The sequence below is a fragment of the Shewanella sp. 492 genome (assembly GCF_059338445.1).
Genome location: NZ_CM181702.1, coordinates 3,171,934 through 3,402,619, shown reverse-complemented (window position 1 = coordinate 3,402,619; position 230,686 = coordinate 3,171,934). Strand labels below are relative to the sequence as shown.

At 48.4% G+C, this 230,686-nt stretch carries 193 protein-coding genes, 3 pseudogenes and 2 riboswitches (1 of these 198 cut by a window edge); of the genes and pseudogenes, 109 read left to right on the top strand and 87 right to left on the bottom strand.

Annotated features, from left to right (window positions below):
- Positions 1-169 precede the first annotated feature (169 nt).
- Positions 170-1,618, top strand: a complete 1,449-nt coding sequence (katB, locus tag AC5YBX_RS14965) for a catalase KatB (RefSeq protein WP_494521577.1) — start codon at positions 170-172, stop codon at positions 1,616-1,618.
- Between the two features lie 72 nt (positions 1,619-1,690).
- Here katB and AC5YBX_RS14960 read toward each other — a convergent pair whose 3' ends face one another.
- Complete coding sequence (locus tag AC5YBX_RS14960) at positions 1,691-2,245, bottom strand: TMEM165/GDT1 family protein (protein WP_494520852.1); 555 nt, start codon at positions 2,243-2,245, stop codon at positions 1,691-1,693.
- Positions 2,246-2,907: 662 nt separating this feature from the next.
- Between AC5YBX_RS14960 and AC5YBX_RS14955 the strand changes: the two genes are divergently transcribed.
- Positions 2,908-4,110 (top strand): aromatic amino acid transport family protein, encoded by a 1,203-nt coding sequence (locus tag AC5YBX_RS14955; protein ID WP_475514922.1) that lies wholly within the window; start codon positions 2,908-2,910, stop codon positions 4,108-4,110.
- Between the two features lie 249 nt (positions 4,111-4,359).
- A complete protein-coding gene (locus tag AC5YBX_RS14950; RefSeq protein WP_494520853.1) occupies positions 4,360-6,516 on the top strand; it encodes a S46 family peptidase in 2,157 nt (718 codons plus the stop codon).
- Between the two features lie 121 nt (positions 6,517-6,637).
- Here the strand turns inward: AC5YBX_RS14950 and AC5YBX_RS14945 are convergent, their stop codons facing one another.
- The 6 genes from AC5YBX_RS14945 to AC5YBX_RS14920 form a co-directional block, all read right to left on the bottom strand.
- Positions 6,638-7,309, bottom strand: coding sequence for a hypothetical protein (locus AC5YBX_RS14945; protein WP_494523951.1), 672 nt, complete (start codon positions 7,307-7,309; stop codon positions 6,638-6,640).
- 9 nt (positions 7,310-7,318) lie between these two features.
- Positions 7,319-8,332: a plasmid segregation protein ParM domain-containing protein gene (parM, locus tag AC5YBX_RS14940; protein ID WP_494523950.1), complete on the bottom strand. Its 1,014-nt coding sequence runs from the start codon at positions 8,330-8,332 to the stop codon at positions 7,319-7,321.
- Positions 8,333-8,694: 362 nt separating this feature from the next.
- Positions 8,695-9,252, bottom strand: coding sequence for a cyclase family protein (locus AC5YBX_RS14935; protein WP_494520856.1), 558 nt, complete (start codon positions 9,250-9,252; stop codon positions 8,695-8,697).
- A gap of 225 nt (positions 9,253-9,477) precedes the next feature.
- Entirely contained in the window at positions 9,478-10,194 is a 717-nt protein-coding gene (locus AC5YBX_RS14930) for an RNA pseudouridine synthase (protein ID WP_494523949.1), read from the bottom strand.
- A 110-nt stretch (positions 10,195-10,304) separates the two neighbouring features.
- Positions 10,305-11,006 carry a DUF998 domain-containing protein gene (locus AC5YBX_RS14925; RefSeq protein ID WP_494523948.1) on the bottom strand — a complete coding sequence of 234 codons (702 nt, stop codon included), beginning with the start codon at positions 11,004-11,006 and terminating at the stop codon, positions 10,305-10,307.
- A gap of 234 nt (positions 11,007-11,240) precedes the next feature.
- Complete coding sequence (locus tag AC5YBX_RS14920; RefSeq protein ID WP_494524833.1) at positions 11,241-12,650, bottom strand: Na+/H+ antiporter NhaC family protein; 1,410 nt, start codon at positions 12,648-12,650, stop codon at positions 11,241-11,243.
- Positions 12,651-12,989: 339 nt separating this feature from the next.
- Between AC5YBX_RS14920 and AC5YBX_RS14915 the strand changes: the two genes are divergently transcribed.
- A complete protein-coding gene (locus AC5YBX_RS14915; RefSeq protein WP_494520859.1) occupies positions 12,990-13,514 on the top strand; it encodes a DUF3087 domain-containing protein in 525 nt (174 codons plus the stop codon).
- A gap of 88 nt (positions 13,515-13,602) precedes the next feature.
- Here AC5YBX_RS14915 and AC5YBX_RS14910 read toward each other — a convergent pair whose 3' ends face one another.
- Positions 13,603-14,316: a FadR/GntR family transcriptional regulator gene (locus AC5YBX_RS14910; protein ID WP_494520860.1), complete on the bottom strand. Its 714-nt coding sequence runs from the start codon at positions 14,314-14,316 to the stop codon at positions 13,603-13,605.
- 637 nt (positions 14,317-14,953) lie between these two features.
- Here AC5YBX_RS14910 and AC5YBX_RS14905 point away from each other — a divergent pair.
- On the top strand, positions 14,954-16,189 hold the full coding sequence (locus tag AC5YBX_RS14905) for an OprD family outer membrane porin (protein ID WP_494520861.1): 1,236 nt from the start codon (positions 14,954-14,956) through the stop codon (positions 16,187-16,189).
- Positions 16,190-16,327: 138 nt separating this feature from the next.
- Here the strand turns inward: AC5YBX_RS14905 and AC5YBX_RS14900 are convergent, their stop codons facing one another.
- Positions 16,328-17,263 carry a LysR family transcriptional regulator gene (locus AC5YBX_RS14900; RefSeq protein ID WP_494523947.1) on the bottom strand — a complete coding sequence of 312 codons (936 nt, stop codon included), beginning with the start codon at positions 17,261-17,263 and terminating at the stop codon, positions 16,328-16,330.
- Positions 17,264-17,379: 116 nt separating this feature from the next.
- Here AC5YBX_RS14900 and AC5YBX_RS14895 point away from each other — a divergent pair, with 116 nt between their 5' ends.
- The 4 genes from AC5YBX_RS14895 to AC5YBX_RS14880 all read left to right on the top strand — a co-directional run bounded on the left by AC5YBX_RS14895 (position 17,380) and on the right by AC5YBX_RS14880 (position 22,573).
- Complete coding sequence (locus tag AC5YBX_RS14895) at positions 17,380-18,837, top strand: NAD-dependent succinate-semialdehyde dehydrogenase (RefSeq protein ID WP_494523946.1); 1,458 nt, start codon at positions 17,380-17,382, stop codon at positions 18,835-18,837.
- Between the two features lie 25 nt (positions 18,838-18,862).
- Positions 18,863-20,143, top strand: a complete 1,281-nt coding sequence (gene gabT, locus AC5YBX_RS14890; protein ID WP_494520864.1) for a 4-aminobutyrate--2-oxoglutarate transaminase — start codon at positions 18,863-18,865, stop codon at positions 20,141-20,143.
- A gap of 320 nt (positions 20,144-20,463) precedes the next feature.
- Positions 20,464-21,249, top strand: a complete 786-nt coding sequence (lgt, locus tag AC5YBX_RS14885; protein ID WP_494523945.1) for a prolipoprotein diacylglyceryl transferase — start codon at positions 20,464-20,466, stop codon at positions 21,247-21,249.
- 133 nt (positions 21,250-21,382) lie between these two features.
- Positions 21,383-22,573 carry a potassium/proton antiporter gene (locus AC5YBX_RS14880; protein WP_494520866.1) on the top strand — a complete coding sequence of 397 codons (1,191 nt, stop codon included), beginning with the start codon at positions 21,383-21,385 and terminating at the stop codon, positions 22,571-22,573.
- A gap of 114 nt (positions 22,574-22,687) precedes the next feature.
- Here the strand turns inward: AC5YBX_RS14880 and AC5YBX_RS14875 are convergent, their stop codons facing one another.
- Together AC5YBX_RS14875 and rluF are read right to left on the bottom strand one after the other, a co-directional pair.
- Complete coding sequence (locus AC5YBX_RS14875) at positions 22,688-23,407, bottom strand: oxidative stress defense protein (protein WP_494520867.1); 720 nt, start codon at positions 23,405-23,407, stop codon at positions 22,688-22,690.
- 231 nt (positions 23,408-23,638) lie between these two features.
- Positions 23,639-24,532, bottom strand: coding sequence for a 23S rRNA pseudouridine(2604) synthase RluF (rluF, locus tag AC5YBX_RS14870; RefSeq protein WP_494520868.1), 894 nt, complete (start codon positions 24,530-24,532; stop codon positions 23,639-23,641).
- A 279-nt stretch (positions 24,533-24,811) separates the two neighbouring features.
- Between rluF and AC5YBX_RS14865 the strand changes: the two genes are divergently transcribed.
- The 3 genes from AC5YBX_RS14865 to AC5YBX_RS14855 are packed head-to-tail and all read left to right on the top strand — an operon-like array spanning position 24,812 to position 26,952.
- Positions 24,812-25,546, top strand: a complete 735-nt coding sequence (locus AC5YBX_RS14865; protein ID WP_494523944.1) for a basic amino acid ABC transporter substrate-binding protein — start codon at positions 24,812-24,814, stop codon at positions 25,544-25,546.
- Between the two features lie 7 nt (positions 25,547-25,553).
- Complete coding sequence (locus AC5YBX_RS14860) at positions 25,554-26,234, top strand: amino acid ABC transporter permease (RefSeq protein WP_494520870.1); 681 nt, start codon at positions 25,554-25,556, stop codon at positions 26,232-26,234.
- Positions 26,227-26,952, top strand: a complete 726-nt coding sequence (locus AC5YBX_RS14855) for an amino acid ABC transporter ATP-binding protein (RefSeq protein ID WP_494520871.1) — start codon at positions 26,227-26,229, stop codon at positions 26,950-26,952. The genes AC5YBX_RS14860 and AC5YBX_RS14855 overlap by 8 nt, the downstream gene beginning before the upstream one ends.
- Positions 26,953-27,102: 150 nt before the next feature.
- On the opposite strand, the gene AC5YBX_RS14850 is transcribed toward AC5YBX_RS14855, so the two are convergent.
- The 6 genes from AC5YBX_RS14850 to AC5YBX_RS14825 all read right to left on the bottom strand — a co-directional run bounded on the left by AC5YBX_RS14850 (position 27,103) and on the right by AC5YBX_RS14825 (position 32,289).
- On the bottom strand, positions 27,103-28,185 hold the full coding sequence (locus AC5YBX_RS14850; protein WP_494520872.1) for a LysR substrate-binding domain-containing protein: 1,083 nt from the start codon (positions 28,183-28,185) through the stop codon (positions 27,103-27,105).
- Between the two features lie 186 nt (positions 28,186-28,371).
- Positions 28,372-29,388, bottom strand: a complete 1,017-nt coding sequence (locus AC5YBX_RS14845; protein ID WP_494523943.1) for a murein transglycosylase domain-containing protein — start codon at positions 29,386-29,388, stop codon at positions 28,372-28,374.
- Positions 29,389-29,544: 156 nt separating this feature from the next.
- Positions 29,545-30,486 (bottom strand): cytochrome c nitrite reductase subunit NrfD, encoded by a 942-nt coding sequence (gene nrfD / locus AC5YBX_RS14840; RefSeq protein WP_494520874.1) that lies wholly within the window; start codon positions 30,484-30,486, stop codon positions 29,545-29,547.
- Entirely contained in the window at positions 30,483-31,172 is a 690-nt protein-coding gene (locus tag AC5YBX_RS14835) for a 4Fe-4S dicluster domain-containing protein (RefSeq protein ID WP_494523942.1), read from the bottom strand. The genes nrfD and AC5YBX_RS14835 overlap by 4 nt, the downstream gene beginning before the upstream one ends.
- A gap of 10 nt (positions 31,173-31,182) precedes the next feature.
- Positions 31,183-31,671 carry a cytochrome c3 family protein gene (locus tag AC5YBX_RS14830; RefSeq protein WP_494520876.1) on the bottom strand — a complete coding sequence of 163 codons (489 nt, stop codon included), beginning with the start codon at positions 31,669-31,671 and terminating at the stop codon, positions 31,183-31,185.
- 108 nt (positions 31,672-31,779) lie between these two features.
- Positions 31,780-32,289: a DUF2726 domain-containing protein gene (locus AC5YBX_RS14825; RefSeq protein WP_494520877.1), complete on the bottom strand. Its 510-nt coding sequence runs from the start codon at positions 32,287-32,289 to the stop codon at positions 31,780-31,782.
- A gap of 382 nt (positions 32,290-32,671) precedes the next feature.
- Between AC5YBX_RS14825 and AC5YBX_RS14820 the strand changes: the two genes are divergently transcribed.
- From AC5YBX_RS14820 to AC5YBX_RS14795, 6 genes are all read left to right on the top strand, one after another.
- Positions 32,672-33,649 carry a LysR family transcriptional regulator gene (locus AC5YBX_RS14820; protein WP_494520878.1) on the top strand — a complete coding sequence of 326 codons (978 nt, stop codon included), beginning with the start codon at positions 32,672-32,674 and terminating at the stop codon, positions 33,647-33,649.
- Between the two features lie 487 nt (positions 33,650-34,136).
- Complete coding sequence (gene mpl / locus AC5YBX_RS14815) at positions 34,137-35,507, top strand: UDP-N-acetylmuramate:L-alanyl-gamma-D-glutamyl-meso-diaminopimelate ligase (RefSeq protein ID WP_494523941.1); 1,371 nt, start codon at positions 34,137-34,139, stop codon at positions 35,505-35,507.
- 85 nt (positions 35,508-35,592) lie between these two features.
- A complete protein-coding gene (locus AC5YBX_RS14810; RefSeq protein ID WP_475514893.1) occupies positions 35,593-36,252 on the top strand; it encodes a flavin prenyltransferase UbiX in 660 nt (219 codons plus the stop codon).
- An 18-nt stretch (positions 36,253-36,270) separates the two neighbouring features.
- On the top strand, positions 36,271-36,801 hold the full coding sequence (gene hpt / locus AC5YBX_RS14805; protein WP_475514892.1) for a hypoxanthine phosphoribosyltransferase: 531 nt from the start codon (positions 36,271-36,273) through the stop codon (positions 36,799-36,801).
- 84 nt (positions 36,802-36,885) lie between these two features.
- Positions 36,886-37,824, top strand: a complete 939-nt coding sequence (locus tag AC5YBX_RS14800) for an ABC transporter ATP-binding protein (RefSeq protein ID WP_475514891.1) — start codon at positions 36,886-36,888, stop codon at positions 37,822-37,824.
- Positions 37,825-37,838: 14 nt separating this feature from the next.
- Positions 37,839-38,609, top strand: coding sequence for an ABC transporter permease (locus AC5YBX_RS14795; protein ID WP_475517048.1), 771 nt, complete (start codon positions 37,839-37,841; stop codon positions 38,607-38,609).
- A 38-nt stretch (positions 38,610-38,647) separates the two neighbouring features.
- Here the strand turns inward: AC5YBX_RS14795 and AC5YBX_RS14790 are convergent, their stop codons facing one another.
- The 11 genes from AC5YBX_RS14790 to sfsA all read right to left on the bottom strand — a co-directional run bounded on the left by AC5YBX_RS14790 (position 38,648) and on the right by sfsA (position 51,277).
- Entirely contained in the window at positions 38,648-38,974 is a 327-nt protein-coding gene (locus AC5YBX_RS14790; protein WP_494520880.1) for a DUF4144 family protein, read from the bottom strand.
- An 83-nt stretch (positions 38,975-39,057) separates the two neighbouring features.
- Positions 39,058-39,603 (bottom strand): DUF4124 domain-containing protein, encoded by a 546-nt coding sequence (locus AC5YBX_RS14785; protein WP_494520881.1) that lies wholly within the window; start codon positions 39,601-39,603, stop codon positions 39,058-39,060.
- 322 nt (positions 39,604-39,925) lie between these two features.
- On the bottom strand, positions 39,926-42,730 hold the full coding sequence (locus tag AC5YBX_RS14780) for an FAD-binding and (Fe-S)-binding domain-containing protein (protein WP_494520882.1): 2,805 nt from the start codon (positions 42,728-42,730) through the stop codon (positions 39,926-39,928).
- Positions 42,731-42,799: 69 nt separating this feature from the next.
- Positions 42,800-44,443, bottom strand: a complete 1,644-nt coding sequence (locus tag AC5YBX_RS14775; protein WP_475514887.1) for an L-lactate permease — start codon at positions 44,441-44,443, stop codon at positions 42,800-42,802.
- A gap of 801 nt (positions 44,444-45,244) precedes the next feature.
- The gene (gene panC / locus AC5YBX_RS14770; protein ID WP_494520883.1) at positions 45,245-46,093 is read right to left on the bottom strand and encodes a pantoate--beta-alanine ligase; all 849 of its coding nucleotides are present in this window, start codon (positions 46,091-46,093) and stop codon (positions 45,245-45,247) included.
- A gap of 31 nt (positions 46,094-46,124) precedes the next feature.
- Positions 46,125-46,919 carry a 3-methyl-2-oxobutanoate hydroxymethyltransferase gene (panB, locus tag AC5YBX_RS14765; protein ID WP_475514885.1) on the bottom strand — a complete coding sequence of 265 codons (795 nt, stop codon included), beginning with the start codon at positions 46,917-46,919 and terminating at the stop codon, positions 46,125-46,127.
- Between the two features lie 79 nt (positions 46,920-46,998).
- A complete protein-coding gene (gene folK / locus AC5YBX_RS14760) occupies positions 46,999-47,487 on the bottom strand; it encodes a 2-amino-4-hydroxy-6-hydroxymethyldihydropteridine diphosphokinase (protein ID WP_475514884.1) in 489 nt (162 codons plus the stop codon).
- A complete protein-coding gene (gene pcnB / locus AC5YBX_RS14755; RefSeq protein ID WP_494523940.1) occupies positions 47,487-48,890 on the bottom strand; it encodes a polynucleotide adenylyltransferase PcnB in 1,404 nt (467 codons plus the stop codon). The genes folK and pcnB overlap by 1 nt, the downstream gene beginning before the upstream one ends.
- 111 nt (positions 48,891-49,001) lie before the next feature.
- Positions 49,002-49,889, bottom strand: coding sequence for a tRNA glutamyl-Q(34) synthetase GluQRS (gluQRS, locus tag AC5YBX_RS14750; RefSeq protein ID WP_494521579.1), 888 nt, complete (start codon positions 49,887-49,889; stop codon positions 49,002-49,004).
- 78 nt (positions 49,890-49,967) lie between these two features.
- On the bottom strand, positions 49,968-50,411 hold the full coding sequence (dksA, locus tag AC5YBX_RS14745; protein WP_110455887.1) for an RNA polymerase-binding protein DksA: 444 nt from the start codon (positions 50,409-50,411) through the stop codon (positions 49,968-49,970).
- Positions 50,412-50,572: 161 nt separating this feature from the next.
- On the bottom strand, positions 50,573-51,277 hold the full coding sequence (gene sfsA, locus AC5YBX_RS14740) for a DNA/RNA nuclease SfsA (RefSeq protein WP_494520884.1): 705 nt from the start codon (positions 51,275-51,277) through the stop codon (positions 50,573-50,575).
- A 239-nt stretch (positions 51,278-51,516) separates the two neighbouring features.
- Between sfsA and pepB the strand changes: the two genes are divergently transcribed.
- Entirely contained in the window at positions 51,517-52,794 is a 1,278-nt protein-coding gene (gene pepB / locus AC5YBX_RS14735; RefSeq protein ID WP_494520885.1) for an aminopeptidase PepB, read from the top strand.
- A gap of 68 nt (positions 52,795-52,862) precedes the next feature.
- Here pepB and thpR read toward each other — a convergent pair whose 3' ends face one another.
- Positions 52,863-53,396, bottom strand: a complete 534-nt coding sequence (thpR, locus tag AC5YBX_RS14730) for an RNA 2',3'-cyclic phosphodiesterase (protein ID WP_494523939.1) — start codon at positions 53,394-53,396, stop codon at positions 52,863-52,865.
- Between the two features lie 360 nt (positions 53,397-53,756).
- Between thpR and AC5YBX_RS14725 the strand changes: the two genes are divergently transcribed.
- Together AC5YBX_RS14725 and hrpB are read left to right on the top strand one after the other, a co-directional pair.
- A complete protein-coding gene (locus AC5YBX_RS14725) occupies positions 53,757-55,973 on the top strand; it encodes a putative bifunctional diguanylate cyclase/phosphodiesterase (RefSeq protein WP_494523938.1) in 2,217 nt (738 codons plus the stop codon).
- 76 nt (positions 55,974-56,049) lie between these two features.
- On the top strand, positions 56,050-58,554 hold the full coding sequence (gene hrpB, locus AC5YBX_RS14720) for an ATP-dependent helicase HrpB (protein WP_494523937.1): 2,505 nt from the start codon (positions 56,050-56,052) through the stop codon (positions 58,552-58,554).
- A 21-nt stretch (positions 58,555-58,575) separates the two neighbouring features.
- Here the strand turns inward: hrpB and AC5YBX_RS14715 are convergent, their stop codons facing one another.
- Positions 58,576-58,734 carry a hypothetical protein gene (locus AC5YBX_RS14715; protein ID WP_494523936.1) on the bottom strand — a complete coding sequence of 53 codons (159 nt, stop codon included), beginning with the start codon at positions 58,732-58,734 and terminating at the stop codon, positions 58,576-58,578.
- Position 58,735: 1 nt separating this feature from the next.
- Here AC5YBX_RS14715 and mrcB point away from each other — a divergent pair, with 1 nt between their 5' ends.
- Positions 58,736-60,958, top strand: a complete 2,223-nt coding sequence (gene mrcB, locus AC5YBX_RS14710; RefSeq protein ID WP_494523935.1) for a penicillin-binding protein 1B — start codon at positions 58,736-58,738, stop codon at positions 60,956-60,958.
- Between the two features lie 102 nt (positions 60,959-61,060).
- On the opposite strand, the gene AC5YBX_RS14705 is transcribed toward mrcB, so the two are convergent.
- The 4 genes from AC5YBX_RS14705 to AC5YBX_RS14690 form a co-directional block, all read right to left on the bottom strand.
- A complete protein-coding gene (locus tag AC5YBX_RS14705) occupies positions 61,061-62,242 on the bottom strand; it encodes a flavohemoglobin expression-modulating QEGLA motif protein (RefSeq protein ID WP_494523934.1) in 1,182 nt (393 codons plus the stop codon).
- Between the two features lie 128 nt (positions 62,243-62,370).
- On the bottom strand, positions 62,371-63,183 hold the full coding sequence (locus AC5YBX_RS14700) for a PepSY-associated TM helix domain-containing protein (protein ID WP_494520892.1): 813 nt from the start codon (positions 63,181-63,183) through the stop codon (positions 62,371-62,373).
- Between the two features lie 135 nt (positions 63,184-63,318).
- A complete protein-coding gene (locus tag AC5YBX_RS14695; RefSeq protein WP_494520893.1) occupies positions 63,319-63,846 on the bottom strand; it encodes an FMN-binding protein in 528 nt (175 codons plus the stop codon).
- Positions 63,847-63,970: 124 nt separating this feature from the next.
- Positions 63,971-65,146, bottom strand: a complete 1,176-nt coding sequence (locus AC5YBX_RS14690; RefSeq protein WP_494523933.1) for a porin — start codon at positions 65,144-65,146, stop codon at positions 63,971-63,973.
- Positions 65,147-65,451: 305 nt separating this feature from the next.
- Here AC5YBX_RS14690 and AC5YBX_RS14685 point away from each other — a divergent pair, with 305 nt between their 5' ends.
- From AC5YBX_RS14685 to AC5YBX_RS14665, 5 genes are all read left to right on the top strand, one after another.
- Positions 65,452-66,162 (top strand): DUF3581 domain-containing protein, encoded by a 711-nt coding sequence (locus AC5YBX_RS14685; protein ID WP_475514874.1) that lies wholly within the window; start codon positions 65,452-65,454, stop codon positions 66,160-66,162.
- A gap of 295 nt (positions 66,163-66,457) precedes the next feature.
- On the top strand, positions 66,458-70,129 hold the full coding sequence (locus AC5YBX_RS14680) for an ATP-binding protein (protein WP_494524832.1): 3,672 nt from the start codon (positions 66,458-66,460) through the stop codon (positions 70,127-70,129).
- The gene (locus AC5YBX_RS14675; protein ID WP_475514873.1) at positions 70,130-70,783 is read left to right on the top strand and encodes a hypothetical protein; all 654 of its coding nucleotides are present in this window, start codon (positions 70,130-70,132) and stop codon (positions 70,781-70,783) included.
- Position 70,784: 1 nt separating this feature from the next.
- On the top strand, positions 70,785-72,005 hold the full coding sequence (locus tag AC5YBX_RS14670) for a phosphoenolpyruvate carboxylase (protein WP_475514872.1): 1,221 nt from the start codon (positions 70,785-70,787) through the stop codon (positions 72,003-72,005).
- A 581-nt stretch (positions 72,006-72,586) separates the two neighbouring features.
- Positions 72,587-73,855 carry a dicarboxylate/amino acid:cation symporter gene (locus tag AC5YBX_RS14665; RefSeq protein WP_494520895.1) on the top strand — a complete coding sequence of 423 codons (1,269 nt, stop codon included), beginning with the start codon at positions 72,587-72,589 and terminating at the stop codon, positions 73,853-73,855.
- A 65-nt stretch (positions 73,856-73,920) separates the two neighbouring features.
- Here AC5YBX_RS14665 and AC5YBX_RS14660 read toward each other — a convergent pair whose 3' ends face one another.
- Together AC5YBX_RS14660 and AC5YBX_RS14655 are read right to left on the bottom strand one after the other, a co-directional pair.
- On the bottom strand, positions 73,921-75,300 hold the full coding sequence (locus AC5YBX_RS14660; RefSeq protein ID WP_494520896.1) for a sigma-54-dependent transcriptional regulator: 1,380 nt from the start codon (positions 75,298-75,300) through the stop codon (positions 73,921-73,923).
- 4 nt (positions 75,301-75,304) lie between these two features.
- On the bottom strand, positions 75,305-77,272 hold the full coding sequence (locus AC5YBX_RS14655) for an ATP-binding protein (RefSeq protein ID WP_494523932.1): 1,968 nt from the start codon (positions 77,270-77,272) through the stop codon (positions 75,305-75,307).
- A gap of 387 nt (positions 77,273-77,659) precedes the next feature.
- Here AC5YBX_RS14655 and AC5YBX_RS14650 point away from each other — a divergent pair, with 387 nt between their 5' ends.
- Positions 77,660-79,456 carry a flavocytochrome c gene (locus AC5YBX_RS14650; RefSeq protein ID WP_494523931.1) on the top strand — a complete coding sequence of 599 codons (1,797 nt, stop codon included), beginning with the start codon at positions 77,660-77,662 and terminating at the stop codon, positions 79,454-79,456.
- 881 nt (positions 79,457-80,337) lie between these two features.
- Complete coding sequence (locus tag AC5YBX_RS14645; RefSeq protein ID WP_494523930.1) at positions 80,338-80,628, top strand: hypothetical protein; 291 nt, start codon at positions 80,338-80,340, stop codon at positions 80,626-80,628.
- Positions 80,629-81,088: 460 nt separating this feature from the next.
- Here the strand turns inward: AC5YBX_RS14645 and AC5YBX_RS14640 are convergent, their stop codons facing one another.
- Together AC5YBX_RS14640 and AC5YBX_RS14635 are read right to left on the bottom strand one after the other, a co-directional pair.
- Entirely contained in the window at positions 81,089-81,901 is an 813-nt protein-coding gene (locus tag AC5YBX_RS14640; RefSeq protein WP_494520900.1) for a hypothetical protein, read from the bottom strand.
- A gap of 647 nt (positions 81,902-82,548) precedes the next feature.
- A pseudogene (locus tag AC5YBX_RS14635) lies at positions 82,549-83,591 on the bottom strand (IS110 family RNA-guided transposase).
- Positions 83,592-83,743: 152 nt separating this feature from the next.
- Here AC5YBX_RS14635 and AC5YBX_RS14630 point away from each other — a divergent pair.
- Positions 83,744-83,988, top strand: a pseudogene (locus AC5YBX_RS14630) (transposase); the annotation flags it as partial.
- A 121-nt stretch (positions 83,989-84,109) separates the two neighbouring features.
- Here AC5YBX_RS14630 and AC5YBX_RS14625 read toward each other — a convergent pair.
- A complete protein-coding gene (locus AC5YBX_RS14625; RefSeq protein WP_494523929.1) occupies positions 84,110-85,147 on the bottom strand; it encodes a class 1 fructose-bisphosphatase in 1,038 nt (345 codons plus the stop codon).
- Positions 85,148-85,314: 167 nt separating this feature from the next.
- On the opposite strand from AC5YBX_RS14625, the gene AC5YBX_RS14620 reads away from it, so the two are divergent.
- Together AC5YBX_RS14620 and AC5YBX_RS14615 are read left to right on the top strand one after the other, a co-directional pair.
- Complete coding sequence (locus AC5YBX_RS14620; RefSeq protein WP_494523928.1) at positions 85,315-87,567, top strand: S9 family peptidase; 2,253 nt, start codon at positions 85,315-85,317, stop codon at positions 87,565-87,567.
- Positions 87,568-87,825: 258 nt separating this feature from the next.
- Positions 87,826-88,899 carry an alpha/beta hydrolase gene (locus tag AC5YBX_RS14615; protein ID WP_494523927.1) on the top strand — a complete coding sequence of 358 codons (1,074 nt, stop codon included), beginning with the start codon at positions 87,826-87,828 and terminating at the stop codon, positions 88,897-88,899.
- Positions 88,900-89,211: 312 nt separating this feature from the next.
- Here AC5YBX_RS14615 and arcA read toward each other — a convergent pair whose 3' ends face one another.
- Positions 89,212-89,931 (bottom strand): two-component system response regulator ArcA, encoded by a 720-nt coding sequence (arcA, locus tag AC5YBX_RS14610; protein ID WP_110457217.1) that lies wholly within the window; start codon positions 89,929-89,931, stop codon positions 89,212-89,214.
- Positions 89,932-90,505: 574 nt separating this feature from the next.
- On the opposite strand from arcA, the gene AC5YBX_RS14605 reads away from it, so the two are divergent.
- The 3 genes from AC5YBX_RS14605 to AC5YBX_RS14595 all read left to right on the top strand — a co-directional run bounded on the left by AC5YBX_RS14605 (position 90,506) and on the right by AC5YBX_RS14595 (position 93,828).
- Complete coding sequence (locus AC5YBX_RS14605) at positions 90,506-90,937, top strand: DUF3293 domain-containing protein (protein WP_494523926.1); 432 nt, start codon at positions 90,506-90,508, stop codon at positions 90,935-90,937.
- 121 nt (positions 90,938-91,058) lie between these two features.
- Positions 91,059-91,235, top strand: a riboswitch (Lysine riboswitch).
- Between the two features lie 131 nt (positions 91,236-91,366).
- Complete coding sequence (gene lysC, locus AC5YBX_RS14600; protein WP_494520905.1) at positions 91,367-92,725, top strand: lysine-sensitive aspartokinase 3; 1,359 nt, start codon at positions 91,367-91,369, stop codon at positions 92,723-92,725.
- Positions 92,722-93,828: a succinylglutamate desuccinylase/aspartoacylase family protein gene (locus tag AC5YBX_RS14595; RefSeq protein WP_494520906.1), complete on the top strand. Its 1,107-nt coding sequence runs from the start codon at positions 92,722-92,724 to the stop codon at positions 93,826-93,828. Before lysC ends, AC5YBX_RS14595 begins: the two co-directional genes overlap by 4 nt.
- 126 nt (positions 93,829-93,954) lie before the next feature.
- Here AC5YBX_RS14595 and asnC read toward each other — a convergent pair whose 3' ends face one another.
- The 5 genes from asnC to AC5YBX_RS14570 form a co-directional block, all read right to left on the bottom strand.
- Positions 93,955-94,416: a transcriptional regulator AsnC gene (gene asnC, locus AC5YBX_RS14590; protein ID WP_110457221.1), complete on the bottom strand. Its 462-nt coding sequence runs from the start codon at positions 94,414-94,416 to the stop codon at positions 93,955-93,957.
- A gap of 130 nt (positions 94,417-94,546) precedes the next feature.
- Positions 94,547-95,224 (bottom strand): bifunctional tRNA pseudouridine(32) synthase/23S rRNA pseudouridine(746) synthase RluA, encoded by a 678-nt coding sequence (rluA, locus tag AC5YBX_RS14585; RefSeq protein WP_494520907.1) that lies wholly within the window; start codon positions 95,222-95,224, stop codon positions 94,547-94,549.
- A 95-nt stretch (positions 95,225-95,319) separates the two neighbouring features.
- Positions 95,320-95,607: a hypothetical protein gene (locus AC5YBX_RS14580; protein ID WP_494520908.1), complete on the bottom strand. Its 288-nt coding sequence runs from the start codon at positions 95,605-95,607 to the stop codon at positions 95,320-95,322.
- 28 nt (positions 95,608-95,635) lie between these two features.
- Positions 95,636-96,166 carry a class I SAM-dependent methyltransferase gene (locus tag AC5YBX_RS14575; protein ID WP_494520909.1) on the bottom strand — a complete coding sequence of 177 codons (531 nt, stop codon included), beginning with the start codon at positions 96,164-96,166 and terminating at the stop codon, positions 95,636-95,638.
- Complete coding sequence (locus tag AC5YBX_RS14570; protein WP_494520910.1) at positions 96,141-96,551, bottom strand: hypothetical protein; 411 nt, start codon at positions 96,549-96,551, stop codon at positions 96,141-96,143. The genes AC5YBX_RS14575 and AC5YBX_RS14570 overlap by 26 nt, the downstream gene beginning before the upstream one ends.
- 360 nt (positions 96,552-96,911) lie before the next feature.
- On the opposite strand from AC5YBX_RS14570, the gene AC5YBX_RS14565 reads away from it, so the two are divergent.
- Together AC5YBX_RS14565 and AC5YBX_RS14560 are read left to right on the top strand one after the other, a co-directional pair.
- Positions 96,912-97,901: a 2-hydroxyacid dehydrogenase gene (locus tag AC5YBX_RS14565; RefSeq protein WP_494520911.1), complete on the top strand. Its 990-nt coding sequence runs from the start codon at positions 96,912-96,914 to the stop codon at positions 97,899-97,901.
- A 132-nt stretch (positions 97,902-98,033) separates the two neighbouring features.
- Positions 98,034-98,771, top strand: a complete 738-nt coding sequence (locus AC5YBX_RS14560; RefSeq protein ID WP_494523925.1) for a dienelactone hydrolase family protein — start codon at positions 98,034-98,036, stop codon at positions 98,769-98,771.
- 141 nt (positions 98,772-98,912) lie between these two features.
- Here AC5YBX_RS14560 and corA read toward each other — a convergent pair whose 3' ends face one another.
- Genes corA through AC5YBX_RS14545 form a run of 3 tightly spaced genes read right to left on the bottom strand, consistent with a single transcriptional unit; the run spans position 98,913 to position 100,731 of the window.
- A complete protein-coding gene (corA, locus tag AC5YBX_RS14555) occupies positions 98,913-99,884 on the bottom strand; it encodes a magnesium/cobalt transporter CorA (protein ID WP_494520913.1) in 972 nt (323 codons plus the stop codon).
- A gap of 26 nt (positions 99,885-99,910) precedes the next feature.
- Positions 99,911-100,456, bottom strand: coding sequence for a mechanosensitive ion channel domain-containing protein (locus AC5YBX_RS14550; protein WP_494520914.1), 546 nt, complete (start codon positions 100,454-100,456; stop codon positions 99,911-99,913).
- Positions 100,456-100,731: a hypothetical protein gene (locus tag AC5YBX_RS14545; RefSeq protein WP_494520915.1), complete on the bottom strand. Its 276-nt coding sequence runs from the start codon at positions 100,729-100,731 to the stop codon at positions 100,456-100,458. Before AC5YBX_RS14545 ends, AC5YBX_RS14550 begins: the two co-directional genes overlap by 1 nt.
- 96 nt (positions 100,732-100,827) lie before the next feature.
- Between AC5YBX_RS14545 and AC5YBX_RS14540 the strand changes: the two genes are divergently transcribed.
- The 4 genes from AC5YBX_RS14540 (at position 100,828) to AC5YBX_RS14525 (ending at position 105,452) form a co-directional block, all read left to right on the top strand.
- Positions 100,828-101,571: a spermidine synthase gene (locus tag AC5YBX_RS14540; protein ID WP_475514847.1), complete on the top strand. Its 744-nt coding sequence runs from the start codon at positions 100,828-100,830 to the stop codon at positions 101,569-101,571.
- A gap of 248 nt (positions 101,572-101,819) precedes the next feature.
- Positions 101,820-102,389 carry an alkyl hydroperoxide reductase subunit C gene (gene ahpC / locus AC5YBX_RS14535; RefSeq protein WP_494523924.1) on the top strand — a complete coding sequence of 190 codons (570 nt, stop codon included), beginning with the start codon at positions 101,820-101,822 and terminating at the stop codon, positions 102,387-102,389.
- Between the two features lie 175 nt (positions 102,390-102,564).
- Entirely contained in the window at positions 102,565-104,130 is a 1,566-nt protein-coding gene (gene ahpF, locus AC5YBX_RS14530; RefSeq protein ID WP_494523923.1) for an alkyl hydroperoxide reductase subunit F, read from the top strand.
- Positions 104,131-104,222: 92 nt separating this feature from the next.
- Positions 104,223-105,452: a membrane-associated sensor domain-containing protein gene (locus tag AC5YBX_RS14525; protein ID WP_475514844.1), complete on the top strand. Its 1,230-nt coding sequence runs from the start codon at positions 104,223-104,225 to the stop codon at positions 105,450-105,452.
- 31 nt (positions 105,453-105,483) lie between these two features.
- Here the strand turns inward: AC5YBX_RS14525 and AC5YBX_RS14520 are convergent, their stop codons facing one another.
- The 3 genes from AC5YBX_RS14520 to AC5YBX_RS14510 all read right to left on the bottom strand — a co-directional run bounded on the left by AC5YBX_RS14520 (position 105,484) and on the right by AC5YBX_RS14510 (position 107,953).
- Positions 105,484-105,681 (bottom strand): cytoplasmic protein, encoded by a 198-nt coding sequence (locus tag AC5YBX_RS14520; RefSeq protein WP_475514843.1) that lies wholly within the window; start codon positions 105,679-105,681, stop codon positions 105,484-105,486.
- Between the two features lie 242 nt (positions 105,682-105,923).
- Complete coding sequence (locus AC5YBX_RS14515) at positions 105,924-107,336, bottom strand: cytochrome C biosynthesis protein (RefSeq protein ID WP_475514842.1); 1,413 nt, start codon at positions 107,334-107,336, stop codon at positions 105,924-105,926.
- Between the two features lie 194 nt (positions 107,337-107,530).
- Entirely contained in the window at positions 107,531-107,953 is a 423-nt protein-coding gene (locus tag AC5YBX_RS14510; protein WP_494523922.1) for a hypothetical protein, read from the bottom strand.
- Positions 107,954-108,298: 345 nt separating this feature from the next.
- Between AC5YBX_RS14510 and ohrR the strand changes: the two genes are divergently transcribed.
- The 4 genes from ohrR (at position 108,299) to AC5YBX_RS14490 (ending at position 113,442) form a co-directional block, all read left to right on the top strand.
- Entirely contained in the window at positions 108,299-108,739 is a 441-nt protein-coding gene (gene ohrR / locus AC5YBX_RS14505; RefSeq protein WP_494520919.1) for a transcriptional regulator OhrR, read from the top strand.
- 114 nt (positions 108,740-108,853) lie between these two features.
- Complete coding sequence (locus tag AC5YBX_RS14500) at positions 108,854-110,020, top strand: glycerol-3-phosphate dehydrogenase/oxidase (protein ID WP_494523921.1); 1,167 nt, start codon at positions 108,854-108,856, stop codon at positions 110,018-110,020.
- A gap of 96 nt (positions 110,021-110,116) precedes the next feature.
- A complete protein-coding gene (gene rlmC / locus AC5YBX_RS14495; RefSeq protein ID WP_494523920.1) occupies positions 110,117-111,292 on the top strand; it encodes a 23S rRNA (uracil(747)-C(5))-methyltransferase RlmC in 1,176 nt (391 codons plus the stop codon).
- Positions 111,293-111,777: 485 nt separating this feature from the next.
- Positions 111,778-113,442 carry a methyl-accepting chemotaxis protein gene (locus AC5YBX_RS14490; protein WP_494523919.1) on the top strand — a complete coding sequence of 555 codons (1,665 nt, stop codon included), beginning with the start codon at positions 111,778-111,780 and terminating at the stop codon, positions 113,440-113,442.
- A 170-nt stretch (positions 113,443-113,612) separates the two neighbouring features.
- On the opposite strand, the gene fdhF is transcribed toward AC5YBX_RS14490, so the two are convergent.
- Positions 113,613-117,839, bottom strand: a complete 4,227-nt coding sequence (gene fdhF, locus AC5YBX_RS14485) for a formate dehydrogenase subunit alpha (RefSeq protein WP_494523918.1) — start codon at positions 117,837-117,839, stop codon at positions 113,613-113,615.
- A 544-nt stretch (positions 117,840-118,383) separates the two neighbouring features.
- Between fdhF and prfB the strand changes: the two genes are divergently transcribed.
- The 4 genes from prfB (at position 118,384) to AC5YBX_RS14465 (ending at position 125,490) form a co-directional block, all read left to right on the top strand.
- Positions 118,384-119,482 (top strand): peptide chain release factor 2 gene (gene prfB / locus AC5YBX_RS14480; RefSeq protein WP_475514834.1). Its coding sequence is split into 2 segments (ribosomal slippage): positions 118,384-118,458 and positions 118,460-119,482, totalling 1,098 coding nucleotides; the frame shifts between segments, so codons are not numbered across the junction.
- 12 nt (positions 119,483-119,494) lie between these two features.
- Complete coding sequence (gene lysS, locus AC5YBX_RS14475; RefSeq protein ID WP_110457241.1) at positions 119,495-120,997, top strand: lysine--tRNA ligase; 1,503 nt, start codon at positions 119,495-119,497, stop codon at positions 120,995-120,997.
- A 123-nt stretch (positions 120,998-121,120) separates the two neighbouring features.
- Positions 121,121-122,449, top strand: a complete 1,329-nt coding sequence (locus tag AC5YBX_RS14470) for an IS4 family transposase (protein WP_494518922.1) — start codon at positions 121,121-121,123, stop codon at positions 122,447-122,449.
- Positions 122,450-122,982: 533 nt separating this feature from the next.
- A complete protein-coding gene (locus AC5YBX_RS14465) occupies positions 122,983-125,490 on the top strand; it encodes a putative bifunctional diguanylate cyclase/phosphodiesterase (protein ID WP_494523917.1) in 2,508 nt (835 codons plus the stop codon).
- Between the two features lie 54 nt (positions 125,491-125,544).
- Here the strand turns inward: AC5YBX_RS14465 and AC5YBX_RS14460 are convergent, their stop codons facing one another.
- Positions 125,545-126,180 carry a pseudouridine synthase gene (locus AC5YBX_RS14460; protein ID WP_494523916.1) on the bottom strand — a complete coding sequence of 212 codons (636 nt, stop codon included), beginning with the start codon at positions 126,178-126,180 and terminating at the stop codon, positions 125,545-125,547.
- A gap of 345 nt (positions 126,181-126,525) precedes the next feature.
- Here AC5YBX_RS14460 and nagB point away from each other — a divergent pair, with 345 nt between their 5' ends.
- The 4 genes from nagB to AC5YBX_RS14440 all read left to right on the top strand — a co-directional run bounded on the left by nagB (position 126,526) and on the right by AC5YBX_RS14440 (position 131,287).
- Positions 126,526-127,320, top strand: a complete 795-nt coding sequence (nagB, locus tag AC5YBX_RS14455; RefSeq protein WP_494523915.1) for a glucosamine-6-phosphate deaminase — start codon at positions 126,526-126,528, stop codon at positions 127,318-127,320.
- 369 nt (positions 127,321-127,689) lie between these two features.
- Entirely contained in the window at positions 127,690-129,603 is a 1,914-nt protein-coding gene (locus AC5YBX_RS14450) for a peptidase U32 family protein (protein ID WP_494523914.1), read from the top strand.
- Positions 129,604-129,644: 41 nt separating this feature from the next.
- On the top strand, positions 129,645-130,019 hold the full coding sequence (locus tag AC5YBX_RS14445; RefSeq protein ID WP_475514829.1) for a PH domain-containing protein: 375 nt from the start codon (positions 129,645-129,647) through the stop codon (positions 130,017-130,019).
- A gap of 287 nt (positions 130,020-130,306) precedes the next feature.
- A complete protein-coding gene (locus AC5YBX_RS14440) occupies positions 130,307-131,287 on the top strand; it encodes a catalase family peroxidase (RefSeq protein ID WP_494523913.1) in 981 nt (326 codons plus the stop codon).
- A 184-nt stretch (positions 131,288-131,471) separates the two neighbouring features.
- On the opposite strand, the gene rpiA is transcribed toward AC5YBX_RS14440, so the two are convergent.
- Positions 131,472-132,134, bottom strand: a complete 663-nt coding sequence (rpiA, locus tag AC5YBX_RS14435) for a ribose-5-phosphate isomerase RpiA (RefSeq protein ID WP_494520929.1) — start codon at positions 132,132-132,134, stop codon at positions 131,472-131,474.
- Positions 132,135-132,371: 237 nt separating this feature from the next.
- Between rpiA and AC5YBX_RS14430 the strand changes: the two genes are divergently transcribed.
- Complete coding sequence (locus tag AC5YBX_RS14430; RefSeq protein ID WP_494520930.1) at positions 132,372-133,292, top strand: DUF808 domain-containing protein; 921 nt, start codon at positions 132,372-132,374, stop codon at positions 133,290-133,292.
- A 125-nt stretch (positions 133,293-133,417) separates the two neighbouring features.
- Here the strand turns inward: AC5YBX_RS14430 and AC5YBX_RS14425 are convergent, their stop codons facing one another.
- Positions 133,418-133,837 carry a CBS domain-containing protein gene (locus tag AC5YBX_RS14425; RefSeq protein ID WP_494523912.1) on the bottom strand — a complete coding sequence of 140 codons (420 nt, stop codon included), beginning with the start codon at positions 133,835-133,837 and terminating at the stop codon, positions 133,418-133,420.
- A gap of 342 nt (positions 133,838-134,179) precedes the next feature.
- On the opposite strand from AC5YBX_RS14425, the gene AC5YBX_RS14420 reads away from it, so the two are divergent.
- Both AC5YBX_RS14420 and AC5YBX_RS14415 read left to right on the top strand, forming a co-directional pair.
- Positions 134,180-135,952 carry an alkaline phosphatase D family protein gene (locus AC5YBX_RS14420; RefSeq protein WP_494523911.1) on the top strand — a complete coding sequence of 591 codons (1,773 nt, stop codon included), beginning with the start codon at positions 134,180-134,182 and terminating at the stop codon, positions 135,950-135,952.
- 268 nt (positions 135,953-136,220) lie between these two features.
- Complete coding sequence (locus tag AC5YBX_RS14415) at positions 136,221-136,781, top strand: phosphoribosyltransferase (protein ID WP_494520933.1); 561 nt, start codon at positions 136,221-136,223, stop codon at positions 136,779-136,781.
- Positions 136,782-136,949: 168 nt separating this feature from the next.
- Here AC5YBX_RS14415 and pepN read toward each other — a convergent pair whose 3' ends face one another.
- The 5 genes from pepN to AC5YBX_RS14390 all read right to left on the bottom strand — a co-directional run bounded on the left by pepN (position 136,950) and on the right by AC5YBX_RS14390 (position 143,003).
- Positions 136,950-139,610 carry an aminopeptidase N gene (gene pepN / locus AC5YBX_RS14410; RefSeq protein ID WP_494523910.1) on the bottom strand — a complete coding sequence of 887 codons (2,661 nt, stop codon included), beginning with the start codon at positions 139,608-139,610 and terminating at the stop codon, positions 136,950-136,952.
- 104 nt (positions 139,611-139,714) lie between these two features.
- The gene (lpoB, locus tag AC5YBX_RS14405; protein WP_119977742.1) at positions 139,715-140,308 is read right to left on the bottom strand and encodes a penicillin-binding protein activator LpoB; all 594 of its coding nucleotides are present in this window, start codon (positions 140,306-140,308) and stop codon (positions 139,715-139,717) included.
- A gap of 25 nt (positions 140,309-140,333) precedes the next feature.
- Complete coding sequence (locus tag AC5YBX_RS14400; protein WP_494520935.1) at positions 140,334-141,701, bottom strand: COG3014 family protein; 1,368 nt, start codon at positions 141,699-141,701, stop codon at positions 140,334-140,336.
- A 123-nt stretch (positions 141,702-141,824) separates the two neighbouring features.
- A complete protein-coding gene (locus AC5YBX_RS14395) occupies positions 141,825-142,037 on the bottom strand; it encodes a SlyX family protein (RefSeq protein ID WP_110457257.1) in 213 nt (70 codons plus the stop codon).
- Positions 142,038-142,046: 9 nt separating this feature from the next.
- A complete protein-coding gene (locus AC5YBX_RS14390) occupies positions 142,047-143,003 on the bottom strand; it encodes a WD40 repeat domain-containing protein (RefSeq protein WP_494520936.1) in 957 nt (318 codons plus the stop codon).
- Positions 143,004-143,216: 213 nt separating this feature from the next.
- Between AC5YBX_RS14390 and fkpA the strand changes: the two genes are divergently transcribed.
- Entirely contained in the window at positions 143,217-143,978 is a 762-nt protein-coding gene (gene fkpA / locus AC5YBX_RS14385) for an FKBP-type peptidyl-prolyl cis-trans isomerase (RefSeq protein WP_494520937.1), read from the top strand.
- Between the two features lie 231 nt (positions 143,979-144,209).
- A complete protein-coding gene (locus AC5YBX_RS14380; RefSeq protein WP_494520938.1) occupies positions 144,210-144,584 on the top strand; it encodes a YacL family protein in 375 nt (124 codons plus the stop codon).
- Positions 144,585-144,789: 205 nt separating this feature from the next.
- On the opposite strand, the gene AC5YBX_RS14375 is transcribed toward AC5YBX_RS14380, so the two are convergent.
- Entirely contained in the window at positions 144,790-145,419 is a 630-nt protein-coding gene (locus AC5YBX_RS14375) for a response regulator (protein ID WP_494520939.1), read from the bottom strand.
- Positions 145,420-145,460: 41 nt separating this feature from the next.
- Entirely contained in the window at positions 145,461-147,161 is a 1,701-nt protein-coding gene (gene narQ / locus AC5YBX_RS14370) for a nitrate/nitrite two-component system sensor histidine kinase NarQ (protein ID WP_494523909.1), read from the bottom strand.
- Positions 147,162-147,407: 246 nt separating this feature from the next.
- Here narQ and nrfA point away from each other — a divergent pair, with 246 nt between their 5' ends.
- The gene (nrfA, locus tag AC5YBX_RS14365; RefSeq protein WP_494520941.1) at positions 147,408-148,808 is read left to right on the top strand and encodes an ammonia-forming nitrite reductase cytochrome c552 subunit; all 1,401 of its coding nucleotides are present in this window, start codon (positions 147,408-147,410) and stop codon (positions 148,806-148,808) included.
- A 165-nt stretch (positions 148,809-148,973) separates the two neighbouring features.
- Here nrfA and AC5YBX_RS14360 read toward each other — a convergent pair whose 3' ends face one another.
- Positions 148,974-149,516, bottom strand: a complete 543-nt coding sequence (locus AC5YBX_RS14360; RefSeq protein WP_494520942.1) for a hydrolase — start codon at positions 149,514-149,516, stop codon at positions 148,974-148,976.
- 251 nt (positions 149,517-149,767) lie between these two features.
- Between AC5YBX_RS14360 and AC5YBX_RS14355 the strand changes: the two genes are divergently transcribed.
- From AC5YBX_RS14355 to AC5YBX_RS14340, 4 genes are all read left to right on the top strand, one after another.
- Complete coding sequence (locus AC5YBX_RS14355) at positions 149,768-150,106, top strand: P-II family nitrogen regulator (RefSeq protein ID WP_494520943.1); 339 nt, start codon at positions 149,768-149,770, stop codon at positions 150,104-150,106.
- Positions 150,107-150,118: 12 nt separating this feature from the next.
- The gene (locus AC5YBX_RS14350; protein WP_494523908.1) at positions 150,119-151,369 is read left to right on the top strand and encodes an ammonium transporter; all 1,251 of its coding nucleotides are present in this window, start codon (positions 150,119-150,121) and stop codon (positions 151,367-151,369) included.
- Between the two features lie 142 nt (positions 151,370-151,511).
- The gene (locus AC5YBX_RS14345; protein ID WP_494523907.1) at positions 151,512-151,862 is read left to right on the top strand and encodes a hypothetical protein; all 351 of its coding nucleotides are present in this window, start codon (positions 151,512-151,514) and stop codon (positions 151,860-151,862) included.
- An 82-nt stretch (positions 151,863-151,944) separates the two neighbouring features.
- Positions 151,945-153,102 carry a tetratricopeptide repeat protein gene (locus tag AC5YBX_RS14340; protein WP_494523906.1) on the top strand — a complete coding sequence of 386 codons (1,158 nt, stop codon included), beginning with the start codon at positions 151,945-151,947 and terminating at the stop codon, positions 153,100-153,102.
- Between the two features lie 155 nt (positions 153,103-153,257).
- Here the strand turns inward: AC5YBX_RS14340 and AC5YBX_RS14335 are convergent, their stop codons facing one another.
- The 3 genes from AC5YBX_RS14335 to nfsB form a co-directional block, all read right to left on the bottom strand.
- Positions 153,258-153,920, bottom strand: coding sequence for a thiol:disulfide interchange protein DsbA/DsbL (locus AC5YBX_RS14335; RefSeq protein WP_475514808.1), 663 nt, complete (start codon positions 153,918-153,920; stop codon positions 153,258-153,260).
- Positions 153,921-154,070: 150 nt separating this feature from the next.
- Positions 154,071-154,754: a DNA-J related domain-containing protein gene (locus AC5YBX_RS14330; RefSeq protein ID WP_494523905.1), complete on the bottom strand. Its 684-nt coding sequence runs from the start codon at positions 154,752-154,754 to the stop codon at positions 154,071-154,073.
- A gap of 106 nt (positions 154,755-154,860) precedes the next feature.
- On the bottom strand, positions 154,861-155,514 hold the full coding sequence (gene nfsB / locus AC5YBX_RS14325) for an oxygen-insensitive NAD(P)H nitroreductase (protein WP_494523904.1): 654 nt from the start codon (positions 155,512-155,514) through the stop codon (positions 154,861-154,863).
- 246 nt (positions 155,515-155,760) lie between these two features.
- On the opposite strand from nfsB, the gene AC5YBX_RS14320 reads away from it, so the two are divergent.
- Both AC5YBX_RS14320 and AC5YBX_RS14315 read left to right on the top strand, forming a co-directional pair.
- Positions 155,761-156,801, top strand: a complete 1,041-nt coding sequence (locus AC5YBX_RS14320; RefSeq protein WP_494523903.1) for an endonuclease/exonuclease/phosphatase family protein — start codon at positions 155,761-155,763, stop codon at positions 156,799-156,801.
- A gap of 77 nt (positions 156,802-156,878) precedes the next feature.
- Positions 156,879-157,796 carry a hypothetical protein gene (locus AC5YBX_RS14315; RefSeq protein WP_494520950.1) on the top strand — a complete coding sequence of 306 codons (918 nt, stop codon included), beginning with the start codon at positions 156,879-156,881 and terminating at the stop codon, positions 157,794-157,796.
- Between the two features lie 48 nt (positions 157,797-157,844).
- Here the strand turns inward: AC5YBX_RS14315 and AC5YBX_RS14310 are convergent, their stop codons facing one another.
- From AC5YBX_RS14310 to AC5YBX_RS14295, 4 genes are all read right to left on the bottom strand, one after another.
- Complete coding sequence (locus AC5YBX_RS14310; RefSeq protein ID WP_494523902.1) at positions 157,845-159,206, bottom strand: MipA/OmpV family protein; 1,362 nt, start codon at positions 159,204-159,206, stop codon at positions 157,845-157,847.
- A gap of 86 nt (positions 159,207-159,292) precedes the next feature.
- Positions 159,293-162,415, bottom strand: a complete 3,123-nt coding sequence (locus AC5YBX_RS14305) for an efflux RND transporter permease subunit (protein WP_494523901.1) — start codon at positions 162,413-162,415, stop codon at positions 159,293-159,295.
- 184 nt (positions 162,416-162,599) lie between these two features.
- Positions 162,600-163,757: an efflux RND transporter periplasmic adaptor subunit gene (locus AC5YBX_RS14300; protein ID WP_494523900.1), complete on the bottom strand. Its 1,158-nt coding sequence runs from the start codon at positions 163,755-163,757 to the stop codon at positions 162,600-162,602.
- A gap of 251 nt (positions 163,758-164,008) precedes the next feature.
- Positions 164,009-164,230, bottom strand: coding sequence for a ribosome alternative rescue factor ArfA (locus AC5YBX_RS14295; RefSeq protein ID WP_494520954.1), 222 nt, complete (start codon positions 164,228-164,230; stop codon positions 164,009-164,011).
- A gap of 729 nt (positions 164,231-164,959) precedes the next feature.
- On the opposite strand from AC5YBX_RS14295, the pseudogene AC5YBX_RS14290 reads away from it, so the two are divergent.
- A pseudogene (locus tag AC5YBX_RS14290) lies at positions 164,960-165,478 on the top strand (hypothetical protein).
- Positions 165,479-165,524: 46 nt separating this feature from the next.
- On the opposite strand, the gene rbsK reads toward AC5YBX_RS14290, so the two are convergent.
- On the bottom strand, positions 165,525-166,454 hold the full coding sequence (rbsK, locus tag AC5YBX_RS14285; protein WP_494523899.1) for a ribokinase: 930 nt from the start codon (positions 166,452-166,454) through the stop codon (positions 165,525-165,527).
- A 69-nt stretch (positions 166,455-166,523) separates the two neighbouring features.
- The gene (gene rihA, locus AC5YBX_RS14280) at positions 166,524-167,528 is read right to left on the bottom strand and encodes a pyrimidine-specific ribonucleoside hydrolase RihA (protein ID WP_494520957.1); all 1,005 of its coding nucleotides are present in this window, start codon (positions 167,526-167,528) and stop codon (positions 166,524-166,526) included.
- 504 nt (positions 167,529-168,032) lie between these two features.
- Between rihA and AC5YBX_RS14275 the strand changes: the two genes are divergently transcribed.
- Positions 168,033-169,415 carry a Na+/H+ antiporter NhaC family protein gene (locus AC5YBX_RS14275; RefSeq protein WP_494520958.1) on the top strand — a complete coding sequence of 461 codons (1,383 nt, stop codon included), beginning with the start codon at positions 168,033-168,035 and terminating at the stop codon, positions 169,413-169,415.
- Between the two features lie 138 nt (positions 169,416-169,553).
- Here the strand turns inward: AC5YBX_RS14275 and AC5YBX_RS14270 are convergent, their stop codons facing one another.
- Positions 169,554-170,423: a pirin family protein gene (locus tag AC5YBX_RS14270; RefSeq protein WP_494523898.1), complete on the bottom strand. Its 870-nt coding sequence runs from the start codon at positions 170,421-170,423 to the stop codon at positions 169,554-169,556.
- Between the two features lie 675 nt (positions 170,424-171,098).
- On the opposite strand from AC5YBX_RS14270, the gene AC5YBX_RS14265 reads away from it, so the two are divergent.
- Positions 171,099-172,580 carry a protein adenylyltransferase SelO gene (locus tag AC5YBX_RS14265; protein ID WP_494520960.1) on the top strand — a complete coding sequence of 494 codons (1,482 nt, stop codon included), beginning with the start codon at positions 171,099-171,101 and terminating at the stop codon, positions 172,578-172,580.
- Between the two features lie 62 nt (positions 172,581-172,642).
- On the opposite strand, the gene AC5YBX_RS14260 is transcribed toward AC5YBX_RS14265, so the two are convergent.
- Positions 172,643-173,308: an SDR family NAD(P)-dependent oxidoreductase gene (locus AC5YBX_RS14260; protein ID WP_494520961.1), complete on the bottom strand. Its 666-nt coding sequence runs from the start codon at positions 173,306-173,308 to the stop codon at positions 172,643-172,645.
- Between the two features lie 390 nt (positions 173,309-173,698).
- On the opposite strand from AC5YBX_RS14260, the gene AC5YBX_RS14255 reads away from it, so the two are divergent.
- Positions 173,699-174,685 (top strand): cytochrome-c peroxidase, encoded by a 987-nt coding sequence (locus tag AC5YBX_RS14255; RefSeq protein WP_494520962.1) that lies wholly within the window; start codon positions 173,699-173,701, stop codon positions 174,683-174,685.
- Between the two features lie 106 nt (positions 174,686-174,791).
- On the opposite strand, the gene AC5YBX_RS14250 is transcribed toward AC5YBX_RS14255, so the two are convergent.
- Positions 174,792-180,002 (bottom strand): S8 family serine peptidase, encoded by a 5,211-nt coding sequence (locus AC5YBX_RS14250; RefSeq protein ID WP_494520963.1) that lies wholly within the window; start codon positions 180,000-180,002, stop codon positions 174,792-174,794.
- A gap of 938 nt (positions 180,003-180,940) precedes the next feature.
- On the opposite strand from AC5YBX_RS14250, the gene AC5YBX_RS14245 reads away from it, so the two are divergent.
- Together AC5YBX_RS14245 and AC5YBX_RS14240 are read left to right on the top strand one after the other, a co-directional pair.
- Entirely contained in the window at positions 180,941-181,228 is a 288-nt protein-coding gene (locus AC5YBX_RS14245) for a sll1863 family stress response protein (RefSeq protein ID WP_494520964.1), read from the top strand.
- Between the two features lie 63 nt (positions 181,229-181,291).
- Positions 181,292-181,774, top strand: coding sequence for a sll1863 family stress response protein (locus tag AC5YBX_RS14240; RefSeq protein ID WP_494520965.1), 483 nt, complete (start codon positions 181,292-181,294; stop codon positions 181,772-181,774).
- Between the two features lie 411 nt (positions 181,775-182,185).
- Here the strand turns inward: AC5YBX_RS14240 and metH are convergent, their stop codons facing one another.
- On the bottom strand, positions 182,186-185,908 hold the full coding sequence (gene metH, locus AC5YBX_RS14235) for a methionine synthase (protein WP_494523897.1): 3,723 nt from the start codon (positions 185,906-185,908) through the stop codon (positions 182,186-182,188).
- A 327-nt stretch (positions 185,909-186,235) separates the two neighbouring features.
- On the opposite strand from metH, the gene AC5YBX_RS14230 reads away from it, so the two are divergent.
- From AC5YBX_RS14230 to AC5YBX_RS14190, 9 genes are all read left to right on the top strand, one after another.
- On the top strand, positions 186,236-186,841 hold the full coding sequence (locus AC5YBX_RS14230) for a histidine phosphatase family protein (RefSeq protein WP_494523896.1): 606 nt from the start codon (positions 186,236-186,238) through the stop codon (positions 186,839-186,841).
- 149 nt (positions 186,842-186,990) lie between these two features.
- A riboswitch (cobalamin riboswitch) is annotated at positions 186,991-187,161 on the top strand.
- 153 nt (positions 187,162-187,314) lie between these two features.
- Complete coding sequence (locus AC5YBX_RS14225) at positions 187,315-188,109, top strand: ABC transporter ATP-binding protein (RefSeq protein ID WP_475517043.1); 795 nt, start codon at positions 187,315-187,317, stop codon at positions 188,107-188,109.
- Entirely contained in the window at positions 188,109-189,173 is a 1,065-nt protein-coding gene (locus AC5YBX_RS14220) for a FecCD family ABC transporter permease (protein ID WP_494524831.1), read from the top strand. The genes AC5YBX_RS14225 and AC5YBX_RS14220 overlap by 1 nt, the downstream gene beginning before the upstream one ends.
- Before the next feature lie 38 nt (positions 189,174-189,211).
- Entirely contained in the window at positions 189,212-190,240 is a 1,029-nt protein-coding gene (gene cobT, locus AC5YBX_RS14215; protein WP_494523895.1) for a nicotinate-nucleotide--dimethylbenzimidazole phosphoribosyltransferase, read from the top strand.
- A 62-nt stretch (positions 190,241-190,302) separates the two neighbouring features.
- On the top strand, positions 190,303-191,070 hold the full coding sequence (locus AC5YBX_RS14210) for an adenosylcobinamide-GDP ribazoletransferase (RefSeq protein ID WP_494523894.1): 768 nt from the start codon (positions 190,303-190,305) through the stop codon (positions 191,068-191,070).
- The gene (gene cobU / locus AC5YBX_RS14205) at positions 191,067-191,594 is read left to right on the top strand and encodes a bifunctional adenosylcobinamide kinase/adenosylcobinamide-phosphate guanylyltransferase (RefSeq protein ID WP_494523893.1); all 528 of its coding nucleotides are present in this window, start codon (positions 191,067-191,069) and stop codon (positions 191,592-191,594) included. Before AC5YBX_RS14210 ends, cobU begins: the two co-directional genes overlap by 4 nt.
- A 19-nt stretch (positions 191,595-191,613) precedes the next feature.
- Positions 191,614-193,164, top strand: a complete 1,551-nt coding sequence (locus tag AC5YBX_RS14200; RefSeq protein WP_494523892.1) for a cobyric acid synthase — start codon at positions 191,614-191,616, stop codon at positions 193,162-193,164.
- Between the two features lie 109 nt (positions 193,165-193,273).
- A complete protein-coding gene (cobO, locus tag AC5YBX_RS14195; RefSeq protein WP_373317383.1) occupies positions 193,274-193,951 on the top strand; it encodes a cob(I)yrinic acid a,c-diamide adenosyltransferase in 678 nt (225 codons plus the stop codon).
- Between the two features lie 236 nt (positions 193,952-194,187).
- Positions 194,188-194,379, top strand: a complete 192-nt coding sequence (locus AC5YBX_RS14190) for a hypothetical protein (RefSeq protein WP_494520969.1) — start codon at positions 194,188-194,190, stop codon at positions 194,377-194,379.
- A 98-nt stretch (positions 194,380-194,477) separates the two neighbouring features.
- On the opposite strand, the gene AC5YBX_RS14185 is transcribed toward AC5YBX_RS14190, so the two are convergent.
- Positions 194,478-195,437, bottom strand: coding sequence for an integron integrase (locus AC5YBX_RS14185; protein WP_494523891.1), 960 nt, complete (start codon positions 195,435-195,437; stop codon positions 194,478-194,480).
- Between the two features lie 776 nt (positions 195,438-196,213).
- On the opposite strand from AC5YBX_RS14185, the gene AC5YBX_RS14180 reads away from it, so the two are divergent.
- The 9 genes from AC5YBX_RS14180 to AC5YBX_RS14140 all read left to right on the top strand — a co-directional run bounded on the left by AC5YBX_RS14180 (position 196,214) and on the right by AC5YBX_RS14140 (position 201,328).
- A complete protein-coding gene (locus AC5YBX_RS14180; protein ID WP_494523890.1) occupies positions 196,214-196,657 on the top strand; it encodes a hypothetical protein in 444 nt (147 codons plus the stop codon).
- A gap of 450 nt (positions 196,658-197,107) precedes the next feature.
- Positions 197,108-197,632, top strand: coding sequence for a hypothetical protein (locus AC5YBX_RS14175; protein ID WP_494523889.1), 525 nt, complete (start codon positions 197,108-197,110; stop codon positions 197,630-197,632).
- A gap of 104 nt (positions 197,633-197,736) precedes the next feature.
- Positions 197,737-198,123: a hypothetical protein gene (locus tag AC5YBX_RS14170; RefSeq protein WP_494523888.1), complete on the top strand. Its 387-nt coding sequence runs from the start codon at positions 197,737-197,739 to the stop codon at positions 198,121-198,123.
- Positions 198,120-198,512 carry a hypothetical protein gene (locus AC5YBX_RS14165; protein WP_494523887.1) on the top strand — a complete coding sequence of 131 codons (393 nt, stop codon included), beginning with the start codon at positions 198,120-198,122 and terminating at the stop codon, positions 198,510-198,512. Before AC5YBX_RS14170 ends, AC5YBX_RS14165 begins: the two co-directional genes overlap by 4 nt.
- 88 nt (positions 198,513-198,600) lie before the next feature.
- Complete coding sequence (locus AC5YBX_RS14160) at positions 198,601-198,813, top strand: hypothetical protein (RefSeq protein ID WP_475514784.1); 213 nt, start codon at positions 198,601-198,603, stop codon at positions 198,811-198,813.
- Between the two features lie 399 nt (positions 198,814-199,212).
- The gene (locus tag AC5YBX_RS14155; RefSeq protein WP_110457298.1) at positions 199,213-199,419 is read left to right on the top strand and encodes a zinc ribbon domain-containing protein; all 207 of its coding nucleotides are present in this window, start codon (positions 199,213-199,215) and stop codon (positions 199,417-199,419) included.
- Positions 199,420-199,615: 196 nt separating this feature from the next.
- The gene (locus AC5YBX_RS14150) at positions 199,616-199,861 is read left to right on the top strand and encodes a Rho-binding antiterminator (RefSeq protein WP_494520975.1); all 246 of its coding nucleotides are present in this window, start codon (positions 199,616-199,618) and stop codon (positions 199,859-199,861) included.
- 214 nt (positions 199,862-200,075) lie between these two features.
- Positions 200,076-200,894 carry a cobalamin-binding protein gene (locus tag AC5YBX_RS14145; RefSeq protein ID WP_475514782.1) on the top strand — a complete coding sequence of 273 codons (819 nt, stop codon included), beginning with the start codon at positions 200,076-200,078 and terminating at the stop codon, positions 200,892-200,894.
- Between the two features lie 50 nt (positions 200,895-200,944).
- Positions 200,945-201,328, top strand: a complete 384-nt coding sequence (locus AC5YBX_RS14140) for an MAPEG family protein (RefSeq protein WP_494520977.1) — start codon at positions 200,945-200,947, stop codon at positions 201,326-201,328.
- Positions 201,329-201,569: 241 nt separating this feature from the next.
- Here the strand turns inward: AC5YBX_RS14140 and pyrC are convergent, their stop codons facing one another.
- Positions 201,570-202,598: a dihydroorotase gene (gene pyrC / locus AC5YBX_RS14135; RefSeq protein WP_494520978.1), complete on the bottom strand. Its 1,029-nt coding sequence runs from the start codon at positions 202,596-202,598 to the stop codon at positions 201,570-201,572.
- 413 nt (positions 202,599-203,011) lie between these two features.
- On the opposite strand from pyrC, the gene AC5YBX_RS14130 reads away from it, so the two are divergent.
- The 3 genes from AC5YBX_RS14130 to AC5YBX_RS14120 all read left to right on the top strand — a co-directional run bounded on the left by AC5YBX_RS14130 (position 203,012) and on the right by AC5YBX_RS14120 (position 205,663).
- Positions 203,012-204,664, top strand: a complete 1,653-nt coding sequence (locus tag AC5YBX_RS14130; protein WP_494523886.1) for an FAD-dependent oxidoreductase — start codon at positions 203,012-203,014, stop codon at positions 204,662-204,664.
- 81 nt (positions 204,665-204,745) lie between these two features.
- Positions 204,746-205,189, top strand: a complete 444-nt coding sequence (locus AC5YBX_RS14125) for a YeeE/YedE family protein (protein ID WP_494523885.1) — start codon at positions 204,746-204,748, stop codon at positions 205,187-205,189.
- 9 nt (positions 205,190-205,198) lie between these two features.
- Positions 205,199-205,663 (top strand): DUF6691 family protein, encoded by a 465-nt coding sequence (locus tag AC5YBX_RS14120; protein ID WP_494520981.1) that lies wholly within the window; start codon positions 205,199-205,201, stop codon positions 205,661-205,663.
- A gap of 77 nt (positions 205,664-205,740) precedes the next feature.
- Here the strand turns inward: AC5YBX_RS14120 and AC5YBX_RS14115 are convergent, their stop codons facing one another.
- The 5 genes from AC5YBX_RS14115 to yjjX all read right to left on the bottom strand — a co-directional run bounded on the left by AC5YBX_RS14115 (position 205,741) and on the right by yjjX (position 210,579).
- Positions 205,741-206,184 (bottom strand): SufE family protein, encoded by a 444-nt coding sequence (locus tag AC5YBX_RS14115; RefSeq protein ID WP_494523884.1) that lies wholly within the window; start codon positions 206,182-206,184, stop codon positions 205,741-205,743.
- A gap of 32 nt (positions 206,185-206,216) precedes the next feature.
- Entirely contained in the window at positions 206,217-207,428 is a 1,212-nt protein-coding gene (locus AC5YBX_RS14110; protein ID WP_494523883.1) for an aminotransferase class V-fold PLP-dependent enzyme, read from the bottom strand.
- 89 nt (positions 207,429-207,517) lie between these two features.
- Entirely contained in the window at positions 207,518-208,558 is a 1,041-nt protein-coding gene (locus AC5YBX_RS14105) for an NADP(H)-dependent aldo-keto reductase (RefSeq protein ID WP_494523882.1), read from the bottom strand.
- Positions 208,559-208,845: 287 nt separating this feature from the next.
- On the bottom strand, positions 208,846-209,814 hold the full coding sequence (locus tag AC5YBX_RS14100; protein ID WP_494520985.1) for a bifunctional helix-turn-helix transcriptional regulator/GNAT family N-acetyltransferase: 969 nt from the start codon (positions 209,812-209,814) through the stop codon (positions 208,846-208,848).
- Positions 209,815-210,009: 195 nt separating this feature from the next.
- Positions 210,010-210,579 carry an inosine/xanthosine triphosphatase gene (yjjX, locus tag AC5YBX_RS14095; RefSeq protein WP_494524830.1) on the bottom strand — a complete coding sequence of 190 codons (570 nt, stop codon included), beginning with the start codon at positions 210,577-210,579 and terminating at the stop codon, positions 210,010-210,012.
- Positions 210,580-211,094: 515 nt separating this feature from the next.
- Here yjjX and AC5YBX_RS14090 point away from each other — a divergent pair.
- Positions 211,095-212,366 (top strand): serine/threonine transporter, encoded by a 1,272-nt coding sequence (locus AC5YBX_RS14090; RefSeq protein WP_494520986.1) that lies wholly within the window; start codon positions 211,095-211,097, stop codon positions 212,364-212,366.
- A 63-nt stretch (positions 212,367-212,429) separates the two neighbouring features.
- Positions 212,430-213,797 (top strand): L-serine ammonia-lyase, encoded by a 1,368-nt coding sequence (locus tag AC5YBX_RS14085; RefSeq protein WP_494520987.1) that lies wholly within the window; start codon positions 212,430-212,432, stop codon positions 213,795-213,797.
- Positions 213,798-213,893: 96 nt separating this feature from the next.
- Here AC5YBX_RS14085 and AC5YBX_RS14080 read toward each other — a convergent pair whose 3' ends face one another.
- Entirely contained in the window at positions 213,894-214,337 is a 444-nt protein-coding gene (locus AC5YBX_RS14080) for a GNAT family N-acetyltransferase (RefSeq protein ID WP_494523881.1), read from the bottom strand.
- A gap of 144 nt (positions 214,338-214,481) precedes the next feature.
- Here AC5YBX_RS14080 and AC5YBX_RS14075 point away from each other — a divergent pair, with 144 nt between their 5' ends.
- Together AC5YBX_RS14075 and AC5YBX_RS14070 are read left to right on the top strand one after the other, a co-directional pair.
- Complete coding sequence (locus AC5YBX_RS14075) at positions 214,482-214,820, top strand: hypothetical protein (protein ID WP_494523880.1); 339 nt, start codon at positions 214,482-214,484, stop codon at positions 214,818-214,820.
- A gap of 143 nt (positions 214,821-214,963) precedes the next feature.
- Positions 214,964-216,298 (top strand): dicarboxylate/amino acid:cation symporter, encoded by a 1,335-nt coding sequence (locus AC5YBX_RS14070; protein ID WP_494523879.1) that lies wholly within the window; start codon positions 214,964-214,966, stop codon positions 216,296-216,298.
- Positions 216,299-216,409: 111 nt separating this feature from the next.
- Here the strand turns inward: AC5YBX_RS14070 and AC5YBX_RS14065 are convergent, their stop codons facing one another.
- The gene (locus AC5YBX_RS14065) at positions 216,410-216,829 is read right to left on the bottom strand and encodes an META domain-containing protein (RefSeq protein WP_494523878.1); all 420 of its coding nucleotides are present in this window, start codon (positions 216,827-216,829) and stop codon (positions 216,410-216,412) included.
- Between the two features lie 155 nt (positions 216,830-216,984).
- Here AC5YBX_RS14065 and AC5YBX_RS14060 point away from each other — a divergent pair, with 155 nt between their 5' ends.
- Positions 216,985-217,191 (top strand): hypothetical protein, encoded by a 207-nt coding sequence (locus tag AC5YBX_RS14060; protein WP_494520992.1) that lies wholly within the window; start codon positions 216,985-216,987, stop codon positions 217,189-217,191.
- Positions 217,192-217,213: 22 nt separating this feature from the next.
- Here AC5YBX_RS14060 and AC5YBX_RS14055 read toward each other — a convergent pair whose 3' ends face one another.
- The gene (locus tag AC5YBX_RS14055) at positions 217,214-218,167 is read right to left on the bottom strand and encodes a GGDEF domain-containing protein (protein WP_494520993.1); all 954 of its coding nucleotides are present in this window, start codon (positions 218,165-218,167) and stop codon (positions 217,214-217,216) included.
- 119 nt (positions 218,168-218,286) lie between these two features.
- On the opposite strand from AC5YBX_RS14055, the gene AC5YBX_RS14050 reads away from it, so the two are divergent.
- From AC5YBX_RS14050 to AC5YBX_RS14025, 6 genes are all read left to right on the top strand, one after another.
- A complete protein-coding gene (locus tag AC5YBX_RS14050; protein ID WP_494523877.1) occupies positions 218,287-218,835 on the top strand; it encodes a GNAT family N-acetyltransferase in 549 nt (182 codons plus the stop codon).
- A gap of 75 nt (positions 218,836-218,910) precedes the next feature.
- On the top strand, positions 218,911-219,276 hold the full coding sequence (locus tag AC5YBX_RS14045; RefSeq protein WP_494523876.1) for a hypothetical protein: 366 nt from the start codon (positions 218,911-218,913) through the stop codon (positions 219,274-219,276).
- Between the two features lie 159 nt (positions 219,277-219,435).
- A complete protein-coding gene (locus tag AC5YBX_RS14040) occupies positions 219,436-219,867 on the top strand; it encodes a DUF3429 domain-containing protein (protein WP_475514762.1) in 432 nt (143 codons plus the stop codon).
- Positions 219,868-220,257: a thiol-disulfide oxidoreductase DCC family protein gene (locus AC5YBX_RS14035; protein ID WP_475514761.1), complete on the top strand. Its 390-nt coding sequence runs from the start codon at positions 219,868-219,870 to the stop codon at positions 220,255-220,257.
- Positions 220,254-221,078 (top strand): SDR family NAD(P)-dependent oxidoreductase, encoded by an 825-nt coding sequence (locus AC5YBX_RS14030; protein ID WP_494523875.1) that lies wholly within the window; start codon positions 220,254-220,256, stop codon positions 221,076-221,078. The genes AC5YBX_RS14035 and AC5YBX_RS14030 overlap by 4 nt, the downstream gene beginning before the upstream one ends.
- 91 nt (positions 221,079-221,169) lie before the next feature.
- Positions 221,170-221,802: a flavin reductase family protein gene (locus tag AC5YBX_RS14025; protein WP_494523874.1), complete on the top strand. Its 633-nt coding sequence runs from the start codon at positions 221,170-221,172 to the stop codon at positions 221,800-221,802.
- Positions 221,803-221,900: 98 nt separating this feature from the next.
- Here AC5YBX_RS14025 and metK read toward each other — a convergent pair whose 3' ends face one another.
- Complete coding sequence (gene metK / locus AC5YBX_RS14020) at positions 221,901-223,055, bottom strand: methionine adenosyltransferase (protein ID WP_475514758.1); 1,155 nt, start codon at positions 223,053-223,055, stop codon at positions 221,901-221,903.
- 528 nt (positions 223,056-223,583) lie between these two features.
- Here metK and tkt point away from each other — a divergent pair.
- The 6 genes from tkt to AC5YBX_RS13990 all read left to right on the top strand — a co-directional run.
- A complete protein-coding gene (gene tkt, locus AC5YBX_RS14015) occupies positions 223,584-225,578 on the top strand; it encodes a transketolase (RefSeq protein ID WP_494523873.1) in 1,995 nt (664 codons plus the stop codon).
- A gap of 137 nt (positions 225,579-225,715) precedes the next feature.
- Positions 225,716-226,735 carry an erythrose-4-phosphate dehydrogenase gene (epd, locus tag AC5YBX_RS14010; RefSeq protein WP_494521000.1) on the top strand — a complete coding sequence of 340 codons (1,020 nt, stop codon included), beginning with the start codon at positions 225,716-225,718 and terminating at the stop codon, positions 226,733-226,735.
- Positions 226,736-226,859: 124 nt separating this feature from the next.
- Entirely contained in the window at positions 226,860-228,035 is a 1,176-nt protein-coding gene (locus AC5YBX_RS14005; RefSeq protein WP_494523872.1) for a phosphoglycerate kinase, read from the top strand.
- A gap of 182 nt (positions 228,036-228,217) precedes the next feature.
- The gene (fba, locus tag AC5YBX_RS14000) at positions 228,218-229,282 is read left to right on the top strand and encodes a class II fructose-bisphosphate aldolase (protein WP_494521002.1); all 1,065 of its coding nucleotides are present in this window, start codon (positions 228,218-228,220) and stop codon (positions 229,280-229,282) included.
- Positions 229,283-229,493: 211 nt separating this feature from the next.
- On the top strand, positions 229,494-230,234 hold the full coding sequence (locus AC5YBX_RS13995) for a DUF481 domain-containing protein (protein WP_494524829.1): 741 nt from the start codon (positions 229,494-229,496) through the stop codon (positions 230,232-230,234).
- 276 nt (positions 230,235-230,510) lie between these two features.
- Positions 230,511-230,686 carry the 5' portion of a winged helix-turn-helix domain-containing protein gene (locus tag AC5YBX_RS13990; protein ID WP_494521004.1) on the top strand. 268 nt of this gene lie beyond the right edge of the window, so only the first 176 of its 444 coding nucleotides appear in the window; the start codon lies at positions 230,511-230,513; its stop codon lies off the right edge, out of view.

The following is a 230,686-nucleotide window of genomic DNA, read 5'->3' as shown; positions in this document are numbered from 1 at the left end:
CTTATCGAACAGTGGGTTAATCACACTTCATAGTGATGGTCGCCAGCATGCAAACAATAGTACAGCAGCCACTTGTCGCGCCATAAAGCCGATAGTGATGCAAAAATAATATTAATTTTAATGGAGTAAACAGATGATAAACCAAGCGATGACAGCTCACACACCAGCCATGCTTACTAGCCAAAATGGCGCCCCGGTTACAGACGACCAAAACTCATTATCGGCAGGTGAACGTGGCCCACTGTTACTGCAAGACTGGCACTTAATCGAGAAGTTAGCTCACTTTAATCGTGAACGCATTCCTGAGCGTATCGTGCATGCTAAGGGGACGGGAGTGTATGGCACTTTTACACTGACAAAAGATTTAAGTGATTTCACCATTGCCGACCATTTTAATGGTGTGGGCAAACAAACCGAGACTTTTATGCGTTTCTCCACCGTTGGTGGTGAGATGGGATCGGCGGATGCTGAGCGTGACCCGCGTGGATTTGGGCTGCGCTTTTATACGACGCGCGGTAACCATGACATTGTGGGCAACAATACACCGACCTTCTTCTTGCGTGATGGCATTAAGTTTCCCGATTTCATTCACACGCAAAAGCGCAACCCACAAACCAATTTGAAAGATCCGCAGGCGATGTGGGACTTCTGGTCACTCAACCCTGAGGCGATGCATCAGGTAACGATATTAATGTCTGATCGTGGTATTCCTGCTAACTACCGCCAGATGCACGGTTATGGCTCGCACACCTTCTCGTTTTGGAATGCTAAAGGCGAGCGTTTTTGGGTGAAGTTCCACTTTAAATCGCAACAAGGGGTGGTCAACCTCACAACTGAGCAAGCCGATATATTAAAGGGGATCGATCCCGATTCATCTCAACGCGATATGGTGGCGGCAATCAATGATGGCAACTTCCCCCGCTGGACTGTTAATGTACAAATCATGCCTGAAGCCGATGCTAACACTTATCACATTAACCCGTTTGATTTGACTAAAGTGTGGCCACATAGTGACTACCCACTTATTGAAGTGGGCGTATTAGAGCTTAATCGTTTACCTCAAAATTACTTTGCCGAAGTAGAGCAGGTAGCACTGGCTCCAAGTAACTTAGTGCCAGGTGTGGGCGCATCGCCAGATAAGATGCTGCAAGCACGTTTGTTTGCCTATGCAGATGCACAGCGTTATCGCATTGGCGCCAACTATAACCAGTTGCCGGTTAACTGCCCCCATGCCACGCAAGCCAATCATCACCAACGTGGTGGTGCAATGGCAGGAACTCGATGTCCCTTTAGCGGCAGTCAAACTGGCGGCGATGCGAGTGTTAACTATGGGCCTAATAGCAGGGCCGCAGGCTTAGCTGAGCCTAAGATAGTCGCCGAGCCACCACTGCGACTCGAAGGAGAGGCAGCACGTTATAGTCGTTATGATCAAGACGATTATACTCAGGCCGGTAACTTATATCGCATCTTCTCCGAGGCGGAACAAGCGCGGTTAGTAGCCAATATTGCCGCTACGTTAAGTCAGGCCAGTGATGATGTGCAGCAACGTATGGTGCAGCACTTTACTCAAGCCGACAGTGGTTATGGTCAGCAAGTGCAACAGGCCTTAGGGTTATAAGTTTTAGTGCATGAAAAAGCCAGTGGCGTATACCATACCACTGGCTTTTTCATTATGTTGTTGGCTCACCGCTTAAAATAGCAAAGTGGCTAATCCCAACAGGGCAAAGAGTGCGGCGCAGCCACGGTGGATCCAGACCATAGGCAGCTTGTCGGCGCTAAAGTGGCCGGCAATCACCACTGGCACATTGGCAATCATCATGCCGAGCGTGGTGCCGACAACCACCAAGGCGAGGGCGTCATATTTAGCCGACAGTACGATGGTGGCTATCTGAGTCTTATCGCCCATCTCGGCTAAGAAAAACAGCACAAAGGTGGCAATAAAGGGACCCATCTTATAGAAGCGGCTCTCTTCGGCGTCGACTTTATCGGGCACTAATACCCACAGCGCGATGGCAAAAAAGGAGCCTGCGACAATATAGCGCGCCAGATCTGGACTGATCCAGTTGATGGCCCATTGGCCCAGCCACGCGGCAGCAAAGTGATTGGCAAGAGTCGCGAGTAAGATGCCTAAAATGATGGCGGTTTTATTTCTAAAGCGGGCGGCTAGTATTAATGCTAGCAGTTGAGTTTTATCACCAATTTCGGCAATTGCCACGGTGAAGGTTGACGCAAGTAGAGCTTCCATGAGGGTTCCTTAGGGGGCAAAAAATCCAAGCACAGTCCGCCGCCCCCTAAATTTGAGCGGTAACCGTGCTTAGGTCTTGCCGGGCAATATGCCAGCCGATATCGGCTATGCCTATTACTGTGAGCACCATGGCATAAGGCCAAGTATGTTGATACTCACCCATGACCCATTATCGAGTCACGTTAGCTACTCCCCTAAAGCAGTGGCGGCAGATTATACGGATCCAGGTTGATTAGGCAAGTCAGGCAGGCAGTTTTTTTGCCAAAAGTCGTATTGTTGTAATGGTGCTGCGTTACAGTTGTTTAAAGGATGTTGCCTAGGTGTATAAACTTGCTTTTGTTGCTGAAGTTGGCTTGTGCGCTGGGTTAGGCTCTGATATGGTCGCTAGCAGTCATATTAAAATTGTATAAAGGTAGTGATGAAAAAAGCCTATCGATATTTTTACCGATTTATACCGCCTCAGCGGCTTAGTTAAATAGATACTGGTAAAAATGATCATGTTAGCTAAGTTGTTGGGGCCCAACCATATCGCAGTAAGGTGCAGATGCACTAGACGATGGGGAGGCTTACAGTGGGTGCTACATGTTGCTAAAAATCCTCTTTCAATTGTCGTTCAAATCTGACCTTCCAACTCTTATAAAAATTAAAAACAGGACAATCTTGTGAATTCAAAAATGCTTGGTTCTATAGCCATTGTTGCAGGGACGGCAATCGGTGGGGGAATGTTGGCTTTGCCTCTGGCGACGGCGGCGTTAGGTAGCGTGGCTGCCATGGCTTTATTGGTGGTGATTTGGGGCGTATCGGCTTATACATCGCTGTTGATGTTAGAAATTAATCTTCGCTCTGGGGTGGGTGACAATGTGCATGCCATCACAGGTAAAACCTTAGGTAAAGTGGGTCAACTTGTTCAAGGGGGCTCATTTTTAAGCCTGCTTTATGCGTTGACCATGGTCTATTTGCTCGGTGGCTCCTCCTTATTAGTCTCTAAGCTCGATGGTTTGTTCGGCGTACAGCTCGACTCACACACTGCGATTATGCTGTTTACCCTGTTTTTTGGTGGTCTGATTGCGGTGGGGATCGCCTGGATCGATAAGATCTCGCGGGTACTTTTTTCTGCCATGGTGCTGTTATTAGTGCTGGTGGTGTTGTTTTTGTTGCCCGATGTGTCGTTGTCGAGCATGGCGGCAACAGCCGTTATTGAAGGCGTCGAGCAGGGCAGTTTTTCTGGTTACTTAATGGCGGCGGTGCCTGTGGTGTTTACCTCGTTTGGTTTCCACGTCTGTATTGCCACTTTAGTGGGTTACCTTGATGGCGACAGCGTTAAACTGCGTAAGGTATTGTTGATTGGCTCAACCATTCCACTGGCCTGCTATATATTTTGGCTGACGGTTACCTTAGGTACCGTGGGTGGCGATAGAATTAGTGGGTTTGATGGCTCGTTACCTCAGCTGATCAATGCGCTGCAAGCCTTGGCGCAATCATCGATTGTCAGCCAAAGCATCGCCTTCTTTGCCGACTTGGCGCTGATCACCTCGTTCCTTGGGGTCACCATGAGCCTGTTTGATTTTATTGCCGAGTTAACTCGGGCCAAAAGCAATGCGAGTGGCCGCTTACAGACTTGGTTATTAACTTTTATTCCGCCTTTGTTGTGTGCGATCTTCTACCCCGACGGCTTCGTCAAAGTACTGGGCTTTGCGGCTATCCCATTGGTGATGATGATCATTATTTTACCCATCTTGATGGCCATGCGTCAGCGTAAGCTAGCATTGGGAGGTTACCAAGTGATGGGCGGTACGCCAGCCTTATATGTGGCGGGCGCGCTAGGGGTGATGATCATTGCTTCGCAATTATGGGTGACCTTGTAGCATCACTTTAAGGCGGCATAACTTAACTCATGGTAAATGAGTCTTAGACGCCGCCCAAGTGGGTTATTTTTAAGGGTGTTATACGACCTATTTAGCGACACACCTCGTTACTTTTTTAGTCATTTTCTAAGCTATTTGTATACTAGCCATTTGTGATAAAGTCGGGTAATTGCCCGACTTTTTTATTGTCTGGGTATTGCTCAACAATTGAATCACTCGATATCTATAACGATAAAATGGACTTAAAAAATGAAAAAACTATTAATGACAGTGGCGTTTGCCGCTGCCTTTGGCGCGCAAGCCGATGAGGGCATGTGGCAGCCACATCAGCTGCCCGCGATGGCGGATGAGTTAAAAGCCAAAGGGCTTGAGATTGATGCCAAATCAATCTCTAAACTGACCGAATTTCCGATGAATGCCGTGATAAGTCTTGGTGGTTGTACGGCGTCATTTGTCTCTCCTAAAGGGCTGGTCGTGACTAACCATCACTGTGCCTATGGCTCAATTCAGTACAACTCAACCCCTGAGAACAACCTCCTCGAAGATGGCTTTTTAGCCAAAACCTTTGCCGATGAATTACCGGCCACACCCGGCTCACGCATCTATGTCACTGAAGCGGTGACCGATGTGACTGACAAGGTTAAAGCGGGCTTGGCGGAGAAAGAGGGGAACGCCTTCTATCAAGGGATTGAAGCCAAAGAAAAAGCCTTAGTGGCCGAGTGTGAGGCCGAAGGGGGCTATCGCTGTCAGGTATACAGTTTTCATGGCGGGCTAGAATATTATCTGGTTAAGCAATTGGAGATCCGCGACGTACGCTTAGTCTATAACCCAGCGGCAAGCGTGGGTAAGTATGGCGGCGATATCGACAACTGGATGTGGCCACGCCACACGGGTGATTTCTCTTTTTACCGTGGTTATGTGGCTAAAGATGGCAAGCCTGCCGATTTTAGCCAAGACAACGTGCCTTACGAGCCAAAGAGCTTCTTGAAAGTGTCGGCCAAAGGCGTCAGTGACGGTGATTTTGTGATGGTGGCCGGTTATCCGGGTCGCACCAATCGCTACCGCACTGCCAACGAAGTCCAAAATCAGTTTGAATGGGCATACCCTGAAGGCAAAATGCTGCGTGAGCGCTTTATCGAGATCATCAAAGAGACTGCGCCAGAGGGCAGCGATGAGCGCATCAAGTATGAAAGCTTGATTGCTGGATTGGCCAACTACGCGAAAAACTTCACCTCAATGATCGAGTTTTACGGTAAGTCGACCATGCTGGCCGATCGTCAAGCCGGTGAGGCCGAACTCGGGAAGTGGATTGCGCAAGATAGCGAGCGTAAGGCCAAATACGGTAAGACCCTTGCCGAGCTCGACAGCCTGATCGCCCAAAGCCAAGAGCACCAAGCGCGTAACATCATCTTGGGTTACTTAGGTTACACCACTATGTTACCCACCGCGCGCCAACTTTATCGCCTAGCCAATGAGAAGCAGCTTGACGATATGGCACGTGAGCCAGGTTACCAAGAGCGTGATATGACCCGCTTTAAGTCAGGCATGGAGCGTATCGACAGACGTTACGCTGCCAGTGTCGATAAAGCCGTGGTCTTTGACCTGCTTAAACGTTACGCCGCGCTGCCAGAAAGTGAGCATATTGCCGCACTCGATAAAGCCTTTGGTATCGATAAAAACTTTGATGCCGCCAAGCTCAGCAAGACGTTAGACAAGATGTACGCCAACACGCAACTGGACGACCAAGCCACGCGTTTGGCCTGGATGGACAAATCGGTAAGCGACTTTAAAGCCTCCAACGATCCCTTTATTCAGCTTGCGGTGGCTATGTATGACACCGATATGGCTGAAGAGCAAAAATCGAAGCAGCTGGCTGGTAAGCTGATGAAGGTGCGCCCACAATATATGGACGCCATCATCGCTTATAACAAGCAGTTAGGTAAGCCAGTTTACGCCGATGCCAACTCAAGCTTGCGTGTTACCGTGGGCCATGTGAAGGGCTATTCACCACAAGATGGTTTACAGGCGGTGCCTTTTACTCGTCTCGAAGGCATTTTGGCTAAAGACACTGGCGTGTCACCATTTGATGCCCCTAAGAAGCAGTTAGAGCTAATTAAGCAAAAGCAGTATGGTGATTTCTATATGAAGTCTATCGACTCAGTGCCGGTTAACTTCCTGTCGACCTTAGACACCACTGGCGGCAACTCTGGCTCGCCAACCTTAAATGGTCGCGCCGAGCTTGTGGGTCTGCTGTTTGATGGTGTGTATGAGAGCATCATTGGTGATTGGGGCTACGATCCTGACACCAACCGTTCTATCCAGGTCGATAGCCGTTATATGCTGTGGGTCATGAAATACTTAGATAATGCCGATAACCTGCTAGAAGAGATGGAAATTGTGCATTAATCACCGGCGATTAACCCTGCGTGGTTAATATGTGCCGCCACTAAAAAAGGGGCTTAAGTTATCACTTAAGCCCCTTTTTACGCATAGATAGTTTTACGCATAGGTGGGGTGATAAAACGGCCTACCACAGCCCTTTTGATTTCACTCGGCTGGCACGTTCAAGCTGAGTCGTGAGACTCGGTGCGTCATCGGGGGCAGCGGGTGTCGCTGGCGTTTGCGCTAATTGACTGCGCAGCGCCTTTATCTGTGCCATCAACTGCTCTTGCCCTTGCTTAAGCTGACTGAACTGAGTGGCCAACTCGGCGTGTGGCTGCGCGGTTTCTGCTACCGCGGGTAGTTGACTGAGCTGGTGACTTAACTGTTCTTGCCCCTGTTGTAACTGCTCAAGTTGCTGCTCAATAGCGCTAAAGTCCACGTTGCTTGTTGGCTGTGGCACGTTTGCGCGCTCAACCATTGCGGTTAACTTTTGCCACTGCTGCTCAGATAGCCCCTTATCTTCGCTGGCGTCTAACGCGAGGCCAGCTGAGTGAAGTTGGCAGGCTAAGGTGTGACAGTTCACCTTGTCTTGTAGCAGGGTTTGGCTCAGCATCGATGGCAGTTGTGGCGCCAATTCATGCAGGAATAATCCTGACAGATACAGGTCTCGATGAAACTGGGTGCGGCGCTGCTGCACGATATCTGGTTCATCATTACGCGCTTTTTCCTTCTGTTGCCAACGCCTTAGGGCTTTTATGGCATAGCTGTGGGCGTCGTGGATCTCAGGCTCAAGTCCTACATTGAATCGAATGCGCATAATGGTCCTTTAACCCGCTTCAGCAGGCTCAGCGGCGTGGTAGCAACAGATCTCTCTCGATAATGCTTCTTGAGGATCTTTGACCATCACAATCTTATCGCCCAGCGAAGGGTAGGCATTGCGGATCGCGCTTTCAATCAGCATAGCGCCGCCACCGACTAAATAGATCCGGTTTGGATTACGGGTAAAGGTTTTTGCCTCATAGGCAACCGCGGCGCCGAGCTCGGCAATTTTGTCCTCAATTCGCGCTAATACCCAATCGACTTTGCTGATGTCGTTAATCACCTCTTCCACAAATTCACGGTTATGGCGACGCTTAATCAATTCATTGGCGACCAAGTAGCTGGCATCGCTGTCTGCAGCTGACAGCGCTTTTCTTGCCGCGTTGGTCACCATAGAAACACCAATTTCGGCATTGCCATACACGGCCGACACATCGTCGAACTCGCCGACAATGACGCCCATATCTAAGGTAGTGCCGCCGCAATCAATCACCAAGGATTTGGCAAACTCATTGACGCCTGAGTCCATCAGAGTGGTTAGCACGGCAGGTAGGCTCTCAGGTAGCACTTCAACATCGACGATAGTGAATAACTCGCCTTTATTGAGGCTGATTTCTCGCATCAAGTTAGCTTTCTTGCGGGCGATATTCTCTTCGTTTTTCTGGCAGTCATCGGCCTTGTAGTACTCGGTGATGGGCAGTGTGACCAGAATGCTTACTGGGCCCGGTTTCACGCCAGTTTGCAGCAGCGCATGGTGGACCGATAGCAGGTTTAAGTCGTCATATTGGAAGGCAACGTGAGTAGTCGACAGCGCCTTATCTGATGTGGCGTCATAGGTGTACTTGGTCGAGGCGATTTGATAGTTAAAGACCTTGCGGTCATTCAGCAAAGCGGCACTTTTCCAGTCTTTACGAAAAGAGTTGGGGGAAGTCACGCTGCGCACTACGCCGTTTTCAATCCAGCTGATTTTCACATTAGTCGAGCCATCATCGATAGCAAATTTTGTCATGCTTGAATGCATTACCGTTCCTTAAAATAAACCCATTTTTGCATGTTAATACGACCCAATTGGCGCATAACTGAAATCGTTTGCTGATTTATTTTAAGGTGACGCTGTTGGTTACCCAGTAGCGTTAGCCTTCGAATGAAAGTATCGGCATTTTTTGGCTTGTAGGGTTTAGCTGAATGGGTTTTATTTATTGATGGTAGCGTTAACCCGCTTGGCAACCAATGGTTTGCTGCATGCCTTCGTGCAGGTACTTCTTCGGCACACTGCTTTTTTGTTAAACATGCGATTTCATCCCTGAAATAGAAGGGCTCAGCGGCACAAACACGTAGTCAACGCAAAGCAAAAAAGTGAGGTTTTGAGATGGGGACATATTTTTAGGCGCAAAGTGCTATAACTTCGCATCTTTTACCCGTTGATTGTGATGATTTATCAAACTCGATCTGTAATTTTTTAATTGTACTAACGGTGATTTTAGATAAGTTCACATTCTCTATTACGAAGCAGCCTTTTGACTCACACCTTTTATCAAACCTGATATGCTCATCACCGTGTGTGCCTATTCCGTAGCTGTCAATAACGATAAATGCTGGGGATTTTTCTAGGAGTGCATCAAGCACTTTAGCTGTGACCGAAGTATCCATAGCACCATAGTCGGGTGTTCCATAACTATTTTTTTCGATATTCCCAGTAAACAGCACTAATGCTTTACTTGAAATATCTAGATGCTCAATATCGCTAGTTGAAGGCATTCCATTCGTACAGTCTAGAATCTCTGCTTCAACCTCATATTTGGCTTCTGCTGGTTCTGATTCGTAGCAATCAATATGCGTCCCTATATGACCAAAAGCGCTAACAGAGTCCGATTGTTTTTTAGCCCATTCGTATGCAGGGTGTCCCTCTTCTATCAACAGACTTAGTGGTTCTTTGTGCATATACAACCTCGATAAAAATGGACACACGTTAAATTACTTTGTTGCTCAAAAATGTCAATTGATGCTGCACTCATCGAAGTAAAAGAGTGCTTTCACATAAGCCTGCGGCAGGCAATTAACAACCATGAAGGTACGACCCTCAAACCTAATTAATCCATTTCGGCTTGCCAAACGCGACTCACACAAAACTCAAAAATGCCACCCCTTGATTCTAAGGCCAACCGCTTATGCAATACTGGCTTGCAAGGCGGTTAATTCATCATTGGTTAGTGGGCGCAATTGCCCGGGCGGCAAGGCGCCAAGAGATAAAGACTCAATGGCCACACGCTCAAGGTCGATAACCCGATAACCGAGCGCCTGACTCATACGACGTATCTGGCGGTTTAACCCTTGGGTAAGCACTATCTCAAACTGAGTGTCATCTAAACGCCGCACTTGGCAGGGCAAGCTAGTGAGGTTTTTATAGCTGACCCCAGCTGCCATTTGGGTGATAAATTGCTCATCGAACGCTTTATTGAGTCGCACTTGATAACGTTTGCGATGGTGAAAGTCGGGGTGCATTAATCGCTGCGTCAATTCACCATCGTTGGTCAGCAGTAATAAGCCGCGCGAATCTTTATCTAGCCGCCCCACAGGATAGAGGCGTGGCTGCTTGGGTAGAAGATGCCATAGGCTAGATGGGTCGTGGGGTAGCAGGCGGCAGTCGGTACCAACCTGTTTGTTGAGCATCCAATATTGCTTGTGCTCCACCGCTGGCAAAGGCTTGCCTTGATAACAAACTTGTTGCTGCGCCGTTTGGCCTTGTGGAGTGTCGATAAGAGTGACGCTGTCGATATGGTTAGCTAAACGGCCATCGATGGTAATTTGGCCATCACGGATAAGCCGTGTTGCACCGCGGCGAGAACATAAACCGGTGAGGGCAATATATTGAGCTAAACGCATGACGGACTCTGATTAATCTAAATCGGGATTGGAGAGGGTATTATAGTCAGATACTTCAATAGATTAACGAACTATATTATTTATCCTGCAATCGACTTAATAGCCAGTGCCTAATAGGTGATCGCCAATTTGGCCGATATTGACTTGTAATAGCTTTTTTTCGCCAGCGTTTTGATGCTGAGTGCCAGTATGATGCACCAGATGAGTACCAAGTGGATTTGGCACCACAGCAAGTAGGTCAGTAAACAGGGGGCTTGTTCGCCATGGGGGCAAGGAGCAAAACTTAAGTCAGTCCAGTTGAGCATGCCCGCCAGTACGGACGCGCAACAGACCCCAAGCAGACTGACAATAACCAAGGGGGTTGGGCAGATGTTTTTATGATGAATGTGACCCAGTAGGCTAATGCAGTAGAGGCTTAGGGTACTGATTAAAAAAACGGTCGAAAATAACCTGTGTTCAAATAGGTAATTAATCGGATAGATCCCCATAAGTATGATGCTAATACCTACCGCTGACCCAGCCAGTGCGATGGCGTAACTAAATCGATTCAGCGCTAGCTGCTGTAAACCATACATCGCCAGTAACATGCAGATGCCGGTGAGGATCAGCCCCATATTAAAAATATAAGCCAGTGGCGAGCGAATATAGTTGCCGAGATTGCTGGGGAGTTGGCTAAAAATTAAATTGCCAATTTGTTGATACTGAGCGAGTAAGGTGATCGAGATACCTAGAATAGCGATAACAGTGCCAGCCAAAATAGTAAACACCACCAGGCGGTGAAAATCGTAATTAATTGGGTTGTATGTCGTCATAACATCGCCAGTTAGGAGTGCGATAAATAAAAAAGGAGCGCAGTAGCTGCACTCCTTTGATTCATTCGGCGCATGCCTAAGCATGTTTGATATCGTCAATATTAGTGGTTACTCAACGATATAGCTTGCATGTGCCTTATATTCCTATGGCGATAGTCTAAACCATAATTAACTATTAATACACGACTCTAATCAAGTTTGTAACACCTGATTCAGCTTGTATCAAGCTTATGCTTAGTGGCGTTTTCGTAAAATCACAATCGCGATAGCAACCACGGCCAGCACCATGCAGTACCATGCGTGACTCACAGCCTCAATGGGGCTGATGGTAAAGATAGAGGCGATCAATAATGCCTGTGCACCATAAGGGATCAGTCCCTGCACTATGCAGGAAAAGATATCTAAGATACTGGCCGCACGTTTAGGCGTAACTTGATGTTTCTCGGCTAAGTCTTTGGCGATATTACCCGTTACCACAATCGAAACCGTGTTATTGGCCACACAGGTGTTGGTCAGAGCAACCATGCCCGCAATACCCAGCTCAGAGGCGCGGGTCGATGCTTCACCTTTATGCTTGGAAAAACGGGCGATCAATTTTTCAATCTGTTTATTAACAAACGCTAAGCCGCCTTGTTGCTGCATTAAGGCCGCAAGCCCACCCACTAACATCGACAGAATAAAGATCTCCTGCATGTTGGTGAAACCGGCATAGATATCTTTACCAAAGATGATGAAGTCATAGTCGCTAGTGACTAAGCCCACCGCGCCTGCCAGCAGTATGCCCACGGTTAACACCACAAACACGTTAAGCCCTGAGACTGCCAAGACTAAAATGGTTAAGTAAGGGATCACATTAATAACATCAATTTCTTGTGGGGCAACATCCGCTTGGCCTTGGCCAGCTAGGGTAAATAAGATCATGGTAATGATGGCCGCCGGAATGGCAAAAATCAGGTTTTCTCTGAATTTGTCTTTCATGTGACAGCCTTGGGTGCGGGTCGAGGCGATAGTGGTGTCAGAAATAATCGACAAGTTATCACCAAATAACGCGCCGGAGATCACCGCCCCCGCCATTACCGCTAGCTCGATTTGAGCTTCATTTGCTACGCCGAGCGCAATCGGAGCCACTGCAGCGATGGTGCCCATTGAGGTGCCCATGGCGGTAGCAATAAAGGCGGCAATCACAAAAAACCCTGGTAGTAATAGGTTAGAGGGCACTAACGATAGCCCTAAAGCAACGGTGGCATCGACGCCGCCAGTGGCCTTGGCAACTGAGGCAAATGCGCCCGCCAGTAAATAGATTAAACACATGGCAATAATATTGGAGTGACCAATACCGGCGATAAAGGTCTCTATCCCTTGGTTGAGCTTCTGCTTAGAGATCAGCAGCGCCAGTATGATGGCGGGTAAAATCGCAATGACGCTGGGAACTTGATAAAAGGCAAAGTCTACCCCTTGGTTTTGAAAGTAGACGCCAGCGCCAATAAATAGCGCCAAAAATACCAGCAGGGGCAGTAGGGCAATAAAGGATGCCTGTGGCTCATTAGAGGCGGTGGCATGTTGCTCATGTGTTGGTCTAGTCAATGTGCTTCTCTCACTTCTTACGTCTCGCTCGCGAGTACGTGTCGTTAAAACAGGATGCAGACCCAAGTTCCCATGCCCTCCTTGCTGGAACCTACCGCAGTTATGCGACAGGGGTCATCTCAATTAGCAAGAGGATATGAGATTGAAAGACGTCTGTCAATTTAGACGTCTAGATGTTTTTACTGCTATTTGTTTTGTTTCTGTTAAATCTGTTAGCGCCGCTATTGCACTCGGGTGTTACTGGGTAAGTGAGTGGGCTGCATCAATGGCCTTTAAATATAGCGTCATGGTGCGATTTTGCGCCCGTGCCGTGGTAATCTTGCACTCTCATAACCTAGGGGCATTTACCCGTGGTAATCTTGCACTCTCATAACCTAGGGGCATTTACAGAGAAATCAGATGAAGCTAATCGAGATAGATAAGATCACCTACCGTGAACATTTAAACCGCGTGATCATAGTGTTTATTGCTTGTCTTGCGATCTTGTCGTTACTCATTGGTCAGGTGTTGATCAGTTTGTGGGGCCAAGTCGAAGTGGCGACAGGCGAATCGACGGGTAATTTCCACCTTAATTTTTTAGGCGTACTGTTTGGGTTTGCTGTGTGCGCTGGGGTCTTGTATCGACAGCGGCACCATGCCTATTTTAAAGAGATCTATTATGTGTCGCGTTTAAAGGCGCTACATAATCGCATCTATCGAAAACTCAAAGCCATTAAACTCGCGGCAGAGAAGGATGATGTCAATGCACTGATTATTTTAAGTTTTTATTACACCAGCTTAAAACTTGTCTATCTGTTAGATGATAATACCTTGACCTTAGGCGAGGTGGAGACTGAGCTAAACCGCATTAATCAACAGATTGAGCGTTTAGGGCTAACGGTTGGGGCGCAAGATTTTAGCGCCGAGTTATTAGCGCACTTTTAGGGGACGACTGAGCTTAACCGCTTTTGCCCCTGCTGGCGGGACTCAATAGAAGCGCAGCCGCGCGTTGAACCGACGCTATTAAGCAGGGTTATTCACTCGATCTATCCCTGTCTGATTGAGGAGCGGGTTGCCGACAGCTGAGATGAGCCTGTAGATGGGCGCGCATTGCTTGTTCGGCGCTTGACGGATCACAGCTTAGCACCGCATCGACTAAAGTGTGTATCTCATCTGCCACCCCCATGTCAGGATGGCTTGTCGAATTATTTATCGAGGTTGGATTATCGACATCGGCGATCAGCTGGATAAGCGCTTGATCAATAGCGGTTAAAAATCGGTTATTACACATCATGGCCAGTTGATGGTACACCTGGCTGACTCGGTCGCTGGGCTCGCAATGTTGGGACAATTGCTGCAGTTGCTGGCGCGCCTCATCCGTGCCATGTTGCGCTGCTAATCCTGCCACTATGGGGGCAATGGCTAAGCGGGCTTGGCAGATCTCGGCATAAGACATCTGTCCTAATAAAAACAAGTCTTTGCAGTCATTACTCAGGCGTTCATAGGTCTGCTTTTTGACAAATGCACCGCCGGTAGCGCCCTGCTTTATATCGACCAACCCGCGCGCTTCTAACCCTTTTAATGCCTCTCGTACCACGGTTCGGCTAACTTGAAAGGTTTCAATTAATTCTCGCTCCGAGGGGAGTTTGGCGCCCGCCAGATATTGGCCATCAAAAATAGCATCTCTGAGTTGCTGAAAAACTTCGTTAGACACCTTAATCTGTTTGATTGGTTTGAAAGTGTTCAAGATAAATTCCGTGTGCAGACGAGTCCAAAAATCATACCATAGCAACTCTTTAGTATCTTAGCCAACTCATTAATTTTCGGTGTGAATCTCCCTAATTTACCTTGCAGTGTGAGGCAATAGTCTATCGGCAAAAATGCGGGTTTATTGTGTAAAAGCGTGAGCCTGTCTGCAGGAAAAACAATTGTGTGACCTTTTATACAAATGTGATTAACGCAAATGTACAGCAAAAATCATATGTCATACATTTAACGTATACTTGTTGTTGTGAGGGGGAAGCCCCAATCGATAGCATGGTTAAGTGATTTCATGTGAGTTGAGCCTTTTAGCGCCATGTGGTTATGGCGCTTTTTTCTCAAATCGCATTTTCCTCAAATCTAACTGAGGCGATCCACTTAACCATCTTGCTAGTGATCTCGCATATGGGGATGGCAACAACAAGTTCGAAAAGGTCGGCTATTTCAGCCTTGATGACCGTAAAGTTGCGGCCAGTATGAAATAGCGCCACTTCGATGTTGTTACATCGTCAGTTTTGAGCAATTTAGCCTGAGGTCAATATGAAAAGAGCAACTCTCACCCTAACAGCCGTGGTGCTCACAGCTACCACGCTTACTCGCCACGGATCATGGGAAGTATAATAATGAAAAAATCCTACCTATCACTCTTAGTTCTTACTGCCATGTCGATTCCGGCGATGGCCGATAGCAGCGTCGAGCAGATGTTTAGTCAAGGTCAAATGAAAGCCGAGTTACGCTTGTTTGATTTTACGCGTGATTTTGATGACGCCACCACCACTAAGCACGATACCTCTATCGGTGGATTATTTTACTACCAAACCGCTGCCGTTAATGGCATTAGCTTTGGCACCAGTTTTGCCTCGGCGAATCCGATTTGGATCAACGATAACAATAATGTGTATGGCTTAGTGGCCCGCGATGCCAATGGCGATCATGCTGATGTTAACCGTCTACAGGAATACTTTGTGCAGGGCCAGTGGTGGAATACCCGCTTTAAACTAGGCGCGCAAGAGATGGATACCCCTTGGTTGAATCGTCATGATATTCGCGCTATCCCGCGCACTTACCGCGGTTTTTCAGCCATTAATAACAGTATCGATAATCTGACTTTGTCGGCTTTTTATGTGACCGATTCGATGAACTGGTCTGATAATGGATTTGTCTCACTCGATGATGTGCTGCAGGCTAAGCGCGCTGGTGAGGGGATCACCTCTGATGTGGCCGATAATCCTATGTACATCATAGGCGCTAAATATCAGCTACCGTTTGAACAAGTTAATGCCGTGGCCGATGTGTGGCATTACAACATGGAGGATGTGTTTAATCAGACTTACGCAAGGTTGTACCTGTCTACGCCTGTTGGCGAGGGAAAGTTGTACCTTAAACCTACCTATTTAACCCAAGCGTCATCGGGCGATGAAACCGCTGGTGCACTAGATACCTATCAATATGGTTTGCACGCTGGGGCAAAATATGCCGGGCTTGATGTCACCCTGATGTACGCCAAAACCGGTGATGATGCCTTACTCGCCCCTTGGGGTGATGAAAAGGCGGTGATCCAGCAGGTGTATCAGGCGGGTCGAGCCAATGAAGAGGTATATGCCCTTAAGGTGGGTTACGATTTTTCTAAGATGGTGACTGGCTTATCTGCCTATGTCCATTATGGTGAATATGATGTACCAGAAGGCGCTGGTAGTGACTTTAACCAGACCGATTTTTCGGTGAGCTATGGTTTAGATAAGTGGCTACCGGGTTTAAGTTGCCGTGCGCGCTATGCCTTAGTCGATATGGATAACGGCGAAGATCTCAATGATTTACGCCTCTATCTTAAGTACAGCTTTGTACTGGGCAATAGTTAATCTGCACCTATACTCCCCATCTCATTAAAGAGCCTGTTTAATGTGATGGGGATGCATCATACCGATTAAGAGACCGATTAAGCGCAACCCAGTGGCGATCGCCTCACGCTCGTCACTGGGTTTGCCACTTGATAGGCTCTAACTGGACATATCTAGGCCAAACACTTCATTAAACGCCGCCATCAACAGCTCGACCTTGGCCGTTTCTCGCGCCGAGTGCTTATACACCATCGACAAATTAAACGGATAACTGGCGGCATCGCCGTGAATTATCTTCATCTGCCCCGTCTCTAGCTCTTGCTGGATATAGCTTAGCGGCAGGTATCCAATATAGCAGCCCGATAGAATTAAGGTTTTACGAGTATCAAACTGATACGCTTTTGCCGACAAGTTTAAGCGCTTTAATTGTTCGCGCCCATCGGGGTCAATATCGACGCCAGGGTGGATAGAGGCGGTCTTTGACAGCATTTCGGCGCTGATCTCGCTATCGCTGAGTTCAAAGTAGGGGTGCTGAGCGCTGCAGCACAGATAGATGGGCTCGCTAAACAGTGTGCGGTAGTGTAATCCTTCAATCTGCTGATAGCTGGGCAGTAAGCCCACATGGGCCTTATCTTGCAGTAACGACTTCTCGATATGATGCAGCGCTTCGCCGTCTAAAATCAGGTGTAGCTGGGGTTGGCGCGCATGGATGTAAGCCACCACCTGCGCCAGTTTCTGTTGCATGGTGTGATCTAACTGATCGGCACATAAGATCACCAGTTCGCCGATCAACTCCTCGCCTAGATTATTGACAAACATAGAGAAATCATTGAGTGAGTCAAACAGTTCGATGCAGGCGTGATACACGGCTTGTCCCGCCTCGGTCAGGGCAAATCCGCCACGCCCTCGGCTGCACAATTTCAGTTTCATGCGGCTTTCAAGGTTGGCCATATGCACGCTAATGGTCGAGCGGGTGACACCCAGTTCGGCTTCGGCTGCGGCAAAGCCGCCATTCTCCACTACGGTGCGAAAAATGCGCAGCAAGCGTAGGTCATATTCGGTGACAGCCTTAGGGATGATCGATTGCTTGCTCATAAGTTTTGCCGCCATAAAACATTGTGTTGATTATTTTGTATTTAACCTGAGTTGCTTTTGCTATTCAATAGACAAATTAGTGACTAAAAGCTCAGCCCTTTTGATTTGGAGTATTTATGCAGGGAATTAAAGATAGCCAGTTAATCAAGCTCGCCTCATATATCGACGGTAACTGGGTCGATAGCGCCGACCGTTTTGCGGTGGTCAATCCCGCCAATCAACAGGTGGTGGCCGAGGTGGCTAATGCTGGCTGTGATGAAACCCAAGCGGCGATAGTGGCCGCTAAAAAAGCCCTGCCAGCGTGGTCAAAAAAGAGCGCCAATGAGCGCGCCGCACTGATGCGTAAATGGTTTAACTTGATGATGCAACATCAAGACGATTTGGGGCGCATATTAACCCTAGAGCAGGGTAAGCCGTTGGCAGAAGCCAAGGGTGAAATTGCCTATGGCGCCGCCTTTATCGATTGGTTTGCCGAAGAGGGCAAGCGTGTCTACGGCGACACCATTCCGGCGCCAGCCAGTGACAAGCGTATTATTGTGATCAAGCAGCCAGTTGGTGTGGTGGCCTCGATCACTCCCTGGAACTTCCCCAACGCGATGATCGCCCGTAAGGCTGCAGCGGCCTTAGCGGCAGGCTGTACTTTTGTGGCGCGCCCTTCGCCGTCTACTCCCTTGTCGGCACTCGCCATGGCTGAGCTGGCCGAGCGCGCCGGGATCCCAGCCGGGGTGTTTAATATTGTGGTGGGTGAAGATGCTGCGGGTATGGGTAAGGTACTTACCCAGCATCCCGACGTGGCTAAGTTTACCTTTACCGGCTCCACTGCGGTGGGCAAAATTTTACTGGCCCAGTGCGCCACCAGTGTGAAAAAAGTGTCGATGGAGCTGGGTGGCAATGCGCCCTTTATCGTATTCGATGATGCCGATATCGACGCCGCCGTGCAGGGCGCTTTAGTGTCGAAATACCGCAACGCGGGTCAAACCTGTGTATGTACCAACCGCATCTTAGTGCAAAGCAAGGTGGCCGCCGAGTTTACCGAAAAATTCAGCGCCGCCGTGGCGGGTTTGCAGGTCGGAGATGGCTTGAGCGACGGGGTCACCGTTGGTCCGATGATCTCTAAAACCGCGGTCGATGATGTGCTAAAGCTGGTGGACGACACTGTGGCCAGTGGCGCGACAGTGATTGCTGGCGGTGGGCGCAGCGAGTTAGGCGAAAGCTTTCTCGCGCCTATGATAGTCACCGGCGTCACCAATGAGATGGCGCTGGCGCGTAACGAAATTTTTGGCCCTGTCACACCTATCATTAGTTTCGACGATGAAGCGCAAGCCTTGGCGCTGGCTAACGATACCGAATATGGTTTAGCGGCTTATTTCTATGCCCGCGATATTGGCCGTATTTTCCGCATCGCCGAGGGACTTGAGTATGGCATGGTTGGCGTCAACGAAGGCATTATCTCTAATGCGGCTGCGCCTTTTGGCGGCGTAAAACAATCGGGTAATGGCCGTGAAGGGTCAAAATATGGACTCGATGATTATTTAGAAATTAAGTACCTGTGCCTTGGCGGACTGGATAAGTAACTCAATAAGATTAAAGGATTTCAAAATGAGCAACGCAGATTTACAAGCACGTAAAGTGAACGCCATCGCCCGTGGTCAGGGCAACGCTTATGCCGCCTATGTTGAACGTGCCAGCAATGCTGAGCTGTGGGATGTGGAAGGCAAACGTTATATCGATTTTGGCACAGGCATCGCCGTGTGTAATACCGGCCACAGCCATCCAAAAATAGTCGAAGCCGTTAAGGCGCAGCTGGATAAATTTAGCCACACCTGCGTGATGGTTAATCCTTATGAATCGGCGGTTGAACTGGCCGAAAAGCTGACCGCTATCGCCCCGGGGCCGAGTGATAAGAAAGCGATTTTTGTGACCACTGGCGCCGAAGCCGTGGAAAACTGCGTCAAAATCGCCCGTGCGCACACGGGGCGTCGCGGCGTTATCGCCTTTAATGGTGGTTTTCATGGCCGCACCAATTTAACCATGGCGTTAACGGGTAAAATCAGCCCGTATAAGCATCAGTTTGGTCCCTTTGCCGGCGATATCTTCCACGCGCCTTATCCAATGGCGCTGCATGATGTGAGCGTGAAAGATTCACTTAAGGCGATTGAAAACCTGTTTAAGGTCGATATCGCCCCTTGCGATGTGGCAGCGATTATTGTTGAGCCAGTGCAGGGCGAGGGCGGGTTTTATATTGCGCCACCTGAATTTTTACAGGCACTGCGCGCGCTGTGTGATAAACATGGCATTGTATTAATTGCCGATGAAATTCAAAGTGGTTTTGGCCGCACCGGCAAGATGTTTAGCTTCGAGCATGCCCAGGTGGAGCCGGATCTTATCACCATGGCGAAAGGCATTGCCGGCGGCTTCCCTCTGGCGGCCGTGGTGGGTAAGAGTGACATTATGGATGCGCCACTTCCCGGTGGTCTTGGTGGCACTTATGGTGGCTCGCCCGTGGGCTGCGTGGCGGCGCTGGCTGTGCTAGAGGTGATCGCCGAAGAACACTTAGTTGAACGTGCGGCGCACATTGGCGCGACATTTAACGAGCATTTGAGTGCGTTGCAACAGCGTTATCCGCAGTTGATTGGCGAGGTGCGCAATCAAGGCGCGATGATCGCCATGGAGCTGTTTGTCGATGGTGATAAAGAGCAACCCAATACGGCTCTGACTCAAGCCATTATCGCCAATGCCGCCGAGCATGGCTTAGTGCTACTGGCCTGTGGTTTTTACGGTAACGTGATCCGTTTCTTGCCCGCATTAACCATTAGCGATGAGATTATGCTTGAAGGACTGGAGAAATTTAATCAGTTGTTTGCTGCTGTGGCAAAATAATACCAGTCAAATGACCATGATTAAAATGGGCTTGTTTGAGGCATAAGTGGAGCTGGCGTGACCATAACTAGCCGGTATCTTACCCTTCAAGCGTGAGCCGATAACGAATGCGATTGCAAGCACAGCAACGCATGGTATCAAGGGTTTAGTCGCACTCGTGACTAAGCCCTTTTTTATGCTGGTAAGACTCAGGTTATCTAGCTAATTTATCGTGATTAATCCATAGTATGAGCTTGAATAAGCGCGCCAAGCGCGTGAAAATGCCTACTGGCAGATTATTTAAGCGGGTCACTTGGCCTGCACCTTATGGAGTAAAGCGTTTGGAGCACATAGTTTGGAATATCGATCCTGTGATGATCTCGTTCATGGGACTCAAAATACATTGGTATGGCGTGCTGTTTGCCGTGGCGATCGCCAGTGGTTTTCAGGTGATGAAACGCATTTATGTGCGTGAAGGTTTAGATGTAGAGTCGTTAGATAATCTGCTGATTTACTGTGTTGTAGGCATCATTGTTGGTGCTCGCCTCGCCCATGTATTGTTTTACGACCCGGGCTATTATTTTGCCCATCCGCAGAAAATTTTAGCGATTTGGGAAGGCGGCCTCGCCAGTCACGGCGGCGGCTTAGGCGCCATCTTAGCCCTGTATTATTACCATACTAAGACTAAAATGCCGTTTCTGTTTTTACTCGATCGCTTAGCGATCGCCACCGCCATCTTTGGCTTCTTTGTGCGCATGGCTAATTTTGCTAACTCAGAGATCTTAGGAGTGGTCACCGATAAGCCTTGGGGCATTATTTTCGAGCGTATCGATCGCCTGCCACGCCATCCGGCGCAGCTATATGAAGCATTGGCTTATTTAACCATCTTTATCACCTTGTGGTTCATCTATCGCACCACCCAGATGAAGCAAAAGCAGGGGGCGATTTTTGGGCTATTTTTAGTGCTGGTGTTTAGCGCGCGGTTTATCATCGAAGAGATCAAGGTAAAGCAGGCGGCCTATGCCCAAGACTGGGTCATTAGTGCAGGCCAGATGTTGAGCGTGCCCTTTCTGATTGTGGGTGTGGTCTTATTAGCGCGGGCTTATTTATCACGGCGTCAGGCTTAATCGCCAATAAACCTCCACTTGGCTGATACTCATGAGCTGTATCAGCCAGGTGACCTCATTCCCCCTATACAAAGCTATTATTGGTCTCTCGGCCGACTAACGTTACCCTGCTAACCATTAAAAAAGGATGTCGATGTCTTACGAAATTATCCTACTGGGCATTGCGGCGCTAATAGCCATCGGCATTTTATTACACCACCCGTCTAAAACCTTAGGCTTACCTAGCCTGTTAATTTTTATGGTGGTGGGCTTAGCCTTGGGCAATGGCGAATTTAATTTTGTGTATGATAATTTGGCCGTGACCTCGACGGTTGGCGCGATCGCACTTAATGTGATCGTGTTTGTTGGCGGCATTAATACTTCCACCGATAGCATTAAGCTGGCCTACAAAGAGGGCGGTGTATTAGCAACCTGCGGTGTGGTGTTGACGACCTTATTGTTGGCATTAATGCTCTATCCGCTCACCAGTTGGAGCCCTGTTATCTGCCTGTTGTTTGCAGCTATGGTGTCATCTACCGATGCGGCGGCGGTGTTTTCTATCCTTGAGGCGAAAAAACTTAAATTAAAGCAGCAGACCGATCGTATTTTGGAGTTCGAATCGGCCACCAACGATCCTGTCGCACTGGTGATGGTGATGATTTTAACCGGTATTGCCCTCGCGCCTAATGAGGCGATATCGGCATGGGAGATAGGCCAAACGTTAGTGCTGCAAATTCTGTTGGGGATCTTAATCGCCTTTGTGGTGGCTAAGTTGGGGGTGTGGGCGCTTAACCATATTCAGCTGCAAGAGTATGGCCTGATCCCAGTATTTGTCTTGGCTTGCTTTGTGATTGCTGCCTATGGCAGTGATTTGGCGGGCGGCAATATTTTGATCGCGTCCTACGTCGCAGGGGTGGTGATGGGCAACGGCATCAAACGCGGCGGCGAAGTGACGCGTCACTTCTTTAACAGCATGTCGTGGTTAGCCCAGTCACTGATGTTTATCATCCTAGGCTTGCAGATGTTCCCGCAAACCTTAGTGTCGGTATTTACTTTGTCACTGCTGCCGGCGGCATTGTTGATGTTTGTGGCACGGCCACTGGCGGTGCAGTTGTGTTACTTGCCCTTTAGGCAGGCCAGTTGGCAAAAACGATTGTTTATCTCATCGATTGGGCTCAAAGGGGCAACTCCTATCGTGTTTGCATTAATTCCGGCGGCCGCTGGCGTGGATGGCGCGATAGAGTTGGTGCATATGGTGTTCTTTATGGTGCTGTTTTCTATTGTACTGCAGGGGGCTGCCATTGAGCCGCTAGCAAAAAAGCTCAAGCTTAATCGAGACGATTAATCGATTTGTAGAGTGATATTTTTTGGGTTCGAGTTGATAAAGTAAAGTCGTTGGCCGCGTCATCTGAGGTGGTTTAACGGTGTTTGATGAGGCGGCCAATTTAGTCAATCGTGCTTACTTTAAGCGATAGATCACTTCGACTCTGTCGCTCACAGTGGTTTGCGCCTGCTGGTAACTCTCGGCTATGCTGGCTTTTGGCGCAGCGTCCATGCGATACATCACCGGCTGCACTGGGCGTTGCTCAATATAGCGGATCTGCCACACTCTATCTAACTCTGCACCGAATCCGGCGGCTAAGGCTTTGGCCTTTTGCTCGGCATCGGCTATCGCTTGCTGGCGTGCTTGTGCGATAAGTTCGGCGGTTTTACTCGACGTAAAAGCAATGTGATTAATCCGATTGATGCCCTGCTCAAGTGCGGTATCTAAAAGGTTATTTAGCTTTGCGAGCTCAACTACGGTCACGGTCACTTGGCGACTGGCGCGATAACCCACCTCGGTGGTGGTGCGGGTGTCACTGTCATATTGCTGTTTAGCTTGCAGCGAAAGGTTGGCGCTGTGGATATGCTGGCGCTCGACGCCTGCTTCGGCCAGGCGGGCAAGAAAATCGGCGACCGCCTTATCTGAATTCGCCTTAGCCTCTGCCGGAGTCTTAGCTTCGCTGACCACTTCTACTACCAGTTCGGCCATATCGGCCTTGATCATCACTTGGCTGGTGCCGACGGTTTCGATATGGGGAAAGTCGATGCCGCTCGCCATGGCAGTGGCGCTGGCAAAACCAAGGGCTGTGGCCAATATGCTGCTGGTAATGAGCCTTGCTAAAGGTAATTTTGTCATACTTAACTCCAAGTGAAGATACGCTTAATACACTATGATGGACTGTTATTGAGTCCGGTTGCTGGTATACACGGAGCAAAATTGAAAAGGGGTTAATTTAATTTATATTTTATGCCATTAGCAGATCGTTAGCGTCATGAGTTTGATAACAATGGCAGTAAAAAGCCCTGCTGGAGGGTAACAGGGCTGGTGGGATTTCAGCGTAAAAGACACTAAGACTGGCAGATGATATTATCGCTTAGGGCGTCTAGAGTGCGATGGCTTACCTTTACTGGCGCCAGCTGGTTTTTTCTTTTTACCATGATTTTGCATAAAGTGCTCAGGGCCTTCAATCTTGTCCCGTAGCGATTTATTGGGTTTCTTGGCAGGCTTTTTGACCGCTTTTTTAGGTGCTTTTTTGTCTTCAGAAGAGGAGTGTTCGATAAGCTTAAACAGGGTTGACAGCTCCTCCTCATCTAAGTCACGCCACTCGCCTAAAGGTAAGCCTTTGAGCGTAACGTTCATTATGCTTTGGCGTTCAAGCTTGGTTACTTCAAAGTTGAAATGTTCACACATTCTGCGGATTTGGCGGTTAAGGCCTTGTACCAATACGATTTTAAATACAAAAGTAGAGATCTGCTCTACCTTGCACTTCTTGGTTATCACCCCAAGCATGGGCACGCCAGCGCGCATACCTGTTAAAAACGCCTCAGTGATCGGTTTGTTCACTGTCACCACATATTCTTTGTCGTGATTGTTGCCGGCACGCAAAATCTTATTGACCAGATCGCCATTGTTGGTTAGGAATATCAGCCCTTGAGAGTCTTTATCTAAGCGGCCAATGGGAAATACCCGCTCGCTATGGTTAACGAAGTCGACGATGTTATCGCGCTCGGTGCTTTCGGTGGTGCTGACGATGCCGACAGGTTTATTTAAGGCGATAAACACCAAGTCGTCGGCGTCTCTTGGTTCAATATCACGGCCATTAACCTTCACTTTATCGCCAAATGAGACTTGATCGCCTATTTGAGCACGTTTGCCATTAATAAAAACATTACCTTGCTCGATAAAACGATCGGCTTCTCGGCGAGAACAAATACCACTTTCACTGATGTACTTGTTAAGACGGATCCCAGCTTCGCTCACAATGGCTTCCTTTGAAAAGAGGAGCGCTTTTCGCGTTCCGAGTTATGGGCGCCAATTGCAGGGCGCAGTAAGCGTAAATGCTATCACATTCACCTGCACTTGGGATCGCTAAAAATCGTGCCGATAGGGCTAGTTGGTGCTGTAGGGATTGAGTAAAGCATCGCGCCAATAGTACCAAAGTGAATTTATAGTCAAATAAACGGCATAATTATTGACACTTAAAGGGGGGGTGCTTATAGTCTGTGCCAGTGCAGTTTTTATCGAAAAAGAGAGTTTAAAATGAGCAAATCCGTGTTATTAGGCAGTTTTAGCTTGGTTGTAGCCTTGTTGTTAACTGGATGTGGTAAAAGTGATGATGTATTAGTGGTTGGTACCAATGCAGCCTTCCCCCCTTTTGAATATGTGGGTGGTACTAGTGGCGATGAAATCAAGGGGTTTGATATTGATTTAGCACGTCAGATAGCTAAAGACGCCGGTAAGACCTTAAAGGTCGAAAACATGAAGTTTGATTCGCTAATTGTGGCCTTAAACTCAGGTAAAATTGATTTTATCGCCTCGGGGATGACCATCACCCCTGAGCGGCAACAAAGCGTTAATTTTTCTCAGCCCTACTACGAAGCAACCCAAGTGGTATTAGTGAATAAAAATCAAATGGGCATCAATAGTATCGCTGACTTACAAGATAAACATTTTGCGGTGCAATTGGGTTCAACTGCCGACATTATGGCAAAGCAATATACCCAACAATTGACCGCCTTTAATACCGGTTTTGAAGCCATTATGGAGCTTAAAAACGGTAAGGTGGATCTGGTGCTATTTGACAGTGAGCCAGCGGCCAATTACCTCGCCAAAAACCCAGACCTAAAACAGATCACACTCGACTTCGAGCCTGAGTTCTATGGGTTTGCCGTGGCCAAGGGGCAACCTGAACTCCTTAACAGCATTAACACCACCTTGGCCAATATGAAAGCCAATGGCCAGTATGATGCTCTGATCGCCCAGCATATGAAGTGAGCACCCTATGATTGATGCAATTAACGCTTCATTGTTTACGCCCATTGGCGACGATGGTTTAATCGGTATCTTGCTGATTTTAAATGGTCTAAAAGTTACCCTCATTGTCACCTTTTTCGCCATGATCTTAGGGGCAATATTGGGTATCACCACCACCATGATGAAGATGTCATCAAAGTGGTACCTGCGTTGGCCTGCCGATCTATATGTGGGCGTTATTCGAGGTACACCGGTAGTTGTGCAGTTAGTGATCCTTTACTTCATCGTATTGTCCTCTTTAGATGTCGACAAGGTCACCGCCGCCATTATCGCCTTTGGCCTTAACAGTGGCGCCTATATTTCTGAGATTATCCGCGCCGGTATCGAAGCGGTGGATAAAGGCCAAACTGAGGCGGCGCGCTCCTTAGGCTTATCTCAAGGGATGACCATGAAAGAGGTGATTATGCCGCAGGCGGTGAAGAAGATTTTACCCGCCCTTGGCAATGAGTTTATCGTGCTATTGAAGGAGACGGCGGTCATAGGGTTTATTGGCGGGGTTGATTTGATGCGCGCCGGAGAGATCATTCGTAGCCGTACCTTTGAAGACAGCGTGCCGCTATTTACCTGTGCATTAATCTATCTGCTACTGACGTACAGCTTCACCTTTATGCTGTCGAAATTTGAAAAGAGGCTAAAGCAAAGTGATTAAAATAAGCAATTTACATAAAAGCTTCGGTGATAATCAGGTGCTTAAAGGGATTAATCAGCATGTCGCTCGTGGCGAAGTGGTGAGCGTCATTGGCCCAAGCGGCAGTGGTAAGAGTACTTTTTTACGCTGTATCAACTTGCTGGAGCAGCCGACCGAAGGTGATATCGCTATCGATGGTCAGTCGATCACGGCTAAAGGCGCCTGCATCGATAAGCTACGTCAAAAAGTGGGGATGGTGTTTCAAAATTTTAATCTGTTTCCCCATAAAACCGTGATGCAAAACATTACCCTAGCCCCGGTAAAACTCGGCTTGATGAAACAAGCCGAGGCCGACCGTCAGGCGCTTGAGTTGCTGGCACAAGTGGGCTTGCAAGATAAGGCCAATGCCTATCCAGCGAGCTTATCGGGTGGCCAAAAGCAACGGGTGGCCATTGCTCGCGCCTTGGCGATGAAGCCAGAATTAATGCTATTTGATGAGCCCACCTCGGCGCTCGACCCTGAAATGGTCGGCGATGTGCTCGATGTGATGAAGTCCTTGGCATTAGCGGGGATGACCATGGTGATTGTTACCCATGAGATGGGTTTTGCACGAGATGTATCCGACAGGGTTATTTTTATGGACGGTGGCTATGTGGTGGAAGACAGTTCACCGCAGGCGCTGTTTAGTGCCCCTAAAGAGGCGCGTACACAGGCCTTTTTAAGCAAGGTGTTGCGCTAATGGGAGGATTATCAATATCTTGATGTAAGTGCTGATAATACGGCTTTTAGTGGACGTGTAATAAAAAGGCAAGCTTTCTAGCTTGCCTTTTTGTTGGTTGCATTTTATGCACCTGACACCGCCTTAGGCTCATCGGGGCTTTACGCCTGCTCACATAGACTCATCGGGTGTAAATGCAGCTGTTTTAAATGAAGGTAGCACGCCGGTCGCATCACTGGAGCCACTACTACAACCACAGCCATCGCTGCACACTGGTGTCAAGTTGGTGTAATTGAGCTGTGAATGACTGTGATGGTAGCGCGCCTGCATATCGTGTAGTTTATTGATAAGCATAGTCTTTAAACAGTTAGCTAACGGCTCGATGATCCTCTGATGACAATGGAGATAATAACTGTCGCAAGGTAGGCCGCTGGTGGACATCCACAGCTGGGAGACATCGATAAATCCCACGTCGCTGCGATGCTCAAAGTAGGGCAGTGACATCACTGATGACAGCAAGCAGATATCATCACTTCTGCTGGTATGGTCGACTAACATACGTAAGCTTGGGCTTCGCAGCACAATATTAACATCGATATTGTGCGCCTGAGCATATTGCTCTATCGCATGCAGCTGTTGCTCATGTAGGTTGGCGTTGACTAGGGTGATGTTGTAGTCGAATAGATCGATCAGAGGTTGCGTCGAGCTCAAGATCGGGTGGTCGCTTCTGGCCACCATAAAGAAATGATCGATATCGCCAAGCTTTATATTATTCACCATGGGATGGTGGATAGGTTCGGTGGAGATGGTGCAATCAATTTTACCCTGACACAAGCGCTGGCTGATGTTTTCGGACCAAGGCACTACATTAATATTGACCCCACCTTCAATGCAGTGACAGGTGTGCTTTAGGTTGTTCATCACCATTAATGACCACTGCTCATAGGTGGCTATCGTCAACTGAAATGGCTCTAAGGTTTTGCCTATGGTGGTCGCAATAATTTTGTCGTATTGCTCAAGAATCGTCTGCACCATAGGGTAGAGGCGCAGCGCAATATGGTTGGGCTCGAAGCCATACTGCTGACGGATAAAGAGCTCGTTTTCTAACACCTCACGCATGCACATCAATGAACGACTGACTTTAGATTGAGTCGTCAGCAGTTTTTCGGCAACCGCAATGCCATTCTTAAGCTCAACCAAGCCGATAAAGACCTGTAAGGTAAAATAATCTAAGCGGCTGATCCGTTTGTTCATAGCTTGGCTCCTTGTGTTGTCGGTGCCTGAGGATAGCTTTAGGTCACCGAAAGGTTCACGGTTCGCTAATCGATGCGCTTAAACCCCTCCATAATGCACTGGTTATACCACTGGCGAGCAAATAAAACTGCGCCAGTGGTCACAATTGCATCAACTATGTAAACCAAACCGCTCGAACCTAAGCACTTATAAGCGATATTTATGGCGTTTGCTGGTGACTTTTTTTAGGTAGTTACGGCTTTCTTGTCGAATATGGCGCTGGGTTAAAAACCAATAAAACTCGCTGCGAGTCATGTTATTGATGCGGGCTAAGGCTTGGCGCCGATCGCCGCGAGGATTAAGGCTCTTCCATAAATTACCTGTGCCACCGTTATAGCTTGATATCACCGCGTATTCGCGCTTCTGTGGATCGTCAATGCCTTTAAGGTAACGGCTAGAGAGCAGGTGTAAATAGCCCGTCGCCACCTCAATATTTTTTTGTGGTTGGTATAAATAGGCCGCGGACGGCGTATGGGCGTAGCCTTTGATTAAGTTGAAATAATCCCGCCCAGCGGTAGCCGCCTTTATCTGCATTAACCCCAGTGCGTTGGAGCGTGATTTGGCTAATGGATTAAAGGCGCTTTCGGTCTCCATGATCGCCATGATCAGATCGGGCTTAACCCCGTAGGTGCGCGCCGACTGACGCACAAACTCAATATACTTACCGCCAGCAATTTGGGTGTGATTGTTAACCATGCGAATGGTCACCCGCAAGCGAGTGCCTTGCTGATTAAGATTCTGGTTTATAAGATAGTCGGCAAAGCGCGCCGCACGCCAATGAAAGGCGATGGGTTGACCGTCGTGATCGTGGACCTGCCCCCAGAAAAAGGGCTTCTGCTTACTATTGATGAGGCCAAAATCGTTTGCGGTTTTGGCGTCGATCACCTCGGGATCGATCTGAGTCAGCAGCACCTGAATCACCGCCTGTTTAAGTGAGGCCTTATTCACGCTTTCTACCACAATCAGCCCACGTTCAAAGTCGACGTAGGTGTGCTCTTGCTCGGCCTGATTAAGCACCAATACCGATGGCGCTAAGTGGGGAGTGTTGTGTTGATACTCGCGCAGTAACGCGGCAACATCGGTCTCATATTGGCTCAGATCTAGGCTCAATGCATTGCAGCAATACAGCAAAAAAAAGCCAGCAATAGTATGATATTTGTTCATTTATCAACGCATTAAGCATAGGTGTTATTCGTTAGCAGTATACGTGCTCGGCGCACTGGGGTTCAATGCTTGTTTGGTAAAGATGAGCGCCAGTACGCATCTGCTCATGGTGCGTACTGGCGAGATAAGGATTATGCCAAGTGCTGATGGTATCACCTAGGCGATGGTCATCTGCCCGGTATAGAGAATAAAGTTACGCAGTAAAAATACGCCTATTAAACTAAAGCTGGCCGTGACTGCCACATAAGTAAATTTACGGTCGGCCGATACCTTCATCCACAAATTAAAGGCCAGTGGCAAGGTTAAACCGATACCGATAACCCCGCCCCAAAATACCCAACCCCAGAAGCCATAACCGATAGCGTTCAGCGCCGCCACTTGGCTTTGACCGCCCGACAAAATCAGCCCGACAAAGAAGGTGAATAGTAGGCCAATTTCCACCAAGATCATCGGGATCTCAATACCATGAATAAAGCGCACCTCAACCCCATTGGGATTACCGCGCAGCAATACGCCGCCCAGTAAGGTGGCCGCTGCACCCGAGGAGAGTCCCGAGATTAAAAACAGTAAGGGTAATACCGGATTATTCAGTAGCGGGAACCCTATTAGCGCCGACAACAAGAAGCCGGTATAGGCGCCCAAGGATATCGACAAGATCACTAAGATACCTGTAATGGCCGCCTCTTTGTCTACTAGCCAGCGAAGTCCGCGCTGCAGCCACATCAACCTAGCCCCCAATAATTGCAAGATTGCTTTGTTAAAGATGCAGCCTATCCAAGCAAACAGCACGACCTGATAGGCCATGAGTACCAGCACCCCCATCGACATCACAGAGGTGATATTGTAAAACACCAAAATCTTCCAAAAATCCAGTGGCTTGGTTAAATCGATAACCAAGATCCCCAAGCCGCCAAACACGGCCAAGGGAGCGATGATCGCCGCTGCTTGCACAAAGGGTGAATGGTAGGCTTCGCCCGCTAACTTAAAATGTTTGAGCATGATGGCAAAAAACACAGCGCCAGCAGATAAGCCAGCTAAAAACAGATAGATGGCAATAGGCCAATGCCATACTAGGCCTTCGAAATGAAAAGCACTCATAGCATTATCTCCCCATCGATGGTTTGAATATGGAACAACTTAGGCCGGGTGCCCAAGTCCACTTTGGCGCGGTAGGTGGGTTTACTTTTAAGCAGCTGAACTAAGGCCGAATCGGCTTCCTTAAGGTTGCCAAAGGTCAATGCCTTGGTGGGACACGCCATTACGCAAGCGGGTTGCAACCCTTGCTTTAACTGGGTTTGCTGGCAAAAATCACACTTATCGGCGGTGCGTGTCTCAGGGTTAATAAAGCGTACCTGATAAGGGCAAGCGGCAATGCAGTACTGGCAACCGACGCAGCGCTCTTCATGTACTGCCACAATGCCGGTGTGCTGGTCGATATAAGCTGCACCTGTGGGGCATACTCTGACGCAAGGCGCGGCTTCGCAGTGCTGGCAAGAGACTCGGCTAAAGCGGTAACTCTGGTTGGGATATTCACCAAAAGGACCACGGCGCTCAATTTTGACTCGGGTAACCCCCTCCGGCACCTGATTGACCTCACGGCAGGCTTCAACGCAAGCGTTGCAGCCGATACAGGCATTTTCATCGTGCACCATGGCGTATTTAATATCGGCCTCAGGGGAATCGCCGCTACGCTCGGCTAACGGAGATTGAGTGATGCCATAAACAGAGGCGCCGGCCAGCAGTGCCCCACATCCTTTAAGAAACTGGCGTTTTGAACGTTGCATAACATGCCTCCTATGGATTGACCTTATGGCAGGTGACACATAACTGGCTATGTTGCTGACGGTTTAACGACAACATAGGATCTGATTCTGGGTGAAGCTGGTGGCATTGAGCGCAACTGACCCGCACAGCATGGACGTTGTGAGTCCAGTCGGCAGCCGCCAAGGTTTCATTATCATGACAGGTAAGACACATCGTCGCTTGTTGCTGGGCTGATTGTGGGCTGTCGATGCCAAATTGGTTGATGATAGAGCCTTTTTTAGGATGACTGCCTTTTTCACCGTGGCAGTCTTGGCACTGGATGGCTAGGCCAGAATTGCCATGCAGGCCGAGCATTTGGCCATTACGTTTATGGCATTTGAGGCAGGTATCGCTGTTGGTCGTGGTCGTGTTGGCCTGGGCGGTATCGGCACTAACGCTGGTAATGGGCAGGACACAGCAAATTAATGCGGCGGCGCTAAATGTAAGCAGTATCGAGATGTAACGGCTGATGTGGCACATACCGTATCCTTACACCTTAGGGTGAGCATGACCTCGGGCGGAGGAGAGAGCGCCAAAGTATCGGGTTGACGCTCGGTTGGGCAATAATAGCTAAGATAACGTTAACCATTAGGCGGCAAGCGCATTGCGCAGCAGTATTTCATCACACTGCTTATGTTTATCTAACTTGATAAATTGCACACCAATGTAATCTAAACATTTTTCGATAAACTTAATCTGTTCTGGTGAGCTGCTATTAGGATCGCTCATCACCAGTTTAACCGCCGAAGACTCGTTGTCGACGACCACATAATCTAGGTGGCAATGTTCCATAAAGTCTTGCACCTCTTCGTGGTTTCTGACTGAATCATCAATATCAACCACGTTAACCAGAGACGCCCCGTACAGCACATCGTAGCGATTGCTCGCGATCGATTTTAAGCTTTTGAGAAACTGCATAGACTCTTGGTCAAGCAGATGAGGTTTAATGCTAACGGCCGCATCAACCATCTGTACATCACTTGATCTAAAGAATTTAATGCACGTCATTACGAAGGTCACGATAACGAGAGGCACAATAATAAATAAAACAAAGTACATAAATGCATAACTTAAAATAACGGTAGCGGTGGCGTTCATGATAAACCTCCAAGGGTGCTTAGCTTTTTAACTTTCCATTTAATTATTACCCTATGAACAATATTTACAATAATTATTGAAATCAAATTATTAAAAGTTAGCGCATGATCTGATAGTTAATTTCTATTATTTCAACTTATAGATTATCGTGAGGTGGATATGCCAATCTCAATTAGTGCATATCTATTGTTTAGCGGTGGCGTTGATTTTTAGTCTTCTAAAATTAGCGTCTTACGTTTTCATTGTAAATGCATGAAATATAAAAATATGATCTATGTCTGATTTAATTAATGTATGAATTACCCATAATGTTATTGTCGAATGTAGGTTATTAACTATACTTTAATTTGGTGTATTTTAAATCGGTAGAGGTATTTTTAAAATGAAAAATATAACTCTAGATAGTTTAGATATGCTCAGCGCCAATATATTAGTTAATTTGTATGAAAAGCATTCTGCCTCGTCAGTAGCCATCGATATGAATATACCTGCCCCTAAGGTCAGTCGTTGTTTGCAGCATGCACGGATGATGTTTAATGATCCGCTTTTTATTAGAAAAAAACATGGTCTCGAGCCCAACGAATTTACCCGCCAGTTATATCCTATTGTGAAAGAGTTGGTGCAATGCTCTGAGCATCTTTATCAATTGAATCAGATTAATGCGGCTGAATCACAGGTGGCCATGGTGATCTATGTTAGCGATCTCTTAATTGCCCATTTTCCCCAGCAGCTGAGCGCGGCCATTAATGAAGAGCACCTGCCGATAAGTTTTGAACTGCGCAGTGGCTCAGAATCGGTATTAGATGACACCGCCAACGGCCTTATCGATATGGCGATTGTGAGTGAGTCTAATGCCAGTGCGCTACAACAAGATCAACGACTTAGTGTTATGCCGCTGAAACCATTATCCCACCTGTATCTTTTATGCGGCCTAGATCACCCCATATTACAGCAGGAGATCAGCCTGGCCAATATTGCAAGTTACCCTTATTTAAGCGCATTTAATCAGATAGATAAGGCTGAGCTTGATCCTTTTGAGGCCTATTGCCGTCAGCATAAACGCGCGTGTCATCTTGCACCACGTGACAATATGCAAACCAGCCTAGGGTTTCATGATCTCTACCGTTATTTAGCCGATAACAAAACCCTCAGCATAGTGCCTTACAACAGGGTGTATGAGCAAAGCCACCTACTACCGGGATTGCATGTGTGCTGTTTGTCGGCCGTTGACACCGAGCAACTGTATGTTGCTCAGTCTCGGCCAAGATTATACCTGCTCACTGCCAAACATCACCCTAGTACCCATATGGATTGGCTTAAGCGGACAGTGGTTGCCCTGATTAATCAGGAAGTACATTAATTTGCGGTCTTACGACCGAGGTAAGTCGTGGGTTTCCTACCCACACCCGGGCAAGAGGGGGGATCAACTGTAATCCCCCTCTTGCATCTCCCCATGCCGCCCCAGACGAAGTTGTTTTTCTACGCGGCTATTTGAAAATAACTGACGCTTCCGATGGTACATCCATTCTTTTTAAGGGAAAGCCGAAAGCTAGCCGGGTATCCAAGCCCAGACTTACGCCATTTATTCCAACGCCTTTCGGCAACTTCGATGGGGAATTTTGTAGCCACAACCCGAGTTTGGTGATATCAAAATTTAATATGGATTTATTGTTGATGTGGTTATGCGGCCGTAAGGCCGCACTCTCGGCGCTAGCCATTCAAACGCAGTTTGAAACAACTCTCTTGGTCGCAAGACCACACGCCCTAAATTTAAACCATTGTTAACTGACAATGGCATCCCAAATCGTTAGAATACCAGCTGATTATTCCTCATCAGAGCCAACCCCATGCATGTACACATCTTAGGCATTTGCGGCACCTTTATGGGTGGCCTCGCACTCCTTGCCAGAGCCAATGGCCATAAGGTTACCGGCAGCGATGCCAACGTCTATCCGCCTATGAGCACTCAGCTCGAAGAGCAGGGCATTGAACTTATCCAAGGTTTTGATCCTAGTCAGCTTGGGCACAGTGAAGATGATGCACCCGATATCGTGGTGATTGGCAATGCCATGAGCCGGGGCAATCCGTGTGTGGAGGCGGTGCTTAATCGCGGTTTGAAATACACCTCGGGGCCGCAGTTTTTAGCCGAACATATTTTGCCGGGGCGTTGGGTATTGGCGGTATCGGGCACCCATGGTAAAACCTCGACCGCTAGTATGCTGGCGTGGATCTTACAAGAGTGTGGCTACGAGCCGGGCTTCTTAATTGGCGGCGTGCCGCAAAACTTTGGTGTATCGGCGCGTTTGGGTGGCTCGCCTTTTTTTGTGGTCGAAGCCGATGAATATGACAGCGCCTTTTTCGATAAGCGCTCTAAGTTTGTCCACTACCAACCGCGCACCTTAGTGATCAATAATCTTGAATTTGATCACGCCGATATTTTTGATGACTTAAAAGCGATCCAGCGTCAGTTTAATCACGTAATACGTACCGTGCCGGGCCAAGGCAAAATCATCTGGCCAAGCGACAGCGCCGCGGTGCGTGAGGTGATCGATATGGGCTGCTGGAGTGAGCAGGAAACCTACAGTGTTAATTCGGTCGATACCGGTTGGCATACCGAGCTGCAACGCGATGATGGTCACCGATTCGAGCTGTTTTTCGAGGGAGAATCCCAAGGCATCTTAGATTGGCAGTTGATTGGGCAGCATAATGTTGAAAACGCCACCATGGCGATTGCGGCGGCGCGCCATGTGGGCGTAAAACCGCAAGCGGCTATCGAGGCGCTTGAAAAGTTCGCTCCGCCTAAGCGCCGTATGGAGCTGATTGGCAGGGTGAATGACATAGACATCTTTGATGATTTTGCCCATCATCCCACGGCGATCGCCACCACCTTGCAAGGTTGCCGGGCGAAAGTGGGCGAGGGACGTATCCTAGTGGTGTTAGAGCCACGTTCGAACACCATGAAACGTGGCGTACATAAAGACACCTTAGCGACGTCGATGGCGCTGGCCGATGCGGCGTTTTTATATCAGGCCGATAATATCGATTGGGATGTTGAGGCGGCGATGGCTAAGGTGACATTGCCTGTGGCGGTACTGTATCAAATAGAGGATGTGGTCGAGGCGGTGGCGAGTGAAGCCAAATCCGGTGACACCATTATAGTGATGAGCAACGGCGGCTTCGGCGGCCTGCATGGCAAGTTACTTGAAGAGTTAAGTTAAGCGATACGTAACGCTAGTGGCGTTTGAGTGCTGAGTTCGATCACCGCCGACGACTATTCGAGTTACCGCTGTTAAAGAGAGTGTTATGAATTATCCAAGAAAGGCCAAGGCGATCAGTTTAGCGTGGACGGGCGCCTCGGGTGCGCCCTATGGGCTTAAGTTACTCGAATGTTTGCTGGTGGCCGACTACCAAGTGTTTTTGATGATCTCCAGTGCGGCGCGGGTGGTGCTGGCGACCGAACATGGCTTGCAGCTCAGTGCCAATGGCGATAAAGCCAAGGCGCAGTTGCTGGCGTTGTTTGCGGAAAATGGCGTTGATATTCATGGTGAACTGCATGTGCTGGGCAAAGAGGAGTGGTTTTCGCCGCCGGCATCTGGCTCGGCTGCGCCTAAGCAGATGGTGATCTGCCCTTGCAGTACGGGCACTTTAGCGGCCGTGGCAACGGGGATGAGCAACAGTTTGCTCGAGCGTGCTGCCGATGTGGTAATAAAAGAGCGTGGTCAGTTGCTCTTAGTGCCAAGGGAAACTCCTTTTAGCAGCATACACTTAGAGCATATGTTATCGCTGTCTAAGCTGGGGGCGACCATCATGCCTGCGGCGCCGGGCTTTTATCATGATCCCAAATCGGTACAAGATCTGGTAGACTTCATGGTCGCCCGGATCTTAGACCATCTGGGCGTAGACCACGCGTTAACTAAGCGTTGGGGCTATGATAAGCACAGTGCCAGCAATAGCGACAATTAAGACAATTTTGAGAGTAGTATGAAACACACCACCGAAGTGATGATCTCGGCTGATGAGATTGAGCAACAACTGGATATCCTTGCAGACCAAATTAATGCCCATTACGCCGACAGTGAGCGTCTATTAATGGTGGGTTTGCTAAAAGGGTCTGTGGTCTTTATGGCGGATCTGTGTCGCCGTATTAAGGGTCATGTGGAGATCGATTTTATGTCGGTATCTAGCTATGGCAATGCCATGACCAGTTCACGGGATGTGAAGATCCTTAAAGATGTGCAGTCGGATATCGAAGGTCGCGATGTATTGATCGTCGAAGATCTTATCGACTCTGGTAATACCTTAAATAAGGTCCGCGAATTGTTACTGCTGCGCGCACCTAAGAGCCTAGCACTTTGTACCCTACTGGATAAGCCAGAGCGCCGCGAAGTGGAAGTGCCGGTCGACTTTATCGGCTTTACCATTCCTGATGAGTTTATTGTCGGTTATGGTATCGATTACGCTGAGCAATATCGTAATCTGCCTTATATTGCTAAAGTGGTGCCGCTCGATTAATCGCACGAACGGATACGATTGCAAACTCCTGCCCTGTGCGGGAGTTTTTGTTTGGTGTTTAATGCAACATTACGGAAGTTACTCATGAGCAATGAGCCATATGCGTTAGTTATCGACTCGCTGAGAAAAACCTACAAGGGCGGCGTCGAAGCAGTAAAAGGGATAAGCCTTAAGGTAAAGGCGGGGGACTTTTTTGCGCTACTGGGCCCCAACGGGGCGGGTAAGTCGACCACCATCGGCATTATCTGTTCTTTAGTGCAAAAAAGCTCGGGTAAGGTAAAGGTGTTTGAGCATGATATCGATACTCAGCTTGAATTAGCCAAGATGTCGATAGGCTTAGTGCCTCAGGAGTTTAACTTTAACCAGTTTGAAACCGTGCAGCAGATTGTGATCAATCAGGCCGGTTATTTTGGCGTGTCACGTGAAGTGGCGCTTGAGCGTGCCAAGAAGTACCTTAGTCAGTTGGATCTGTGGGAAAAGCGCAACAGCCCAGCCCGCGCCTTGTCGGGTGGCATGAAGCGCCGCTTGATGATTGCGCGCGCCCTAATGCATGAGCCTAAATTGTTGATCCTCGATGAGCCGACCGCTGGGGTTGATATTGAGCTACGTCGCTCGATGTGGACTTTTTTGACTGAGCTTAATCAGCAAGGCGTGACCATTATTTTAACCACGCATTACCTTGAAGAGGCGGAAATGCTGTGCCGCAATATCGGCATTATCGACAAAGGGGTGTTGGTGGAGTGCACCAGCATGAAGTCCTTGCTGAGCCGCTTAAACATGGAAACCTTTGTGTTTGATCTGCGCGACAACCTCGACACCTTGCCGCAGCTTGACGGCATCAATTGTCGCTTAGTCGACCCGCATACCCTAGAGGTGGACGTGGAGAAGGCGCACAGTATCAATAGTGTGTTTGCGCAATTAAGCGCGCAGCAAATCCAAGTGTTGTCGATGCGTAATAAGGCCAATCGCTTAGAGGAGTTATTTGTGGAGTTGGTTGAACAAGGTAAAGGAGCGGCAAAATGAGTGCAGGATTAAGCATGAAACAGGTCTACTTTACCGCCTTTAAGAGTATCTTGATTAAAGAGATCACCCGTTTTACTCGCATCTGGGTACAAACCTTAGTGCCGCCGGCGATCTCTATGACTCTGTACTTCCTTATTTTTGGTAACTTAGTCGGTAAGCGCATCGGTGAGATGGGCGGTGTCTCTTATATGGAGTTTATCGCGCCAGGGTTGATTATGATGTCGGTCATTACCGCATCTTATTCTAATGTGGCCTCATCGTTTTTTAGCGCTAAATTTCAGCGTAACCTCGAAGAGTTGATAGTGGCGCCCGTACCCCATTATGTGATGATTGCCGGTTACGTGGGCGGTGGCGTGGCACGCGGTTTATGTGTGGGCACGATTGTCACCTTAGTGGCGATGTTCTTTGTCGACATTAGCCTGCACCATGCTGGGCTAGTGGCGGTGACAGTGTTGCTAACGGCCATCTTGTTCGCGCTAGGTGGGCTGATAAACGCGGTCTTTGCTAAGACCTACGACGACATTAGCATAGTGCCCACGTTTGTGCTGACTCCGCTGACCTATCTGGGCGGCGTGTTCTACTCTTTGACCTTGCTTCCTGACTTTTGGCAGGGGGTGTCGCAGCTCAACCCTGTAGTCTATATGATCAACGTCTTCCGCTATGGTTTCTTGGGTTATGCCGATATCAGCATTCCCCTGTCGATTGCGATTATGGTGGGGTTCTGTAGTGCCCTATGGGCCGTTGCTTACTACCTGATCAGCCGTGGTATTGGCTTAAGAAGCTAATGCATCAAATAGCAGTGCCTTGGTGAGTTGCCGAGGCACTAGCGCTCTTCTAAATACTTCAGTATCTCAAACACACGGCTAATATTATTTGCCCCCAGCTTGGCGGTGCAGCAGTGACCATTTTGGCTGGCATGCAAGCGCACCCAGTCGACAATGCTCGCTAAGCTGTGGGGCGTACTCAAATGAAATTCCCCCGCAGCCGTTAAGGGCTGGGCTTGCCAGCGATAACTCTGGCCTTGGCTGTCGATAATCACCACCGACGTCGCATCGAGCAAGGGCAGCTCATCGTGCCATTGCTCTATATCTTCAATTAGTTGAATTTGATTATCGTCTGGGTGTTTAACCAATATGGGCCAATGGAGCATGGTTTACCTTTTTGGGCTGAGGTGAGTGGAGAGGGCGCTCTCAATGGCGTCACTTGCTGTGAGCCGATGCATAATGTTGTCACTTAAGGGTTGGCGTTCAGGGGATGAGTGACCGTTTGCGTCGCCTTATTCTCTGTCGATTGGGCTTCGATTTTGGTTTGGTGCTGGGTCAGTAACTTGATTGAGGCTAAATTCATGTCGATCAACCCATCAAAATGGGCGTTCATCTCTTGTAGCTGGGCTAAAAATTCAGGGTCGTCTTTGGCCTGTTTTTGCCAGTAGCGTTTACGATCGATTTTTTGTCGTTCACTGGCGCGCAAGATATCGTAGTAGCTGTTTTCCTGTTTAAGGCGATAGAGTTCGCTATCGATAAGTTGTAATAGCTTATCTTTAGAAATGGTGTTTTGTTTGAGTAACGCCTGTAGCGGATCGAGGGTTTTATGCCTGGTGTCTGAGCTGGTTTCTGTAATGACACCTAGCTGATAGGTCAGCTTATGTTGATTAAAGTCTTTTGGGCAGGAGATTTGACTAAAGACGATCTTATCGTCTTTTATACATTTATAAATACTGGTGGCGTGTGCAGGCTGGGCAAGAACCAGTAATGCTGCCACAAATAACAATTTTCCCATTTGGCGATATATCCTCTATCTGCCACCGATCAAATGTAGCTTGCCATGCCTCTCATGCATGATCTAAGCGCTGCCACATCTCAATTCAAGCATTTAACCCTCACACTATGGCGTAAGTTAGCGTCGAAAACCAGTGTTTCATCTGTTCATAAGTTATGAAGTTGATATTGTGGCGATGTTCGCGCGACTTATTATGAATGATGGTGATAGGGCAATGTGCCCCTTGTTTGGCAGACATAAAAAACCGCGATGTAAAGACTTACATCGCGGAGTTTGCTTGGGTGTGGTTATCTAAAACCTAAACCGTCTTGAGTCGTTATGATTAACGGCTACACTCTTCTAGCAGATAGGCCAAGTGACGATAAGAGATCCCGCTGTGATGTGACAGACCCACTTCACACATACGGTTGGCGTAGTAGCCCTCTTTAATATCGACAGGGATCAGCTTTTTGATGTTGCGCAGCGCACTGGCGTTCATCTCTGGCTTGTATAAGCCTTTCTCACCGGCATAACCACAACACTCGATACCTTCGGGCAACTTAACTCCCATGCTACAGGCGTCGGCCAAGGCTTGCATCTTAGGCTCAAGCTTCATCTTACGTGCGCTACAGCCAAAGTGCAGGGCGATGTTAACCTTCTTGGTGAAGGTGAGCTTAGGCAAGATCTTGTCGTGCATAAATTCGACGAGATCGGTGATCTCCACTTTTGGGTTACCCGTTAAGGTGCGGTAAGTACAAGAGAGTGCATCAACCACCACGGGCACTTTACCGTTATCACTCAATGCGCTCAGGGCATCGATCAGCTCATCGCGTTTGGCATCGGCATTTTTAAAGTCACCTTTTGACTCCCACATCTGGCCGCAGCACAGGTGACGGGTATTGTCTGGAGTGACCACGTTATAGCCGGCGCGCTCAAGCAGAGTGACGACGACATCCGGTAGGGTGCGATTGTCAGGATCGAGCGGCGTTGGGCCAAAGGTGCGACCGCCACAAGCGGGGAAGTAGACAATAGTTTCTTTATCTGGCGATGCAGGCGATGGCGTAGGCAGATTGGCGCCCTTAGCAAAGTCTGGGTTCCAGTAAGGTACCTCTTTAGACACCATACGACCCATCTTCATCAGGCCGTTGGTCACGTTGTCACCCGCCACTTTGTGGATGATGTTGAGTACATTGAAGCCGGTGCTGATCGCTTGGTTAACCACGCCAAAATGTTTGGCTTGGAAGTCCAGTACCTTCTGCTCGGTAGTGGTGATATAAGGCGTACGCAGCTTACGCACTAGGTTGCCCATACTGTTATCAACGGGGCAGGCAATGGTACACAGCTGACAAGCGGCGCAGGTATCAACTACGTCATACTTGGCCGCAGCACGCATCTCCTCGGCCGCTTGTTTATCGCCAGATTGTTCAAGGCGAGCAATTTCACGCAAGGTGGCGATACGCTGACGCGGCGTAAAGTTAAGTGCCGAGGTGGGGCAGGTTTTTTCACAGAAACCACACTCGATACACTTATCGACAAAATCATCGACCACAGGGCAAGGCTTGATGTTTTTAACGTGCACATTGGCATCATCATTGAGGATCACACCTGGGTTAAGTAGCCCTTGTGGATCGAAAATGTGCTTGATGCGCTTCATCAAGGTGTAAGCGTCGGCGCCCCATTCCATCTCAACAAAGGGGGCGACCGCACGACCTGTACCGTGCTCGGCTTTCATCGAACCGTCGTATTTGTCGATAACCATCTCGGCCACATCTTGCATAAAGGCGTGGAAGCGATTGATATCCTCTTGTGAAGCAAAGGTAGGCGTAATGATGAAGTGGAAGTTACCCGCTAGCGCGTGACCATAGATCACCCCTTCAGGGTAATTATGCTTGTGAAACAGCTCGGTCAGATCTTTAGCAACATTCGCGAGGTGCTCTACCTCAACAGCGATATCTTCGATGATAACCGACGTGCCTTTAGGACGTTCACCGCCAATAATGGGGAACAGTCCTGAACGCATCGCCCAGTATTGACCAAACACGGCAGGATCGTCGGTGAAGGTGATTGGGCGTTCAGTTTCAATGTGCGCCAGTTTGCCGATCACATCTTTGGTATAGTGCTCAAGGGTCTGTTTATCATTCGAGCGACACTCGATAAGCAAAATCGCCGCATTTTCTGGCAGATCGCTGAGCCATTCGGGCATACCGGTTTTTCCGGTGACCGCTTTAATCGATGCCCAGTCTAACAGTTCAGCCGCGGCAACGCTTTCGCCATTGATCGGTGGGATCGCACTGGCTGCATCTTCCATATTGAAGAAGACCGCCATGGCTGAGGCTTTAAACTTCGCTTCATCAACCGTGTTATAGGTGACCTCTTCAACGAACGCGAGTGTACCTTCAGAACCAACAATCAAGTGATTGATCAGATCGAATGGATCGCTAAAGTCGACTAAGGCATTGATGCTGTAACCGGTAGTGTTTTTAATTGAGAATTTTTTACGAATACGATTAGCGAGCACTTCGTTGCTGCGGGTCATGGTGCCCAGCTCAACGAGCGCATCAAGCAGCGCTTTATTGTTTTCACTAAAGGCGGCCTTGGACTTTTCACAACCGGTATCGAGCTCTGAGCCGTCGGCAAACAGCAGCTTGGCCGATGCAATCGTTTGGTAACTGTTCTGCGCAGTGCCGCAACACATACCAGAGGCATTATTTGCCACGATACCGCCAATTTTACATGAGGTCAGTGTCGCAGGATCTGGGCCAATCTTCTTGCTAAATGGCTTGAGCGCCAAGTTGGCATCGGCGCCGACAACGGCCACCCCAAGTGAAACCTGTTTACTGTCGGCACTGACTTCAATTTTGCGAAAACCATCGTGGCCCAAGATCAATAAAATACCTTCGCCGATAGCTTGGCCCGATAGGCTGGTGCCCGCGGCGCGAAAGGTGACTGGGGCTTGATGCTGGCGAGCAACTTCTAAAGTGAGTTTGGCATCTGCTAATGTTTCGGCATGAACAACCACTTCAGGCACAATACGGAAGTAACTCGCGTCTGTTGACCAAGCAAAACGACGCACTGCATCGTCGGTAACGGCATCTTGGCCAAGCTTGGCTCTTAAGTCTGCGACAACAGCTGAATAGTTAATCGACATAACATTACTCTTTATTTATAACGGGTAAAAGGCGAGCAATCACTTGCTCGCCCACCTGATAATTGATGTTTAGAAACCACCCCAAAGGGTCGCAATCGTACCAGCGACTAAGGCATAACCCAGTGCGATAGGCATGGTTTTACGAATGATTTCCGACTCTCTACCAGCCATACCAACAACGGTTGCTGCCGCGACCACGTTCATCACACACATCATGTTGCCTGCGTTAGCCCCTATGCCTTGTAGGGCCAGTACCATCGCATGGTTCATGCCAATGTTATCGGCGACGCTGTACTGCAAGCCAGAGAACATCATGTTAGAGAAGGTGGCAGAACCAGACAGGAAGGCACCAAAAATACCCACGATAGGTGACATCCAAGCCCATACCGCACCCATTGAGCCTGCTAGCATATCGGCCAGTGCTACTGGCATAGATTCTAGACCTGAGTCGTTGGCGCCAGAGTTAAGGAAGATTTTCACCATAGGCACAGAGGCGCCGAGTGAAATGATCGTCGGTAACATAGAGCTGCACGACACAGTGATCGATTGCTTAATGGCAGAGGACTTCATCTTAAACAGCACGAAGCCTAATAGGCACACCAAGATAAAAAACGCGCCAGGGGCGTATAAAGTGGCGAAGCCAGCTTTAAGCTCGGTGCCCATGAGACCCGTCCAGCTGATGTTATAGCTGACCAGCCAAGCTTTAACTGGTGCGACAGTACGCGATACAACCAGCAGAGCCGCCATAATGATGTACGGCGTCCAAGCTGCAACTTGTGAGAACTGCACCTTAGTTTCAACTTTGTTGGTGTCTTGACTGTCATTTTCAGCAAAGTCGTTCCATGGCGTTTTTGGCAGTAAGTAGCCTTTACGCGCCACCGGAATAACCAGTGCCATACCCACAAGCGCACCGATAACCGATGGGAACTCAGGACCAGCGAAGAAGTTAATTAACCAAGCTGGAATGGTAAACGCGAAGCCAGCAAATAGGGCAAACTTCCAAATCTGCAGCCCTTCTTTAAATGACTTGTTACGACCAAAGAAGCCAGTGAGTACCGAAACCAACACTAATGGGATGAGGGTACCAGTGATCAAATCGATAGTGATCATGTGCATGGCGATGAACTGGGCATAGTCTGCGAAGTGACCGCCATGTTCGGCAATCTGTTCAGCTGCCATACTGACGCCGCCTGACATTAAGCCTTGTTCCATACCAAACAGTACAGGTAAGCCGATAGCACCAAACGACACACTGGTGGAGTCGGCAATTAGCGCAACTACCGCCGAAGCAATCGGTGGCACGCCCAGTAATACTAGCAAGGGAGCACCGATAGCCGCAGGTGTACCGAAACCCGCTGAACCTTCAATAAACGAGCCAAATAGCCAGCAGATGATGATCACCTGTACTCGCGCATCGCCGCTGATATTAGTAAAACCGGCACGAATGGTATCCATCGCGCCGGAATATTTTAAGGTGTTAAGCAGGAACACCGCACCGAAAATAATACTCAGTGGGGTCAGCGCCGATAACAAGCCTTCGACGACTGATGCACCAAGAATGGTGGTATCCATTTGCCAAATAAAGACGGCGGCTAAACCTGTCATGACCATGGAGATGGGCATGGCGCGTGAAGCTGGCATCCGTAGAAGTACCAAAAATAGCATAACGCTGATCACAGGCGTTAAACTGGCGAGTAGCTGAAGTAGGGTCATGATTGCCTCTTACTGTCGTAACTGTGTTATTGCTAACTTTTATATTAGATATATTAGAGCTGACTTCTAAAGGTGCAGCGCTGCCTTGTGGATCATCAGTGATTTTAGCTCACTCGATTAATCTTAGGTGCGTACTAAACGCTAATTCAATAAAAGCCAATATGATCTAGATCATATTGTGTCGATTACTTTAGTCTAGGTTAGATGGCTGTGAGATACATCCGACGCGCCTAAATTAGGCTGTGATTAATATCACATTTAGTAGGGGCTTGTTTATAACAAATTAGCGGTTAATGGCATTTTATTAGCGGTAAATCGTGTTTGAGCTGGTTTTTTAAGCGAAATGTGTCGTATAAATGCAAATATCTGATCCAATAATTTCATTTTTGGATGATTCGAGGAATAAAGCAATATCGGCGTGTGGTGATCTGGGTCACACTGTGGTTTTTTTGTTGTCAATTGTTTTTAGATTGTTGTATTTAATTTTATTTTAATTCAACACATTAGCCTATAAATCATCTGTAACTAGTGATGATGACATTATCAAAGCAGGCTCTACTGAAGACTGGCGTTAGCGATGAAAAGTGAGCAATCAGGTGATTTAATTTCTCAGCTTAGCCTGCAAGTGTCATCCGGTTATTTATGATGAGATGGTATTTTTTATCATATCAATCGGTAATAAAGCGATGTTCTATCGCTCTGTTTTGATGGTTTATTAGACGGTTGGACGTCAGGGTGACGTTAGGGTGAGGCGTTATCGCCGCACCCTAAGCTTTTGTTACCGGCGCAGGAGGCTGTGAATTAATTGCGCGTGAAACAGAGGTTGTCGATAAGGCGAGTGCTGCCCATATACGCCGCGGCTAAGATCACCAACTGCTTATCATCAGCGCCAATGGGATGTAGATTGGTTGCATTACGTACGCTTAAGTAATCGATCTTAAAGCCAGCTTGAGTCAGTTGCAGAGTCGCCTCATTCGCTGCCTGTTCCACAGCTTGTCCTTGGGATATGGCCTCAGCCATGGCGTCCATTGTCCGTTTTAATGCAGCGGCTTGCTGTTTTTGTTCAGCGCTTAAATAGCCATTGCGTGAGCTCATGGCCAATCCCGATGGCTCGCGTATGGTGTCGATACCGACGATCTCAATGGGCAGTGACAGATCTTCAACCATGGTTTTTATCACCATCAACTGTTGAAAGTCTTTATTGCCAAAGACGGCGATATCGGGCTGAACGATATTAAACAGCTTGCACACTATGGTGGCGACGCCGCGAAAATGGCCGGGACGACTGGCACCACACAGTTCATCAGAGATCTTGGGGACTTCGACAAAGGTCTGCAACTCCATTCCCTTGGGATAGATGATGGCAGGTGTGGGGGTAAACAACAGTTCGGCGCCAGCCTCTACTAAGGCAGCCTGATCGGCGGCTAAGGTGCGAGGATAGGCATCGAGATCTTCGTTTTGGCCAAATTGCAGCGGGTTAACAAAGATAGAGACCACAACATGGTCGGCGCGCTGAGCCGCTTCCTTTACTAAGGTCATATGACCTAAGTGCAAATTGCCCATGGTAGGCACAAAGGCCACGGTTTCGCCTTGGCGTTTCCAAAGACGAATTTGCTCTCTGACTTGAGCGATATCTTGGGTGGTAAACATCTAACGACTACCTGTATTAATGCCTTTAGAGTTAGCTAAAGGTATGTTCGCTGCTAGGGAAAGTGCCGTTAGCCACTTCGTCGATATAGGCGCGAATAGCGCTACGAATTTCGCCCGTTTGTGCCAAATAGTTCTTCGAAAAGCGTGGAATATAGCCGCTGGAGATCCCCAGTACATCGTGCATCACCAATATTTGTCCATCGGTGTCAGCACCTGCGCCAATACCAATAACGGGAATGGTCAGTGCTTCGGTAATCGTTTTCGCCAATGCAACAGGAATGCATTCTAATACCAGTAGCTGGGCACCAGCAGCTTGTAGTGCTTTGGCTTCATCTAAGATGCGCTGGGCGTTACTGGCATCGCGTCCTTGTACCTTAAAGCCGCCAAAGACGTGCACCGACTGTGGTGTAAGGCCTAAGTGAGCACAAACAGGAATACCGCGCTCGGTCAGCTTAGTCACGGTTTCTAGCAGCCAATGGCCACCCTCAACCTTGACCATGTTGGCACCTGCCTGCATCAGCGTCGTGGCGTTAGTCATGGCTTGTTCTGGAGTGGCATAGCTCATAAAAGGCATGTCGGCGATCAATAACGCGCGCTTAATACCGCGGCGCACACAGCGTGTGTGGTAGGCAATATCTTCAACACTCACGGGCAGGGTATCATCATGACCTTGCAACACCATTCCCATGGAGTCGCCGACCAGTAATACATCGATCCCTTCACTGTCGAAAGCCGCCGCAAAGCTGGCATCGTAGGCGGTTAATGCGGTGAATTTTTTTCCTTCTTGCTTAAATTTCAGCAAGGTAGCGCTCGTTATTTTGGACATAATGATGGTCTTAAATCTAATGAATAAAAGGATTCAATATCCACAGTAGTGTGCTTTATATGCTAACTGTGGCTTAAGTTCAATGATCTGGGCCGAGTTGTTGCACTTCAGCTAAGAGGGTGTCATCAATTAAGCTGGCCACGGCGGTACCACAAGGCAGCACCAACTCAGGCGCAAGATCGTGTAACGGGACTAACACAAAGCTGCGTTGTTTCATGCCGTAGTGGGGTACCGTCAGTCGTGGTAGGTCAATCTGTTGCTCGCCATAGAGCAGCAGATCTAAGTCTAAGGTGCGTGCGCCCCAGCGGATATGACGGACTCGCCCCTGCTGTTGTTCGATAGCCTGTAAGGCATCAAGAAGCGCGATAGGGCTCAAAGCGGTGTTGAAGCACGCTACGGCGTTAAGGTAATCGGGCTGGGGGATATCCCCCATGGCGGCGCTAGCGTAATAGGGCGAAACCGCCACTTGACCGTCACTTGCTAGGGCTTTAAGGGCGATGCAAGCTTGGTCAAGTTGAGCTTTAGGGGACGCTAAGTTGGCCCCCAAGGCGATATAGACGCGAGTCATTATTCTGCTGGTTTAACCGGTTTCTTTGGGCTACGGCGACGACGATTAGTGTTGTGATGCTTGCCACCTTTATGGGTGCTGCGCGCAATCACACTACGTTGTTCTTCGCTGCCTTCAACAAAGCTTTTCCACCAGGCTGCCGATTTAGCGATGCTGCCACCTTCGGCTTCAGCACGCAGCAGCAGTAAGTCATAAGCGGCGCGGAACTTAGGATGTTCGATAAACTTAAAGGCACGAGTGCCTTGATTACGATCGAAACGCAGTTGCAGCTGCCAAATGTCTTTCGCTGGGGTGCTAAAGCGGCGCGGAATACTAATGGTGCGGCATTGCTGCTCCATCACATCGCCCATGGCGGCATAAAAGGCATCATAGGTGGTGAGACCGCTTTCTAAAGCGATATCATCGGCGCGCTGACTCAGCGGATACCAGAGCATGGCCGCGTAGAAGAAGGCTGGGGTCACCGACTTGTCGGCGTTGACCCTATCATCTGTGTTTCGCATGATGGCTTCTATCATCTTAGTGGCAGGCCCTTGTGGATCTTCCACCAGAATCTGTTCAACTAAGGGGAATAACGGCTTAAATAAACCAAATTCGCGCATCATGTGATAGTTATCTTGGGCGTGACCGTGGAAGAAGAGTTTCAGTACTTCTTCATACATGCGCGCCGCGGGAATATCTTTCAGTAGCGGGGCCAATTCATAGATAGGGTCGGCTGCGGCGCTGTCGATCGTCATGCCCAGCTTGGTGGCAAAACGCACTGCGCGCAGCATGCGCACCGGATCTTCACGGTAGCGCTTTTGCGGGTCGCCAATCAGGCGTAGGGTGCGCGATTGCAAGTCTTGCAAGCCGCCGCCATAACTGTGAATAGAGAAGTCACTGATATCGTAATAGAGGGCGTTGACGGTAAAATCACGGCGCTCGGCATCTTCATCTATGCTGCCATAGACGTTATCACGCAGCAGACGACCTTCAGCATTGGTTTTGGAGATCTGTTCGGTACTGTCGACATGGTGGCCACGTAAGGTGGCGACTTCAATGACATCGCGGCCAAACACGATATGGGCTAGACGGAATCTGCGGCCGACTAAGCGGCAGTTACGAAACAGCTTTTTAATCTCTTCAGGGGTGGCATTGGTGACGACATCAAAGTCTTTCGGCTCTAAGCCTAATAAAATGTCGCGCACGCCGCCGCCCACCAAGTAGGCCTTAAAGCCTGCCTTGTGCAATCGGTAGAGTACCTTTATAGCGTTTTCGCTAATCTGCTTGCGTGAAATAGCGTGGTGCTTTCTCGCAACGATCTCCAAGCTTAGTCCCGCTTGTGTGGTTTCTGTGGTGTTTTGATTGTCGTCAAAAAGCTGTTTACAGAATTGACTAATACGGCGAAAAATAGGACACCTCAACATGCATCTGGATATCAGGGTTAAAATAAGGCCGCTATCATAACTTAATTATGGCTTAAAGAGTATACCCGCGGCGTTTGCGGCGTATTGCCGGTGTGATGTCGCGCGTCAGGTTTACCCACCTTGAGCGCCCGGCAGTAAAATCTCAGTTTGTTTGGGGATCCGTGTCATATCGAATTGGCTCACCGCTTGGGCGAGCATCTTATCCACATCGTCCACTTCACATTGCGCTTGGCCTAAAAACACCAGCGCCGCATTGATACTGGCCTGAGGCGCGCGGGTGTCGATGGCGGGGGCATGATTTTGCTTTGACAGTTTTCGCCCCGGTTCGGCGCAGGCCAGTGGCAGATGCAGCCAGTCGGGTGTGGGGTGATCTAATAAGCTGTACAGGGTACTTTGGCGCGCACTAGAGGTTAATAGATCGCTGCCGCGAACCACCTCGGTAATGCCTTGTAAGGCATCGTCCATCACTACGGCTAACTGATAGGCCATCAGGCCATCGCGGCGTTTAATAATAAAGTCTTCGCCAGCAAAGTCAGCGTCGACATGGATATCGCCAAGTAACTGATCATAAAACTGCGTCACGGGGTGAGTATTACAAATGCGGATAGCGCCTTGGTCATGACGCGGTGTGCGCCGCGCGCAGCGGCCATCATAGGCTGCACCCATGGCTTGAATTTGCTTGCGAGTACATTGACAGTAATAGGCTTTGTTGTGGCTCAACAGTTGCTGTAACTGCGCCTCGTAGGCGTCCAGTCGTGAACTTTGATACAGCACGCTGCCATCCCAGTGTAAGCCGTAAGCTTCAAGGGTATGTAAGATCTGTTGGCTCGCGCCGGGCACTTCTCGTGGGGGATCGATATCTTCAATGCGCACCAACCATTGACCCTGCTGAGTACGAGCGCGCAAATAACTGCCAAGTGCGGCAATCAGCGAGCCAAAATGAAGTGGACCAGAGGGGGAGGGGGCGAATCGACCTATGTAGGTGTTAAGATGCACTATGCAGCCTTTGCACTGAGTCAATTTAACTTAAGAAAGAGACAAAAAAGCGGGGATAATCCCCGCTCATCTTAAGTCAGATTAACCTGCCATCTGCTTTTCTTTGATCTCGGCGAGCGTCTTACAGTCGATGCACTGATCGGCTGTTGGACGCGCTTCGAGTCGGCGGATACCAATTTCGATACCGCAAGAGTCACAGAAACCGAAATCATCTTCTTCGATTTTTTGTAACGTCTTTTCAATCTTCTTAATCAGCTTGCGCTCTCTATCACGTGCACGAAGCTCTAAGCTGAACTCTTCTTCCTGAGCTGCACGATCGACAGGATCTGGGAAGTTCGCGGCTTCGTCTTGCATATGAGTCAGGGTGCGATCCACTTCTTCACGAAGTTGGCCACGCCACGCATCGAGAATTTTTTTGAAGTGATTCAGTTGAGCGTCATTCATGTACTCCTCACCGGGTTTCTCCTGGTAAGGATCGACTCCTGCGATAGCGAGTACGCCAAGTTTTTTAGTGCCTTCAGGCATAACGCATCTCCTGTTAATCATTTGCGTTGTAGGGCGGCTGTCATTTAAAGGCCGATATCTATATCAGAAACCTATTTGCCACGCAAATTTTTTGTGCCGTAAAGTTCGATATTTTTCGACTATGTCCTCTATTTGCTTTTTATTCAACTTTTAACGGTGATTTATACGCTAACAGGGCAGGATTTAGCCAAGTGCAGTCCTTCGGTGGACATCTCGGTGCAATAGGCCAAGATTTCAACCCCTGCCTGATGAGCCTGACTCAGCAGCTGGGCGTAATCGGGGTCGATATGCTGGGCCGCGCTGACCCTATCAATGCCGCTGTGTTGCACCACAAATAGCAGTACGGCGCGATGACCTAAACGAACCATCTCGATTAACTCGCGCAGGTGTTTTTGGCCACGAATACTGACGGCATCAGGAAAATAACCTTGTTGCTGCTCTAGTAATGTACAACTTTTGACTTCTATATAGCAGCGGCCTAAGTTGGTGTCCTCAAGCAGCAGATCGATGCGGCTGTTTTCACTGCCATATTTGACTTCACGGCGTAACTCGCCATAGCCTTGCAGCTCAGTGATAACCCCGTCATTTATCGCCTCGGCGGCCAGTGCGTTGGCACGGCCGGTGTTAATGCCAATAAGGTGGCCGGCATCGGTTTGCGCCAATTCCCAAGTATTAGGGTATTTACGTTTAGGGTTATCTGAGGTGGAAAACCACACCTTTTCGCCAGGAAACAGACAGTTGCGCATCGAGCCCGTGTTAGGACAATGGATGGTGATCTGTGAGCCATCGCACAGCTCAATGTCGGCCAAGAAGCGTTTATAACGTTTGATTAAGGTGCCCTGTTGAAGCGGGGGGCTAAAAAGCATTATCTGACCTTATCCATTAAGCATCGGGGCGCAAAGTCTATCAAAGCAGGTCGATGGCGACTATGGCTTTTATTTTTATCGTGGCTTGGCATTAACGTCAGAAATGTCACATATTGCATAATCGATGAAGGCCGATATCGGTATTAGAAACCCGATGCCATTTGTGGTTATACTGGGCGAAAATGACGGCGGTGAACATAACATCTCGTCGATAAACCCAGTCGTAACAAGGAATAATAATGAGCGATACGATGAAGATCTACCTGACCAACGATGCCCCAGCAGCCCATTGGGGCAGCGCCGATGTCACCTTTAGCCAAGGGCAAGCCCATATCCATCTGCAGGCGGGCGATCAGCTGCGCCAAGTACAGCAAGCGGCCCGAAAACTACGTGGCCAAGGGGTAGCGGCGGTGCAGTTGTGTGGCGACGACTGGGATCTCAATAGTCAGTGGGCGTTCGCGCAAGGGTTTGCCACCGCCAAAGGGGCGGGTGAGATCCTCTGGAGTGGCGATGCAACCATGCAAGCGGCGCTACATGATCGCCGTGATAGCGCTAGTTTTGCCCGCTATTTAATTAATGAAACCCCAGAAAACTTAGCACCAGTGACGCTAGCAACTGAAGCGGCTCAATGGTTAACCCAGGTAGGCGGCGATAAGGTGAGTTACCGCATCATCGAAGGTGAAGCACTTTTGCAACACAAGTGGATAGGTATTCATGCCGTGGGCCGGGGCAGTGAGCGCCCGCCCGCCTTACTTGAGCTGGACTTTAATCCCTTGGATGCCGATGCCCCAGTGTCGGCAGCATTAGTGGGTAAAGGGATCACCTTCGATTCAGGGGGCTACAGTATTAAAGCCTCAGAAGGGATGCTGGGCATGAAGTGCGATATGGGCGGCGCGGCCACGGTTACGGCAGCATTGGGGCTGGCGATTAAATCTGGGCTGAATAAGCGGGTAAAATTGTTTCTCTGCTGCGCCGAGAATTTGATCAGCGGTCACGCCTACAAGTTAGGCGATATTTTGACGTACAAAAATGGCGTCTCGGTAGAAGTGGTCAACACCGATGCCGAGGGGCGTTTGGTGCTGGCTGACGGCCTGCAAGCGGCCAGTGAAACCGGCGCGCCTCTAATTATCGATGCCGCCACGCTTACGGGCGCAGCGGTCATGGCGGTCGGCAGCAACTACAATGCGATTTTCTCCCCTAATAGTGATCTGTTGGCACAGACGCAAACTAAGGCATCGACAGTGGCGGAGCGAGTGTGGCCGCTACCGTTAGATCCCTGGCATAAAGAGATGTGTCCATCTGCCTATGCCGATACTGCTAACAGCCGTCCTATGAAAGGGGGGGGCGCTGGCGGTGCATCCAATGCGGCGGGTTTCTTGTGGCGATTTGTATCGCCAGAGGCCAAATGGTTGCATGTGGATTTGGCTGCGGCCTTTGCCGATAGCGCCAATGAGCTATGGGCGGCGGGCGCGACGACCCACGGCATGCTCACCATTGCAGCGTTATTAGAAGATTAATGTTCTGACTTGCTGATGAAATAACAACGCGCCCTATGGGCGCGTTTTTTTGTGCGCGTTTGTAGTCGTTAGGGTTGAGGCTCCACTAACGGCCATGATTGTATTATAGGGTAGTGCACGCCGGCGTTATCGCTCACCGACTGGTACAGATGCAGGGTATTGGCATTAAGTGTGATGGGCTCGACGGCCAGCGGGGTAAATTGTTTGGCTTTGCGAAACAAGGTGATGTGCGGCGTAAAGGGATGCTGTTGGTGATGCAGACCAAGGCTTGTGGCGACCTGTTGACACTCTTGTTGCAGCGCGGCTAAATGAGGGTCATCAAGCGGACCCACTAAGCACAGGGCTTTAGCTTTTTGCCATAAGGTGAGCGCATTCAGGCAGACGCTAAATGAGTGAAGTTTTTGCTGCGTACTTAACTGGTCGAGCTTATCAATTAATTGAGTGGTGGCCGCTGGGGGGACTTGGCCGAGAAAGGCCAAGGTCATATGCAGGTTGGCGCGAGGCACAGCTTGCCCATCGGTTAGCAGCTGTTGCTGCAGTGATGTTAATCGCTGAATGTCCTTAGGGGCCGGGCTTACGCCGATAAACAGTCTGCTGAGCATGATTTAGCTCCTTATGTATCAAAGAATCTTAATTCATCATCTTACCCAATACTGCTAGCCAATACATGGCACTGGTTTGAGCTGTGGTTTAACCATTGACGACCTGTCAATGCCAATGAAATACTCCAAGTTCAGCTGTCTTAAATTCTCTTTAAAATGCGGCTGTTCTTTTTTAAGCTCATGAATTTAAATTGTAATAGTTAATTTCATTTTCTGTGATGCAGATATGCAAAACAATGAAGTCGAGTCAGTTGTAACATATCGGTTTGTGCTACGGTAAGCCTATTGTTTATGGCTCGGAGTATATTGATGTTCAAACTATGTGTGCTTACTAAACGGTCATAAGGAAGCGACCTTACTATGTTACAAAGTCAATCTCAGTTGAGTCTCACATCGTCAGACCGACTGCTGCAGCTGGTTGCTACAGCCCTGTCGGATTATGATCTACTCGATGAATTAGATGCGGCGCTGTTGGAGCTTGCCCATATCACTGGCTGCAACGGCTTATTGCTGCTGCGACTCACTCCGGCCCGTTTGAGCGTGCAGATTGAGGCGATGCATCAAGATGATGACACCTTATTTAGCCAACGTGATGCGCAAAAACTGCTAAACCGAGTCGCGAATCGCCGCCGCTTGCACTCCTGTGCATCCCTTTCTCAGCCGACCATTATCCAAGATGTATCCAGTGAAATTGAACAGCGCGATAGCCTGCAGTTTATCGCATCGCGCCTGGGGAGTGTGTTGCTGATCCCCGTGCTGGGTAATCACTATATTTTTGTGGCTTATCGCTACCATAGTGATGGTCACTGGTGTGAATCGAGTCTCGATGCGCTCACTATGGCGGGCAATATGCTGGGTTATGCCAAAGAGGCGTGCCGCTTACACCAAGCGGTAAAGAGCAGTGAGCTCCAATGCCTTGAGCACTTGTACCGTATGCCGATCTGTTGCGTGCATGTTGGTATTGATAACCGGGTGATCCGCTTTAATCGTTGCGCCGCCAATGAGCTCAAGGTTGAGATGCTGCAAGATATCACCAGCCTAATATTGCCCCAAGAAGTTAGCCAATGTTATGCCACCCTAGCCTTGGTGCGCGATGGCTTATTAGCCCTGGCTAGTTGTGAACTGCAGATGAAAAATAGTCACTGTCAGGGCAAAGCGCAGGTGACCTTTCTCTCCTTATCGGCAGAAGATGGCACCTTGTTGATGATGGTCGAACCCATTGACGTGTCGCAGACGTTAGCCCCGCAACAGGAGGCAGTATTCAATTTTGATGGCCTGACGGGGTTACCCAATCGCGCCTATTTTGAAACCCTCTATATCGAGTCTGAGCCATGTGCGCCCAAGCGCAGTACTTTTGTTGCATTCATCAATCTCGACCGTTTTCAAGTGGTCAATAATGTCAGTGGCTACCAGGCTGGCGACAGACTGCTGTGCGAGGTGTCGTCCAGACTGACCCGCCTCGTGCGCAAAGGCGATGTGGTTGCGCGGCTCAGTGGAGATGAGTTTGGCATCTTTATGCCTAATATCGATCGCAACATTGCCGAGCAAGTGGCCGAGCGGATCTGTCAGGCGTTAAACCAACATGAGTTTAGCTGGGAAGGGCGCAAACACAGCATCAGTGTCAGTATTGGTTTGGCACAAAGCCAAGATGCTCAAGCGAACATTTCAGACTTACTTCGCAGTGCCAATGCGGCGTGCCGGGTCGTGAAAGAGAGTGGCCGTAACGGGTGGTATGTGTATGCCAGCGATGATCCTATGGTGGAACGTCTCAATACCGACATGAGCGCCTCGGTCGATATTATTGGCGCACTGGCCAACGACAGATTTGAGCTATATTACCAACCCATTGAGATGCTACAGGCAAACAATAGCGGTTTACATTTTGAAATATTGCTGCGCATGCGCTGTGAAAACGGTGAGCTGATGTCACCGGCTATCTTTTTACCCGCCGCCGAACGATTTAGCCTCGCCGCCAAAGTTGACCGCTGGGTGATCGACAATGTGCTGCGTTGGGGGGCGAACCATCTAGCCTTATGGCATGAATTATCTATGGTATCGGTTAACCTGTCGGCCCTCTCCATTGGCGATCGCGAGTTTATGCATTGGCTAGAGATGCGCTTGTTAGCCGAGCCTGAATTAGCCCGTAAACTCTGTTTTGAAATTACCGAAACCGCCGCGGTAAAGCAGCTCGATTTGGCTACCGAATTAATTAACCTACTCAAACCCATGGGCTGTAAATTGGCACTGGATGATTTCGGCTCAGGCTTTTCCAGTTTCGCCTACCTCAAATTACTCGATGTTGATTACGTTAAAATTGATGGCCAGTTTGTCCGTCATCTGTGTCAGGATAAAGCCGACCAAGCCATTGTGGCGGCCATATGCCAGTTGGGGCGCGACATGCAGTTTGAGGTGATCGCCGAATTTGTCGAGTCCATCGAGATAGGCAAGCATTTAGCCAAGCTGGGGGTCGATTATGGCCAAGGGTATGCCATTGGTAAGCCAACGCCCTTAATGAAGCTGACCTCAGGTGAAGCTCTGGGCTGGCACCGAGCGTTGCACTATGGTGACCTAGCCTGATCTTGGGCTAGTACATTTTGTTTTTTTGCCCATAACGGGTACACTTGCCGCAGTTTTTGCCGACAGATAGCCCCTTGTGAACTCACTACCCATTCAACATCTTTTTCCTGCCTTGCAAAGCGCATTGGCCAGCTCATCGCAGCTGATTTTACAAGCGCCCACGGGCGCGGGTAAGTCGACGGCCTTGCCGTTGGCACTGCTCGATTGGCCGCAAATTAGCGGTAAGATATTGATGTTAGAGCCAAGACGAATGGCGGCGCGTAATGTGGCCCATTTTATTGCCCAGCAGCGCGGTGAAACCATAGGCAATACCGTCGGCTTTCGGGTGCGCGGCGAATCTAAGGTGAGCACCAATACTCGGCTTGAGGTGGTGACCGAAGGGGTGCTCACTCGCATGATCCAGCAGGATCCTGAGCTGAGTGGCTATGAACTGATTATTTTTGATGAGATCCATGAGCGGCACCTCACCACAGATTTAGGCTTAGCCTTGGCGTTAGAGTTACAATCCTCGTTTCGTGACGATCTTAAGATCATGGCAATGTCGGCCACCTTAGCGGGTTTGCCATTGCATGAGTTGATGCCCAATGCGGTGACCCTCGAAAGTGAAGGGCGCAGCTACCCTGTGAGCATCGAATACCGCGCGGTGGGGGCTCAGCAAGAGTGGTTGGTGCATATGGCACAAGTGATAGTGACCGCCTTGCAGCAACACCCACAAGGATCGCTGCTGGCATTTTTACCCGGCCAAGGTGAAATTAATCGCTTAGCCCAGCAGCTGGCGACCCGCCTCGACTCTAAGGCGTATCATATCGCGCCGCTCTACGGCAGTTTGCCTGCAGCGCAGCAAGATAGCGCCATCGCTCCGGCTACGGATGGGCGGCGTAAAGTGGTGCTGTCGACCAATGTGGCCGAATCGAGTTTAACTATCGAGGGCATCACCGTGGTGGTGGATAGCGGTTATAAACGCCAAGCCAGTTTTAATCCTAAGACTGGCGTGACTCGGCTGTCATTAAAGCGGATCAGCCAGTCGTCATCGGCCCAGCGCGCCGGTCGTGCTGGGCGATTGTGCCCCGGTCATTGTATTCGGCTATGGGGCCAAGAGGAGCAAGGGCGCTTGCTGCAAGCCGATGAACCTGAAATCGTACTCGGCGATTTGACCTCCATGGTGCTCGACGGTGCTTATTGGGGAGTGAGTGCGTTAACGCAATTGCCATTACTCAGCCCGCCATCGGCTGCCAATGAAGCGGTCGCTTGGTCGCTATTAACACAACTGCAGCTGGTGGATGAAAAACGTAAAATCACCGCTCATGGCCGCGCCGCGTATCAGTTAGGTTGCCATCCGCGTTTGGCGCATATGTTGTTAACAGCGCAGCAGTGGCAGCAGGCCAATAGCGGTACACCTTTGCTGGCCTTAGCGGCAGTGCTGGCGGGCGTGATTGAGTCACGCAGCCGCGCTCGTCGCGGCGCCGATATCAGTGGCTATCTGGGAGATGCGCGTCATGGTGAGAGTGCGCAGTTAGCCCGCAGTTATTTGGCGCGTATTGATGGGCAAGGGCGGGGGAAAGTAGATCTTGCTCAGGCCATCAGCCAGGCTCATCCCGATGATATTAGCGTGTTGCTGGCCTTGGCGTTTCCAGACCGAATCGCCAAAGCCAGAGGCGTTAGCGGCTATCAATTAGCCGCAGGCGTTGGGGTGACGCTCAATACTGATGACAGCCTCAGTGGTGCGCCTTGGCTGGTGGTGGCCGATTTTCAAGAGTCACAAGGCCAAAGTAGTGGCCGGGTATATCTGGCCAGCCGGCTCGATCCTGCCAGCTTTAACGACAGCCTAAAGTCGCTCGTCACAGAGCATATTGATTGTGGCTGGGATGATAACCAAGCGCGCTTTTATGCACTTCGCCAGCGCCGAGTTGGGGCGATTGTGGTTGAGCAGCAGCCGATAGCGCAGTTGGACGCGGCGCAGATTAAACAGGCCATTTATGGTTTAATCCGCGCCAAAGGGCTAGCAGTGCTTAACTTGGATGCCAAAGTCACTCAGCTGCGTCAGCGGGTGGCCTTGGCACGCCAGTATCAGCTTGCTGGCGACTGGCCCGCGATGGATGATGAGGCATTGTTAGCCGACTTACCCACTTGGCTAGGGCCTTATCTGGATAATGTGCGCCGCTTGACGCAGCTGCAAGCGCTCGACTTTTATAGCCTGTTGCATAACCTCTTACCTTGGGAGCTGCAGCAAACCTTGGCGCAGCACTTACCGACACACTGGCCCATGGCGACGGGAACCCGTGCCAATATAGAATATGAGCCGTCGGGGCGCGCGCTACTGAGCGTACGTCTACAAGAGGCGCTAGGCATGGCGCAAAGCCCGACCTTGGCGCAAGGTAAATTGGTGGTGACCATGGCGTTGTTATCACCTGCTCAGCGGCCGTTGGCGCTGACTGCCGATTTAGCCAATTTTTGGGCTGGCCCCTATCTTGAGGTGAAAAAAGAGATGAAGGGGCGTTACCCTAAGCACCTGTGGCCTGACGATCCGGCCAATACGGTGCCGACCAAATTCACCAAGAAAAAAACATTAAGTAACGGTTAATGACCCACCGTTAGCTATTTTTTATGGGATTAAGATGACAAGCAAAGAGACACCCAAGAAACCGCGCGCCGCAAAGCCTACTCGATCTTCGACCAAGGCGAGCCCCAAAACTAAGGCGCGCAGTACGTCAAAGTCAGCCCCGCGCACCACGTCCGGTTGGGGACGAAAAATCTGGTCCATCGTGTGGAAGCTATCCTTGGCACTGCTGGCGGCGTTGATTATTTACAGTATCTATTTAGATCAAATTATTGCGCGTAAATTTGAAGGGCAAAAATGGCATCTGCCAGCGCAGGTGTTTAGTCGCTCTATGGCGATCTACCCTGGGGCGGCGGTGAGCCATAGCCAATTGATCGCCGAGCTCAAGTTACTCGGTTACCGCAAGGTGGCTAATCCGCGTCAGGTGGGGGAGTTTTCCGCCTCTAGCACGCGGGTCGATCTGTGGCGCCGGCCTTTCCTGCATCCACAAGGCTCGCAGGCCGAGCAGCGAGTGATGATAACGTTTGATAGCCAAGGGGTCGAATCGGTCGCGCGTCAAAGCGATAATCGTCAACTGGCGGTGTTCCACCTTGAACCTGTGTTACTGGACAGAATGATCGCCGGAGACGGTGAAGATCGCCTCTTTGTTGATGCAGAGCAGATGCCTAAGGCGATTGTCGATGCGTTAATTTTGGTGGAAGATCGCAGTTTTTATGAGCACCACGGCGTGAATCCCTTTGCGATTGTACGTGCCGCATTAGTTAACCTTAGCGCGGGACGCACGGTACAAGGCGGCTCGACCTTAACCCAGCAGCTGGCGAAAAACTTCTTTCTGTCAAGTGAGCGCTCAATTGTGCGTAAGCTGCGCGAGGCGTTAATGGCGATCATTATCGACTTTCGTTATGACAAGGATGAGATCTTAGAAGCCTACCTCAACGAAGTGTATATGGGGCAAGATAAAGCCCGAGCCGTGCATGGCATGGGGCTGGCGTCGCAGTTCTATTTTGGTCGGCCCATTGCCGAGCTGACTCTGCCGCAGCAAGCCTTTTTAGTGGCGGTGATCAAAGGGCCATCTTATTACAATCCGTGGCGCTACCCTGAGCGGGCGCAAGCTAGGCGCGATCTGGTGCTGCGGCTGTTGATGGAGGCGCAGCAGTTGTCTGTAGCGCAATATAAGGTTGCGGTAGACTCGCCGCTGGGATTACGCCAGTTTGATAAATCGGTGCAGCAAAAGTTACCGGCATTTTTTGCCGTGGTGCGCCATGAGCTGAGCGAGCGTTATGGCGATGCTCTGTTGCAGCAATCGGGCATTAAGGTGTACACCACGTTAGATCCTATGGCGCAAGAAGCCGCCGAAACGGCGGTGGAGTCGACTATGAAGCAGCTGGCTAAACGCGACAAAGCCTTGCAAGTGGGCATGGTGGTCACCGATAAGTATTCGGCAGGTATTGCTGCCATGGTAGGTGATAAAGTGCCAAGTTATTATGGCTTTAACCGTGCGGTAGAGATACGTCGCCCCATAGGCTCATTGATCAAACCTTTTGTGTACGCCAGCGCCTTGACTCAAGCTGATAAGTACACTTTGGCGACGCCGTTAAAAGATGAGCCGATCACCCTAACAAACCAACATGGCCAAACCTGGTCACCGCAAAACGTCGATAAACAGTTTTCGGGTCAGGTGCCTTTGTTAACGGCCTTTAAAAAGTCGATGAATGTGCCCACGGTTAACTTGGGTATGGCTATCGGTACCGATGCGGTGGCCACCACCTTAGATAAGGCGGGTTGGCCAGATAAAATATCCGAGTATCCCTCAATGTTATTGGGAGCGGTCAATGGCTCGCCCTTGATGGTGGCACAGGTGTATCAAACCTTGGCTGATAATGGGCGTTACCGTCAGCTTAGTGCGGTGACCCATGTGCTCGATATGGACAATCAGGCCTTAGCGGGCAGCCCAATTAAGACCCATCAAGCTATCCCGGTGGCCAGCGATTTCTTAGTGCAGCACGCCATGACACAAGTGGTGCAGTCGGGGACGGCCAGCCGCTTAGGGCGCGCATTTCCTGGGGTGACGCTGGCGGGTAAAACCGGTACCAGCAATGATTCACGCGACTCTTGGTTTGCCGGTTTCGATGAGCGAAATGTTGCCTCTGTTTGGGTCGGGCGTGACGATAATGGTAAAACCGGACTCTATGGCAGCAGCGGCGCTATGGCGGTGTATCAGGAGTTCTTACGCCAGCGTGCGCCCATCAGTTTAAGGCGCACCCCCGTTGAGGGAGTGGTACAAGGCTATTTCGATCGTAATACCGGGGTGGCACAAGAGGCCGATTGCGCCAATGTGGTTGGCTTACCTGCGCTGCGTGAGAGTTATCGCCCCATACGTAACTGTGGTCAGCCCTTGTCTTGGTGGCAAAAATTGACTGGCAGATAAGGGTTACAGCGTGTATCGATGATAAAAAAGGAGGACTCGCATCCTCCTTTTTTATGGGCCTTACTCTTGTATGGGCATGAGCTGCATGGCACGCGGTAAATATTAGCGAATGGCGTGGGTGATAAAGGTGTTCACGGCGCTGTTTGCCACCGGATTTTTATAGGCGGGGGTAATGTACTTTGGCGCCGATAAAATGCCTTTTGCAATTAAACGCGACAACATGGGCAGATAAGCCAATGAGGTTTTGCCCATCAATAGATGATTAAACTGCGGCTCATTTTCATAGGCGTTTAAGATCATGCTAAAGCCTTTGAGATAGAGGTGATCTTTGGTATAGCCACCGCCTCGATACACTCGCGCGGTAATGGTGTAAGCCAAGTTGGGCTCGACACCGTAATCTTCTTTAAGCATTAAGAAGGTGGTGCGAAAGTTTTTATCTTCGATCATCGACCGCACCGCAATCACTCTGAGCGCCAAGGTTTTTAAGCGCTTAACGCTAAGATTGCCTGACAGGTATTCGCTTAAAATCGCCAAGCCTTCCTGAGTCATGGTATTGAGTGGACAGCCCAGCGACAAAATTTTCAGTGGCTGATGTTTACCATTGAGGGAGGTGACTAAATGCACCCCTAACTCATGATGCGCTAAGGCTCGGGCATCGGTTTTACTCAAGCGGGCATGGCTGTTAATGCGCACTGTGGTGCCAGACACTAAGGCGTTGGCTACCATGGTCTCGTCAAACTGCAGCTGCCATTGGTAGTCTTCTTGCTGCGCCATCTGTTGCAACAACTCGCCGATTGCCTGCGCGTCGAGCTGCGGCTCATCGCCATCTTGTTGAAGATCGGGCAGATGCAAAATGAACTGGGCATTGCGCAAGTCTTGTTCGCTGGGCTCGCCATAGTAACGCAGCGAGTCATACAAAAACTCACTGCTGCCGATAGATTTAAACTGATCGATTTTATCCACATACGAGTCAACAATGTCCAGATATAAGGTGTAGATATCGGGATCATCGAGTGACTCTAATGGCAGGTTAAACAGATCGCGTTTGAGTTTAAACGGATCGATTGAGGTGTCGGCGTAGATAAAGCGAGGCTCAATGGAGAAGTGGTTATCAAAGAAGGCCTGTTTTTGTTGCAGGTAGTTAAGCGGCTTAACGGCTTCTAAAATATCAATATCTTTAACAAGCTGATGCAACTGAGTGTCGATAGCCGACAGGGTAGGCGCCACATTAGACATAGAATGTTCAATCTCATAAAGAGGGTGATAGATGCCGATAATCGGCATCGCCTAGACCTAGAGTGCAGGCCAAGAGGATCCTATTGCCGTGCAGAATTTGTCTGCCGCTAAAGCTAACTCAGCTTAGGGATTTTAGCTACCAAATCATGAGCGAAAAATGAAAGATTATTGGTGCATTAGTGCGAGCGATGTGACTGACGTTTTTTGGGTTTGGCTTGTTGCCAGAGGTAAAGGCCCGAGAGGGTCATAAAAATTAAGCTAAGTGCCACCAAATCCATTAACCATGGCCCAGATATACCAATAATGCGACCACTGTGGATATCGAGCAGTACCCTCTCCCAAGAGAGGTGGCTGGCGCGGGCGCGCAGTGTGAGGGTCTCAATGAGCTTGTGGCTCTGTGCTGTATTAAGGGTGTTTGACCAAGCCAGGGGCTGCGTTGGCGTCGCCGATTGCCATGAGATAAGCTCGGCATCAGCCACAAATTGACCGTGACTGCTGTTAAGCCATAGTTGGCTATGTTCTGTACCTGGGGAGATAGCCAAGGCAGATAGATTGGCAGGCAAGCCCGTTGCGCTGCCTTGTTTTTCTAACAGCTCACCCTGCATTGATACTAGGTAGAGAGTATCGCTATCGATGGCGACGAGCATGCCTTGGTATGCAAGGGCGCTGATAATGGGGCCGTTAGCTTCTAACACTTGTTCACCTGCGAGCCATAAGAGGTTATCGGTACTGGCAAGTGATGGCGAGAGTGAAAAAACCTCGCTGTTTGATGGCGCTTTTATGCCGTAATGATCGAGTAGCCACTGTTGTTCAACCCCGTGCTTGTCGAGTGAGAGTTGATGGCTATGGTTGATTAATATGCCAGTTAATGACACTAAGATAACCAGTAGCGCGCTAACACAGCCTAAGCGTCGATGCCAAGGACGACAAAATTTGACTAACCGGTGAAGTCTTGAGGTGTGGCGGCGCTTAGGGGGCTTATGAGTCATTAAGGAGTATCTTTATCTAACTTAGCGGTAAATGGCTATAGGTGATGTCATTGAGGCAGCATAATACACAATGGCGCTACAAAAATATCGCTGTAAATGAGCTCGGGGCCTACGATTTGCCAGATGCATGTCAAATTAGCTGTTGATCTTGCTATCGAGATACAGGGCGATACGGGATAATTTAGTTAATGCCCTGACCGATAGGGTTGCGCCAGTAATACCATCGATATGACGGTCAAGTTGATGATCTGCATTGAGCGTGGCTTGGGTAAATTGATTCGTAAAAAAGTCGTGCCTTACTTCGTCACCGCGACTTTCACGGTATACCAACACCTTTGTTTTGGCGATAGCCTGCTGCTTAATATGGATACCCACAGTAATGGGAGACTCTTTGCCTATTTCATCTAAAATCCAGACTGTTTCATCGGCTTGCTGCCAGTAGCGTACCCGCATTTTATTGTATCTGTGGGCTAAGATCTGCTCGATAACCTGTTTATCGTCATCTTGTAACCAATAGACTTTTGCTTTTGGCGTCGGTGTATTAAGGGCTTGGCTGATAAATTCATCATTACTTTGGTAGACACTATTCGCTAGTACGCCATGGCTTGCCGTCAGTAATAGCGCGGTAAATAGTAGTGTGACGATAATGCGAAAAGTGATCATGTGGTGCCCTGATGTAACATCGCTTATGACAAATGTCTTACTCGCTGAGCTCAGCAAGTGACGACCTTAATGGAAAGCGGTGCGCAAACCCAGCATGCGCACCGTTTTATGACGTAGGTGTAGCTTAGAACTGGTAGCCAACGCCTAAGTTAAAGCCGTCAGCGTCTTTAGCGCCGCCCACTTTTTCATAGTCAGCCTTGAATACCACGTTCTCGTGTAACCAATAGTTCACACCGATATTGGTTTGGGTGATTTCAGTATCATCACCGTTACCCGCATTGTTGTCCCATGCATTGTAGCGAGCAAACACACCAAAGTTTTCGTTGATACGGTATGAAGGCTCGATGTAGTAACCCTTCTGCTCGTCACGTCCTAGTAGTTTGGCTTCTTGTCCGTCAATATCCCACTGAGCGTACAGTGCTTTAACGGTGAATTTGTCGATGCTGTAGATCGCATGAGCGGTAAGCAAAGTGGCTGATGCTGTATCGACATCCGCTTTACCTTGGGTTAGATCGGATTGATATTGCACCGTCGCCGCCAGTTCAAGACCAGGAATAGCGGTGTATTTCACGCGACCCGTATAAGCCAGATCTTCTGCTTTGGCTTTCGACACCTTTTGGCGTCCACCACGGATCTTATAGTCGTCACCCACATTAAGGCCCGAAGTCACGGCTGCATCAAATGCGAGGCCCGGTGCGGCTTTAATGTTGAGATTTAGACCCGCTTCCCACCACGTGGCGGGTAAAATGTCTTTTTCTACCGGATTGCGCTCAACACCGTAGAAGGCTGGTGGCTCATGGGTTTCGTTGATGATACCAACAGGCATCAAGAATAAACCCGCTTTACCCGTAAGCGCGTCACTGAAATCGTGTTCGATATAGGCTTGCTCTAGCTCAACTTCACCCTTTTGGCCGTCACCTGAGATAGAGTGCTCCACTTCTAGCTCAGAGAAAAAGCGAGTGCTTGCATTAAATTCATGGCCGACAAACAGTACGAAGCGGTGAAAGTCGAACTCTTTTTTATCTTTGCCCGACTGATTGTCAGTGATGTTGTTGTAATGCAGCTCACCGTAACCCCCAATGGTGGTCGCGCTTTTAGCTGAGCTTGATTCTTCAACGACATCAGCAGTTTGCTCTACACGCTTTTCTGTCTGCTCTAAGCGGCTTTCTAATTCTTGTAGCACTTTTTGTTGCTGCTCGATAATCTTGCGTAGCTCTTGAGTGTCCTGCGATGCATTAGCACCTTGGCTTGCAAAAATACCAAATAAGGTTGCTGCGATTAGTGTTTTCTTCATCATCATTTTCCCAGTTGTTGTATTGGGGTTGTTTTAATGCGGGCAATTTTACATATCAAACATGATAATGCAAATGGTTATCATTAAGATTTTGATCCGAGTCAATAAATTACGCACTCGAAAAGGCTGACGCAAAGCATTTTTTTAAATAGGGGGTATTTATTTTTATTTAATAACAGTCGGTTAGTTTGTTTGAGAGCTTCGGTGTTGACTCGTGTTTATCACCGCTCAAGTCATCGGGTGAGTGTTTTTTGTAAACAGGTATATACTAGCGCCCCCCATTTTGGATAACCCTGATTGAACGAGCCCATATGTTTCTAAGCCCTTATTTTAAAAAAGAACAGCAAAGTGTTTCAGTATCGGCCCAGCAAGCCAGTGATTTTGCCAAAGAGGTCGCACAAGACTTTAACCCCATCCATGATGTGGCAGCCAAACGCTTTTGCGTGCCTGGCGATCTCTTGTTTGCCTTAGTACTTGGTCAATATGGCTTGAGCCAAAAGATGCGTTTTCAGTTCGAAGGCATGGTGGGCGATGGGGTGTCCTTGGTGTTTCCACCTCAGGTGGGCGAGCGTTTTGCTATTCGTGACCATAAAGATAAACAATATCTAAGCGTCGAGCGTAGCGGCGACAGCACCTTGTGTGATGTGCAAACCGAATCTTTTATTCGCAGCTATGTGGCCTTCTCAGGGCTGAACTTTACCCATGTATTAGTGCCGTTAATGCGCGAGCAAGGGGTGATGATCAATCCCGCTCGTCCATTAGTGATCTACGAAAGCATGGCCTTTGACTTAGTCACATTGGACTTTAACCATATTGAACTGTCGCTGGTGGAGCAAACCTTAGTGATAGACGGTAAGCGCGGCGATGTTACTCTTAAATTTGAGCTGCGCTGCGGTGATAAGTTAGTGGGCACCGGCGTTAAAACTTTAGTGCTGAGTGGCCTGCGCGCCATTGAAGAGCAAGATATGGACGCCATGGTGGCGCGTTATGAAGCGCGGCGCATCGATTACCAAGGTGCTTAACGGTTAAGTAACCCGCTTTAGCTTTATATTAAGGGCTCGCCAAGTGCGAGCTTTTTTGTGGGCGCGGTTAAGTCGTCTCACTGCATCTTATTGACGCATTATTAAGCTGGTTTTGCGATGTAAGCGTGCTTTTTAAACGTCCAAAAGCGCCTCGAGCGCCGCTCGATTGCCAAGCCTGTCGCTTTGATTTACTTTAGTGACCATTAGATTGTTGCTGCCTGCCGTTACGCCTTGGCGTGGGGAGGTTTTTATGCGCGCTATGACCGCCCTAGCGCCGTTTGCATTAAGGAAAAAGATGCCTAGTTTGAATCGAATAGTGCTGATAAACACGCACCTACCTGGCGTTGTTGAACTCGCCCTCGACGGACACACCAATATTTGTGGGACCAACGCCTCGGGTAAAACCACCTTGCAGCGTTTGGTGCCAGTATTTTATGGCGAATATCCGAGCCGAGTCGTGCCCTCAACCCGTGATAGTTTCGAGCGTTGGTATCTGCCGCACGATTCCAGTTACATCATCTATGAATATGTGCGTGACGATGGCCTTTACAGCCAAGCAGTGCTGGCATCGGCGGGTGATGGCAAAGGGGTTAATTACCGTTTTATCGCCAAAGCATTTGAACTGGCAGACTATGTGAAGTCCCAGCAAGGCGACTCGATTTTGTGCCACAACATGGCAGAGCTGGGCCGCGAGATGAAACGCAGCGGCGTGTCGGTGAGTAATTTACTCAACACCCGAGAATATCGCGCCATCATACAAAACGATCGCACCTTATTGAGCACGGGCAGTAACCGCAGTGAGCTGCGCGCCTATGCGCGGCAGTTTTCCTTATGTCAGCAGGAACACTCGCTGCGCCATATCGAAAAACTGGCCAAAGCGGTGCACTCGAAAGAAGGCAAGATGGAGACCATCAAATCGATGATCGCCGCCATCTTAGAGGAAGATGGGGTCAATCCGCCCAGCTCGCGCCTCAATCCACAGCGCGTGGAAGCCTGGATCCGTGAAAGCCAGTTGATCCAAGGATTTGAGCAGATCCGCCCCGAGTACGACAAGCTCGAACAGGAGTTTAATCAGTTACTCAGCGCCGAGCAGCGCCTGAGCGGCCTTAAGCGTGGTTACAGTAAAGATGAAACCGCCGAGGTTGAGCGCCAAGAGCTTAATCAGCAACGCTCCAAGGCGTTAGGGGAGCAGCTGCGCCAACTCGACGAGGAGTGGCGCGAGCAGCGCGACGAGCTCAATCAAGACTTGTCCGCCGCCAAGGGCGATGTGACTAAGTTTGAAGCCGAGCTAGACGCAATCGAAGATCAGCACGGTGCCTTTCTCGATGCCGATATAGAGCAGGCTAAATTGGATCTCGACCAGCTGCCAAGCTGGCGCGCCAGTTTAGATAACTTAACCGAGCGCCATAAGCTGCAAACCGAAAAACACCAAGATGTCGAGGCGGCTTACAATGCCCGTCGCAGTAAAATTGGTGACAACCTTAACCGCGAATTAGAGCAGCTCGATAAAGAGCAAGATAAGCATCGCAAAGCCCGCGACAAGCAGCAAGAGCAGGGCCGTAACGAGTTAGCGGCACTAGAGCAACAATGGCGCGAGCAGCTGGAAGCGGGGCGCGCGAAACACAGCGAACAAGCCTATCAGTTAAAGCTCTCGGCCGCCGAGTTGACCATGCAGGTTAACAATGTCACCTACAGCGAAGCGGAAAAGCTCAGCTTGGCCGTGTTCGATGAGCGGATCGCCCAAGCTGACGAAGAACAAGAGGTGTGCAATGCCAAGGTCGAACGCCTAAGCAGCCATGAGCGCAAGCTCAGAGCCAAACGCGATCAAGCCAACGAAGCCCTGCGCCAAGCGGGACTGAGGGTCATTGAGCGTCAAACTGCCCTCGACGAGTTGCACCATGTGTTGTTTCCCCAATCTCACACCCTGCTTGAATACCTGCGCAAAGAGGTCAACGGGTGGGAAGCCAATATTGGTAAGCTGATTAACCCTGAGTTACTGCATCGCAGCGACTTACACCCAACCATAACCGAGCCGCAAGAGAGCTTTTGTGGTATCGCTCTAGATCTTAAAGCCATTGATATTCCTGACTATGCCGCGTCAGAGCAGGAGCTGCGTAGCCGCTACAGTGAGGCCGAAGAGACCTTGGCGGCGGCCAAGGCGCTGCAAACCGAGGCCGAAGCGCATCTGGTGGCGTGTAACGCCGAACTCGATGAGCTCAACCGGGAGCTGACCTTTGCCAAGACTGCCTATAAGAATAGCCGTGACGATCTGCGTCGCCTGTTTGATGATAAACGCAGCGAGCAAGAGAAAATCAATCAAGCGTTGAGCGGCCGTAAAGCCGAGGCACAAAAACGCCTTAGCCGTATCGACAGCGAGATTAAGCAGCTCAATGCCCGGCATCAAGAGTGGATAGCGGCGCAAAAAGAGCTAGAGCTCGAAGCCCGCATGGAGAAAAACGCCTACTGGCAAGAGGTGGTCGGCGTTTTAGACAACCAGTTAGCCCAGGTGAAAAACAATATCGCCCAGCGCCGTCAAGACGCCAAAGCAGAGCAAAAAGCCTGTGAGCAGTGGTACAAAGATGAGCTTAAATCTCGCGGCGTCGATGAAGGCAAAATTGTTAAGCTCAAGCAGGAGATACGTCAGCTTGAAAGTGACATCAGCAAAGCCGAACAGCGTCGCAGTGAAGTGCTGCGCTTCGATGACTGGTACCAGCACACCTGGTTGTCACGTAAGCCTAAGCTGCAAACTGAGCTGAGTAAGGTCAAGATGGCGGTCGCTGAGCTAGAGCAGCAGTTGACTCGCAAAGCCAACGAGATCAAGCAGCGACGTCAGGAGCTCGACAGCCAGCGTAAGCAATCGGATGCGATTCAAGTGGAAGCGTCTGAAAACCTCACTAAATTGCGCAGCGTGATGCGTAAACTGGCCGAGCTAAAATTGCCCGCAAGCAATGATGAACTGCAAGGCAGCTTGGCTGAGCGCCTGCGTCAAGGTGAAGATCAGTTACTGCGCCGCGATCAATTGCTGGGATCGGTGAAGCAATATATTGAACATTTTGATTCGGTGATCGCCAGTAAGTCCGGGTCGAGCCTGTCGGAGATCTGGGATCGTGCGCGCGAAGAGTCGAGCTTTATTAACGATAAAGGCATTCGCCTACTCGATTATCGTAAGCTCGTGCCACAACTTGAGCAGCTGCTCAATGTGATGGTGCCCCAAGCCGTGATGGGCCTGCGTGAGCAAGGGCGTAATTTTGGTATCGATTTGACCGCCTTTTACGATGTGTTAGCCGATATCGACCGCCGTATTGCCTCGCAAAGTGCGCGTATTACCCGCGAAGTGGGTGAAGAGCTGTTCCTCGATGGGGTGAGCGAGTCGGCGGTGCGTATCCGCTCGCGCATCAGCGAGCTGGAGTTTTGGCCAGAGCTTGAGGTGTTTGTTAAGGCGTTCCGTCAATGGAAAGCCGACGGCTTTGCCGAATTGCCCGACGAGCACTACACCAACAGCATGCGCCGCGCCTTAGACATTATTGGCCGCGCGGCATTAACGGGTGGCATCGCCAAGTTATTAGAGATTGAGCTGCGCCTAAAAGAGGGTAACAGCGACCTCATCATCCGCACCGACCGACAGCTTAATGAGTCGTCGAGCCATGGTATGGCCTACCTGATTTTATGTAAGTTCTTGCTGGCTTTTACCCGCTTACTGCGTGGCCGTGCCGATGTGACCATCCATTGGCCTATCGATGAGTTAGGCACCTTACACCACGGTAACGTGAAAAAGATTTTTGATGCCTGTGAAAACAACAATATCAGCGTGTTAGGGGCATTTCCTAACCCTGAGTCAGAGGTGCTAAATCTATTTGTTAACCGCTATATCATCAATAAACAGACCAAGAAATTACAGGTCGTGAAGCCGCAATTAAATCCTATTGCCGACAAGTTAAGCCAGCGTTTTGCCAAGGAGACGGGATAAATGAGTAATAGCACACAAACCGTATTAGTCGGCCAAGGCGCATTGATTGAAAGTTTGCTGCGCGGTGAATTTATCTGCCGCACCAGTAACGAAGAAGCGTGGCGTGCGTTAAAGTCATCGACAACCCGCGACAGTGTCGAGCAGTACCTTAACCGCATTAACCGTACAGTGGCATCGGCCGGTGAAGGCGAGGTGTTTTTCTGTGGTTACTTGCAGCTCGGTGACACTGAGCGCAAGGTGATATCGTCTCAGTTTCGCGATATCTGTAATGCATTGATCCCTTTGGTCGAATGGCTGGTGCTGGTGCAAGAAGCCAGTGGTCAAGATGCGCCGCTTTGCGAAGGGGCGGCGGTGCGTTTAAGCGAACTGCAGATGCGCATCGAAGATACCCCCGCGTTTCGTGAGCAGCTGGCTAAGATCAGCCACTACCGTTTATTTGGCTCTAGCAGTACTCAGGTGGATGCACAAATTAAGTTGGTATTTAAACGCTTGGTGGAGCTGGGGTATCTGCTGCGTCCTAACGTGGAAAAGCAGATCTACATCGCCACGGGTAAACTAGATTATCTCTATGAAGTTATTCGTTTTATCGACGAGACTGAAGGCTTAAGCCTTGAAGCTCAGGCCGAAACTGCCACCCAAAGGGACTTAATCTGATATGAGTAGTAACTTACACCAATCCGGGGTAACGCTACTTAAGCTACTGGGGCGGCATAGCGAACTTATCATGGACGTGTACCTATCGGGCTCAGTGGCCGAAGGGGGCGATAACGCGGCAGCAATCGATAAGCTACGTAAAGCCGAGATCCTGTGGCGACCAGAACCCGGGCAAGATTTACGCCTCAAACGGTCAGTGCGCGCGCTATTAGAAGAGACTTTAAGTGATGAGCGTAATCGGCAAATCGATGCCAATGTCGGCTCGGGTCTTGCCACCATCAAAACCTTGGCGAGCCACTATAAAGAGGCGCGCCATGCGGTAGATTATAGCGCCAGTGAAGCCTATTTAGCCGATCTGAGTGAGCACGTTTACAGCTTTGCCGAAGGGTTGCGTTATTCGATACGGGTATTGTGGAGCCGGATTAATAATGAGTTTGGTTATGTCGGCACCATCAATGCCAAAATTCGTGAAAACGAATTGGCCCAAAGCCAAGTCAGTGAGCTGCTCAATGGCTTAGAGATGTTCCAATTTAGCGAGCTTGGCGAGCTGGCCGGTGATATTCGTGAGCTGCGTAAATTGCTGGTCACCACCTTGCAAGAAACCTTGAGTGATTGCACCCAAGAACTCAGTGTGGTGCAGGGGCGGTTATTGGAGTTGCTTGGACGTTTTAGGCAGATCCAAGGGCGTACACGCTTACTTAAGGGCTGGTTGTTATACACAGATCAACATCCCGATTATCAGGTGGCAGATCATGTCAGCCACAAGCAGTTGCCAGTTCTGTTTAATCGCGCCGAAGCACTCTTAGCCCCCGCAGCGGTTGATGTGAGTAATACCGGCTATGAGGCTGAGCTGTTACAGCTGGTGGCGCAAGTGAAAGCCATTAGCCGTGTCGAGCGTGACACCTTAGTGCGCGAGCATGATGTGGCGTTTGCCTTGGTTGATGCTGAAGATTTTGAAATTGCCGCTAACCCCCTCAAGTTGGCGGTCGATGATTATTTTTGTGCGGTGATCGACTCAGGCTTAAGGCAATCGGCATTGCAATACCATCAACAGCAAACGCTGGAGTGGGATCCTGAGAGCTGGCTGTATCAGGTGATCTGCGGTTACGAAGGATTGCCAGAAGAGCACAGACGCTATTTTGAATTAGAGCCCATTGGTGAGCCGCACCCCACTTACAGTGGTAACTTTATTATTCGTGATGTGGAGCTTTGGTTGGCCTAGCCTGCTGAGGATAACGCCTTGGGTCTAAGCCGCTATTGACCAAAAAAGTTATAACCTTTAAGTAAAGTAATCGTCCTTAAAACCATTAAATCAAGTGTTTACACTTTGATTTAATGGTTTTTTTATTGCTTATTATCAGCACGGGGCGGCGCTTTTTTCAGCGACGTTGGCTAGTGTATTTCACTAGTGACGCTGTGCTAGTAGTGGTTTAGTTTGCCTGGTGTTGCTTTTGTAGATATATATGCCTTTTAGGTTTTATTTTTTAGTGGTAAAAACTGGTGTTGCCAGTTGTAAATCAAGTAGTTAGGTTTATTTTTATGGGTCAATGTAAAAGTTTGGGTTGCGCGTGTCGGTGCTGAGTCTCTATATCTCTTTGTTAATATTGGGCTAAGTATTTATATTTTATCTTGTTATGCGCTTGTTGTTTTTGAGGTTTTTTTCCAAGCCCATTGAAAAGCTTGCTAGCATGATCCACTATCTCTGCACAAGCAGGGGAGTACCCGCCTCACATCTTAATCTCCATCGATGAGATACACAGATAAAAGCGTGCAGTAGATACGCTAAATTTAATAGGCAAACAGATGACAAAATCACTTTCTACCCGCATCTTTATCGGGCTCTTTTCGGGTGTCATACTCGGCACTATTTTGCAATACGGTTTGGCTGATGCCAGCCAATTAACCGCATGGGTGGTCAACATCGCCAGCGGTGTCGGTACCATGTTTGTCAATATGATCATGTTGATGGTTGTGCCTTTGGTGTTTGTCAGCATTGTTTGTGGTGTACTGGAGCTAGACGACCTGAAGAGTTTTGGCCGCCTCGGTGGTAAAACCTTTGGGTTTTATATTATTAATACGCTGCTCGCCATCTCTACTGCACTGGCGGTGGCCTTGATTGTTGAGCCCGGTGCCGGCATCGATATGACCTCAGGCACTGAGGCTGTGATAGCCACGACTGAGCTGCCTAACTTGATGCAACTGATTGTCGATATCGTCCCCAGTAATCCCGTTAGCGCGTTTTCCTCGGGCAATATGCTACAGGTGATCTTTATGGCGCTATTAGTCGGTGGGGTGATTAAGTCGATGGGCGATGGCGTTCCCTTGTTAAACCAAGGGTTTCAAGAGGGCAACAAGTTGATGATGAAGCTGATTAGCGTCGTGATGAAGCTGGCACCTTATGGGGTGTTTGCCTTGATGCTGAAGTTAGGCGCCACGTTAGAGGCCAGCTTATTTGTCAGCGTGATGGAATATATGGTGGTGATCATTACCCTGCTCTTGATCTGGATTTTTGCCGTCTATCCTATTGCCGTTAGTCTGTTTACCTCGGTGTCGGCCAAGGCGTTTCGGGCTAAGACACAAGAGCAAATTTTGTTTTCCTTATCTACCGCAAGCTCTAATGCCACCATTCCGGTGACCATGCGCACCTTAACAGAAAAGCTGGGGGTTAAGCCCGCAGTCGCTGGTTTTGGCGTGCCCCTGGGGGCGACCATGAATATGACCGGTGTGTCGATTTATGTCACCATTGCGATTTTCTTTGTCGCTAATGCCTTTGGTGCCCCCATCATGATGGAGCAGTTGCCATCATTGTTATTCAGTATCTTTTTGTTATCGGTCGGCGCTGGCGGTGTACCTGGTGGTGGCATGGTGATGATTGGCGTGTTGATCCATCAGATGGGATTACCACTCGAAGCCTTTGTGATAGTAGCGGCGCTCGACAGGGTGATCGATATGGTGTTGACCTCGTGCAATGTAGTGGGTGATGCGGCGGTGTTAACCATAGTCGATGCCACAGAGAAAGAACATCAAGCCGAGGAGCTTAAGGCGCAAGAGGCGCAGCTCAAGCCTGCTTAAGTCAGTCCGCTTAAGTCGCGATACATCATCATGAGTGGTGCCAAGCCTCTCATGATGATGGAGACTTAATGGCCTTTTAAGCGCCGACTGAGGGCGCTTTGGCTAATGCCCAGTAACTGCGCCGCCGCGGTTTGATTATTGGCGGTGCGGCTCATGGCTTCATCAATTAACGCCTGATTCATCTGGGCTAAACTAGGCAACACCTTAGGAAAAACCAGCGTATCTAATGGCGCTTGTGTCAGCGATTTATGCTCGTTAATCGCCTCCATAAAGGGGGAGATATTCAGCGCGACGCCATCACTGCGGCTGACCGCATCAAATACCATCCCCTTAAGTTCATGCAAATTGCCCGGAAAGTTGTAATTCGCCAGTTTAGCGGCCAAGTCGGCCGGTTGTTGCGGCATTGGCAGCGCCATTTCACTGGCCGCCTGAGCAATAAAGTGGTTGATCAGCATCGAAATATCCAGCGGCCTGTTGGCCAGTGGCGGCAGCTTGATTTTATGGGCGCGTAAACGATACAGCAGATCGCTACGAAATTGCCCAGCTTGGTGTAATTTCAGTAAATCATCTTGGGTCGAGGCGACAAACTTGCATCGCACCGGATAGGCACTGTCGCTGCCCAATGGATAATATTGCTTGGTTTCAAGCAGATCCAATAAGGTGATTTGTGCCGCCAGTGGCAGGGCGCCCACCTCGTTAAGGTAGAGTACGCCATCGCCCACTTGATGCAGCAAACCGGCTACGGCATCGATTTGGCCATCGCTATTGTGGTGCAGTTGACCACACATCTTTTGAGCGAATACCTCACCGCTGATCCCCGCCAGATTAATGGTTAAAAATGGCGCTTGTGGGCTGTAGAGGCTGTGGCAGGCGCGGGCAAATTCACACTTGCCGGTACCGCTTTGACCAAAGATAAGTAAAGGCTCAGGACTAAACGCGACCGCCTCTAAATAGCGAAATTGATCGAGCATCTGCGGCTCGCAGGTCAAAATATTATTAAACGCCTGTGGATTGTCTAAGGTGCGACTTAAGAAACGCTCTTTAATGTGCAGGTAGTTACGCTCCAGCCCCACCACTTCTAGCGCGCGGCGCACCGATTGAGCCAACTCTTCCACCTTATCGGTTTTGATAAAGTAATCGTAAGCGCCATTTTTAATGCAGCGCACCGCAGTATCGACCTCATTGACGCCGGTGACGATGATCACCCGGGTGTTAGGAAACTCGCTGCGGATCATCGCCAGTAGCGTTTCGCCACAATCGAAAGGCATGGTTAAGTCCAGTAAGACTAAGGCGTAATCGCCCACCTGTAGGCGATTGATCACCTGACGACTATCGACACAGGTGTCGATTTCAGCTTCGGGCACTAAGCGGTTAAGGGTGACGGCTAAGGTGCGTAGCCATGAGGCTTCATCGTCGACTAAGAGTATGTTTCTGGCCAATTTCATGGGGTTAATCCTGTTGTACTAACGCAAACGTTAAGCGGATGCTTGTGCCTTGGTCGACACTCGATTGGATCTGCATTTGCGCATGATGTTGTTTGATTATCCTGCTGCTGACCGACAAGCCTAGGCCGCAACCGCCGTTATTTCTGCGCGTGGTAAAGAAAGGTTCTGTGATGCGTTTTAAGGTGGCGCGGTCCATGCCGCAGCCGTTATCGCTCACGGTGAGCAGCACTTGGTCTGCATCAACCTCGGTGGCGATACTGATAGCGCCAGTGTAAGGGTCGCAGGCGTGACAGGCATTTTGAATAAGGTTAATCAACACTTGGTGCAGCTGCTGGGCATCGCCGTTAATGAGTGGATCTGCTGGACAAAAGTTGGTGGTGATTTGATAGCTCTTACACTGATTATTGGTTAAGCGCAGCGCCACCTGCACCACATCGTTAAGGGCGATAGGCAGATGTGCTTGGGCTAAGTTTGGCAGGGCGTAGCATTTAAGATCGTTAACAATACGGCTGATGCGCGTAGCGGCCTCTTCAACCGTTTGACAGCTATGGCCCAACTCGGCCATGGCATCGCTTGGTGCCAGTCCGGCAATGCGCCAAAACGGGTTGTGTTTTTGGTAGTGGCTTGCAGCAGGTGTTAGATCCTTTATTGCCGCGCTCAGCAGTGAAATTGCATGCACAATCAGCCCTGTGGGGTTATTGATTTCGTGGGCAATGCCGGCTGAAAGCTCACCTAGGGAGGCTAGGCGGCTGGCCTCTTCGTTGGCCTGACGCAACCGATGTTGCTCGGTGGACTCTTCGAGCAATATCACCACCTGATCGCTGGCGATCGGGTGGATCTGCAATTGCCAAAACTCTTGCTGGTACTGCATGTCAGCCGTTTGTGACCGCTGCTGGGTCAGCACGCTATTGATCGCCTGTTTAAGGTCAAAGGGTTGGCCATCGAGGTAGTGAAATTGCTGATTAACCAGCAGCTCGATATTGTTATCGTTACTCCACAGGCGCTTAAGGTGTTGATCTATGATGGTGACGCCATGGGGAATGCCATCGAGCACCGACTGAAACTGAGTTGAAATAACCGATATCTCGGCTTCGGCGCGCCGGCGCTGTTCTAACTCTTCTTTAAGCGCCCTCTTTTGGCGGCGTAGGCTCGCGCTGATAAACCCGGTGTAAACCATTCCGATTGCCGAGATAAGCGCCACTAAAATGGCCACAGAAAACATGCGTTTTTGGGTCGAGGTTAAATCGACCTTTTCCCGCCCGGTGCCAAACCATTTGTTGACTAATGTGTCATATTCTCCCGAGAGTTTAAGCTGACGCAGAGCGTCATTTATCTGCTGCATTAACGCGGTTTTTTTGCCATTACAGACAAAGTTAAAGGCGCCGTAGATCAGTGCATCGCTGGAGCTTCTCACCGAGGGGTAAAAGGGCAGTAGTCGGCGGGCGACAAAGTTTTCGGCTAACACCACATCGACTTGATCATCCATCAATTGTTGAAAACCGGTTTCATACAGATCGACATCAATACGCTCAAACTGTTGCAGGTGATCTGACAGATACACATCGATAAAAGCGCCTTTTTTAATGGCGACTCGCTTGCCAGCAAGATCGCTCCAGTTATTGATAAACGCTTTGCCTTGCAAGGTATAAGCCTTGGCGTGGGTGGAATAGATAGGATCCGATTGATTTAGCTCACGGCTAAAATTCACCGGACTGACCACGGCTATCACATCGATATCACTATCTGGGTTGTGCACATCCGCGACCAACTGCTGGAAGCTTTTGCGCCGCACTATGATGCGCTTGCCTGTAAGCTGGCCAATTCTGTCCATGAGCTCAAGGTTAAACCCTTGGTCAACGCCATTGTTACGCCATTCTAAAGGGGCGGTATTAGAGTGTACGCCAAACACTATGCTCTCTTGGGAGAGCACCGGCAGCGAAGCGCATATTAGGCAAAGTAGTATCAGTCTCATGGGCTTGAGTGTAGAGAATAACGCCTTAATAAACTGTGCTGCACTGCGCGAATTAGTAAACGGTGAACTATTAGTGTTAGTTGCCTTTTACTGGCGGCGTTCGCCCAAGTGATCTCGCTCCGCATGAAATATGCAAAATTGCATATCTCACTTGCAAGTTATGCAACTTTGCATAGTGCATTTTAGGTGTTGTGATTAAGGCGGCATTTCTTGTGGAGACCTGAGTGTCTACCTTGCTGTCGCTGGATTTATCGACAAAGATGATTAGGAGCAACATAAGTGTCGGCCACCACGCAATGCGATTGGGCGACACGTGGATCATTATTATAATGAAAGGTTTCTGGACTGACTGCGTCACCGCTGTTGAGTGTGGAAAGGAGAGTAAAGATGAAAAAACTACAACTTGCAGCCTGTTTGGCTACCATTATGGGCACTGCTGGATTTATGGGTAATGCGCTTGCCGCAGATAACCTAGCTGAGTTCCATGTTCAAAACCAAGAGTGTGACAGCTGCCATACCCCAGATGGTGAGCTTTCAAATGATAGCTTAACCTATGAAAACCAACAGTGTGTCGCGTGTCACGGTACCATGGCTGAAGTGGCAGAAACCACTAAGCATGAGCACTACAATGCTCACGACTCTCACTTCCCTGGCGATGTTGCTTGTACCTCTTGTCACAGCGCGCATGAAAAATCTATGGTCTACTGTGACTCTTGCCACAGCTTCGACTTTGACATGCCTTATGCGAAAAAATGGCAACGTGATGAACCGACTATTGCCGAACTCGCTAAAGATAAATCTGAACGTCAAGCGGCACTTGCTAGCGCACCTCGCGATACCGTTGATGTAGTGGTTGTGGGGACTGGTGGTGCAGGCTTCTCTGCGGCGGTATCGGCACACGACAATGGCGCGAAAGTCATTCTTATCGAAAAAGAGCCCGTTATTGGTGGTAATGCCAAATTGGCCGCCGGTGGTATGAACGCCGCATGGACGGATCAACAAAAAGCCAAAGACATTGTTGACAGCCCAGAGCTGATGTACAAAGACACCATGAAAGGCGGTCGTGATATTAACGATCCCGCGTTGGTGGAAATCTTAAGTTCACACTCTAAAGGCTCTGTCGATTGGATGACCGCCATGGGCGCAGACCTTAACGATGTGGGCCGTATGGGCGGCGCATCGGTTAACCGTTCACATCGTCCTACTGGCGGTGCTGGCGTGGGCGCTCACGTGGTACAAGTGCTTTATGATAACGCCGTTGAGCGTAATATCGACTTACGCATGAACACCCGTGGTATCGAAATTCTTAAAGATGATAGCGGTAAGGTCAAAGGCATCTTAGTTAAAGGGATGTACAAGGGTTACTACTGGGTGAAAGCCGATGCGGTGATTTTAGCAACCGGTGGTTTTGCCAAAAATAACGATCGCGTATCTAAGCTAGATCCTAAGCTAAAAGGCTTTATCTCGACTAACCAACCGGGCGCAACTGGTGACGGTATCGATGTTGCGGGCAATGCTGGCGCGGCGATGAAAGATCTCGAATATATCCAAGCTCACCCAACATTGTCAGTTAAAGGCGGCGTGATGGTGACTGAAGCGGTACGTGGTAATGGCGCGATTTTAGTTAACCGTGAAGGTAAACGTTTCGTCAACGAAATCACCACTCGTGATAAAGCATCGGCGGCTATCTTAGCTCAAACCGGTAAATCAGCGTTCTTGATTTTCGATGACTCTGTACGTAAGTCACTGAGCAAAATCGATAAGTATATTGGTTTAGGTGTCGCACCAACGGCAGATACCTTAGTGAAACTTGGCGATATCAAAGGTGTCGGCATCGATGGTAAAGCATTGACCGAAACCGTTGCGCGCTACAACAGCTTTGTCACTAGCGGCAAAGATGCTGATTTCGAGCGTCCAAACCTACCTCGTGCGCTCAACGAAGGTAACTACTACGCAATCGAAGTGACCCCTGGTGTTCACCACACCATGGGCGGCGTGATGATTGATACTAAAGCGGAAGTGATGAACGCTAAAAAGCAAGTGATCCCAGGCCTATACGGTGCGGGTGAAGTGACTGGCGGCGTACATGGTGCTAACCGTTTAGGTGGTAACGCCATCTCTGACATCATCACCTTTGGTCGTCTAGCAGGTGAAGAAGCTGCGAAATACTCAAAGAAAAATTAACCGTTAAACATTAACTAATAGCTAAACTTATCGTTAATAACGTCGTTCCAGTTTGACCTAAAGGTGGTATGGATATCACCGCTAAAAGCCACAGCCCTCCCGCTGTGGCTTTTTTATATCCATCCTTGATGGAGCGGGGCTGCTCAACATGGGATTTATACCAAAGTTTGGTGGCCTTGAAATGAAGGTGTGGCATTTTTTTTAGTTTGCTTGAGTAGCGGCTGGCTGCATTTTTATTTATTGAAAGTGTTTGAAGGGCGAACCTTCACTGTTTGAAATTGCTTGCAACAGGTGCAGTGCATGGATGCGCAAATGTCGTGATCACATGGATGTGACAGAACGACCTAATGTGTAAACACTTCTGCGGCACGCTGTGCGCCATCCATGGCCGCTCTACGGTTTCATCCCTGAAACCGAAGGCCGCAGCCGTGTTTACACTTATCTCTAGCGCCTCTTCGATTTAACTTCATTTGATATGAGTTGCAAATTAACAAGCTTTTGCTGCGTCCAATGTTTGCGAGAGAACAGAACGAAAACACAAATTTAAAGCACGATCAATCTCCGTAGATTCAGTAAGACCTTGCTATGAAAATCAATGAGGCAAAGACCTGTGGCCTGAGTGGCATGAATGGTTTAAAAAGCACGGTGAATCACGAGTATTTGCCGTGAAGAGGCGTTAATGAAATATAAAAATACTAAAGAAGACCAATTGATTACCTTACCTAAGCTCAAAAAAACGACTACCACAGAAAAGCAAACTCCTATAGCATCATGCATACCAAATACATGGATGTGGCAGCGGCCAAGTCCAACAAGCTATTTATGCCTTGCAGACAGCGCAACGTATAAATACTAAGACGTTATACATAAAAGGATGTAATATGAGTTCTTATCGTACTTTTGTAATCCAAACTCATAAACGAGTTGGTGGTGGTTCATCCAAGTCAGTCCGTGCAAACCCGATAGAAGGTCAAGGCTTGGACACGAATATGAGGGTTTCATGTTCATCTAGTATGCGTAAAAATACCCCGATCGGCTCATTTATTAAAATTGAAGCTAAATTGACTACTCGGGAAGATGGACCGCAGTTCTTATATGCTCATCCTAATAGCCCTTATGAAGTTATTACAAAAGAAGAAGCGTTAACATTGATTAAGAAAGAGCGTATATAACAAGAGTAATCAGGCTGCTCGTTTCACTCGCCGGAACGGCCTACGGTTACTGGCGTTAATAATGGCTGGCACATATTTTCAGCGAGTGGGCTGCTTGTTTTCACGGGCTTGATGTCGTCATATCTCGATATTCCGGCCATATCGTATTGACCTAGAATAACCAAATCACAGCACGGCGATTGAACATGAACCCAAAGCGTATTATGTTGTTGTTTTATAATGGGGGGCTCGTTTTCACGATATTCCAAGTGGAGATGGCTTCCTCATCAATCCAGAAGGTCAGCGAGCTACGGTTAATCAATGCTTGATTGTACTAGGTAATGAGAGTTGGAAAGAGATAGAGCAATGCTCTTTCGTGGTCGCATCTGGATGAATTTCAAACCAGTTACCCTGAAGGAAAATGCCAGTCAGTTAAATTGACTGGCATTTGGCCAGAGCTTTTTTGTTAATGTTTAAATTATTAACCGCAATTCATGGTAGCTGATATTACATAACATACTCTATCGCTAGGTGCTCCAGCTGGGCAGGGTACCTCACTAGACTCTGAAGATACTGTGCAGCTCGGACCTGCAAGTTTCAGAATTGAAGACATAATTTCTTTTCGTGCTTCTTCACCGATAACTAAAAAAGGCTCATTTGATGAATAAGGAGATGACTCAGTAATTACTTTTGTTGGTTCTCCATCTGATGTTTCAACGACTAAAAAACATTCCCTGTCATTATTATCACATGCTATGGCGATATAAGTGGGAGAGTCAGCGAATAAACCAAACTCAGGTAAAAACGTTGATAATGTTGTAAGGTCAGAGGCTAACCCAATTAAATCAAGTACTATTTTACTAGCACCAAACGATGTCATGGTTTTTGGGGTAAAAGAGATTCCGCTGCTATTGAAAACGTTATTGTCATTTAGAGCGTTTAGTAACGATATTATATTTTCATAGGCTTCTTTTTCAATGATGTCGGTCGAAGAACCGGAGTAATTTCTATTTGAAATAGTAATCGATTCAATTCCCAAGCTTTTTAGTACTACACCAATTCCAACATTTTGGGTGACTGATTTTAATGTTACGGAGTTTTTTTTGTTTTGGCCGAAATAAATACTTTCTTTTTTATAATTAAAGTATTTATAACATAATGTGTTACTCGGCTTGAAAGTTGATGTGCACCGCTCAATAAATTCATCTGTAATATCTGGATTTGTGACGGGTGGTGATATTGCGCTAATAGCATTAAAAGATGTCAACATCAAAATAATAGCTAACCATTTCATATATACTCTCCCTTATAATCTGTTTTGGGTTAACGTAAAATTATCATTGCGACATTTTTATGTTGCCGAGATGTTGGTTTCACGTTAACACTTGAGGGTGAGCCAAGTAAATAGTAAAGTAAATAAAGATTATTACTCCCGATTTCAGATAATAACTGCGACACTCTTAATTGAGGCGTAGAAGAAGCCAACTGCTGAAAGTGGTAGGCTTTATCTCACCAAAGGTAGGGTAAGTAAATAGCCATATATGGACGCTCCCGGTGAGTCAAGACAAGACTCTGCTCACCGAAGGCTTTTTGGCCTTAGTTTTTTGTACAACATTCTCACTTTTATCGTTGTTTTTGATGCGACTCATTTACTGCTAGAAGCGGTTGTACTGCCATATATACGGGCTGTGCATGCATCCTTTTGAATGTGCCGCCCCTAATGAAATCCGTACCACTGCGCCTAAAAATGTGAAACACCCATGCGGATTAGGTTTATCCTATCCTTGGCCTGTTCGGGCTTACACTGGTTGGACTGAGCCATTTCTTCATCGTTAACAACAACCTTGGTGAGTGTTTAATGTGCTACCTTGCGGCTCTTATCACCCAGTCGGGTTAACTACCCTTGGCCAGACCGAGCTTTGCAAGATAGCGACAACGGGATTAATTTTCATCATGGCTTATGCCTTGATAAGTGCCGTATTGCGGCGCATAGGCACTTGCTTGTGCAATAAAATCCATATCAGCCTGGCAAGTCTGTGAGCAGTAGCCACTACGGTTGTACAAATGCTCTTACGGCTTCTTAATTGGGTTATCCACTGATTTAAATCATCACTTTTCTTGCTGGCATGGCTGACTACGGTTCTGGCGCCATGAATAAGTTGTTTGCGTAAGTAGCCGTCGCCGCGCTTGGTGATGCTGCCATTGACGCTCTTATTTCCTGAGGCGAATTGTGTTGGGGTTAACCCTAGCCAGACCGCTAATTCTTTAGGGCTATTAAAGGCTTGGCCTGCGCCAATGGCAGCAGCAAATGCTGAAGCGATAATCGGGCCAACACCTGGAATACTCAATAGGATTTTACCATTAGGGTCTTGCTCGACCAGCTGCTTTAATAATGAGTTAATTCGTTCAAGGCGCTTAGTGAGTGCTTGATATTCTTCCCAAAAATCATTGGCCATTAATTTTATCAGTGGTCGTTGCGCTTCGTCACAGATGATATCCCACATGGCTCGCTCAAAAGCACTGTGACCTTGCGAAAAACAAATACCGAAATCGACTAACACGCCACGAATGTGATTGGTACAGGCGGTTCTTTGTTTTACTAAGCGCTCTCTGACGCGGTGCAGCATCAGTACCTCTTGCTGCGCTTCGGTTTTAATCGGCACAAAGCGAATGTTAGGCCTGAGGCTTGCCTCATAAATCGTCATGGCATCGTTCTTGTCATTCTTGCTACCGCGTACAAACGGGGTGACATGCTGCGCTGGGATGAGCTTAACGTTATGCCCCATGGCAAGAAACTTACGCCCCCAGTAATGGGAAGAAAAACACGCCTCAAAGACCACATCGCAGGCAGGTTGCTGTGACATAAACTCGCTCAGCTGTTTTCGATTTAAGCGCTTACTGAACACTTGCTTGGCGTGTTTATCCATCCCCAATAGTTGAAATACATTCTTTGCCAAATCAATCGAAATAGTGCTAACTTTCATGGTGGACGCTCCTTAAGTAACTGTATGGTTCAAAATCAGTTTGGCGCATTGACGCCGTATTTAGGGAGCGTCCATCTCATCACCCATAGTTAATGTGCATCAGAAACGACCTTCTACTAAGCTTTGAAGGAGCATTAGACAAGGAGGTTGTTATGCCACGCCCTCGCCGTACCCAAATTAGTCTTGAAGACACACCCTATTATCATTGTTGTAGCCGTGTAGTGAGGCGCGCCTTTTATGTGGTGATGATGCCTATTCGGGGAAAAATTATGATCATCGCCGCAGTTGGATTGAATCGCTGTTGTTTGAGCTTGCAGCGGCTTTTGCCATTGATGTGGCAGCATTTGCCGTAATGTCGAATCACCTTCATGTGGTGCTACGTATTGATACCGAGACTGATTAATAATGGCTGGCACATATTTTCAGCAAGTCATCGTTACATCAAAAGGTCATGGTTAGAAGCAATAAAAAAGTCGCCCTTGGCGACTTTTTTGTTGCGAGTGCTGCTAGCTGATTGGCTACAGGCTTGGCTCTTGGCTGTAATCGACGCCATGATATTCGAGGCAGGCATCGACCTCGTTAGCCGAGCCTAAAATCACTGCGACACGTTGATGAATGTCGCTGGGCTCAATATCCATGATGTTTTCATAGCCGGTTGAGGCTTTACCGCCTGCCTGTTCGACCAAAAATGACATGGGGTTGGCTTCATACATCAAGCGCAGTTTATAAGGTTTGTCTGGGTTTTTATTGTCAGTTGGGTAGGTAAAGAGTCCGCCGCGACACAATACGCGGTGCACATCGCCCACCATGGCGGCAATCCAGCGCATGTTGAATGACTTTTCACGTGGGCCAATTTCCCCTAGCAGTAGATCGCTAATATAGGTTTGCATTGGCGCTTCCCAGAAGCGTTGGTTTGACATATTAATGGCAAACTCGCCAGTATCTTTGCTAATGGCCATGGCATCATTGGTGAGCAAGTATTCGTTGGTATCTGGGTTGAGGGTAAATAGCTGCACCCCTTTACCTGTGGTTAAGGCCAGCATGGTCGATGGGCCATACAATACATAACCTGCGGCCACTTGATGGCGACCACTTTGTAAGAAGCTTTGCTGACTCAGTTCACCTTTTGGCGCGGGTAGCACCGAAAAAATGGTGCCGACCAGTGAGTTAATATCGATATTCGATGAGCCATCTAGTGGGTCGAAACACACTAAAAAATCGCCACTTTGGCCGACCTCAACAATATGATCTTCCTCTTCTGATGCTAAGCCGCGTACCGTGCTATCGGCTTTTAGCGCGTCTTTAAGCATGTCATTGGTGATCACATCGAGCTTCTTTTGGGTTTCGCCTTGGACGTTTTCTTGCTCGGTGGCACCGAGTACACCGGCCAGTGCGCCATGACGCACGGCATGGCTTATCGCTTTAGAGGTGTCAGCTAGGGTCAGAATGAGTTGAGACAAAGGAGCTTCAATCCCTTGTGAACTGAGGTTTTGCGCCAGAGTTTGCATGTTATTTCCTATGACATAGCGAGCTAGGCTCACATTTGAGGTCAGCATGTTTTTATAGGGTTTAATTCTGGCGGCTATTCTACCGTAGATGAATCGTTTTTTCAGCGGCTAATTACGCCGGAGGCCAAGTGGCAGCGTTTTTATTTTGTGCAACTTTGAGGCACAATGCATCACAGCTTAGTTAATCAAACTCGTTTTATATCCAGGACATAATAATGACAAAAAAATGGATTAGTTCTGCGCTAATGGTGGTGCCTATGCTTTTATCTCACAGTGTATCTGCGGCGCAAGCCGAGCTTAATCAACCCCAAGGTGGTAAGGCAGCATTAACGGTCGAGCGCTTGTATGCCTCGCCGGCATTGGCTGGCAGTAGTCCGCGGGGGTTAACCTTGTCTCCCGACGGTCAACGGGTGACTTACCTTGCAGGGCGGGTCGACGACCAATACTTATATGACCTATGGCAGATGGATGTGGCCACCGGCGAGCAAGATATCTTGCTCAATGCCGATCGCCTTAAAAGGGGCGAGCTGTCGGACGAAGAAAAGGCCCGCCGCGAGCGTCAACGCATTTATGGTCAAGGGATCATGGAGTATTTCTGGGCCGATGACAGCCAAGCCATATTGATCCCAGCGTCTGGTGCTTTGTATTACTACTCGCTTGCCGATGCCAAAGTGGAAGTGTTGCCAACCGGTGAGGGCTTTATTACCGACGCCAGATTGTCGCCTAAGGGGCATTTTGTGTCGTTTGTGCGCGAGCAAAACTTGTATGTGCTTAACCTCGAGACTCGCCAATTAACCGCATTAACCCAAGATGGTGGTGGCGCGATTAAAAATGCGATGGCCGAGTTTGTTGCGCAAGAAGAGATGGACCGCATGACTGGTTATTGGTGGGCGCCCGATGAGTCGGCTATTGCCTTTACCCGTATCGACGAGTCGGCTGTCGAGTTAGTGACTCGCAACGAAATTTATGCCGATGGCATTAAGCTTACCGAGCAACGTTACCCTTATGCGGGCAAAAATAATGTCAGTATTGAGCTGGGTGTGGTCAATATTGAAGATAAAAACGTACGCTGGATTGATATCGGCCAAACCCCAGATAGTTACCTGCCTCGAGTTAAGTGGCTGCCAGATAGTCAGCATGTGTCATTTCAGTGGCAAAGCCGCGATCAACAGACCTTAGACCTACGCATTGCCGCTTTAAACGGTACCGCGGCACCTACAACGGTTATCAAAGAGCGCAGTAAGGCTTGGGTTAATTTAAACAATGATCTGCATTTCTTGAAACAGCAGCCACAACTGGTTTGGGCCTCGGAGCGTGATGGCTTTAATCATCTGTACCTATTTGATCTGCAAGGTAAGCTTATTAAGCAACTTACCAAAGGAGCTTGGGCAGTCGATGAGGTGGAATATGTCGATGAGCAGGCTGGCTGGGTCTACTTTACGGGCCGCAAAAGCAGTGTCATCGAAAAGCACCTATACCGCGTGCCCTTAGCCGGAGGCGAAATAGAGCAAATTAGCCGCCGAGCGGGTATGCATGGGCCAGTTTTTGCCGACAATCAGCCTATTTACCTCGATTACTTTAATAGTCTAGTGCAGCCGCCGCAGGTGAGTCTGCATGGTGCTAAAGGGGAGCGCTTGGCTTGGGTCGAGCAAAATAACGTCGATGAATCTCATCCCTTATATCCCTTCTTTGGTCAATGGCAATTACCTGAATTTGGTCAGATAAAAGCGCAAGATGGTCAAGCCTTGCAGTATCGTCTCTTTAAACCCACAGGCTTTGATGCCACCCAGCAGTATCCGGTTGTGGTGCGTGTGTACGGTGGCCCTCACGCTCAGTTGGTAGTCAATAGTTGGAGTGAACAAGACTACTTTACCCAGTACCTGCTACAACAAGGCTTTATCGTGTTTCAGCTCGATAATCGTGGCTCGGCCCATAGGGGCACTCAGTTTGAACATGTGATCTACAAGCAACTTGGGCAAGCGGAAGTTGACGATCAAAAGGCGGGCGTCGATTATTTGCGTAGTTTAAATTATGTCGATGGTGACAATATTGCGATTTATGGTCATAGCTACGGCGGTTATATGGCCTTAATGAGCCTATTTAAAGCGCCCACACATTTTAAAGCCGCGATTGCGGGAGCACCGGTAACTGACTGGGCCTTGTATGATACCCACTATACCGAGCGTTATTTGTCGCACCCAGGCAGCAATGCCGAAGGTTATGAAGCCAGCAGTGTACTGCCTTATGTCAAAGATTATCAGTCGGGATTGTTGATGTATCATGGCATGGCCGATGACAATGTGTTGTTTGAAAACAGCACGCGGGTTTATAAGGCGCTGCAAGATGAGGGCAAGCTGTTTCAGATGATCGACTATCCCGGCTCTAAGCACTCGATGCGCGGCGAGAAAGTGAGAACGCATCTATACCGCTCGCTGGCCGATTTCTTGGATAAACAACTGAAACAGTAAGATGAACAATAAACTGTAATTTTTAGCGCTGCGTTGGAACAACAAGCCCTGTTGCTTGATATAAGTAACAGGGCTATTTGGGGAAAGGAATCACTAATTCTTATTTACTGCAGATGCCCTTTTTAGCCAGTTTTAGCTTTTTAATTTCTTGTTTTCCTTTTTCTTCTGTGAGTTAGAGCCCTGCGCCACCAACAAAGGCACCAAATTCGATATATTGGTTGAGTCGAGGCCATAACCACATTATGTTATTGTTTTGTAATGGTTGGTTTGATTATTCACTTATTCCAGCCGATATTCACCTTACTCGTGGAAAACAGGATGTTTTATATCAAAGCCACAGTGTTACTATGTTTAGCACTGTTACAAGGATGTGCCACTTTGGCAGAGTCAAAAATAAACAATGCGTTAGATAAACAGTATTCTCTACGTGAAAATGGGACGGACAACTTCGTAAGTGCACTTGATTTTGCCATCGATAATTTTTGTTTACCTCAGCACTCCTTTTGCACCGAGTACCTTATTGCAGATCCGATATTTGTTGAGGGCGATCCTACGACAGAGCCACCGGGGGTTAACCTCTATAGTAAAGCTTATTTTAATCTTCATGTTGTCTCATCAAAACGAGAAGAGGTCAGACTAGACCTAAACCCTCCACAGCAACGTTTCAAAGGCACTTGGGTATTACTGCATGGTTTTTCTGCTGACAAAAGTGCAATGATCATCAATGCTTTTGCTCTACGCAGTTTAGGTTTTCAGGTGATAGTACCAGACTTACAGGGTCATGGTGCAGCGACAGGACCGGTCGCTATTGATGGTAAGCTTGACGCAAAAATTATTAGCCAGTTAATCGAACTACTGCTTGCTGAGCAGCAAATAATTGGGCCTGTGTATTTATTGGGGCATTCACTTGGCGCCAATGTCGCTGCGCAAATTAGCGCAAGACGACAGAACATTACTGGACAAGTATTAATTGCGCCTATGCATGACTTTAGTACCGGGTTAAAGAATTACGTCGCACAGGAATATTCATGGTATTACCGAATATTGGGCGAACAGCAATTACGCCAGATCACAGATACCGTTTTGCAGCAACGCAATATAACTCTTCAAGATACGGCAATAGCCCCTTTATTGACCCGTTCAAATACACCCACTTTATTGATAGCATCAGAGCAAGATTCGATAGCTCCAGCAAGTTACTTTAGCCATTTACAATCGCCAAACCTGCAGTTACATTTTTCCCAGAGGAGGACACATGCTGGTCTAGTGATGTTTAATAACCAAGAATTACAGCAGCTACAGGACTGGTTGCAAACCGTAGTTACGGAGTAACTTGGTCTGCAATATGACGCTAATCGCAAATATTGGGACAGGGTCAACCGTACTCATAATCCCTGTTTTTCGTCTATAAATACTAAGTTAGATTTCGCTGATCTAACCAAAAATGTGCTGCAGATATCGCAGGGCAGGCGATGGATAACCATGAAGTTTTAGCTTCAAATCAGCATATCCAAAAGCCACTCGGCCGGATTGAAATGATATCGAGCTGGATTCGAAGTCTAGCCCACAGCGGCATAAGTGTTCCGAGCACAAAAAAAGCCAGTCGTGAGACTGGCTTTTTCATTGAATAACATAAGCGTAGGCTTATGCGTCTTCTAAATTACCACAGAAGCGATAACCTTCACCGTGGATTGTCGCGATGATTTCTGGCGTATCTGGTAAGCTCTCAAAGTGCTTACGGATACGACGAATCGTGACGTCAACCGTACGGTCATGTGGCTTAAGCTCACGGCCGGTCATCTTCATCAGTAAGTCTGCACGAGTCAGGATCTTACCTGGGTTTTCAACGAAGTGAAGCATCGCACGGAATTCACTGCGTGGAAGCTTGTATGACTCGCCCTGTGGGCTAACCAATGAACGGCTGTTAATTTCTAAGCTCCAGCCGTTGAAACGGTAATATTCTACCGCGCTCTTTTCTTCTGTTTCTACACCTGTGCTATTCACACGGGTTAACAAATTACGTGCACGAATTGTTAGCTCACGTGGGTTGAATGGCTTAGTGATATAATCATCTGCACCAATTTCAAGTCCCAAGATCTTGTCAACTTCGTTATCACGGCCCGTTAGGAAGATTAAGCCGATATTGTTTATTTCACGAAGTTCACGAGCCAACAAAAGACCATTCTTGCCAGGAAGATTAATATCCATAACGACGAGATTGATCTTGTTTTCTTGCATTGCTTTATGCATTTCTGCGCCGTCATTGGCTTCAGTTACCACATATCCTTCAGCCTCGAAAATACTTCTTAGCGTGTTCCGGGTAACGGCTTCATCTTCTACGATCAGAATGTGCGGATTTTGCATATTTATCTACCTAATATTTGTTTACATCTGTGCTAACCATAGGCGCGCTGTGCGGGTTGCGCCCTGACTTGTCGTGTTGAAAATTACCGAGTCACGTAGGTGCTTTCACTAAAACGACTGAAACCGCAACGCACTTCATGATTAGTAAAGTATGCGTATCTCTTTATTGAAAAAGATGCGCTAATTGTATCCACTACGATTAACAATAGTAGGAAATAGTTCCTTTAACTATTGAAATTTTCAAGTTTCAATATTAAAAGCGACAAAATCGCTCATATCTATAGGAAATTGACAACTTTTCATTACAGTGATTTAGACATGGCGTAACAAAAGTTGTTCATGCTTGACGAGTGGAAGTGAATCAACCGACGTATTGTACTCGTTTTAGTCATTTGTTAACAAATGAAATGTTAACAAATTTACGCTTAGATTTGATGTTAATCAATTTTTTATGGCTAATCTTTTGATTTTATGGTCATTAATTATAATTTAACAGAGATATAATCTGTTTGTTCTAGGCAGATAAGATGATTTAGCTATAATTATCGTACGCTAATTTAGGAATGTTCGGCGAATGAGTAGTATAGATGACCATTTTTGGCACAGTTATCAGCATACCCAATTTCTATTGACCCAAGGGTTTTCTCCGGCTTTATCCTTTGCCATTCTTACGGCGTACAACCCCAGGGGCGAACTGTTGTCAGCGCCTCAAAATCGTCTGTTAGATAGTCAATTACAGCGACATATCATCGAACTTAAGCGTCCTTATCGCGCCATCATCGGGGCCTCTTATGATCGCCGTCATATGGAAAAAAGCTGGGCTGTCCCGATAGAAAAGCCATTAGCGGTGGCATTGGGCACACAGTTTAACCAAAATGCGATCTATTTTGTCGAGGGCGACCAGTTACAATTGGTGCCTTGCCTGCTTAGTTATCCCGAGCTGACCATAGGCGCTTTTTCGGCGCGGGTGCGCCTAGTCAATGAGTTACCCGATATTCAATCTTAATCTTGTTTTACTAAGGTGGCAGTGACCTTGAAATAATATTTACTCATATTGAATAAATATCGTTGACTTATTAGGCGGGTATTTGCTAATTTTCAACCATCTTACTGCGTCAATACGCTTGAGATACAGAAGAGGAGCGTTAACTAGGTAGTAAGCATGAAGAGGCCAAACTCTGACGATTGCTTATGATGGAGATTAACGCCGAGATAGACAAGTGTTTGGTTTCGTTTGTTTATCGGTCGATATGGCTGAATCCTGTCGATTGTCACCTGTTTTTTGGTGGAGAGCTTCTGGTGGTGATCGCTATTTCCCATCTTGGGGTGCGTAATCTTTGCACCAGGCTCTTCGAACGAAGTCAGTTCGGAGGTTTATCATGTTATCTATTCTTGTCGTGTCTTGTAACCGCTTCAATCTCGTTGAGGTGGGCTAATGTCGATTGTTGTCGCTAAATTCGGTGGTACATCCGTTGCTGATTATCCAGCAATGAGTCGTTGTGCCGACATCATTATTGCCAATCCTAATACACGTATTGTGGTCGTGAGTGCCTCAAGCGGCGTCACCAACCTATTGGTGGCGTTGACTCAAGCGCAACTCGATGATGAGCAGCGTCAACAACTGCTCAAGCAGATTGCCTCAATCCAATATCAAATCCTTGACCGACTCGGTCGTCCAGCTGAGGTTGCCGCTCACCTCGATAGCGTGCTCAGTCGTATTGATATGTTAAGTGAGTCACTGAGCCGTGAACGTTGCAAAGCGACCATGGACGAGTTGTTAGCGCAAGGAGAGCAATGTTCTGCGGCGCTATTTGCTGCTGTGCTGCGTGAAAAAGGTGAGGTGGCGTCAGCCTTTGATGTGCGCCAAGTGATGCGCACCGACAGTCATTTTGGCCGTGCCGAGCCTCAAATTGAGCAGGTTGAAGCCTTATGTGCGGCGCATTTAGCCCCGCTGCTGGCCGAGCAGCGTATTGTGACTCAAGGTTTTATTGGTGCCGATGCGCAGGGTGCCACTACGACCTTAGGGCGCGGCGGTAGCGATTACTCGGCGGCGTTATTGGCCGAGGCGCTTAGGGCATCAGCGGTCGAAATTTGGACCGATGTGGCCGGGATTTACACTACCGATCCGCGCTTGGCCCCCAATGCACAGCCCATCGCTGAAATTAGTTTTAATGAAGCTGCTGAAATGGCGACGTTTGGCGCTAAGGTGCTACATCCTGCGACCATTTTACCTGCGGTAAGGCAAAAAATTCAGGTGTTTGTGGGTTCGAGCAAAGCGCCTGAACGTGGCGGTACTTGGATACGTCATCAAGTGAGTGATGAGCCTATTTACCGCGCCGTGGCCGTGCGCCGCGATCAAACCTTACTGAATCTACACAGTTTGCAGATGCTGCATGCGCAAGGTTTCTTGGCGGAGACCTTTGCTACGCTAGCAAGGCACAAAATAAGTGTCGATTTGATCACAACATCGGAAGTTAACGTATCGCTGACCTTAGATAAAACGGGCTCAGATTCGGCTGGCAATCATTTGCTCAGCGAAGCGCTATTACAAGAACTGTCGCAGCATTGCCGGGTGCGTGTGGAAGATAATTTAGCCTTAGTGGCGATAGTGGGTAATAAAATTGCCTCTACACCAGGGGTGTGCCGCCGAGTGTTTGAGGTGCTAGAGCCACATAATGTGCGCATGATCTGCCAAGGGGCCAGCCCACACAACTTATGTGTATTGGTCGCCGAAAGTGAGGCGGCGCAGGTGGTACGTTCGCTACATGAAAATCTGTTTGAAGGCGAACGATGAAACCGAGCCGTAGCACGTTGAAAATTGGCGAATTGGCGACAGGGCAAGATCTCGAGTTGCCCATTTTTCAGTTTACGCCAGCCGTTATTCGTGGGCCGAGTGTCTATATTCAGGCGAATGTGCATGGCGCCGAGGTGCAGGGCAATGCAGTTATTTACCAGTTAATGCAGCAACTGGAAAACTGCGAGTTGCTTGGCAGTGTCACCTTGGTGCCACTCGCCAATCCTTTGGGGATTAACCAAAAAAGTGGTGAGTTTACCCTTGGGCGTTTTGACCCGATAACCGGGGTGAATTGGAATCGCGAATACTTACATCATCATATCGATATGGCCGCTTGGTATCGACAGCATGCCGAGTTAGACGATAGCGCCTTGGTGGCGGCTTATCGCGCCATGTTGATTGATAGCTGTCAGCAGCGTCTACAGCATGAGTGGGGCGTGACGACGGGGCATCGCCAAGCGGTCACTCTGCAACATTTAGGGCATCAAGCGGATATCGTGTTGGATCTGCACACTGGGCCCAAGGCCTGCAAACATCTGTATTGTCCCGAATATGATAGTGAGGCCGCGAGGCTATTTTCGATAGCCCACACGCTATTTATGCCTAATGAGTTTGGTGGGGCAATGGATGAATCAATATTTTATCCATGGTGGCAATTGTGTCAGTACCTAGCAGCGCAGGGGCGAGAATTAGCGGTACCTGTCTCTGCGTTTACCTTGGAGCTGGGCTCGCAAGAGCATATCGATCTTGCCGATGCACGCCTCGATGCCGACGGGATCATGGCGTATTTGAGTCATCGCGGTGTGGTTGCCGACCCCATTATGCCCGCTAAAATGGCGCGATATGGCTGTTATCTTCGTGACTATAAAAAATACCATTCCCCCATGGGTGGCATGGTGGAGTATACGGCCAAGTTAGGCGAGCCATTAGCCGCAGGTTCGCCTTTAGCGACTATTTTGCGGGTGGATCAGTATGGCAATAGCTCTGCATTAACCCCTTTATGCTTATCGCAAGCCTGCGTGCCGATTTTGCATTTTGCTTCGGCCTCGGTTTATCAAGGCACCGAGCTGTATAAAGTGATGACCCATGTATTTGAGCTGTAACGCATAGGTCTTAGGCTTTTGAATCATAGGAATTTGAGGTATAAAGCGTCATGGGTTTTAGGCGCTAGCGATGCCAGATGTTGGTACTAGGTATCGTGGGCATCGCTGCTACGTTGTTGGTAAGCCTTATGGCTTAACGGCGCGAATAATCGGGTTTTGTAGGCTAATTAAGGTTTCGGTGGATTGGATTTCATCAATAGATTGAATGCGGTTAATCAGCACATGCTGCAAACCATCGATAGACTGACACATCACTTTGACAAAAATACTGTAGTTGCCTGTGGTGTAATAGGCTTCGGTCACCTCTTCTAACGCATTAAGCTTAGCGATGGCGGCAGGGTAGTCACCGGCGCTCTTTAGGTTAATGCCGATAAAACAGCACACATCGTAGCCGAGCGCCTTAGGGTTGACGGTGATCTGTGCGCCAGTGATGATGCCCGCTTGCTTCATCTTCTCTACTCGCACATGAATGGTGCCAGCACTGACACCAAATCGCTTAGCAAGCTCGGCAAAAGGGGTGCGAGCCTCTTGCATTAATGCCGACAGAATTTGATTATCTAATTGATCACGTTGAAATGAACTATCCACTAGTCAATACCGCTCTATGATTAATATTGTTTGCTAATCTACGATATTTTTTGCGTAACGGCTAACTTTTTAGCTCAATTAATGCCAATTTCAATAGTTAACAACAGCCTAGTTAGGGTGCCATGAGTCACTATTGCTGTTCGCTAGGCGTTGCAAAAGGGATGTCAGTGCTAAAGGTCATCGGCTCACCGCTGTAAGGGTGGTTAATGGTTAGCGATTGGGCATGCAGCAGTAATCTGGGAGCGAGTCGTTTGGCTAATGCATCGGCATAAAAATTGTCGCCAAGAATGGGGTGTCCCAAGGCCATCATATGTACTCGCAATTGGTGAGAGCGGCCAGTAATAGGAGTGAGCTTAACCAAGGTTGAGCGTTTCGCGCGGCTTATCACCTCGAAATGGGTGGTCGAGGGCTTACCTAATCGGTGATCGACTTTCTGCTTGGGGCGATTTGGCCAATCGCAGATCAGTGGCAGTTCAACGGTGCCGCTTTGGGCTTTAACATGGCCTGCGACGCGCGCGTAGTAGATTTTATGAGTTTCTCTGTCCCTAAATTGGCGTTTCAATTCACGCTCGGCGCTGCGGCGCAGGGCAACGACGATAATGCCAGAGGTCGCCATATCGAGTCGATGTACTATCTGGGCGTTAGGGTGTTGGCTGAGTACGCGGGCAAAGATGCTGTCATGATAGGCGGGATCGCGCCCCGGGACTGAGAGCAGCCCAGAGGGTTTATTGATCACGATGATGTCTTTATCTTGATGCACCACATCTAGCCAAGGTGTGGTGGGCGGAGCGTACACAAAATCTTTCATAGTCGGTTCGGTATTTTTAAGCGGCAGTCAAGATACCGTTTAGCGTCATGGCTCGCAAGCAAAACTCACCAGCAGCGGTACAAATTGGACGTTGCTTAAAGGCTATGACCATTAACATGCATGATGGCAAAGGTCCAAACCACAAAAGCCAGCGACAGATGAATAAAGGCGTACAGGGCTTGATCGAGTCGCTCCATCCCTTTGGCCTGCCAAAGCAGTTGAGCATGCAGCAGGATATTGAGCGGAAACAGCATAAACAGTGGGTAGAAGCCCACTGGGCTAGCGTCTCCCAGTAATGCCCTAGACAATAACGACCAAACAACCATAAGCATGGTGATGAGCGGCGGCGCCGCTAGGCGGTATTGCTGGGGATAGGGAAACATGTAACGTCCTTATGCTATGTTGATGAGGCTAAGCGCGTTTTCGCCCGATAAATTGGGCTTTATAGATGGGCTCATCCTCACAGCCTACATTACCTTCAAAATAGTGCAATATCTCAAACTTATTGAATTGAGTGAGTAGCTCATTGGTTTGCAGTAAAAAAGCCGGATTTTTAGGCCGACCTACCTTGGCTTGCTCTGTGGTAAAGGTCTCGTAAATTAACAGTCCCTCTGGTTTAATACTGTGTTTTATTTGTTCAAACAGCGGTCTGTGTAGGTAGTTAAACACCAGTACCAGATCAAACTCGCCTTCAGGTAAAGCGGGCGCCGAGCCATCTTCAAGATCATATGCTAAGGCGTGGCAGTGTGGAGGCAGCTTGGGTAAGCTGCTGATATCCTTGTCGATGAAGGTGACATTTGCCCCTTGCTGCGCGAACCATAACCCATTACGGCCACTACCGCAGGCCAGATCTAATACCTGCAGCTGTGCAGGCTGAGCTAAGTTTGGTAAATAGTGGCTGATTAAGGGCGCTACCTTAGCCTTTAATTTCTTTTTTTCCATCGATACGTCGCCTGTGAATAATAGAGTAGTGGCGTAATCCTGCTGGCCCATGGGAGACCACAACCGACAATAATACAATGATGATGAGCAGTTCGGGTTTATAATCGGCCAGCGGAATAAATAAACTTAATAATCCTAGTTTTACTAGAGTGAGAACACCCTTTAGTTGGATAAGCCAGCGCCAGTCACGAATGATCTCCCACAGCATTAATAGGCTGCCCGATCCCATCGCAAGTAGCCAGTATAGGCTCCAGTCGGCTTTGGCTACCCCTAATAAAATCCCCCCACCGGCCCCCGTAATGCCTAAAATATGTAAGGCGCGTAAACTGGTTTTACTCAGGCGTTGTAACCAAAACTGTTTTTCAGAAATCGATTGTCGTCCCATAAGATCAATGGCATCAATAAGTTTGTCTTGAGCTTATCAGGAAATCATCGCAAAGCACATTGGCGCCCTGTTGCGAGAGAGTTTTCGTGATGAGGCTTGCGGTTTTATCATGGGGTTGGGTAATTATATTGACTTGCCATGGTCAGTGTTCATGATCCAAGTGTAACGGCTAGGTTATAATGATGTCTTACATTGACTTATCTCGAATAGGTTGTGGACATAAGGCTATATGGTTACAGCCTTAAATGGGCAGGGAGCTGCCCGAGTATCCAGAGCGTAACAGTTTGCTAGGGTTAGCATTAACGCTGTGAACGGTATTTTTCTGTGACCTATGGTCACGCACACAATTGGGAATCAAATATGAAAATCGGTTTTTTCAGTGCTAAGCACTACGACATGGAGCATTTCAATCGCACCAACAAAGCTTTTGGCGCCCGCATCGAGTATTTTGATTCTCGTCTGTGCATGAAAACAGTAAAGCTGGCCTTTGGATTTGAGGTGATTTGCGCCTTTGTTAACGACTCTCTATGCGAAGAGGTGTTGGTTGAACTGGCTAAAAACGGCACCAAGATTATCGCCATGCGCTGCGCTGGTTTTAACAACGTTGATTTAGTGGCAGCACAGCGGTTAGGGTTAAAAGTGGTTAACGTACCTGCCTACTCGCCAGAATCGGTGGCCGAGCATACGGTTGCGCTGATGCTGACGCTTAACCGCAAGGTGCATAAAGCCTATCAACGTACTCGAGATGCAAACTTCTCGCTCGAAGGGTTAGTGGGCTTTAATATGCATGGCCGCACCGTGGGCGTTATTGGCACGGGTAACATCGGCTTAGCCACCATTAAGGTGCTGTTAGGCTTTGGTTGTAAGGTGGTCGCGTACGACCCATACCCTAATCAAGCTGTTATCGATTTAGGCGTGCCCTATCTATCTCTCGATGAGCTCTACCCCCAATGCGATATTATCAGCTTGCATTGCCCCCTGACTCAAGATAATCACCATCTGTTAAACCAAGAGAGTTTTGCCAAGATGAAACCCAAAGTCATGGTGATCAACACCAGCCGTGGCGGCCTGCTCAATGCGATGGATGCCATGGAAGCATTAAAAGAGGGCAAAATTGGGTCACTGGGCTTAGACGTCTATGAGAACGAGAAAGAGCTCTTTTTCGAAGATAAGTCTAATGAGATCATTCAAGACGATGTGTTCAGACGTTTGTCAGCCTGCCACAACGTGATTTTTACCGGTCACCAAGCCTTTTTAACCGAAGAGGCGCTCGGCGCGATTGCCCTGACCAGTTTAACCAATATTAAGCAACTGCTTAATGGCGAGGATTGCCCTAACCAGCTTTATTAACCTTAACAAGCCGCGATTGACCATGGCGTTAATACCCTACTAGTAACGCTATGGTTAACGGCGAGTTTTACCTGACATTCTCCCATTAGGCTGATAAGTTATAAATACATTTATTAGCCCGAGGGCATGAGTATGATGGTTAAACAGGCTGTTCACGATATCGATACCCCCACAGGCCCCATGAGGTGCTATCTCTACCGTCCCGATGTCGAAGGGCCGTTTTCGACCATCATCTTCTATTCTGAAATTTTCCAGCAAACGGCGCCTATCGCGCGCGCCGCGGCGATCATGGCTGGTCACGGTTTTGTGGTGCTGGTGCCCGAAGTGTTTCACGAGCTTAATCCGCTAGGCACAGTACTGGCTTACGATGAGGCGGGCAAAGATAAGGGCAACCAAGACAAATTTACCAAAGGGTTAGAGCATCACGATAGCGACACCCAGGCTTTGGTGGAGTTTGCGCAGCGCCAACCGTTTTGCAGCAGCCTAGTGGGGACCATGGGCGTGTGCATTGGCGGCCACTTGGCCTATCGCGCCGCGCTCAATAGCGATGTGGTCGGGGCTTTTTGCCTGTATCCAACCGATATTCATTCTAATACCTTACCCTGTAATAAGGGCAATGACTCGTTGAGTCGTACTGGTGATATTCAAGGCGAGTTGGCCTTAGTGTTTGGTAAGCAAGACCCGCATGTGGACGCCGCTGGACGGCAACTAATCTACGCCAAACTCAGCGAAAGCAAGCGTTGCTTTAGCTGGCTTGAGGTCAATGCCCAGCATGCCTTTATGCGTGATGAAGGTGAGCGATATGATCCGGCATTAGCCTTACAGATGTATGGCCAGGCGGTGGCTTTTTTTCAGCGGGTGCTGCGTTAGTCACTGTCGACTGACTGGTTCTTTTTTTAAATAATAGCATTAAATTCAAAGGGCTAATCGTTACCAACGATTAGCCCTTTGTGATGGCGCTGCTAGGCTACTGTCTATGCTTCGCCGAGCGGTAATCTTGTATTGAAGTGGTTAAATCCATTTTCGGCGTCGAAACAGCCAAATCAATACCGCGGTGATGCTGAGCATAACGCCCCAGACAATAAAGTAACCGTTAGGGTTTTTTAATTCAGGAATGTACTCGAAATTCATACCATAAATACCGGCAATAAAGGTCAAAGGTACAAATATGGCGGTAATAATCGTTAGTACTTTCATGATGTTGTTTAAGCGATGGGCGCTAATAGAGATATAGCCGTCAATTAAGTCGCTAGCGACCTGATAAAACAAGTCTGCCAGACTCGCAGCGCGATGTTGGTGCTCACACACATCGTTGATCTCATGCGCCAGAGTGCTATCAAATGGGGCAGATGGCTCATCGCGCAGGTTGTTAAACAGCTCCACATGGTAGTGAAAGTTACGCCGCAGACGAGTGAGATCGGTTTTATACAGTACCACTTCGGCCAGTACCTTATCATCGGCAGTGGTCAGCATGACCGACTCCAGTTGCTCGAGGCGGGTTTCTAAATCAAACAGAATTTTATGATAACGCTTCACCACAAAGCGGCTGATCTTAAGGCTTAATGCCCCAGTCCCAGTGGCGAGGGAGATATCGCCCGCGCGTAGCGCCGCCATGGTGCGCTCGATACTGAGCGAACGAGCCGAGTGGCGAGTGACAATAAAGCGCTGGCTGATAAACATCGCCAAGAGAATATTATCACAATTAATGGATTCAGAATCTGCCGACAAGCCGCGCAGCAAAATAAAGGTATGATCGCCAAAATCTTCAATCTTGGGGGGATGTCGATCGCGTGACGCATCTTGCAGTGCCAACTGATGCAGGTTAAAAGTTTGCTTTAACATGGCTTGCAGTGGCTCGGTTAACTCGCCATCAATATTGAGCCATAAAATGGCGTCATCGCTCTGTTGCCACTTAGCGATATTGGACTCGTCGCCCTGAAGCAGCGAATTATCTTGTGGGCTGTAGAGAAGGGTGGTCAGCATAGTCTTGCCTCTAGTTAGATAACGCCTTAATCACTTTGGGTCTGGATATTATCTTTATCATCTTGCTCATTAATCAGTGTTGGCTTATGGCTGGATATCTTAAGCACCCCTTTTTGCAACATTAAATTATTAGGGTAGGTGATAAGCACCTCATCGTCGCGTTGGATCAATACATGAAATAGGCAGATGTCGGCGATGATCCCAGTGACATCTTCATCTTTATCAATCACCTTAATCTTGTCGCCAATGCGATAGGGAAAGACGAAGAAGATTAAAATGCCCGCGGTAATATTACTCAGTATCGACCATTGTGCGACAAGAGCGACGCCCAGTACGGCAAAGATGGATGAGATAAACAGTGACACTTGCTGATATTCAATCCCAAGCGAGACCACCATAAGGCATGCCATCAGGGTAAAATAGAGATAACTGATGTATTGGATCACCATTTTTGCGCGAGTCGTTGATACCTGTTTGTGTTGGGCCAATTTACTGACCCAATTAGTTAATAGGCGCTGGCCAAAAATAAACAGTACGACAAACAGGGTGGCGATCAGTAGTGAGTAGGTCATTAGCAATGGCTTATAAATAAAAGACTTTTAACATTTACTACATCATGCAAGCTTATGCAATGACTCTTGTTGCGCATCAACAAATAGGCTGACGGGTTAATGTGAGGCATAGGCTGGGCAAGGCTGATGATGACCATCTCTCTATTGATTTTTGTGCCAAGACGCAGCTGCTTTGACGAGGAATCGAACAAATAGACGGCTTTAGTGGTGTAGCTGGCGTGAAGTGGGGGATAAATCACCTCGTAGTGGCTGTGATAACGCGCCGATTCAGTCATACTATCGCCCTTTGTTACTTGGCTTAAATGACGCCGCCATTCGCTGGCTGGTCGCGATAGGCTCAGTGTTTCATTATGCTTATTGTCGGAGTCCAGATGACAGATTTTCAAACCTTGTATCGCAGCGAGGATGAGTATGGCCCTTTAATCGTTAACGAAGATGGTCAAGTGCGCCTGCTTTCGTTTGGCGATAGCGATGAACAAAGCAAACTGCTTAAGTCATCTCCGCACATTCCGCAGCATACCTATTTACAAGCCATGTTACTGGTGCTGCTGTTTATTAAGCCTAAGCGAGTCATAGTGTTAGGCCTAGGTGGCGGGGGCTTAATCCATGCCTTACGTAATTACGATCGCGCCATTAATATTACCGCCGTCGAGCTGCGCGCCGAAGTAATTGATATTGCTAAACGTTACTTTCAGCTGCCTACGGGCAAAAAGCTCACTCTTATTCATCAAGATGCCACCGAGTTTTTGGTGGCGCGGGAGCATAAAAAGGCCGATGTGATTTTTGCCGATATTTATGGTGCCGACGGCGTCGATGAAAATCAGCTATCAGAAACCTTTATTGCCAATGCGGCAAGCCTGCTTAAGAGTGAGGGGTATTTAGTGCTCAATTGCTGGAAAGAACATAGCCAAAATCGAGAGCTATTAGCTTTACTGCAGATCCATTTTGCCGAGGTCAGAGCCTGTTTAACCGGTGGCGGTAATTGGGTGGTGATTGCGGGTAAAGTGGCCAAGTCAGTCAGTAGTAGTGGCTTAAAAGCTGATGCGCAGCAGTTATCCTTACAATTGGACTTTCCCTTGGGCCGCAGCTTAACGCGATTCGAGTTATGGGAATGATTGTTTACGATTACCTTTTAAATTCGTCATTTTTAGAATAGTCACTTTTACACTTGTTGCTTAGGGCTAATCGATTTTTTCGTTGCAATCAAAGTTCAATTATAAAAATCGATTAGCATGATAGTTTTTATCCGTTATATTTAATTGTCACTCCTCGTTATTATCTCTCCATCGAAACAAACAACGGGTTGCAGCAAACGGCTGCTACCCCAGCGTTAATCTGTTAATAACCCTAAATGGAGCATGACATGACACAATCTATCATCAACACTGAAATCAAGCCTTTTTCTGCAACTGCATACCACAATGGTGATTTTGTCTCGGTAACCGAGCAAGATCTTTTAGGCAAGTGGTCAGTAGTGTTCTTCTACCCAGCTGATTTCACGTTTGTGTGCCCTACAGAACTAGGTGACATGGCTGATCACTACGAGAAGCTTCAGTCAATGGGCGTTGAAGTGTACTCAGTATCAACTGACACTCACTTTACGCACAAAGCATGGCACGATAGCTCAGACACTATTGGCAAAATCCAATACCCAATGATCGGTGACCCAACCGGTACTATCACACGTAACTTTGGTGTGATGATTGAAGAAGATGGCTTAGCGCTTCGCGGTACTTTTGTTATCAACCCAGAAGGTGTGATTAAAGTGGCTGAAGTTCATGACCTAGGTATTGGTCGTAGCGCTACTGAGTTGGTTCGTAAGATCCAAGCTGCTCAGTATGTTGCAACGCACGACGGTGAAGTTTGTCCTGCTGCATGGCAGCCAGGTGAAGCAACCCTAGCGCCTTCTTTAGACCTAGTGGGTAAAATCTAACACTGCCTCACCCCTAGCGGACAGAGCCACATCTGGCTTATTCGCTACCGGCTAAGCTCATCACTTAGCCCCATTATCTAAATGCCGGCTCAGGTTCCCCCTGCAATGCCTGAGCTGGCACTTTATCGCTATTTTTCCTTACTCATTTTTGAGTCGCCTATATTTAGGAGCTTTTATGTTAGATGCGAATGTAAAAAATCAGCTGACTACTTACCTGCAAAACCTCAAGCGCCCAGTTGAACTTGTCGTATCAGCAGATAACAGTCCTAAAGCGTTAGAATTAAAGTCGTTAGCAGCCGATATTGCTGACGCTTCAAGCTTAGTGTCATTGACCGAGTCCGCGGGTGAACGCACCCCGTCAATGACAGTAACCAACAACGAAACCCATAGCCGTATCAGCTTTGCTGGTTTGCCAATGGGCCATGAATTTACCTCATTGGTGTTAGCTTTGCTGCACACCGGTGGGCACCCGATTAAACTCGATGCGGAACTAATAGAGCAGATCCGTGCACTTCCCGGCGAGTATCGGTTTGAAACCTATGTATCGTTAAGCTGCCAAACCTGCCCAGAAGTGGTGCAGGCACTGAATATGATGGCGGCCATTAACCCCAATATTAGTAATGTGATGATCGACGGCTCACTATTCCAAGAAGAAGTGAATCAACGCAACATCATGGCGGTGCCCTCTGTTTACCTCAACGGTGAGCCTTTCTCTGTGGGCGGTATTAGTGTGGTTGAGATCCTAAATAAGCTAGACGTCAATGCCGCTGGCCGTAAGGCTGAGCAGTTAAATCAGAAACAAGCGTTTGATGTGTTGGTTGTGGGCGGCGGCCCCGCGGGTGCATCGGCGGCCATATATGCAGCCAGAAAGGGGTTGCGTACCGGAATCGTCGCCGACAAGTTTGGTGGTCAAGTCGCCGAAACTGTGGGCATTGAAAACTTTATCTCAGTGAAAGCCACCGAAGGGCCAAAGCTGGTGGCTAACCTTGAAGCCCATGTGCACGAATATGATGTTGATATCATGGATAATCAGCGTGCATTGAGCCTTAAATCTGGCGAGCTATTTGAACTCGAGTTGGAAAGCGGCGCAGTGCTGCTCAGCAAAACGGTCTTAATCGCGACTGGTGCCCGCTGGCGCGAGATGAATGTCCCTGGTGAGCAAGAATACCGTGGTAAAGGGGTCGCGTACTGCCCACATTGCGATGGCCCATTGTTTAAAGGCAAACGGGTTGCTGTAATTGGTGGCGGTAACTCAGGTATTGAGGCGGCAATCGATTTAGCCAATATCGTTGAACATGTCACGGTATTGGAGTTTGATAGCAAGCTTAGAGCCGATGATGTGCTGCAACGCAAGGCCGCGTCTATGGGCAATATTGATATTATTACTCAGGCAATGACCACAGAGGTGACTGGCGATGGTCAACGTGTTAACGGCCTTAATTATACCGACAGAGCCACAGGCGAGAGCCACCATATCGCCTTGGCGGGAATATTTGTGCAGATAGGTTTAGTGCCGAATGCCGAATGGTTAAGAGGCACTCTCGAGCTGACTAACCGTGGTGAGATCATTGTCGATGCGAAAGGGGAAACCTCGCTTGCGGGTGTATTCGCCGCAGGTGATGTGACCAATTCGGCCTACAAGCAGATCATCATTGCCATGGGCAGCGGAGCCACCGCTTCATTAGGCGCTTTTGATTATCTGATCCGTCATAGTGAAGAGAGCAGCGTCCAAGCTGCGTAATGTTAGCCTAATACCTTGATAAAACAGCCAGCTTAGCTGGCTGTTTTTGTATCTGCTTATATACTGATTTAACAAGAAGATTTTATTGGGGAATGATCGGGTTACTCACCCTCACGCCTATGGCAACGCAAATTATTCACTTTGAACAACAACATGAGCTGGAAAGCCTACGTTATATGCTCGCTAGCATTAAGTGGGCTTCACTACTGTCATTGTTTCTAATCGTGGCCATCTCTTTCAGTGCTTATATCAGAGCCATGTCGGCTGCACGCTTTGATCTTTTTTCGCTAATGGTATTGCCTGTCATACTGGTATCGCTGTTAGGGCTGGCTATGAAGGTGCTAATCAAGCGAGAAGCGGTAACTCTGCGCATGGTGATGGGCTTCTTTTTGTTGCTAGAAGCGGCATGGTTGTATCTGATCATCAGTTTGTTTTTACAAACAGAGCCCTTGACGGGAATGACAAAATATTCAGTATTAGCAGGGGATGAAGCCTTAGTCGATATTTTGGTGGTGACCTTTGCCATCGCCCTGTTTCCAAAGCGTAACTGGATGCTAGCTTTTATTATTCCTTTGATGTTGATGGGGTTGACTATTCGCCTAACGGGTCTGCCCGACAGTCCAGTGTTTGCCTTTACTAAGTTCGGCTGTTTTTTTGTGATCATTTTTACCGGCCGTAAGGTGTTGGCTCAATGGTTTGATATGGCTATTTTACGCGATGTGGAAAAACAGATGTTGGTGAAGCAGTTTCAGCGTATGGCCTTGATTGATGTATTAACTAATTTAAGCAATCGGCGCCATTTTGACCAAGTTTTACATCAAGAGATAAGAGCATCGACACGTAACGGTCGTCCGCTGAGTTTGATACTATTGGATGTGGATTATTTTAAGCGCCTTAATGACAGTCAAGGCCATCTGGCTGGAGATCTCTGCTTGGTACAGCTGGCGGCTATCTTGTCGGAAATTGCCCATCGCCCACGCGACTTGGCGACCCGTTACGGTGGCGAAGAGTTTGCCCTTATCTTACCTGAAACCGATTTAAAGGGCGCAGAGGTCATCGCCCAGAAGTTAAAATCAGTTATCGAACATACGCGAATTCCACATGCAGATTCCGACATCGCGCCTTATGTCACAGTATCGCAAGGGGTGTGTCAGTGGCAGGAGGGGGTCGATGCCGACGCCTTTATGTGTAGCGCCGACAAATTACTTTACGAGGCTAAAAAAGCGGGGCGCAATACCTTTAAGGTTGGCATGGCGATACCCTCCACTAGTCATAATATGGCTTCTTTGCATAATATTAGTGATGTAAAAAAGCCTACTTAGCGTAGGCTTTTTTATTAGTGTTAAATGTAACTTATGCCGTGGTATTGATATTGTGGCCAATGTTGCCCACAGGTGCGGCGCTTGGGGCGGGCATCGCGGCATTGATCAATTGCAATGCAATTTCTCCTTCAGCCTGTTGTTGCTCCTTAGCAAGCTGAGCCACTTTTACGCCAACACTGCCATTGCTCATGTTGGGTTGAAGATTACTGGTGCCAATCGTTACTGCCATAAGGACTACCTTAAATTGATTGCTGTTTGATGTTAATGCTAGCTCAATATATAAGCTAAGCTTTCGCATCATTAACGCTAAGCGGTGTTAAACTGGGCAGCACTGTGTAGCCCCCATTTAACTTAACTAACGTATTATCGGCCAACTTCTTTGCAACTTTAATGCGCTTTGTGTGAGGTAAGCTTGGTGATGCACCTTGGCATCACCATACCACTTCTCTACACGCCATACATCAGGCTAGGCTAGGCTTGGCGCGCTATCAATTTACGGCTTAAGGTGATAACCAAGGTTAAGCCAATAGAGGCTGCAATTAAGGCGATGGCTAACGTAACATTTTGCAATGCCGTAGGATCGACCGCTAAGGTGCCGCCCAGTCCAATCATCATGATGCCCGACATTAGCTTGAGAGTTTGCCCCTCTTTCTCGGTTAACTTGCGTTTACCTAAGGTGGCACTAAAGGCGATAACAATGATGGCCAGCGGGATCACATAAACAATATTGTAAAAGGCCAGATACAGGTAACGATCAAATGCGGGGAGTTCATGCATCGACAGTACACTGGTGTAAATCATCGGAAAACCAGCGGTGCAAAGCAGCTCGTAGGCGTTGGCTAAAATGGCGAGTACCACAGTGCCCGCTATCATCGCCGCCATGCTACTGGCGCTGGTGAGTTTACCCATGCGCTTAATCAGTCCGGTGCGGTTTTCTGCCGACATCGACAACGTCACCTCTCCTTTGGTAAAGAAGTAGTCTTTGATATTGATAACGCCCGCGACTAAGGCCATCAATCCGGCGCCTAATATAATCCAGCCACCATCACTGCCCGCACCGAGCAGTTCGAAAATATTGAGCCATGCAATCATAAATAGGAAGTAAATAAAGCCGGAGAAAAAGACAAAAATACCGCCCACAATCAACATTCTACTACGGCTTTTAGCGTTAACCATGATGGATAATAGGAATAACAGTACGAAAAAGGCGCAGGGGTTAAATGCGTCGACTCCTGCCAATACCACTGTCAGTACCGGCAGCGACAGGGTTTCAGGGGCGATAACGCCAATGAGAGGTAGCTCTACCGGTTGCACTTGGCTTACTGGGGCGGTATTAGCTGTGTCACCGAGGCCTAAATCGCAGGTGCCGGCTTGTTCACTTTCGCTACAGGTACCAAAGAGGGGCGAGGCATCGCTAGTGTTGGCTGTGGCCGAAGGGATTGGGTGCTCGTCATCGCTGACTTGACCTCCTAAGGCGCGGTAACAGGCTTTAAGATTTTGTACAATATACTGACCGGTAACGGCTTCGCTGCTATAGCCCACGGTGGCTTTGTCACAGGCGGCAATATAGGGCACCGAGCGGGCTGGCACTTGGGTCTTTTGGGCTATCTGTTGCCATTTTTCCATGGTGCCATCGGCCGTAATCATATGCGACTCTAGCTCTATCCAAGGATATTGTTGTGGCAGTGAATCGATAAAAGGGTGAGCCTCGGCGCAATGCGGGCAGGTTTTAGACCAGAAAAAGTATAGCTTGACCTTTAATTGCCCTTGGTCATCGACATAGTGCCAGGTGGGATCCGTGTGAGCGCCAGTATCGACGGCTTGACTGGACAAGGGGGTGAGACTCAATAGAAATAATAAGCTTAAAATGACAATTCTTAACATGTTCCCTCCTCGGGAAGCGCTCGCCTACTCAAGATCACGGTGGCAAGGATGACAACCTTGTTATCAATAGTTTACTGCGCAGCCAAAGGGAGATTAAGTTTATCTGTCATATTTGCAATGCAAATCGTGAAATACCTTGTAAGTGTTAACTGGGGCAGATTTTACTGCTGTAATTATCGGGGGATAGCGCATGTTTATCGGTTTGCACCAGTCGTGGCTGCGATCGCTTCTGGATGAGCGTCTTGGCACCAATGTAAACTCAAGGTGCGGCTATCATCGTTACTGGCCGTGAGAATGCGAGTCATAATAGGCGCCTGATAATCGGATTTGGTAAGGTAGTCTTTTACCCGCGCAATACGGCGATATGCTAACCAGCGGTCATATTGACGCAGCTTTTTATCGGTTTGGCCTTTATAGATAGGAAACTCGAGTAATAAGTAGCCGTTTCCCACTTGGGTGTCTGTAGGGAGTTGCTGCAGTTGCTTGGCTTGCTGTTTGCCAAAATATGAGCTGTTGAGTTCAAACTGAATATCAAATAAATCCACTTCATTTAGGCAGTGGGCTGATGCATTACCTATCGATAGTAACGATAGCAGAGCGAGAATTTGCTGCTTCATCGTGAACACCTCCAATGTGTTGTTGTATCAATCTGTTTTAGCCGCCAGGGGCTGAGCTGGGTTGACTGAGGCATAACACCGCAGGCAAGGCTCGCTATCGGTATGTTGGTCAATAACAAGGATGGGTAATTTAGGGGTAAAGTGACGGTAAATCAATCGCATTGGTTAATAAAATACGTTTTTAGTGAAAATAACTGAGTAATTACGCTAATCGAGTGTTTTATTGCTTAGTTCTTATCGCCGACCTAAGCATCGCTTAGTGATCTTTTTGTCATTGTCAGTTGGATGAAGATTGCAGTAGACTGATTAAAAGTTGTGTGCAATTGAATACTGGAAGCGCCCTAAATGAGCCAAGATAACCGCCATAATCCACTGATATTAGAAAACCAGATCTGTTTTTCTTTATATAGTGCCACCAATGCCATGATTAGGGCTTATCGCCCTTTGTTAGAGGCGTTAGATCTTACCTATTTGCAATATTTAGCCATGATGGTGCTGTGGCAACATCAGGGGATCAGCGTTAAAACCTTAGGTAAAAAGTTACATCTCGACTCTGGCACCTTAACGCCCTTATTAAAGCGTCTCGAAACAAAAGGGCTGGTGACCCGGGGGCGCAGTGAAACCGATGAGCGCGTCAGAGTATTACATCTTACCGACAAAGGCTTGCAGCTTGAAACGCAAGCTCAGCAAGTGCCCATGCAAATGCGCTGTAAGTTAGGTGGCGAAGATGTCGAATTTGCCCAGTTAAAACAGCTGTGCGATAAAGCCTACGCCTATTTAAGTTGATGTAGGGGAAGTGCGCGGCGGTTGTGGTATTCGCCAGTGGATGGCGCACCGGTGTTAGGTTTGAGCTGATTTCAACTTGTGATGATTTTCGGGTGTTTAAGGGGAGAGAGTGCTATGGACGCTGTCGATTTAATCGTCATTGGCGCTGGAATAACAGGGGTGGGTATCGCGCAGCGAGCACAAGCGGCGGGTTATCGCGTTACCGTGCTTGAAAAATACGGTGTTGGCGAGCAAACCTCATCCAATTCCAGCAAGCTTATCCATGGTGGCTTGCGCTACCTAGAAACTGGCCAACTGGGATTGGTGCGAGAGTCGTTAGCCCAGCGCAAAGCGCTGTTATCCTTAGCCCCCACCTTAGTCAAACCTGTGCCTTTTTATATCCCCGTTTACCAAGATAGCCAGCGCGGGCCATTGGCTATACGCGCAGGCCTCAGCCTTTATGCCTTGCTCAGTGAGTTTGACCCGTTAGGGCAATTTAAGTCGCTGGAGGCAAAAGAGTGGAGCTCACTTGGTATTACCCTCAAAGGGCTTAGGGCCGTGTTTCGTTATTGGGACGCGCAAACCGACGATTTGGCGCTGACCCGCGCAGTTGCCGCCAGTGCCGAGCAACTTGGCGCGAGCATTATCACCCAGGCGCAGATAGAGCAGATCAGCCATGACGGCGACGGCTGCGTGGTCAATTACCGTCACAACCACGGGGCTACGAGTCTGCACGCGCGCTGCGTGATTAATGCCACAGGGCCCTGGGTCAACGATACCTTAGATCTTGTTATACCCAAGGTGGGTAAACTGGCTATCGAACTGGTGCAGGGCAGTCATCTGGTGCTCGATATTGCCGCGCCAGCTGGCATTTTGTATCTCGAGTCTATTTACGATAAGCGGGTAGTATTTGTGATGCCTTGGCATGGTAAAACCATGATAGGCACCACTGAAACGACGATTGCGACGCCGCAAGATGCCAAGGTCACGGTTGCTGAAACGCAATATTTACTGGGAATTTATCGTAATTACTTTCCCCATATGGCGAGTGATGCACTCGAGAGCAAGGTCGTTGGCCACTATTGCGGTGTACGAGTCTTGCCGAAACCGACGGGCACAGCGTTCGATACCCCTAGAGACACCATTATGGATGCGCAGCCGAGTCATCCACACTTGTTGACCATTTATGGGGGGAAGCTCACCACCTTTAGGCATACCGCCGCCGATGCGATGCTATGGCTGCGTGAGCAAATAGGTGTCAGACCGATAAAAGCCGATGTTGATCATTTGCCCTTAGGTTAAATGGAGTGTCATCACGGATTTAGGTATTGAGCCTTGATTTAGCGGGGTAGAAAGATCCTTGCTCAGCAGGTGATTCTTTAGCTTAAAGACGCTAAAATGGGCCGCCTTTTCTATTTATCTCAGAGCCTATCACCCGTGAAGTGTGCCCATTTCGATGCTAAGCAGTGTTTATCTTGTCGTCATATTCAGACGTCTTTAGCCGAGCAGTTAACGGTTAAATCGGTAGTATTACGCCAGTTGCTGCAGGGATTACCGGTGCAAGAGTGGCTGGCCCCGGTGTTTGGGCCTGAAAGTGGATTTCGTAACAAGGCCAAAATGGTGGTGCTGGGCGCTGCTCATCAGCCCATTTTAGGCATAGTGAGCCCTAGTGGCGAGCCCGTCAGTCTGTGTGATTGCCAGCTCTACCCTGATGATATGCAGCAGCTACTGCACCGCTTACAGCTTTTTGTGCGCCAAGCAGGTATCCCACCTTACCGGGTTGATAAACAAAAAGGCGAATTGAAGTTTATTTTGCTCACCCGCAGCCAAGTTCGCGGTGAATATATGCTCAGGTTTGTGTTGCGATCCACCGACGCCATTACTCGTATCGAGCGCGAACTGCCTGCATTATTATCCGAATATCCACAAATTAAGGTGGTGTCGGTTAACTTGCAGCCAGTACATATGGCGATTCTTGAAGGCGAAACGGAAATGTTCCTCACCGAGGCGACCCGTTTAGAAGAACGTTTTAATGATGTGCCACTGTCTATTCGGCCTAAGAGCTTTTTTCAGACCCATCCCATCGTGGCCGAAAAGCTGTATCAAACCGCTCGCGAGTGGACAGCTGAACTTGCGCCGCAATCGATTTGGGATCTGTTTTGCGGTGTGGGCGGCTTTGGCTTGCACTGTGCCTCTGGCGAGATAGCGTTAACGGGTATCGAAATCGAGCCCGAGGCGATTGCATGTGCCAAACAGTCAGCAGCGGCGATGGGGTTAGGTAACGTACAATTTACCGCCCTTGATTCGACCGAGTTTGCCAGTGGTAAGCAGGCTCAAGATAAGCCCGACCTGATTATTGTGAACCCTCCCAGACGCGGCATAGGTCAATCTCTGTGCCATTCCTTGAGTGAATTCGCCCCAAAAGCGATACTCTACTCCAGTTGTAACCCGCATACCTTAGCCAGCGATCTACGTCAAATCAAAGGCTACCACATCACCAAAGTTCAACTTTTTGATATGTTTCCCCATACCGATCACTTCGAAGTGTTAACCATGCTTGTTAGGGATAGCTAGTACCATTGCTGCGTTTAGTAGCAAGTGTGGTATGACCTGATTAATTTAGCTAAATAGGTATCGGTTACATTTCATCTTTGTTGCTAGACTGTCGCACTATTAGCCATAGGGATCGATTTTACTGCTGAAATCTTAGTTCGATGTAGTGATAGATGTTGCCAACGTAACTCCTTTTAGCGGGAGGTTTTGTTTAAGTGGAGCGACATCTCAGCTTTCCATTGATGCTATTTTAGTCATTAATTTTAAATGCCTTTTATTTTTTGCGTCGCGGTTTTGTGGCGTGCTGATGAGTTGTAGCAAGTATTCTTACGCCCATGGGACATGGCATATCTGATACGCGTCACAATCAAATTCCTTGCGTACACGCTTGATATTTTTTTGTGCAGTCGATGAGGTGACATTGGCTATAGTTTATCCATAGTGGCGTCCAACAAAATGATGGCTCTCTTTTTAACCAATGTATCAACCTGTTATGGAGCGTGAAAATGTGGCAGCTCAAAATGAAAAATAAGCTACTGGTGTTTGCTTTATTGCCGTTAATCATCAGCTTTTTGTTGCTGGTGGCGATCACCTACATATTAGAATCGAATGCCCTTGAAGAAAACATGAACACCTTTCAAGACTCCCTCTATAGTGAGCGTAAAAGTCTATTGGAGGAAGAGGTGGAAATCGGCGTTGAGATTGTTAAATATCAGCTAAGTCTCGGCGATAAAGGCGATGTCAGCTCGGCGTTGCGTAATGTTCGGTTTGGCAGCGCTGGCTATTTCTATATCTATGACTTTAGCGGTAAGGCCATATTTCATGCAGTCGTTCCCGCTCTTGAGGGCACTAACCAGATTGGCATGACCGACCCTAACGGTAAAAAAATTGTGGTAGGCCTTGTTGATGCCGCGCGTAACGCCGATGGTCATTTTGAGTATGAATATGCCAAACCGGGTACCAGCCAAATTATTCCTAAACTAAGCTATAACGCAGTAGTCCCAGGTACTAATTGGGTGATAGGGACTGGGGCTTATGCCGATGATCTCGATGTGATCATCGCAGACTATCGCGCATTGATGACGCAAAATATGCAGAGCAAGGCGATGACGATTGTTGTTATCGTCTTAGTGCTCATTGGTATCACGACCGTGGTGATGCTGTTTGCGGCGCAGCGCATGGTCAATCCGATTCACAATATGGTGCGTAACCTTGAAGATATCGCCAAAGGCGAGGGCGATCTGACCAAGCGGCTTGAGGTTCATGGTCAAGATGAAATCGCCATGTTAGGACGCTCCTTCAACCAGTTTGTCGAAAAGCTGCAGGGTATTATCCAACAGGTTGCGCAGGCAACCCATGCGGTTAAAGGCGGTGCTGACAACATTTTAGCTCAAACGCATACCATGTCACAGCAGTTGCAAAGCCACAATAATGAGACGGATCAGGTTGTCACCGCGATCACCGAAATGTCGGCGACCGCATCTGAAGTGGCGATGAGCACAACTCAGGTCGCCGAGGCGACACAAGCCGCGACTCAAGATGTGGGTAATGCCCAGCAGTGTGTCGATACTTCACTGAGCGAAGTGTCGTCATTAATGGCCGAAATCGATACTGCCGCCACGCACATCACCTCACTTAATGAGCAATCACAAAAGATTAATAGTGTTCTGAGTGTGATTGGCGGTATTGCCGAGCAGACCAATCTATTGGCGCTTAATGCGGCGATTGAGGCAGCAAGAGCGGGTGAGCAGGGACGAGGCTTTGCCGTGGTTGCCGATGAAGTACGCAGTCTAGCCAGTCGCACTCAAGCGAGTACTTTAGAGATCAACGAAATGCTATCAGAGCTGCATAATTTAGTTTCGTTGGCTGTTAACAGCATGGAGTCAAGCCAGGAAGGCTGTCATCGCGCTGTTAGCTCATCGCGGGCGATTTCCGACAGCTTAGGCGCCGTTACCTCTGCGGTTACTACCATCAATGATATGAGCACCCAAATTGCCACTGCGGCCACCGAGCAAAGCTCAGTAACCGAAGAGATTAACCGTAACGTGTTTGCTATCCAAGATATTGTCAACGAGCTGCTCCAGTCGAGCAATAGCGCCTCGGAGACTAGCCAAGAGTTGGCTAATGAAGGGCGTAACTTGGATACATTAGTGGGGCAGTTTCGGGTGTAATTCCTATTCGTGTCGGTTTGGGGATCATAAGTTTGCCCCATGCCAAATATGGTTTACTGACAGCGCAATCATAAAAGGCCCCCCATAAATGGGAGGCCTTTTTGCTGTTATTTATAGCGTCTTGAACATTGCGCCAATGTGAGTCGGTGCTCGCTTGTGACTAAGCCTCATCAATCCAAGGCTAACTCAGCCGCCACCTTTTCTACCTTAACCGCGCAGATCTTAAACTCGGGGATTTTAGCCACAGGGTCTAACACATTATTGGTCAGTTTGTTGGCCGCCGCCTCGGCAAAGTGAAACGGTAAAAATAACACCCCCGCTTGCGCCCGCTTAGTGACGAAGGCAGCAATACGAATACTGCCACGTCGAGTCGATAGCATCAGCATGTCGCCGTTGGCTATCTGGAGCCTATCGGCATCGAAAGCCGAGATCATCACCTTAGGGCTGCCGAGTTCATTGAGTCCGGCTGTTTTACGGGTCAAGGTGCCGGTATGAAACTGCTCGAGCAAGCGCCCCGTCGAGAGAATAAAAGGATAGGTGTCACAGGGCATTTCGGCGGGTAAGCGATAGCTAACCGGCTTCATAACAGCCCTACCTCGGGTAAATTGTTCTGTGTGTAAAATCGACGTACCTGGATGACCTTCGCTCGGACAAGGCCACTGAATGCCGTGGCGGCCAGCATGGCAGTTAACCGCGGTATCTTGCCAACGCATGCCGCGATACTGCGGCGTAACTTGGGTTATCTCATGCCAAACTTGGCGCTCATCTTGATAATGCCAGTTGGCGCCAAGTTGATTGGCGATAGTCTGCACTATCTGCCAGTCTAAGCGCGCTTGCCCTGGGGAACTCACCGCCGTTTGCAGCTGCTGAACTCGGCGCTCGGTATTGGTAAAGTGGCCTTGTTTTTCGGCGAAACTGGCCGCTGGCAGTATCACATCGGCAAGTTGAGCGGTTTCGGTCATAAAAATATCTTGCACTACTAGCAACTCGGCAGCGGCCAGCCCTTGTAATACATGGGCTTGATCTGGATCGCTTAGTACTGGGTTTTCCCCCATCACATACAGGGCTTTTAGCTCGCCATGTGCCAGCGCATGCATCATCTCAGTCGCGGCGATACCGACAGTGCTTGGCAACTGTGGCTGTTGCCACGCCTGTGTAAAGAGTTGCTGCACCTTGGGATCATCGACCCTTTGATAGCCGGTAATATAGTTGGGCAGCGCGCCCATATCGCAGGCGCCTTGCACATTGCTCTGTCCGCGCAGGGGATTGATCCCCGCGCCCGCCATGCCTATGTTGCCGCACAATAACTGTAAATTGGCGATGGCGGTGACGTTATCATGGCCCGATGTGTGCTGGGTCACGCCCATGGCGTAATAGAGGGCGGTTTTGCTCGCCGTACCTATCATCTTAGCCAGTTGCTGTATTTCGGCTGCACTGACGCCAGTGATCCGTGCTGCATTTTCAAGGCTATAGTCTGGCTTCATTACCTCTGCTTGCAGAGCGTCAAAGCCATCGACCCGTTGGTCGATATAGTCGCTGTCGTGCCAATTGTGGGTGATTATCTGCTGCATCAGGGCATTTAATAGCATGACATCGGTGCCGGGGCGATGGCAAAGATAGAGCTGAGCGTGATCGGCTATGCTGACCCGTTTGGGGTCGATAACCACAAGACGTGCGCCATGCTGTTGTATGGCCTGCTTAATTTTTGAAGCGATGATGGGATGGGCCGATTCGGTGTCTGAGCCCAAAATCACAATCAGATCGGACTCTTTAATGGAGGCGATATCGTTGGTCATTGCGCCGCTACCCAGCGAGTCTTGCAAGGCGGTTACCGTTGAGGCATGGCACAGGCGGGCACAGTGATCGATATTATTGGTGCCAATCACGCTTCTAAACAACTTTTGAAACAGGTAGTTGTCTTCGTTAGTCGCTTTAGCGGACGCAAGCCCTGCTATGGCATCGCTGCCGTGTTGGGTTTTTATCTGCTGAAGCTTATCGGCAATAAAGCCGATGGCCTCCTCCCAGCTCACCTCGACCAAAACGCCCGCCTTACGCAGTAGTGGGTTGGTTAGGCGCTCAGGGCTGTTAACAAAATCGAAGCCAAATCGTCCTTTCACGCAGAGCATACCCTCATTAACAGGCGAGCTAGTGTCACCGCTGACCCCGGTGATGGTATTGCTTTGCGGGTCGGTATGCAGGGTGATGCGACACCCTATGCCGCAATAGGTACAAACCGTTGAGGTTTGTGAGTGGGCAAGGTGGCGCCCTTGGCGTTTGTCGCGTGCATCTGTGAGTGCGCCGGTGGGACATACTGAAACACAATTGCCGCACTGCACGCAATCGCTGTCGGCCATGCTGACACTAAAGCCAGCTCTGGGGGCTTGGCGCAACGGGGCTTGGCTGCCTTGGGGCATAGCCAGATAACTGTCAGGCTCAAAGCTGATGGCGTGATGTCCCGCTTGCTGGTGACACATGGCCACACAGGCGCCGCAACTGATGCAGCGATTAGGATCGAAATGAATAAAGGGGCTGCTGCTATCGGGGATAAAAGCGCGGGGCTCATTGCCAAGGTCTTGGCTGCTGATACGATACTCGCTGGCATAGTCTCTTAGGCGACAATCGGTATTGGCTTGGCAACCACATTCGAGGCAGCGAGCCGCTTCGGCCATGGCGGCATCATTGCTAAAGCCCAATTCAATCTCTGCAAAGTTATTTGCTCTGTCATTTAAGGCGAGCTCAGGCATTTGGGCTTTATTTTGCTGTAACTGCTGCGGAAAGTGGCGCCAGTTTAATGCCGTTTTGCTGCGTTTTTGTGAGTTAAAGGCTTCGGGAGTAAGCTCGCAGGCGAGCTCGCCATCCAGCAGTTTTTGAATAGCCATCGCGGCTTTTTTACCGTCGGCAACTGCGGCCACGGCCGTTGCAGGGCCAGTGCGTGAGTCGCCGAGTACAAATAATTTATCGATACCTGCCGACATGGTGTGCTCGCAACCTGAGAAGGTATTCCAGCGAGTTAAGGCCACTTCGCCCACGCTCAGTTGACTCTGTGGGTGTTGTAAAAAAGCCATATCAGGGGTTTGCGAAACGGCGGGGATCACGGTATCGAACGTTTCAGTAAAGGTTTCACCCGTGGCTTTAGGTGAGCGTCGGCCAGAGGCATCGGCGTCGCCTAGAGCCATTTTCTCAAAGGTCACGGCATTGACGCGCCCTTGGTTATCGCCATGGTTTTCAATGGGGTTAGTGAGAAAATAGAAGCGCACACCTTCATGTTCGGCCTCGGCTATCTCATAGGCTTCTGCGGGCATCTCATCGCGAGTACGGCGATACACTAAAGTGACATCGGCGCCTTCACGCAGTGCGGTACGGGCGCAGTCGATAGCGGTGTTGCCACCACCAATGACCGCCACTTTTTGTCCTGTGGTGTAGCGCTTATCGGTGCAATGATCTTTAAGGTAATCGACCCCAAGATAACAGCCATCCAGTTCGCTACCTGGGTAGTGCATCGGCACCGCTTTTTGCGCGCCAATGGCTAGGCAAACGCCATCAAATGTGGCGAGTAAATCATTGAGGTGGATCTCATGGCCTAAGCGGGTATTGGTTTGAATTTTCATGCCATTTTGACACAGCAAGGCTATCTCTTGATCCAGTATGGCTTTGGGCAGGCGGTATTCGGGAATACCGTATCTTAGCCAGCCGCCCGCCTTGGGCATAGCTTCAAACAGGGTGACATCATGGCCGGCGTTGGACAGATAAAAGCCGGCACTGATCCCCGCTGGACCACTGCCGACGATGGCGACCTTTTTGCCCGTTGGTGCTAATCTGCTGGGCACATAGCTATCGCCTTGCAGGTCAATATCGGCGGCGTGGCGTTTAAGTTGTCGAATGGCCAGCGGCTCGTCTAACTCACCTCGGCGGCAAGCGGATTCACAAAATGCGGGGCAGACACGGCCAATGGACAAGGGCAGTGGCAAGGTATCTTTAATAATTTTTACCGCTTGGCGATGATTGCCCTGAGCGATATGCAGTAAGTAAGACTGTACATCCACGCCCGCAGGGCAAGCTTGCTGGCAGGGCGCTTGGCAGTCGGCATAATGATCGCTCAGTAGCTGTTTCAGTGAGGCTTGACGTATCTTGCTCAGGGCAGCGGAGTGAGTGATGACCTTGAGGTTGTGGCTCACTTTTGTGTCGCAGGCTTTGACTGTGCTGCGATTGCCATGCGAGTCGAGCGTTTCGACATAACACAGGTGACAACTTTGTTGCTTCAAGGCATGCTCATCACTGAGGCCAGCGCCTTGATAACATAAATGGGGAATGGCAATGCCCGCATTGAGGGCACAGCTCAGTAAGGTTTCATCTACAGAGGCGTGAGCGGTTTTACCGTCGAAACTGAGCGTTATCATATAGGGACCTTTTTTAGAATCGTTGACTATGCTCGGCAGTGCGTCGCGAGATGAATGCCGTGTGTCAGCGCGTTTTTGAGAATAAGGTTTTGCTTGAGTATACCCAGAGGGATTTTGTCGACAGGTCTTAGAAGTGACTATTTATGCTAGTTCTGCCAGTGAGATCGCAATTGCTTTTAAGAGTGTGCTCCGATGCTGTTTGTATTAAAACTTGGTGTGACATAGTTAGCAAAGTGAGCGGTTTTGCAAGATTGGATCACTGTTTGCCCTATGGTTTGTTTAGGCGTTTAGGCTATACCATCAGCCTAGTTTTAGTCGTGGTTGTTCAGGGAGCAGTCGTCGCCCTGTTACTTGGTCTATCGATCAGCAGATAGGCGTTAAGCAAAAGTGCCACAGAGTGTAGCGTTGCATTTTGGGGCTAATGTCCTTTAGGGATTAAATAAGCGCAAATCTATCGGATTCGCCCCTAGGCTAATGCGGGTGATTCAGTTAAAATAGCGGGTTTTCTATCCGTGTATAAATCCGACTAAAAGTTGATTAAATCATGTTTGAAGTAAATCCAGTAAAATTCAAAATCAAGGAACTCGCTGACCGTACCGACCTTCTTCGGAGGTATCTTTGACTACGATGCTAAGCGTGAGCGTCTAGAAGAAGTCAGTCGAGAGCTTGAGAGCTCTGAAGTATGGAACGATCCTGAGAATGCTCAGGCCTTAGGTAAAGAGCGCGCCTCCCTAGAAGCGGTCGTCAAAACGATCGACGATATGGACAGTGGCTTAGAAGATATCGAAGGTTTGGTTGAGCTGGCCGTTGAAGAGAACGATGAAGAGACCTTCAACGATGCAACCACGGAATTACAACAACTTGAGAAACGGTTAGAAGAGCTTGAGTTCCGTCGCATGTTCTCTGGTCCAAACGATGCGTCAAATTGTTACTTGGATATTCAATCGGGTTCGGGCGGCACCGAGGCGCAAGATTGGGCCAATATGGTGCTGCGCATGTATTTGCGTTGGGGCGAAGCTAAGGGCTATAAGCCAGAGCTGATAGAAGTGACCGACGGCGATGTGGCCGGCATTAAGGGCGCCACCATTAAATTTACCGGTGAATACGCCTTTGGTTCACTGCGGACCGAAACGGGCGTACACCGTTTAGTGCGTAAGTCGCCATTCGATTCGTCGGGTAAGCGTCACACCTCATTCTGTTCTGTGTTTGTGTACCCAGAAATTGATGATTCCATTGAAATTGACATCAATCCGTCGGACTTGCGTATCGACACCTACCGCGCCTCGGGTGCGGGTGGTCAGCACGTTAACAAGACCGAGTCGGCGATTCGTATTACTCATTTGCCCACCAATACCGTGGTGCAATGTCAAAATGATCGCTCGCAACATAAAAACCGTGATGCGGCGATGAAACAGTTAAAAGCAAAACTGTATGAGCTAGAGATGCTTAAGCAGAATGCCGATAAACAAGCCGCCGAAGATGCTAAATCGGATATCGGCTGGGGTAGCCAGATCCGCTCTTACGTGCTCGATGATGCACGTATTAAAGATCTGCGTACCGGTGTAGAAAATCGAAATACTCAGAGCGTCCTCGATGGCGATCTGGATAAGTTTATTGAAGCTAGCCTTAAATCTGGCCTTTAACGAGAGAAGAAGATGACTGAACAAACCCAAGACGAAAACAAGTTAATTGCAGAGCGCCGTGCCAAGTTAGAGCACATCCGCGCAACTTGCCCTGCTAACGGTCACCCAAATAACTTCGATCGTAAACATAAAGCGGCAGATATTCAGGCCGAATATGGTCACTACAGCAAAGAAGAGCTTGAGGGCATGAATGTGCAGCGCTCGATTGCTGGGCGTATCATGGCCAAGCGTGGTCCATTCTTGGTGATCCAAGATGTCAGTGGTCGCATTCAGGCTTACGCCGGTAAAGATGTTCAAAAAGAGCTTAAAGCTAAGTATCAAGGGCTAGATATCGGCGACATTATCGGTGTCACCGGTCAGTTGCACCTGTCGGGTAAAGGCGATCTGTATGTCAATATGGAGCAGTACCAACTGCTGACTAAGGCACTGCGTCCACTACCTGAGAAGTTCCACGGTCTGACAGACCAAGAAACGCGTTACCGCCAACGTTATGTTGACCTTATCGTTAACGAAGACTCTCGTAATGCCTTCATCATGCGCTCGAAAGTGGTTACCGCTATTCGTAACTTCATGGTGAAAAAAGAGTTTATGGAAGTTGAAACCCCAATGATGCACAGCATCCCTGGCGGTGCGTCGGCGCGTCCATTTGTGACTCATCATAATGCGCTCGATATCGAAATGTATTTGCGTATCGCACCAGAACTTTACCTTAAGCGTTTAGTGGTCGGTGGCTTTGAGCGAGTGTTCGAAATCAACCGTAACTTCCGTAACGAAGGTCTGTCGCCACGTCATAACCCAGAATTCACCATGATGGAATTCTATATGGCGTATGCCGATTATAACGATCTGATGGATCTGACCGAAGAGATGTTGAGCTCGATTGCGGTTGAACTTTGTGGTTCAGCTAAACTGCCTTACGGTGAGCACACTGTTGACTTTGGTGGTCCTTACGAGCGCCTTAGCATGCTAGATGCGATTAAAAAGTACAATCCAGACAACGCCACTATTCAGTCGATGACCTATGAAGAGGTCAAAGATCTTGAGTTTATGCGTAACCTCGCTAAGAGCCTAGGCATGACGATTGAGAAGTTCTGGACTTGTGGTCAACTCCTGGAAGAAATTTTCGGTGAAACCGCAGAGCCTAAGCTGATGCAACCGACCTTTATTACTGGTTACCCAGCGGATATCTCACCTCTGGCGCGTCGTAACGATGACAATCATTTCATCACCGACCGTTTTGAATTCTTCATCGGTGGCCGCGAAGTGGCTAATGGCTTCTCAGAGCTTAATGATGCCGAAGATCAAGATAGCCGCTTTAAGGCTCAGGTTGACGCTAAAGATGCTGGCGATGATGAGGCCATGTTCTATGATGCCGATTACATCACCGCGCTAGAGCACGGTTTGCCACCAACCGCTGGTCAAGGTATTGGTATCGACCGTTTGGTGATGCTGTTTACCAACACACACACGATTCGTGATGTGATCTTATTCCCAGCGATGCGCCCTCAAGGCTAATTGCAAGGTACAGATAAAACCAGCCGCTTGGCTAATGCTGATCAGTTAAGCATATAAACGATCAGTTGACCGATCTTTAAAAGGCTTCAAAATCCAATATCAGAAATGATATTGGATTTTTTTATGTCTTTAGAACAAGCTTTCTGCACCGCTTTTGAATACCACCAAGAAGCCACAGCTTTTACCAATCTTAATCACTTATTGGATGAAAACATCATCCAGCAAGCCTTTGAAACTGCGGGGGTCGCCACAGTAAGAAAACGTCGCTTACCCCTTGATGCAGTTATGTGGTCTGTCATTGGTATGAGTTTTTACCGACAACAGTCTGTATGGGAGCTTGCGACTCATATGGAGTTGATGCTACCAGGTAAAAAGAAGCTCATTGCCCCCAGTGCTCTTGTTCAAGGGCGCCAGAGGTTAGGTGTGCAGAGTATGAAAAATGCCTTTCAAATGATGGCAAAACATTACTATAGCAACACTCAATTTGAGACATGGTGTGGACTGAATTTATTAGCCGTTGATGGTGTAGTCTGGCGCACTCAAGACACCGCTGATAATCGTAATGCTTTTGGCTCACCATCAAATCAACATGGTGACACCTCATTTCCTCAGGTTCGTATGGTGTGTCATATGGAGCTCACTAGCCATCAACTGATAAATAGCGCGTTTGATGGTTATAAAACGAGTGAAATGAAGCTAGCAGAAGCGCTCATACAGTCAACTCCAGACCATAGTCTCACGATGTTCGATAAAGGTTTTTACTCCTTAAACTTGCTACATCAATGGCAACTAGGTGGTGAAGAGCGGCACTGGTTAATCCCTGCGAGAAAGGGGCTTCAGTACGAGGTTTTACACTCAAATGGCCGGTTAGATAAACAGGTGAAATTGGCAATAACCGCCCAAGCCAGACAACAAAACCCAGCGCTACCGACGCATATAGAAGCGAGGCTGGTGACAAAATCAATAAAAGGTAAGACGCATCAGGTATTAACCTCAATGGTCGACCCATTACGCTTTCCAAGTGCTGACATCGTTGAGTTATATAATCATCGATGGGAAATAGAGCTTGGCTACAGAGAGATGAAACAAACCCTACTAAACAGCGAGTATACGCTAAGAAGTAAAAAATCAGAGATGGTAGAACAGGAACTTTGGGGCTTACTACTTGGCTACAACCTGATGCGTCAAGCAATGACTGAGGCCGCATCAAGAAAAGGAATATGGGCCAATCGCCTCAGCTTCAGTAATTGTGCGAGTACGATACTAAGTTACCTAGCAAGATTACCACTGATGAGCCCAGGAAATTTACCCAAACATTACGAGCAACTGATAGAAATGCTAGGTAACTTCGAGCTACCAACGAAACGAGAAGATAGGGTGTACCCAAGGGCTATAAAGTCAAAACCAAGCAAATATCCCCATAAAAAGAAAAATGCCAATCAGCTTAACTGACTGGCATTAGCCGCTTGGCTGGTTTTTTTTCGACTAATATTCACTTTAACCGACACAGAAAATCCGCAGTTGGGCGGCTGTAATACCTGAGTATGAAGTAGCCATTTAAGGCTTAAGGCGAACAGCGCCAAGGTTGCTTTGCTTTAAGGTATTTTAGTCGGTAATGTTTAAGTTAATACTAATAATGCGTGTGCTGCTATTGAGACAAACCGAGGCGCATTTTATGATGTGCTTAACTCATGATCTTGATATAAAGTCTTATTTTAGTTGTGCTACGTAGTGTAAAATGTGTTGATTGTGATTATTTTGGTTTTATTGTCTTATTAATCAAACCGTTGTTTTTAAATTGTATAAAGTCATATTGACCGTCGATGGCGCCAACAAGTCCCATGTTATGTTAACAGTATGATCGTAAATGGTTGGATCACACAGTTAACATTTTGCGCTAGCATCTTGGTTTTAGTCGGTTAACATAGCAGCCTAACAGGTGATTTGATTGCACATCTGTGTGGATGACATAAAGGATAGTTGCAGTGATTGATATAACAGTGTCAGATACGCAGTTAGCGCAGTGGCAATTAACGATTGAGACCTTGTGCTCGTCATGTGGTGGTGATTTTTTTCTTTTTTACCTTAATTCAGCGGCTCAGCTGCAGTTATTACTGCAATCTAGCAGCAGCGACACTGTCGACCTGTTACCTGTGCAGGCGGCGGCCGATCAAAGCCTAGCCCAGTTGTCTACCACTTCGGTTCATGCTGATTATTCATCGCCTATCGTCATCGATGGTATACAAGTGCTGCCGCTTTTTTGGCCATCTAAAGCCCTTTATGGTGGCTTATTTTGGCAACCAGCGAAAGCCGATGCCATAGGGCTTTCCTCAGGCGTAAAGTCTAAATGCTCTAGGTTATTGCCGTTAGGTCGTGACAGTATCGAGTTGAGTTTACTTAAGTGCTATCAGGCACATCAGCAACCTATGCGGGGGAGGGCAACGCCCGCAGCAGCTGAATCGATAGATTTACAGTTGTTTATCGACAGTATTAAAGATCATATCTGGATGAAAGATGGCGATGGGCGCTACATTTTAGTGAACCATGGGGCTGAACTCTCCTTCAATAAAAGCCGCGAGCAGATCCTCTACCATACCGACGATGAACTGTTTGAGCCTCGTCTGGCTAAACGGTTTATTGCAGCAGACAATGAGTCGATTTTACGGGGGATACAAGTCACGGTCGATGAGTGTTTAGCTCGTGACCATGACAAGCAACAGAGTTGGCTTGAGACGACAAAAATGCCAGTGGTGAGCGCCGAAGGTGAGTTAAAAGGGGTGATCGGTATTTCACGTAATATCTCGTCACATAAGGCGGCGCAAGAGCAGTTAGAGATGGCTGCCAGTGTGTTTGCAAATTCGGTAGAAGGGGTGGTGATCACCGATCCCGATGGCAATATCGTCGAGGTTCACGGCGCTTTTACCGATATCACAGGTTATCGACGCGACGAGGTTATCGGTAAAAACCCCCGCCTGTTTAACTCTGGTCGACATGATAAAGCCTTTTTTGCTCAATTATGGGACTCACTGTTATCCGAGGGATGTTGGCACGGCGAAATTTGGAACCGCCGCAAGAGTGGCGCTATTTTCCCTGAGCAATTAAGCATTAGTTCAATGTGCGATGATGATAATAATATTCGTTATTTTGTCGCGGTGTTTTCTGATATTTCGGCTAAAAAGCAAAGTGAAAATGAGTTAGCGCGCTTGGTTTATCACGATCCCTTAACTCAGATGCCTAACCGTATCACCTTGTCGGCGCAGCTCGAACAAGAGGTGCGTCATGCCAAGCGTGAGCAGAGTCAATTAGCGTTAATCTTTATCGATGTTGATCTGTTTAAACATATTAATGACAGTTTTGGCCACATTGCCGGCGACAGTATTTTGGTTGAGTTGGCTAAGCGACTCTCTTACAAATTGGCCGAACAAGGTACCTTGGCACGTGTGGGCAGTGACGAGTTTGTGGTGTTATTACCCCATATCGATAGCCAAGACGCCGTGTCCCTTATGGTCAGTCGTTTACGGGAAGTGTTTGATCTGCCTTATGCCTTACCCAATGATGAGACCGTTAGATTAACGGCGAGCATGGGGATCGCGCAGTATCCAGAAGATGGCCTAAGCTCAGATACTTTGCTGCGCAATGCCGACACCGCCATGCACAGAGCTAAGCTCAATGGGCGTAACAACTATGCTTTTTACACCCAAGCGCTGACCTTAGCCTCAGTTGAACACCTCAAACTGCAAAATGCCCTGCACGATGCGCTGGCAAATGAAGCGTTTCAATTGGTTTACCAGCCAAAGTTGAGTTTTAATGGCTTACACTTAGTGGGTTTTGAAGCCTTGCTACGCTGGCATGACCCCCTGTTAGGGGCAATATCGCCGGCGATCTTTATTCCGGTGGCCGAAAAAATTGGTCTTATCTATGATATTGGCTTATGGGTGTTAAAAACGGCGGCCTCCCAAGGGGTGAAATGGTTAGCACAGGGGCAGGATTTTGGTCGTATCGCAGTTAACGTCGCGGGCCCGCAATTACAACAAGCCAGCTTCTTTGATGATGTAAAACGGATCCTCGAGCAGACAGGGCTCCCGGCGCACTATGTCGAGCTGGAGGTGACCGAAAGCTGCATGATGTCAGATCCAAAGGCTGTGATTGAGGTGCTTAAAAAGTTAGGCGATTTAGGCATTGAACTGTCGGTTGACGATTTTGGCACGGGTTACTCATCGCTTAATTATCTGAAAAGGCTCCCTATACATAAGCTGAAGATCGATCAATCTTTTGTGCATGATATCCCGCATGACGCCAACAATACCGCAATCGCTAAGGCGATCATTGCTCTTGGCGATGCGCTCAACTTAACCGTTATTGCCGAAGGAGTTGAAACTCAAGAGCAGGCGGAATTTTTGTCTAAAGCTGGGTGCCATGAGGCGCAAGGCTACCTATACAGTAAACCTTTGCCTGCCAGTGAACTCGACCGTTTTTTGATGTTGGCACCTTAATGTTGTTTGGCTAACAGCAGGTGGCTCCAAGCTTTTCACGCTTTGGCTTTGCTGTTAGCTTTCACTCAGTTGTGAGCCTAATCGACCAAGGACTCGCACTTCACCGACTTGCATGTCGCCCAGATAAATTGAACCAATACGTACTCGCACCAGACGTAAGGTGGGAAATCCCACAGCGGCGGTCATTTTTCGGATTTGGCGATTCTTGCCTTCGGTCAAGGTGATGGATAACCAGCTCGTTGGCCCATGGCGCGGATCGCGAATTTTTTTGCCTCGCTCTGGTAACGCCGGCGGCGTATCGAGCAGCTTAACCTTGCAGGGCAGAGTCTGATATTGCTCACCTTTAATACCTATGCTGACCCCTTGGCATAACTCAGCAACAGCCTTGGCATTTATCTCGCCATCTACCTGAACGTAATACTCTTTTTCAATCTGTTTACTGCGCACCAAGTGGCTAGTCATGCCGTCGGTGGTGAGTAGCAGCAAGCCTTCTGAGTCGTGATCTAACCGACCAATAGCCATGATCCCTGCGGGAAAATCGGCTAACTCCCCGAGAAGTTTTTTGCTTTTGCGCCGCTCGGGTACAAATTGGCTCAGGTAGCCATAAGGTTTGAAAATTTTAAAGTCTTGCGCTGATGCAAAATCGGCGGTATCGCTTGCCGATATGCTGGGATAGTGAGGCTTGGACATAAATAACCTGTATAAGAAAGCTGAGCTTATATAACCCAAATTAAGATTATATAGCTAACATTTACAACATATTAGCGGATTAATATCATTCCTAATGATGACGACGTTATTAAGTCATCCTGAGGTGCTAGAGGCGCTGTTTGATGGACGGAGACGATGATACTCGTTCTGTAAGGGGATTACTAATGACAACGCTGTCATTGTTAGTTATAGTCATGTTATCAAAAGGTGGTGGTTGATGTTGCGCGCGAAGGCTGGCTAACTGGTTTTTTGGGTTAGTAGTAGGTAGGTGTGGCGGAGTCAGTCATTTTTACAGGTCAAGTTTGGTTTAGGCGAGTCGAGATTATGCAAATTGTGATTTTAAACAGCAGTGACGATGTCGCGTCATATGGCGCCAATATTTTTATTCAGCAACTGCGACGCAAGCCAAGCTCTGTGTTGGGTTTGGCTACGGGCTCGACGCCGCTGGCCTTATACCATTTATTGATTGGTGCTAATCAAGCTGGCGATGTCTCGTTTGCCCAGGCGACCAGCTTTAACTTAGATGAGTATTTAGGCCTCGATGGTCAGCATAAACAAAGCTATCGCTACTTTATGGATCAGCAGTTGTTTGAGCATATCGATATTGATAAGCAGCGTACCTTTGTGCCGCCGGGTGATGCTAGCGATCCGATTGAGGCCTGCGAGCGCTATGAATGCCAAATAGCCCAAGCGGGTGGCATCGATATCCAGCTGCTCGGCATAGGGCGTAATGGTCATATCGGCTTTAATGAGCCGTCATCGGGCTTAATGTCGCGCACGCGAGTGAAAACCCTCACCAAGGCGACGATTGAAGATAATGCCCGATTTTTCTCAGCCGATGAATATCAGCCCCATCTGTCGATCACCATGGGGATAGGCACCATATTAGACGCGAAAAAAGTATTGTTGCTCGCGACGGGCGTCAATAAAGCTGCGGCGATTAAGGCAACGGTAGAGGGCGCGCTGAGTGCATCGTGTCCGGCTTCGGCCCTGCAACTGCACCGTAATGCCATGTTAGTGCTCGATGAAGCGGCGGCCTCTCAATTGGACGATTGTGATTTCTATAAACATATTGAAGCGGAAAATCAAAAACTACAGGTAAGATTAGCCAAGGGCTAACAGACTCTGGGCTGCAGGGTTAAGGTCTCTTTGGGGTTATTTAAGCTTCCAGCACTCCTTTAACTTAATGGTATTCATCATCTTTAAGGTGCCGGGTCTACAGCCTGCGCACTTTTTATCGGCTATCAGCGTGTTATTGCCCATCAGCGGTTAAGACTGACGGCCGCAAGGTCACTCACATTGAAGCCCTTTTTTACTTTGACAGATAAGCTCTAACGGCTTGTTACTAGGGTACTGGGCATCTGCGGCTTGAGCGGACAGTGCAAAAAACGCCTAAAATCGACTACGCTTGACCGTGCTATGTTAGCCGTGTCTGTTATAATCGCGGCCTAATTTTTATGAAGCTGCTACCTGATTGAGTAACGCCCCATGGATAAGCCTGAGATTTTTACCCCCGATAGCCCGTCACCTGCGTCAGTTGTGACCCGCTCAAACCGCCTAGAGTTATTGGCCCCCGCCAAAAATGCTGACTTTGGTATTGAAGCCATTCGCCATGGTGCCGATGCGGTGTATATCGGTGGCCCAGCCTTTGGGGCGCGTGCAACCGCGGGTAATAGCGTCGAAGATATTGCCCGTTTGTGCCAGTTTGCTCACCAATATCATGCGCAGGTGTTTGTCGCCATCAATACCATCTTGATGGATGATGAGCTAAAAGCGGCCGAAAAGCTGATATGGCAGGTGTATGAAGCCGGCGCCGATGCACTTATCGTGCAAGATATGGGCATATTGCAGCTCGACATTCCGCCTATCGCCCTGCATGCCAGCACGCAAATGGATAACCGTAATCCAGAGAAAGTGGCGTTTCTTGAGCAGGTGGGTTTTTCGCAGGTGGTGTTAGCGCGAGAACTAGGATTAAGCCAAATCCGCGAGGTGGCCGCCAATACCAATATGCAGCTGGAATTTTTTATTCACGGCGCCTTATGCGTGGCCTATAGCGGCCTGTGTAATTTAAGTCATGCCTTTAGTAATCGCAGCGCTAACCGAGGCGAATGTTCTCAGATGTGTCGTTTGCCTGGCGATCTTAAGACCCGTCAAGGTGAGGTGCTGGCACAAAATGAACACCTATTGTCTTTAAAAGATAATAACCAAACCGATAATTTAGAAGCGCTTATCGATGCCGGTATTCGCTCATTTAAAATCGAAGGGCGCTTAAAAGACTTAAGTTACGTTAAAAACGTTACCGCCCATTATCGCCAAGAACTCGATAAAATTATCGCGCGTCGCCCCGAGTTTGTTGCCTCAAGCCATGGCCGCTGTGAACATAGCTTTACCCCTAATACCGAAAAAACCTTTAACCGCGGAAGAACCGACTACTTTGTTAATGACCGCAGCCAAGGGGTGAGTGATTTCCGTTCGCCTAAATATATTGGTGAAGAGGTCGGTAGCGTGGTGGCGCTGGGTAAAGACTATATCCAAGTGCGCTCGACCCATGGGTTTAATAATGGCGACGGCCTGTGTTATTTCCCGCCCAATTATGAAAAAGCCAAACAGTCAGACGATAAACTACAAGGGCTGCGAGTCAATCGCGCCGACGGCGATAAACTGTATGTGATTGCCGTACCGGGTGACCTTAAAGTGGGCGCAACCTTATATCGAAACCATGATCAGGCGTTCGAAACGCTGCTGGCTAAAGAGTCGTCTAAGCGCATTATTAACGTCGATATGACGTTAGCCGACACCCATGATGGCGTAGCCTTAACCATGACGGATCAATATGGTATTAGCGCCAGTGTAACATTGCCCATGGATAAGACGCCGGCTAGCGATCACGATAAGGCGCTGCAAAATGTGCGTAAACAGCTATCAAAGCTCGGCAGCACCGACTTTAATGCACGTCAAATCACTATCGACACCGCCAGCCCTTGGTTTATGCCAGCCTCGGTATTAAATGGTCTGCGCCGTGACACGGTGGTCGCCCTTGAGCAGGCTCGTATCGACGGTTATCAGCGTCCTAAAGCGTGGAAATATAACCAAGATGCGGTTTACCCAGTAAAACACTTAAGCTTTATGGGCAATGTGGCTAATGAGCAAGCCAAGGCGTTTTATACCCGTCACGGGGTGATTGAGATTGAAGACACCTACGAGAAAAATGGTATCAGCGATGATGCGCCCTTGATGGTGACTAAACACTGCTTACGCTTTAACTTTAACCTTTGCCCCAAAGAGGTGCCTGGCATTAAGGCCGACCCTATGATTTTGGAGATCGGCAAGGATGTGCTAAAACTGGTATTTGACTGCCCTAAGTGTGAAATGATGGTGGTCGGTGCCAATCGGCAAGTATAGGCGTCTCTAAGCGCCACATTCACTGACTTAAGGAAAAGATCATGGGACTGTTAGATGCGCTAATGGGCAATGCTTCAGAGGTTGATTTACAGGAGTTGGCGGCCGAGCTAGGCCCCATTATGGGCGACAATGAGCAGCTGGCTTTGGCCTATCGCGTGGTGCGCGATATGTTTGTATTTACCAATAAGCGCCTCATTTTGATAGATAAACAAGGGGTAACGGGGAAAAAGGTCAGTTATCACTCTGTGCCTTATAAGGCCATTACTCACTTTCAAGTGGAAACTGCCGGAACCTTTGATATGGACGCCGAATTAAAGCTGTGGATCTCAGGGCAAAAAGAGCCGCTGGTTAAAGAGCTAAAAAAAGGCACCGATGTGGTAGGGATCCAAAAGACCATAGCGAACTTTTCGCTCTAGTGTGACCGCGCGCCTCTAGTGAGTGCGCCCCACTAAAACGCCTAAGGCATTGATATGCTTTAGGCGTTTTTTTTCTACGCCATGGCGCGGCAGCGATTATCTTTTTTTAAGGCTTAAGGCTTAAGTCTTCAACCTTCAAGCTCAACAGGGACAGGCTTAATACAAAGTGGTACTGACTAGCTGCTGGTAATTAAACGCGCTTATTTAACCTCTTGTGAAATAAAAGGTGATCAAGCGCGGTCTTACTGTCCATCGTATTTAATTGATAACGTTTAGCGGAGTTCATCGTGAATTTTAAAGCACTATCACTATCAGCATGTTTAGTTTCAACCATGGCAGCAAGCGGCGCGGTTCACGCAGAAGCCTCTGGCTTGGACTTTATTAATGTATTTGAAAAACTTGCGGGTAAACAGCCGGGTGTGCGTAAAGGCCATGCCAAAGGGGTGTGCGCCGTAGGTGAGTTTACCCCTACTGATGCGGGTGGTCGCTATTCTAGTAGTGCCCTATTTAATGGTGAAAAATCCACGGCTAACATTCGTTTTTCAATGGCGGGCGGCAACCCTGCGGCCAATGAAACCGAGCGAAGCCCGCGTGGAGTGGGAGTTAAGTTCACCATGGCCGATGGTAGCGTGCACTACATTGCAGGCTTAACCACACCAGTCTTTCCGGGTAAGTCACCCGAAGTCTTTTTAGGTTTACTTGAAACCTTAGTGCCTAACGAACAAGGTAAAGTCGATTTTAGCCAAGTGGCGCAGTACCGTCAGGATCACCCAAGTACCTTGCCGCAGTTTAATTGGCTGCAAGCCAATAATCCGCCAAGCTCTTATGCATCGGTCAATTATCACGGTATTCATGCCTTCTACTTTGTCGATGACCAAGGTAAGAAAACTAAGTTTAAATGGCGTTTAGTGCCGACCGAGGGGCAGCAACTATTAACCGAAGCGCAGATGAAGCAGTTGCCAAACACCTTTTTAGCCGACAAATTGAAAGAGGAGCTAAGCCAAGGCCCGGCCAATTTTGAGCTGCAAGCGGTTATCGGTCAGGCCGATGATGTCACCAATAATCCATCACAAGCGTGGCCAGAAGATCGTGAAGTGATCACCTTGGGCACATTGAGTATTACCAGCAGCGGCGATAACAGCTGCGACTTGATTAACTTCGACCCAAATGCGTTGGCTCAAGGGGTTGAGTCAAGTGATGACCGTATTTTACGTTTGCGCTCAACCGCTTATGCTATTTCTTTTGGTAAAAGATTAAGTGGCCAATAAGCCTATTTAATGACGGATGTTAGCTAACTTAAGTTAACACCCCTTTAGCACAAGATAGTGATATTAAAAAAGCCACGCCATGAACATGGGGTGGCTTTTTAATGGTGACTTTTTACTGGTTAATCATCAATACACCGCTGGGTTATTGCATGGGACGGTATACAGCAGACTACCACTCAAATGGTTAGTCTTGCTTGATGGTGTTGACGCCATCAGGGGTGCCGACCAAGAGCACATCGGCGCCGCGCTGAGCGAATAAGCCGTTAGTGACCACGCCGACTATCTGGTTAATCTTCTCTTCTAGCTCTTTGGGGTTAACGATCTTCATATTATAAACATCTAAGATCACGTTACCGTTGTCGGTCACCACACCTTCACGATACACAGGATCGCCACCAAGCTTAACCAATTCACGTGCCACATAAGAGCGCGCCATAGGGATCACTTCCACAGGCAGTGGAAACTCACCCAATACATCTACCTGCTTAGTGTTGTCGACGATACAGACAAACTTTTTCGCCACTGCCGCAACAATCTTCTCACGTGTTAACGCTGCACCACCGCCTTTAATCATATCCATATGACCATTGATTTCGTCGGCGCCGTCCACATATACGGCTACATCGTCAACGGCATTAAGATCGAATACAGGAATACCCAAGGCTTTCATTTTTTCAGTCGAGGCTTCAGAGCTCGATACTGCGCCTTCGATATCGGCCTTGATGGTGGCTAAGGCATCAATAAAATGGTTGACGGTTGAGCCTGTACCGACGCCGACTATGGTGTCTTTCTCAACGTATTGTAGGGCTGCCCAACCAGCTGCCTTTTTCATTTCATCTTGAGTCATAAGGAGTTCCTGTAAGGATAAACGAATCTTTTGTCACTATTATACTCATAGTTGTTAGTAGAGGTATGTGAAATGCTGCTGTTTGTGTAACTTAACTTAAGTTAGATCTCAGCAACTGCGCATTACGGTGTTTTTTGCTGGTAACGGCTTTAACTGGGGCGTAATTTAACACTATATCGATGCCTTAGTGATATGGCGAAAGACGGCATCGTAACAACTCAAATTAAAGGAGAATCTATGGCTGGTGCAAGTTTGTTAACCTTGCTCGATGATATTACCACCATTTTAGATGACGTCGCGGCCATGAGTAAGATGGCTGCACGTAAAACCGCAGGGGTATTGGGCGATGATTTAGCGCTCAATGCCCAGCAGGTTTCAGGCATTAACGCCGATCGTGAACTGCCTGTGGTTTGGGCGGTGGCTAAAGGCTCATTGCGTAATAAAGCGATTCTTGTGCCGGCGGCCTTGTTGATCAGTGCTTTTATTCCTTGGGCGGTGACCCCATTATTGATGTTTGGTGGCCTGTTTCTCTGTTATGAAGGGTTTGAGAAGGTTTATCACAGCGCAACTCAGCCCCATGAGCCGAGCAGCGAGCCTCATGTCGATATTGCCGCGCTCGATCTGCAAGCCTATGAAAAACAGAAAATCAGTGGCGCGATTCGTACCGACTTTGTGCTGTCAGCCGAGATCATTGCCATCACATTGGGCGTGGTAGCCCACACTAGCTTTATGACCCAGGTGGTGACCTTAAGCGTTATTGCAGTGCTGATGACCATAGGGGTTTATGGTTTAGTGGCGGGAATTGTGAAACTTGATGATGCTGGCCTGTACTTAAGCCAGCGTCAGGGCGAAAGCCTACTGACACGCTTAGGGCGACGTTTTGGCCACAGTTTGGTTAATGCAGCGCCTTATTTGATGCGCGGCTTAACCGTGGTTGGCACCATCGCGATGTTCATGGTGGGGGGCGGCATTTTAACTCACGGTATTCATAGCCTGAGTGAACTGTTTAACCAGTGGGCAGTTGTGGTGGAGCAGTGGGCGATGGTCGGGCCGGTATTGAGCTTTATCACCCCAAGTGTGCTTAATGCCTTGTTTGGGGTTGTCGCAGGTGCCATTGCGGTATTGCTTATGTCTGGGCTCAGTAAGCTGCGCTCGTAACTGCGTACTCGTCATATACGCTGGTGACCCGGCCATGTTTATCAACGCCGCCCTCATGGCGGCGTTTGGTTTTATGTTGGGCGGCGGTTCATTTACCTTATTGCTTGTTCAGTTGTCATAAAGGCTTACACTTTCAGTAGCGTGGCGCACAGTTTCACAAAGTCCGATGAGGTGATGATCCCCTCAATCTTATTACTGTCGTTCACAACGGGTAAACATCCTAATTTATTATCAATAAAATAATCGACCACCTCGGCTAGCGGCTCATCGGCGCTGAGCTGTTGAAGCTGTTTCTCCATAATGTCTGCCACTAAGGTTTTACGTTCCTTGCGATCGAGCCCGTCGGGACCATAGGCGCTAAGCATGTGGATGACGGTGGAGATCATCTTCTTGTGAGTCAATATGCCCACCAATCGCCCGTCATGCTCACTGACGACGGGTAAGTGGCGAACCCCACGACTCTGCATCAATAGATGAGCATCTTTGGCGGTCGCCTGATCGCTGATACAGACTAGGTCGGTGCTCATAATATCGCTAACACGCATGGTGTTTTCCTGCTGCTGTCATTCTATTTTTTTGATGATAACAGTAATGCCTTATTCATTAAATGTCTGTTTATTAAATTATAATTTCATTTTTGATACTTAATCTTGAGCGCTAATGTGTGATGGGGTAAAACGTTTTAGATTAATTAATCCCCAATGCCCCCCTGTAATAACGTTGCAATATTGTTAATAAATACTTATCGTCATTAGACCTCTTACCAGGCTAAGGGCATTCCTTAAGGTTATTGCTCAGCCACGCTTAAGTTGTACTCCGATGAGGTGAGGTGTGTTTCGCCAGGATAATAGGCACTAAATATAACAATAACCATGAAAGGGATAACAATGAAAATACACTATTCACGCAGGGATTTTTTAGCCATGTCGGCTAAAGGAGTGGGCGCCGCGGTCATCTCCTATGGCTTGATGGGCTGCTCAAGCAGTGACGATGATGAGCAAGCTAATGCTGCCCGGGGGGAATTTCTCAATGGGGTTGCCAGTGGCGATCCCACTCACGAGGCGGTGATCCTGTGGACTCGAGTCACGCCAGAGGTTGAGGGGGAGCTTAATGTCAGTTGGGAAATCGCGACCGATGAGGCCTTTAGTAATATTATTGGCAACGGCGAAACCACCACATCTGCCGCGCGCGATTATACGGTGAAAGTCGATGCCATCGGCCTGATGTCGGGCACAGCGTATTATTACCGCTTTAAATGCGGCGAGGTTTATTCCGAGGTCGCGATGACCAAAACCTTGCCCGAGGGCGCGGTGGAGCAAGTGAAATTAGCGGTGATGTCGTGTGCTAACTTTCCAGCAGGTTATTTTAATGTGTATCAACTGGCCAGTGAGATGGCAGGACTCGATGCGGTGATCCATTTGGGTGATTATATCTATGAATATGGCCGAGGGGGCTATGCCAGTGAAAATGCCGCCGAGCTTGGCCGGGAAGTGTTACCCGCCGGCGAGTTGTTAACCCTTAGCGATTACCGTACGCGCTATGCCCAGTATCGCAGTGATGCCGCGTTAAATGCCTTACATGCCAAAGTCCCCTTTATTACGGTGTGGGACGACCATGAAGTGGCTAACGATAGTTGGGCCGATGGCGCAGAAAACCATCAGCCTGATGAAGGGGATTTTGCAGCGCGCAAAACCGCCGCGCTGCAAGCCTATTTTGAGTGGTTGCCTATTCGTCCATGGTCAGAGGGCAATCATCAAGAGATCTATCGCTCATTTAGTTTTGGTGACTTGGTCGATTTACATATGCTTGACACCCGCCAGTTAGCGCGTGATAAGCAGCTCGATTATGCCGACTATATCGATGATGCCAGCAGTACTATCGACAGCGCGCGCTTTATGGCCGATGTCACCAGTGATACCCGCACTATGTTGGGGGCTGAACAGTTGCAATGGCTGCAAGCTTCGCTGCTTAATGCCACAGGCAAGTGGCAGGTACTTGGCCAGCAAGTGTTGATGGGCAGTATGCTGTTGCCAGCGGCTATCGCCACCCAAAAATTGTCTGTGTACCAATACGCCGAGTTGGGGGCCTTAGCGCAACTTGCCGCGCGGGCACAGGCTGGCGACCCCACTTTAACAGCGCAAGAGTATAGTTATTTGATTGGTAATCAGCATAAGCTGACGCCCGAAGTGATGGCGTTGTTACAACTGCCCGCTATTCCCTATAACTTAGATGCTTGGGATGGTTATGCCTATGAGCGAGAGGTGATTTTAGCCACGGCAAAAGCCAAAGGCGCTAACTTAGTGGTGATAGCCGGTGACACCCATAATGCCTGGGCGAACGAGTTAACCGACAGCCATGGCGACAGTGTGGGTGTAGAGTTTGCCACCAGTTCGGTCTCATCTCCAGGATTGGAGTACTATTTAGGTATTGAGGCCGATCAGCAAAGTGTTACCGAGGCGGGCATTGTTGATCTGGTCGAGGGGCTGAAATACACCAATCTGCGCGATCGCGGTTTTATGGTGCTCAGCTTCGATCACTATCAGGTTCGAAGTGACTGGCATTATGTCGACACCTTAATGTCGCCAGACTTTAGTGAAGCTAGCGATAAACAGGCGAGCGCCATCACTCAAGTGGGTGAGGTGAGCATCACGCTGGTGTAAGCCCCTCGCTTGATAAGCGCATCTTAGTCGTTACTTGTTGGCTTTACTGTTTATAAAAGTGAACCTGCCCTGCAGTTTTAGTGATTTAGTCCTGCAGGAGCGGGGTTTTTAGTATAAAATCCAGCTCCAAAATCCCGTAGCCATTTTTTAATCGTTTTGAGTCTCAATTCGATATTCTTGTGCTACGTTGAATTTGGGCAAAGGCTAATCTTTTTAGATTACACTTTACCCAGTCGAATACTAAATATAACAAGATGGGGACGGTCAGATGTCAGAGAAACGCTTTATTACTGCACAGGAGTTGCTTGAAGATTCCTTTCGTTTAGCAGCACAAGTTTTTGACAGTGGTTTCAGGCCACAATTTATTGTTGGGATCTGGCGTGGTGGTGCTCCAATAGGCATTGCGGTACAGGAATATTTTGATTTTAAAAAGGTCGATACCGATCATATTGCCGTTAGAACCTCCTCTTACTATGGTATTAACCAGCAGAGCAAAAAGATCAAGGTGCATGGTTTGCATTACATTGTTGAAAATGCCAATGCCGATGGGGGATTATTGATTGTCGATGATGTGTTCGATTCTGGCCGCAGCATTCATGCGCTTAAAACCAAGCTCCAAGAGCTGATGCGCCTTAATATGCCAACCGATGTGCGTATTGCTTGCCCTTATTACAAACCTAAAAACACCGCAGTTGAGCTAAAGCCGGATTACTTTATCCATGAGTCTGATGATTGGTTGGTGTTCCCACATGAAGTGTCAGGCTTGTCACAGCAAGAGTTGCTAGAGGGCAAGAGCGATCTGAAAAACATTAAAGAGCTGTTTATGTAAGCCCTTTAAGCCCCTTAGGTTTACCACATAAGGTTTACCGTATCGGGGTTACCCTATCGTGTCGGTCTAGTCCGTCACTTGATAATTCTGTCGGTAGCCGATATAGCTTGATGTTAAGTGTGCTGAAGCGATTAAAAATGCCACCTTTTTAGGGTGGCATTTTTTATGTTATTGACGCAAGGGCTGCTGGATCGTGATACAAGCTTGTTCATCCTCGATAGCCTGCTTCACGCCACGCCGAGTGACCGGGCTCAAGTTGGGCTCGTTATTAAGCAAACGCGACAAGCGCGCCACGCTAGCGTAAGAGCATTCTCGCGGCAGTAAAAATTGGTTGTAGGCCTGCATAAAGCGGGCGCTATTACGTTTATCTAGCTGCGCAAGCTCATTTAAGCGTTGCTCGGCGGTTGCTTGGCTAAGGGCTTTTTGCTCGCTAGGGTAAAGGTAGGGCATGATGCGCAGCAGTTTAGCCAACATCAGGCTATCGGCATCGGCGTTATGCTGCTGTATGCGCTCAAACCATTGGCGTTTTTGCGCTGCAATGGGCTGCGCAACTTCGGCGCTCAGGGCTAGGATTTCCGCTTGCGGCGAAGTGTCGCGCAGCTTTTCTTGCTGTAATAGTCGCTGGGCGCCTATGGCATCGTAACGATTAAGGTGGATCACCATGGCCCAGCGCAGGGAAGGCGTCAGCTCAACCCCAGTGAGCTGCTCGGTGCCGTTAAGCAGTGCACTTAGGTGCTGCTTAGCCTGATGGCTGAGCGCAAAATCAATATAGGCCTCAAGCCACAAGCGTTGGATTTCAGGCGTAGCTTGAGTGGTCATGGTCAGGCGCAGACTCATCTGCTCCAATGCCCTTAGCGCACGTTGGCTGTAATGCTGCCGATTGGGACTCATCTGCTCAAGCTGCGCCTTGGCTTGCCTCAACTGACTTAACAGAGGTTGTAATACCTGAGGGGCATTCTCTTGCGGCGCGTTGATAAATACACTGCCAAGAAACCTGTCGAGTGTGAGCTCGCCCCGAGTGACGCTGTGCCACAGGGTTTGCCACAGCATGATGCGCAGCTTGGGCTCGTCGATTTTACTCAGATGCAATAGCGCCGTCGTTAAGGATTGTGGGTCAAGTTGTACCTGCACATATCCCCAATCTTGGTAGTTGGGAAACACCAAATCGGGACAGCGCACCCCTTGCAGCCGCTTAATCTCGGTGTCGCTACCGCTGTAGGTGGTTGCCACGACCAAATTGCGATGCAATGCGTCACGGCCCAAGGTAAACAGCCCCAGTTTAACCTTTTGTTCCCGTAAGGTGGGGTATTGCTCGCTGGCACTCTGGTGTAGATTAAAGTGGCTGATGCGGCCGTTGCTGCACTGGAACTGCGCCTCGATACGGTTAACGCCAGCCTGGTAGAGCCACTGCTCGGCCCATGTTGCTAACGGGCGTTTTGCCGTCAGGCTCAGGCTCACGATAAAATCGTTAAGGTTGGCATTGCCAAAGCGGTGTTGCTCAAGGTAGTGCTGCAGGCCTTGCTTGAAAGCGGTGTCGCCCACCAAGTAATTGAGCTGGGTTAACAGAGCAACGCCTTTGCTGAGCGTGGCTGGATTGACGCTTGGCTCAATCTCTGCGGTACTTATAACCGCTTGTTCTAGCGGGGTTAGACTGTACTTGTCATCGAGCTGGTAAACATTGTGTATGTCTTGATACCAAGCGGGGGTGGAAGCGTCTGCAATCATCGCCTTGTTGGCCAGTAAAATAGCTAGGCTCTGACTGAGCCAAAAGCTGTCCCACCAGTTTAAGGTCACCAAATTACCCACCCATTGCTGGGCTAAGGTGCGTAAATTGAGTGACAAGGAAGGCGTCACATCAATACCCGTTTCAGCAAAGGTGGCGTTGGCGGCATTGGCCATCGCCTGCGTCGGCAGGTGTGGCACCAGAATTTGGTTGTAATGATTAAAGGGATAGTCGACACCAAACTGTTGACGGTAGAAAGTGAGTCCTCGATGGGTTTGCGCCAGCCAAGTGTCGGCGTCTATCTGGTGGGCAATCGATTGCCGCGCCAGCAATCGCAGCGTCAGCGATGCTTCATCCGACTGCCATTGATGATATGGGCCCGCGATAAGCGAAAATGTATGCGGGCTCAGCGGGGGGCTCGGCGCAAAGAACCATTGGCTAAGGTCAGTACCGTGGCGTTGTTCTTGCTCCGCGGCCGCGCTGAACACTCGCCAGTCGCTGGGGGCAGTAACCGAGAGTTGAAACACCGCTTTTAAGTTGGGCTGATCGAACACCGGCATGATGCGCTGGGCGCTGGCCGGCAGCAGGTGGCTATAGAGGTAACGGCGACCGTCAACGGCATCGATAGCTTGGATCAGTCCCTGATCGCCCATGCTGTATGGGTGGCTATAACTGAGACTGACTTGATTACTCCCACGATTAAGCAGCAAGGGTGAAAGGCGCAGGTGCTGACTGTCGTAATTGGGATAGAGGCGCTGGCCATTAATCGTTAGCTGGTGCAGCCGCGCCTGATGTAAATCCAATAATAAGGGCGCGTCGTTGTCACTTAAGCTAAAGCTGATGGTGGCCTCACCACGAAAGTGCTGATTATTGCTGAGATCTAGCGCTAATTGATAGTGAATATCACTGATGCGATTGGCACGCGAGCGCGCCTGCTCGGCGCTGATGGTGGCGTTATCTTGTGCTTGGCGAGCAGGCTGCGTCGTGGGTGTACTTTGACATGCGCTGAGCAATAGCGCCACGGCGGCCATGATACACAAGCTCAGCAGAGGCTTTTTCTGTTGAGCCGGTTTGCGATGTCGCAACGCGAGAATGTTGTGAGCCATTATTAAGTTGTCATTAAGCAATTTGGGCTGATGTGATCGGAAGGCGATGTATCACTTGCCATAAAAAAACCAGCACGTTGCTGGTTTTTTAAGGCAGGAAAAGATCACAAACCGAGGAACGACTTAGAGCGCGTCTTACGGATCTCTTTTTCATCAGACCATTCAATGAGGCCCGTTTCGAGATCCATTAAACGCATGGTCATCTTGTAGTACACATCGGTGGTGCTACCGTCTTGTTTGACTATGCTCGACAAGTTGCCATACAGCATAAACTGCGCGCCGATTTGGCGACCAAAATTAATGGCAGTTGAAGGGTCAACCATGCCAGAGTTATTTTGGTAATCCAGTTGCTTACGCACACTGTCTACCTTCGTCATGTCGATAAAACGGAACTTACCTGAGCGCAGTAACTTGTTGCTGATCGAATCGGTAACCGATTCGGTATCAATATGCTCAGAGGTTTTATTTTTGATCTTGTCGACAAAAATAATGGGACGATCGTTGGCTGTCATTGCCACTACGGGCGGGAAAGTCAACATGCTATCGACCATTTTGGCGGTGATCGCTTGCAGATCGGTGGAACCGAAGTTTTCATTTACGGTTTCGACTTCAGTAGCATCACCGTATTGAACCCGCGATTGACAGCCCGCTAGGCCAATGGCCACTGCAATGATAAAAATGAGCTTGAATTTTTTCATAAACATACCGATTCCTGTAATGAGGTTAAATGATTATTGAATAAAAGCGGGTGTAATTACCAGTATCAATTATCCAAATTAATGTTGTTCTGCCACTTTGTACATCTATCGTCTGCGCCTGACCTTGGTCGAGTTGGATAGCATAACGGCCAGCATCCACATAATCGCGGGCGATTTGTGCTTGTTTGGGCAGGGTTAGCCAGCTGCGTCGGTCGGGTTGTTCGGTGACGACATTAAAAATTTGTATGGCAAGCGCCGCCGCATCGAATTGATTGTTAGCCTTTTTTGAGTCGCTTCGTACCCGTCTTGCCATTTCTGATTTAGCGTAAATGCGAGCCGCTTGGCGAAACAGCGCGGCGGGCAACTCCTCTTTTAATGCTGTGATGGCTAAGGCGTCGATGTTGGCGAGTGGCGCCGCGGTTAAGCGGCGCTCAAGGCCATTAATCTGTGCGGGCCGCACAGGAGAGCGGTCGGGATAATAGGTGGCTAATGATGCCGTTTGCCAATTGCCATGGATAGAAAAAGGCACGGTAAAGCTTTGCTTTTCTGGGACAAAGTCGCGCTCGACTAATAACACCACTTGTCCTTGCCCTGCGCTGGCGGGGTTAGCATCGCCCCAGCGGCGAACAAAATCATCCGCTTGCGGCATTGACAGTTGCTTGGCTAATCGGACTAAATCTTGTTGCAGATAAGGGTTGTCTGGGGTAATTTGCGCCGCTTTGCGATAATCGATAAAGGCATCGTTAGCCTCGCCCAATAACTCGTACAGTAACCCTGTGGTGTAATAACTGTAGGCGTTTAAAAACGAGCTGGTGGTGCTGCCCGCTGCTTGTCCCAGTTTGTTGACCTCGGCATCTATGGTGCCGTTGGCCATCGACTGCACCGCTTGCATCGACTTTTGATAACGGGCTTGTTCTGAGCTTTGCAGTTGATTACTGCGCCGAACTTCCACTAAGGCGGCTTCGCTGTCGCCACTGAACAGGTAGTTCAGTGCTTGGTACTGATGCAGCATGATGCGCTCAAACCCAGGCCCACGATAAGGGATCACATTGTCGTTAATCAACAGGCTAGAGGCTTTGGCGCCGGTATCCGAGATGCTGAGGGTCGCTTGCTCATCAAAGGCTTGATAAGCGTCAATTGCCTTATTGTAATAGCCTTGACTGGCGCTGAAGTCGCCACCTATTTGCGCTACTCTGCCAGCTTCTTGGGCGTATAATAATTTATCTGCGCCATTTATTTTATCATCCAGCTGAGGGTAGATAGGGGTGGTGGTGGGTCGATTTAATGCAGCTTTTATCGGGGCGATTTGCGACGGGTAGCTTATGAATACGCTGTTAAAGGCGCAACCCGATACACTGAGACTGACGAGCATAATCATAACGAGTCGTTTCATCAGGTTATTACCTTAAGATGATGAATGTATAGGGTTAACAGCATGTCAGTCTCGCTCCCTTGCGCTAGCGTCTATCGCGATAACTTACCGGAGTGGCGCGTCATCGCCACTCAGAATATCGATTTAGTAGTGCGGTGGCGGCGTTTCATCCGCGGGGTTAGCCATATTACTTGGCTCAGATTGCTGCACCTTGTCGACCAGTATACGCAGTTTTTCCTGCTGTTCATCGACAATGGCATTAAGCTTAATGACCTGTTGGTCCAGTGCTTCGATAGTACTCTCTTGAAACGCAAGTTTCATTTCAAGTTCTTCAATTCGTTGTTCTAGTGGCACCAATAATTTCCTCTATAAGGGGGGCATAGGCCAAGTTTCCAGTAGACCATTGCTACTAATGCTACTGACCTGATGATGGTTATCTTCAGCTACTGAGTATACAACGGCTCCTTTGATTTGGGCATGCTCTGTGCGACTGACTCGCCAATTAACCAGCATTTTTCCATCTAAAACTCGCCAGACACTCACTTCTCTAGCCGGAGTGCCCGTTAGTAATTTGCTGTTGTCGCGAGTAAAGCGTGCACTGGAAAAATTATGGGTGCGCCGATGAATATTGAGTTGGCTGTGTTGGCTGCCATCTTGGGTGTTCCAAATGATGGCTTGATTGGTGCTGTCGGAGGCAAAAGCCAGCTCACCTTGCTGACTCAAACTGACATTAATCACCCGGCTGGGCAGCGACCAAGTATGTATCGGTTGGCCTGTTGTCGCATGCCAAAGGATCACTTGGTTATCATTGGCTCCCGAGAGGGCAAGTTCACCATTGCGTGAGATGGCCACGCTGTTGACTTTTTCACTGTGGCCCAGAAATTTGATCAATCGATTTTGGCTCGGCGCCAATGACATCACGCTACCATCGGTGAGGCCGATTAACAGGGCACCGCTATCGGCAATCGCTACAGTTTGTCCGTTAGCAGGTAAAGACCACCATCCAAGTGAGCGACCATCTTCGATGCTCCACAGCGCCACTGAGTCGCGACTCAGTGAGGCGGCGTATTGCTGATTGGTAGAAATTGCGGTGTCGATGGCTTGGCTTTTTTGCTCACCGTGAAACCAGCGATATTTCTGGGTGTGCGTGGTTAAATCCCACAATTGTAAATCGCTATTGGCGGTGCTGATCAACAGATAATGCGCATCGTCAGACAGGGTCGCGCTATAACTGGGTTGATTGATAATAACGGTCGTTTCAGGCTGTGGTTGGCAGGCGGTGATAAATAATGCACAAATTAGCAGCACAGTGAAACTTTTCATGAACTTGCTCCGCAATATATTGTCTTTAGCTCAAGGCGATTACATTGATGCTGCTTGTCACTGCACAGGTTCTGTAGAGCGAATTGACCACTGTGATGGCGCTGGCCTAACATCGATAATGTAATTGGTATATGTCAATTAACTAGTATAAAGTGGTTCGTCTTAGAAAAGTAAGGTTATTGTAACCACAAGAAAATGCTGAGGAAGCTTTTAATGAAGTCGATTTATAAAATGTCACTGGTCGCGCTAGCAGTGGTTGGTTTAACCGCTTGTAACCAAGAGCAACAATCAACAACCGCAGCAGAGGTTAAATTAGAAACCACGCAGCAAAAACAAGCGTATAGTGTTGGTGCTTCTATTGGTAAATACATGTCAGGCCATATTAAAGAGCAAGAAGAGTTAGGCTTAGCTGTTGACCGTAGCCTCATCATCACAGGGTTCAGCAATGGTTTGAACGATGAGCTCAAGCTGACCGAAGAAGAGATGCAAACCGTATTGCAAAGCTTAGACGAAACCTTAAATGAGAAGCGTCAGGCACAGGCGACCGCCATGGCTGAAAAAGCCTTGGCAGAAAGTGCGGCATTCTTAGCTGAAAACAAAGCCAAAGAAGGGGTGACGACTACAGAGTCTGGCCTGCAATATGAAGTACTTGTTGCAGGTAGTGGCGATAAGCCAGCAGCGGAAGACACAGTAGAGGTGCACTATGTCGGCACTCTGATTGACGGTACCGAATTTGATAGCTCAGTTGCTCGTGGCGAACCTGCTAAGTTCCCACTGAACCGGGTTATCCCTGGTTGGACCGAGGGTGTTCAACTAATGCCTGTAGGCGCCAAGTACAAGTTTGTTATTCCAGCTGAATTAGCCTATGGCAATCGTGACACTGGTACTATTCCAGCTAATTCAACGCTGATTTTTGAAGTTGAATTACTCTCTATCGAAAAAGCCGCTGCAGCGGCTGAAGCCAGCGAAAAATAGTCGCTGACTCGATATTGAATAAAGGGCGCTAAGCGCCCTTTTTTGTGGCTATAATTTGGCTTATACAGAGGTGATTCATATAGGTGAGAATCTTGTCGGTTGGCTTAAACAGGTTTAAACGTTGGTTTTGTCAACAAGCGGCGCAGGCATGGCAAGATAACAGCGCATTGCTTGCAGGCTTGGGGTAGAATTTATCCTTGAGAGTGGCATAACAATTTTAGGGTTTGAGTAATGGAATATGAATTTCGCCGCAATACATTAACGGGTACCTTAGTGGCTAATTTCACCATGGATCATGAGATCATGGGGCTGTGGTTTGTCGATGAGCTGGGCGAAGATAATTCGCTGTATGAGCAAATTAAACAAGTGATTTTGCAGTTGCAGCAAGGCACGCTCAGTGAAAAGCGTATCCTAGGTAAAGCGATATCAATCGACTTAGACACCGAGCAGGTGCGGGTGTTTGCGAATGTGTTAGAGATGGAAGATGACTATGAGCTCGATGAGTCTATGTCACTCTATAATGGTGAGTCTGAGGCATTTTGTGGTTTAGAAGATTTTGAGCAAGCCTTAACCAGCTGGCGTATCTTTATTCTTGAGAGTCGTTAGCCTAACGCTAGTGCACTAACTATTTTCAGGACTTTTGGTCGCATTTTTATTGATTATTTTGCCATTCTTAAACATAACTCATTTTTAAAATTAGCCCCTTATTAGAATTACCCCCTTAATAAGAATTAACCTTAGTTACGCTCAACTTAACCATAGTTGTGCGTAACATAAGTTAAGCATAAACAGGGCTTTGGCCAAGTTAAGCTTAGTGATTGAGGTAGCGCACCGCCATCTCGGTGCGTGATTTTGCATCGGCCTTACGCAGCAGGTTTTTGACATGTACTTTTACCGTACCTTCACTGATATGCAGTTGCTCGGCGATCACTCGATTACTTTTACCTTCTGCTAGCTGCTGTAAAATCTGTAACTCTCGTGGTGTTAGGTTGCTGATCCATTCTTGCTCATCTTGTCCCTCTTGTAGGATCTGTAAATGGGCTGCCACAGAGGCTGAAATAACTTGGTGCCCCGACATGGCTTGTTTCAGTTGCTCAAGCAGCAGATCCGGCTCGGTGTCTTTTAATAGATAACCGTCGGCTCCGGCGCGGATCAGGCGCACCACATCTTGTTTGGCATCAGAGACTGTTAAAATCACGATGCGGCTAGTGATCTCCTCTTGACGCAAGGCATTGAGGGTATCAAGCCCAGTCATCCCTTTCATATTGAGGTCGAGCAATACGATATCAGGCTCGTTGTCGGCCACCAGCGCCAGTGCATCTAAGCCGCAGCCTGCTTCCCCAAATAGGGTGAAATCGGCATCGGAAGCGATCAGCTGACAGATGCCTCGACGTAATAAAGGGTGATCATCGACAACTAATACGGAATAGGGCTTACCCATGGTTTTGTCTCCAGGCGTTGTATGCCGTTATTGCGGCCAAGTTATTCTGGCTCTGTCTTAGGTGAAAATTGTAGCGTGACCGTGGTGCCGCCTTGAGTGTTACCGCTGAACTCTAGCACACCCGCTAATCGACTGGCGCGTTCATGCATGATCCCAATGCCAAAATGTTGATCCCGCTCGATTAATTTATCGACACCGACACCATCATCACTAATGCTTATCACTACTTTGTCGCCTTGGGCAGTGCAATCGATATGGATATGGCTCGCTTGGGCATGTTTAATGGCATTGAGCGTAGCTTCTCGAGTGAGCTGTAATACGTGAATATGTTGATAGACACCTAATAGCTGCATTGGTAGCTGGTAGTTGAGGCTGATTTTAGCCTCTGATTGGCTGCGCAGCTGCGCTAACATCGCCTCCATGGCGTTATGTAGATTAGGGTCATTGATGGTTAAGCGGAAGGTCGATAATAGCTCTCGTAGTTGCACGTAGGCGGTATTGACGCCTTCATTAATCTCACTTAATTGGCTGTCAACTTGTGGGCTACGGCAATCGGTATCGAGGCTTTTTGATAACAAATTGACCTGAATTTTTAGAAAGGCCAACAGTTGCCCGAGTGAGTCATGCAACTCCCGGGCAATAACGGCGCGCTCCTCCATCAGGGCCAGTTGTTGACGTTGCTCACCAGTATTGTGAATAACAATAGAGCGCGCCAGCATGATGGCAAAATTGTCAAATAGTGCGTAATTAATCTCGCTATCGCTGCGTACTTCTAAATGGCCCAGTTCGTTATCGGCAAACTTGAGGGCAAAGCGGGTGGTCTCTGGTGCTGCCAGTGACCACCCGCCATCGGCTTCGATACACAGCGGCGCTTCGCCCTCTTGGGCGATCACTAATCGCAAGTTGGTATTTGGCTCATGGGCCTTGAGCTGATCTAAGGCCTGCTTAAGGGTGCTTACCTCCAGCGTGCCTGAGTGCAACATGACCAGATTGTCGTACAAGAGTTTCAACTCATTGTTAGCGCGAGTGAGCGCTAAGGTTTTTTGTTTGACCTGATTTTCGAGGTTAGCATAGAGCGAAGATAACTCTTTGGCTGTGCTGGCCAGTGCATTACTCAGGGCATTAAGTTCAACATATTCACTCTGCGGCACGGCAACATTAAAGTCGCCTTTAGAGATGGTGTTAGCCGATTCCATTAATTGATGCAGTGGCTTTACCACTTTACGTTGAGTAAAACGCACCGCAAAAAATGCGATTAATAACATCAGGCTTAAGCCGATAATTTGGCTTGCGGCCAGCAGGCGTAATTTAAAGGCGGCGTGTTTTTCGGTTTCCAGTACCAGCAAATCTATGGTGTCGACAAAATCACTGAGTGCGGCGGCATATTGGCGTGAATTTTCGGTTTCGATAAAACGTTTCATCACCTGCCACTTTTGGATAACCAGTTGGTATTGCTCACCCAAGGCTGCAGGACTTATCCAACTTAGGGAGCGTTTTAACGCATCTGAATAGAGGGTGGCTTCAAACTCGGCCACTTTCTCATCGGCATCTTCACTGCCAGAGTTAGCATAAAACATCAGCCGATAGCTTTGCATACGTAGCGAGCCGGAGGCGTTAATCGCCCGCGCATCGCCTAAGCTGTAGGCTAAATTGGCAATAGCAAAGGTGGCCAAGCCGCTCGACAGTAAAATAAAGGTCAGCATAAGTGCAAAAATGGTGGCGGTGAGACTGCCTTTTTTCATCAGGGACCCGTCGCTTAAAATCGAAGAAGAGGATGACTAGTAAGGCGAGTATTATTAATGAGTCATCAGCATAAAAGTTAACATATTGGCTAAAGTGTGAGATACAACACATTTACATTATGATCTAGCTCAAGATTCATCCCAGTTACCCCATAAGAGGTATATTTAAAAATCAGCTTAAAGGCTAACTTTGGCCATGGAGATATTGTGGTTATTGCAGATAACTATGAATAATACGGAGATGAGATGGTGAAAAATTTAACAAAAAAAACCTTTGCACTAAGCGCGTTAGTTGCAGCGAGCTTAATGACAAGTGGCGTGATGGCCAGTGACAAAACTGAGCCACGTAATGAAGTGTATAAAGACAAATTTGCGAAGCAATATAACAGCTGGCATGAGACCGCTGAAAGCAAAGATGTTGTCGATATGTTGGAGCAAGTGCCCAGTTTAGTGGTATTGTGGGCGGGTTATGGCTTTGCCAAAGATTACAATGCACCTCGTGGTCATATGTATGCGGTAACCGATGTGCGTAATACCTTACGTACCGGTGCGCCTAAGTCTGCTGAAGATGGTCCAATGCCGATGGCGTGTTGGTCATGTAAGAGCCCTGATGTGCCTCGTATGATTGAAGAGCAAGGCGAAGATGGCTATTTCGCCGGTAAGTGGTACAAAGGTGGTGCAGAGATAGTCAATACTATCGGTTGTTCCGATTGTCATGAGAAAGGCTCGGCTAAGTTACGCCTGTCTCGTCCGTTTGCCGAACGTGCCATGAACACCCTAGGCACCCCGTTCGATAAAGCGTCTAAAAAAGATAAGCAATCTATGGTGTGTGGTCAGTGCCACGTAGAGTACTACTTCGAAAAAACACAAGATCGCAAAGGCTTTGTTAAGTTCCCATGGGATATGGGCACCACAGTTGAGCAGATGGAAGTCTACTACGATAGTATGGACTTTACCGATTGGACCCATGCCCTGTCGAAAACTCCTATGCTTAAGGCCCAGCACCCAGGTTATGAAACTTGGCAACTTGGCGTACACGGCAAAAACAATGTGACCTGTACCGATTGTCACATGCCTAAGGTTACCAATGCCGAAGGCCGTAAGTTTACCGACCATAAAGTGGGTAATCCATTTGATCGCTTCGAAGAAACCTGTGGCACCTGTCATAGCCAAAGCAAAGAGTTCATGGTTAACCTAACCGAAGAACGTAAGGTGAAAGTGGCCGATTTAAAGGCGCGTGCTGAAGCTCAGTTGGTTAGAGCTCACTTTGAAGCCAAAGCGGCGTGGGACGCTGGTGCTAGCGAGACTGAAATGAAGCCTATCTTAATGGATATCCGTCATTCACAGTGGCGCTGGGATTATGCCACAGCCTCTCATGGGGTGGCGGCTCATGCACCGGATGAAGCCTTACGTGTATTAGGTACCGCAGTTGATAAAGCCGCCGATGCCCGTATTAAACTGGCACAGTTATTAGCGGTGAAAGGGGTTAAGCAGCCGATTGCGATCCCTGATGTATCGACTAAAGCCAAAGCCCAAGCGGCGCTAGGTATGGACATGAAAAAGATGAACGCCGACAAGGAAGAGTTCAAGAAAACCGTACTGCCTAAGTGGGACGCCGAAGCTAAGCAGCGTGAAGCAACGTACTAAGCAAGTGATATAGCTAAGCCGTGAGTGAGCCTTTGCGTCAGTAAGCCAGCAGTGCTTCTCTAACGGTTTGTTTTAAGTCATCACACTAAAAAGCCCTGGTATTTAACCAGGGCTTTTTGTCATATTCTGTCCGTTGCCAAGATAGGCCTGTCCCTTGAGTACAAACTATTTAATCATCTTTAGTAGGGCCCTAAAGCGCTCGCCGCTGGCTTCGCGCTGCAGTTCAAACAGTAAAGACTCACAGTTGGTCACCTTCGCGCCATACTGAGTCATCATCTGAATGCCCAGCTGCTTATTTTCAGCACTGCGTGACGATACCGCATCGGCAACAACGTTCACCTGATAACCATTATCGAGCAGACTGCGACAGGTTTGATAGACACAGATATGGGTTTCAATGCCCGCCATCAGCACTTGTTTGCGCTTGGTGCCTTCCATTGCGTGGCGAAAGGCCTCGGTATACCAAGCACTAAAATGGGCTTTGACGATTGGCTGGTGGTGCGGGGCCAGCAGGGCCTGTAATGCTGGACTCGTGCTGCCGAGTTTCTCGGGTAGCTGCTCTAGCCAGACAATGGGGATGTCAAACAGCTCTGCCGCTTTGATCAAGGTGGTCAGCTTGTGCTCTAAGGTATCGGCTTGATGCATCATCTGGGCAAGCTTGCCCTGCACATCGACAATCAATAACACACACTCCTGTGGTTCTAACATAGTCATCTCCTCCCATGGTTGGTTTTCTATCATACCTAGGATAACGCCATAACCAATCGGTCATAAGTCGAATACCTGAACGCTTGTTTTTTGTGCACTGGTGGGGTGCGCGCACCAAAATGGTGCGATAGCGGGTAGGCTGTATCAATCCGTAAAGTTTAAATTACTGATTATAAGTGATTTTTATTGTTGGCCTGATGCTTGAATTGTTTATTGTATCACCACATTACAATCACGAGCCGGAGGCTGGAATGAAACTAATCAGTGCAATTATCAAACCCTTTAAATTGGATGATGTGCGAGAAGCTATCGCTGGTATGGGGATAGAGGGCATGACAGTCACCGAGGTGAAAGGGTTTGGGCGCCAAAAAGGCCATACCGAACTCTATCGTGGCGCCGAATATCAAGTCGATTTTTTACCTAAGGTTAGACTCGATATCGCCACTAAGTCGGAAAATGTAGACCACTTGATTGAATCTATCGTGGCGGCAGCGCGAACGGGCAAGATAGGTGACGGCAAAATTTTTGTGACAGATCTAGATCAGGTTATCCGTATTCGTACGGGCGAACTCGATAACGAAGCACTGTAAGGGGATAAGACAATGGAAGAACTAAAGGCATTAGGTACCACTGTGACCGAGTTGCGATTCGCACTAGACACATTTTACTTTCTGATTTCGGGTGCTCTGGTGATGTGGATGGCGGCCGGTTTTGCCATGCTAGAAGCGGGTTTAGTGCGCTCTAAAAATACCACCGAGATATTAACCAAAAACGTCTGTTTGTACTCTATAGCCTGCATCATGTACTTAATTGTGGGTTACAACATTATGTACGTCGATAACACTGAAGGCGGCTGGCTGCCCTCGTTAGGTGGACTCATTGGCGTACAAGCGGGCGATGCAGACCATGCCTTAGAATCAGATTTCTTCTTCCAAGTGGTGTTTGTGGCGACAGCCATGTCTATCGTCTCGGGGGCGGTCGCTGAGCGGATGAAGCTTTGGTCTTTTTTACTCTTCTCTGTGGTGATGACGGCGGTTATCTATCCCATCGAAGGTTACTGGACATGGGGCGGTGGCTTCCTGTCTGAAGCGGGCTTTGTCGACTTTGCTGGCAGCGGTATTGTGCATATGGCTGGCGCGACGGCAGCTATTTCTGGGGTGTTACTGCTCGGTGCACGTAAAGGTAAATATGGCCCTAACGGTCAGGTTAACCCAATCCCTGGATCTAACTTACCCATGGCAACCTTAGGTATGTTTGTGTTGTGGATGGGCTGGTTTGGTTTTAATGGCGGCTCACAGTTATTGGTATCGGACATGGAGAACGCTTCGGCGGTGGCCAAGATTTTTGTGAACACCAACTCGGCTGCCGCGAGCGGTGCCGTTGCTGCGCTCATCGTGTGTAAGATGGTGTGGGGTAAGGCCGATTTAACCATGATCCTTAACGGCGCCTTGGCCGGCCTAGTTGCCATCACCGCCGATCCCTTATCGCCTTCGTTGTTATTAGCCGGTGCTATCGGTCTGTTTGCCGGTGGCATAGTGGTCTTCTCTATTGTGATGTTTGATCGCATTAAGATAGACGATCCCGTGGGCGCAATCTCGGTGCACGGTGTGGCTGGCTTATTTGGTTTACTCTTGGTGCCGCTATCGAATGCCGATGCGACCATCACAGGCCAGTTACTTGGGGCGGCAGTGATTTTCGCTTGGGTATTTAGTAGCTCGTTTGTGGTCTGGTACGTACTCAAAGTGACCATGGGGATCCGAGTGACTGAAGAGGAAGAGTACAATGGTATGGATGCATCAGATTGTGGTATCGATGCCTATCCTGAGTTTGTATCGCTCAAGAGTGCTAACTAATCTTCATCAGCACAGAAGATGAGCTTACGGGGGCTGTTGCAGTAGTGCAACAGCCCCGATTTTTTGTATGATGTGGACACACTCTAGGTGTCTATTGCGTCATACTGTCTATGGCCATGGCGAGTTAATTGCGAGGAACACCATGAACATTGTGCGAGTCAGTCTCTACGGCCTCTACCTAAGTCTGCTGTCTATCGGCTACGTGTCTATCAGTGCTAGTCACGCTGGCGAAGTCGTCGTGCGTAAGTCCAGTGAGCCTTTCGATGCATTTGCGGTGCGAGACCAAGTGTTGCAAGACCATCAATGGCGAGAGGCGCTGCGAATGCAGCAACAGCTTACGGTTTTACGCGCTTTGCCACTGGACTGCATACTGGTGCCAACGCCTTATCGCTACTTTCATTGCGGCGCCCATTTCTATCGGCCTTATCGTGATGGCGAGTCCAATGATGAGCTTTATATTGAGATTGATCCACCAGAGCCCACTCCAAACTAATATTTTGTAACGCTTTGGCGCGGCAAAAGGGCATGCTCTCACTTATGCTAAATGATATGGCGTACTGATTGAGACGGGTTTTATGCGACAGTTACTTTGGCTTGCGTCGATGATGATGTTACTGCAAGGATGTGCCTCAGCCCCCACAACTCGCTCGGTTGATAACATTGAGCAATACTTTTTAGACAGCCAATTTAAGCCTGTTGCTTTGCCTGTGTTGCCAGCCCAGCTGTTTGCCTTATCTCCCCAGACCATTCAAGTGTTGCAGCAGGCCTACCAAAGCAGTCAAACCTCACGCACTGCAATCATGCCCCATCGTTGGTTAGCCAACTATATCAGTGCCAGCCAAGGCGGTTTTAGCTATCAAGATAATATAACGCGCATTCCCCAGCAGACCTTTGATGACAGAGCGGGAAATTGTATGTCGCTGGTGTTGCTCACCGCCGCCATGGCTGATGCCCTAGGCGTGGCGGTTGAATTTCAGCAGATAGCAGTGCCACCCGTGTGGGACAAGCAAGGCCAGTTTTATCTCATTAATGGCCACATCAATTTACGCTTATTGCCACAAGCTACCGAGGATACCGTGCTGGTGGCCAGTCAGGAGATACAGGTCGACTTTTTACCCGAACGAACCATGCGCAGTTATGGCAAAATCCGTATCGACAAAATCACTGTGATGGCCATGTTTTATAACAATATCGCGGCCGAATCTTTAGTGGCCGGAGATTATGATTTAGCTTACCAATACAGTAAGCAGAGCTTGCGTTTGCGCGCCGACTTTACCCCGGCACTTAATACCTTGGCGATTTTATATCGCTATAAAGGATTAGATGATGCCGCTGAAACCCTATACAAGTTGGCGTTAAGCCTTAATGAAGACGACATGAACGCCCTGTACAATTATGCCTTGTTGCTGGAGAGCCAGCAGCGTTTAGCCGAGTGGGCGAAGCTGCATAAAATTCTCGAGTTGGCCCGCATCGGCAATCCCTATTATTACTATGATATGGGGCAGCAGGCCTATATCGAGCATGAGTACCAAAGGGCATTAACTTGGTATAAACGCGCCGTTGAGAAAGCCGATTATCGTCATGAATTTTATTTTGGATTATCACGTGTCTATTGGGTGACAGGCGATACACGTAATGCACGGAAAAATTTAGAAAAAGCCCTCTCCTTGTCAACCGATGCGGCTAATCAAGGTCGTTATCAAGCTAAACTACAGGCGATGCAAAGCCATTAACTATTAGCGACTCAATATAAGATAAGCCACTCAATTTAGGCCATTACCGCCAAGCCTAAAAGGAGCGGCAAAGCGCAAACATTATCTGAGTGAGCCAGAGTACAAAAAAGGCTTCCGAAGAAGCCTTTTTTAGAGGAAATTCATTAAGCTAAGGCTTATTTATGTTCAACCGCCAGATAGTTAATAAGGTCAATCAACTCACCTAGGGTACGTACTTGGCCTAAATTGACCGCATATTTATCATTAACGATAAAGGTCGGTACGCTTTGAATGCGAAACTCACGTTGCTGCGCACGCCACAGGTTAATTTTATCGGTCACCGCTTGGCTATCGGCAAGGCTATCATAGTTGCTGACGTCGATGCCGTTGGCGCTAAACACCTTTTTGATATCATCACGGGTATTGATTTCTGGCTTGTCGTGAGCGCTGTGATCATGGTCATGGCTGTGGCCGTTGGCACCTTCTTCACCTTGAATGGCGGCAAACATAGCGTGGATCATCTTGTCTTCAACGTTAAGCTCTTGGATAACCGCCAGAGAGCGCATCACTTCGGTGCCAATATCGCTATTCATAAAGTCTACATGCTTACTGTCGAAGCTGACGCCAGGTTTAAGGTTCGCCTTGATGTCGCCTAGGTACTGGGTTTCCATATTGAAACAGTTATGGCAGTAAAAAGAGTAAAACTCGGTTAACTTTGGCTCGGTGCTTGGTGCCTTGTCTGATACGACAGTGAAATGCTTACCTTCGATAAACTGTGCGGCAAAACTGCTTAATGGAGCAATGGCTAGAGTCAGTGCTAATGCGATATGTTTGATCATAGTGTCCTCAAATGACAGCGTGCTGCTTAATAGTAATTAACATAAAAAATGTAATATTTTTAGCATAATAGCGAAAGCTTAAGTATGACTTAACGGCGCTTAAGAAACAGTGCCTACAATGTGACTTAGCTTGTATATTGAGGCAGAGTTTTACCACTTTTCACGTAAAGTTTGCCAAGCCTCACAAACTTGCCGAAATTTGGCGGCATCGCCACCTTGACGATCCGGATGCCATTGCAGGGCTAAGCGACGCCATTGTTTGCGTATCATCTTGCTGGTGGCGTTGTCATCGAGCTCGAATACGCTTAAGGCTTGGCGCTTGTGCATTGCGTTGGGGTTGGCACCAATATATTGCTCATAGCGGTGCCAAAATGATTCGAGGATCTGCTGGATCACATTGGCACTGGTATCATAGTTGTGCCAATCCATGTAGTAATCACGCAGTGAGTCGTCTTCACATAATTGCTGCTTGAGATCGCTTGGCACTCGCCTAAATATTTGGATTTGCATCGATTTCACCTGCAGCCAGCTGTCAGGCAGTAATAGTTGCTGCAGTTGAAACAGGGCATTCATGAGTAGGAAGTTTTGTTTAAACAGGGCTTTTTGTGGGTCGCTGTCGAGATCTTGCATCAGGCCCTGTTGTTGCAATTTGGCCGCGAGATGATGCACTTTCCAGCTGTGTGGCGTGCTTTGCAGTAGTGAGAGCAGCGGCCAGATAAGCGGATTATCACCTTTAATCGAAGCGGTCGTTGCCACAGCGTGCTTGGCTTCAGAGTTCGCTTCGGCATTGGCATCGAGTGATGCTGGGTCTTGGGGGTGTTTCGCTAGCAACATAGGGATCATCCATAACCAATGATAATTTTTACTATGGCAATAGCAAAGATGGAACGCAAGCCTTTAATGGCGCGCCCACTGTGTGCAGGCGCGCCATGGCTCAGGCTTAAATCTCGGTGAACAGTTCACTTAACGGTAAGCGTGACTTAGGCAACTTAGCGTTAAAGTCCTCTTCGCTGTGATGGCCAAGTGCGACCACTACCGAAGCGCAATAACCTTGGGCGGGTAAGTCCAGCAGTTGGTTAAGTTTAGTCACATTAAACCCTTCGATTGGGCAGGCGTCGATATCGAGCAAACTGGCGCCCAGCAGCAGGGTGCCTAGCGACAGATACACCTGCTTTTCCATCCAATGCTGGGCATCTTTGAGTTCGATTCTGTGCATATTGGCAAAAAAGGAGCGCCCAGCATGTTGTGCTTGTTTCGCCTGGTCGTTTGCAAAGCGGCCATCGCTCGCTTCTTGCTCCAGTAGCCTTTGCAAGTGCGCTTCATCCATGCTGGTTTTGGTGCACAGCACTAATACATGCGACGCATTGAGGATTTTATCTGTGTTAAAACCAAAATCACTGGTGGCTTGGGCAATGGTCGCCTTGCCTTGCTCGCTGGCGGCTAACACAAAGTGCCAAGGTTGCGAGTTGGTCGACGATGGGCTGAGTCTGAGCAACTGTTTTAACTCATCAATTTTCTCATCGGCGATCTTTTTAGTGGGGTCAAACACCTTAGTGGTATAGCGTTTGTTGGCAAAAAAACTGATTGGCTGCATGCAGGTTATCCTATGTGCGAGCAATGAACGATGTGGCGATTCTACGCCAGTCACCATGCAATGAACATGGTGTAAAATCACAAATATTGGCAAAATTATATTGATGATAGGCATCATATGTAACGCATGGCTGAGTGTCATCGATGGGCTGATTGGCAGCTTGTCGATAAGCGCTGAAAGTGTGGTTCACTTTTTGTCATGTTATGCTGCCAGCTTATGAATCGTTATTTAGGTTAAGAGGTATTTTTGTCTACTGAATCTGCAGCTCAATCGCAGCTAAAAATAGCCAGTGTTAATCTGTTCAATTTTATTGCGCCGCCAGATGCCTATTACGATTTCAATAACATCTATACCGAGCAGCAATGGCAGCAAAAGTGTGACTGGATAACGGCTTATGTTAATCAATACCGTCCCGATGTGATTGGTTTTCAAGAGGTGTTTTCAACTGATGCGTTAAAGGCGTTGTTAAACGCTGCCGGGTATCCCTATTTTGCTGTGGTCGATACCCCAGAGGTTGAAGATGAGTTTATCTATCGCAGCCCTGTGGTGGCCTTGGCCTCTAAATACCCGATAAGCGCCATTCATGCCTGTAGTGCCGCCCCTGAATTTGCTTCATTATTGGGGCTCAGCGCCGAATTTGCATTCAGTCGCACACCGGTGCGGGCGACTGTGGTGCTGCCTGATCTGGGGCCATGCGATTGTTATGTGGTGCATTTTAAATCTAAACGCGGCCAGTTCAGTGTGGAACAAGCTCAAGAGCTGCTTGGTGTTGCCCCGAGTGCGATGCAAGCCAGTTTTGCCATCGAGGCTGCAGCCAAATGGAGCGCCGCTATCGTGCGCGGGAGCGAGGCGAGCCTGCTGCGTTATGCGATTGCCGAGCGGCGCGCCATCACGGCTTATCCCGTGATCTTGATGGGTGATTTTAACGATACCTTGCATAGCGGCGTGCTATCGAGCCTGGTCAGCACGGATACCCGCTTAATTGCCACTTATGGCGAGGAGGGCTTTGACGATTACCGCTTGCACGATGCCTATCAGTTATTTGAGCAATCCCATTACAGCGTGACAGCCGTTGCGCGGCCTGCCACTCACTACCATTTAACCCAAGGGGCGGTGTTAGATTACATCTTACTGTCTAATGAGTTTGACCCCCATAATGATCAATGCCTAGCAGAAGTTGAGCACTACCACACCTATGATAGGCACTTGCTTAACCCTGAGTATGCCCGCGACAGTCATAGCACAGATCATGCACCTGTAATTATCACCTTAAAGATCAGGCAGTAAACTCGTTTGTCATCTTACAGGTTATAGGATAGTTTGAGCCTATTGACTGGCGCATGGCGAGATAAAGGATACAGAGAATGCTTGACGCTATTTGTCGTATGGATAAGTTATCGCAAACCGTCTATTCGGTATTTCAGTTTCAACGCCTCGATGAGGCGGAGGTTGAACGCTTGCGTCAGCACCTATATTGCCCAGCCTGTGCTGGTAAGGCGTATTTTCGTAAAGCCTCTAAAGATGGTAAAGCGGCCTGCTTTGGCTCGCGTTATCATCAATTAGATTGCCGCGAATTTAAGCCCAGCGCCAACCGCCAACGTGAAGAGCAAGATGCCAGCGAGGTTAACCAGCTTATTGTTGACAGCGATGCGCTGCGAATCGACTTTTCGAAACGCGCATCAAGCCATAGCGTGAAGGCTATAACCGTAGCAACGCCAGCGACGGCGGCAGATAACAGGGTTTCTGAGCCAGCAGCACCAATGCCCCAAACGGCTCATTCGCCCATCACATCACCAGTTCAAAAGAGTACGCCAACGCCCAATGAGGCTAGCGCATCCACGCCCGATAAACGCATCGCCCGCGAAGGGTTAGAGAAACTGTTACACAGTTTATTGCGTGGCAGCGAGCTGGCCAGCTCAGATTTGTGGGTGTATACCGATGACAAGTATCGTTGGCGCGCTAAAAATCTGTTTGTTAATTTTAGTCAGGCTAGCCCCACAGACAATGGGGCGCCGCGTATGTATTGGGGCACGATTTCTCATACCGATAAGGCGATGCTCTGGCTTAACCCTGCCGACTGTAAAGATGTAGGGATCCCAATCGATGGCTTTAAAGAGGAATTACAACAGCGTTTTGCTATTGAACATCGCCGCGATCTCGAAGGGGCTGGGATCATCTTATTTGGTAAGTGCTTTTGGAATAAAGATAAAACCCGCAAGATCATTCAGCTATGGAATCGCGATATCAGCCGAATGCACATCTCGCTCGCCGAAGAGGAATGAGTCTCTCCGTTTGATCATCTCGGGCTATTTTTCGGCGCGATCGCCAGATTAAAAGTGCCACTGCACGTAAATGCTTTGGTAATTACTGCCACCACCAATGCGGCCAAAGGCTGAGCTTGTTTCAAAGATCCCCGACCTGTGGTGAATGCTATAACCTAGCCAAAGGTTATCCATTTGATGAGAGTTCACCAGATCGCCAATATTCACATCTAACGAAAAATCTAAATAGTTTAATAGCTTAGACGGTTTGTAATCTTTGGCTTCAAGCTCTGTACCTTCGATATAGGTGATATTGCTAACATACGACAGGCCTTCGGCGATACCAAGTCGAAAACGTGGCCCTAGCTCAAAGGTGTAAAAGGCCTTTAGCGCAATGACCATTTCTGCCAGATTATCCTGCACTTGTGAGTCGTGATGCCATACCAAACCAGGGGTTAGGTAAAGATCTATCGGTAAAGTAAATAGCTTATCTGTTAGCTGAGTGCCGTAAAATGCCGATGTCATTTGGTTATTATATGGATCGGTTGCCGTTTGCCATTTCAAAATGGCGTTTAAGTTGGATGGCGTCGCCCACCCGTGGGCGATTCGAATATATTCGCTGCTTTTTTTAAGTGTTTTTGGCGCAGACACAGCCGAATATTGGGGGGTTTTAGGCTCAGGGAAAAAACCAAAACCCAAAAATGACTCATATTGAAAGCGGTTGTCGATGGTGGGAAGATGATAAACCTCATCTTCGAGGCGACTTAACCCAAACTGACCGAGTAGATACAAGTTACTGATGAGGTGATAGCGTGCCTTAACTCCAGAGGTAAAACTGAGCCCATGGCCTACATCGTATTGGTCTAAACCATAGTAATGGTCATTAAAGTCAGCCGTTTTCCATTGGAACTCGGCATAAGGGTTAACCTTCCAATCACCCGACGCCCAATGATATTGGGTACGGCTGTAGCCATAAACACGTTTATGTGAATCGGATAAAATAGCGAAATCGACGTCCCATTCATCCTTAACAAAGCGATATTGTAAACCAAAGTCAAAGGCTTGTGATTGGGTATTATTTTGCAGTGCTTTAGGAATATCGACGAAACGAAATCGAGTGTATAGATTGATTTGATGTTGATTATTTTTCCAAAGATGGCCACCCGCTTCCATCCCATTGAGAAAAAGGTACTCATTTTGATAGTAAATCAGCGGCAAGGTATCGTACACCTCATCATCTTCTGTGGCGTAAGGGATATCACCGCGGCGAACCCCTATACCAATCCCCCAATTATCTTGCCATTGTGCGACTGAAGCTAGCTCTTGAGTGTGTGTTGTTTGAGCCTGGTGAGGCTCATCCGCTTTTAGTGAACCAATAGGCGATAACAACAATAGGTTAAGCGTAACGATTGAGAGTAAATTGGGCTTCATATTGTGTATTTCATATTATGTTCTGGTGGAAAAAACATCCTCTAAGGCATAGTGAGTCGTTAAGCATATTCATTTATAACAAAAGCCTAGGCCTTATGACTCTTACGGGTCTTAAACTTCTCACGCATGGTTTGCATTATCACGTAAAACACAGGTACGAGTACGGTGCCAACAATGGTGGCCGCTAACATTCCACCAAAGACCGAATACCCTAATGCACGGCGACTACCTGAGCCTGCGCCGCTGGCCAAGACTAATGGCAATACACCTAACAAAAAAGAGAAGGCGGTCATTAAGACGGCGCGAAAACGTAATTTGGCTGCCGTCTCACTCGCCTCGAGAATGCTCATGCCCTCTTCCCGTAATTGCTTAGCAAATTCCACAATTAAGATGGCGTTCTTACACGCCAGACCAATTAACAGAACCAGGCCTATCTGGGCGTAGAGGTTGAGGTCGGAACCCACTAATAAGATATTCAAGAACGCACCTAAGACCGCAATAGGGACCGCGAGGATAACGGCAAATGGAATGGTCCAACTTTCGTACTGCGCCACTAAAAACAAGTAGGTAAATACCAATGCTAAGGCAAAGATCAATGGTGCAAGGTTGCCCGCTTTAATCTCTTGGAAGGTCTGCCCGGTCCACTCAAAGGCGTAACCGGTTGGTAATGCTTCACTCGCTGCACGTTCCATGGCTGTAATCGCATCGCCAGAGCTAAATCCTGGCGCAGGAAAACCGTTGATCGTAGTCGAGTTGAACATGTTGTAGGAGTTCATGACATCTGGGCCTAAGATAGGCGTCACCGTCACTAAGGTGCTTAATGGCACCATATCGCCGGTGTTTGAGCGCACATAAAATCGAGAGATATCTTTCTCCGAATCACGGAACTCGCCCTCGGCTTGAAGAATAACCCTAAAGACCTTACCAAACCGATTAAAATCGTTGACATACATTGACCCTAACATGGTCTGCATCGTTGAAAAGATCTCATTGAGAGAGATCCCGAGCACCTTAGCCTTATCCCTATCGACATTTACATACATCTGCGGCACATCGGCACGAAAATTACTAAAGGCCATGGCGATTTCTGGCTGCTCATTAGCTTTCATCACCAGCCCACGCATTACCGCCGCCAGCTCTTGAGGAGAGCGTCCTTGGGTATCTTGTAATACAAACTCGAACCCGCCGACACTGCCAACACCAGGAATGGGAGGCAGTGAGAAGGCCATCGCTTTTACGGCAGGGTTGGCGGCGTACTTGGCTTGCAATCTGGCCACAATGGCCGATTCGACCATATTTGGCGTGTCTCGCTCCTCCCACGTTGAAAGCGTCACAATCATTAAGCCCCCATTTGAGGAGACTGAGCCCGTCAAAATACTAAAGCCACTGGCGTGAATAACATTTTCAACCCCCGGCTCCGCTAAGGTGAGTGTGACCAGCTGACTCATTACCTCTTCAGTGCGGTTCAGCGATGCCCCATCGGGGAGCTGAATATCAACCATAAAGGCTTTTTTATCTTCCATAGGCACAAAGCCTGATGGCAATATTTTCGCAATCCCTCCTGTGAGGCCTATTAAGCAAAGGTATACCACACCGACTAAGGTGAGTTTGCGCATTAAGGACCCGACTAGCTTGGTATATCGCCCCGTCACACGTGCAAACTGCTTATTAAACGCAGCATGAAACCCTTTGGTATGCGTTTGAGGTGGGCGTAATAAAGAGGCGCACAGCGCCGGGCTTAAGGTTAAGGCGTTGACAGAGGAGATTAAGACCGAAATACAGATAGTCACTGAAAACTGTGCATACATTTGCCCAGTGATCCCTGGCATCACTGCTGTCGGGGCAAATACGGCTAGCAATACCAGTGTGGTGGCAATAATAGGGCCGGTCACCTCTTTCATCGCTTTCGAGGTGGCCTCTTTTGATGATAGCCCCTCGTCTTGCATTAAACGGGTGACATTTTCTACAACTACAATGGCATCATCGACCACAATACCGATGGCCAAGATCAAGGCGAATAGCGAAACCGTGTTGATGCTCATCCCAAAGGCAAGTAAGAAGGCGAAAGTACCAATAAGTGAAACGGGAATCGCAATGGCTGGTACTAGAGTGGAGCGAACATCTTGTAAGAAGATAAAGACGACAAAAATAACCAATGCAATTGAGATAAATAGGGTGGTTACCACCTCTCTAATCGAGGTTTCGACAAACTCAGTGGTGTCATAGAGGACCTGATATTCCAAATCATCCGGAAAGCGCTCGGATAATGTCGCCATTTCAGCCTTAATAGCCTTACCCACTTCTAAGGCGTTGGCATCGGGAGATTGATAAATAGCGATCACTGCCGATGGCTTATTATTAAGTTTACCTTGTGCATCATAGGTTTGAGATCCTAATTCGACTCTGGCTACGTCACCGACGACCACTTTAGAACCGTCGTTGTTGGCGCGAATGGTCACATTGGCAAACTCTTGCGGATCTTTAAGGCGGCCTTTTGTTTGTAAGGTATATTGAAATTGCTGGTCGGGATCAACTGGGGCTGCACCAATACGACCAGCGGCAACCTGAATATTTTGTTCTTGTAGTGCTGTAATGACATCGGATGCGGTCACGCCAAGGCTCGCCATTTGATCGGGCTCGAGCCAGATACGGATCGCATAATCGAGAGCACCAATTACTTGTACCTTAGATACGCCAGTTTGACGCGCCAGCGCATCTTTTATATTAAGGCCAGCGTAATTGGTAATAAATAGGGAATCGAAGGTTTCATTAGGTGAAACGAGATTGACGACCATTAACATATTCGGGCTTTGCTTTTCGACTTTAACCCCTTGACGTTTCACTTCTTCGGGTAGACGTGGCATCGCCTGCTGAACTCGGTTTTGTACTTTTACCTGTGCCATATCGGCATCGGTGCCCACTTCGAACGTGACATTTAACGAGTAACTCCCGTCGTTAGCACTCTTTGACTCCATATAGAGCATGCCTTCGACCCCGTTCACTTCCGCTTCCAGTGGCTGGGCGATGGTATCTTTAACAATATCGGCGCTGGCTCCAGAGTAACTTGTGGAAACGCTAACCTGTGGTGGTGCAATTTCAGGAAATTCAGACACAGATAAAACGGGAATGGCGATCAGTCCCACCAAGGTTAATACCGTTGATATGACAAAGGCAAATTTGGGCCTATGGATAAAGAACTCGCTAATCATTGCAGTCTCCGTCTGTCATCTGTGACAGTTAAATCTAACAAATACAGTTCAATATCAGGTTGTTGAATAAACAACTTATCCATCATGATATCTGATTACCTTTATCGCCACAGCTGCCATCGACCAGAGTAAAATTGTCACCCTTAGCGGGTGAAGTCGGCGCGGCATTAATCATGGCCAAGCTTTAAGATGCCGTGCTTTCCTTAAAAGGCACTAGCTCCTGTTCAACGGCTTTGACTTTGATGCCAGGGCGTATTTTCTGTAACCCTTCAACCACAATGCGCTCTCCCTCTGTTAAGCCACTTTTCACTTGCCAGTCGACACCGTAGCGATCACCGAGTTCGACTAAGCGTTTCTGTACCTCGTCGAGCTCATTGAGCACCATCACAAAACGGCCTTGTTGATCTTCTTGGACCGCCGCTTGGGGGATAAGTAAGGCTTTTTCCGTCAAGGGTGACTCAATCACCAAGGTCACAAACATGCCTGGTAACATTAAGCTTTCGCTATTGTTAAAGGTGGCGCGCATGGGCAGAGTCCCTGTCGCTGCGTCAACTCGATTACCGACAAAATCAATATGGCCGGTTTCATTAAACATAGTGTTGTTGGGTAGACGAAGGCGGACGACAATATCAGCAATATTTAACTCTTTATTTAGTGCTTTAGAGACATCTTGCTGCACGGATATCAATTTTTTCTCTGCCACTTGAAACGTGACCCACATAGGCTGAAGCTGAACGAGGGTAGCCATTTCAGATTGGGGGCTGATGATGTCACCAGTACTGACATTAGCCTGACTGATACGCCCAGAGATAGGGGCGTAAATTTTGGTATAGCTCAGTTGTAACTTGGCAGCTTGAACTGCGGCCTCGGCTTGTACGACTCCTGCGGAGGTGGTGAGTTTTCGACTGGTTAACTCATCCATATCTTGGGCACTAATCATGCCGTCGGGCAGTAATACACGTCCACGTTTCCAGTTCATTAAAGCCACATCTCTTGAGGCTATCGCTTGTTCAAGTACGGCATTTCTTTGTGCCAATTCGGCTTCAAAACTTGCGGGATCAATTTCAAATAACAGGTCGCCGGCGGTGACATTATCGCCTTCGATAAAGGCGCGCTTGAGTAACTGTCCTTGAATTTGTGATTTGATAATCACATCTTCCGATGCCCGAGTGCGGCCCACAACTTCAGTTTGTTGGGTGATCACTTCGGTGTGAGCGGTATTGACGATGACACTGGGTAACATGGTTTGTTTGGGGGTAGGTGCTTCGCCACAGGCACTTAATAGCCAGACACTAATAAGGGGTAGGTACCACTTATTATTTAAAACGGTTCGAGCAACCATTAAGGCCTCCGATAAGCAGATGTGTAACCATTTGTTCACATTAAGGGTAATATAAAACAATAGTTGCAACATTGTAACCGCTTACATATATTAACATTGTGATTACAGTTGTATTTTTTTTTGATAAGCCTTAATCAACCTATGGACTGTATCAATTCATGGGGTGAGTCAGTCACAGAAGTATTAGGGTTCAGCATGTGATCAGGGGGGGGGATCGGCAGATTTACGCTCAGTTGCGTTGCAGTGGAGGATTAAGTCATCGCAATAAGGTGGCCGAAAAAGTCAAAAGGGGCAACGCCCTTTAGCATTTGCCCCTTCTGTTGTTTGCGGTTGTATGATCCTTTGCCTTTTTTAGGCTTCTCAGTGCGCATTCTAAATAGCTCACTGGTGACGATAGCTTTTAAGGCGTTGTCTTTGATGACGCCACGACCACTATCATGGGGTATCGTGCGGCGATGATTTTTTTTACTCATCTTGTCTCCTCTTTATCCTAATGCAGGATTTATTACTGATTCACAAATACTAAATCACAGATACTGAGCAATATTCGGGATTCATGTGTGCTTATCAAGCCGCCATTGCTTTGGCTACCAAAGGATGATGGTCAAGCTGTGTTTATGCCTCTTGATTAAGCTGCGCAATATTACGCCTATTTTTTAACTAATGTAAAGCCCATATATAGTAATTTTAAGCCGTTATTTTATCACCTTAATGTCATATGTGGCGTGGGTTCACAGTGCCATTACACTTATACCGTTGAGCGTGTCTGATGACCCATTATTGAAGGAAATGCCAACGGGCGAAGAGTTGGCAAGGCCTGCTTAACGGATGTGGTATTAGTGGCGTCAAACCCTGGTAAAGGCGTGGTTAATACTTATAGTAACGATACTGGCCACCCCGATCAGTTTGATTGCCTAAAGTGGTGTAAGGCGAGCGGCAGTAACACGGGTCGCTGCGAGATCGCCACAGTGTGAGCAATCAGCGAGATGTGTCTGCCAGTAATCTAGCACTTACCGCTGAATTGGCCTGCGGTGACATATGAATAGCGCCCACAGCAGTACAACTGACTTACGACCCATTGGTAGGGCTTTTAGCTTAATTATGACTAGTTAATTATGACTAAATTAATTCTCGCTTAAATAAAAGCTCGTATAGTGTGTAGCAGTTTCACCAATTGGCATTTATCGAGGGGGTAGTGATTTATGAATAACGTATTGAATCTAGTGCTTGCTGTATCGGCGTTGTCACTATCGGCCTGTGGATTTGTGGGCGATGATAAGGCGCAAATTGAGCAAGCATGATTAGCGCAAGATCAGCAATTAAAAACCGTAGTAGAGCAGATCCGCGCTCAAGGTATTGAAACTGTTGCTCAAGGTGCGGCGGCGGGTTCGGTAGCACAGTGCGTGGCGAGCCAGCTGTCAAAGGATCCACTGGGTCAGTTAGTGAGCGTCGACGGAGCGCTGGTGGAGCAGGCAAAAATAGCTGAGTTAATGACACAGTTACAAGCGGCCATGGAGCAGGAGGTGAGTTTTTCGCAGCTATTTGATCTGTTGTTGCAAGGGGCCGACTTCGCCGCTTATGCATCGGCATTGGTTGATCAGCAAGGACTAGAGCAGGCACTGCAAACGGTTGAGCAGTTGGCGCGCTCGGGTGGTGAATTTGCCAGCCAAGATTTAGGTGCGCATTTTCAGCGGTTACTACAGGAGTGCCAGCAAGGCTAACTCATGGTTATTTCTAATTCACGACGCTAAGAGATTGGGTCGATCGCTACGTGCAGCGCCGTATGCCTGTTTCTAATTCATGACGATAAGGGATAGATCTTTGGGCGCCGGGTCGTGTGACTGTGATAGCTGCGGCTCGGTGGGCAAATTCCACTGCCGCTTTTATGCTACAACCTTCGCTTAACGCTACCATTAAGGCGCCATTGAAGGTGTCTCCGGCAGCGACGGTGTCGGTTGCATCGACTTCACAGCCTGCAATCAAACCACTAAAGTCATCACTGCTAACGTAGGCGCCTTGTTTGCCTAAGGTGATGATCACTGTTTTAGGTCCAAGCTGGTGGATAAACTGTGCGGCCAGTTTGGCGCTGACTTCATTGTTCACTTCTATGCCCGTTATCGCCTCGGCCTCGGTTTCATTTGGGGTGATAATATCCACCAATTGAAACACCTCTTTACTTATAGTCCTCGCTGGGGCGGGATTGAGTATGGTGTTGGTGCCCAGCTGTTTGGCCAGTTTAAGAGCGGTTAAAACGCTGAGTACAGGGGTTTCTAACTGCACCAATAACCAATCGGCTACCTCGATAAGCGGCGTATGGCGTAACAGGACATCAGGGGTGAGTGTGGCATTGGCTCCGGGAGAAACACCGATCATATTTTCGCCATTTCCATCGATAAAAATCATTGCATTACCTGTAGAGGTTTTTGCTATTTGGTGCACGCCATCGGGATAAATACCGTCACTAAGCCAAGCATTACACAACTGCTGACCAGCTACATCGTCTCCCACATGGCAGATAAAATCGACGCGAGTACCAGGCTGAGACAGGCGGGCGCAGGTGACTGCTTGGTTGGCTCCTTTGCCACCATATTCGAGGCGATAATCGCGACTCATTAAGGTTTGTCCAGACTCGGGTAGGTAGTCAAATTTCATCACGTGATCAACATTGGCGCTGCCTAAGATAAGGAGTCTGGTCATGATTATTGTCCTAATAACAAGTTACTTCCCAATACTTAAGGGGCATAGCGCCCCTTAAGTGTAAACGACCTATTGATTGTACGCAGATAAGCACTCCACGATAAGATCAACAAAGCCTTGTCGGTCCAGATCAAATAGTACGGTGGCATTGGCGGGCTTACCCGTTAATTGGTAGCGGTCAACAACTGTCATGCCTTGAGTATATTCACCTTGAGTTTCAATACCAACCCAACATTCGTGGCCAGTAAACAGCTCGGGTTTTAGTAACCAGGCGATGGTGCAGGGATCATGCAGCGGTGCGCCGATAAAGCCCCACTTAGGATCTCTGTGGTAGATCATAAAGAAATCGAGTAGCTCGGCGACACACTGGGCCACCGGATTGGGTATTTGGCGAATACGCTCAACATCTTCATCCATGATCTGGGCGTTATGGGTTACATCCAGACCACACATGGTGATGGGAATACCTGACTTAAACACCATGTCGGCCGCTTCTGGGTCAACAAAAATATTAAATTCTGCAGCAGGGGTCCAGTTCCCCACACCCGCAGCGCCGCCCATCAGAACGATACGTTCAATTTTGCTGTGCAGCTCAGGGTAATTAGCTAAAAACAGGGCAATGTTGGTTAATGGTCCCGACGGAATTAAGGTCACAGGCTCTTGGCTTTGGCGGACTTTTTCGGCCATCAACTCTAGGGCGTTTTGTTCAACGGCGGCAAAACTAGGTTCGGGCAGTTGTGGGCCATCGAGACCACTTTCACCGTGCACGTTGTCGGCAATGATCAGCTCTCGAGCTAATGGCTTAATGGCGCCACCCGCAACGGGAATGTCTGAACGATTAAGCAGTGTCAGCATGCGCAGCGCGTTGTGAAGGGTTTTCTCTGGCGTTTGATTGCCGGCGCTGGTGGTGACGGCCAACGGATTGAGCAGCTCACTACTGAGGGCTAATACAAGAGAAATTGCATCGTCATGGCCGGGATCGCAGTCGAGAATGATCGGTCGCGCGTTAGCGTTAGGGGTGATAGTCACGCTAGCAATGTCGATAGGGTTTGTTATTGGTTTTGATTGAGTCATTGTCATACTCCTTATATTGACAGCTTGTGCAGGGTAGCATGCCAATAAAACTTGTCACCCGCGATGGGTAAAATTTGTGATTGCTCTAAACTCGTCTCGTTTGTGCAAGGTGAGCCACCTTGCTGGTTATGGTGTGACTGAACCTATTGACGGCATATATATCTAAATACGCATCTTAGTTGAATATTCCACTGCAATTAACCAATAACCTTATTGAGGTTATGTTTTATTTATGTCTATATTTATCAGTTGGTTAACTTATTTTTGAGTAGGAGATGGATTATTTTTTTACGCAAATAACTATTTGTTATTGACTCACCGGCCATTGCGGATTATTTTGCCGCCGATGTTTTAACTCAGGTGCAAAAATGGCATTAACCAAAATCTAATGGTTAGTGGTATGTCCATAATAAAGCAGCAATTAAGCGTTGTTGGAATTATAACCAATCTCGCCTAGTGAAATTAGTTTGCCGTATTGGCTCAATTTAAGAAGGACCTTAACGCATGTCTGAAGCGACAGCCTTAAGTCTTATCCCACCAGTGGTGGTTTTGGTGTTAGCTATTTGGTTACGCCGTCCAATTCTCTCATTAATTATCGGGTCCTTAGTGGGGCTGGCTATGTACCAGCCGAGCGATGTACTCAATAATATTTCGACGATCTCCCTTTCTGTGATGGCAGATGAAACCATAGGCTGGTTGATTCTGGTGTGCGGTGGATTTGGTGCCTTAATCAGTTTGCTGGTGAAAACCGGCGGCTCGATGGCATTTGGCCGCCATGCGCTTAAGTTTGCTAAGGGACCAAAGTCATCACTGTTTATGACCTTTATCTTAGGCGTAGTGATTTTTATCGATGACTATCTCAATGCGTTAACGGTTGGCTCGACCATGAAGCGCGTCACCGATAAGTTTAAGGTGTCACGTGAGATGCTGGCCTATGTGGTTGATTCAACCGCAGCGCCGATTTGTGTGCTAGTACCACTATCGACCTGGGCGGTCTTTTTTGGTGGTTTGTTAGTCGACAACGGTGTAGCTGGTGAAGGCCAAGGCATTGCCGTCTACATGTCAGCCATCCCATACATGCTGTACGCTTGGCTTGCGGTCGCAATGGTGCTGTTGGTCATTTTGGGTATCGTGCCCGCATTTGGGCCGATGAAAAAGGCGCAGCAGGCCACAGCACAAGGTGAACCAGCGCTAAAGCAGATGGATTTAGAAGAGGTGCAAACTTCCGACGATTATGGGGTTAAAGCCATTGAAGAGGAGTTTAAACACGCCGACAATCTAGGTAAGCTGCACAACTTTTTTGTGCCTATCATACTGCTGGTTGCCTTTACCGTGTACTTCGATATTGATGTGCTTAAAGGGTTAATTGCCACGTTAGCGGTGACTTTGCCCTATTACGGCCTGCAACGTTTGATGCCGTTGTCTGAGATGATGGATCAGATGATCGATGGTTTTAAGTCGATGCTGCCAGCCATTGGTACCGTTATCGCCGCCTTTGTGTTTAAAGATGTGTGTGACAAGATGATGTTGCCACAATATGTGATTGGTAATCTCAGTGCCTTTATGACGCCACAACTCTTGCCTGCTGTGGTGTTTTTAACCATGTCGATATTGGCGTTTGCGACGGGCTCAAGCTGGGGGATTTTTGCGGTATCTATCCCTATTGTGATGCCATTAGCCCAAGCGGTAGATGCTAATATTCCCTTGGTAATTGGCGCGTTGCTATCGGCTTCCTCTTTTGGTAGTCAAGCCTGCTTCTATTCCGACTCGACGGTACTGGCAGCCCAAGGCTCAGGCTGTAACTTGGTGAGTCATGCGGTTACTCAGCTACCTTACGCGCTTATCGCTGCTGCGCTAACGTTTATGGGCTTCTTATGGTTAGCCTAAACTAAAATGTGGTTGGCTGATGATGAGTCGCTAACTAAGTAAAAAAGAGGTGTTGGAGTCTATCCAACACCTCTTTTTTATCTGTAATCGCCAACTTAACTGAATCAAGCTAGATCGGCTAATAAACGCGATTGAGCATTACTGGCTAGCAATTTCGCCGAAGCGTCCTTGTTGATAATCGGCAATGGCCTGCTCAATCTCGGCTTGGCTATTCATGACAAATGGCCCCATATGAACGATTTTTTCGCGAATAGGATTGCCAGCAAACACTAAGAGTCCCGCCCCCTCATCGCCTGTCTGCAGCGACAATAAGCGTTGGCTGTCGACAATTAAATACTGCCCTTGCTGAAAACGCACCTGCGTATCTTGCTGCGTGCTACTGATATTGCCTTGATACAGATAAAGCCCAGCATATTGGCGATGACTCAAGTCGAGTTGGGCCTGTGCGCCTGCGGTGAGCATTAAATCGGCCACCATCCCTTGGCCTGCCAAGCCTTGCACTGGGGCGCTGATGTGAGTATCCATGTTGGCAAATTGCCAATCACCAGCCAGTGCCCGCAGTGTTGCGCCGTGGGAATTGGTGACTTCTGGATTGTGGGTATCGCTGCTGTCTCGATAGATGGCTGGACGCATCTTATCTTTGGCGGGCATATTGAGCCAAATTTGAAAACCATGCAGGCCATCGTTCGCATCGGCCAACGGCATTTCTGAATGTACCACTCCGCTGCCAGTGCTCATCCATTGCACGTCACTGGCACGTATTGCCTTGACGTTACCTAATTGGTCTCTGTGCTCGAAGCCGCCTTTGCGAATATAGGTAAAGGTTTCAATTCCACGGTGGGGGTGAGGCGGAAAGCCGCCGATAAAATCTTGCTTGTCATCGGATTTTATCTCATCGAGCATCAAGAATGGGTCGAACTTGGTGCGGGTAAAGTCGGCGACGCGACGAATGTTGACACCATCACCGTCCATGGCCGGTATAGCGCTATATTGGCTTAATACTTTCATCATCATCTCCAAATGGGTGGCCAACGAACATCACTATTGATGATAGTTGTAGGGGCTTGGCTACGTGTTAAATTGAGTGGTTAAAATGGTTAGCTGTAGAGATTAACAACTAAGATGTCGAATAAAAATTGCTAAATAATGCTTATTCCATTCTAATTTATCGAATATAAAAGGTTTGAGCATCCGTCGTGGTGTGCAGGATTAAGCCGTGCTGAGCGATATCGTTTAAGGGACGATGTTAAAAGCGAGCGCGCGGCCTATTGGGTGCTGATGGCGGGCGTTGATTCGGGGCTCGCCATAGATGCGTGCCAGAAGTCTAAGCTGAGGCAACACCATTCATTAGTGGCGCTGATGAATCCGCCAGAGATGAAGGCGACTTAAAGTGATGTTTCGTTCTCTTTATCAAACGGTTTGCGCTAAAATAAGGGGTAATTTCGACAGATTGATCTCAACTTAATGGCGCAGAAGCCGACTTATAATACAAGTTAAGCACAATGGGCACGCTGTCGGCGGGCTGCAGATTGTCATGTTTGACTAACAGGTGGCATAAATCTATGCTGGTGTTGCTTGTTATTGTGATATTACAGTGCCTTAAGTTAAATACAGCCTTGAATTGAACACAGTCTTAAATTGAATATTGATTCAGATTGGTTCTAGCATATGGATATATAGACCATGAAAAAGATCGCCATAGACTTAGGATTAAACTTCGATAACAGTTTCGCTAAACAGCTTGGTGGCTTTTATGTCGCCTGCGAGGGCGATGTTGCACCAGCGCCTCAGTTGGTTAAATTAAATACAGCCCTAGCCAAACGCATTGGTTTAACCAATGAGGACCCCACGCAGTTAGCCCAAGTGTTATCGGGCAGTACCAGTCCGCTTGGGGCGCTCCCTTTAGCGCAAGTCTATGCAGGACATCAGTTTGGCGGCTTTACTCCGCAACTGGGTGATGGGCGTGCCTTGTTATTGGGCGAAGTGTTAGATACAGAGGGGCAGCGCCTTGATCTACAGCTAAAAGGCTCTGGGCCAACCCAGTTTTCTCGCGGCGGCGATGGTAAAGCGGTGATGGGGGCTGTGCTGCGTGAATATATCCTCAGTGAAGCGATGCATGCGCTTAATATTCCCACCACCCGCGCCTTAGCGGTTGTCGCCACGGGCGAGTCGGTGAGACGTGATATGTTATTGCCCGGCGCCGTGTTGACCCGTATCGCATCAAGCCATCTGCGTGTCGGCAGTTTTCAGTTTTTTGCCGCTCACGGCGAAGAAGATAAAGTTAAGCAGTTGGCCGATTATGCGATAGCGCGCCATTATCCCGAGCTCTGCCTCAGCGAACATCCCTATTTAGACTTTTTACGTGCGGTGCGTAATAAACAAGCTCGTCTCATAGCCCAGTGGCTGCTAGTGGGGTTTGTCCATGGGGTGATGAACACTGATAATATGACCATCAGTGGCGAGACTATCGATTATGGCCCCTGTGCGTTTATCGACCATTACGATGCCGATAGTGTGTTTAGTTCCATCGACAGAGAAGGACGTTACGCGTACAGCAATCAGGCAGCCATAGGTCAGTGGAATTTAGCACGCTTAGCGGAAACCTTGCTCCCGCTTATCGATGAGTCACAACCTGTGGCTATTGAGCTGGCGACACAGGCGGTAACTGAATTTTGGGATGTATTTAAATATCATTGGGTTAATGGCATGCGCGCCAAGCTTGGTTTATCTACCGAGGAGGCTGGCGATCAGGCGCTGGGCGAGGAACTGCTCGAGGCTATGACCGGAGAGAAAGTCGATTTTACTAATCTATTTCGCCAACTCGCGATCGATTTAAGCCAGCAAGGTAACGATAGCCAAAAGTTATTTAATAATGCCGATAAGTTTAACGCCTGGCGTACGCAGTGGCTGGCGCGTATTACGCAAGATCCGTTAACGATTGAGCAGAGCGTGGCATTGATGGATAGCGTGAATCCGCTTTATATTGCTCGCAATCATCAAGTTGAGCAGGCCATTGAAGCGGCGCAGCGTCACGGTGATTACCAACCCTTTGAGCGTTTAGTCGAGGTGTTAACTACGCCTTATACGCCGCAAGCAGGGGCAGAGGACTATGCCAAGCCCGCGCCCGCCAGTTTTGGCCCCTTTGTCAGCTATTGCGGCACCTAAGCTGCTCCCTAAAATTCGCCTTGCCAAATGAGCGATGGCAAGGCTCGCCATGGGTTGAGCGGTTAACCCCGTTGAATGGTGATATCTGAGATATAGCCATGCTCACTGGATACTAATGCCTGCTTTAGCATCCCCGCCGCCTCCTCGGCCGACATAAAACTTGAGGTATCGAGCCTTTGACCACTAGTTGGCCAAAAGTCGGTATCCATTCCACCAGGGTAGACGGCAATCAATTTCATCGGATTGTTTTTAAGCTCTAAACGTATCGATTCAATAAAGCCGCGCACCGCCCATTTTACCGCACAATAAGTTGATTCGCCGGCTTTAGCGGCGAGCGCTGCCGTAGACATCACTATCACTACATTGATCGGCTGATCTTTGTAGCGTTTCACGATCTCACGTATTAACAGTATGGTGGAGGTGACATTGTTCTCTAACAAGGTGTTTATTTCAGCGGCTTGTTGGGTTTCAATAGCACCAAAATAGCCGCTGCCGGCGCAATGAATGACGGTGCTTGGCGGGCTGAGACTGAGGCTATCAAATAGGGCGACAATACTGGCTTCATTGGCTAAGTCGGCCGCGATAGGACTGATATTGAGATGTTGCTGACTCAGGGCGTGTAGGCGAGCGGTCGATCGACCACTAATGGTCACAGCACGTCCATCAAGGGCATATTGTTTTGCTAATGCCGCGCCCAAGCCACTACTGGCGCCGGTTATTAATATCATCAGTTTACTCCACTTTTTTAAGCCATTAGGTTGCCACGTTCTCTGGGCTATTATGCACATTACGGGGGCGGTGAGCATCTACCTCGCCATGACGATGTAAAAGGCATAACTTATCTGCTGGCGGACAGTGGCGTAAATATAAGCATAAGTAAGTTTAAGGTATGGGATGTAGGTATCAGTTTACTAAGCTGTTTATGGAGTGTTTTATTACTGTGTTGATAGCCGGTGTGTGGTGGTTATTATTAGCTATTTTTTAGATTAAACAGTGACTTGAGCCTCATATTTAACATCAGCGGCAGCGATAGGCTTAATCGAAAATTACCGTTATATCAACGGTGGAGCTTGGCCTATTATGGCGGCCATCACCATATTATTATTAAGTGTATTTCCATGATTAAGTTAATTCCTGTCGCCATTATGTTGGCTTCTATGTTGTCAATGTCAGCCGCTTCGGCCAGTGAACCAATTGAACCGATAAAACCTGCGGTGATCACTAACCCTGACAAAGTGGAACTCGGCAAAATGTTGTTTTTTGAGCCTAGGCTTTCTAAGTCGGGTTTTATCTCTTGCAACTCATGCCATAACCTCTCGACGGGTGGCGTCGATGCCCTGCCGACCTCGATAGGTCACCATTGGCAAGAGGGACCAATAAATTCGCCAACGGTGCTCAATGCTGACTATATGCTGGCGCAGTTTTGGGATGGCCGCGCGGCCGACCTAAAAGCTCAAGCTGCAGGCCCTATTGCCAACCCTAAAGAGATGGCTTACAGCCACGAACTGGCGATAGATACCATCGCCTCAATGCCGGCTTATGTGGCGCGTTTTAATCATGTTTACGCCTCAGATGAGGTGAATATCGACCGTATTACCGATGCCATCGCCGCGTTTGAAAAAACCTTGGTGACCCCCAATAGCCCATTTGATCAGTATTTGACCGGGAATGCCGATGCAATTAGTGCTGAGGCGAAAACGGGTTACCAGCTATTTAAAGATAAAGGCTGTGTTAGCTGTCATAACGGCCCGGCCGTTGGCGGCACCATGTACATGAAGATGGGATTGGTAAAGCCATTTCATACCGACAACCCTGCACAGGGTCGCAAAGCGGTGACAGGTAATGAAGCCGACAAATATGTCTTTAAAGTGCCAACGTTGCGTAATATCGAACTGACCTATCCCTACTTCCACGATGGCAGTGTGTGGACGCTTGAAGAGGCGGTCGACACCATGGCTGATATTCAGTTGGGGCAAAAATTAAGTGAAGATGAAATTAACCAGATGGTCGCGTTTTTAAAGACATTAACTGGCGAGCAGCCACAAATTGTCCTGCCGATATTGCCGCCATCGAATGCTAATACACCGCGCCCTGCGCCGTTTTAAGCGGCTTCTTTTTTAGCTGAAAAAAAGTCGGCAACAGTGAACCTGTTGCCGACTTTTTATGACCTTGCAGGCGGTGCTTGCCGCAAGTTGTCTAAAGTTTTACCTGTTATTTACGCGACGGGCGACGAATCATCGCTGCCAAACTCAGTAGCATCAGGGCAAACCAGCCTAAACTACCTCCTGAGTCATTGTCTGTTTCAGCTTCTGGTTCTGGTTCTGTTGTAGGCTGTGACGCCTTCACTGTTACAGTGATCTTAGCGTTAGATTTCTCTTTGCCATCAGATACCGTTACCGTGAATTCATGGCTGCCGACACTCAGATCTGTGACCGTTGTGACTGCTTGCTCAGCATTGGCAATCGTCCCTGGACCTTCCCATGCGAAGCTTAAGCTGTCACCGTCAATATCGACAGATGCAGAAGCGTCGAGGGTAATGCTGCTACCTTCATTGGCTGAGATACTTGTTGATGCGACCTTAGCTTCTGGCGCGTCATTGATTGGTGTTACCGTCAACACAAAGCTAGTGCTAGTGCTATCAGTCACATGTTCATTGTCATGGACAGTCACTGTTACCAAGGTCTCACCAGAAAAGTGCGCCGCAGGGGTTAGCGAAAAGCTATCGCCTTCGACGGTCGCTTCGATATTATCACCAGTTACCACAAGGGTGTTGGCGACCTTGTTAGCATCGACATAGACCACCTTGATATCTTCAATGGTGCCATTTTCTGCAACGGTTAAGTTAGGTAGATCGCCCAGCTTGATATTGCTTGGTACATCGATTGAATGCACCATACTCTTTTTAACATCGCCACCAATGGTGTAATGCATGGTGATATCCATAACCTGACCAACCGCTTCAGGCTGAATAACCGCTTTGACTTTTAATTCAATTGCACTAGCTTCCGGGCCTTGATAGTCGAAACACATCACTAAATCATCAGAGAGCACTTCGTCTAGGTTGTCGAAGCCAACCATAGTGTATAGGTAACCATCTTTCGGGCCCGCTTTTTGCGAGTAAGGGCTGTCAAAACCTTCTACAAAAATCGCCCCTTTTTCAAGGTTGGCACCTAAGTTGTCATAGGCAAAGATGATTTCGAAACGGTTGTCTCTAAAGTCTGCATTAGGGCTCAGCATTACCTGATAATCATATTGATCGCCTGTAACGCTGTCAGTGACATTATCGAACTCCATAAACAGCATGTCGCCGATATCTGGACGTTCTTCAGCGTACTGCATGGCTAGCGTTAACCCCCAAGGATCTTGATAGTCCTGACGATAGTTCATTTCAAACGTACCACGCCAGAATGGGCTGAGTGACTCAAGTAAGAAGCTAGGACCTCTATGCCAGCCCATGACCCAGTAGGCATCGTTAAACTGTATTGCACCAACAGGGTGCATACGGAATATGCCGCCATTATCTTGATTATAAAGTTTAAATTGTTCCTGCTGCATACCGGTAAATAACCAGTCCATCGGAATATCGTAATAGTCTTCACTGCCACCGACATACCAATTCTGACTCGGTTGTAAACCAAAGGTATTTAAATCAATATAGCCACCGGTTGAATACTCATCGATTAATGGCGTGCGACACTGCTGGGAGGTCAGGTTATTGGTCACGACATATTCGCGCGGTATGTCTCGTGTCGAGAGTTGCTGACCTGCTAAGCTCATGCCCGATTCATCAATGACCAAGTTTTCCAGTATCGTGTCATTATTACTCACTAAGGTGTTTGGCGCTAAGCGCATACCTTGGGGTAACTCGACTTTAAAGTCATAGGCACGCTCATTAGATTCGAGGTTTTGGATAAGGTTGATTTTTAAATCAATAACATCCATTGAACGAGCCTTAGTTTGGCTCACATCTAACGATAGTGCGTCTGTGCCACGAGTTAATTTAAGCGAAGTAAAGCCAAGCGTCCCTTCTTCCCCCGGCATATTGCCTAAGTCAAAACCTCCGTAATAAGCATCACCGGTTTTCGCATCGGGCAGATCCCAGTTGAGTGTAAGCTCATAGTCACCGTTACCATCGTGCGATGATGGGCCGTTTAAGGTGATGTTAGCATTATCACTATTGTCGGCAAGTAACGCATACCCAGTCGTCACATTGTGACGTTTTTCCTGATAACCGATATTCGATACCGCGATCCAATAGGTACCCGGTACTGGGTCAATGAAGTCACAGTAGTTGGTAATGGTTTCCGATGAAGACTGACACACTAATTCATCAAAAAACTCATTTCGCATCGCGTTAGGATCATCACTGTTTTGATCTGCGCTAGGGATAAAGCTAGCGTTATTATTGGCGTCTAAACCTACAGTAATAACTGGGTTAACACCTTGATAGCGTGGATTTCGCTCTTCTGTTGGCTTGAGATCTTCCACTGACTGCACTTCTACAATTAAGCGTTTAGTGCCTTCCGGTACCGTGATAGCCTCTATATGCCATCCGTCGGCGATACTGTCATCGGTTAAAAACGGACCCACTTGCTCGAGTTCAGCTGCGAAGGTGGTGGGTTTAACTAAACCATACATGCGTGGAGTAAAGTCGCTGTAGTTATCGGTATTGACCACGAAAGTCTCAGAACCGATGTTACGATTTACGGTAAGGCGTTTCTCTGCGGGTAGGGCATCAGGAACCGATAAACTTACCACCGGCATGTGCAATTCCGGTGAACGATTGCCCGTTTCGGTTAAGGTGATTTGACCATTGAAAATGCCAAAGTCATTGTTGCCTTCCCATGGAGAATCTGGCTCATCAGGTTCGAGTAAATGGCTTACGCGCCCAGGTACTGTCATGGTGACCTGAATAGATTGTGACTCGCCTTTCTTTAAGCTGAACTCAGTCGGGCTGACCGTCAATTCAGAACCATCGTCTTTGGTTTGCGCGCTTAGGCTCCAGCTACCATCTTTGGTGGCCGTAACCGTTCGCATCCAGCTGCACTCACTTTTACAGTTCATATCAACCATAGAAGGAAGGTTGAGCCAGTTAACGATGCCCCCATTATTCGGATTGGCATCAATATAATTTTCAACCGACTCATGCATGACTAGGCCGGTTTCAGCGGCTTTAGCCACGTCAATGGCGCCCGCACCTGCCATAAAGTTGTATTCGACATCGAGTGCCGGAGCGTCTTGATAGGGTTCATATTTAACTGGATTGGCGGTTAACATTAATGCTGATTGAATTTGCGCTGGGCTCCAATCACTATGCAGTTGTTTTAATAACGCCATGGCACCGGCAGTATGGGGTGATGCCATCGATGTGCCGCTCATCATGGTCCAATCACTGGCGCGAGGCGCAAAGGTAAATGGCTGATCATCGGCATTGGCAGCGTAAATATTGACACCCGGTGCGGTTAGATCTGGCACTAAGTTATCAATAAAACGGCTAGGTCCCATCGAGCTAAAGTAGGCAAGCAGATTGCCTTTTTCTGGAACGATAGAGTATTCATTAGTAGTGGCAGTAATGGTGCCTTTTGCCATGCCCTCACTGCTTTGGTTGATCCAATTTTTAAGGGTATAGCGGGCGCTTGAGTCAACGTTAATGCCTGGAATTACAAAGTTATCGGCAACTAACCCTTGGCTATAACTGATGTTTTGTAACACTATGCCACTGGCGCCACCACTTTGAACATTAATGGCTTTATCAACACGCGCAATATCACCGCGCTCACACACCACTATTTCATTATTGGCAAAGGTGCCAGCAGGAAATGGAGCATTACAACTTGCGGCGGTAAAACCATCGCTTGGGTCTGGGTCGGGATAGTTTTCGGCTAATACAAATATTCCACTGACGGCATCAGTAAAACCTAAGCCTTTAATATCTTTATAGGGCAGTGTATAGCTAGGACCATCACCTTCGAAATGAGTAATGCTCGTGTTACCTACTGATAAAATACGGTCATGGGTTGTTGCACCCACGGTGGTTACCCAAGGAGAGGTATGGTCGGCAGAAAAGAAGTAGGGGCCAGAGTTACCCGCCGCCGCTGCAACTGAGATGCCCGCCTCTCGAGCCGATAAGAAGGCCAGTTCAATAGGATCTTCCCACGGGAAGTTTTCACTGCCCCCAATCGAGAAGTTAATCACATCGACACCATCTTTTATGGCATCTTCAAAGGCGGCTAAGATCGCTTCCTCAGGACAGCCAGCATAAGGATCGCCTTGGCCACCGGGATAACACACTTGGTAAGAGACAATGTGAGCCCTTGGTGCAACGCCAGATGTCTGCGCGAAAGTAACGGGTAGGTTTACCCCATCACTTACCGCTTCACCCGTTGAGGTCTGCAGTGGCGTATCGAATAGTGTGTTGCCTGCTGCTGTGCTGGCAGTATGCGAGCCATGACCATTATAATCTTCACCTGTTTTTGGGCGGATCAGTGTTGTTTGCCATGGATTGTCTTGAAACTCAGATGCGTTATACGCCGCGGTGATCACATCGTACGAGTAAACCCCAATCAGCTTATCATTACATAAACTGGTGTCTACCTGGCAATCTCCTAAAAAGTTACCCGCACCCAAGGGGTTGTTGGCAGAAAATCCATCATCAGCGGCAAACGCTGGATGGTCAGTATTGATGCCGGTATCAATGATACCCATCACCATGCCTTCACCTTTAGCTTTAATACCTGAACTGGTCTCGCCAGCCCAAGCGGTATCGGCATTAATAAACTCTGGGCCACGGTCGGTATTGAGTTTGAAAATTCGACTTGGGGTGATTTTTTTGATGCCAGCGGTGGTCGCCATGATCTCGGCATCGGCTTGAGTCATTTTTACTGCAATAGCGTTGTTAGCTAGAGTGTAGTGGCTGACAACATTCAGTTGCGCGCCTTTCGCCTGTGCAGCGGAAATAACGCTATTTTGTTTTTGTCTTAAAAGTGATTGGTATTGACGTACAGGCTGGCTATTGATATCAAGTGTTGCCGAGCCTTGAAAGGCCTGATTCTGTCTTGGGCTGGTTGCCGGATAGCCCTGAAAATCGCCATTATAGGTTGATACTGGTTCATCAGTTAGCTGTACGATAAAGACATGATCACCTTTAATCGAGTCATCAAACTTAAATATGTCGATGGGTTTTTTATTGGGCAGAACATGATTAACCTGTCCCGGTTTGCCTGAAAATATATCTCCTGCTTGATATGATTTACGTTGCTCATTAATATTTGCCACATCTTGGGATGTGAATGTTGGTACATAAAAGCCACCATCACCCGATGGTTTAGCTCCGATATCCGCAGCGGCGTAGCTTGCAGTGCTAATGTATATCGCACCGAAAACGGCCATACTGGCTTTATTTAACTTGAATAGATTTTGCATTTTTTATTGGTTTTCCATTCGTGTTGGCAAAGTTGAAAGATATGACGCTCAATGTTTCGCATGTATTTGCGAAACATTTGGTAAACAAGTTATTAACATGTGGGGGGTAATTCAACCGCGCCGTTTGTTAGCGAATTAATGCAACTATCTTATGAACCTTAAATAAAGCTTTATTCAGACTTTTATGCTGTTAAGCAGTTGTTTAATAGAGTGGTAAATCAACAGTGGTTAATTTAACGGGTGCTTATATGGTTGTATCTTTTTGTATCTTTAGCGAAAAATAAAATCTACCGCCACAATGTTATACTTTAGCTGTAATGACTCTTGATCTTAAAACGGTTGATATTAAAAGCTATCGTTATTCCGTACGGTACTTAACGCATATCATCACGAGATGTGGCGTTTGCGAAATCGCTTTCTATCGGAATGATGTTTGTTGATTACCCCTCTATGGGGATGGCAGAGCTGCATTTTTTCTGGTGCAGTGCATTAAGTATGGCCGTGAGTCGATAGGTTCAGGCTTGATTGATTTATAAAATATAAGTTAATCAATGTAGTCGATATCAACACTCTCTTCTGAATTTTAGGTAAGATTTTAATGAATAATCTGACAGGATTATTTATTAGATATTTTATATTGTCTTTGTTGTTAATTATTAATTTGTCGTCTCTATGCCTTATTTGAAATATTAATCAGTATGAGCTATGCTTTTAACTCATTTAATGAATTTCAAAGGAGACGCAATGTATTTAAATGCTCCCTTTTTTATCCCATCTATAAGATCATTTACGACTTTCCTGTCATCTGTAAAAGTTAGTATTTTCTAATTTATCTGTTAGTAAAAATCAATGATATTACCGAGTTTATAAACGTAACATGAAGCAAGGTGTTACGCTTATCTTTGTTTTTATTGTTTTTTTTGTAAAAGGAGAACGATATGAGTATGAAGCAAGCATATGAAAAGAAATTACGGGCTCAATTGGATGAGTGGAGCGCGGAGATAGATAAGCTTAAAGCCAAAGCAGATAAGGCCGAAGCCGACGCTCAACTTGAATACTATAAAAAAATTGAAGAACTGCGGACAATGCAAAGGGATGTCGCTAATCAATTAATTGAACTTGAAGAGTCTAGCGATGATGCTTGGGAAGATATTAAGGCGGGTATCAACAATGCGTGGGACTCGCTCGACAAAGCATTGAAATCAGCAGTGCAGAGGTTCAAGTAATAGTTCAACTAATATTAGGTAAATATTAGTCTAAACAATGACAAAGTATTAAGGAGATTGCTTGTGAAATCATTTATTAATGCATTTTTGTTAGCCACCATAATAGGTATTGTCCCGCTAGGTTATGTACAGATGAGTTATGCACAAACCGATAGTGATAAAGCTGAGGAAAAGACCTCAATAGAAGATGTTAAAAAAGAAACCGAAGAGATGCTTAAAACGATTGGTGCATACAGTGCCGATAAGCGAGATAAAGCGGTGGAAGAAGTCAAAGCGAGCCTTGATAAGTTAGATAAGCGCATCGATGCGTTAGAGGCGAAGACAGATAAAAATTGGGATGAAATGAGTGCAACCGCGCGCCAAGATGCCCGCGAAAAACTCAAAGCACTTCGTAAGCAACAGAATAAAGTTGCCCAGTGGTATGGCAGCATGAAATCCAGCTCTGCTGATGCATGGGAAGAAATTAAGCAAGGGTTCTCGGATGCTTATAAAGATCTCGAGAAGTCGTGGGAAGAAGCTGAAAAAGAGTTTGAGTCTAAAGAATAACGGGACTTAAAGATGGCATTTTACCCACCCCCATGCTTTTTAAGTAATTAGTCAGAAGCTACAAGATTCGCCATCGAAGTTGCCGAAATAAGTAGATAAAAATGCCGTATAGCCATCATGGATGATGGCTAAGGCTCGGAGGGCATGGATGCCCGAACTGAGCCGTTAGGCGATTTTTATTGGAGTATGAGGCGCCTAACTAATGCATGTAACTTCGTCTGGGGCGGCAAGGGGAGATGCAAGAGGGGGATTGCTGTTGATCCCCTTCTTGCTCGGGTGTGGGTTGAAGACCCACGACTTACCTCGGCCGTAAGGCCGTATGGGTTAGTGAGGCGAAGCCTCAGTACTAATGTTCAAACGAAGTTTGGGTAATCAAAGGAGTCAAGGTGATGACTCCAGATCACTCCCCCGTTAAACATCATAATCCAATACTGGTGCTAACCAGCGTTCGGTTTCCTCGATACTCATTCCTTTACGTTTGGCATAGTCCTCCACCTGATCGCGGCCAATATTGGTCACGCCAAAGTAGCGTGATTGCGGGTGGGCGAAGTACCAACCCGATACCGCGGCGGTGGGGAACATGGCGTAGCTTTCGGTGATATTAAGCCCAATGGTTTCATCTGGCTTAAGTAAGTCCCATAACAAGCCCTTTTCGGTGTGATCTGGACAGGCGGGGTAACCCGGTGCTGGGCGAATACCTTTATATTTTTCGCGAATGAGTGCCGTGTTATCGAGATCTTCATCGGCGGCGTAGCCCCAAAACTCTTTACGCACTCGCTCATGCATGCGCTCGGCGAAGGCTTCGGCCAGACGGTCGGCTAAACATTTGAGCATGATGGCGTTGTAGTCATCGTGGTTGGCTTCGAAACGGGCAATATGCTCGTCGATACCATGACCTGCGGTGACGGCAAAACCGCCCATGTAGTCGGCCACGCCTGAGTCTTTAGGGGCGACAAAATCAGCCAAACAAAAGTTATCGTTGCCTACGCGCTCTATCTGCATCCGCAGGTGGTGGGTCGTCATCTCCACTGTGGTGCGGGTTTCGTCGGTGTAGAGCTCAATATCATCGTGGTTAACGGTATTGGCAGGGAACAGGCCGATAACGGCTTTGGCGGTAAGCCATTTTTCGTCGATGATCTGCTTAAGCATGGCTTTACCATCGGCGAATAGCTTACGGGCTTCTTCACCGACCACCTTGTCGTCCAAGATCTTCGGGAAATGGCCATGCAGTTCCCAGCTACGGAAAAACGGGGTCCAGTCGATACGCTCGACTAAGTCTTCCAATGGGTAGTCATCGAACACCTGACGCCCTAGTTGATTAGGGACAAATGGGGTGTAATTGGCCCAATCGTGCTGGCAGCGGTTGTCGCGCGCGGCGGCAATGGGGATGATCTGTTTGCGTTTTTCTTGTGAGTTACGCTTGTCGCGCATCATCTGATATTCATCATAGGTGGCATCGATAGTGGCTTGACGCGTCTCATTGCTGATAAGTTTCGATACCATAGGCACGGCGCGTGATGCGTCGGCAATATAGATGGCGCCCGTTGGAGCGTGGGGCGCGATTTTAACCGCGGTATGAATTTTCGAGCAGGTCGCGCCGCCAATGATCGACGGGATAGTAAGCCCGGCCTTATGGAAGGCTTTAACGTTGTGCACCATCTCATCGAGACTCGGGGTGATTAAGCCTGACATGCCGATGATATCGACATTTTCCGCCTTGGCGACCTCGATGATCTTCTCAACGGGGACCATCACCCCAAGATCGATCACCTCATAGCCATTACAGGCCAGCACCACGCCGACGATGTTCTTACCGATATCGTGCACGTCACCTTTAACGGTGACCATCAAGATTTTACCGTTAGACTGACCTTCGACTTTTTCCAGTTCGATATAGGGGTTTAAGTAGGCGACCGCTTTTTTCATTACTCGCGCCGATTTGACCACTTGGGGCAAAAACATCTTGCCCGAACCAAAGAGATCGCCGACCACGTTCATGCCATCCATGAGCGGCCCTTCAATCACATCCAGTGGCCGAGTCGCCTGCTGTCTTGCTTCTTCGGTGTCTTCATCGATAAAGTCGGTAATGCCTTTCACTAGGGCATGGGCAAGACGTTTGCTCACCTCCCAGCTGCGCCACTCTAAATCTTCTTTCTTAGCCACTTGGCTGCCATCACCGCGAAACTTCTCGGCGACCTCAAGTAGTTGCTCGGTGTTATTTGAATCTGCCACTGGGCAGGGCAGGTTTTGCACTACCGCTTCAACGCGCGCTTTTAACTCGCTGTCGATATCGTCATAAATCGCCAGCTGACCCGCGTTGACGATACCCATGTCCATCCCCGCTTGAATCGCATGATAGAGGAACACGGCATGAATCGCCTCACGCACCGGGTTGTTACCACGGAATGAGAACGACACGTTCGATACCCCGCCCGAGATCATCGCGTGGGGTAGGGTGCGTTTGATCTCACGAGTGGCTTCAATAAAGTCGACAGCGTAGTTGTCATGCTCGTCAATACCGGTAGCAATGGCAAAGATGTTGGGGTCGAAAATAATATCTTCTGGCGGGAAGCCCACCTTATCGACTAACACCCGATAGGCGCGGGTACAGATCTCGATCTTACGTGCCTTGGTGTCTGCCTGACCTTGCTCATCGAACGCCATGATGATGGCCGCGGCGCCATAACGTTTAACCAATTTGGCGTGGTGAATAAATTGCGCTTCGCCCTCTTTCAACGAGATGGAGTTGACTATGCCTTTGCCTTGAATGCACTTAAGGCCTGCCTCTATCACTTCCCATTTAGAGGAGTCGATCATAATCGGCACCCGGCTGATATCGGGCTCAGAGGCGATAAGGTTAAGGAATTTCTGCATCACCTCGACGCCGTCGAGCATGCCTTCATCCATGTTGATGTCGATGATCTGGGCGCCGTTTTCTACCTGCTCACGTGCGACGCTGAGGGCGGTTTCATATTCGCCATTTTTGATCAGCCGTAAAAAGGCAGCCGAGCCGGTGACATTGGTGCGCTCGCCCACGTTCACAAACAGCGAGTTGGCATCTATGGTCAGTGGCTCAAGCCCCGACAAGCGGCAAGCCACTGGGATGTCTGGCAGCGCCCGCGGCGCATGGGAGATAACCGCCTCGCGAATGGCGCTAATATGGGCCGGTGTACTACCACAGCAGCCGCCAATAATGTTTAAAAAGCCCTCTTGTGCCCACTCACCGATAACGCTTGCCATCTCTTCGGGGCTTTCATCATAGCCACCAAACTCATTAGGCAGCCCCGCATTGGGGTGCGCCGACACATAACATTCGGCAATTTTTGACAACTCTTGCACGTAGGGGCGTAGCTCTTGCGGACCAAGGGCGCAGTTAAGACCAATCGACAGTGGCTTAACGTGGCGCAGCGAGTTGTAAAAGGCTTCGGTGGTTTGCCCTGTGAGGGTGCGGCCCGAGGCATCGGTGATGGTGCCAGAGATCATGATGGGCACGCGCAGCTCAAGCTGTTCAAATACCGTTTCTATAGCAAACAACGCGGCTTTGGCGTTGAGGGTATCGAAGATGGTTTCCACCATGATGATATCGGCGCCGCCTTTAAGCAGCGCCTCAATCGACTCAATATAGGCATCGACCAGCTCATCGAAGCTGACATTACGGTAACCGGGATCGTTAACATCTGGGCTAATCGAGCAGGTGCGGTTGGTGGGGCCAAGTACCCCGGCAACATAACACGCGCGCCCTGTTTCAGCGCTGATCTCGTCGGCCGCAGCGCGGGCAAGGCGTGCACCTTCAAGGTTAATTTCAACAGACACCTCCTGCATCTCGTAGTCGGCCATGGCGATACGAGTGGCGTTAAAGGTATTGGTCTCGATGATATCGGCGCCAGCGAGTAGGTACTGTTTATGGATAGCTTTGATAATGGCGGGCTGAGTCAGAACCAGCAGATCGTTATTACCTTTGACATCGCAGGGCCAGTCTTTAAAACGCTCGCCGCGAAAGTCGGCTTCCTCAAGCTTATGATCTTGGATCATGGTGCCCATGGCGCCGTCGAGAATTAAAATACGTGATTCGAGCTGCTCGGTGATCTGCGCTGTTATCTGTCTTATTGGGGTAACAGGGGGTCGGGTCGCCATAAAATTCTACCTATATCCTACTCGATGCATGTCCACGACTGCTGATGCAGTGCGACGAGGGTGTGATCACCCTGCTATTATTTTTAGATGTATAAACGTATAGACGTCTATAGTAATTGCTATAGTAAGCGACTTATTAGGCTAAGGGCAAGTCAAAAGAGTATCAGTTTTCCCCCTCGTTAGCCCAGTGGCTTATAGGCTGCAGCTTAGCCTGTGGGTGATGTTTGTTTTGGCGCAATTGCAGCCCACGGGCAGTGTTGCCCATATTGCATTGGCGCGCCGTCTCGGCGTATGCTGCCACGGCATGACAAATATCAAGGTAAGCCAATGACACAAACGATTTTTTATTTAATGCGCCATGGTCAGTGCGAGGGGGGCAATGTGCTGCGAGGCCGAAGCGACCAGCCTTTGAGTGAGCTGGGATTTGCCCAGATGCAACTGGCCTGTGCGACTAAATTACCCGAGACGATAGATGCGCTGGTGAGCTCCCCCTTGAGCCGCTGCCAAGTGTTTGCCGAGTATTATGCCAATAAACAGCAGTTACCTTGCTCAGTTGAGGCGGGTTTGATGGAGATTGATTTTGGCCGCTGGGACGGTGAGGCGCTTGATACCTTGTTTGCTGAGCATAGCGAGGCGCTTAACGCCTACTGGCAAGATCCTTTGCGTGCGCCATTGCCAGGCAGTGAGCCGCTAGATGTCTTTGAGCAGCGGGTCGAGACCTGTATCGAGCAAGTGTTACATAGACACAGTGGCAAAACCCTGCTGCTTGTCACCCATGGTGGGGTTATCCGCCATTTGATGGGGCTGGCGCTGGGGATCCGCGGCGAAGTGGGCTTCTATACCCAGTTAAGTCTCGATTATGGCAGTGTGGTTAAGTTAAGCCACTTGGTCGATAACGATGGTAAAGGCTATTGGCGCTTACATTGGGGTTAATGCCTAAGCTGAGTGCGCGTTAGTTATCAGCGTTTGTCGTCAACCAGCGCGGCAAATACAAAAGGTGGTTTGCCTCTTAGGGGAAATACCGCATAATAGCCAACAATTTTAGGTGTCTAGCATACAGATGACGCCGAGCGTAAGGTGTTGAGCAGCGACTCACTTAACGTGGGTCGAGTAACTCAAACTTAATGGGGAATTGGGGAGTGACCTAAGGTCATCAGCCCAAACTGTGCCCGCAACTGTGAGTGTGTTGAGTAAGGCAATTGGCCTTGTCTGCAACCACAAGTCAGGATACCTGCCTTACGCTATAGCCTAATGACTCAAGCGGGTGACTTGAGGGAGCTAAAGATGAACAACCGACTTGGGGCGTTAGCCCCGCTTGGCAGCGGCAGGTCGACACCTGCGCGGTCGCAACACACTTTACCCTATTACTTTGCGGCTTGGATGATGAGCCTGTGACGTCAATCCCTATGGCGTTATCTGCCCAACACCTTAGTTGGCACGCGGGCGAGCGCGCCATTTTGGCTGATGTCAGTGTCGAACTGCCCCAAGGCCAAATGCTGGGGATCATCGGCCCTAATGGCGCCGGTAAATCCACCTTACTGCGCTGTCTATATCGTTATTTGACCCCAAGCCAAGGGGATATCACCTTATTTGGCCGAGCGGTGGGCGACTTTTCGGCGCGATCCTTTGCCCAGCAAGTGGCGGTGGTGCTGCAAGACACGCCGCACCATTTTGACATGACCACGGCGCAGCTGGTGGCGCTAGGGTTGACGCCCCATAAGGGGGCGTTTTCGCTCACCAGCGACCAAGACAAGCACGATGTGCGCCGCGCCTTAGCCACAGTAGGTTTAACCGCGTTGGCCGACCAAGGGTATGAGCAACTTTCTGGCGGCGAGAAACAACGGGCGTTAATCGCCCGCGCCATAGTGCAAAAGCCCAAGCTGTTGATCCTCGATGAGCCCACTAATCATTTAGATATCCGTTATCAAATACAGATCTTAGAGCTACTGCGTAGCTTAGAGATGACGGTGGTTATCTCGATCCATGACCTTAATTTAGCCAGCGCCCTGTGTGACCAATTGCTGCTGCTCGACCAAGGCCACGCAGTTGCCCAAGGCCGCCCAAATGAGGTGTTGACCGAGCAGCGTATTGCCGAGGTCTTTGAGGTGTGCTGCCAAGTGAGCCCGCACCCACAACACGGTAATCCGCAAATTAATTACTTTTATGGCTACCATAATGTCACCCAAGGGGAGACGCCATGATGCGCTCGCCCGGATTATCGGCCAGCGAGCGCCTTTGGCGCGGCCTGCTATTGGTCACAGGGTTTGGGGGATTAAGCCTAATGACGCCGCTGTTAGCCGCCAGTTTTGGTGCGGCGCACATCGACTTTAACCAAGTGGTCGATGTGGTGCTGGCCACCCTTGGCGGTGAGCGTCCAAGCAGCGTCACCGCCCGCATTGTGATGGAGCTGCGGATGCCGCGCATCGCGCTGGCGTTTATCGCCGGTTTTGGTTTAGCCATCGCCGGCGCCGTGCTGCAAACTGTGACCCGCAATCCACTGGCCGACCCTTATCTTTTTGGCATCTCTTCTGGCGCCTCCTTTGGTGCCGTAGTGGTGCTTACCCTGTTTGGCGGTGCGGGCGCGCTATCGAACGCCTTATCCATATCATGGCTTGGCAGCGTCAGCCTGCCGGTGGGCGCCTTTATTGGCGCCAGTCTCGCAGTGCTGATGGTATTGGCCTTGTGCGGCCGCGCCATGAGCACTCAAATCGAGCGCATGCTGCTTTCTGGGGTGGCGATCTCCTTTATGTTTGGTGCGCTCACCAGTTTATTACTCTATTTTTCGGGCCCTCAGGCGGCCGCCTCTGTGCTGTTTTGGAGCTTGGGCAGTTTTGCCAAGGCCAGTTGGTCTGGCTTGGGGCTGCCCTTGTTGGTGGTGGCCGGTGCAACTGTGATCATATTGCTGTTTAAACGCCAGATAGTTGCCATGAAAGCCGGTGATGAAACCGCCCACACTTTAGGGATCGATGTGCAGCGCCTGCGCCTAGCCATGTTGCTTTTGTGCTCGTTAATCACTGCCGTGCTGGTGGCTAACTGTGGCGGAATCGGCTTTGTAGGTTTGATGATCCCGCATATGGTGCGCCTGTTGCTGCCTGGTCGCTTCGCCTTGTTGACCACAGGGTTGGTGGGCGGGCTGTTTATGATCTGGGTCGATGTATTAGCCCGTTGCTTGCTGAGTTACCAAGAGCTGCCTATCGGCATTATTACCGCGGTGATCGGCAGTGTGTTTTTCTTGTTTATTTTAGGCAGCAAGCGCCGCGGCTAAAGACGAGGCCAGCTGCAGACCCGTTAAGGATATAACCCATGTTTAGCGTAACGCCGGTGAACCACCAATTTGATGGCGAGATTCAGCAAAAAATCGATTGTAAAACCAAGCCATTAGGCGCATTGGGCCGACTCGAACCCTTGGCGCTGCAAGTGGCGCAGGTGCTGGGGGCAACGTGCCCGACTATTAAGCAGCCTAAGCTGCTGGTGTTTGCCGGCGATCACGGTATTGCCTGCGCGGGCGTGTCGATTGCCCCTAGCGAAGTGACCACCCAGATGGTGCTTAATTTTCTGCATGGCGGCGCGGCCATCAATGTGTTTTGTGCCCAAGCAGGCTTTGCGATGGAGGTGATCGATTGTGGTATAGCCCATCCAGTTACAGGCCATGAGGCACTTATCGATCAGCGCCTTGGCGCCGGCACGCGCGCGTTTCATCTCGAGGCGGCCATGTCAGCTTCCTGTGTTGAGCAAGGCTTTGCTATGGCGAAGGCGCGGGTGGCCTTGCATCATGACAATGGTACAAATCTCATTGCTTTTGGCGAGATGGGCATTGGCAATACCTCATCGGCGGCGGCGATTATGGCGGCGCTCTTACCTGTGGATGTCGCCGCTTGTGTTGGGCGCGGCACTGGTATCGACAGCGAAACCTTGCAGCGTAAACAGGCCTTAATCACTCAAGCCATACAGCTACATCAAGGGCAATTAAACACACCACAGCAGATATTGGCGGCGCTGGGCGGTTTTGAAATTGTGCAGATGACCGGTGCCATGTTGGCGGCGGCCGAGCTGAAAATGCTGATCTTGGTCGATGGCTTTATTGCCACCACCGCCGCATTACTGGCGGTGACCATCGCCCCTGCGGCGCGTGATTACATGATTTTTGCCCATCAATCAGATGAGGCTGGGCATCAGTTGATGCTGCAACATCTGCAAGCTGAGCCGCTATTACAGTTAGAGATGCGTTTAGGTGAAGGCACAGGGGCGGCGCTGGCCTTACCCTTAGTGCGCGCTGCTGCGGCGTTTTATAACGAGATGGCGAGCCTGCAAGATGTTGGCATCGCGATTTAATCCATTTAACCAGCGATTTAGAACATTGCACTAAACAGGGCAAGCGGACGGGAGTGAAGCAGATGCTGCATAAAGAGTTAAGCCTATTTTTGATTGCCATGGGCTTTTTTACCCGCATTTCTATGCCTCGCTGGGTCGAGGTTAACGGCCAGCGGCTCAATCAGGCGAGCCGTTACTTTGGCTTGGTGGGCGTGCTGGTAGGGGCGATAAGCGCGCTGGTTTATACGCTGGCCAGCATGGTGCTGCCCAGCAGCGTTGCCATCATCTTGGCGATGGTAACCAGTGTGCTGGTGACTGGCGGCTTTCATGAAGATGGCCTCGCCGATACCGCCGACGGTTTTGGCGGTGGCTGGACGCTGGCAGATAAGCTCAACATCATGAAAGACTCGCGGGTCGGCACCTATGGCTTGTTGGCCTTAGTGTTTGCGCTGTTGTTTAAGTTTGTGCTGCTCAGCGAAATCGCCCTGTATCAGGCCGATTTAGTGGCGGCGGCGCTGATAGTGGCCCATTGCCTTAGCCGAGTCGTGGCGGCGTCGCTGATTTTTTCTGAGCCTTATGTGCGTGAAGATGCCAGCAGTAAGAGTAAGCCGCTGGCACAATCGCAAACCGTCAATGAGTTGCTGATATTGCTGGCCAGCGGAGTGATCACCTTATGGGTGGCGGGCATCGCCAATGCGCTGAGTTTGTGCGCCTTGCTGTTGCTGGTGCGTTACCTGCTTATCCGCGGTTTTAGGCGTCAAATTGGTGGCTACACGGGCGATACCTTAGGCGCGGCGCAGCAGGTGGCAGAGCTTACCTGTTACCTGTTTATCTTGGCCATCACCCTATGATCCATTTGGTATTAGGTGGTGCGCGCAGTGGTAAATCCAGCCATGGTGTGGCGTTGGTATCGCACTATGTTGCCCGCGGCTCCGAGGCGTTATTTATCGCTACTGCCCAGGCCTTTGACGATGAGATGACGGCGCGGATTGCACGTCATCAAGCCGAGCGTGCGGGCGATGAGATTGCATGGCGCATGCTTGAGTGTCCACTGGATTTAAGTGAATGTTTGGCTCAGCAGGCTCACGCTAAGCAGGTGATCTTAGTCGATTGTCTTACTTTGTGGCTGACCAATCAGTTGCTCAGCGACGAGCATGACTGGCCGCAGGTGAAGGCGCAGTTGCTGGCAACCCTTACGGCGCTCCCGGGCGATGTTATTTTAATCTCCAATGAGGTGGGCAGCGGCATAGTCCCAGCCGATCCCTTGAGCCGGCGCTTTGTCGATGAAGCCGGTTGGTTGCATCAGGCGATAGCGGCCCTTGCCGATGAGGTAACCTTAGTCACCGCTGGCCTGCCGATGCGCTTAAAGGGATAAGCAATAAGATGATGAGACGATGAGTCAATCCAATAACAATGCTATGCAAAATAAAGCCGTGGCCAACGTCTTGATGGTGCAGGGCACCACATCAGATGCGGGCAAGAGCACCTTAGTGGCTGGCCTGTGTCGTTACTTTGCCCGTAACGGGGTCAAGGTGGCGCCCTTTAAGCCGCAAAATATGGCGCTAAACAGCGCGGTGACCGCCGATGGTGGTGAGATTGGCCGCGCGCAGGCGTTGCAAGCGGTGGCCTGTGGCTTAGCACCGCACACCGATTTTAATCCTATTTTATTAAAGCCAAGTTCCGACACCAGCTCGCAGGTGATAGTACAAGGTAAAGCCCTTTCCCATATGGACGGTCAAGCCTATTTTGGCAAAAATGCCGCAGGGTATCGCATCAAGGCGATGGCAGCTGTGCTCGACTCGCTATCAAGGTTAACGGCGCAGTATGAGCTTGTCATGGTCGAGGGGGCGGGGAGCCCTGCAGAGATCAATCTACGTGAGGGCGACATTGCCAACATGGGCTTTGCCGAAGCGGTCGATTGCCCGGTTATCTTGATCGCCGATATCGATAAAGGCGGCGTGTTTGCCCATATCGTTGGCACCTTAGCCTTGTTGTCCGACTCCGAGCGTGCGCGAATTAAAGGGGTGGTGATTAACCGTTTTCGCGGCGACATTAGCCTGCTGCAATCGGGATTAGATTGGCTAGAAGCTGAGATCAATAAACCTGTATTAGGGGTACTGCCTTATCTAAATGACCTTTATCTGGACGCCGAAGATGCCCTTATGGTCGCACCGCAAAAATCTACTCACCCTAAGTTTAAGGTGTTGGTATTGGTGTGGCCGCGCATTAGCAATCATACCGATTTCGATGCCTTGCGCTTACACCCTGATATTGAGTTTAGTTATTTAACCGTCACATCTGCGTTTGATGGCACGGCGCCCCAAGCGGACCTGATTATTTTACCCGGCAGCAAGAGCGTGCGCCAAGATTTAGCGACTATGCTGGGTAATGGCTGGGACACATTGCTGCAAACTCATCTTAGGTATGGCGGCAAGGTCATTGGGATCTGCGGCGGCTATCAGATGCTGGGGCTGGCCATTGACGATCCGTTAGGTGTCGAGGGCGAGGCCGGCGAGAGTGAGGGGCTGGGGCTTTTGCCGCTGGTCACCGAATTAACCGCCACTAAGCGTTTGGCGCAGGTATCGGGCGTATTGAATTTGCTAGGCGAACAAGCCAAGGTGAGTGGGTATGAGATCCACTGTGGTCAATCCCAACATTTAGGCCAGGGGCAAAGCCTACTGCGTCTGCGCGCCGATGATGGCAATCATGGGGTTGATATCGAAGATGGCGCTTTATCCGCTGATGGGCAGATATTGGGCACCTATCTGCATGGCATTTTTGATCAGCCCAAGGCGTGCCAGCTACTGCTGCGCTGGGCGGGAATGACCCACGCCCCCGCCATCGATATCGATGAGCTTAGGCAGCAACAATTAGATCGCTTAGCCGATATGTTGGCCGACAATATGGACATGGACAGGCTGCAGCAGCTTATCGCTAACGTCTAAGCCCAGTATAAAATGAGCCCAATATAAGTAAGGTGAGCTGAGTATTAGCTTTAAAAATTAACCCAATTACAAGCCGTTACATCACGGCGATACCACACAAGAGACAAAGATGATGACGGATATTAACAAGGGTGAAAACAATCACCAGAGCAGCACTGATAATAGCCCTGAGCGCGATCACGATAGCAGAGAGCAGGATAAAGCCGAGCGTCATAAGGCGCGCCAACAAAAAGTGAAGGCGGCGGTCGATGCCAAAATTGCTCAGGCGCAAACGGAAAAGGGTGTGCTGTTAGTGTTAACCGGTAACGGCAAAGGCAAGTCAACAGGCGGCTTTGGCAATATTACCCGCGCAGTGGGTCACGGCAAAAAAGCCGCCGTGGTGCAGTTTATCAAGGGCAATTGGCCTTGTGGTGAACGCGCCGTATTAGAAAAAGTCGGGGTAGCGTTTCATGTTATGGGCACAGGCTTTACCTGGGAGACACAAGATAAAGCCAAAGACACCGCGGCGGCGCAAAGCGCTTGGGAAGCGGCCGAAACCTTGCTTAAAGACGACAGTATCGACATTATTTTACTCGATGAACTGACCTACATGGTGAGCTATCACTATATTGAGCTCGAGCGGGTCCTTGAGGCACTTAAAAATAGGCCGCCGATGCAGCATGTGATCATCACTGGCAGGGCGTGCCATCGCGCCATTATTGAGTTAGCCGATACTGTGAGCGAAGTGCAGCCGATAAAACATGCCTTTGAGGCCGGAGTTAAAGCGCAAATCGGATTTGATTATTAAGTTAGAGAGAGTTTGGACTAGTGAGTTAAAGGCTAAGGTACTTTTGCTCCAAAGTGTGCTGGCCTTGGAATGAAGAACGATGACATTTGTTTGAGTAGCGGCTGGCTGCATTTTTATTTATTGATGTGCTTTGAAGACGCACCTTAATGGCAATCTATCACCTGCGGTGAGCTTATGTGCAAACACTTCTGCGACACGGTGAGTGAAGCGTAGCTTCGCGCTAACGAACGAGAGGCATGGACGCCGAACTGGCTTTTAGACATGGACGTTGTTCAAGCACAATCCCTGTGGGCTCTACGCCAGCATCCCTGCTGGCAAAGGCCGCAGCCGCGTTTACACTTGGTATCGAACGTTTCTTCGATTTGGCTGCATTTGGTGTGAATTCAGAGTTAAATGCTAACGTGCTTTTGCCCCTTTATCATTTATAACAATTACTCATTCGAACTTTGTGTTTCTGTGTTTACCTTATATTTATTAATGCGGAAAGCAAAAGATAAGGCCCTAGTAACTTGTCTTGTAGTATGCCTTAAAGACTATCAAGAGGGCTTATGACCCCAGTATGATGGCCACCAATCACATGGGTATATATCTCGGTTGTTTTGACATCACTGTGTCCCAATAACTCTTGGATGGTACGAATGTCATGCCCTTTGAGTAATAAAGATGTTGCAAATGAATGGCGGAAAGTATGGGCGGTAACGCGCTTATCTATACCACTGTTAGTGGTAGCTTGCCTTAATGCACGTGAAAAAGCCGTTGGATGAATATGGTGTCTGCACACGTAGTTGTCACTTGGGTGCATACAACGGCGGCTAGCAGGAAAGATATATTGCCAATGAAACTTAGAGGCGTTACTGCGGTATTTTCTGATGAGAGAGATGGGCAATGAAGCAAGTCCAAAGCCATCTGACAAATCCGTCTCGTGGAGCTTTTTTACCTGTTTTATTTGTGACTTTAGAGTATCAATCAATCCGTTAGGTAGCATACAAACTCGATCTTTTTGCCCTTTACCTCGGTACACAAAGATAGATTTAGTGGTTAGATCAATATCTTTTACCCTAAGTTTTAAGGCTTCCTTTAATCTTAGCCCTGAGCCAAATAGGATGGCACCAATTAAATAGTGGCAGCCTGACAAATTGCTGATGATCAGTTTTGCTTCTTCGTTAGACAATACCTGCGGTATTCGTTTAGGGGCTTTTGCATAGGGAAATTGTAACTCATTGGGCTCCACTTTTAACACATGGCGACAAGCAAATACAATGGCACATAGGGCCTGTTTCTGGGTGCTCGCCGACACTTCACACTCCACAGCTAAAAAGCAGAGAAATTGTTCAATCAAAGCGGGGGTTATATCAGCGCCATGACGAATATTGCAATGTCGAATGAAATAGCGGTTCCAATAGAGGTAGGATTTTTCTGTTTGATAGCTGTAATGGCGTACCCTGATCTCTGTCCGTATAGCCTCCAAAAATGTTAATTGCCCCATAACCGTTACCTCACTAGTGAACTGTATGTATATACAGTTATAATTCAAGTTAAGATAATTACCATGAAAAAGATGCATAAATCGTTTGATTGGCGCATCGATAATACTAACTTTTAAACATTAACTCATTATTATCAATAGTTTGTAATATATATAAAAGTGTTATGCAGACCTCGTAAACACCTATGCATCTTTTTTATCTGTTAAATTGTCATATTTAACCTGTATTTTTTGTTAAATAAAATATTTACAACAAACACTTACAAGTGATATTTTGACGAAGAGACTTACAAGAAAGCAGGAGGTTATCCTGCTGCTAATCAATAAGCTGTTAAATGGCTGTTCTTAAAGTATTTATAAAATGGGTTTTCTGCAAACTGATTTTTGATCTGTAAATTGCGAAGTGTGTTTGCTTTTCTTCGTTCATAAATCATCGAAAACCTGTTATTTTACAACACTTAAAATGTAATTCGTCTTTTATAAACTTGTTTCACGCCAAGTGCGGTAGCGTGTCTGGTTTTCAAAACCTGACAAATTTATAGTATTAAATATGGGTTTAACTTTGTTCGTCAACGCGCGTCGTTGAATGTGAAATTAAATCTAAAAAAGGCAATTAAATCGTGGTGAATTGGCAATTCGTTTCACACTAAATGGGCCAGTTAACAAGCAATTTAAACGGAACTAAAACGGCTGGCTACGTTTCGCTCCGCTTCACAGTATAGCCAACCATTTTAGTCCGCTTAATTGGACGTTAGCACTCATGGAGAACTCGAAGCATGTTTGAAGATTTAGGATTAATTGTTGGGATCATCGGTACTGCAATTGCTATATACCAAGCAGCTATTATCAATGAGTCAAAGAAAAGAAAAAATGAACTTCAATACCTTTTTGCTGGAATAAATGCTGCTGCCGTTCAAAAACAGCAAGCGTGGCAAAATCAAATTGCGTTATTGCCTAAGCCGTCAACACCTGAAGAATGGGCAGTAGCACATTCATATATAAGAGCACGAGATGATATGGCCGAAATTGCCAATTTAACTAGTGCCTTAGAGGGGACTATTGATCCCGACAACTCCGCAATTGTTTCCATGATGGATAAATATAAAACGATAGTAGATAAAAATAACCTAATGAGCCCACCAACAGGTTTCGAATCTGCTGCAAAAAGTGCTAACAAGTCAAGTCAGCAGGACGCCAGCGAAGCTGGCGCCTCTGCTTGAGGCGTTATGTTGCAAGGAAGATTCCTAGTTTGGTGAAATTTCGAAAAGTAGTTTTTGGCCTCTCAGTAATATCCTTGTTCTTGTTTTTCCTACTTCATTATTTGGGTCATAGCAAAGAGTCTTTAATCAGTGTTTATGTATTTATCTTTTTCTGGGGCATAGAAAAATGTTTATCTTGGAAACTAGGTTATAAAATTGGAATTGGACCAATGGTAGCAATACCATCAAACGCAGATAGAAAATTAAGGTTGCTCGGGTTAGTCTGGGGCTTGTTGTTTTTAAGTATCGGTGTTTTTAATCTGTTCAAAGTAGTAGCAACATAACAAGAAAATTAAGCGGGACTGCTAACAGTTGGCTCGGTTCCGCTTCGCTTCACATTTTAGCCAACTGTTTATCAGCCCCTTATTTGGGCGTTAGGTGAAATATAGATCTTAACATCGGAGGTTTTAAATGATTCCAGGCAATAGAAATCCGAACATTAACGGGAGTTTAAATCCCAATATCAATGGCTCAATAAACCCGAATATCAATGGAAGCTTGAACCCAAACATCAACGGGTCAATAAATCCGAATATAAATGGTAGCATTAACCCAAGAATTAATGGCTCACTTAATCCAAATATAAATGGCAGCCTCAATTATTCAATTAATGGATCGTTGAACCCTTCCATCAATGGCAGCATCAACCCTTCAATAAATGGATCAATAAACCCGAGCATCAATGGCAATATTGATGGCTATTATCTATTTAATCTAAGCAACAGCGTTATAGGGTACCTGTTTCCAGCGGGAGAAAACCTGTATGTACGCTACGATTCAAGTTTGAATCACATAGGTACTGCGGCATCAAATGGTGAAGGAGTCGTCTTGCTTTTTGACAAAAGAAACAGCTGGGAAGGTCATATGGTTGCTTGCGGAGATAATAACTATGTTATTTTCAACACATTGAATCAGTGGGTTGGATTTACCAGCTGAATCACCTAACAAACAAAGGCAGCATCGCCCTGAGGGTTGGACGCGCTAACGCGCGCCGCTGCTTTGGGCGTTATGTTTTTCGAGAGTGAATATTAAGATAGATAATGAATAATCAGAAAAAATTAAAAAAGTACGCTAATCAATTTATCGAAAGGTTAAAGCCTAGTGTTCGTGGTGGATATAACATATCAGCCAAGATACACCCTGCAATAGGTAAAGGTGCTATCTTAGAGTTTGAGATTAATGATGATAAGAAAAGTAAAATTACTCTTACGCCTAATGTGACATCGATTAATAAAACATTAGAAGGGATTGAGCAGCGACTAATTTCAGGTAATCTTAATAACGTTAGCTTTTCAGGCACTAATGTCTATATGGAAGGGAATCGAATTCTCTTGATCAAAGGAGAAGATGATCATGATAGTTGGAATAACTCAGCAGTAGAGGATGACATTAAGAGAATAGTTTCTCCAAGTGGGGAGATGTCGTGAATACCGAATTAAGGATTGATGAAACACTGGGAAAATTGGATCAGCGACTATTTATATTAGAATCTACAAATACATGGCAAGACTGGTTTGGTAAGCACCCTGGGATTGTGATTGGCGGTGTTATAGCAACTTTAACAACAACGCTTGTAACTGGCTTTTGGTATTACCATACATATGAAGTTAATCGAATTGAATCTAGACATAATGTTGAGATTTCACGGCTAGTTAAGATAAATGAAGAGAAAATAAAGTGGCTAAAAGAGCAAGATTTAAAAGAAGATCTTGCTGCTACAGAAAAATGTAAACTAGAAAAATCGCGCGTGAATCATAAGTTAGATCAGTGCAAGGTATCACAAAACATAACAAGCAGCAGCAAGCCGACTTCGTAAACTGTCACGCTTTTTGTTCCAAAAAGCCCGCCAGTTTACGAAGCGGTTGTGCTGGGCGTTATAAGTAAATCAAAGTAAGGAGTTTTAAATGGATATTAATGCTACTTCACTAGGTCAAATAATTGCCCTTATTATTTTTATTATGCCGTTAATCTTATCTTTAAAGTCAAAAGCTGTATCCGGTTATCATAAACTGGCTTGGTTCTTTCTGACTTTGTTTTTTTCTTGGTTAGGCTTCCTTGTATTTTATTTTACGATTGTTAAAGCTAAGTCGTATGAAAGTGGTAAAAATCATTCATAGTTATAGAAAATAAATAGACATATATGGACGCTCCCAGTTAGTCAAGGCTGTACTTCGCTAACCGAGGCAGTTTTGCCTTAGTTTCTATTTGTTCTTGGCTCTCGTTCAGTGCTTATTGATTGACTCTTTCGCTTTAAGCAACGCTTTTAAAAGTAGCGAATACATAGACAGGCATAGTTAATGCTCTAGCCAAAAGAGTTTGCCATCCGCATCATAAAACTCACTATTTAGACTCAAATAAACCGTTTTCCTTATCCATAAATAACAATAGGCGTTGAAAGTGTATTTGCCGATGTAGGGCATGACAATGTGTATTGATATTGGTTAGTAACTTAGTTATGTTATTGATTGGTAACGGATGTGCATCTATTTGGTAGCATTTATTAAAAAGGAATTAATATGTCTAAAAATTGGAAATGCCCCAAATGTGATTGTTGTGATTATGATACGGATACTATTGCAACGACGGGAAGTGGTTGGTCTAAAATATTTGATATGCAAAACCGAAAATTTACTGCTGTAATTTGCACTAACTGTACTTATACCGAATTTTATCGCGGTAAGACGAGTGCCTTAGGTAATATTTTCGATCTATTCACTAATTAATCAAAGCTGATAAAAGTTAAGTGGACGCCATCCATGGGCTCAATCTTGTTTGGCTTAACATTGAAGTCCACCGTTTGGCTCTTTTAAGGGCAATTTCATTTGGCCATTGCCTCTAAGGTTAACATTGGGGATGGGGACCGGTACCTGAAAGTGATGTTATTCTGCCTACTCTATCCAAGTGAACAGGACGCGGTTTATGATCAGTTGCGCTAATTATGACTACATAGAGATAGTTTGCTTGTTTAATTATCCTGTCGAAATCACATTAAAATCGGGTGAGGCCATCACAGGAAAAGCTATTGATACCGCAAAAAATCATCAAGGTGAAGAGTGCATAAAACTCAAGATTGAACACGATGATTTATTGGTTGTTTTAGACTCGATGGCAAAGCTAACGATTGTCGTTGATAACCCCCATTTTAAGGAAGTTTTATTCGACTAAGTCGGCAGCGGCTTCGTTCAGAAGTATCTGCACATCCCCAGCTTATGCAGGTCTGTTTCCACCACCGAGCGTATAGCGATATACTCCTGACCCAGAAAAAGAACCTATGCTATTGCTTATGTCTGGCTTGGATTGCTGCACCATCAGCAGCTTCTAGCTAGCGGCCGAGGATTGAGGTAAGCAGCGCGAGATGCGATTAAAGGATAAGAATAAAATGATAAAAAAATGGATGTTAGCCCTGCTATTAAGCTGGCCTGTAGTGGCATTGGCCGCCCCCGCGAGCAGGATTATCGCCCTGTCGCCCCATGGCGTTGAGATGCTTTATGCCATTGGCGCGGGTGATAATATTGTCGCCACCACAGATCACGCCGATTTTCCCGAGGCGGCAAAGCAGATCCCCCGCATCGGTGGCTATTATGGGATTCAAATTGAGCGGGTGATTGAGCTCAACCCAGACTTAATTGTGGTGTGGGGCAGTGGCAATAAGGCCGAAGAGATTGAGCGTCTAAGCCAATTAGGCTACCCCATTTATAACAGCGACCCTAAATCGTTGACCGCAGTGGCAGAGGATTTACTGGCATTGGGACAGCTCACCGGCCATGAGGCGCAGGCGCAAAAGGTGGCCAGCCAGTATCAGCAGCAGTTGCAACAATTGCGACAGCAAAACCAAGATAAGCCACAGGTGAAGGTGTTTTATCAGTTATGGTCGACGCCGCTAATGACGGTGGCCAAAGGCAGTTGGATAGAGCAGATCATCGAGGTGTGTCATGGCGAGAATGTGTTTGCCGATGCAGCCAGCGCCTATCCGCAGGTGAGCCTCGAAGCCGTGCTATTGAAGATGCCACAGGTGATTTTGCAAAGCCAAGATAAAGGCAATGTCAATGGGGTAGACTGGTCGAGTTGGCAGGAGATCCCGGCGGTAAAACAGCAGCACATTTATCAACTTAATGCCGATTTATTACATCGCGCTGCGCCGCGCGCTATCTTAGGTATCCAGGCGCTGTGCCAAGCGCTAGATAAGGCGCGCTCATAAAGTGCGGTGATTAACCCCTTGCCCGTTATTTGCTAAAAGGAATATGCATCATGACCATTTTATTAACTTGTTTATTGTTAGCCATGTTACTGCCTTATTTGGCCAAGGGGCCGGTGGCGGTAGCTATGGCAAAGTTGGGGGGCTATGACAATCATCAACCTAGAGCCCAGCAAGCGCAGTTAACTGGCTTTGGCGCGCGAGCGGTCGCTGGGCATCAAAATGCCTTTGAATCGCTACTGATTTTTGGCTTGTCGGTGTTGAGCGTGATCGCGCTAGATAAGGTGAATGACACTGTGGCGTTACTTGCTGTGGGGCATATTATTGCGCGGGTCGCTTACCATATTTTGTATCTGCTGGATAAAAGCACCTTACGCTCGCTTTCTTGGTCGGTCGCCATCGGCTGCAGCTTTGCCATTTTTGCTCAAGCCTTTTAATGGTCTTTCATCGGCCGATTGCCGCTGCTATCGGCGCTTGGCTCAGATTAGCTTGGCTTAGTTAAGATTAGCTTGGCGTTAGCATAAGCGTATCGTGCCCATAAAAAACACCGCCGTGATGGCGGTGTTTTGTTATCTAGCTTGGCCATTAGCCCAAGCCCTAACGTGGTGTGCGATTTTCATCGCCCAGTGAGTAAGCTCTGGCATATCGACAGTCACGCAAGCCTATAGGCTGTTTGGCTTAGTCTTCGACTTGCCACTCGATGCGCTCGCCTGCGCGAATCGGCACCACACCTGTCTCACCCAGTGGATAAGTGGCTGGCACATCCCAGCTGCGTTTTACTAGGGTGATGGTGTCGCTGTTGCGCGCTAGGCCGTAAAAGTCAGGGCCGTTGAAGCTGGCAAATCCTTCCAGCTTATCGAGTGCATTAACCGACTCAAATGCCTCGGCGTACAGCTCGATAGCCGCATGAGCGGTATATGAGCCGGCGCAGCCACAGGCGGCTTCTTTACGATCTTTGGCATGAGGCGCCGAATCTGTGCCTAAGAAGAACTTTTTGCTGCCACTGGCCGCCGCAGCCAGCAGTGCCTGCTGGTGAGTGTTGCGCTTTAAAATGGGCAAGCAGTAAAAATGCGGACGAATACCACCGGCTAACATATGGTTACGGTTATACAGCAAGTGATGGGCGGTGATGGTTGCGGCCACATTGTCTGGCGCGCTCATCACAAAGTCGACCGCATCCTTGGTGGTGATATGTTCAAGCACAATTTTCAGCTTGGGAAAATCCTGCACCACTTGCTTTAAGGTGTTCTCGATGAAAATGGCTTCTCTGTCGAAGATATCGATTGATGAGTCGGTGACTTCACCATGGACCAAAAACAGCATCCCCACCTCTTGCATCGCCTCAAGCACTGGGTAGATGTTGTTCACATCGGTCACGCCAGAATCTGAGTTGGTGGTGGCGCCCGCAGGGTACAACTTAGCGGCAACCACTTTGCCAGAGGCTTTGGCGGCGCGAATATCCTCGGCCGTGGTGTTGTCGGTTAAATACAGCACCATTAACGGCTCAAAGTTGGTGGTGGTGACCGCTTTGATACGCTCATAGTAGGCCATGGCGCTGTCAAGGTTAGTGGCGGGTGGCACTAGGTTTGGCATGATGATCGCGCGGCCCATATAGCGGCCAGTGTCTCTAACGGTATCGGCAAGCACGTCGCCATCGCGTAGGTGAACATGCCAGTCGTCGGGGCGAGTAATGGTTATTGTGGTCATTGAGGTATCTTTCTTTGGCGTAGAGTGGCTGGATCTTATGTGGCTAAGCGAGCGCTGTAAAGAGCCAAAAGGGCACTTATTGACGCTCAATCGGCGATAAATCATCTGTTTATCTCCTTCTTTAGTCATAATTACGACGGTTTCACATCATTAACCCATTAACTGTGTTACTCCAATATGAATAATGAAAATCTGATCTCTTAGGTTTTTCTAATAAAAGAATTTTGCATGTACCTATAGATGTAATACACTCGTCGGCTCATAAAAACTGAGCTCGTTGCCTTGCACAACCGCTGTTAGTCGATTGAGGCAGGCCAATCAAGCTAAGGGCTCAGTTACTCGAAAAGCCGAAGCACCCGGGGCACCGCGACATAGGCCAAGGTGAATTTGAATCGCAAGTCAGGAGACAGTAAATGAACAAGTTATTGATTATTGGTGGTGTTGCCGGTGGGGCATCGGCTGCGGCTCGCGCCAGACGATTAAGTGAAGATGCTGAAATTATTATGTTTGAGCGCGGCGAATATGTCTCTTTTGCCAACTGTGGCTTGCCTTATCATATCAGTGGTGAAATCAGTGAACGTAGTGCCTTAGTGTTGCAAACTCCAGAGAGTTTTAAGGCGCGCTTTAATGTGGATGTACGGGTGCAGCATGAAGTGCTTGCTATCGATAAGACGGCTAAAACAGTGACGGTTAACAATTTACGCACTGGCGAGCAGTATACCGAGCACTTTGACGCCTTAGTGTTGTCACCGGGCGCAGCGCCTATTACGCCGCCGATCCCAGGGCTTAATAATCCGCTGACGTTTTCGCTGCGTAATATCCCAGACATGGATCGCATTTTAGCGGCATTGAAACAGCAGCAACCGCAACATGTGACAGTGGTGGGCGGCGGCTTTATTGGCCTAGAGATGATGGAGGCACTGCGCCATCTGAATATCGAGGTCACGCTGTTGGAGTTGTCTAATCAGGTGATGATGCCAGTGGATCTTGAAATGGCTAATCTGCTCCATCAAGAAATTGTTGAGCATGGCGTAGATTTACGTTTGAACTGCGGCCTTAGCGCTGTTGAGCAAATCGAAGGTGGTTTACAGCTTTCGCTGAGCACAGGTGACACATTAACAACGGGCATGTTAATTACCGCGATTGGGGTCAAGCCTGAGACACGTCTTGCGGTCGAAGCCGGATTGGCGATTGGCGAGTTGGGCGGCATTTTAGTCGACGATAAGATGCGTACCAGCGACAGCGCTATTTTTGCGGTTGGGGATGCTGTTGAGGAGTTTGATTTACTCACAGGTGAGAAGGCATTAATCCCACTGGCAGGCCCAGCAAATCGTCAGGGACGCATAGCCGCCAATAATATTTTCGGCGCTGATGACAGCTACAACAAAACCCAAGGCACGGCGATTTGCCGCGTGTTCGATCTGGCGGTAGCCAATACCGGCCTGAATGAAAAACGCCTGCAAAAATCAGCCATCGGCTTTGATAAAATTTATGTACATGGTGCTAGCCATGCCAGCTATTTTCCTGGGGCGCATCCGGTGTCATTGAAGCTGCTTTACAGCACTGAAGATGGCAAGATTCTAGGCGCGCAGGCCGTGGGTAAAGATGGGGTCGATAAGCGCATCGATGTGCTGGCCGTTGCGATTAGAGCTGGGCTGACGGTTTATGATATGCAAGATATGGAGCTGACTTATGCGCCGCCTTTTGGCTCGGCTAAAGATGTGCTCAATCAGGCGGGTTTCGTGGCCGCCAATATCTTAAAGGGCGACAGCCGAGTGTGTCATAGTGAAGAAATTGATGCTCGCAACCCTGCGCAGTGGCTGCTTGATATTCGTAATCCAGGTGAATTAACCAAGATGGGCGCCATTGAAGGGGCGGTCAATATTCCGTTAGATCAATTGCGCGATCGGTTAGATGAACTGCCTAAAGATAAAGAGATCTTAGTATTTTGCTATGTTGGCCTACGCGGTCACGTGGCATACCGTATGTTGGTTAATCATGGCTTTAAAGCCAAAAACTTAACCGGGGGTTACAAAACGTACTTAATGGCCAATGCACATTATTAAGGCGCGTATCTAGGCTCATTCGACTTAAATCGATTGAGCTTATTAAATTTTATAAGTTATTGAAGGTGAAAGGAGTATTCGATGTTTTCATCCTATGTTATTGCATTATGCGGTGGCTTATTAGTGGGGCTAGGGGCGATTTTACTGCTCCTGCTCAATGGCCGCATTGCCGGCATTAGTGGTATTTTATCGGGCGCGCTATGGGGCAGCGATGACAGCAAGACCCAAGCCAAAGGCTTGGGCTGGCAATGGTATTTTCTGGGCGGGTTATTGCTTAGTGGTGCCATCATGGGCGCACCGCTTGAGGCGATATTTGGCCTTGCGCCTATCGAGTTAAGCTCAGTGTTGCAGTCGACTCCGTTACTGCTTATCTCGGGTGTTTTAGTGGGATTAGGCTGCGCGATTGGCAGTGGCTGTACGAGTGGCCACGGCATTTGTGGCGTTGGCCGCTTATCGCCCCGCTCGATGGTGGCGACACTGGTGTTTATGCTGATGGGTGTTATTTCTGCGGTAGTTTTCCACTAAGGTGTTGAGATGAAAAAGATTGTTGCACTATTTTGTGGTGTATTATTTGGTACAGGTTTAATGCTCTCTGGGCTGGCCGATCCCGCTAAAGTGATTGGCTTTTTAAATGTGAGTCTACTGCTGAGCGGCGAGTGGGACCCGACCTTGCTGTTTGTGATGTCTGGCGGTTTGGCAGTTTATTTACCCTTGTATCTGCTGGTGGTTAAGCCTCGTGTGCAGGCTAAGCTTGGCCCCGTATTTGATAAGTGTTACCACCTGCCCACCAAGCGCGCTATTGATGCGCCCTTGGTCATTGGGGCTGCCTTGTTTGGTTTAGGCTGGGGCATGATAGGTATCTGTCCTGGGCCATCGATTGTTAATTTAGCCCATCTGGACCTGCCTATGGTGTTATTTGTTGTGGCGATGATCGTCGGGGCCTATATTGGCCGGCAGATGAATCGAACCCTGCCACTGACGGCCAGCAGTCGCCAGTAGTGTTGCTTATCAACAGCAGTAAAAAGCCTCCTAACGGAGGCTTGTTGTCTATTGGAACAGGGCCTATCGGGGCGAGCTTATTGAGCGGCGGCTTTTATGGCTAACGCCAGAGCATACAGGCCGTTAGTACGAGATGGGCTCAGCTGACCGGTTAGGCCTAACTGGTCAAAATAGGCGTTAATATCCAGCGCCGCGATGGTTGCACTGTCTTGGCCATGGGTGACGGCAAGCAGTAAGGCGACTAAGCCTTTTACGATACGGGCATCGCTGTCGGCCACATAATAGTGTTTGTTGTCGATAGAGGTGTGATACAGCCACGCGTTACTTTCGCAGCCTTCAACCTTAGCCGTCTCTGTGCGCAGGCTTTCATCGAGTGGCGGTAAGGTTTTGCCCAGTAACATGATCTCACGATAACGCTCTTGCCAGTTGGCGGCGGCGTTAAAACGCTTGATGATCGCCTCGCTATCGAAATGCTGGGCTAAAAAGAGGGCCTCGGCCGGTTGTGGAGTGGCTTGCGTCATGGAAGTCCTTAAATTATGCAATGGGCCGCGCTTTACAGCAGCAGGTCTTTGACTGAGGCAAGCGCCTCGATAAAACGGTCGATATCTTGCTTACTGGTATACACCCCAATAGAGGCGCGGCAGCAGCCGTTAAGCTGTAAGGCGTGCATCAGCGGCATGGCGCAGTGGTGGCCGCAGCGCACCGCAATACCTTGTTGATCCAGTAAAATCCCCACATCTTGATGGTGCTCGCCAGCAAGGTTAAAGGCCACAGCGCCAATATTATCCTCATGGGCACCGTATAAGGTGATATCGCCGACATCGCTAAGCCTGCGTTGCAGGTACTGGAGCAACTCAGTTTCACGTTGTTGTGTCTGCACTTTATCTAAGCCTGCAATAAAGCGTATCGCAGCCCCCAGGCCGATAACGGCGCTGATCGCAGGCGTGCCGGCTTCGAGTCGGTTAGGTAACGAATTAAATTGGGTGCTTTCAAAACTGACCTGTTTAATCATCTCACCGCCCGTGAGCAGTGGGCTGAGGCTATCGAGGCGTTCAAAGCGGCCATAGAGAATGCCAACGCCAGTTGGGCCATACATTTTATGTGCCGAAAACAGGTAAAAATCGCAGTCGAGTGCCTGCACATCCACCGACAAATGCGCAATGGCCTGCGCGCCGTCGATCACTGTGATCGCCCCTGCTTGTTTTGCTTGTTTAACCATCTGCTGCACAGGATTGACCGTACCAAGCACATTAGACACATGTCCAAGGGCGACGATGGCAGGCTTATCGGCCAGTAGCCGCGCGTAGGCGTCTTGGTCGAGGCGCTGTTGTGCATTGAGCGGAATAGGGACAATCCTTGCGCCAGTGCGCTGAGCGAGCATCTGCCATGGCACTATGTTGGCGTGATGGGCGGCGCTGTCGATTAAAATAGTATCGCCTTTGCGTACCTGCTCACTCAATCCGTGGGCAATCATGTTGATGCCTTCGGTGGTGCCATGGGTAAAGATGATCTCTTCGCGGCGCTTGGCATGAATAAAGCGCTGCACGCTGTCGCGCACCGCTTCATAACTGGCGGTGGCTCGGCTCGATAACTGGTGCGCTGCGCGGTGTACATTGGCATTATCGTGTTGATAATACTGAGTCATCGCCTCTATCACCGCTAATGGCTTTTGGCTGGTGGCGGCGGTATCAAGGTAACACAGCGGGTAATCCCCTAGAGTTTGAGCAAGGGCGGGAAACTGCGCGCGCAGTTGAGTTAAGTCCATTGGTGGTTCCGGCAGCAATAAATAAACAGGCGCTAGGATCTTGGGAGATCTTAGCGCCTATTGCAAGCTTTTGTCACATCCCTTGCCCGTTAGGGGCAGGGCAGGCGATAGCGATCGGCTAGTTTGTTGAGTCTGGCCAGTAACGGCTCGCTCAGAGTGACATTGAGACTGTCGATATTCTCTTTGAGCTGCTCAAGGTTGGTGGCGCCAATGATGTTAGAGCCGACAAATTTTCGGCTGTTGACGAAGGCCAAGGCCATTTGCGCTGGACTTAGCTTAAATTCGCGCGCCAATTCCACATAGGCTTGCGTCGCTTCGAGCGCTAATTGGGTACCGTTATAACGGGCAAAGCGCTTAAACAGCGTCATGCGCGCGCCTTCGGGCCATTGGCCGTCGAGGTACTTGCCACTTAGGGCACCAAAAGCCAGTGGTGAATAGGCCAGCAGCGGCAACTCTTCGCGGTGGGCGATTTCGGCCATGCCCACTTCAAAGCTACGGTTGAGTAAGTTATAGGGGTTTTGCACGCTAATGATGCGTGGTAAGCCATGTTTTTCTGCCAGTTGCAGATATTTCATCAAGCCCCAAGGGGTTTCGTTAGAGACGCCAATGTAGCGAATTTTACCGGCGCTGATCAGCGAGGCTAAGGCTTCTAGGGTATCGATGATCGGCGTGAGTTTTTCTTGCTCTTGCTGCTCGTAACACAGTTCACCAAAGAAGTTGGTGTTTCTGTCAGGCCAATGCAGTTGGTACAGGTCGATGGTCTCAACCTGTAAGCGACTCAAAGAGTCATCGACCGCTTGGTGAATATTACGCCAGTCCAATGCCATATTGGGACGAATATAATCGCTCTTGCCACCGGGAGCCGACACTTTAGTGGCGATCACTAGGTTGTCGCGATTGCCACGCGCCTTGAGGTATTGGCCTAATATGCGCTCGGTCTCCCCTTGAGTTTCGGCCTTGGGGGGCACCGGATACATCTCGGCGGTATCGATAAAGTTGATGCCTTCGCCGATGGCGTAATCGAGTTGAGCAAACGCCTCACTTTGGGTATTTTGCTCGCCCCACGTCATGGTGCCAAGGCAAAGTTGGCTGACGTTGAGGTTAGAATGCGGGAGTCGTCTATAGTCCATGAAAGTCTCCGAAATGCACAACAATAATGTTTAAAACTAGGGGGCAGTGGCTGTTGTAGGGGGATTGGCTTTGCGGGTAAGATGAGGCTTTAAGGTCATCATTGTTGTCTTACCTAGCGGCCCTACCATGGCCAAGAATCGCGCCCCTTGGGCTTAACAGCATGAATCGGAAAAAACTCATCTGTAAATACCACTAGACCCTATCAATCTTTATTGTAAAACACTAGTTAATTTGTTGCCCCACAATTCAATAATGTATCTCAATGATTTTAATGTTAATTGTGCGGTCAAAGTTTGAGCAGCATAGGGAGTTCACAGGCATCATGGCCAGTGTCGCCTAAGGGCTGATTTAGGTGTTCGAAGCCCAGTTTTTCATATAATACCAAGGCTTCTTTGAGGCAGGCCGTGGTCTCTAAGTAACAGGCTTGATAACCTTGCTTGCGGGCAAACTCTAGCGCTTGCAAGGCTAAACGCCGCGCAAAGCCTTTGCCGCGTAAGCTGGGCAAAAAATACATTTTTTGCAGTTCACAAATTCCATCATGGTCGGCTAATGGCGCGATCCCCGCCCCACCTAATACTTGTCCATTGTGAGTGATGACCCAGTAGTGGGCATCACTCATCTCATAGACCTGATACAAGCTGTCGAGAGTGGGGTCGGCAACCCCATAGCCTTTATCTGGTGTGAGGCCATATTCGGCCGACACACAGCGGATTACCTGGGCGATGTGAGGGTTATCGTTTGGAGTTATACTGCGGATCGCAAAGTTTTGTTGCTGCTCGGCATAGGCGATAGCCCGCGAATACAGGTTTAACGAGTCGGTGAGCTGACTCACTTGTGCCGCAGAGAGCTGGGCGAGGATCTGCTGATATAAGGTATTTTGTTGCTGATTAAGGTTTTTGAGCTGGCGTTTACCTTGGGGTGTCAACTTGCATAATGAACTGCGGCTGTCTCTGGGGTTAGTGCGGCTTTGTGCGAGTCCTTTTTCACACAGTTGGCTGACGGCGCGACTGGCATTGGACTTGTTGATATTAAGCAGCTGTGCCAGTTGATTGACCGATAATTCTTGGTTACTGAGCTCGATTAATGCATGGGCTAGCACAGGTGATAAGTTTAACGGCATACCATCGGTGTTGAGCATTCCCAATTGCCTGACTAAGCGGCGTGATATTTTTCGTAACGAGGAGCAGGTTTGCGGTAACCCAGTCTCCGTTAGCTGTGAGACATTATCAAGAGAAGTGATGCTATTGTCAGTCATTGGCGATCCGTTGTCATTCATAGGTGGGTTGCGCGAGTCGTCTAGCAAGCGATTGAGGTTATCATAAGCATGCTACCGATAACGTGCGTATCCTATTTAGTTGCAATGGATACCTAATTTAGACGGCTTATTTTTTAAATGCAAGCCTTTGCTAATATATAGCCGCCATGACCATGGGGCGGCTAAGTTTGAGCCTTAAACATAAACCTGTGGATTTAAAATGGGGGCCATTGCCAACACAATCGCTTGGGTGTAAACGCTTTCGCGACAGGCTTTACCGTCCGTCAGTAGGCCTATGGCACCGCCTTTTTGCTTAATGTTGACTGTGTTAAACAGCCTATCCATGACATCACCTAACTCTTCGCCGTCGACTAAAGCTTGATACACTGCAGTGGGGAGGGGCAGTTGGGCGCTACGACCGACAGACAGTTTGCCTTGATGGATAATGGCCATGTAAGCATAAGTGGCAGCGCCATGCTCGAAACAGTCAACACCGCCTTCCATGGCGATGTAGAGTTCGGCGCTTAAGTGGGGTTGTAGCTCTGCTTGTTGCTCACAGTAGCGCGCTCGGTTGATAGCGCCTGCACGAGTCTCGCTATCTGTCATGGGCTGCGCAGCCACGCCAGAAGGGGCGTGGATACCTTGGCTGATGATCTGCGCCTGCGGAAAGAGCAAGGCGATGGCATTGTGCGCCGCGGTAATTTTTACTGGATTCGTCGAACCGACGGTAATACGAATAGGACTCTCTGTCACAAGCGGGGGCATGAACTCATCTCGAATTAACTGTGTTTTAGCCACTATTTTGCCATAGCCGCGACCATAGTGCATGAGCCTGGCTAGATTTTGTCACGATTGTAACATTTTCGGCAGAGTGGCGACCTAAGTTGCACGGTCAATATAATGTGATCTTGGTTGGGGTTGGTGTTGCTTTTGCTGGTGCGCGTCTCGTTTTTGCTTGTGGCGTGACAAATGTCGTTATTTAGCTTTTGCGCAATTATTGTGTTGCCCAGCCAGACTGGCTTTGCGGTAGCGCAACTGTTAACGCTAGGTGTATATAAGTTAATCCTGCATTACCAATATGAAAAATTACTACAGCTTTAATTGAACACCGATCACAATATTAGCTGATTATGAAATTTCATTACAAAATACCGTGTCAGATCAATTTTTAGTGCACTTTATCCTATATTCTGTGACCGAATTTAGTCGTACTGCTAGGAAAATCCTAGTCAGTCGTAGCAAAACATAAGATGCCTTGAGCATCAATAAAGGTCACATTTATGCAAAATGAAGCGACAGTTTCTCAAGTGTTAACCCCGGCTCCGTCGAAGTGGACCCGTACCGATACAACTTGGATGTTAAGCCTGTTTGGCACTGCGGTTGGTGCTGGTATTTTGTTCTTACCGATTAATGCCGGTATGGGCGGTTTTTGGCCTCTCGTGATGATGGCGTTGATCATCGGTCCTATGACCTATTTAGCCCATCGCGGTTTGTCACGCTTTGTGTGTTCGTCACAAAAGCAGGGCAGCGACATTACTCATGTGGTTGAGGAGTATTTTGGGGCCGGCGCAGGTAAAGCGATCACTGTGCTGTACTTCTTTGCGATTTATCCTATCGTACTGATTTATGGCGTTGGTATTACCAATACTGTCGACAGCTTTATCGTCAATCAGTTAGGCATGGCATCGCCACCACGCTTTATTTTGTCAGGTGTGTTGATCTTAGCCATGATGGCGGTGATGGTGTCTGGCGAGAAATTTATGCTTAAAGTGACCCAGCTATTGGTGTATCCATTAGTGGGCATCTTGGCCTTCATGTCTTTGTACCTCATCCCAAGCTGGAAAACCGATGCCTTGATGCAAGTGCCAGCTACCGCTGACTTCTTAGGCACTGTGTGGTTAACCATTCCGGTATTAGTGTTTGCCTTTAACCATTCACCTGCTATTTCACAGTTCTCAGTATCGCTTAAGCGCGAGCATGGTCAGAACGCGGCGAAAAAAGCCGACGTGATTTTGCGTAACACCAGCATGATGTTGGTGGGATTTGTGATGCTATTTGTGTTCTCTTGTGTGTTGTCACTCAGCCCAGCGCAACTTGGTGAAGCGAAAGCGCAAAACTTACCTATCTTATCGTACTTGGCCAACGTGCATGCGAGCGGTTTTGTCAGCTACTTTGGTCCTATCATTGCGGTTATCGCGATTGTTTCTTCATTCTTTGGTCACTATATGGGAGCGACAGAGGGGATGCGCGGCATCATCACTCAACAGCTTCGTAGCGCAGATAAAAAAGTCAGTGACAGTAAGATTGATAAGTTTATCTTGGCATTTATGTTCCTCACCATCTGGGGCGTGGCGATTATCAACCCAAGTATTCTTGGCATGATTGAAGCGTTAGGCGGGCCAATTATTGCGGCTATCTTATACCTAATGCCTATGTACGCCGTATACAAGGTGCCAAGCTTGAAAGCCTATCGTGGCCGCATTAGCAATGTGTTTGTGATCATTGCGGGCTTGTTGGCAATGACAGCCATTCTCTTTGGCATGCTGTCTTAAGCTACTGATTGAAGGCCGCCAGTTCAGTTATGGCTGGTCGGCCTCATAAGTGTAAGGTCTATTATGGTTAGCGCATTTGATATTTTTAAGATAGGTGTGGGTCCCTCGAGCTCACACACTGTCGGGCCGATGAAGGCCGCCAAAGGGTTTATTGACGACTTGCGTCAACGAGGCGAGCTGACTCAGCTCACACGAGTGACCGTAGATATTTACGGTTCATTATCGTTAACGGGTAAGGGACACCATACCGATAGTGCCATCATCATGGGGCTGGCAGGTAACTTACCTGAAACGGTCGATATTGATTTAATGCCTGAGTTTATTCGCCAAGTGGAGCTGACATCAGCATTGCCACTGGGGGCCGAAGGCCACCGAGTCGACTTTCCCAAGGACGCGGTGGTGTTTCATCAACACGCCTTACCCCTGCATGAAAACGGCATGACGCTCAGTGCTTGGATAGGTGACACCTGCACCTACAGCCAAACCTATTATTCGATTGGCGGCGGCTTTATTGTCGATGAAGCCCATTTTGGTTTAGCCGCGGCCAATGAGATTGTCGTGCCTTATCCTTTTGCGTATGCCAGCGACCTGCTGAAATTGTGCGATGAGACCGGCATGAGCATCAGTGCCATTATGATGGCCAACGAGAAGGTGCTGCGCAGTGAGCGGAGCATACTCGACGGATTTGGCGCGATTTGGCGCACCATGAAAGAGGGCATTGAGCGCGGTTGTCAGAACGAAGGGGTGTTGGCAGGGCCACTGCGCGTGCCACGTCGTGCGCCGGCGCTGTTTCGCCAGTTAGTGACTAACGAGCGTTTATCATCGGATCCTATGGTGATTGTTGATTGGATCAACATGTTTGCCTTAGCGGTGAGCGAAGAAAATGCCGCTGGTGGCCGCGTAGTGACATCGCCCACCAATGGTGCGGCGGGGATCATTCCGGCGGTGCTGGCCTATTACGATAAGTTTATTCAGCCGGTGGGCGAGAAAGAGTATAGCCGCTTTTATCTTGCTGCCGGAGCCGTTGGTGGCTTGTACAAGCGTAACGCCTCGATTTCGGGTGCCGAAGTTGGTTGTCAGGGTGAAGTGGGGGTTGCTTGCTCGATGGCGGCCGCTGGGCTTGCCGAGTTGATGGGCGCTAATCCTTCTCAGGTGTGTATTGCTGCCGAGATTGGTATGGAGCACAACTTAGGTTTAACTTGTGATCCGGTTGCAGGCCAAGTGCAGGTACCTTGTATCGAGCGTAATGCGATTGCTGCAGTTAAGGCGATTAACGCGACTCGCATGGCGATGCGCCGTAACAGCGAACCTAGAGTCAGCTTAGATAAGGTGATTGCCACCATGTACGAAACTGGCAAAGATATGCATGTTAAATACCGTGAAACCAGCCAAGGTGGATTGGCGATTAAGGTCACCAGTATTTGTGCCTAATCATTAATTTCTAGCCGTTAGATAATGACTAACGCAGAAGAACAAACGCCCCTGAGACGATAAGTTGACTGGGGCGTTTTTGTTGGTGCAGCGAGACTATTTCTCTTCGTACATCAAGTAGTAGCTTTGCTCCATCCCCAAGGCTTGATAGGTTAGCTGCGCCTGAGTATTTTCCTGCTCGACATACAACCTAAAGCTGGCAGCGCCGCCATTTTGCTCGGCAATATCCTTCACCGCTTGATAGAGTTTGGCGTAGATCCCTTGGCGTCGATTTTGCGGGCGAATATAGACGCTCTGGATCCAGTAATAATCTTTGGCGCGCCAATCGCTCCACTCAAAAGTGACCATCAGCGACCCGACAATCTCGCCCTCCACTTCTGCCACCAGATAAAAGCCTTTTTCTGGTTGCTTGAGTAGAGTTTTTACGCCCTCTGACAATACCTGTTCATCGAGGCTTAAGCCCTCGGTTTCATGGGCCATCGCCTGATTAAACTGCACTAAGGCATTCAGATCTGATAATTGGCCTTGTCTAATTTGCATGCTTCTCTCCTGTTAATAAGGGCGCTACTTTAGCATGCTTTGCTAGTGAAATTGAGTGCAATATCCTCGAACGCGCCTACGACTAAAGTCTAGTTCTGCTAAACTTTAATAATGACGTTTTACTCTATTGTTATAGGTGAAGACATGCAGCAACGTAAACCCAATAGTGGTCATTACTATGGCGTTAAGTCGGCGGGGCAGCTAGCCATAAAACATCATAAAATCAGATTATTAACCAATCAATCTTATCAAAGTAACATTATCCATCATCGGCTGCACTTTATGCTAACCCTGTTAAGCTTTGGCTTGTGGGGCATAATATGGTGGCAACTGATATTAAAGTCTCAAGGTCGGCAAGGGCAGTTTTTTTATGGCTTTGACGATGCCTATTGGAGCCACTTGATTGAGCGCGAGCAACCGCCCGCCGCGTTGCATCAATTACACTTTGACCAACAGCCGCCGCGCGCACAATTCGATGCTTAGCTGGCTGTGATGTGAGTGGGGGTACAACCAAAGTATTATGTGCTAATATCGCCGGCCTTAGTTGTGCTTTGATGGCTAACCGCTTCGGCGTATTGCGTTAGCATAGTCTCAGGCTTAATCTCTCTACACTCAAGGTTAATAACATGTCTCAAAAAACCTCATCTTGGCTAGGCCGAGCCTGGTCTGGCTGGATGTCTGTGCCTTTGTGGCTGCAAATTCTTATCGGTATGCTACTTGGGATCTCGGTCGGTATCGGTTTAGGTGAACAGGCTGTGGTGTTAAAGCCCATAGGCACTCTGTTTGTTAACACCATTAAAATGCTTATCGTGCCGTTAGTCTTCTGTTCGTTAATTGTCGGCGTCACCTCAATGCAAGACACCGCCAAGATGGGCCGAATTGGCTTTAAGTCGTTTGCCTTTTATCTCGGCACCACATCGATTGCGATCACAGTCGGGCTGGCGGTAGGTTACCTTTTACAACCGGGAGCGGGCTTAAATATGACGCCCGATGCGGGCGTCGCGGTGGCGAAAGAGGTGCCATCGGTGATGCAAACCTTGATCAATATTGTGCCAACTAATCCCGTTGCGGCGTTAGCCAGTGGCCAAATTTTACAGGTGATCGTGTTTGCGGTGGCGCTGGGTATCGCCTTGGTGCTGATTGGTGACCATGGAAAGCCTGCGATTAAGGTGTTTGAGTCATTGGCTGAGGCCATGTACAAGCTTACCGATATGATCATGAAACTGGCACCCTATGGGGTGTTTGGCTTAATGGCGTGGGTTGCTGGCCAATACGGCGTCGATATGCTGATGCCGCTTATTAAGGTGATTGTGGCTGTTTACTTAGGCTGCGCGCTGCATATTATCGGTTTTTACAGCATAGTGCTGACCACGGTGGCTAAGCTTAATCCATTGCAGTTCTTTAAAGGCATTCGCAGCGCCTTGGCCGTTGCCTATACCACATCAAGCTCGGCGGGCACCTTACCTGCCAGTATGAAGTGCGCCAGCGAATCTCTTGGCATTAATAAGAAGATCTCCAGTTTTGTGCTGCCATTGGGTACCACCATTAATATGGATGGCACCGCCTTATACCAAGGGGTGACAGCGCTGTTTGTGGCTCAGGCTTTTGGCATTGATTTAACGTGGGTGGATTACATCACCATTATTTTAACCGCGACGTTAGCCTCAATCGGCACCGCAGGTGTACCTGGTGCGGGACTAGTGATGCTGACCTTAGTATTAACCACTGTCGGCTTACCACTAGAGGGCGTTGCGATCATTGCTGGTATCGACCGTGTGTTGGATATGGCGCGTACGGTTGTCAATGTCTCGGGTGATTTAGTGGCCACAACCGTTATCGCTAAGTCTGAAAATGAGCTGGATATTGAACATTACAATGCCGATGCCGAGCAAAGTCAGATCATGGCCGATAAGGTTGAGCAGGCGGCACTGGAAAAGCCAGCTAGGGGCTGTGATTCTTGAGGTGCACAGTCGCTTAAGCTAGCACTCATGCATCAACAACTGCTGCATAAAAAACCGCCGAGATGGCGGTTTTTTTATGGGCCTTGATGACGCAAAAGGGGGCGCTCACGCTTATTGCTTGCTTAGCACCAGTTGTGCTTTACCTTCGGCATCTTTAAGGACCAGTTTGCCGTTTGCTGATTCGGCGGTAGTGATTTTGCTCATTGCTTGCATCACGCGCTGCTCTTGGCTCATCAGGGCTTCGATACACGCTTTCATGGTGCTACCTGCTGGCGATAGCGTTAGCTGCGTACCTTCAAGTTTATATTGGCCAAAAAACTGATTACAGCTGTTGTTACCACTCAAGGTGCCATCGGCGGCAAAGATCAACTGGGCCGGACTATAGTCGATCACGCTTTGTCCTTGAGCCGCTTCGATATGCCACGTCCCCTCAATAGCAATAGCAATAGCGGGAGCGTCGACGGATGTACTTGTTTGACAAGCGGATAGGCCAAGTAAGGCACTGGCAATAAATAAAAGCTTCTTTGACATGATAGAATCCATAAAAATTGAACTGACTATTCTGACAACGTTAACCAGATTAAAAAAGGGTGATTAACAGTTTTTAAGATGATTTTTTATTTATACAGATTTTAGTTGACTATAGCCAAATTAAATTACCCTCCAGTGACATAAGGAATATAAATATGATGCTAGCACTTAAAGTCGCCCATTGGGTTGGCGTGTTAATGTTGCTGAGCGGGTTGACGATTTATGGCTTAACCTCTCTGGCCCAGCAGATAGACGGCATATTACTGGTGTCAAGCCTGATAGGCCTAGGTCTAGTATTGATGTCGCCATTTCCGGTAGTGCTGTTTATTCAATGGGGGCAAAAGCAAGAAAAACAAGAGTAATGCTAGCACTTGGTGCTCGGTGTTATTTTAGGCTAAAAACATTTGCTTTTACCGTTTGTTCAGCGCGCAATTGGCTCTTCGCCAGCTCGATCATCGGCGCGAGCTTTGCGGAGGACTCGGGGGTAAAAAAGGCGCTGCCCGAATCGAGTCGTAATAACCCACTTTGCTGTTTAAGGCTTTTTTTGACTCGCATGACAATGTGGTTGAGATCGCGCTCAGAGTCGACAAACACCAATACCACAAATTGCGTCTGATTATAGTGAGCGGCAATATCGGCGATACGAATAGTGTCTTGAATAATGTTGCCAAGCAGTCGTATATGTTTGCCTTCGATGACGTTTAACATGGGGGTTGGCGATAACTCGAATAGTAATATTCCGGCGTGGACGCCGAAGCGGCGGCCCAAATTCAATTGTCTGGGGGCCATCATTATAAAGCCATAATGATTGAGCATGCCGGTTTCGCGGTCACGCATCGATAAGGATTCGAGCCTTTGGCTTTGGCACAGCAAGGCCAAATCTTGCTGTAATAATACTTGGAAGGGCTCTAGCATAAATGACTTGATGCTGGGGATCTCATCGCCTTGAGTATTAAGGACACATAGGCAACCAAATACCGTGCCGTCAGGCCAATGTAGGGGCCGAGATAACATATTGCGCGCCGAGGCTAAATCGTCAGGAAGTGGGATGTTTTGGCGACTAAAGTCAAGATTAATGCCTTCTGGTTGGCTGTTAGATAAGCGATTAAATAGCCCTAAATCAGCGGAGTAAACCGTACCTGCAAGGTATTTTGGAGTGTCATTAATCGAGCTGACTATGACCTCGAACCCAAGGTCGGTTTGCTGCACTACAAAGGCGACTTCCGCTTGGTAGTAACGCTTCATTAACTCGCACTGATGCATCCAGCGGACTAAGTTTATCTGTGCGTTGTAATTTTCAAGTATACTGGCGCCGGTATCGATATTTTCTGGCAGCATGAGGCAACTGAACCATTAAGGTAATAGTCGTCTAAGTGTGGTCGTGGAAGCGGTATTTAGCAAATCCTCCGCCTAGGGTGCCGAGGGTACTTTTTAGTCGATAAGTTAACGAGAAAACCATGTTAGTAAGACGGGCTCAACTGGCCGACGCTGCAGCGATTGCCTTATTAGAACGTGAGCAAATAGAAGCCGAATTGGATCCCAGCCAGCGTGGTGGCGTCATGACGGGGCAAGCCTTTTCGGCCGCCGACATTAGGGTATTAATCGAGCAACATTGGATAGTGGTTGCCGAGCAGCAAGGGGAGCTCATCGGTTATGTGATTGCTGGTAAATGGTCGTTTTTTGAATCGTGGCCTATTTATCGTCGTTTATTAAGCCGCTTAGGTGAGCACTGTGTGGGCAATACCCGCTTGAGTCTGCACAATTGTTGCCAGTATGGCCCCATTTGGATCCATCCCAACCATCGAGGTCAGGGGCTGTTTAGCGCTATGGTTTTGCAGTTAAAGCAAGAGGTGTGCTCGCACTATCCCTTCATGTTGACCTTTATTGCCGAAGATAATGAACACTCATTTAATGCCCACACCCATAAGGCGGCGATGCAAGTGGTCGACTTTTTTGGTTTTGATGGTCGAGACTATTACTTGCTTGCCTGTGCCAGCCAAACATAACCTAAGTGATGCTAAGTAAGCCATATGCTAGGATAGCGCCCCTAGTTGCATGATCTATCGTTCGAGGAAGTGACCATGGCACCCGTATCGCTGCCCCCTTTTGTGCAAGGCTTATTGCAACCCTACGCCGAGTTGCGACTGAGCGCCTATGATAATGTGAAGCTCATTCGCGCCCTGCTCGCCGAGCAAGGTAAGCGGTGTGACTGTTGGCTAGTGCCTTTTAAGTGGGAGATCGCTCAGGCTCGAGAGCGTTATTTGGTGTGTTATCAGCAGTATTGGTTTGATTGTGGTTGGAGTAACGATTACAGCGCAGTCATTACCGCCGCCGAAACGCCAAGTGCCGAGCAACTGGCTTTAGCCAAAACAGTATCAGCGCCCACCTTAACGCTGCAACAGGTCTCTTTTATGTGTATGCAATACAGCCACTTTGACCATTGTTAAGCGAGTGCATGAACGCTCTACTACCTTCCCAGAAAATCCCCCTAGCGAAGCGGCGATGTTAAGGCCCCCCTTTTAAGTTGCTATTAATAACGGGGCGGCGGTGATCGCTGCGCCTACCAGACACGTAATATCTCTATTTACTGTCAGCAGGGCGTCTGTATGTCTACCACCTATTCTATGTTGGGCTACGCGGGGTTATTGCCTTTTATTATCGCCACCGTCTTTATCTTGATGGGGATGCCGTTGCTGACCCTAGATCCCTTTATGCTGTTTGTCAGTTACAGTGCGGTCATCCTCTCTTTTTTGGCGGGCAGCTTATGGGGGCGACAGACTCATCAAGCCAACGGTATCAGCGATGATAAACAGCTGCTCACCAGTAATGTGATTAGCGTGTTGGCTTGGCTGGCGATCATCATTAACCAGTTATATGTCTCCTTGCTGATCTTAATGTACGGCTATGTGGTGATGTACCTAAAAGATAAGCGTCAATGTGAGCAGAAGGTGATTGCCGATGACTATATGGCGCTAAGGGCGCGATTAACCGGTGTCGCACTGACGTGCCATTTAATTATTATTGTGGTGGGGGAGTAGATGAAACTGCGTATTTTTTATGATAGCCAATGTCCGCTGTGCGCCGCCGAAATGGCTAAACTGAGTCGCTGCGACAAGGCGGGGTTAATTGAACTTGCCGATTTAGCCGACGTTAATTTTGCCGAGCAATATCCACACATCGACGCCCAATATGCCAATCAGATATTACAGGGGGAAACCGATAAGGGTGAAATATTGCAAGGACTGGATGTCACTTATCTGGCCTGGTCGCTGGTGGGAAAAAAGCATTATGTGGCACCGTTACATTGGCCAATGGTTAGGCCAGTGGCCGATTTTCTCTACCTTAAGTTTGCCAAGCACAGACATAAGGTGTCTTATCTGCTGACCGGTAAAAAACGCTGCGACAGTGGCCGCTGCGGCATATCATGAGCGGCGCGGATCAAGTGCATGGCAATGGGTTAGTGGCGAATAGCGCATTAATTGAGGATTGTGCATTAGTGATTGGTGCCAGCAGTGGTATTGCCAAGACGCTAATAACCGAGTTGCGCCATGAATGTCCGGTTATCGCTATCAGTCGCCGCCTTGGGCATGATGTCGACCCTAAGCATCATGACCGTGGCGAGGCGATTCACCCTTCAAGCGGTCACCATCGCGGTCATCATAGTCTTGAGTATTACCGCTGTGACAATAGCGATAGCGCCATCGCAGGGGTAATCGCAACGCTGATGAGCCGTCAGGTGCGGGTCACTCGGGTGTACATTTTTAACGGCGTGTTGCATCAAGCGGGTCTGAGCCCAGAGAAACGTCTAGAGGAGATAAGCGCCGAGTCGATGCAAACCCTGTTTCATATTAATAGCGTTATCCCCATGCTTTGGCTCAAGCATCTATTGCCGTTGGTGAAAGGTCAAACGCCCTGCGTGGTGACAGTGTTGAGCGCCCGCGTTGGCAGTATTAGTGACAATCGTTTAGGCGGTTGGTATAGCTACCGCGCCTCAAAAGCCGCGCTGAATATGTTGCTGCAAACGGCGGCGGTGGAGTATGCCAGACGGGCTAAAAATGTTGCCTTGTTGGCGTTTCACCCAGGGACAACCGACACCGAACTATCCAAACCATTTCAACACAATGTCGCTAAAGAGAAACTCTTTACCACCGAATTTGTCAGCCAGCGTCTGCTTAAGGTTAGCACTGGGCTTGCGCCATCGTCGCACGCCTATTTTATCGATTGGGATGGCAAGGCGATATCATGGTGAGTCTGTCATTGCATAGGGTTGTATTGCCCCCCATTTTTGTCGTTCATCAAGCTAAACCACCAATCTAAATAGCCAAGGAAGATATTCTGTAATGCATATTAGTCATGACTCATTAAGCCAATTAGAACGCCGTTATCGCGCGCAGTTAATCAATAGTTTGTCGGGGTTTAAAAGTGCTAACCTGATCGGTACCCAAGACACTTTGGGGCGCACTAATTTGGCCATCATTAGTTCAGTATTTCATTTAGGCGCCGATCCCGCGCTGGTGGGGTTTATTAGTCGTCCAGACACAGTGCAGCGAGACACCTTAGCCAATATTATTGCCACCGGCAGTTACACCATCAATCAGGTGAATAGCGATTTTTGGCAGCAGGCACATCAAACTTCGGCGCGCTACGACAGTGATCAGTGTGAATTTAGCGCGGTGGGGCTGACCCCAATGCATCAACCACAAGTGGTGGCGCCCTTTGTGACCGAGAGTCGATTAAAATATGCAGTGAAGTTAGAAAGTTATCAAACTATCGAACTAAACCAAACTCTGTTAGTGATAGGCCGAATTACCGATATTTGGCTCGATGACGTGGCGCTTAAGCCCGATGGCAGTATTGACATTGAAAGCTTAAATACCGTCTGCGTATCGGGTCTCGATTGCTATCATACGACCGAGCGGTTAGGGCGACTGAGCTATGCTAAGCCAGACAAGCCGTCGGTTATCATCGATTAATGTGCGCAGGCTGTGACAAGATTCAGTCACAAAGACTGCTACCAAAAACAGCCACAAAAAAACCGCCATATGGGCGGTTTTTTATGAGCTTGCTGCGATTATAGCTTAGCGTCGGCGCGAAGGGCGTCGGCTTTATCGGTGCGCTCCCACGGGAACTCGTTACGACCAAAGTGACCGTAAGCCGCAGTGGCTTGATAGATTGGGCGAGCCAAATCTAACATTTCGGTTAGGCCGTATGGGCGCAGGTCGAAATGCTGGCGAACCAGCTTAATCAACACCTCTTCAGACACTTTACCGGTACCGAAAGTTTCAACACTGATAGAGGTAGGCTCAGCTACACCGATAGCGTAAGACACTTGGATCTCACAGCGATCGGCAAGGCCAGCGGCAACGATGTTCTTGGCCACATAACGCGCCGCGTATGCTGCACTGCGGTCAACTTTCGATGGATCCTTACCAGAGAAAGCCCCACCACCGTGACGCGCCATTCCGCCGTAAGTATCGACGATAATTTTACGACCCGTTAGACCACAATCGCCGACAGGACCACCAATCACAAAACGGCCTGTTGGGTTGATGAAGTACTTAGTATCTTTGGTTAACCACTTAGCGGGCAGCACAGGCTTAATGATGGTTTCCATCACGCCTTCAATCAGATCTGGCTGGCTTACGCTGTCACAGTGTTGAGTAGACAGGACTACCGCATCGATACCAGCAATGCTGCCATCGCTGTTATAGGCAAAAGTGACCTGACTTTTCGCATCTGGACGTAACCAAGGTAGGGTATTGTCTTTACGCACTTCCGATTGACGCTTAACCAACTTATGCGAGTAAGTGATCGGGGCTGGCATCAATACGTCGGTTTCGTTGTTGGCGTAACCAAACATTAACCCTTGGTCGCCAGCGCCTTGCTCTTTAGGATCGGCGCGATCAACACCTTGATTGATATCGGGCGACTGTTTACCGATGGCATTAAGTACGGCACAAGAATCGGCATCAAAGCCCATATCTGAGTGGGTATAGCCAATTTCACGCACGGTCTTACGGGTGATCTCTTCGATATCAACCCAAGCCGAGGTGGTCACTTCACCGCCTACCAATACCATGCCGGTTTTAACGTAAGTTTCACATGCCACGCGCGCCTTAGGATCTTGCTCTAAGATCGCGTCGAGTACCGCATCAGAAATTTGATCGGCGATTTTATCTGGATGACCTTCTGAGACCGACTCAGAGGTAAACAAGTGCTTTGCCATAATGGAAAATCTCGTCTGTAAACAATTTGATTCTGTAGAAGTATCTACATCTAGACGGCTATTTTAGTGGAAATCACGCTAGATAACACCCCTTTCGATAAAAATTGTGGGGTAAAGCGCAGTAAATCGCAGCATTCCCAGACCGACACGGGGGCCTAAATGTAGCTAACAAATTGTAATTCATCACCTAATTATCTTTTAGTGATGATTTAATCTCCGAGTCGCTGGGGATGATTTTTTGTCATATTGCCACTCAATTACCACATAAGACGCTAAGAGTGATGAGGCGACGTTAGCCATTTGATCTCAATGTGGCGGTGAGGTGTTATTACTAGGTTAATATCATGGAGCAATGGGCTTAAGTTGACACATGGTCACGACTCCTTAAGCCTACATTTACGGGTTCTACTGCTTAGATCGGGTTAATCTGGTCAATTTGGCGAATTTTATTTGCGTCCCACCGCCTAGTAGGGGAAAATATGCGTCCACAATTGCCCGCAAAATCCCCAATAATAAGCAGGAGAGAGCATGTCATCTCGTAAAGAACTCGCAAACGCTATCCGTGTGTTAAGTATGGATGCCGTTCAAAAAGCCAACTCAGGTCACCCAGGTGCCCCAATGGGAATGGCAGATATCGCTGAAGTGCTTTGGAATGACTTCCTTAAGCACAACCCGACTAACCCAAACTGGGTTGACCGCGACCGTTTCATCTTATCTAACGGTCATGGCTCGATGCTGATTTACTCTCTGCTGCACCTTACTGGTTACGCACTTCCCATCGAAGAACTGCAAAACTTCCGCCAGCTTCACTCTAAAACCCCTGGTCACCCAGAATACGGATACACCCCAGGTGTTGAAACCACCACAGGGCCGCTAGGCGCGGGTATCAGTAACGCGGTTGGTATGGCGATTGCGGAAAAAACCCTAGCGGCGCAGTTTAACCGTCCAGGTCACGACATTGTCGACCACTTCACCTACTGTTTCTTAGGTGATGGTTGTTTGATGGAAGGCATCTCACACGAAGCTTGTTCATTGGCGGGCACCTTAGGTCTAGGCAAGCTGATTGCATTTTGGGATGACAACGGTATCTCTATCGACGGTCATGTTGAAGGCTGGTTCACCGACGATACACCTAAGCGTTTTGAAGCCTATGGCTGGCATGTGATTGCCGATGTGGACGGCCATGACAGCGAAGCGATTCGCAGCGCAATAGAAGAAGCTAAGTCAGTCACTGACAAGCCAACCATGATCTGCTGTAAAACCGTTATTGGCTTTGGTTCTCCTAACAAGTCTGGCAGCCACGACTGTCATGGCGCGCCACTAGGCGATGCTGAAATCGCTGCTGCCCGTGAGTTCCTTGGTTGGGAACACGCGCCATTCGATATCCCTGAAAACGTTTATGCGGGTTGGGATGCTAAAGACGTGGGCGCCAGCAACGAATCGGCTTGGAATGAAAAACTGGCCGCGTATGAAGCTGCGTTCCCAGAATTGGCTGCCGAATATAAGCGCCGCGTGATCGATGGTGAATTGCCAGCCGATTTCGAAGCGAAAGCACAAGCCTTCATTAAAGAATGCCAAGAGAAAGGCGAAGGCATTGCTAGCCGTAAAGCGTCACAAAATGCCATTGGTGCTTTTGGCGCTATGTTGCCAGAACTCCTTGGTGGCTCAGCTGACCTTGCCGGTTCTAACTTGACGCTTTGGTCTGGTTCTAAAGGCATTCAAGACGATGCAGCCGGTAACTACATCTATTATGGTGTACGTGAATTTGGTATGAGCGGCATCATGAACGGTGTGTCTCTGCATGGTGGTTTCATCAACTACGGCGCAACCTTCATGATGTTTATGGAATACGCCCGTAATGCGGTACGTATGTCGGCGCTGATGGGTATTCAAAACATCTTCGTTTACACCCATGACTCTATCGGCCAAGGTGAAGATGGCCCAACTCACCAACCTGTTGAGCAACTCGCTAACCTGCGCATGACTCCTAACATGATGGTATGGCGTCCATGTGATGCGGCCGAAACGGCAGTCTCATGGAAGAATGCTATCGAGCGCCGTGATGCACCAACATCGCTTATCTTTAGCCGTCAAAACCTACCCGCTCAAGCCCGTACCGATGAGCAGTTGGCTAACGTGGTGAAAGGTGGTTATGTACTGCGTGATTGTGCTGGTACACCTGATGTCATTTTGATTGCTACAGGTAGCGAAGTGCAATTGGCACTGGACTCTGCCGCTGCATTAACTGAGCAAGGTAAGCAGGTTCGTGTGGTTTCTATGCCATCGACCAATGCGTTTGATGCACAAGATGCGGCCTACAAAGAGTCGGTATTGCCACGCGCTGTAACTAAGCGTGTTGCTATCGAAGCGGCTCACGTTGATTTCTGGCATAAGTATGTTGGTTTCGACGGCGCAGTCGTGGGCATGACCACCTTCGGTGAGTCAGCGCCAGGCGGCGAACTCATGAAATACTTCGGCTTCACCGTTGATAACGTAGTGGCGACCGTTAACGACTTGTTTTAAGCGTTAGTGTGAGTCGAGGCGTGAGCAGCTTAGTGGCTCACGCCAGATGGGACGGCTTATCTGGTGTTGATATCAGGTAAGCCGTTGTCGCATCAACAGTATGCGAGCAGGGATAGAGTGAGGAGTCAAGGCGCTTAATGATCAAAGTTGCTATCAATGGATATGGCCGTATTGGTCGTTCAATTCTTCGTGCCCTGTACGAGTCGGGCAAGCGTGACCGCATTCAAATAGTCGCCATTAATGAACTGGCTAAACCTGAAGCCATGCTTCACTTAACCCAATACGATACCACCCATGGTCGCTTTCAAACCCCGACGTCATTGGTCGATAATATTATGACGGTGGGCGATGACCGTATTCAGTTATTGCATCAACGCGATGCCAGCCAATTGCCTTGGGCTGAGTTGGATATCGATATCGTGTATGAGGCCACTGGTGCCTTAATCGATAGGCAAGCCTGTGAGGCGCACCTGCAAGCAGGGGCCAAACAGGTGCTGATTAGCCATCCATCATCGAGTGATGTCGATGCCACCATAGTTTATGGGGTTAACCACGATACGCTACAGGCTCATCACTCCATCATCTCTAATGCGTCTTGTACCACCAACTGCCTAGTGCCCATTATTGAGGTGCTCGATAGAGCCTTTAAGGTTAAAAGTGGCGCGATAACCACTATCCATTCGGCGATGAACGATCAGCAGGTGATCGACGCCTATCACGACGACTTAAGACGAACCCGCGCGGCGGGGCAGTCGATCATTCCGGTCGATACTAAACTGGCACGGGGGATCGAGCGCATCTTGCCACAAATGAAAGATAAATTTGAGGCCATATCGGTGCGCGTGCCCACTATCAATGTCACCGCCATCGATTTATCGGTGACCATAGACAAGCGCGTCGATATCGACACAGTTAACCAAGTGCTGGCACAAGCGGCTAATGGCTCCTACCAAGGAGTGGTGGGCTATACTAATGCGCCATTGGTGTCATGTGATTTTAACCATGATCCGCGCTCATCGATTGTCGATGGCACCCAAACTCGGGTGAGTGATGGCCATTTAGTGAAACTATTATTGTGGTGTGATAACGAGTGGGGTTTTGCCAACCGTATGCTCGACACCAGTTTAGAGATGATTAACGCCGTAAGGGCGCAGTAAATAAGCCTACAGTAGGCTTAGCCGCTGAGTGTTAATCTAGGTGGAACGTCCCTAATTAGCCTCAGCATGAACCGGTTTTGTATTAACTTTTATCTTTTAACTTTTGAACTTAAGGAAACGTAAAATGGCGATTATCAATATGTCAGCGTTGGATCTGCAAGGGAAGCGTGTGCTGATCCGTGAAGATTTAAATGTTCCGGTCAGTAATGGCGTGGTGACCAGTGATGCGCGTTTGCGTGCTTCACTGCCAACCATCAAGTTGGCATTAGCAAAAGGTGCAGCGATCATGGTGATGTCTCACCTAGGGCGCCCAACAGAAGGCGAGTACAACAGCGAGTTCTCTCTGCAGCCTGTGGTCGATTACCTTGCTAAAGCACTCGATTGCCCTGTGCGCCTAGCGACCGACTACCTTGACGGTGTTGAGGCTAACGTGGGTGAAGTGGTCGTTTTTGAAAACGTGCGCTTTAACCTTGGCGAAAAGAAAAATGATGCAGCGCTATCTAAAAAGCTTGCCGCCTTGTGTGATGTCTATGTGATGGATGCGTTTGGCACAGCTCATCGCGCCCAAGCGTCTACCCATGGTGTCGGTCTTTATGCGCCTATTGCCTGCGCAGGTCCGCTATTAGCAGGAGAGTTAGAAGCATTAGGTAAGGCGATGGACAACCCTGCGCGCCCATTGGTAGCGATTGTCGGTGGCTCTAAAGTGTCAACCAAGCTGACAGTGCTTGAAAGCCTATCAGGCATAGTTGATCAGTTAGTGGTAGGTGGCGGTATTGCCAATACCTTTATCGCAGCGGCTGGTCATGAAGTGGGCAAGTCACTGTATGAGGCGGACCTTATCGATGAAGCCAAGCGCCTTGTTGCTAATGCACAAAGTCGCGGCGCTGATATCCCTGTGCCCACCGATGTAGTGGTGGCTAGCGAGTTTAGTCCAACAGCGACGGCCACACTCAAAGCGGTGGATGCGGTCACCAGTGATGACATGATCTTTGATATCGGCCCCGATAGCGCCGAAGCCCTAGCTGAGATCCTAAAAAATGCCGGTACCATTGTCTGGAATGGCCCTGTAGGCGTATTTGAATTTGACCAATTTGGCGAAGGCACTAAGCGAATTGCACAGGCGATTGCCGAGTCATCTGCTTTCTCTATTGCGGGCGGTGGTGACACGCTTGCTGCGGTCGACAAGTACGGTATTGCCGATAAAGTATCTTATATCTCAACCGGTGGCGGCGCCTTCTTAGAGTTTCTCGAAGGTAAAGAGCTGCCTGCTGTGGCGATGTTAGAGAGCCGCGGCGAATAAAAGTGCCCCAAATTAAGTAATGCAAGAATAATTCATATTATAAAAAAACCGCTGACGATGTGCAGCTGCAGGATGTGGCTGCCATCGTTAGTATAAAAATCTGTCCAAACGATAGTGACCTCGGTGACTAAGTTAATGGTTAATTAACACGTTAACTTACACCCTATTATTGGAGTAAAAAAATGGCCTTAATTTCCCTACGTCAACTGTTAGACCATGCCGCTGAACATAACTATGGTGTGCCTGCGTTTAACGTTAACAACCTTGAGCAGATGCGTGCCATTATGCAGGCCGCTGAAGCAACCGACAGCCCAGTGATCGTACAGGCATCGGCAGGTGCGCGTAAGTACGCCCGTCCTCAGTTCCTTAAGTACTTGATGGCAGCGGCGCTTGAGCAGTACCCAGATATCCCTGTGTGTATTCACCAAGATCATGGTACTGATCCTGATATCTGTCAGCGCTCTATTCAGCTTGGCATGTCATCTGTAATGATGGATGGCTCATTGATGGCCGACGGTAAGACGCCAGCATCATATGAGTATAACGTCGATGTGACCCGTAAAACCGTTGCCTTTGCTCACGCCTGTGGTGTGTCGGTTGAAGGTGAAATTGGTTGTCTAGGTAGCCTAGAAACGGGCATGGCCGGTGAAGAAGATGGTGTGGGCGCCGAAGGCGTACTTAGCCATGACCAACTGCTAACCACACCAGAAGAAGCGGCGCGCTTTGTACGTGACACCCACGTCGATGCGTTAGCGATCGCCATTGGTACCAGCCATGGTGCTTACAAGTTTAGCCGTAAGCCTACCGGTGATGTGCTACGCATTGATCGCATCAAAGAGATCCACGCGCGTATTCCTAACACTCACTTAGTGATGCACGGTTCATCTTCAGTGCCACAAGAGTGGCTTGAGATCATCAACCAGTATGGCGGTGCTATTCCGGAAACTTACGGTGTACCACTTGAGGAGATCGTTGAAGGTATCAAGCACGGCGTACGTAAAGTGAATATCGATACCGATTTACGTTTGGCATCGACAGGCGCGGTACGTAAGTTCTTGGCTGAAAATCCAAGCGAATTTGACCCGCGGAAATTCCTTAAAGCGTCGATGGAAGCTATGGCCGATATCTGTACTACGCGCTATGAAGCCTTTGGCTGTGCGGGTATGGGTTCTAAGATTAAGCCTAAATCACTACAAGCGATGTACAAGGCGTATCAATCTGGCGAGTTAGATCCAAAAGTAAACTAAGTTAAGTTTGCCTGTAAAAAACCACCGCAAGGTGGTTTTTTTATGCCTACAAATAACGTCCCCACCACAAGGCAAGCAGTGCTAGCCATCTGCTAGTCGATAAATGAGCTGATGCAAGCTGCATTTTCATTTTTGTATGGTGAATGTTAAGATTGCGCCAATTTTAAGGGACTTCGACAACATAGGTAACGTGAAAATGGGTAACGTGACAATTAAAAAACTGCTGACAACGACTGCAATTTTGCTAGCAACACCCTTTGCCGCCCATGCCGGCGCTGATTTTGTTAAGGGTGATAAAACCTTTGCGGCCGATGCCGAGCTAGGAGCCACGGTGACCACAGGTAATACCGAAACCACGTCTCTAAAAGGGCGTTTAGACATGAAGCATGAGCTGGGCAATTGGGAGAACCAATACCTACTTGAGGCGCTGTATAAAGAAGATACCGGTGAAGAGACGGGTAAGCGTTACTACGGTTTAGTGCAGGGCAACTATAAGTTTGATGACGTCAATTATATGTTTGCCAATGCCAATCACGAGATTGACCCTTTTACTGGTTTCGATTCTAAATCAACCGTTTCTGTCGGTTATGGTCATAAGTTTATCGACACCCCTAAGACCTTGTTTGCTATCGAAGTGGGTCCTGGTTACCAGTACAAGCGCCTAGATGAGGAGAGCCGCTTAGCCGCGGGTTATGACAGCGAGAAAAGCTGGGTTGCTCACGGCGTGATGAATTTTGAGACAGAAGTTTCAGACAGCGCTACCTTTAAGCAGTTGTTTACCGCCGATTACGGTGAGAGCTTAGAAGGCCGCTCTGAAACCTCTATTACTGCCAATATTGCTGGCGCTCTGGCGATGAAATTTGCCGTGGTCGTACGTTATAACAGCGAACCCTTGGATGATAAAAAGAGTACCGACACCGAAACCAATATGACCTTGCTGTATTCTTTCTAAACCAGTACTCACGCCATAGACAGCGTTTGATGCACGCGATTAAACTTGCTGCTTTGCTTGCCATGGTAATGCATTGAACTTTCGGACATAAAAGCGCCCATAGGGCGCTTTTTTTCATTTTTGCGCCGGGTGTTGAGTCATTTTCTCCATCAACAAAAGCCGTTTTGTGTCCGTTATCACGGAAATCAACATTGCTTTCGCTGATAGCCGCATTATCACAGCAGTCAGCCAGGGTTGTGAGTACAATTACTCATAGTTTTTGATGTGAGAACGCTTATGCAAATCGGTCACTGCTGGTTTGATATTGCTCAAGCACAGCTGTCAAATCAAGATAATGATACCAGTTGGAGTATGCCGCCAGCTGAGTTCGCTGTGCTTAACTTATTGGTGCAGCATCGAGATAAAGTGCTATCAAACGAGCAGCTGTTAGCGTGCCTGCCAGAGCAGGCTCG

Excerpts from the sequence above, each read along its gene's own strand:
- AC5YBX_RS14115 (WP_494523884.1), bottom strand. The coding sequence starts at position 206,184 with ATGACGCAAGCCACTCCACAACCGGCCGAGGCCCTCTTTTTAGCCCAG.
- narQ (WP_494523909.1), bottom strand. The coding sequence starts at position 147,161 with ATGAAAAAAGGCAGTCTCACCGCCACCATTTTTGCACTTATGCTGACC.
- AC5YBX_RS14625 (WP_494523929.1), bottom strand. The coding sequence starts at position 85,147 with ATGCTGACCTCAAATGTGAGCCTAGCTCGCTATGTCATAGGAAATAAC.
- AC5YBX_RS14260 (WP_494520961.1), bottom strand. The coding sequence starts at position 173,308 with ATGATATTAATAACCGGCGCCAGTAGTGGCTTGGGCGCGGCATTAGCA.
- AC5YBX_RS14330 (WP_494523905.1), bottom strand. The coding sequence starts at position 154,754 with ATGTTGCTAGCGAAACACCCCCAAGACCCAGCATCACTCGATGCCAAT.
- AC5YBX_RS14200 (WP_494523892.1), top strand. The coding sequence starts at position 191,614 with ATGAGTCAATCCAATAACAATGCTATGCAAAATAAAGCCGTGGCCAAC.
- AC5YBX_RS14835 (WP_494523942.1), bottom strand. The coding sequence starts at position 31,172 with ATGCAACGTTCAAAACGCCAGTTTCTTAAAGGATGTGGGGCACTGCTG.
- AC5YBX_RS14080 (WP_494523881.1), bottom strand. The coding sequence starts at position 214,337 with ATGCAAATTAGACAAGGCCAATTATCAGATCTGAATGCCTTAGTGCAG.
- AC5YBX_RS14265 (WP_494520960.1), top strand. The coding sequence starts at position 171,099 with ATGAAAAAGATCGCCATAGACTTAGGATTAAACTTCGATAACAGTTTC.
- AC5YBX_RS14110 (WP_494523883.1), bottom strand. The coding sequence starts at position 207,428 with ATGGACTTAACTCAACTGCGCGCGCAGTTTCCCGCCCTTGCTCAAACT.
- lysC (WP_494520905.1), top strand. The coding sequence starts at position 91,367 with ATGTCGATTGTTGTCGCTAAATTCGGTGGTACATCCGTTGCTGATTAT.
- AC5YBX_RS14035 (WP_475514761.1), top strand. The coding sequence starts at position 219,868 with ATGAAACTGCGTATTTTTTATGATAGCCAATGTCCGCTGTGCGCCGCC.
- rihA (WP_494520957.1), bottom strand. The coding sequence starts at position 167,528 with ATGACTCAATCAAAACCAATAACAAACCCTATCGACATTGCTAGCGTG.
- AC5YBX_RS14900 (WP_494523947.1), bottom strand. The coding sequence starts at position 17,263 with ATGAGCAAGCAATCGATCATCCCTAAGGCTGTCACCGAATATGACCTA.
- nrfD (WP_494520874.1), bottom strand. The coding sequence starts at position 30,486 with ATGAGTGCTTTTCATTTCGAAGGCCTAGTATGGCATTGGCCTATTGCC.
- AC5YBX_RS14185 (WP_494523891.1), bottom strand. The coding sequence starts at position 195,437 with ATGGGGCAATTAACATTTTTGGAGGCTATACGGACAGAGATCAGGGTA.
- AC5YBX_RS14800 (WP_475514891.1), top strand. The coding sequence starts at position 36,886 with ATGAGCAATGAGCCATATGCGTTAGTTATCGACTCGCTGAGAAAAACC.
- AC5YBX_RS14300 (WP_494523900.1), bottom strand. The coding sequence starts at position 163,757 with ATGGTTGCTCGAACCGTTTTAAATAATAAGTGGTACCTACCCCTTATT.
- AC5YBX_RS14865 (WP_494523944.1), top strand. The coding sequence starts at position 24,812 with ATGAGCAAATCCGTGTTATTAGGCAGTTTTAGCTTGGTTGTAGCCTTG.
- epd (WP_494521000.1), top strand. The coding sequence starts at position 225,716 with ATGATCAAAGTTGCTATCAATGGATATGGCCGTATTGGTCGTTCAATT.
- ohrR (WP_494520919.1), top strand. The coding sequence starts at position 108,299 with ATGAGCCAAGATAACCGCCATAATCCACTGATATTAGAAAACCAGATC.
- AC5YBX_RS14825 (WP_494520877.1), bottom strand. The coding sequence starts at position 32,289 with ATGAACGCCACCGCTACCGTTATTTTAAGTTATGCATTTATGTACTTT.
- corA (WP_494520913.1), bottom strand. The coding sequence starts at position 99,884 with ATGCTGACCACCCTTCTCTACAGCCCACAAGATAATTCGCTGCTTCAG.
- AC5YBX_RS14270 (WP_494523898.1), bottom strand. The coding sequence starts at position 170,423 with ATGAAAGTATTAAGCCAATATAGCGCTATACCGGCCATGGACGGTGAT.
- lysS (WP_110457241.1), top strand. The coding sequence starts at position 119,495 with ATGACTGAACAAACCCAAGACGAAAACAAGTTAATTGCAGAGCGCCGT.
- AC5YBX_RS14105 (WP_494523882.1), bottom strand. The coding sequence starts at position 208,558 with ATGGACTATAGACGACTCCCGCATTCTAACCTCAACGTCAGCCAACTT.
- AC5YBX_RS14340 (WP_494523906.1), top strand. The coding sequence starts at position 151,945 with ATGCGACAGTTACTTTGGCTTGCGTCGATGATGATGTTACTGCAAGGA.
- AC5YBX_RS14050 (WP_494523877.1), top strand. The coding sequence starts at position 218,287 with ATGTTAGTAAGACGGGCTCAACTGGCCGACGCTGCAGCGATTGCCTTA.
- nrfA (WP_494520941.1), top strand. The coding sequence starts at position 147,408 with ATGGTGAAAAATTTAACAAAAAAAACCTTTGCACTAAGCGCGTTAGTT.
- ahpF (WP_494523923.1), top strand. The coding sequence starts at position 102,565 with ATGTTAGATGCGAATGTAAAAAATCAGCTGACTACTTACCTGCAAAAC.
- AC5YBX_RS14945 (WP_494523951.1), bottom strand. The coding sequence starts at position 7,309 with ATGCGCATTCGATTCAATGTAGGACTTGAGCCTGAGATCCACGACGCC.
- lpoB (WP_119977742.1), bottom strand. The coding sequence starts at position 140,308 with ATGAAAAAATTCAAGCTCATTTTTATCATTGCAGTGGCCATTGGCCTA.
- AC5YBX_RS14640 (WP_494520900.1), bottom strand. The coding sequence starts at position 81,901 with ATGAAATGGTTAGCTATTATTTTGATGTTGACATCTTTTAATGCTATT.
- fba (WP_494521002.1), top strand. The coding sequence starts at position 228,218 with ATGGCCTTAATTTCCCTACGTCAACTGTTAGACCATGCCGCTGAACAT.
- AC5YBX_RS14930 (WP_494523949.1), bottom strand. The coding sequence starts at position 10,194 with ATGCGTTTAGCTCAATATATTGCCCTCACCGGTTTATGTTCTCGCCGC.
- sfsA (WP_494520884.1), bottom strand. The coding sequence starts at position 51,277 with ATGCTTTTTAGCCCCCCGCTTCAACAGGGCACCTTAATCAAACGTTAT.
- AC5YBX_RS14575 (WP_494520909.1), bottom strand. The coding sequence starts at position 96,166 with ATGGAAAAAAAGAAATTAAAGGCTAAGGTAGCGCCCTTAATCAGCCAC.
- metH (WP_494523897.1), bottom strand. The coding sequence starts at position 185,908 with ATGGCGACCCGACCCCCTGTTACCCCAATAAGACAGATAACAGCGCAG.
- AC5YBX_RS14400 (WP_494520935.1), bottom strand. The coding sequence starts at position 141,701 with ATGAAACGACTCGTTATGATTATGCTCGTCAGTCTCAGTGTATCGGGT.
- AC5YBX_RS14085 (WP_494520987.1), top strand. The coding sequence starts at position 212,430 with ATGGTTAGCGCATTTGATATTTTTAAGATAGGTGTGGGTCCCTCGAGC.
- thpR (WP_494523939.1), bottom strand. The coding sequence starts at position 53,396 with ATGCTCAGCAGACTGTTTATCGGCGTAAGCCCGGCCCCTAAGGACATT.
- rlmC (WP_494523920.1), top strand. The coding sequence starts at position 110,117 with ATGGGCCGCCTTTTCTATTTATCTCAGAGCCTATCACCCGTGAAGTGT.
- yjjX (WP_494524830.1), bottom strand. The coding sequence starts at position 210,579 with ATGCCCCCGCTTGTGACAGAGAGTCCTATTCGTATTACCGTCGGTTCG.
- AC5YBX_RS14130 (WP_494523886.1), top strand. The coding sequence starts at position 203,012 with ATGAACAAGTTATTGATTATTGGTGGTGTTGCCGGTGGGGCATCGGCT.
- AC5YBX_RS14225 (WP_475517043.1), top strand. The coding sequence starts at position 187,315 with ATGGCGTTATCTGCCCAACACCTTAGTTGGCACGCGGGCGAGCGCGCC.
- AC5YBX_RS14650 (WP_494523931.1), top strand. The coding sequence starts at position 77,660 with ATGAAAAAACTACAACTTGCAGCCTGTTTGGCTACCATTATGGGCACT.
- AC5YBX_RS14905 (WP_494520861.1), top strand. The coding sequence starts at position 14,954 with ATGAAAAAATCCTACCTATCACTCTTAGTTCTTACTGCCATGTCGATT.
- AC5YBX_RS14065 (WP_494523878.1), bottom strand. The coding sequence starts at position 216,829 with ATGTCAAAGAAGCTTTTATTTATTGCCAGTGCCTTACTTGGCCTATCC.
- AC5YBX_RS14525 (WP_475514844.1), top strand. The coding sequence starts at position 104,223 with ATGATCGGGTTACTCACCCTCACGCCTATGGCAACGCAAATTATTCAC.
- AC5YBX_RS14140 (WP_494520977.1), top strand. The coding sequence starts at position 200,945 with ATGACCATTTTATTAACTTGTTTATTGTTAGCCATGTTACTGCCTTAT.
- AC5YBX_RS14830 (WP_494520876.1), bottom strand. The coding sequence starts at position 31,671 with ATGTGCCACATCAGCCGTTACATCTCGATACTGCTTACATTTAGCGCC.
- AC5YBX_RS14645 (WP_494523930.1), top strand. The coding sequence starts at position 80,338 with ATGAGTTCTTATCGTACTTTTGTAATCCAAACTCATAAACGAGTTGGT.
- AC5YBX_RS14880 (WP_494520866.1), top strand. The coding sequence starts at position 21,383 with ATGTCTTACGAAATTATCCTACTGGGCATTGCGGCGCTAATAGCCATC.
- rbsK (WP_494523899.1), bottom strand. The coding sequence starts at position 166,454 with ATGACCAGACTCCTTATCTTAGGCAGCGCCAATGTTGATCACGTGATG.
- AC5YBX_RS14540 (WP_475514847.1), top strand. The coding sequence starts at position 100,828 with ATGACAGATTTTCAAACCTTGTATCGCAGCGAGGATGAGTATGGCCCT.
- AC5YBX_RS14680 (WP_494524832.1), top strand. The coding sequence starts at position 66,458 with ATGCCTAGTTTGAATCGAATAGTGCTGATAAACACGCACCTACCTGGC.
- AC5YBX_RS14690 (WP_494523933.1), bottom strand. The coding sequence starts at position 65,146 with ATGATGATGAAGAAAACACTAATCGCAGCAACCTTATTTGGTATTTTT.
- fdhF (WP_494523918.1), bottom strand. The coding sequence starts at position 117,839 with ATGATAACGCTCAGTTTCGACGGTAAAACCGCTCACGCCTCTGTAGAT.
- arcA (WP_110457217.1), bottom strand. The coding sequence starts at position 89,931 with ATGCAAAATCCGCACATTCTGATCGTAGAAGATGAAGCCGTTACCCGG.
- ahpC (WP_494523924.1), top strand. The coding sequence starts at position 101,820 with ATGACACAATCTATCATCAACACTGAAATCAAGCCTTTTTCTGCAACT.
- rpiA (WP_494520929.1), bottom strand. The coding sequence starts at position 132,134 with ATGACTCAAGATGAAATGAAAAAGGCAGCTGGTTGGGCAGCCCTACAA.
- AC5YBX_RS14460 (WP_494523916.1), bottom strand. The coding sequence starts at position 126,180 with ATGTCCAAGCCTCACTATCCCAGCATATCGGCAAGCGATACCGCCGAT.
- AC5YBX_RS14570 (WP_494520910.1), bottom strand. The coding sequence starts at position 96,551 with ATGGGACGACAATCGATTTCTGAAAAACAGTTTTGGTTACAACGCCTG.
- AC5YBX_RS14210 (WP_494523894.1), top strand. The coding sequence starts at position 190,303 with ATGCTGCATAAAGAGTTAAGCCTATTTTTGATTGCCATGGGCTTTTTT.
- AC5YBX_RS14515 (WP_475514842.1), bottom strand. The coding sequence starts at position 107,336 with ATGTTAAGAATTGTCATTTTAAGCTTATTATTTCTATTGAGTCTCACC.
- AC5YBX_RS14790 (WP_494520880.1), bottom strand. The coding sequence starts at position 38,974 with ATGCTCCATTGGCCCATATTGGTTAAACACCCAGACGATAATCAAATT.
- AC5YBX_RS14220 (WP_494524831.1), top strand. The coding sequence starts at position 188,109 with ATGCGCTCGCCCGGATTATCGGCCAGCGAGCGCCTTTGGCGCGGCCTG.
- AC5YBX_RS14925 (WP_494523948.1), bottom strand. The coding sequence starts at position 11,006 with ATGACGACATACAACCCAATTAATTACGATTTTCACCGCCTGGTGGTG.
- cobT (WP_494523895.1), top strand. The coding sequence starts at position 189,212 with ATGTTTAGCGTAACGCCGGTGAACCACCAATTTGATGGCGAGATTCAG.
- AC5YBX_RS14005 (WP_494523872.1), top strand. The coding sequence starts at position 226,860 with ATGGCGATTATCAATATGTCAGCGTTGGATCTGCAAGGGAAGCGTGTG.
- hpt (WP_475514892.1), top strand. The coding sequence starts at position 36,271 with ATGAAACACACCACCGAAGTGATGATCTCGGCTGATGAGATTGAGCAA.
- AC5YBX_RS14295 (WP_494520954.1), bottom strand. The coding sequence starts at position 164,230 with ATGAGTAAAAAAAATCATCGCCGCACGATACCCCATGATAGTGGTCGT.
- AC5YBX_RS14820 (WP_494520878.1), top strand. The coding sequence starts at position 32,672 with ATGAAAAATATAACTCTAGATAGTTTAGATATGCTCAGCGCCAATATA.
- AC5YBX_RS14875 (WP_494520867.1), bottom strand. The coding sequence starts at position 23,407 with ATGACAAAATTACCTTTAGCAAGGCTCATTACCAGCAGCATATTGGCC.
- AC5YBX_RS14250 (WP_494520963.1), bottom strand. The coding sequence starts at position 180,002 with ATGCAAAATCTATTCAAGTTAAATAAAGCCAGTATGGCCGTTTTCGGT.
- AC5YBX_RS14510 (WP_494523922.1), bottom strand. The coding sequence starts at position 107,953 with ATGAAGCAGCAAATTCTCGCTCTGCTATCGTTACTATCGATAGGTAAT.
- AC5YBX_RS14715 (WP_494523936.1), bottom strand. The coding sequence starts at position 58,734 with ATGGACCAGATTTTTCGTCCCCAACCGGACGTGGTGCGCGGGGCTGAC.
- nagB (WP_494523915.1), top strand. The coding sequence starts at position 126,526 with ATGCAAATTGTGATTTTAAACAGCAGTGACGATGTCGCGTCATATGGC.
- AC5YBX_RS14500 (WP_494523921.1), top strand. The coding sequence starts at position 108,854 with ATGGACGCTGTCGATTTAATCGTCATTGGCGCTGGAATAACAGGGGTG.
- AC5YBX_RS14255 (WP_494520962.1), top strand. The coding sequence starts at position 173,699 with ATGATTAAGTTAATTCCTGTCGCCATTATGTTGGCTTCTATGTTGTCA.
- AC5YBX_RS14145 (WP_475514782.1), top strand. The coding sequence starts at position 200,076 with ATGATAAAAAAATGGATGTTAGCCCTGCTATTAAGCTGGCCTGTAGTG.
- pyrC (WP_494520978.1), bottom strand. The coding sequence starts at position 202,598 with ATGACCACAATAACCATTACTCGCCCCGACGACTGGCATGTTCACCTA.
- mpl (WP_494523941.1), top strand. The coding sequence starts at position 34,137 with ATGCATGTACACATCTTAGGCATTTGCGGCACCTTTATGGGTGGCCTC.
- AC5YBX_RS14915 (WP_494520859.1), top strand. The coding sequence starts at position 12,990 with ATGAAGCTAATCGAGATAGATAAGATCACCTACCGTGAACATTTAAAC.
- AC5YBX_RS14445 (WP_475514829.1), top strand. The coding sequence starts at position 129,645 with ATGGGACTGTTAGATGCGCTAATGGGCAATGCTTCAGAGGTTGATTTA.
- AC5YBX_RS14170 (WP_494523888.1), top strand. The coding sequence starts at position 197,737 with ATGAATAATCAGAAAAAATTAAAAAAGTACGCTAATCAATTTATCGAA.
- AC5YBX_RS14025 (WP_494523874.1), top strand. The coding sequence starts at position 221,170 with ATGCATATTAGTCATGACTCATTAAGCCAATTAGAACGCCGTTATCGC.
- AC5YBX_RS14345 (WP_494523907.1), top strand. The coding sequence starts at position 151,512 with ATGAACATTGTGCGAGTCAGTCTCTACGGCCTCTACCTAAGTCTGCTG.
- AC5YBX_RS14310 (WP_494523902.1), bottom strand. The coding sequence starts at position 159,206 with ATGAAGCCCAATTTACTCTCAATCGTTACGCTTAACCTATTGTTGTTA.
- AC5YBX_RS14795 (WP_475517048.1), top strand. The coding sequence starts at position 37,839 with ATGAAACAGGTCTACTTTACCGCCTTTAAGAGTATCTTGATTAAAGAG.
- AC5YBX_RS14350 (WP_494523908.1), top strand. The coding sequence starts at position 150,119 with ATGGAAGAACTAAAGGCATTAGGTACCACTGTGACCGAGTTGCGATTC.
- AC5YBX_RS14040 (WP_475514762.1), top strand. The coding sequence starts at position 219,436 with ATGTCTACCACCTATTCTATGTTGGGCTACGCGGGGTTATTGCCTTTT.
- AC5YBX_RS14360 (WP_494520942.1), bottom strand. The coding sequence starts at position 149,516 with ATGTTAGAACCACAGGAGTGTGTGTTATTGATTGTCGATGTGCAGGGC.
- AC5YBX_RS14315 (WP_494520950.1), top strand. The coding sequence starts at position 156,879 with ATGCTTGACGCTATTTGTCGTATGGATAAGTTATCGCAAACCGTCTAT.
- AC5YBX_RS14180 (WP_494523890.1), top strand. The coding sequence starts at position 196,214 with ATGTTTGAAGATTTAGGATTAATTGTTGGGATCATCGGTACTGCAATT.
- AC5YBX_RS14075 (WP_494523880.1), top strand. The coding sequence starts at position 214,482 with ATGCAGCAACGTAAACCCAATAGTGGTCATTACTATGGCGTTAAGTCG.
- AC5YBX_RS14675 (WP_475514873.1), top strand. The coding sequence starts at position 70,130 with ATGAGTAATAGCACACAAACCGTATTAGTCGGCCAAGGCGCATTGATT.
- pepN (WP_494523910.1), bottom strand. The coding sequence starts at position 139,610 with ATGGCTCACAACATTCTCGCGTTGCGACATCGCAAACCGGCTCAACAG.
- AC5YBX_RS14150 (WP_494520975.1), top strand. The coding sequence starts at position 199,616 with ATGATCAGTTGCGCTAATTATGACTACATAGAGATAGTTTGCTTGTTT.
- AC5YBX_RS14275 (WP_494520958.1), top strand. The coding sequence starts at position 168,033 with ATGTCTGAAGCGACAGCCTTAAGTCTTATCCCACCAGTGGTGGTTTTG.
- AC5YBX_RS14190 (WP_494520969.1), top strand. The coding sequence starts at position 194,188 with ATGGACGCCGAACTGGCTTTTAGACATGGACGTTGTTCAAGCACAATC.
- AC5YBX_RS14160 (WP_475514784.1), top strand. The coding sequence starts at position 198,601 with ATGGATATTAATGCTACTTCACTAGGTCAAATAATTGCCCTTATTATT.
- AC5YBX_RS14520 (WP_475514843.1), bottom strand. The coding sequence starts at position 105,681 with ATGGCAGTAACGATTGGCACCAGTAATCTTCAACCCAACATGAGCAAT.
- AC5YBX_RS14565 (WP_494520911.1), top strand. The coding sequence starts at position 96,912 with ATGAAAATCGGTTTTTTCAGTGCTAAGCACTACGACATGGAGCATTTC.
- AC5YBX_RS14420 (WP_494523911.1), top strand. The coding sequence starts at position 134,180 with ATGAAAATACACTATTCACGCAGGGATTTTTTAGCCATGTCGGCTAAA.
- AC5YBX_RS14375 (WP_494520939.1), bottom strand. The coding sequence starts at position 145,419 with ATGGGTAAGCCCTATTCCGTATTAGTTGTCGATGATCACCCTTTATTA.
- AC5YBX_RS14935 (WP_494520856.1), bottom strand. The coding sequence starts at position 9,252 with ATGCACAAAGAACCACTAAGTCTGTTGATAGAAGAGGGACACCCTGCA.
- AC5YBX_RS14860 (WP_494520870.1), top strand. The coding sequence starts at position 25,554 with ATGATTGATGCAATTAACGCTTCATTGTTTACGCCCATTGGCGACGAT.
- AC5YBX_RS14845 (WP_494523943.1), bottom strand. The coding sequence starts at position 29,388 with ATGAACAAATATCATACTATTGCTGGCTTTTTTTTGCTGTATTGCTGC.
- dksA (WP_110455887.1), bottom strand. The coding sequence starts at position 50,411 with ATGCCTGAAGGCACTAAAAAACTTGGCGTACTCGCTATCGCAGGAGTC.
- gabT (WP_494520864.1), top strand. The coding sequence starts at position 18,863 with ATGAGCAACGCAGATTTACAAGCACGTAAAGTGAACGCCATCGCCCGT.
- AC5YBX_RS14355 (WP_494520943.1), top strand. The coding sequence starts at position 149,768 with ATGAAACTAATCAGTGCAATTATCAAACCCTTTAAATTGGATGATGTG.
- AC5YBX_RS14665 (WP_494520895.1), top strand. The coding sequence starts at position 72,587 with ATGACAAAATCACTTTCTACCCGCATCTTTATCGGGCTCTTTTCGGGT.
- AC5YBX_RS14175 (WP_494523889.1), top strand. The coding sequence starts at position 197,108 with ATGATTCCAGGCAATAGAAATCCGAACATTAACGGGAGTTTAAATCCC.
- pepB (WP_494520885.1), top strand. The coding sequence starts at position 51,517 with ATGAGCGATACGATGAAGATCTACCTGACCAACGATGCCCCAGCAGCC.
- AC5YBX_RS14060 (WP_494520992.1), top strand. The coding sequence starts at position 216,985 with ATGATGCTAGCACTTAAAGTCGCCCATTGGGTTGGCGTGTTAATGTTG.
- AC5YBX_RS14045 (WP_494523876.1), top strand. The coding sequence starts at position 218,911 with ATGGCACCCGTATCGCTGCCCCCTTTTGTGCAAGGCTTATTGCAACCC.
- AC5YBX_RS14595 (WP_494520906.1), top strand. The coding sequence starts at position 92,722 with ATGAAACCGAGCCGTAGCACGTTGAAAATTGGCGAATTGGCGACAGGG.
- AC5YBX_RS14055 (WP_494520993.1), bottom strand. The coding sequence starts at position 218,167 with ATGCTGCCAGAAAATATCGATACCGGCGCCAGTATACTTGAAAATTAC.
- AC5YBX_RS14415 (WP_494520933.1), top strand. The coding sequence starts at position 136,221 with ATGTCAGAGAAACGCTTTATTACTGCACAGGAGTTGCTTGAAGATTCC.
- AC5YBX_RS14470 (WP_494518922.1), top strand. The coding sequence starts at position 121,121 with ATGTCTTTAGAACAAGCTTTCTGCACCGCTTTTGAATACCACCAAGAA.
- fkpA (WP_494520937.1), top strand. The coding sequence starts at position 143,217 with ATGAAGTCGATTTATAAAATGTCACTGGTCGCGCTAGCAGTGGTTGGT.
- AC5YBX_RS14155 (WP_110457298.1), top strand. The coding sequence starts at position 199,213 with ATGTCTAAAAATTGGAAATGCCCCAAATGTGATTGTTGTGATTATGAT.
- AC5YBX_RS14120 (WP_494520981.1), top strand. The coding sequence starts at position 205,199 with ATGAAAAAGATTGTTGCACTATTTTGTGGTGTATTATTTGGTACAGGT.
- tkt (WP_494523873.1), top strand. The coding sequence starts at position 223,584 with ATGTCATCTCGTAAAGAACTCGCAAACGCTATCCGTGTGTTAAGTATG.
- AC5YBX_RS14425 (WP_494523912.1), bottom strand. The coding sequence starts at position 133,837 with ATGCGTGTTAGCGATATTATGAGCACCGACCTAGTCTGTATCAGCGAT.
- AC5YBX_RS14695 (WP_494520893.1), bottom strand. The coding sequence starts at position 63,846 with ATGATCACTTTTCGCATTATCGTCACACTACTATTTACCGCGCTATTA.
- AC5YBX_RS14725 (WP_494523938.1), top strand. The coding sequence starts at position 53,757 with ATGTTACAAAGTCAATCTCAGTTGAGTCTCACATCGTCAGACCGACTG.
- AC5YBX_RS14620 (WP_494523928.1), top strand. The coding sequence starts at position 85,315 with ATGACAAAAAAATGGATTAGTTCTGCGCTAATGGTGGTGCCTATGCTT.
- AC5YBX_RS14685 (WP_475514874.1), top strand. The coding sequence starts at position 65,452 with ATGTTTCTAAGCCCTTATTTTAAAAAAGAACAGCAAAGTGTTTCAGTA.
- AC5YBX_RS14245 (WP_494520964.1), top strand. The coding sequence starts at position 180,941 with ATGAGTATGAAGCAAGCATATGAAAAGAAATTACGGGCTCAATTGGAT.
- cobO (WP_373317383.1), top strand. The coding sequence starts at position 193,274 with ATGATGACGGATATTAACAAGGGTGAAAACAATCACCAGAGCAGCACT.
- rluA (WP_494520907.1), bottom strand. The coding sequence starts at position 95,224 with ATGAAAGATTTTGTGTACGCTCCGCCCACCACACCTTGGCTAGATGTG.
- AC5YBX_RS14580 (WP_494520908.1), bottom strand. The coding sequence starts at position 95,607 with ATGTTTCCCTATCCCCAGCAATACCGCCTAGCGGCGCCGCCGCTCATC.
- AC5YBX_RS14605 (WP_494523926.1), top strand. The coding sequence starts at position 90,506 with ATGAGTAGTATAGATGACCATTTTTGGCACAGTTATCAGCATACCCAA.
- AC5YBX_RS14775 (WP_475514887.1), bottom strand. The coding sequence starts at position 44,443 with ATGACCCTACTTCAGCTACTCGCCAGTTTAACGCCTGTGATCAGCGTT.
- folK (WP_475514884.1), bottom strand. The coding sequence starts at position 47,487 with ATGACTCGCGTCTATATCGCCTTGGGGGCCAACTTAGCGTCCCCTAAA.
- AC5YBX_RS14560 (WP_494523925.1), top strand. The coding sequence starts at position 98,034 with ATGATGGTTAAACAGGCTGTTCACGATATCGATACCCCCACAGGCCCC.
- AC5YBX_RS14490 (WP_494523919.1), top strand. The coding sequence starts at position 111,778 with ATGTGGCAGCTCAAAATGAAAAATAAGCTACTGGTGTTTGCTTTATTG.
- AC5YBX_RS14545 (WP_494520915.1), bottom strand. The coding sequence starts at position 100,731 with ATGACTGAATCGGCGCGTTATCACAGCCACTACGAGGTGATTTATCCC.
- AC5YBX_RS14615 (WP_494523927.1), top strand. The coding sequence starts at position 87,826 with ATGGTTGGTTTGATTATTCACTTATTCCAGCCGATATTCACCTTACTC.
- AC5YBX_RS14230 (WP_494523896.1), top strand. The coding sequence starts at position 186,236 with ATGACACAAACGATTTTTTATTTAATGCGCCATGGTCAGTGCGAGGGG.
- AC5YBX_RS14430 (WP_494520930.1), top strand. The coding sequence starts at position 132,372 with ATGGCTGGTGCAAGTTTGTTAACCTTGCTCGATGATATTACCACCATT.
- AC5YBX_RS14090 (WP_494520986.1), top strand. The coding sequence starts at position 211,095 with ATGCAAAATGAAGCGACAGTTTCTCAAGTGTTAACCCCGGCTCCGTCG.
- AC5YBX_RS14950 (WP_494520853.1), top strand. The coding sequence starts at position 4,360 with ATGAAAAAACTATTAATGACAGTGGCGTTTGCCGCTGCCTTTGGCGCG.
- AC5YBX_RS14655 (WP_494523932.1), bottom strand. The coding sequence starts at position 77,272 with ATGAGACTGATACTACTTTGCCTAATATGCGCTTCGCTGCCGGTGCTC.
- AC5YBX_RS14450 (WP_494523914.1), top strand. The coding sequence starts at position 127,690 with ATGGATAAGCCTGAGATTTTTACCCCCGATAGCCCGTCACCTGCGTCA.
- AC5YBX_RS14850 (WP_494520872.1), bottom strand. The coding sequence starts at position 28,185 with ATGAACAAACGGATCAGCCGCTTAGATTATTTTACCTTACAGGTCTTT.
- AC5YBX_RS14810 (WP_475514893.1), top strand. The coding sequence starts at position 35,593 with ATGAATTATCCAAGAAAGGCCAAGGCGATCAGTTTAGCGTGGACGGGC.
- parM (WP_494523950.1), bottom strand. The coding sequence starts at position 8,332 with ATGCATTCAAGCATGACAAAATTTGCTATCGATGATGGCTCGACTAAT.
- AC5YBX_RS14380 (WP_494520938.1), top strand. The coding sequence starts at position 144,210 with ATGGAATATGAATTTCGCCGCAATACATTAACGGGTACCTTAGTGGCT.
- AC5YBX_RS14070 (WP_494523879.1), top strand. The coding sequence starts at position 214,964 with ATGTCTCAAAAAACCTCATCTTGGCTAGGCCGAGCCTGGTCTGGCTGG.
- AC5YBX_RS14705 (WP_494523934.1), bottom strand. The coding sequence starts at position 62,242 with ATGCCGATTATCGGCATCTATCACCCTCTTTATGAGATTGAACATTCT.
- cobU (WP_494523893.1), top strand. The coding sequence starts at position 191,067 with ATGATCCATTTGGTATTAGGTGGTGCGCGCAGTGGTAAATCCAGCCAT.
- AC5YBX_RS14895 (WP_494523946.1), top strand. The coding sequence starts at position 17,380 with ATGCAGGGAATTAAAGATAGCCAGTTAATCAAGCTCGCCTCATATATC.
- katB (WP_494521577.1), top strand. The coding sequence starts at position 170 with ATGCTTACTAGCCAAAATGGCGCCCCGGTTACAGACGACCAAAACTCA.
- AC5YBX_RS14960 (WP_494520852.1), bottom strand. The coding sequence starts at position 2,245 with ATGGAAGCTCTACTTGCGTCAACCTTCACCGTGGCAATTGCCGAAATT.
- AC5YBX_RS14030 (WP_494523875.1), top strand. The coding sequence starts at position 220,254 with ATGAGCGGCGCGGATCAAGTGCATGGCAATGGGTTAGTGGCGAATAGC.
- AC5YBX_RS14125 (WP_494523885.1), top strand. The coding sequence starts at position 204,746 with ATGTTTTCATCCTATGTTATTGCATTATGCGGTGGCTTATTAGTGGGG.
- AC5YBX_RS14670 (WP_475514872.1), top strand. The coding sequence starts at position 70,785 with ATGAGTAGTAACTTACACCAATCCGGGGTAACGCTACTTAAGCTACTG.
- AC5YBX_RS14305 (WP_494523901.1), bottom strand. The coding sequence starts at position 162,415 with ATGATTAGCGAGTTCTTTATCCATAGGCCCAAATTTGCCTTTGTCATA.
- AC5YBX_RS14100 (WP_494520985.1), bottom strand. The coding sequence starts at position 209,814 with ATGACTGACAATAGCATCACTTCTCTTGATAATGTCTCACAGCTAACG.
- pcnB (WP_494523940.1), bottom strand. The coding sequence starts at position 48,890 with ATGTTGAGGTGTCCTATTTTTCGCCGTATTAGTCAATTCTGTAAACAG.
- AC5YBX_RS14550 (WP_494520914.1), bottom strand. The coding sequence starts at position 100,456 with ATGACCTACTCACTACTGATCGCCACCCTGTTTGTCGTACTGTTTATT.
- metK (WP_475514758.1), bottom strand. The coding sequence starts at position 223,055 with ATGGCAAAGCACTTGTTTACCTCTGAGTCGGTCTCAGAAGGTCATCCA.
- AC5YBX_RS14785 (WP_494520881.1), bottom strand. The coding sequence starts at position 39,603 with ATGGGAAAATTGTTATTTGTGGCAGCATTACTGGTTCTTGCCCAGCCT.
- AC5YBX_RS14660 (WP_494520896.1), bottom strand. The coding sequence starts at position 75,300 with ATGAAATTGGCCAGAAACATACTCTTAGTCGACGATGAAGCCTCATGG.
- AC5YBX_RS14780 (WP_494520882.1), bottom strand. The coding sequence starts at position 42,730 with ATGTCGATTAACTATTCAGCTGTTGTCGCAGACTTAAGAGCCAAGCTT.
- AC5YBX_RS14390 (WP_494520936.1), bottom strand. The coding sequence starts at position 143,003 with ATGAAAAGTTTCACTGTGCTGCTAATTTGTGCATTATTTATCACCGCC.
- panC (WP_494520883.1), bottom strand. The coding sequence starts at position 46,093 with ATGTTTACCACCCAAGATATCGCTCAAGTCAGAGAGCAAATTCGTCTT.
- AC5YBX_RS14335 (WP_475514808.1), bottom strand. The coding sequence starts at position 153,920 with ATGATCAAACATATCGCATTAGCACTGACTCTAGCCATTGCTCCATTA.
- AC5YBX_RS14700 (WP_494520892.1), bottom strand. The coding sequence starts at position 63,183 with ATGACTCATAAGCCCCCTAAGCGCCGCCACACCTCAAGACTTCACCGG.
- nfsB (WP_494523904.1), bottom strand. The coding sequence starts at position 155,514 with ATGCAGCCAATCAGTTTTTTTGCCAACAAACGCTATACCACTAAGGTG.
- panB (WP_475514885.1), bottom strand. The coding sequence starts at position 46,919 with ATGTCCAAAATAACGAGCGCTACCTTGCTGAAATTTAAGCAAGAAGGA.